Source organism: Edaphobacter dinghuensis (genome assembly GCF_014640335.1).
Taxonomy (GTDB): domain Bacteria; phylum Acidobacteriota; class Terriglobia; order Terriglobales; family Acidobacteriaceae; genus Edaphobacter; species Edaphobacter dinghuensis.
On the sequence record NZ_BMGT01000002.1, the window covers coordinates 1 to 230,686 of the forward strand.

The 230,686-nt window shown below is 55.2% G+C and carries 189 protein-coding genes, 2 tRNA genes and 1 other RNA gene (1 of these 192 cut by a window edge); 97 read left to right on the top strand and 95 right to left on the bottom strand.

The window, feature by feature from the left end; translation table 11 throughout:
• Positions 1 to 284: 284 nt before the first annotated feature.
• Both IEW09_RS05680 and IEW09_RS05685 read right to left on the bottom strand, forming a co-directional pair.
• Positions 285 to 530, bottom strand: a complete 246-nt coding sequence (locus tag IEW09_RS05680) for a hypothetical protein (protein ID WP_188553250.1) — start codon at positions 528 to 530, stop codon at positions 285 to 287.
• Positions 531 to 540: 10 nt separating this feature from the next.
• On the bottom strand, positions 541 to 2,229 hold the full coding sequence (locus IEW09_RS05685; protein ID WP_229739127.1) for a sodium:solute symporter family protein: 1,689 nt from the start codon (positions 2,227 to 2,229) through the stop codon (positions 541 to 543).
• Positions 2,230 to 2,631: 402 nt separating this feature from the next.
• On the opposite strand from IEW09_RS05685, the gene IEW09_RS05690 reads away from it, so the two are divergent.
• On the top strand, positions 2,632 to 2,946 hold the full coding sequence (locus IEW09_RS05690; protein WP_188553252.1) for a hypothetical protein: 315 nt from the start codon (positions 2,632 to 2,634) through the stop codon (positions 2,944 to 2,946).
• A gap of 24 nt (positions 2,947 to 2,970) precedes the next feature.
• Here IEW09_RS05690 and IEW09_RS05695 read toward each other — a convergent pair whose 3' ends face one another.
• From IEW09_RS05695 to IEW09_RS05720, 6 genes are all read right to left on the bottom strand, one after another.
• On the bottom strand, positions 2,971 to 3,918 hold the full coding sequence (locus IEW09_RS05695; protein WP_188553253.1) for a COX15/CtaA family protein: 948 nt from the start codon (positions 3,916 to 3,918) through the stop codon (positions 2,971 to 2,973).
• 68 nt (positions 3,919 to 3,986) lie between these two features.
• Entirely contained in the window at positions 3,987 to 4,841 is an 855-nt protein-coding gene (gene proC, locus IEW09_RS05700; RefSeq protein WP_188553254.1) for a pyrroline-5-carboxylate reductase, read from the bottom strand.
• Positions 4,842 to 4,868: 27 nt separating this feature from the next.
• Positions 4,869 to 6,686, bottom strand: coding sequence for a DUF885 domain-containing protein (locus IEW09_RS05705; protein WP_229739128.1), 1,818 nt, complete (start codon positions 6,684 to 6,686; stop codon positions 4,869 to 4,871).
• 47 nt (positions 6,687 to 6,733) lie between these two features.
• Positions 6,734 to 7,723, bottom strand: a complete 990-nt coding sequence (locus IEW09_RS05710; RefSeq protein WP_188553255.1) for a polyprenyl synthetase family protein — start codon at positions 7,721 to 7,723, stop codon at positions 6,734 to 6,736.
• A 42-nt stretch (positions 7,724 to 7,765) separates the two neighbouring features.
• Positions 7,766 to 8,266 carry a YajQ family cyclic di-GMP-binding protein gene (locus tag IEW09_RS05715; protein ID WP_188553256.1) on the bottom strand — a complete coding sequence of 167 codons (501 nt, stop codon included), beginning with the start codon at positions 8,264 to 8,266 and terminating at the stop codon, positions 7,766 to 7,768.
• Between the two features lie 52 nt (positions 8,267 to 8,318).
• The gene (locus IEW09_RS05720; protein WP_188553257.1) at positions 8,319 to 9,155 is read right to left on the bottom strand and encodes a TatD family hydrolase; all 837 of its coding nucleotides are present in this window, start codon (positions 9,153 to 9,155) and stop codon (positions 8,319 to 8,321) included.
• A gap of 459 nt (positions 9,156 to 9,614) precedes the next feature.
• On the opposite strand from IEW09_RS05720, the gene IEW09_RS05725 reads away from it, so the two are divergent.
• The 3 genes from IEW09_RS05725 to IEW09_RS05735 all read left to right on the top strand — a co-directional run bounded on the left by IEW09_RS05725 (position 9,615) and on the right by IEW09_RS05735 (position 11,379).
• Complete coding sequence (locus IEW09_RS05725; RefSeq protein WP_229739129.1) at positions 9,615 to 10,097, top strand: cupin domain-containing protein; 483 nt, start codon at positions 9,615 to 9,617, stop codon at positions 10,095 to 10,097.
• A 133-nt stretch (positions 10,098 to 10,230) separates the two neighbouring features.
• Entirely contained in the window at positions 10,231 to 10,899 is a 669-nt protein-coding gene (locus IEW09_RS05730) for a PEP-CTERM sorting domain-containing protein (protein ID WP_188553258.1), read from the top strand.
• 9 nt (positions 10,900 to 10,908) lie between these two features.
• Positions 10,909 to 11,379 (top strand): cupin domain-containing protein, encoded by a 471-nt coding sequence (locus IEW09_RS05735; RefSeq protein ID WP_188553259.1) that lies wholly within the window; start codon positions 10,909 to 10,911, stop codon positions 11,377 to 11,379.
• Between the two features lie 38 nt (positions 11,380 to 11,417).
• Here the strand turns inward: IEW09_RS05735 and IEW09_RS05740 are convergent, their stop codons facing one another.
• The 4 genes from IEW09_RS05740 to IEW09_RS05755 all read right to left on the bottom strand — a co-directional run bounded on the left by IEW09_RS05740 (position 11,418) and on the right by IEW09_RS05755 (position 17,323).
• Positions 11,418 to 12,011 carry a PEP-CTERM sorting domain-containing protein gene (locus IEW09_RS05740; RefSeq protein ID WP_188553260.1) on the bottom strand — a complete coding sequence of 198 codons (594 nt, stop codon included), beginning with the start codon at positions 12,009 to 12,011 and terminating at the stop codon, positions 11,418 to 11,420.
• Positions 12,012 to 12,168: 157 nt separating this feature from the next.
• Positions 12,169 to 14,817 carry a methionine--tRNA ligase subunit beta gene (metG, locus tag IEW09_RS05745; protein ID WP_229739130.1) on the bottom strand — a complete coding sequence of 883 codons (2,649 nt, stop codon included), beginning with the start codon at positions 14,815 to 14,817 and terminating at the stop codon, positions 12,169 to 12,171.
• A 173-nt stretch (positions 14,818 to 14,990) separates the two neighbouring features.
• Entirely contained in the window at positions 14,991 to 15,746 is a 756-nt protein-coding gene (locus tag IEW09_RS05750; RefSeq protein WP_188553261.1) for a FadR/GntR family transcriptional regulator, read from the bottom strand.
• A 248-nt stretch (positions 15,747 to 15,994) separates the two neighbouring features.
• Complete coding sequence (locus IEW09_RS05755) at positions 15,995 to 17,323, bottom strand: MFS transporter (RefSeq protein ID WP_188553262.1); 1,329 nt, start codon at positions 17,321 to 17,323, stop codon at positions 15,995 to 15,997.
• 196 nt (positions 17,324 to 17,519) lie between these two features.
• Between IEW09_RS05755 and IEW09_RS05760 the strand changes: the two genes are divergently transcribed.
• Positions 17,520 to 18,530 carry a pectinesterase family protein gene (locus tag IEW09_RS05760; protein WP_188553263.1) on the top strand — a complete coding sequence of 337 codons (1,011 nt, stop codon included), beginning with the start codon at positions 17,520 to 17,522 and terminating at the stop codon, positions 18,528 to 18,530.
• A gap of 43 nt (positions 18,531 to 18,573) precedes the next feature.
• Complete coding sequence (locus tag IEW09_RS05765; RefSeq protein WP_188553264.1) at positions 18,574 to 19,311, top strand: SGNH/GDSL hydrolase family protein; 738 nt, start codon at positions 18,574 to 18,576, stop codon at positions 19,309 to 19,311.
• A gap of 59 nt (positions 19,312 to 19,370) precedes the next feature.
• Here the strand turns inward: IEW09_RS05765 and IEW09_RS05770 are convergent, their stop codons facing one another.
• A complete protein-coding gene (locus tag IEW09_RS05770) occupies positions 19,371 to 20,807 on the bottom strand; it encodes an alpha-L-fucosidase (RefSeq protein WP_188553265.1) in 1,437 nt (478 codons plus the stop codon).
• Positions 20,808 to 21,016: 209 nt separating this feature from the next.
• On the opposite strand from IEW09_RS05770, the gene meaB reads away from it, so the two are divergent.
• The 7 genes from meaB to IEW09_RS05805 all read left to right on the top strand — a co-directional run bounded on the left by meaB (position 21,017) and on the right by IEW09_RS05805 (position 26,348).
• Positions 21,017 to 22,213: a methylmalonyl Co-A mutase-associated GTPase MeaB gene (meaB, locus tag IEW09_RS05775; RefSeq protein WP_229739131.1), complete on the top strand. Its 1,197-nt coding sequence runs from the start codon at positions 21,017 to 21,019 to the stop codon at positions 22,211 to 22,213.
• Positions 22,213 to 22,881 (top strand): tRNA (adenosine(37)-N6)-threonylcarbamoyltransferase complex dimerization subunit type 1 TsaB, encoded by a 669-nt coding sequence (tsaB, locus tag IEW09_RS05780; protein WP_188553266.1) that lies wholly within the window; start codon positions 22,213 to 22,215, stop codon positions 22,879 to 22,881. Before meaB ends, tsaB begins: the two co-directional genes overlap by 1 nt.
• Positions 22,878 to 23,348, top strand: a complete 471-nt coding sequence (locus IEW09_RS05785) for a GNAT family N-acetyltransferase (RefSeq protein ID WP_188553267.1) — start codon at positions 22,878 to 22,880, stop codon at positions 23,346 to 23,348. Before tsaB ends, IEW09_RS05785 begins: the two co-directional genes overlap by 4 nt.
• Before the next feature lie 82 nt (positions 23,349 to 23,430).
• Positions 23,431 to 23,661 (top strand): hypothetical protein, encoded by a 231-nt coding sequence (locus IEW09_RS05790; protein ID WP_188553268.1) that lies wholly within the window; start codon positions 23,431 to 23,433, stop codon positions 23,659 to 23,661.
• Between the two features lie 76 nt (positions 23,662 to 23,737).
• A complete protein-coding gene (locus tag IEW09_RS05795; protein ID WP_188553269.1) occupies positions 23,738 to 24,379 on the top strand; it encodes a phosphatidylserine decarboxylase in 642 nt (213 codons plus the stop codon).
• On the top strand, positions 24,379 to 25,242 hold the full coding sequence (gene pssA, locus IEW09_RS05800; RefSeq protein ID WP_229739132.1) for a CDP-diacylglycerol--serine O-phosphatidyltransferase: 864 nt from the start codon (positions 24,379 to 24,381) through the stop codon (positions 25,240 to 25,242). Before IEW09_RS05795 ends, pssA begins: the two co-directional genes overlap by 1 nt.
• 53 nt (positions 25,243 to 25,295) lie before the next feature.
• Positions 25,296 to 26,348 (top strand): Asd/ArgC dimerization domain-containing protein, encoded by a 1,053-nt coding sequence (locus IEW09_RS05805; protein ID WP_188553270.1) that lies wholly within the window; start codon positions 25,296 to 25,298, stop codon positions 26,346 to 26,348.
• A gap of 16 nt (positions 26,349 to 26,364) precedes the next feature.
• Here IEW09_RS05805 and IEW09_RS05810 read toward each other — a convergent pair whose 3' ends face one another.
• Positions 26,365 to 28,017, bottom strand: coding sequence for a trehalase family glycosidase (locus IEW09_RS05810; RefSeq protein ID WP_188553271.1), 1,653 nt, complete (start codon positions 28,015 to 28,017; stop codon positions 26,365 to 26,367).
• A gap of 191 nt (positions 28,018 to 28,208) precedes the next feature.
• Here IEW09_RS05810 and mak point away from each other — a divergent pair, with 191 nt between their 5' ends.
• The 8 genes from mak (at position 28,209) to IEW09_RS05850 (ending at position 37,312) form a co-directional block, all read left to right on the top strand.
• A complete protein-coding gene (gene mak, locus IEW09_RS05815; RefSeq protein WP_229739133.1) occupies positions 28,209 to 29,141 on the top strand; it encodes a fructokinase in 933 nt (310 codons plus the stop codon).
• 96 nt (positions 29,142 to 29,237) lie between these two features.
• Positions 29,238 to 30,206 (top strand): amidohydrolase family protein, encoded by a 969-nt coding sequence (locus IEW09_RS05820; protein WP_188553272.1) that lies wholly within the window; start codon positions 29,238 to 29,240, stop codon positions 30,204 to 30,206.
• A gap of 237 nt (positions 30,207 to 30,443) precedes the next feature.
• Positions 30,444 to 32,663, top strand: a complete 2,220-nt coding sequence (locus IEW09_RS05825) for an outer membrane protein assembly factor BamB family protein (protein WP_188553273.1) — start codon at positions 30,444 to 30,446, stop codon at positions 32,661 to 32,663.
• Between the two features lie 107 nt (positions 32,664 to 32,770).
• Positions 32,771 to 34,021, top strand: coding sequence for a nucleoside permease (locus IEW09_RS05830; RefSeq protein WP_188553274.1), 1,251 nt, complete (start codon positions 32,771 to 32,773; stop codon positions 34,019 to 34,021).
• Between the two features lie 68 nt (positions 34,022 to 34,089).
• The gene (locus tag IEW09_RS05835) at positions 34,090 to 34,992 is read left to right on the top strand and encodes a sugar phosphate isomerase/epimerase family protein (RefSeq protein ID WP_188553275.1); all 903 of its coding nucleotides are present in this window, start codon (positions 34,090 to 34,092) and stop codon (positions 34,990 to 34,992) included.
• Positions 34,993 to 35,135: 143 nt separating this feature from the next.
• Positions 35,136 to 36,083, top strand: a complete 948-nt coding sequence (locus IEW09_RS05840; protein WP_188553276.1) for a GlxA family transcriptional regulator — start codon at positions 35,136 to 35,138, stop codon at positions 36,081 to 36,083.
• Between the two features lie 110 nt (positions 36,084 to 36,193).
• Positions 36,194 to 36,961 carry an HD domain-containing protein gene (locus IEW09_RS05845; RefSeq protein WP_229739134.1) on the top strand — a complete coding sequence of 256 codons (768 nt, stop codon included), beginning with the start codon at positions 36,194 to 36,196 and terminating at the stop codon, positions 36,959 to 36,961.
• 274 nt (positions 36,962 to 37,235) lie between these two features.
• Positions 37,236 to 37,312 (top strand) — tRNA-Asp (locus IEW09_RS05850).
• A 226-nt stretch (positions 37,313 to 37,538) separates the two neighbouring features.
• Here the strand turns inward: IEW09_RS05850 and IEW09_RS05855 are convergent.
• Entirely contained in the window at positions 37,539 to 38,213 is a 675-nt protein-coding gene (locus IEW09_RS05855) for a PEP-CTERM sorting domain-containing protein (RefSeq protein WP_229739135.1), read from the bottom strand.
• A 540-nt stretch (positions 38,214 to 38,753) separates the two neighbouring features.
• Here IEW09_RS05855 and IEW09_RS05860 point away from each other — a divergent pair.
• On the top strand, positions 38,754 to 40,919 hold the full coding sequence (locus IEW09_RS05860; protein ID WP_188553277.1) for a hypothetical protein: 2,166 nt from the start codon (positions 38,754 to 38,756) through the stop codon (positions 40,917 to 40,919).
• A gap of 16 nt (positions 40,920 to 40,935) precedes the next feature.
• Here IEW09_RS05860 and IEW09_RS05865 read toward each other — a convergent pair whose 3' ends face one another.
• The 4 genes from IEW09_RS05865 to IEW09_RS05880 form a co-directional block, all read right to left on the bottom strand.
• Positions 40,936 to 43,329, bottom strand: coding sequence for a GH92 family glycosyl hydrolase (locus IEW09_RS05865; RefSeq protein WP_188553278.1), 2,394 nt, complete (start codon positions 43,327 to 43,329; stop codon positions 40,936 to 40,938).
• A 169-nt stretch (positions 43,330 to 43,498) separates the two neighbouring features.
• Positions 43,499 to 44,719, bottom strand: a complete 1,221-nt coding sequence (locus IEW09_RS05870; protein ID WP_188553279.1) for a hypothetical protein — start codon at positions 44,717 to 44,719, stop codon at positions 43,499 to 43,501.
• A gap of 43 nt (positions 44,720 to 44,762) precedes the next feature.
• The gene (locus IEW09_RS05875; protein WP_188553280.1) at positions 44,763 to 47,171 is read right to left on the bottom strand and encodes a hypothetical protein; all 2,409 of its coding nucleotides are present in this window, start codon (positions 47,169 to 47,171) and stop codon (positions 44,763 to 44,765) included.
• Positions 47,172 to 47,189: 18 nt separating this feature from the next.
• Positions 47,190 to 48,389 (bottom strand): alpha-xenorhabdolysin family binary toxin subunit A, encoded by a 1,200-nt coding sequence (locus IEW09_RS05880; protein ID WP_188553281.1) that lies wholly within the window; start codon positions 48,387 to 48,389, stop codon positions 47,190 to 47,192.
• Positions 48,390 to 48,719: 330 nt separating this feature from the next.
• Between IEW09_RS05880 and IEW09_RS05885 the strand changes: the two genes are divergently transcribed.
• From IEW09_RS05885 to dinB, 3 genes are all read left to right on the top strand, one after another.
• Entirely contained in the window at positions 48,720 to 49,025 is a 306-nt protein-coding gene (locus IEW09_RS05885) for a PadR family transcriptional regulator (RefSeq protein WP_188553282.1), read from the top strand.
• Entirely contained in the window at positions 49,022 to 49,978 is a 957-nt protein-coding gene (locus IEW09_RS05890) for a hypothetical protein (RefSeq protein WP_188553283.1), read from the top strand. The genes IEW09_RS05885 and IEW09_RS05890 overlap by 4 nt, the downstream gene beginning before the upstream one ends.
• Before the next feature lie 271 nt (positions 49,979 to 50,249).
• Positions 50,250 to 51,323 (top strand): DNA polymerase IV, encoded by a 1,074-nt coding sequence (gene dinB / locus IEW09_RS05895; protein WP_188553284.1) that lies wholly within the window; start codon positions 50,250 to 50,252, stop codon positions 51,321 to 51,323.
• Between the two features lie 27 nt (positions 51,324 to 51,350).
• Here dinB and IEW09_RS05900 read toward each other — a convergent pair whose 3' ends face one another.
• The 5 genes from IEW09_RS05900 to IEW09_RS05920 form a co-directional block, all read right to left on the bottom strand.
• Positions 51,351 to 52,337, bottom strand: coding sequence for a zinc-dependent alcohol dehydrogenase family protein (locus IEW09_RS05900; protein WP_188553285.1), 987 nt, complete (start codon positions 52,335 to 52,337; stop codon positions 51,351 to 51,353).
• Complete coding sequence (locus IEW09_RS05905) at positions 52,334 to 53,728, bottom strand: FAD-dependent oxidoreductase (RefSeq protein ID WP_188553286.1); 1,395 nt, start codon at positions 53,726 to 53,728, stop codon at positions 52,334 to 52,336. The genes IEW09_RS05900 and IEW09_RS05905 overlap by 4 nt, the downstream gene beginning before the upstream one ends.
• A 175-nt stretch (positions 53,729 to 53,903) precedes the next feature.
• Complete coding sequence (msrB, locus tag IEW09_RS05910; RefSeq protein ID WP_188553287.1) at positions 53,904 to 54,491, bottom strand: peptide-methionine (R)-S-oxide reductase MsrB; 588 nt, start codon at positions 54,489 to 54,491, stop codon at positions 53,904 to 53,906.
• A gap of 23 nt (positions 54,492 to 54,514) precedes the next feature.
• Positions 54,515 to 55,600, bottom strand: coding sequence for a thioredoxin family protein (locus tag IEW09_RS05915; protein WP_188553288.1), 1,086 nt, complete (start codon positions 55,598 to 55,600; stop codon positions 54,515 to 54,517).
• Between the two features lie 142 nt (positions 55,601 to 55,742).
• Positions 55,743 to 57,140, bottom strand: coding sequence for a sensor histidine kinase (locus tag IEW09_RS05920; RefSeq protein ID WP_188553289.1), 1,398 nt, complete (start codon positions 57,138 to 57,140; stop codon positions 55,743 to 55,745).
• 369 nt (positions 57,141 to 57,509) lie between these two features.
• On the opposite strand from IEW09_RS05920, the gene IEW09_RS05925 reads away from it, so the two are divergent.
• On the top strand, positions 57,510 to 59,498 hold the full coding sequence (locus tag IEW09_RS05925) for a peptidylprolyl isomerase (protein ID WP_188553290.1): 1,989 nt from the start codon (positions 57,510 to 57,512) through the stop codon (positions 59,496 to 59,498).
• Positions 59,499 to 59,599: 101 nt separating this feature from the next.
• On the opposite strand, the gene IEW09_RS05930 is transcribed toward IEW09_RS05925, so the two are convergent.
• From IEW09_RS05930 to IEW09_RS05950, 5 genes are all read right to left on the bottom strand, one after another.
• Positions 59,600 to 59,920, bottom strand: coding sequence for an Hpt domain-containing protein (locus IEW09_RS05930; protein WP_188553291.1), 321 nt, complete (start codon positions 59,918 to 59,920; stop codon positions 59,600 to 59,602).
• Between the two features lie 29 nt (positions 59,921 to 59,949).
• Positions 59,950 to 60,336, bottom strand: coding sequence for a response regulator (locus IEW09_RS05935; RefSeq protein ID WP_188553292.1), 387 nt, complete (start codon positions 60,334 to 60,336; stop codon positions 59,950 to 59,952).
• 70 nt (positions 60,337 to 60,406) lie between these two features.
• Positions 60,407 to 62,074 (bottom strand): ATP-binding response regulator, encoded by a 1,668-nt coding sequence (locus tag IEW09_RS05940; RefSeq protein WP_229739136.1) that lies wholly within the window; start codon positions 62,072 to 62,074, stop codon positions 60,407 to 60,409.
• A 186-nt stretch (positions 62,075 to 62,260) separates the two neighbouring features.
• On the bottom strand, positions 62,261 to 63,328 hold the full coding sequence (locus tag IEW09_RS05945; protein WP_188553294.1) for a 1,9-bis(guanidino)-5-aza-nonane synthase: 1,068 nt from the start codon (positions 63,326 to 63,328) through the stop codon (positions 62,261 to 62,263).
• On the bottom strand, positions 63,216 to 64,130 hold the full coding sequence (locus tag IEW09_RS05950; RefSeq protein ID WP_188553295.1) for a hypothetical protein: 915 nt from the start codon (positions 64,128 to 64,130) through the stop codon (positions 63,216 to 63,218). The genes IEW09_RS05945 and IEW09_RS05950 overlap by 113 nt, the downstream gene beginning before the upstream one ends.
• 327 nt (positions 64,131 to 64,457) lie before the next feature.
• On the opposite strand from IEW09_RS05950, the gene IEW09_RS05955 reads away from it, so the two are divergent.
• The 4 genes from IEW09_RS05955 to IEW09_RS05970 all read left to right on the top strand — a co-directional run bounded on the left by IEW09_RS05955 (position 64,458) and on the right by IEW09_RS05970 (position 68,604).
• On the top strand, positions 64,458 to 65,576 hold the full coding sequence (locus tag IEW09_RS05955) for an NHL repeat-containing protein (protein WP_229739137.1): 1,119 nt from the start codon (positions 64,458 to 64,460) through the stop codon (positions 65,574 to 65,576).
• A 100-nt stretch (positions 65,577 to 65,676) separates the two neighbouring features.
• Positions 65,677 to 66,981: a nicotinate phosphoribosyltransferase gene (pncB, locus tag IEW09_RS05960; protein ID WP_188553296.1), complete on the top strand. Its 1,305-nt coding sequence runs from the start codon at positions 65,677 to 65,679 to the stop codon at positions 66,979 to 66,981.
• Positions 66,982 to 67,133: 152 nt separating this feature from the next.
• Entirely contained in the window at positions 67,134 to 68,066 is a 933-nt protein-coding gene (locus IEW09_RS05965) for a phospholipase C/P1 nuclease family protein (RefSeq protein ID WP_188553297.1), read from the top strand.
• A 55-nt stretch (positions 68,067 to 68,121) separates the two neighbouring features.
• The gene (locus IEW09_RS05970) at positions 68,122 to 68,604 is read left to right on the top strand and encodes an ester cyclase (RefSeq protein ID WP_188553298.1); all 483 of its coding nucleotides are present in this window, start codon (positions 68,122 to 68,124) and stop codon (positions 68,602 to 68,604) included.
• Between the two features lie 130 nt (positions 68,605 to 68,734).
• Here IEW09_RS05970 and IEW09_RS05975 read toward each other — a convergent pair whose 3' ends face one another.
• The 3 genes from IEW09_RS05975 to IEW09_RS05985 form a co-directional block, all read right to left on the bottom strand.
• Positions 68,735 to 69,559: an alpha/beta fold hydrolase gene (locus tag IEW09_RS05975; protein WP_188553299.1), complete on the bottom strand. Its 825-nt coding sequence runs from the start codon at positions 69,557 to 69,559 to the stop codon at positions 68,735 to 68,737.
• A gap of 488 nt (positions 69,560 to 70,047) precedes the next feature.
• Positions 70,048 to 70,398 (bottom strand): hypothetical protein, encoded by a 351-nt coding sequence (locus IEW09_RS05980; RefSeq protein WP_188553300.1) that lies wholly within the window; start codon positions 70,396 to 70,398, stop codon positions 70,048 to 70,050.
• A 366-nt stretch (positions 70,399 to 70,764) separates the two neighbouring features.
• Positions 70,765 to 71,340: a DUF2062 domain-containing protein gene (locus IEW09_RS05985; RefSeq protein WP_229739138.1), complete on the bottom strand. Its 576-nt coding sequence runs from the start codon at positions 71,338 to 71,340 to the stop codon at positions 70,765 to 70,767.
• A 62-nt stretch (positions 71,341 to 71,402) separates the two neighbouring features.
• On the opposite strand from IEW09_RS05985, the gene IEW09_RS05990 reads away from it, so the two are divergent.
• From IEW09_RS05990 to IEW09_RS06000, 3 genes are all read left to right on the top strand, one after another.
• Positions 71,403 to 72,212, top strand: coding sequence for a lysophospholipid acyltransferase family protein (locus IEW09_RS05990; protein WP_188553301.1), 810 nt, complete (start codon positions 71,403 to 71,405; stop codon positions 72,210 to 72,212).
• A 95-nt stretch (positions 72,213 to 72,307) separates the two neighbouring features.
• Complete coding sequence (locus tag IEW09_RS05995) at positions 72,308 to 73,120, top strand: GNAT family N-acetyltransferase (RefSeq protein ID WP_188553302.1); 813 nt, start codon at positions 72,308 to 72,310, stop codon at positions 73,118 to 73,120.
• A 31-nt stretch (positions 73,121 to 73,151) separates the two neighbouring features.
• Positions 73,152 to 73,892, top strand: coding sequence for a lysophospholipid acyltransferase family protein (locus IEW09_RS06000; protein ID WP_188553303.1), 741 nt, complete (start codon positions 73,152 to 73,154; stop codon positions 73,890 to 73,892).
• A gap of 146 nt (positions 73,893 to 74,038) precedes the next feature.
• Here IEW09_RS06000 and IEW09_RS06005 read toward each other — a convergent pair whose 3' ends face one another.
• The 5 genes from IEW09_RS06005 to IEW09_RS06025 form a co-directional block, all read right to left on the bottom strand.
• The gene (locus IEW09_RS06005; RefSeq protein WP_188553304.1) at positions 74,039 to 74,863 is read right to left on the bottom strand and encodes a purine-nucleoside phosphorylase; all 825 of its coding nucleotides are present in this window, start codon (positions 74,861 to 74,863) and stop codon (positions 74,039 to 74,041) included.
• Positions 74,864 to 74,880: 17 nt separating this feature from the next.
• Complete coding sequence (locus IEW09_RS06010; RefSeq protein WP_188553305.1) at positions 74,881 to 76,116, bottom strand: NupC/NupG family nucleoside CNT transporter; 1,236 nt, start codon at positions 76,114 to 76,116, stop codon at positions 74,881 to 74,883.
• 107 nt (positions 76,117 to 76,223) lie between these two features.
• Positions 76,224 to 77,495, bottom strand: a complete 1,272-nt coding sequence (locus IEW09_RS06015) for a GGDEF domain-containing protein (RefSeq protein WP_188553306.1) — start codon at positions 77,493 to 77,495, stop codon at positions 76,224 to 76,226.
• 154 nt (positions 77,496 to 77,649) lie between these two features.
• A complete protein-coding gene (locus IEW09_RS06020) occupies positions 77,650 to 78,213 on the bottom strand; it encodes a sugar O-acetyltransferase (protein ID WP_188553307.1) in 564 nt (187 codons plus the stop codon).
• Positions 78,214 to 78,288: 75 nt separating this feature from the next.
• Positions 78,289 to 80,889 (bottom strand): AMP-binding protein, encoded by a 2,601-nt coding sequence (locus IEW09_RS06025; RefSeq protein WP_188553308.1) that lies wholly within the window; start codon positions 80,887 to 80,889, stop codon positions 78,289 to 78,291.
• Positions 80,890 to 81,117: 228 nt separating this feature from the next.
• On the opposite strand from IEW09_RS06025, the gene IEW09_RS06030 reads away from it, so the two are divergent.
• Positions 81,118 to 82,371, top strand: a complete 1,254-nt coding sequence (locus tag IEW09_RS06030; RefSeq protein WP_188553309.1) for a cation:proton antiporter domain-containing protein — start codon at positions 81,118 to 81,120, stop codon at positions 82,369 to 82,371.
• Between the two features lie 115 nt (positions 82,372 to 82,486).
• Here the strand turns inward: IEW09_RS06030 and IEW09_RS06035 are convergent, their stop codons facing one another.
• Both IEW09_RS06035 and cdd read right to left on the bottom strand, forming a co-directional pair.
• Positions 82,487 to 83,857 (bottom strand): thymidine phosphorylase, encoded by a 1,371-nt coding sequence (locus tag IEW09_RS06035; protein WP_188553310.1) that lies wholly within the window; start codon positions 83,855 to 83,857, stop codon positions 82,487 to 82,489.
• 295 nt (positions 83,858 to 84,152) lie between these two features.
• The gene (gene cdd / locus IEW09_RS06040; protein WP_188553311.1) at positions 84,153 to 84,581 is read right to left on the bottom strand and encodes a cytidine deaminase; all 429 of its coding nucleotides are present in this window, start codon (positions 84,579 to 84,581) and stop codon (positions 84,153 to 84,155) included.
• A gap of 82 nt (positions 84,582 to 84,663) precedes the next feature.
• Here cdd and IEW09_RS06045 point away from each other — a divergent pair, with 82 nt between their 5' ends.
• From IEW09_RS06045 to IEW09_RS06075, 7 genes are all read left to right on the top strand, one after another.
• Entirely contained in the window at positions 84,664 to 86,805 is a 2,142-nt protein-coding gene (locus IEW09_RS06045) for a chemotaxis protein CheA (RefSeq protein WP_188553312.1), read from the top strand.
• Entirely contained in the window at positions 86,802 to 87,347 is a 546-nt protein-coding gene (locus IEW09_RS06050) for a chemotaxis protein CheW (protein ID WP_229739139.1), read from the top strand. The genes IEW09_RS06045 and IEW09_RS06050 overlap by 4 nt, the downstream gene beginning before the upstream one ends.
• Positions 87,325 to 87,696: a response regulator gene (locus IEW09_RS06055; RefSeq protein WP_188553313.1), complete on the top strand. Its 372-nt coding sequence runs from the start codon at positions 87,325 to 87,327 to the stop codon at positions 87,694 to 87,696. The genes IEW09_RS06050 and IEW09_RS06055 overlap by 23 nt, the downstream gene beginning before the upstream one ends.
• Positions 87,697 to 87,724: 28 nt before the next feature.
• The gene (locus tag IEW09_RS06060; protein ID WP_188553314.1) at positions 87,725 to 88,936 is read left to right on the top strand and encodes a protein-glutamate methylesterase/protein-glutamine glutaminase; all 1,212 of its coding nucleotides are present in this window, start codon (positions 87,725 to 87,727) and stop codon (positions 88,934 to 88,936) included.
• Positions 88,923 to 89,753 (top strand): CheR family methyltransferase, encoded by an 831-nt coding sequence (locus tag IEW09_RS06065; protein ID WP_188553315.1) that lies wholly within the window; start codon positions 88,923 to 88,925, stop codon positions 89,751 to 89,753. Before IEW09_RS06060 ends, IEW09_RS06065 begins: the two co-directional genes overlap by 14 nt.
• A 184-nt stretch (positions 89,754 to 89,937) precedes the next feature.
• Entirely contained in the window at positions 89,938 to 94,674 is a 4,737-nt protein-coding gene (locus IEW09_RS06070; protein ID WP_373282811.1) for a DNA glycosylase AlkZ-like family protein, read from the top strand.
• Positions 94,667 to 95,530, top strand: coding sequence for an Fpg/Nei family DNA glycosylase (locus tag IEW09_RS06075; RefSeq protein ID WP_188553317.1), 864 nt, complete (start codon positions 94,667 to 94,669; stop codon positions 95,528 to 95,530). The genes IEW09_RS06070 and IEW09_RS06075 overlap by 8 nt, the downstream gene beginning before the upstream one ends.
• An 84-nt stretch (positions 95,531 to 95,614) precedes the next feature.
• On the opposite strand, the gene IEW09_RS06080 is transcribed toward IEW09_RS06075, so the two are convergent.
• The 9 genes from IEW09_RS06080 to IEW09_RS06120 form a co-directional block, all read right to left on the bottom strand.
• A complete protein-coding gene (locus IEW09_RS06080; RefSeq protein ID WP_268235728.1) occupies positions 95,615 to 96,052 on the bottom strand; it encodes a CYCXC family (seleno)protein in 438 nt (145 codons plus the stop codon).
• A 580-nt stretch (positions 96,053 to 96,632) separates the two neighbouring features.
• The gene (locus IEW09_RS06085) at positions 96,633 to 98,075 is read right to left on the bottom strand and encodes an alpha-L-fucosidase (protein WP_188553318.1); all 1,443 of its coding nucleotides are present in this window, start codon (positions 98,073 to 98,075) and stop codon (positions 96,633 to 96,635) included.
• Between the two features lie 151 nt (positions 98,076 to 98,226).
• Positions 98,227 to 98,529, bottom strand: coding sequence for a 4a-hydroxytetrahydrobiopterin dehydratase (locus IEW09_RS06090; RefSeq protein ID WP_188553319.1), 303 nt, complete (start codon positions 98,527 to 98,529; stop codon positions 98,227 to 98,229).
• 25 nt (positions 98,530 to 98,554) lie between these two features.
• The gene (locus IEW09_RS06095) at positions 98,555 to 99,673 is read right to left on the bottom strand and encodes an HD domain-containing phosphohydrolase (RefSeq protein ID WP_188553320.1); all 1,119 of its coding nucleotides are present in this window, start codon (positions 99,671 to 99,673) and stop codon (positions 98,555 to 98,557) included.
• Between the two features lie 161 nt (positions 99,674 to 99,834).
• The gene (glmU, locus tag IEW09_RS06100; protein WP_188553321.1) at positions 99,835 to 101,250 is read right to left on the bottom strand and encodes a bifunctional UDP-N-acetylglucosamine diphosphorylase/glucosamine-1-phosphate N-acetyltransferase GlmU; all 1,416 of its coding nucleotides are present in this window, start codon (positions 101,248 to 101,250) and stop codon (positions 99,835 to 99,837) included.
• Positions 101,251 to 101,470: 220 nt separating this feature from the next.
• Positions 101,471 to 102,943, bottom strand: a complete 1,473-nt coding sequence (locus tag IEW09_RS06105; protein ID WP_188553322.1) for a M16 family metallopeptidase — start codon at positions 102,941 to 102,943, stop codon at positions 101,471 to 101,473.
• Between the two features lie 26 nt (positions 102,944 to 102,969).
• Positions 102,970 to 104,529, bottom strand: a complete 1,560-nt coding sequence (locus IEW09_RS06110; protein WP_229739140.1) for a M16 family metallopeptidase — start codon at positions 104,527 to 104,529, stop codon at positions 102,970 to 102,972.
• A 166-nt stretch (positions 104,530 to 104,695) separates the two neighbouring features.
• Complete coding sequence (locus IEW09_RS06115) at positions 104,696 to 108,193, bottom strand: TonB-dependent receptor (protein WP_229739141.1); 3,498 nt, start codon at positions 108,191 to 108,193, stop codon at positions 104,696 to 104,698.
• 200 nt (positions 108,194 to 108,393) lie between these two features.
• Positions 108,394 to 110,892: a glycoside hydrolase family 2 TIM barrel-domain containing protein gene (locus tag IEW09_RS06120; protein ID WP_188553323.1), complete on the bottom strand. Its 2,499-nt coding sequence runs from the start codon at positions 110,890 to 110,892 to the stop codon at positions 108,394 to 108,396.
• Between the two features lie 246 nt (positions 110,893 to 111,138).
• Between IEW09_RS06120 and IEW09_RS06125 the strand changes: the two genes are divergently transcribed.
• Positions 111,139 to 112,320 (top strand): ROK family transcriptional regulator, encoded by a 1,182-nt coding sequence (locus IEW09_RS06125; protein ID WP_188553324.1) that lies wholly within the window; start codon positions 111,139 to 111,141, stop codon positions 112,318 to 112,320.
• An 11-nt stretch (positions 112,321 to 112,331) separates the two neighbouring features.
• A complete protein-coding gene (locus IEW09_RS06130; protein ID WP_229739142.1) occupies positions 112,332 to 113,555 on the top strand; it encodes a glycoside hydrolase family 88/105 protein in 1,224 nt (407 codons plus the stop codon).
• Here the strand turns inward: IEW09_RS06130 and IEW09_RS06135 are convergent.
• Positions 113,552 to 114,772, bottom strand: coding sequence for an alginate lyase family protein (locus IEW09_RS06135; protein WP_188553325.1), 1,221 nt, complete (start codon positions 114,770 to 114,772; stop codon positions 113,552 to 113,554). The two genes, IEW09_RS06130 and IEW09_RS06135, sit on opposite strands and share 4 nt — an antisense overlap.
• A gap of 179 nt (positions 114,773 to 114,951) precedes the next feature.
• Between IEW09_RS06135 and IEW09_RS06140 the strand changes: the two genes are divergently transcribed.
• Genes IEW09_RS06140 through IEW09_RS06150 form a run of 3 tightly spaced genes read left to right on the top strand, consistent with a single transcriptional unit; the run spans position 114,952 to position 120,456 of the window.
• The gene (locus tag IEW09_RS06140; RefSeq protein WP_188553326.1) at positions 114,952 to 117,405 is read left to right on the top strand and encodes a 3-hydroxyacyl-CoA dehydrogenase NAD-binding domain-containing protein; all 2,454 of its coding nucleotides are present in this window, start codon (positions 114,952 to 114,954) and stop codon (positions 117,403 to 117,405) included.
• 22 nt (positions 117,406 to 117,427) lie between these two features.
• Positions 117,428 to 118,606 carry a thiolase family protein gene (locus tag IEW09_RS06145; RefSeq protein ID WP_188553327.1) on the top strand — a complete coding sequence of 393 codons (1,179 nt, stop codon included), beginning with the start codon at positions 117,428 to 117,430 and terminating at the stop codon, positions 118,604 to 118,606.
• A 26-nt stretch (positions 118,607 to 118,632) separates the two neighbouring features.
• Entirely contained in the window at positions 118,633 to 120,456 is a 1,824-nt protein-coding gene (locus IEW09_RS06150) for an acyl-CoA dehydrogenase FadE (protein ID WP_188553328.1), read from the top strand.
• Between the two features lie 26 nt (positions 120,457 to 120,482).
• Here IEW09_RS06150 and ppk1 read toward each other — a convergent pair whose 3' ends face one another.
• A complete protein-coding gene (ppk1, locus tag IEW09_RS06155; RefSeq protein ID WP_188553329.1) occupies positions 120,483 to 122,666 on the bottom strand; it encodes a polyphosphate kinase 1 in 2,184 nt (727 codons plus the stop codon).
• Between the two features lie 166 nt (positions 122,667 to 122,832).
• On the opposite strand from ppk1, the gene IEW09_RS06160 reads away from it, so the two are divergent.
• From IEW09_RS06160 to IEW09_RS06175, 4 genes are all read left to right on the top strand, one after another.
• A complete protein-coding gene (locus IEW09_RS06160; RefSeq protein WP_188553330.1) occupies positions 122,833 to 123,396 on the top strand; it encodes an RNA polymerase sigma factor in 564 nt (187 codons plus the stop codon).
• A gap of 11 nt (positions 123,397 to 123,407) precedes the next feature.
• Positions 123,408 to 123,767, top strand: coding sequence for a hypothetical protein (locus IEW09_RS06165; protein ID WP_188553331.1), 360 nt, complete (start codon positions 123,408 to 123,410; stop codon positions 123,765 to 123,767).
• Positions 123,764 to 123,973 carry a hypothetical protein gene (locus tag IEW09_RS06170; protein ID WP_188553332.1) on the top strand — a complete coding sequence of 70 codons (210 nt, stop codon included), beginning with the start codon at positions 123,764 to 123,766 and terminating at the stop codon, positions 123,971 to 123,973. Before IEW09_RS06165 ends, IEW09_RS06170 begins: the two co-directional genes overlap by 4 nt.
• A gap of 140 nt (positions 123,974 to 124,113) precedes the next feature.
• Positions 124,114 to 126,201 (top strand): polysaccharide lyase family protein, encoded by a 2,088-nt coding sequence (locus tag IEW09_RS06175; protein ID WP_229739143.1) that lies wholly within the window; start codon positions 124,114 to 124,116, stop codon positions 126,199 to 126,201.
• 17 nt (positions 126,202 to 126,218) lie between these two features.
• On the opposite strand, the gene IEW09_RS06180 is transcribed toward IEW09_RS06175, so the two are convergent.
• Together IEW09_RS06180 and IEW09_RS06185 are read right to left on the bottom strand one after the other, a co-directional pair.
• Positions 126,219 to 127,646, bottom strand: coding sequence for a sigma-54-dependent transcriptional regulator (locus IEW09_RS06180; protein ID WP_373282812.1), 1,428 nt, complete (start codon positions 127,644 to 127,646; stop codon positions 126,219 to 126,221).
• Between the two features lie 10 nt (positions 127,647 to 127,656).
• Entirely contained in the window at positions 127,657 to 130,638 is a 2,982-nt protein-coding gene (locus tag IEW09_RS06185; RefSeq protein ID WP_188553334.1) for an ATP-binding protein, read from the bottom strand.
• 296 nt (positions 130,639 to 130,934) lie between these two features.
• Here IEW09_RS06185 and IEW09_RS06190 point away from each other — a divergent pair, with 296 nt between their 5' ends.
• Positions 130,935 to 131,783 carry an alpha/beta fold hydrolase gene (locus tag IEW09_RS06190; protein WP_229739144.1) on the top strand — a complete coding sequence of 283 codons (849 nt, stop codon included), beginning with the start codon at positions 130,935 to 130,937 and terminating at the stop codon, positions 131,781 to 131,783.
• A 10-nt stretch (positions 131,784 to 131,793) separates the two neighbouring features.
• On the opposite strand, the gene IEW09_RS06195 is transcribed toward IEW09_RS06190, so the two are convergent.
• Positions 131,794 to 132,483, bottom strand: a complete 690-nt coding sequence (locus IEW09_RS06195; protein ID WP_188553336.1) for an alpha/beta hydrolase — start codon at positions 132,481 to 132,483, stop codon at positions 131,794 to 131,796.
• 162 nt (positions 132,484 to 132,645) lie between these two features.
• Between IEW09_RS06195 and IEW09_RS06200 the strand changes: the two genes are divergently transcribed.
• Positions 132,646 to 133,680 (top strand): M20/M25/M40 family metallo-hydrolase, encoded by a 1,035-nt coding sequence (locus IEW09_RS06200; RefSeq protein WP_188553337.1) that lies wholly within the window; start codon positions 132,646 to 132,648, stop codon positions 133,678 to 133,680.
• Between the two features lie 9 nt (positions 133,681 to 133,689).
• Here the strand turns inward: IEW09_RS06200 and IEW09_RS06205 are convergent, their stop codons facing one another.
• A complete protein-coding gene (locus tag IEW09_RS06205; RefSeq protein WP_188553338.1) occupies positions 133,690 to 134,064 on the bottom strand; it encodes a DUF3592 domain-containing protein in 375 nt (124 codons plus the stop codon).
• Between the two features lie 76 nt (positions 134,065 to 134,140).
• Here IEW09_RS06205 and dnaE point away from each other — a divergent pair, with 76 nt between their 5' ends.
• The 6 genes from dnaE to IEW09_RS06235 all read left to right on the top strand — a co-directional run bounded on the left by dnaE (position 134,141) and on the right by IEW09_RS06235 (position 142,334).
• A complete protein-coding gene (gene dnaE, locus IEW09_RS06210) occupies positions 134,141 to 137,665 on the top strand; it encodes a DNA polymerase III subunit alpha (protein WP_188553339.1) in 3,525 nt (1,174 codons plus the stop codon).
• A 50-nt stretch (positions 137,666 to 137,715) separates the two neighbouring features.
• Positions 137,716 to 138,573: an acetyl-CoA carboxylase carboxyltransferase subunit alpha gene (locus IEW09_RS06215; RefSeq protein WP_188553340.1), complete on the top strand. Its 858-nt coding sequence runs from the start codon at positions 137,716 to 137,718 to the stop codon at positions 138,571 to 138,573.
• Positions 138,574 to 138,603: 30 nt separating this feature from the next.
• Positions 138,604 to 139,626, top strand: a complete 1,023-nt coding sequence (locus tag IEW09_RS06220) for a CPBP family intramembrane glutamic endopeptidase (RefSeq protein WP_188553341.1) — start codon at positions 138,604 to 138,606, stop codon at positions 139,624 to 139,626.
• A gap of 103 nt (positions 139,627 to 139,729) precedes the next feature.
• On the top strand, positions 139,730 to 140,830 hold the full coding sequence (locus IEW09_RS06225) for a hypothetical protein (protein ID WP_188553342.1): 1,101 nt from the start codon (positions 139,730 to 139,732) through the stop codon (positions 140,828 to 140,830).
• Positions 140,831 to 141,020: 190 nt separating this feature from the next.
• Complete coding sequence (locus tag IEW09_RS06230; protein ID WP_020713649.1) at positions 141,021 to 141,200, top strand: Rcat domain-containing protein; 180 nt, start codon at positions 141,021 to 141,023, stop codon at positions 141,198 to 141,200.
• Positions 141,201 to 141,509: 309 nt separating this feature from the next.
• Positions 141,510 to 142,334, top strand: a complete 825-nt coding sequence (locus tag IEW09_RS06235; protein WP_229739145.1) for a dimethylarginine dimethylaminohydrolase family protein — start codon at positions 141,510 to 141,512, stop codon at positions 142,332 to 142,334.
• 64 nt (positions 142,335 to 142,398) lie between these two features.
• Here IEW09_RS06235 and pyrF read toward each other — a convergent pair whose 3' ends face one another.
• The 5 genes from pyrF to IEW09_RS06260 all read right to left on the bottom strand — a co-directional run bounded on the left by pyrF (position 142,399) and on the right by IEW09_RS06260 (position 145,909).
• On the bottom strand, positions 142,399 to 143,106 hold the full coding sequence (gene pyrF, locus IEW09_RS06240) for an orotidine-5'-phosphate decarboxylase (protein ID WP_229739146.1): 708 nt from the start codon (positions 143,104 to 143,106) through the stop codon (positions 142,399 to 142,401).
• Between the two features lie 81 nt (positions 143,107 to 143,187).
• Positions 143,188 to 143,931, bottom strand: a complete 744-nt coding sequence (locus IEW09_RS06245; RefSeq protein WP_188553344.1) for a secretin N-terminal domain-containing protein — start codon at positions 143,929 to 143,931, stop codon at positions 143,188 to 143,190.
• A 70-nt stretch (positions 143,932 to 144,001) separates the two neighbouring features.
• Positions 144,002 to 144,652, bottom strand: a complete 651-nt coding sequence (locus IEW09_RS06250; protein ID WP_188553345.1) for a hypothetical protein — start codon at positions 144,650 to 144,652, stop codon at positions 144,002 to 144,004.
• Entirely contained in the window at positions 144,649 to 145,206 is a 558-nt protein-coding gene (locus tag IEW09_RS06255; protein ID WP_188553346.1) for an RNA polymerase sigma factor, read from the bottom strand. The genes IEW09_RS06250 and IEW09_RS06255 overlap by 4 nt, the downstream gene beginning before the upstream one ends.
• A gap of 169 nt (positions 145,207 to 145,375) precedes the next feature.
• Positions 145,376 to 145,909, bottom strand: coding sequence for a septal ring lytic transglycosylase RlpA family protein (locus IEW09_RS06260; protein WP_188553347.1), 534 nt, complete (start codon positions 145,907 to 145,909; stop codon positions 145,376 to 145,378).
• A gap of 249 nt (positions 145,910 to 146,158) precedes the next feature.
• On the opposite strand from IEW09_RS06260, the gene thiD reads away from it, so the two are divergent.
• From thiD to thiS, 4 genes are all read left to right on the top strand, one after another.
• Positions 146,159 to 146,956, top strand: a complete 798-nt coding sequence (gene thiD / locus IEW09_RS06265) for a bifunctional hydroxymethylpyrimidine kinase/phosphomethylpyrimidine kinase (RefSeq protein ID WP_188553348.1) — start codon at positions 146,159 to 146,161, stop codon at positions 146,954 to 146,956.
• An 88-nt stretch (positions 146,957 to 147,044) separates the two neighbouring features.
• On the top strand, positions 147,045 to 147,749 hold the full coding sequence (locus IEW09_RS06270; RefSeq protein ID WP_188553349.1) for a hypothetical protein: 705 nt from the start codon (positions 147,045 to 147,047) through the stop codon (positions 147,747 to 147,749).
• A gap of 131 nt (positions 147,750 to 147,880) precedes the next feature.
• Positions 147,881 to 148,237: a hypothetical protein gene (locus tag IEW09_RS06275; protein ID WP_188553350.1), complete on the top strand. Its 357-nt coding sequence runs from the start codon at positions 147,881 to 147,883 to the stop codon at positions 148,235 to 148,237.
• 34 nt (positions 148,238 to 148,271) lie between these two features.
• Positions 148,272 to 148,496 carry a sulfur carrier protein ThiS gene (gene thiS, locus IEW09_RS06280; RefSeq protein WP_188553351.1) on the top strand — a complete coding sequence of 75 codons (225 nt, stop codon included), beginning with the start codon at positions 148,272 to 148,274 and terminating at the stop codon, positions 148,494 to 148,496.
• Here thiS and IEW09_RS06285 read toward each other — a convergent pair whose 3' ends face one another.
• The gene (locus IEW09_RS06285; RefSeq protein ID WP_188553352.1) at positions 148,497 to 149,660 is read right to left on the bottom strand and encodes a glycosyltransferase family 4 protein; all 1,164 of its coding nucleotides are present in this window, start codon (positions 149,658 to 149,660) and stop codon (positions 148,497 to 148,499) included.
• A gap of 148 nt (positions 149,661 to 149,808) precedes the next feature.
• Between IEW09_RS06285 and IEW09_RS06290 the strand changes: the two genes are divergently transcribed.
• Positions 149,809 to 152,499: a glycoside hydrolase family 3 C-terminal domain-containing protein gene (locus IEW09_RS06290; protein WP_229739147.1), complete on the top strand. Its 2,691-nt coding sequence runs from the start codon at positions 149,809 to 149,811 to the stop codon at positions 152,497 to 152,499.
• 95 nt (positions 152,500 to 152,594) lie between these two features.
• Positions 152,595 to 153,806 carry a tetratricopeptide repeat protein gene (locus IEW09_RS06295; protein WP_188553354.1) on the top strand — a complete coding sequence of 404 codons (1,212 nt, stop codon included), beginning with the start codon at positions 152,595 to 152,597 and terminating at the stop codon, positions 153,804 to 153,806.
• 198 nt (positions 153,807 to 154,004) lie between these two features.
• Here IEW09_RS06295 and IEW09_RS06300 read toward each other — a convergent pair whose 3' ends face one another.
• A complete protein-coding gene (locus IEW09_RS06300) occupies positions 154,005 to 157,436 on the bottom strand; it encodes a TonB-dependent receptor (protein ID WP_188553355.1) in 3,432 nt (1,143 codons plus the stop codon).
• 469 nt (positions 157,437 to 157,905) lie between these two features.
• Here IEW09_RS06300 and msrB (IEW09_RS06305) point away from each other — a divergent pair, with 469 nt between their 5' ends.
• The 5 genes from msrB (IEW09_RS06305) to IEW09_RS06325 all read left to right on the top strand — a co-directional run bounded on the left by msrB (IEW09_RS06305) (position 157,906) and on the right by IEW09_RS06325 (position 162,643).
• The gene (msrB, locus tag IEW09_RS06305) at positions 157,906 to 158,361 is read left to right on the top strand and encodes a peptide-methionine (R)-S-oxide reductase MsrB (protein WP_188553356.1); all 456 of its coding nucleotides are present in this window, start codon (positions 157,906 to 157,908) and stop codon (positions 158,359 to 158,361) included.
• A 5-nt stretch (positions 158,362 to 158,366) separates the two neighbouring features.
• Positions 158,367 to 158,876: a peptide-methionine (S)-S-oxide reductase MsrA gene (msrA, locus tag IEW09_RS06310; RefSeq protein ID WP_188553357.1), complete on the top strand. Its 510-nt coding sequence runs from the start codon at positions 158,367 to 158,369 to the stop codon at positions 158,874 to 158,876.
• Between the two features lie 390 nt (positions 158,877 to 159,266).
• Positions 159,267 to 160,787, top strand: coding sequence for a carboxypeptidase-like regulatory domain-containing protein (locus IEW09_RS06315; RefSeq protein ID WP_188553358.1), 1,521 nt, complete (start codon positions 159,267 to 159,269; stop codon positions 160,785 to 160,787).
• Positions 160,784 to 162,490, top strand: a complete 1,707-nt coding sequence (locus tag IEW09_RS06320) for a carboxypeptidase regulatory-like domain-containing protein (RefSeq protein WP_188553359.1) — start codon at positions 160,784 to 160,786, stop codon at positions 162,488 to 162,490. The genes IEW09_RS06315 and IEW09_RS06320 overlap by 4 nt, the downstream gene beginning before the upstream one ends.
• Positions 162,491 to 162,555: 65 nt before the next feature.
• Positions 162,556 to 162,643: transfer RNA gene (locus IEW09_RS06325), tRNA-Ser, on the top strand.
• Positions 162,644 to 162,727: 84 nt separating this feature from the next.
• On the opposite strand, the gene IEW09_RS06330 is transcribed toward IEW09_RS06325, so the two are convergent.
• Positions 162,728 to 163,222 carry a hypothetical protein gene (locus tag IEW09_RS06330; RefSeq protein ID WP_188553360.1) on the bottom strand — a complete coding sequence of 165 codons (495 nt, stop codon included), beginning with the start codon at positions 163,220 to 163,222 and terminating at the stop codon, positions 162,728 to 162,730.
• Between the two features lie 617 nt (positions 163,223 to 163,839).
• Between IEW09_RS06330 and IEW09_RS06335 the strand changes: the two genes are divergently transcribed.
• The 7 genes from IEW09_RS06335 to IEW09_RS06365 all read left to right on the top strand — a co-directional run bounded on the left by IEW09_RS06335 (position 163,840) and on the right by IEW09_RS06365 (position 170,821).
• Entirely contained in the window at positions 163,840 to 164,364 is a 525-nt protein-coding gene (locus IEW09_RS06335; RefSeq protein ID WP_188553361.1) for a hypothetical protein, read from the top strand.
• Between the two features lie 317 nt (positions 164,365 to 164,681).
• On the top strand, positions 164,682 to 164,963 hold the full coding sequence (locus tag IEW09_RS06340; RefSeq protein ID WP_188553362.1) for a hypothetical protein: 282 nt from the start codon (positions 164,682 to 164,684) through the stop codon (positions 164,961 to 164,963).
• A gap of 44 nt (positions 164,964 to 165,007) precedes the next feature.
• Positions 165,008 to 165,850 carry a S49 family peptidase gene (locus tag IEW09_RS06345; protein WP_188553363.1) on the top strand — a complete coding sequence of 281 codons (843 nt, stop codon included), beginning with the start codon at positions 165,008 to 165,010 and terminating at the stop codon, positions 165,848 to 165,850.
• Between the two features lie 159 nt (positions 165,851 to 166,009).
• A complete protein-coding gene (locus IEW09_RS06350; RefSeq protein WP_188553364.1) occupies positions 166,010 to 167,239 on the top strand; it encodes a phage major capsid protein in 1,230 nt (409 codons plus the stop codon).
• Positions 167,240 to 167,613: 374 nt separating this feature from the next.
• Entirely contained in the window at positions 167,614 to 169,905 is a 2,292-nt protein-coding gene (locus IEW09_RS06355; protein ID WP_188553365.1) for a hypothetical protein, read from the top strand.
• Positions 169,902 to 170,399, top strand: a complete 498-nt coding sequence (locus IEW09_RS06360; protein WP_188553366.1) for a hypothetical protein — start codon at positions 169,902 to 169,904, stop codon at positions 170,397 to 170,399. Before IEW09_RS06355 ends, IEW09_RS06360 begins: the two co-directional genes overlap by 4 nt.
• A gap of 2 nt (positions 170,400 to 170,401) precedes the next feature.
• The gene (locus IEW09_RS06365) at positions 170,402 to 170,821 is read left to right on the top strand and encodes a hypothetical protein (RefSeq protein WP_188553367.1); all 420 of its coding nucleotides are present in this window, start codon (positions 170,402 to 170,404) and stop codon (positions 170,819 to 170,821) included.
• Between the two features lie 187 nt (positions 170,822 to 171,008).
• Here the strand turns inward: IEW09_RS06365 and IEW09_RS06370 are convergent, their stop codons facing one another.
• Both IEW09_RS06370 and IEW09_RS06375 read right to left on the bottom strand, forming a co-directional pair.
• Positions 171,009 to 171,194 carry a DUF3606 domain-containing protein gene (locus tag IEW09_RS06370; RefSeq protein ID WP_188553368.1) on the bottom strand — a complete coding sequence of 62 codons (186 nt, stop codon included), beginning with the start codon at positions 171,192 to 171,194 and terminating at the stop codon, positions 171,009 to 171,011.
• Between the two features lie 329 nt (positions 171,195 to 171,523).
• On the bottom strand, positions 171,524 to 172,378 hold the full coding sequence (locus IEW09_RS06375) for a tyrosine-type recombinase/integrase (RefSeq protein WP_188553369.1): 855 nt from the start codon (positions 172,376 to 172,378) through the stop codon (positions 171,524 to 171,526).
• 329 nt (positions 172,379 to 172,707) lie between these two features.
• On the opposite strand from IEW09_RS06375, the gene IEW09_RS06380 reads away from it, so the two are divergent.
• Both IEW09_RS06380 and IEW09_RS06385 read left to right on the top strand, forming a co-directional pair.
• Entirely contained in the window at positions 172,708 to 173,925 is a 1,218-nt protein-coding gene (locus tag IEW09_RS06380) for a tyrosine-type recombinase/integrase (protein ID WP_188553370.1), read from the top strand.
• Positions 173,926 to 174,051: 126 nt separating this feature from the next.
• The gene (locus IEW09_RS06385) at positions 174,052 to 175,035 is read left to right on the top strand and encodes an LAPAL motif-containing putative phage structural protein (protein WP_188553371.1); all 984 of its coding nucleotides are present in this window, start codon (positions 174,052 to 174,054) and stop codon (positions 175,033 to 175,035) included.
• 9 nt (positions 175,036 to 175,044) lie between these two features.
• On the opposite strand, the gene IEW09_RS06390 is transcribed toward IEW09_RS06385, so the two are convergent.
• The 8 genes from IEW09_RS06390 to IEW09_RS06425 form a co-directional block, all read right to left on the bottom strand.
• Complete coding sequence (locus tag IEW09_RS06390) at positions 175,045 to 175,725, bottom strand: recombinase family protein (protein ID WP_188554328.1); 681 nt, start codon at positions 175,723 to 175,725, stop codon at positions 175,045 to 175,047.
• A 183-nt stretch (positions 175,726 to 175,908) separates the two neighbouring features.
• The gene (locus IEW09_RS06395) at positions 175,909 to 176,487 is read right to left on the bottom strand and encodes a hypothetical protein (protein ID WP_188553372.1); all 579 of its coding nucleotides are present in this window, start codon (positions 176,485 to 176,487) and stop codon (positions 175,909 to 175,911) included.
• Positions 176,488 to 176,517: 30 nt separating this feature from the next.
• Positions 176,518 to 176,745, bottom strand: coding sequence for a hypothetical protein (locus IEW09_RS06400; RefSeq protein WP_188553373.1), 228 nt, complete (start codon positions 176,743 to 176,745; stop codon positions 176,518 to 176,520).
• 131 nt (positions 176,746 to 176,876) lie between these two features.
• Positions 176,877 to 177,395: a TetR/AcrR family transcriptional regulator gene (locus IEW09_RS06405; protein ID WP_188553374.1), complete on the bottom strand. Its 519-nt coding sequence runs from the start codon at positions 177,393 to 177,395 to the stop codon at positions 176,877 to 176,879.
• A gap of 121 nt (positions 177,396 to 177,516) precedes the next feature.
• The gene (locus IEW09_RS06410; protein WP_188553375.1) at positions 177,517 to 177,990 is read right to left on the bottom strand and encodes a hypothetical protein; all 474 of its coding nucleotides are present in this window, start codon (positions 177,988 to 177,990) and stop codon (positions 177,517 to 177,519) included.
• Positions 177,987 to 178,211 carry a hypothetical protein gene (locus IEW09_RS06415; protein WP_188553376.1) on the bottom strand — a complete coding sequence of 75 codons (225 nt, stop codon included), beginning with the start codon at positions 178,209 to 178,211 and terminating at the stop codon, positions 177,987 to 177,989. The genes IEW09_RS06410 and IEW09_RS06415 overlap by 4 nt, the downstream gene beginning before the upstream one ends.
• A gap of 222 nt (positions 178,212 to 178,433) precedes the next feature.
• Positions 178,434 to 179,873: a hypothetical protein gene (locus IEW09_RS06420; RefSeq protein WP_188553377.1), complete on the bottom strand. Its 1,440-nt coding sequence runs from the start codon at positions 179,871 to 179,873 to the stop codon at positions 178,434 to 178,436.
• Between the two features lie 99 nt (positions 179,874 to 179,972).
• Complete coding sequence (locus IEW09_RS06425) at positions 179,973 to 180,167, bottom strand: helix-turn-helix transcriptional regulator (protein ID WP_188553378.1); 195 nt, start codon at positions 180,165 to 180,167, stop codon at positions 179,973 to 179,975.
• Between the two features lie 118 nt (positions 180,168 to 180,285).
• On the opposite strand from IEW09_RS06425, the gene IEW09_RS06430 reads away from it, so the two are divergent.
• Positions 180,286 to 180,924, top strand: coding sequence for a hypothetical protein (locus tag IEW09_RS06430; protein WP_188553379.1), 639 nt, complete (start codon positions 180,286 to 180,288; stop codon positions 180,922 to 180,924).
• A 472-nt stretch (positions 180,925 to 181,396) separates the two neighbouring features.
• Entirely contained in the window at positions 181,397 to 182,176 is a 780-nt protein-coding gene (locus IEW09_RS06435; protein ID WP_188553380.1) for a DUF4383 domain-containing protein, read from the top strand.
• Between the two features lie 73 nt (positions 182,177 to 182,249).
• On the opposite strand, the gene IEW09_RS06440 is transcribed toward IEW09_RS06435, so the two are convergent.
• The 6 genes from IEW09_RS06440 to IEW09_RS06465 form a co-directional block, all read right to left on the bottom strand.
• Positions 182,250 to 184,046, bottom strand: a complete 1,797-nt coding sequence (locus IEW09_RS06440) for an outer membrane beta-barrel protein (protein ID WP_188553381.1) — start codon at positions 184,044 to 184,046, stop codon at positions 182,250 to 182,252.
• Positions 184,047 to 184,277: 231 nt separating this feature from the next.
• Positions 184,278 to 184,682 carry a hypothetical protein gene (locus tag IEW09_RS06445; protein ID WP_188553382.1) on the bottom strand — a complete coding sequence of 135 codons (405 nt, stop codon included), beginning with the start codon at positions 184,680 to 184,682 and terminating at the stop codon, positions 184,278 to 184,280.
• A 420-nt stretch (positions 184,683 to 185,102) separates the two neighbouring features.
• Positions 185,103 to 185,837, bottom strand: a complete 735-nt coding sequence (locus tag IEW09_RS06450; RefSeq protein WP_188553383.1) for a response regulator transcription factor — start codon at positions 185,835 to 185,837, stop codon at positions 185,103 to 185,105.
• 1 nt (position 185,838) lies between these two features.
• On the bottom strand, positions 185,839 to 187,323 hold the full coding sequence (locus tag IEW09_RS06455) for a DUF4118 domain-containing protein (RefSeq protein WP_229739255.1): 1,485 nt from the start codon (positions 187,321 to 187,323) through the stop codon (positions 185,839 to 185,841).
• 87 nt (positions 187,324 to 187,410) lie between these two features.
• The gene (locus IEW09_RS06460) at positions 187,411 to 188,079 is read right to left on the bottom strand and encodes a response regulator (RefSeq protein ID WP_188553385.1); all 669 of its coding nucleotides are present in this window, start codon (positions 188,077 to 188,079) and stop codon (positions 187,411 to 187,413) included.
• A complete protein-coding gene (locus IEW09_RS06465; protein WP_188553386.1) occupies positions 188,076 to 189,470 on the bottom strand; it encodes an ATP-binding protein in 1,395 nt (464 codons plus the stop codon). The genes IEW09_RS06460 and IEW09_RS06465 overlap by 4 nt, the downstream gene beginning before the upstream one ends.
• A gap of 444 nt (positions 189,471 to 189,914) precedes the next feature.
• Here IEW09_RS06465 and asnB point away from each other — a divergent pair, with 444 nt between their 5' ends.
• From asnB to IEW09_RS06485, 4 genes are all read left to right on the top strand, one after another.
• Positions 189,915 to 191,738 (top strand): asparagine synthase (glutamine-hydrolyzing), encoded by a 1,824-nt coding sequence (gene asnB, locus IEW09_RS06470; protein ID WP_188553387.1) that lies wholly within the window; start codon positions 189,915 to 189,917, stop codon positions 191,736 to 191,738.
• 222 nt (positions 191,739 to 191,960) lie between these two features.
• Positions 191,961 to 193,238 carry a TolC family protein gene (locus IEW09_RS06475; RefSeq protein ID WP_188553388.1) on the top strand — a complete coding sequence of 426 codons (1,278 nt, stop codon included), beginning with the start codon at positions 191,961 to 191,963 and terminating at the stop codon, positions 193,236 to 193,238.
• A complete protein-coding gene (locus IEW09_RS06480) occupies positions 193,238 to 194,368 on the top strand; it encodes an efflux RND transporter periplasmic adaptor subunit (RefSeq protein WP_229739148.1) in 1,131 nt (376 codons plus the stop codon). Before IEW09_RS06475 ends, IEW09_RS06480 begins: the two co-directional genes overlap by 1 nt.
• Positions 194,369 to 197,506 (top strand): efflux RND transporter permease subunit, encoded by a 3,138-nt coding sequence (locus IEW09_RS06485; protein ID WP_188553389.1) that lies wholly within the window; start codon positions 194,369 to 194,371, stop codon positions 197,504 to 197,506.
• Between the two features lie 214 nt (positions 197,507 to 197,720).
• Here the strand turns inward: IEW09_RS06485 and IEW09_RS06490 are convergent, their stop codons facing one another.
• The 9 genes from IEW09_RS06490 to IEW09_RS06530 form a co-directional block, all read right to left on the bottom strand.
• Positions 197,721 to 198,731, bottom strand: coding sequence for an AraC family transcriptional regulator (locus tag IEW09_RS06490; protein WP_188553390.1), 1,011 nt, complete (start codon positions 198,729 to 198,731; stop codon positions 197,721 to 197,723).
• Between the two features lie 2 nt (positions 198,732 to 198,733).
• Complete coding sequence (locus IEW09_RS06495) at positions 198,734 to 199,792, bottom strand: NAD(P)-dependent alcohol dehydrogenase (RefSeq protein ID WP_188553391.1); 1,059 nt, start codon at positions 199,790 to 199,792, stop codon at positions 198,734 to 198,736.
• 189 nt (positions 199,793 to 199,981) lie between these two features.
• A complete protein-coding gene (locus IEW09_RS06500; protein WP_188553392.1) occupies positions 199,982 to 200,410 on the bottom strand; it encodes a DUF1801 domain-containing protein in 429 nt (142 codons plus the stop codon).
• 80 nt (positions 200,411 to 200,490) lie between these two features.
• On the bottom strand, positions 200,491 to 200,877 hold the full coding sequence (locus tag IEW09_RS06505) for a DoxX family protein (RefSeq protein ID WP_188553393.1): 387 nt from the start codon (positions 200,875 to 200,877) through the stop codon (positions 200,491 to 200,493).
• The gene (locus IEW09_RS06510; RefSeq protein WP_188553394.1) at positions 200,874 to 201,320 is read right to left on the bottom strand and encodes an SRPBCC family protein; all 447 of its coding nucleotides are present in this window, start codon (positions 201,318 to 201,320) and stop codon (positions 200,874 to 200,876) included. Before IEW09_RS06510 ends, IEW09_RS06505 begins: the two co-directional genes overlap by 4 nt.
• On the bottom strand, positions 201,317 to 201,655 hold the full coding sequence (locus IEW09_RS06515) for an ArsR/SmtB family transcription factor (protein ID WP_188553395.1): 339 nt from the start codon (positions 201,653 to 201,655) through the stop codon (positions 201,317 to 201,319). The genes IEW09_RS06510 and IEW09_RS06515 overlap by 4 nt, the downstream gene beginning before the upstream one ends.
• A 21-nt stretch (positions 201,656 to 201,676) precedes the next feature.
• Positions 201,677 to 202,468: an ethanolamine ammonia-lyase subunit EutC gene (gene eutC / locus IEW09_RS06520; RefSeq protein WP_188553396.1), complete on the bottom strand. Its 792-nt coding sequence runs from the start codon at positions 202,466 to 202,468 to the stop codon at positions 201,677 to 201,679.
• Positions 202,465 to 203,859: an ethanolamine ammonia-lyase subunit EutB gene (locus IEW09_RS06525; RefSeq protein ID WP_188553397.1), complete on the bottom strand. Its 1,395-nt coding sequence runs from the start codon at positions 203,857 to 203,859 to the stop codon at positions 202,465 to 202,467. The genes eutC and IEW09_RS06525 overlap by 4 nt, the downstream gene beginning before the upstream one ends.
• Positions 203,860 to 204,093: 234 nt before the next feature.
• Positions 204,094 to 205,008 carry a rhamnogalacturonan acetylesterase gene (locus IEW09_RS06530; RefSeq protein WP_188553398.1) on the bottom strand — a complete coding sequence of 305 codons (915 nt, stop codon included), beginning with the start codon at positions 205,006 to 205,008 and terminating at the stop codon, positions 204,094 to 204,096.
• A gap of 156 nt (positions 205,009 to 205,164) precedes the next feature.
• Between IEW09_RS06530 and ssrA the strand changes: the two genes are divergently transcribed.
• The 4 genes from ssrA (at position 205,165) to IEW09_RS06550 (ending at position 210,995) form a co-directional block, all read left to right on the top strand.
• Positions 205,165 to 205,518: a transfer-messenger RNA gene (gene ssrA, locus IEW09_RS06535) on the top strand.
• 390 nt (positions 205,519 to 205,908) lie between these two features.
• Positions 205,909 to 207,621: a multicopper oxidase family protein gene (locus tag IEW09_RS06540; RefSeq protein ID WP_229739149.1), complete on the top strand. Its 1,713-nt coding sequence runs from the start codon at positions 205,909 to 205,911 to the stop codon at positions 207,619 to 207,621.
• A 231-nt stretch (positions 207,622 to 207,852) separates the two neighbouring features.
• A complete protein-coding gene (locus IEW09_RS06545; RefSeq protein ID WP_229739150.1) occupies positions 207,853 to 209,808 on the top strand; it encodes an alkaline phosphatase family protein in 1,956 nt (651 codons plus the stop codon).
• A gap of 128 nt (positions 209,809 to 209,936) precedes the next feature.
• Positions 209,937 to 210,995: a YncE family protein gene (locus tag IEW09_RS06550; RefSeq protein ID WP_188553399.1), complete on the top strand. Its 1,059-nt coding sequence runs from the start codon at positions 209,937 to 209,939 to the stop codon at positions 210,993 to 210,995.
• Positions 210,996 to 211,060: 65 nt separating this feature from the next.
• Here IEW09_RS06550 and IEW09_RS06555 read toward each other — a convergent pair whose 3' ends face one another.
• Both IEW09_RS06555 and IEW09_RS06560 read right to left on the bottom strand, forming a co-directional pair.
• Positions 211,061 to 212,368 carry a YdcF family protein gene (locus IEW09_RS06555; RefSeq protein ID WP_188553400.1) on the bottom strand — a complete coding sequence of 436 codons (1,308 nt, stop codon included), beginning with the start codon at positions 212,366 to 212,368 and terminating at the stop codon, positions 211,061 to 211,063.
• 28 nt (positions 212,369 to 212,396) lie between these two features.
• A complete protein-coding gene (locus IEW09_RS06560; protein ID WP_188553401.1) occupies positions 212,397 to 215,225 on the bottom strand; it encodes a TonB-dependent receptor in 2,829 nt (942 codons plus the stop codon).
• 313 nt (positions 215,226 to 215,538) lie between these two features.
• Between IEW09_RS06560 and IEW09_RS06565 the strand changes: the two genes are divergently transcribed.
• The gene (locus IEW09_RS06565) at positions 215,539 to 216,858 is read left to right on the top strand and encodes a hypothetical protein (protein WP_188553402.1); all 1,320 of its coding nucleotides are present in this window, start codon (positions 215,539 to 215,541) and stop codon (positions 216,856 to 216,858) included.
• Between the two features lie 57 nt (positions 216,859 to 216,915).
• On the opposite strand, the gene IEW09_RS06570 is transcribed toward IEW09_RS06565, so the two are convergent.
• Complete coding sequence (locus IEW09_RS06570) at positions 216,916 to 217,776, bottom strand: AraC family transcriptional regulator (protein WP_188553403.1); 861 nt, start codon at positions 217,774 to 217,776, stop codon at positions 216,916 to 216,918.
• 169 nt (positions 217,777 to 217,945) lie between these two features.
• On the opposite strand from IEW09_RS06570, the gene IEW09_RS06575 reads away from it, so the two are divergent.
• From IEW09_RS06575 to IEW09_RS06590, 4 genes are read left to right on the top strand one after another with little or no spacing between them, the layout of a single operon-like run.
• Positions 217,946 to 219,385 carry a TolC family protein gene (locus IEW09_RS06575; protein ID WP_188553404.1) on the top strand — a complete coding sequence of 480 codons (1,440 nt, stop codon included), beginning with the start codon at positions 217,946 to 217,948 and terminating at the stop codon, positions 219,383 to 219,385.
• A gap of 32 nt (positions 219,386 to 219,417) precedes the next feature.
• Positions 219,418 to 219,687, top strand: a complete 270-nt coding sequence (locus IEW09_RS06580) for a YtcA family lipoprotein (RefSeq protein WP_188553405.1) — start codon at positions 219,418 to 219,420, stop codon at positions 219,685 to 219,687.
• Between the two features lie 12 nt (positions 219,688 to 219,699).
• Positions 219,700 to 220,917: an HlyD family secretion protein gene (locus IEW09_RS06585; RefSeq protein ID WP_188553406.1), complete on the top strand. Its 1,218-nt coding sequence runs from the start codon at positions 219,700 to 219,702 to the stop codon at positions 220,915 to 220,917.
• A complete protein-coding gene (locus tag IEW09_RS06590; RefSeq protein ID WP_188553407.1) occupies positions 220,914 to 223,055 on the top strand; it encodes an FUSC family protein in 2,142 nt (713 codons plus the stop codon). The genes IEW09_RS06585 and IEW09_RS06590 overlap by 4 nt, the downstream gene beginning before the upstream one ends.
• Positions 223,056 to 223,104: 49 nt before the next feature.
• Here IEW09_RS06590 and IEW09_RS06595 read toward each other — a convergent pair whose 3' ends face one another.
• The 4 genes from IEW09_RS06595 to IEW09_RS06610 form a co-directional block, all read right to left on the bottom strand.
• Positions 223,105 to 223,650 carry a Dps family protein gene (locus tag IEW09_RS06595; protein ID WP_188553408.1) on the bottom strand — a complete coding sequence of 182 codons (546 nt, stop codon included), beginning with the start codon at positions 223,648 to 223,650 and terminating at the stop codon, positions 223,105 to 223,107.
• 70 nt (positions 223,651 to 223,720) lie between these two features.
• Entirely contained in the window at positions 223,721 to 224,701 is a 981-nt protein-coding gene (gene rfaD, locus IEW09_RS06600) for an ADP-glyceromanno-heptose 6-epimerase (protein WP_188553409.1), read from the bottom strand.
• Between the two features lie 3 nt (positions 224,702 to 224,704).
• On the bottom strand, positions 224,705 to 226,192 hold the full coding sequence (gene hldE / locus IEW09_RS06605) for a bifunctional D-glycero-beta-D-manno-heptose-7-phosphate kinase/D-glycero-beta-D-manno-heptose 1-phosphate adenylyltransferase HldE (RefSeq protein WP_188553410.1): 1,488 nt from the start codon (positions 226,190 to 226,192) through the stop codon (positions 224,705 to 224,707).
• A 72-nt stretch (positions 226,193 to 226,264) separates the two neighbouring features.
• Positions 226,265 to 227,332, bottom strand: a complete 1,068-nt coding sequence (locus tag IEW09_RS06610; RefSeq protein ID WP_188553411.1) for a glycosyltransferase family 9 protein — start codon at positions 227,330 to 227,332, stop codon at positions 226,265 to 226,267.
• 91 nt (positions 227,333 to 227,423) lie between these two features.
• Here IEW09_RS06610 and IEW09_RS06615 point away from each other — a divergent pair, with 91 nt between their 5' ends.
• The 4 genes from IEW09_RS06615 to IEW09_RS06630 all read left to right on the top strand — a co-directional run bounded on the left by IEW09_RS06615 (position 227,424) and on the right by IEW09_RS06630 (position 230,468).
• A complete protein-coding gene (locus IEW09_RS06615; RefSeq protein WP_188553412.1) occupies positions 227,424 to 228,032 on the top strand; it encodes a DUF4254 domain-containing protein in 609 nt (202 codons plus the stop codon).
• Positions 228,033 to 228,155: 123 nt separating this feature from the next.
• Positions 228,156 to 228,722 (top strand): tetratricopeptide repeat protein, encoded by a 567-nt coding sequence (locus IEW09_RS06620; RefSeq protein WP_188553413.1) that lies wholly within the window; start codon positions 228,156 to 228,158, stop codon positions 228,720 to 228,722.
• A 60-nt stretch (positions 228,723 to 228,782) separates the two neighbouring features.
• On the top strand, positions 228,783 to 229,853 hold the full coding sequence (locus IEW09_RS06625; protein WP_188553414.1) for a gluconeogenesis factor YvcK family protein: 1,071 nt from the start codon (positions 228,783 to 228,785) through the stop codon (positions 229,851 to 229,853).
• Between the two features lie 15 nt (positions 229,854 to 229,868).
• Positions 229,869 to 230,468: a GNAT family N-acetyltransferase gene (locus IEW09_RS06630; RefSeq protein WP_188553415.1), complete on the top strand. Its 600-nt coding sequence runs from the start codon at positions 229,869 to 229,871 to the stop codon at positions 230,466 to 230,468.
• Here the strand turns inward: IEW09_RS06630 and rlmN are convergent.
• Positions 230,392 to 230,686, bottom strand: the final stretch of a protein-coding gene (rlmN, locus tag IEW09_RS06635; RefSeq protein WP_188553416.1) for a dual-specificity RNA methyltransferase RlmN. It continues 938 nt past the right edge of the window; only the last 295 of its 1,233 coding nucleotides appear in the window; its start codon lies off the right edge, out of view; it ends in the stop codon at positions 230,392 to 230,394. The two genes, IEW09_RS06630 and rlmN, sit on opposite strands and share 77 nt — an antisense overlap.

Below are 230,686 nucleotides of genomic sequence, written 5' to 3' on the forward strand. Positions count from 1 at the left end.
TCTCCAACCGACCGCTCGTCGCCAAATGGCTCGGAAAAAATCCACGATTGCCTACCACCACGCCCATCGTCATTCGCTTCGACATCACCTTCTCCATCTCTCTCGTTAAACCCTCAAACGGGCGTTGATTTCACACTATTTAGCATTGTGAATTTCTGAATGCGTTACCTGTCGGTAAGCATCAAGGAACTCATCAACTCATGCAAATCCAAGTGTGCCTTCTGTTCAGAATGACACAACGGAGTTGCGCATTTGTGACAAGGGAACCAGTCGCGCACGGCGCACTAGAACAACTTTCCCTTTGGCCAATATTTGGCGGTGTAGATGCCGCCGAATATGGTCATGACCACACCCCACCAAAGCGTCGGATGAACCGATTGCAGCCATGGCAGCAGGATTTCATTCGGAGGAGGGTTGTGATATTCAAGTATGCCCGTAACAACCAACACCACGCCGTAGGCGAGCATCAGGATGCCGCAGAAGAACCAGATTGACAGCTCGGCTGTCTCCACATCGTGTTTATCATTCATAATCCAGCTCCTACCACAACATCAGGTTCAGAATAAAGAAGACGGTGATGACCACAATGGCCCAGAACATCGGCTTCTGCCAAAGCGTCTTCGAGCCGTCGTGCGGAATCGGCGTGATGCCGTAGACCAGGCCGCCAAGCTGCTCGGCGGGGACCGGTTTGGTCATCAAGCTGACGATCACGGTGACGCCGACGCAGATCAGCCAGCACCATAGACCGCGATAGAGATTCTCGGCCATCGGCTTTGCATCGGCGCTGAGAGCGATATAGCGCAGCGCACCGGGATCGCTATGCGTCCAGATGAACATTCCGATGGAAGAGACAGTGCCTGCAAGCAATCCCCAGAAGCCGCCTGCGTGCGTTGCGCGCTTCCACAACATGCCGAGGATGACCGTGCCGAACAGCGGCGCAATGAAGAAGGTGAACAGCGCCTGAACGTAGTCCATGATGCTGTTCGCGTTCATGACCAGATAGGCGGTGGCGACGCTGACCAACATGCCGATGACGGTCGACCAGCGGCCCATCGCGACGTAGTGCTTGTCGCTGGCCTTCTTATTGATGAAGGCGCCGTAGATGTCGTAGGTCCATACCGTGGAGAAGGCGCTGACGTTGCCCGCCATGCCGCTCATAAATCCGGCGACCAGCGCTGTGATACCCAGCCCCATCAGACCCGGACCGCAGTAGCGGATCAGCATCAGCGGAAGCACGTCGTCGTAACTGTGTTGTCCTGTCACCTTGGCGACGCTCGCGGGAACGAGGTGCATCACGCTGCCATCGGGGTTTTTGAGTACAGCCAGCGCCAGCAGGCCGGGCACGATGACGATGAAGGGAACCGCCATCTTGAAGGCCGCTCCGATGATGGGAGCCATCTTGGCAGCGCGCAGATTATTGGCGCTCAGCACGCGCTGAACGACGAGGAAGTCCGTCGTCCAATAGCCGAAGCTGATGACGAAGCCCAGACCAAAGACGATGCCGGTCCAGTGCACGCCCATGGGATTGTCTTTGAAGTGGCCGAGCGTCGCCCACAGATGGGTGTAGTCGCTGCGGCCGATGTTGACGGCGATCTGTGCCTTGAGGTTGGTCCATCCACCTGCCTCGATCAGGCCAAGGATGGGAATCATCGCCGCGCCTGCCCAGATGAGGACGAACTGCAAGACCTCGTTGATGATGGCCGAGCGCAGGCCGCCGAGCATGACGTACAGAGCGACGGTGGCCGCGCCGACCCAGATGCTGAAGCTGATGTTCCAGCCGAGAACCGTCTGCATGACGACGGCCATGGCGTACATATTCACGCCGCTCATCAGGATGGTCATCACACCGAAGGAGATGGCGGAGAGGCCGCGAGCGGGTTCGCCGAAGCGCAGTTGCAGATAGCCCGGCACCGAATGCGTCTTCGAGATGTAGTAGAACGGCATCATCACGATGCCGAGAAAGAGCATCGCGGGAATCGCGCCGATCCAGTACCAGTGCGTCGCCAGAATGCCGTACTGGTAGGCTGCGCCCGCCCATCCCATCAACTCAAGCGATCCCAGGTTTGCGGAGACGAAGCTCAGACCCGCGATCCATGCCGTCATCTCGCGCCCGGCCAGGAAGAAGTCTTCGCTGGTGTTCGCTTTGCCTTTGGCATAGAAGCCGATGAATACGACCAGCGCGAAGTACAACGCCAGAATCAGAATATCTACCGGGGCAAGTTTGGTCATTTGCCCCTTCATCATCAGCAGAGCAGCAAAAGCCTGCATCAGTCAAAGCCCCAGGCGAACGGCCCATGCCCACAGGCAGGGAGGCGTCCGCACCCTCTCGATCAAAGCTGTTTGTATCTGGCGGAGCCATGCGGAAGGACTTCACGGCAGTGGAAAAAACCGCCAGAAAGCGTATTCCGATAATTTCCGTTCGTTGCCACTATACAGGATTCACTTCTCAATCAGCCAGTAAATAATTCGGGCAGGACTGCGCGGTTTCTATTAGTAAATCGTTTTAGGTTCCGCTGCCTGCGCCGCCGTCAGCGGTGTCTGCCATCTTGCCTCTATAGCTTCCTGCAACTCAAAGGCGCGGGAGGGAATCTATTGAAAGATGAGCGCGCTCACTGCTCATGGAGACAAAATATGCAGATTCGCAAAACAGGCACTCTTCTTCTTGCAGGCATCCTGACACTTGGTATGTCATCGACCTTTGCTTTTTCACAGGACGGGGCCAAGCAGGACATGAAACACGCCGGTACAGAGACCAAAGACGCCGCTAAAGATACCGGACACGGTATCTCGACCGGAACGCAGAAGGCCTATCACAAGACGTCGGAGGGCACGGAGAAGGCCTACGATAAGACTAAACATGGAACGAAGAAGGCTTATCACAAGACGACCAAGGGAACGAAGCACGTCGTTCACAAGGTAGAAGGCCACCCCGACAGTCCGCAGTAGTCCTTTGATTGGGAAGAGCGGAGATTATTCTGCAAGAGCTGCCGTGTGTGTCTGTCCCCACAGCGCTTCGGCAGCCAGGCAGACCAGCGCCACCCAGTAAAGGTCCGCGCCCAGCAGATGAACGATCTGTATCCACGTAGGGGCCAACAGCAGGACGTCGGCGATGCCGAGGACGAACTGCAGCCCCAGTAGCGCCGCTACAGTCCAGGCGAGCTGCGAGCGCAGCTTCCATACCAGCCACATCACACAGCAGAAGCCGGCGACTGCCGCTGCTGGATGCACCCAGCGCATCCGAACCAACAGCGGGGAGTTGGCTGCGAAGTCCGACGCGAAGCCTGCAAGCAGGCTCGGAGATGGGAAGAGTGTGTCGGCGAGTGCTGCCACCGCTCCGGTGGCTCCAGTGGCGATGGTCGCGATGATTGCTATCCAGGCAGGTGCGGCCAGACTTTTATTCGAGTGAGCAGAGGTAGTGGAGGAGAGGGACCGAGCGCCCAGCCACCAGGCCGTCAAGGCAAGCGATCCTAAGAACATCAGGGTATTGGTGAAGTGGATCGACTGCATGATGACGCGTGCGGTCGAGATGTTGTTCTGAACGTATCCGCCGAGTACCAACACCGCTCCCAGCAGGGCCTCGGTCACCAGAAAGATTGCGGATGCTACGGCTGCTCGGCGCGCCCGGTGCCCGCGCTTGGTGGCATAGAACGTCCATGCCACAAGTCCGATCACGAGGATGGTGCTGATGCCGGACATCGAGCGATGGGCAAACTCAATGATCGTAGCTAGTCGCGGATGATGCGGAACGAAGTCGCCGTTGCAGAGCGGCCAGTTGTCGCCGCATCCCGCTCCCGATCCGGAGGTCCGCACGATTGCGCCCCAGAGGATGACGAGGATGTTATAGGCGACCACTGCCCAGGCATAACGCACCAGCGCCTTGGGAGTTCGCTTCATCGTCTCAGCCGAAACCGTTGCCATGTTTTTATTCTACGCAGCGCAAAAATATCGGTCGATATTCGTCAAGTGAGCCATCGACCGATATTCGTTTAGCCCTTGGCTAGTTCTTTAGCGCGCTGTGTCGCCCGCTTCACGGCTTTGATCAACGTGACGCGCAAGCCGCCCTCTTCGAGCTCGAGAATGCCGTCGACCGTGCAGCCCGCGGGAGTGGTTACGGCGTCTTTGAGCAGCGCCGGATGGTATCCGGTCTCCAACACCATCCTTGCGGAGCCGAGCGTCGTCTGCGCGGCGAGCAGCGTAGCGACATCGCGCGGCAGCCCGACGTTCACGCCTGCCTCTGCGAGCGCTTCGATGATGATGTACAGAAATGCCGGGCCTGAGCCGGAGAGTCCCGTCACAGCGTCCATGTGCTTTTCGTCGACGACGACGGTGCGCCCAACGGTCTGAAAGATGCGCTGCGCGATGGCCATCTGCTCTTCTGAGACGAAGCGGCCGCCGCACAACGCGGTGACTCCGGCAGCCAGCATCGCCGGTGTGTTCGGCATGGCGCGAATGACGCCGAGATCGTGGCCGGCAGCGGCTTCGATGCTGCGTGTCGTCACCGAAGCCGCGAAGGAGAGCACGAGCTTGTCCGGCGAGAGTGCGGATTTAATCTGCTCAATCACGCCCGGCACCTGAATCGGCTTGACGCCGAGCAGGATGACATCGGCTTGTTGCGCCGCGGCCAGATTGTCCGTCGTGACTTCGACGCCGAACTGTGCCGACAGTGCCTGTGCGCGATCCGGATGGTGCACCGTAGCGAAGATCTGGTCCGGCGAGACCAGATTGTTCTTGAGAAAGGCCTGCAACAGAATGCCGCCCATCTTGCCCGTGCCAAGAATCGCTACGCGCAGCCCAGGCATTACCGGGACCGGCGCCACCACTTCATACGTTTCGTCGCTCATATAGAAAGGCTAACAGAGTGTTTAAAATCAATTAGCTACTTTTTTCTGCGCGGCGATCCAGTCGTTGACGCGCTGATCGAGCACGTCCATCGGCAGCGCGCCCGAGTCGAGCACCTCATCGTGGAAGGCCTTGATGTCGAACTTCGACCCCAGCGCGGTCTTGGCGCGGTCGCGCAGCTCCAGAATCTTCAACTGCCCCATCTTGTAGCCGAGCGCCTGTCCCGGCCATGCGATGTAGCGATCGACCTCGGCCTGAATGTTGGTGTCGTCCATCGCCGTGTGCTCGTGGAAGTAGTCGATCATCTGCTGCCGCGTCCAGTGCTGCGAGTGGACGCCGGTATCGACGACCAGGCGTATCGCACGCCAGATGTCGGCTTCCAGCCGACCGTAGTCGCTGTAGGGGTCCTGATAGAAGCCGATCTCTTTGCCCAGCCGCTCGCTGTAAAGCGCCCAGCCTTCGGTGTAAGCCGTGTAGTAATTCTGTTTGCGGAACTCGGGCAGGCCGGTCAACTCCTGCGCGATGGAGATTTGCAGGTGATGGCCGGGGATGCCTTCGTGATAGGCAACGGCCTCGACTCCGGCCAGCGACCGCTCCGCGAAGTTATAGGTGTTCACATCAACCTTGCCCGGACGCTTTCCATCCGCGCTACCCTGATCGTAGAAGGCCTCTGCCTGATCCTTGGCGATGTACGAAGGCATCTCCACGACCTCGAGCTTCGCCTTCGGCAGTGTGCCGAAGAGCTCGGGCAGCTTGGGCTGCATCTGTGCGATATATCCCTTGTAAGCGTCGATGAGCTGTTCCTTCGAGGTCGGATGCTCTTTGGGATTCGTCTTCAGCGCTGCGTTGAAGCTCTTCAGATCGGCGAAGCCCAACTTGTGCACGATGGCCAGCATCTCAGTCTCGTCGCGCTTCACCTCGTCGAGGCCGATCTGATGAATCTCGGCTGCGGACTTGTTCAGCGTTGTGCTCTGGCGGATGCGAAAGGCATAGTACGCATCGCCATCGGGCAGCGCCCACACGCCAGGATCCTTGCGTCCCTTCGGAACGTAGTCCACCTTCATGAACTTCGCGAACCGTTGGTACGAAGGCAGAACGTCAGTGGCGATGGCGTTTAGCAACTCGCCGGAGATGCGCTTCTGTTCGGTTGCGTCAACGGTCTTGGGAAACTTCTTGAGCGGCAGGGCAAAGGGGCTGTCTTCCGGCTTCTGATCTGCCAGCGTCTGCACTTGCACCAATACTTTTTCAAGCAGATACTCAGGCGGCATGCGACCCTCGTCGATGCCCATCTGCATGTTCGTCGTAATCTGCGAGAACGCCGTTGGCACCTTGTGCAGGCGCGAGATGTAGTCGTCGTAGTCCTTCACCGTGTCGAACGGCAGGTCGTTCGGCATCTGTGCAAGATCGGTGTGGAAGCCGCTGAACTGGTTGACCGGCATCTCCCACTCTTTAAATTTTGCGGCTTCCTGGTCGTCGATCAGCGAGCGCATCATCAGCTCTGCCGATAGCTTTTCCTGATCGGGCAGGCCAGTTGTGTCGATCATCCCCAGTCGCTCGATGTATCCGCGTCCACGCGCCAGCGAAGCATTGATGGCCTGCACAGAGTAGTCCGTAAGCTGGTCGTTGTAGCGCTTGTCGCCGAGGTAAGAGGCGTACTCGGGCGAGTGCTTCAGCTTGTCCTGCCAGATCTCATCGAACAGGGCGTTCAGGGCTTTGCTGCGGTCTGCGACGGATGCGTTGGCAGCCATGGGCGTCGGCAGTGGAGCAATCTGCGCGCGCGTCGGAACTGCGTTGATGCAGCACATCAGGGCCAAACCGCCGGCCAGTGAAAGCGAAGTCTTCATCATGAACATCCCCAGAGTATTTTTTGGTGCGAATGGGAACAGAGCAGCCACTAGCGGTCGCGGGTGGTGACGAAGCCGGGCACCCAGAGCAGGGCGCGCTTGGCTTCGGAGTCGGGCAGGTCGGCGACGCTGAGCCGAGCGGCTTCGGCGTAGGCGCAGGCGGTGTCCATTGCGTACTCGATGGAGCCGTGGCGGTGAAGGATCTCGAGGATCTGCGGGTGCGAGACGTGCTCGAAGCTGCGGTCGGACAGTACGGTGCGAATGGCTTCGCGGTCGGCTCCGGTTCCGCGCTCGAGCGCGTGGATGACGGCGAGTGTGGCTTTTCCTTCGCGCAGGTCGGAGGCTACGGGCTTGCCGAGAACGTCTTCCGCAGCGGTGAGGTCGAGGACGTCGTCGACGATCTGGAAGGCGAGGCCGAGGTTGCGTCCGTATTCGCCCATCTGAGATTCGACATCGGTATTCGCGTGAGTGATTGCGGCACCGAGTTGCATGGAGACCTTGAAGAGGAAGGCCGTCTTGCGGAAGATGAGGTCGAAGTACTCTTCTTCGTTGATCAGGTGGCCGAGCTTTTCGATCTGCAACAGTTCGCCTTCGACCATCTGCTGCGTGAGCGAGATGAGGAGGTCGAGGACGTGGAAGTTGCGCTCTTCAAGTGCCGTCGCGAAAGACTGCATGTAGAGCCAGTCGCCTGCGAGAACGCATTTTGAATTGCCCCACGTCGTGTTCGACGACGGACGGCCGCGGCGGGTATCGGCCTCGTCGATGATGTCGTCGTGGACGAGGGTTGCGGTGTGCAGCATCTCGACGACCGCGCCCAGCCGAATGCGGCTGTGGCTGTCGCAGCCGAGCGCTTTGGCTGAGAGGAGCAGCAGCAGGGGACGGATGCGTTTGCCGCCGCCCGCGATGAGGTATTGAGCGATATCCGTGATGACATCGACCCTCGACGCGGACTGCTTGGCGAACTCGCGCTCGATGGCGGCGAGGTCGTCTCGGAGGAGGTCGAAGACCTCGGCTGCAGTCGCGATGGAGAGCGTGCTCACTCGTATCTCAGAATATCAGGTTGGGCGTATGACGATGCTGTGTTAGTTGGATCGGAAGTTGGTGAACTGGAGGTCTACGCCGAGATCTTTGCCGCGGAGCAGTGCCATGACTTCCTGAAGGACATCGCGATCTTTGCTGACGACGCGAACGGTATCGCCCTGAATGCTGGCTTGTGCCTTCTTCTTCGACTCCTTGATGAGGGCGACGACCTGCTTTGCCTTCTCGGAAGGGATGCCTTGAATGAGCTTGATCTTCTGGCGGACGCTGGAGTTTGCGGCAGGCTCGATCTTCTCGTACTCGAGGTTCTTGAGCGAGACGCCGCGCTTGACGAGCTTCTGCGAGAGGATCTCGATGACGGCCTTGAGCGTGTACTCGCTCTGCGAGGCGAGCTGAATGGTGTCGGTACCTTGAAGCTCGATGCTGGACTTGGAGTCCTTGAGGTCGAAGCGGGCGTGGACTTCTTTGCTGGCCTGGTCGATTGCGTTCTTGACTTCCTGAAGTTCTACTTTGCTGACTACGTCGAAGCTATTGTCGGATGCCATATTTTCCTCTGCGTTTTGAACTTTTATTTTTGCTATTGTGCTTTTTATTATGTCAGGCCGTCGTGGGGAAGAGGCGGTGGAAGTTTTCGGTCGTGATCGCTGCAAGTTCTTGTGATGAGATGCCGCGAAGGCTCGCGAGGGTTTCGGCGGTGTGGACGACCAGCGCGGGCTCGTTGCGCTGGCCACGCTGCGGAATGGGCGCAAGAAAAGGCGCGTCGGTTTCGACGAGGATGCGGTCGGAAGGCGCGGCGGCTGCGGCGTCGCGAATGGTCTGCGCTTTGGGATAAGTAAGGTTTCCCGCGAAAGAAAGATAAAAGCCTGCGTCGAGCGAGCGCTGTGCCTGCTCGACGGCGCCGGAGAAGCAGTGCATGATGCCGCCGAGTTTGTGCGGCGTCCAGTGTTCGGCGATGAGGGCTAGCAGGTCTTCCCAGGCGTCGGCTGCGCCGTACTTCTGTTTGGCTTCTGCGGTGGCCAGCTCGCTGGTGCGGCAGTGGATGAGGATGGGCTTCTTTGCGGCGGCTGCGATCTCCATTTGGGCGATGAAGGCCTGTTTTTGAATCGGCGGCTCGGGGTTTTCGACGTGGTAGTAGTCGAGACCGATCTCGCCGATGGCGATGCATTTTGGGTCGGCGGCGAGTTTTGCCAGTTTGGCGAGGGCTTCGCTGTCGGCCCTGGCGGCTTCTTGCGGATGGATACCTACGCTGGCGTAGATCTGCGGCTGACCGGTGCCGGCGTGAGCGATCTCGAGGGCCTGATGCATCGTGTCGGGGCCTTCGCCGATGCCGATGGCGAGGATGGTGTCGATGCCTGCGGCGAAGGCGCGGCGAAGAACCTCCTGCCTGTCTTCGGTATAGAAGTCGAGATGGGCGTGCGAGTCGATTAGAGGCATGGACAGCTCTCAGGGTAATGCGACGAGTTCATAGAAGGTATCCCCCCCCCGGTGTACTTTGGTCCTAAAGTCTTGTATTCAAAGGACTTATTTCCTAAAGTCTTGTTTCTAAACGGTTTAGGTCTAACTTGTTGTTGGATCGGGGGAGATGTTCTTTGTCCCTGCTTTTATTTTAGCGAATGGGACGAAACTGTTTTGCAGTGGATGGGAGTTTATTTCGATGGGGTAAAGCTTTTGTTTTGTTGTTGTTGGGGTGATGGATCCTGTTTTTTGGGGGTTGACAGCCCTTGGAATTTTGCTGGGGGGAACGTGCAAATACAGGGGTCTCTCCACTGCGCAGCGGACGATAAAACTGTCCACTGCTTCGGTCGAGATGACGTGAGTTAGTGGTGGTTTGGTTTGGTGGGGATGATGTGATTTTGGGACGAGGGTGTGTTGGAGGTGTCGTAGGATGGCGGCATGAAAAATACCGGCTGGTTGAGGGTGGGTAGCATTGTTTTGGGTGGTCTTGTTTTGAGCGGAGGCATGGGGCTGGCGCAGGGGACGGCTGCGGCGTCTTCGAAGGGGAGTGAGTCTCTCGCGCAGGCGAGGGTGTTTTCCTTTGAGCAGATGCCGGTGAAAAAGATGGCGAACGGTGGGGAGAGCCGGAGCATCGTGCAGGGAACGCTGGCGACGGGTGAGAGCGTCTCGCTGCACGAGTCGATGCAGCCTGTGGGCATCCAGCCGAATCCGGCGCACCGGATCGAGCACTCGGAATTCATTGTGGTGAGGGAGGGGACGCTCGAGTTCTACCATGACGGCAAGGCTGAAAAAGTCGGGCCGGGAGGGGTGATCTACGTGGCGTTTGGGACTCTGCACCAGGTGAGAAATATAGGAAATGTCCCGGCGCAGTATGTCGTGATCGCGATTGGCGGAGATGTTGGGAGTGCTGACAGGAAGTGAGGCAGCAGGAAGGGTTGGAAGGTGCCGTCGAAGGGGCGACATGCACCAAAGTTGTAGAAAATAGTGTCAACAATTGGGACACTCTGCTGTTAACTTCTACACAGTCCTTCTGCTCTCAGGGAGCAAAAACACTATGCGTCGCCTCCTCCTCAGCCTCCTCTCGATCGCGCTTCTCAGCTTTGGTGTTGCCGCTCATGCCGGCACCATTACCCCGGGTGTCTATTATCTGGACAACGCCTTTGTCGCCGGCTATGCGGTGACCGGCACCGTTGACTTGAACAGCATCGGCAACGTCACGGCGGCGAACCTGACGTTCAACGATCCGAGCTTCAGCAATCCGGGGCTGCCGACCTTCAACCAGTCGTGGCTGTCGTTTGCCTATAACGGACTGGGCCAGAGCTACATCACCTCTACGAATAACAGCGGCCAGATCGCGCTCTTCTTCAACACGACGGCTGATGCCAGCGGTAACTACGATCTCTGCCTTGGGTATGCGCAGTGCGGAACCTCCATTGGAACGATGGGCAACTCCACGCTTCAGATCTACGGCTTCTATAACAGCGCGGTCGGAAGCAATCCCGGGCTGGCGGCTACGAGCTTTAGCAGCGGGTATCTGTCGCAGAGCGCGATCAGCTCGAATGCGAGCTCGACGGCGTTGACGCCCGAGCCTGCATCGCTGTTTTTGCTGGGTACGGGCATCATCGGGTTGGCGGGACTGTCTCGTCTGATGAAGCCGTCGGCGCGCTTTGGCGGTGCGGATGCTCCGGCGGATCCATTGGCGAAGGACCCGACTGACGCGTAAGATGGCGGCATGAAAAATTTGAACCGCCGTGATCTTTGTGTGGCCTTGTCGGCCTTGGCAGCGATGGGGAGTGTGTCAGCCGAGGCACAGGTGATGCCGCCGCCGGGAACGAAGGTGCTGTCGGAGTCTGAGGCTTTTCCGTTTGACAAGCTGCCGGTGAGTCACTCGAAGAACGGTGGCGAGAGCAGGCATGTGACGCAGGGCGTTCTGCCGACGGGCGAGTATGTCGAGATGCACGAGACGACGCTGCCGCCGGGACAGATGCCGCATCCGCCGCATAAGCACAGGCACTCGGAGTTCATGATGATTCGGGTGGGCACGGTGGAGTTCGACAACGACGGCAAAAAAGAGACGGTTGGGCCGGGTGGGGTGATCTTTGCCGCCTCGGAAAAGATGCATGGACTGAAGAACATCGGCACGGTTAATGCAGAGTACTTCGTGATTGCGATTGGGCAGGAGTCGGCTGTGGAGCGGGTCTGAGGACGGTGCGGTCTTCAGACTTTTAGACGAAACAAACTTTAGCTGATCGAGTTGATATGGCGGCGCCGTGTCGCTGCTAGTCCGGCGAAGGCGAGAAGACCTGTGGCCAGTAAGAGGAGGCTGGAGGGTTCGGGCGTCGTGGCGGTTGCGGTCTCTTGAGTGATGGTAAGGGTGTAGGGAATGGGTGACGATAGAGGATTGATGGGGGATCCGTCGTCCTCAAGGGTGTATGTGCCGGGAGTAAAGGTCGGAACTACGTCATACGGCAGATATGGCAGAGGGTTCGATGCGGGTACATAATCGACGCTGAAGAATTTAGGGCCATACAGATTGAGCCCTGGATTCCCGACTGCGTCCGGGGTGTCGAGCACAAGAGTGGGGAAAAAAGCTCCGATGACGTAATAAGAGCCCGTGATTGTGCCGACTGAGACTCCGTCGACCTTTGTTGGAGCAGACTCGCTGAAGAAGTTGAAGAGCGAGAAGTCGGGGAAGGATGAGGTCGCCGGAAGGGAGTAGGTGATGGTCTGGCCGCCGCCGGTGAGGACGAAGTCGTCGATGGTGTCGGCGTGGGCGGCGAGAGGAAGGGCCAGGACTGAGGCGAAGAGAAGGGTGCTAGAGAGAACTTTGAACATGGCTTCGTCTCCTGCGTGCTGATGCAAGGAGAGTGCGCCTTTAGGTGAGGCGCGTCAAGTAAACGTCTGTGAAAATTTGGGGATGTAAGACGCTGGAGAGAGTGATGCTCCCTGAGCCGGTGCGTTGCTGCGGTCGGCCCAGGGCTTGTGGGATGAGCTATTTGAGGCGGGAGCCGAGGGCGATCTCTTCGCCGAAGGTGGCGAGGACGGGCTTGCCGTCTTCGCCGTGCGAGGCGGCGAGCAGCATGCCGTGGGACTCGAGGCCGCGCATCTTGCGGGGGGCGAGGTTGGCGATGACGACGATGTTGCGGCCGATCAGCTCCTCGGGTGTGTACCACTGGGCGATGCCGGAGAGGATCTGGCGCTTTTCGTAGCCGAGGTCGACCTCGAGGCGGAGCAGCTTGTCGGCCTTGGGGATGCGCTCGGCGACGATGATGCGGGCGACGCGGAGGTCGATTTTGACGAAGTCGTCGATGGCGATCTGCGGGGTGTCGGGGATGCTGGAGGCGGCGGCTGCGTTGGCGAAGAGGCCGGAGGCGGCGGCTTCGGTGTGGGAGGGCGTGTTGCGCTCGGTGGTGACGGCGTGGCTGCCGCCGACGGTGGCTCCGGGGTTGTGCTCTTCGAGGGCCGAGGTGCGCGGAGCGGCGGCGGGGTGGGTCGATTCGGCGATGGGGTTCAGGGATGGGGTTGCGGACTCGGAGGAGATGGGGGCCTCGCGGAACTCGGTGTGGTTGTGCGCGGGGTTGTCGATCTCGAGATTGACGTGAGGGAGGCCTGCGGGTTCGGCTGGCTTGGCGGCGTTGTTCTGTTCCATGTCGGTCATTGTCTGGATGAGTTCCTTGGGTGCTCTGGGGAAGATGGGGGAGAGTGGGCCTAGTTTGGTGCCGGGTTTTAGGCCTCCCCACTTCAGGTCTTTTAGTTGGCCGGTTCGGGCGGCTTCTTCGATGTCGCCGAGGCCTAGTTGCGCCCAGACTTTGGATGTGGCGTAGGGGAGGATGGGATAAAGAAGCGCTGTAATTACACGAATTGCTTCAGCGGCGGGATACAAAACATCTGCCCGATACAATTTTTGAAATTCGTCAGAGACCCCGGGGCCTTGTTTCCAAGGCGCACTTGCAGTGAGATCGATATCAACAATCGAGATGCAATATTGAACCCCTTCGATTGCTTTATTTAGTTCATTTCCGAGCATCAGGTGATTGAACTGTGACAGTCCACTCTTAATCTCATCGGTAACCGACGGGCGTAGGTGCACCACTTCCGGAATCTTCCCATCGCAATATTTCTCGATCATGGAAAAAGTGCGACTTACGAGGTTGCCGTAGCCGTTGGCTAGGTCGCTGTTGTAGCGCTGGACTAGAGCGTCGAAGCTGAAGCTGCCGTCTTGGCCGAAGGGGATTTCGCGGAGGAGGAAGTAGCGGACTACGTCGGAGGCGAAGAGGTCTTGTTCGGCTTTGGTTGGCTGCGTTGGCTCTTCGGAGGACGACGGTACCTCAGCGGCGCTTTGCGGCACGGCTGAAGCCGTGCCCTTAACACGACGGCTTGCCTCGGTGGGGGTGGTCAATAGGGAGCCGAAGGCGTCGAGGATGGTTTCGGTGCGGACGATGTTGCCGCGGGATTTGGACATCTTCGACTCTTCGAAGAGGAGCCAGCCGTGGGCGGTGATCGCTTTTGGTAGCCACTCTTTGGCCCACTCGCGATGTACTTCGAAAGGGACTTCTTCGGGTTTCTTGCCTGCTGTCGCGGGATTCAATGCGAGCAGGAAGGCGGGCCAGTAGACGCAGTGGAAGCGGATGATCTCTTTGCCTACGAGGTGGAGATCGGCGGGCCAGTATTTTTTGAACTTCTCCTGATCGGCGGGGTCGTCGGAGCCGTAGCCGATGGCGGTCATGTAGTTGGCGAGGGCGTCGAGCCAGACGTAGATGACGTGGTCTTTCTCTGTATTGGGGTCGCTGGGGACGGGGATGCCCCACTTGAAGCTGCTGCGGGAGATGCTTAGGTCTTTGAGGGCTCCGGGGACGTAGGGGGTGCCTTTGGCGGAGTGAGCGATGGCGGTCTGCGGAGAGTTTTGGGGTGATCCATCCCAGGTCTGAGAGTCCAGACCTGGGGCACCCGGCTTTGTGCTCTCCGTTGAGCTTAGTGGCGCTTCGGAGGAGATGCGGGGGTTCTTCGCTTCGCTCAGAATGACAGGCTGATTGGCTACGTTGCCGCGGAGGAAGCTTAGGACTTCGTTTTTGCGGACTTCGGGCTGGATGTCGAGTTCGCCGCTTTCGATGAGGTCGATGAGGGGGCGCTGGTATTCGGAGAGCTTGAAGAAGTAGTTCTCTTCGGTGACGGTTTCGGTGGGTTTGCCGTCGGGGCCGATGGTGCCGGGAGGGCCGTCGATGAACATCTCTTCGCCGACGCTGTACTGGCCGGTGTAGGTGCTGAGGTAGATCTTTTCGCGGTCGCAGAGCAGCTTCCAGAGCTTCTGGACGCCTTTTTTGTGACGGGGTTCGGTGGTGCGGATGTAGTCGTCGTTGGTGATGCCCATGCGCTTCCAGAGCGATTCGAACTGGGCGGAGACCTGGTCGGCGAACTGCTGCGGGGGGATGCCTGCGGCGGCGGCGGAGCGCTCGATCTTCTGGCCGTGCTCGTCGGTGCCGGTGAGGAAGAAGGTGTCGTCGCCGAGAAGGCGGTGACGGCGGGCGATGACGTCGGCGGCGATGGTGGTGTAGGCGTGGCCGATGTGCGGGCGCGCGTTGACGTAGTAAATCGGCGTGGTGAGATAGAACTTTTTCTGGGCTTCAGACATGATGGGGGCCATGCTCAGTCTAGCAGGGTGAGGGAGTGAATTTTTGTGGCGATTCATCCCAGGTCTGAGAGTCCAGACCTGGGGCACCCGGTTTTAACTGAGGGAAAATTTGTCATCCCACCCTTCGCACAGAACACGAAGGATGGGGCACCCATGCGATGGAGTTGAAAAGGGTTTGTGAGGTTCTACTTCGATGATGTTTCGGGTTCTTCGTCGGTGTCGGGTGGCGTGGGCGGAATGATCTCTGCGGCCTGTGCCTGGCTGGCCAGCTTGAGGTGCTGCTCCATGGTCTGACGGGCCTTGGCTGGGTTGTGGGAGCGGATGGCGCGGTAGATCTCGCGGTGCATCTCGGCGGACTCCTTCAAGTCCTGCGCGTGTTGCACGGTCTTGCTGCGGCCTTCGTAAAGATTGGCGGTGATGGTCTCCATGAGCGCGCCGAGGATGGGATTACCGGCGGCGCGGGCGATGGTGCGATGGAAGCGCACGTCGTGGATGAGGTATTCCTGCGGGTCGGTGAGGGAGGCGTACATCTCGGCGACCTCTTCGGCCAACTCGGCGATGTGCTCGTCGGTGGCGCGCTCGGCGGCGAGGGCGGCTACGTTCGATTCGAGGACGATACGGGCCTCGAACATCTGCCAGGGCAGGAAGCCGTGGAGCGCACCGAGGACGGAGAGGGAGCTGGAGTCGAGCGCGGGAGGGCCGGAGGAGACGAAGGTTCCGGCGCCGTGGCGGCTTTTGAGCACGCCCATGGCGGAGAGGAAGCCGATGCCGGCGCGGAGGCTGGAGCGGCTGATCTTGAGCTGGCGAGCGAGGTCGCGTTCGGGGGGAAGACGGTCTCCGGGATGCACCTCGCCTTTGGCGATGAGGGAGCGAACGTGCTCGACGACCTGCATGGTCAGTTGGCTGTGTCCGGTGACTTCTTCGTTGACCTCTTTTTTCACGCCAGCAAAAGCTCCTCGTTGCTAAATGGGAGAAGAGTAACACGGAGGTAATAGTAGAGGCGATATGAAGGCTGTATAAAACCCTGCATCGACAAACGTTGGGTTGAAGGGGGCTGGCGTTGGTGGTAATAAGAGCGGCGGCGAAATACAGGGGTCTCTCCACTTCGCCCTTCGGGCTCCGGTCGAGATGACGTGGATTTTAGAGTGGTAGAGAAACGATCCACCCGGCGGTGAGGCCGGGTGGGAGATTACGCGGTGCGCGTTGCTCCGAGCCGTGGAACGAGTACCTGAAAGATGGCCAGCGCGACGACGTAAGCAAAACCTGCCAGGGCAAAGATGATGAGCGGGTGCGGGGCGAAGAGATGCGAGACGATCCAGGTAAAGACGGCTCCGCCCGCGGCTCCGGCGGCTCCGCCAAGACCGACTACGGTGCTGACGCTGGTCGAAGGGAACATATCGGTCGGAGTGGAGAAGATGTTGGCCGACCAGCCCTGGTGCGCGGCGGTAGCGAGGCAGAAGAGCGCGATGGCAGGCCATGCGTTGTTCGGAAACAAGGTGTGCATGTGCGGCACCAGCATGATGGGAGTGACGCAGAGGGCGCAGACGAGCATCGCGGTTTTGCGGCCGAAGTTGACGGTGTGTCCGCGATTCATGAGGAAGCCGGAGAGCCAGCCTCCGCCGACGGAGCCGACGGTTGCGGCGGTGTAGATGATGATCAGCGGATACTTCGCCTGTTCCAGGTTGAGCCCGTAGTTGTCGTGGAGAAACATGGGGAGATAGAAGAGATAGAACCACCAGATGGGGTCGGTGAGCCCTTTGCCGATGAAGAATGCCCAGAAGCCGCGGTGGCTGAGCAGAACGGAGTAGATGGGGCGGCCCTCGGTAACCGGAGCAAGGTCGGCCTGTGTCTGAGTAGAACCGCGGCGTAGCTTGTTATAGGGGAAGATGAGCCAGATCACGCACCAGATGAGTCCCATGGAGCCGGTGGTGATAAAGGCGGCGTGCCATCCCCATTTCGAGGTGACGGCGGCGATAAGGATGGGCGCAACGAAGAACGCCGCATTGGAGCCGGAGTTGAAGAGGCCGGTGGCGAACGCGCGCTCTTCGGAGGGGAACCACTCTGTGGTTGCCTTGATGGCGGCGGGGAAGTTGCCGGATTCGCCGAGGCCGAGGAAGATGCGGGCGACACAGAAGCCGATGACCGTACCTACGATGGAGTGGCTGATGGAGGCGCATCCCCAGATGAGGATGGCGATGGCGTAGCCGGTCTTGGTGCCGAGCTTGTCGATGACGCGTCCGGCGATGAGGAAGCCGACGCCGTAGGCGACCATGAAGCACTCAACGATGTGGGCGTAGTTGAGGTGGTAGACGGTTTGAAACTCAGGCGCGAGGCCGGGGACCCAGCCCATGAACGGAAGATGGAGCAGCGGCTCGACGAGAGCGAGGGCCGAGCGGTCCATATAGTTGATCGTCGTCGCGAGGAAGAGCAGGAAGCAGACGAACCAGCGGACGTTGGACTGGGGCGGGGCGGACGTAGTGAAGCCCGAGTCGGACAGGCTGGCAGATTTCATGGACATTCAGCGAAGCTCCGGCGACAATGTTGGTCTGACCACTTTCGTCGCAGCCGGTCGGCTCGCAGAAATCTGGCTCAGAGGTGTCGAGGTTGAGGATAGCTGTTGTTGGGCTACGTCTGTCAAGGCACAGAAGGTTTCAATTTCGGTAATCGTTTTACGGGGACAGCGATGTCTGGCGTGGATTTCTGCGGAGGTTGGGATGAGGCGGTTGCGGCTCGGTAGCGTTTTTGTTGTAATTGCGGCTTTAATTTGCGGAACGGCGTGGGCGCGGGGCCTGAAGACGATTACGGTCGGACCATCGGGCGCGGACTTCACCTCGATTCAGGCGGCGGTGAATGCGGCTCCGGAGACGGGCGCGGTGATTCGGATCGAGCCGGGAACGTATCGCGAGGTGGTGCATGTCGATAAGCCGAAGATCCAGTTTCGCGGAGTGACGAAAGATCCGTCGAAGGTGGTGCTGGTCTATGGGAACAGCGCGGCTTCGACTTGCGGAACTTCGTGCTCGGCGACTTTGTTTGTGACGGGCGATGACTTCTTCGCGGGCATGATGACGATTGCGAACGACTACAGCAAGACGAGCGATGTGCCTTCGCAGGCGGTGGCGCTGATGGTGCGCGGCGACCGCGATGTGTTTCGCAAGGTCAGGCTGCTGGGAGCGCAGGATACGTTGTATGCGGCGAGTGAGAAGTGCATGGATGGACGGTCGCCCTGCTCGGTGAAGCGGCAGTATTTCTCTGATTGCTACATCGAGGGGCATGTGGATTTTATCTTTGGCGATGCCAAGGCGGTGTTCGACCGCTGCGAGATTCATAGCATTCCTCATGTGGCGGGCGGGTATCTGACAGCGCAGAGCAGGAGCAAGCCGGAGCAGGATTCGGGCTATGTCTTCGACCATTGCACGCTGACGGCTGATCCGGGAGTGAAGAATATTTATCTGGGGAGGCCGTGGCGGGACTACTCGACTGTGATTTACATGAATACGAAGATGGGAGCGCATATCGCTCCGGAGGGATGGTCGGACTGGAAGAGCGCTCCGGCGCCGCGGCTGCCGATGACGACCTATGCGGAGTTCAACTCGAGCGGGCCGGGGGCAAATGCAGCGGCGCGGGAGAAGTGGTCGAAGCAGCTTACGAAGGCTGAGGCCAGGAAGTATGAGGCGAAGACTTTTCTGGCTGGGGCGGATGCCTGGGACCCCACGAAGGTGAAGTAGGTGCTTCGGAAGACAGGCTGTCTTTGGAGAGGACTGGTTGATCGTGACTCGAATTTTTAAGCTGGCGGCAGTTCTGCTTTGTTTTTCTTCGTTTGCTGTGGCCCAGCAGCCGCTTGGTTTTCTGCACAAGGGAGATACGCTGGTCTTTCAGGGCGACTCGATTACGGATGGCGGGCGGCAGCGTACTGGGAGCGACTATAACCACATCATGGGGCAGGACTACGCTTACATTCTGGCCGCAGAGATTGGGGCGGAGTATCCGGAGCGTGGGCTTGTCTTCGTCAATCGCGGCATCAGCGGGGATCGGGTGGTTGATCTGGCGGCGCGGTGGCAGGCGGATACGCTGGCGCTGAAGCCGAACCTGCTGAGTATTCTGGTGGGCATCAACGATACGCTGGCTACCGGAGCGAAGGCTGAGACGGTGGAGCAGTACGAGGCGGTCTATGACAAGCTGCTGGCGGATACGATTGCGGCGTTGCCGGGAACGAAGATTGTTTTGGGTGAGCCGTTTCTGCTTCCCGTCGCCAAATACAAAGACAACTATGCGGCGGAGATGATTGAGGTGAAGAAGCGGCAGGCTGTGGCGATTCGCTTAGCCGCGAAGTATCATCTGCCTATTGTTCGCTATCAGGATGCGCTGGATGCGGCATGTGCCAAGGCTCCGGCGGATCATTGGAGCTGGGATGGAGTCCATCCGACCTACGCGGGGCATGGACTGATGGCGCAGGAGTGGCTGAAGACGGTGGATGCTTTTTGGGGCGGAGATGCTGCCGGGAAGTGATGGGTAGGGTTGATTAGAAGAGGAGCCATGGGGGAGATGCCTCCCCCATGGCTTTGGTTTTAGGTGTTGAGGACGAGGACGGTGGCGATGGGGTCCAGTGCCTTTTCTGGCAGATGGATGTCGAGGCTGTCGCCGGTGTGGGTGAGTTTGAGGTGCTTCTTGTCGGCAAGCAGGTAGGCGCTCTTTACCTTGCGGGGCAGCTTGTCGAGGTGGAAGGTGTTGTTCGCCGGCCAGTTGAAGATGGAGATGTAGATCTTGTTTGGGGTGGTGGTGGAGCGCCAGTCCCACGCGGAGATGAACTTGGGCTTGCCATGCTCGTCCTTTTCGGTGGGGCTGAAGGCCCCTGCCTCGGCTCCGAAGAGGGTTGGCTGGGTGCCGTAGATGGCTTCGCCGTTGACGGCGATCCATTTGCCGACCTCTTGCAGGCGCTCGACCTCGGGTTGCGGAACGACGCCGTGAGAGTCGGGGCCGATGTTGAGCAGGTAGTTGCCGCCCTTGCTGGCGATGTCGATGAGGTTGCGGAGCAGGGTCTCGGTCGACTTGAAGTTGTCGTCATAGGACTTGTAGCCCCAGGTGTCGTTCATGGTCATGCAGGATTCCCAGTCTTCGCCGGGATAGCCTTGGGCAGGGATGTACTGCTCGGGGGTCTCGGTATCGCCCTTGTAGCCGCCGCCGAGACGGTTGTTCCAGATGAGGTTGGGGTGCTGGTTGAGCAGCTCGACGATCTCTCCGGCGAGGGCGGGCGTCATGTCCTTGGTGGGAGTGTCGAACCAGATGACGACGGGGAAGTCACCGTAGTTGGTGAGCAGCTCCTTCATCTGCGGGATGCACTTGGTGTGGAGGTAGGTGGCGAAGTCGCCGTTCTGGGCCGGGTCCCAGTGGAAGGTGGGAGGCTGATGATCGCCGGTCTTGTAGGCTGCGCCGCCGGGAGCGGTCCAGTCCTGGTCCTGCGAGTAGTAGAAGCCTAGCTTGACGCCCTGCTTTTTGCACTCTTCGGCCAGCTCGCGGAGCGGATCGCGCTTGAAGGGAGTCGCGTCGACGATGTTGAAGTCGTTGGCCTTGGAGGCGAACATGGCGAAGCCGTCGTGGTGTTTGGCGGTGATGACGATGTACTTCTGACCAGCGGATTTGGCGAGGGCGACGATATCGTGCGCGTTGAAGCCGGTGGGATTGAACTGCGGCGCGAGGGCCTTGTAGTCAGCGACGGGGATGGAGGCGGTGTTCATGATCCACTCGCCGATGCCGTGGATTTGCTTGCCGTCCCATGTGCCGGCGGGGATGGAGTAGAGGCCCCAGTGAATGAACATGCCGAAGCGGGCGGCGCGCCACCAGGCCATGCGTTCGTTGCGCTGGGCGCGGGTTTCAGTGTCCTGAATGGCTTTGACCGGGTGCTCGGGGTTGGTGGCGATGTGTTCGCCTTCGATCTGGGCGAGTGCAGAGGGAGCAATCAGAAGGGTGGAGAGCCCGGCAGTAAAAGTGCGGCGGTTCAGGTTCATGGTGTGGTCCTCGCGATGGAATGATGACGGGAGAATTGTATGTGAAAAAGTGGTGGTGTAGGTGAAAAAGTAAAATTCTGGAGGAAGCCTGTTCCGTCGAGCTGATCTCCGGATTTGCAAAACAGGCAAAGCTTAACACCGATCTGTGCCGACGGCAGCGATTTAAAAGGGCGTCGGGCGGAGGCAGGCCGGGCGGTATCATCGCTGATGTGAGCGAATTGGGCGATATCGAAGGAATGGTTCAACGCTTGCGCGGGGGCGAGATACGGGCGCTGGCGCGTGCGGTGTCGCTGGTGGAGGATAGTTCGGCCGTCGGGACGGAGTTGGTGAGGGCTTGCCGCAAATATGCGGGTGGTGCTTTGCGGATTGGGGTTACCGGGCCTCCGGGGGCGGGGAAGAGCACGCTGGTTGACCAGATGGCGAAGTGGCTGAGGCAGGAGGGACAGACCGTGGGTGTGGTTGCGGTCGATCCGTCGAGCCCGTATACGGGGGGAGCCTTGCTGGGCGATCGGATACGGATGCAGGACCTGAGTGGGGACGCCGGAGTCTATGTCCGCAGCATGGCTTCGCGGGGAGCGAAGGGAGGATTGGCAGCGGCGGTCGAGGATGTGTGCGTGGTAATGGCTGCGGCGGGGCGGCAGGTGATTCTGATTGAGACGATGGGTGTGGGGCAGGACGAGGTTGAGGTAGCACGGCTGGCGGACGTGACGGTGCTGGTGCTGGTTCCGGGGATGGGTGACGAGGTGCAAAGTCTGAAGGCGGGGGTGATGGAGGTTGCGGACGTCTTTGTGGTGAACAAGAGCGATCGCGATGGGGCGGAGCAGGTAGAGACAGAGATTTTGGCGATGCAGGGGCTGGGGGCGGATGAGCCGGTTTCTCCTGTGGTGCGAACCGTGGCGACGACCGGCGTCGGTGTGAGTGACCTGATGGCTGCGGTACAGTGGTGCGCTGCGGAGACGCGGGGAAAGAAGCAGCGGATCGTGACGGGCACGGAAGGGCTTTTGATAGATCATCTTGGTGTGGCCGTAAGAGATATGGATGCTGCGAGAGATTTTTATGAGGCGCTTGGGCTGACGGCAAGCCATGAAGAGACGGTGGAGCATGAGAAGGTGAGAGTGGCCATGCTGCCGCTGGGAGAGAGCCGGATTGAGCTGCTGGAGGCGACGGAGCCTGACTCGGTGATTGAGCGGTTTATCGCAAAGCGAGGCGAAGGGCTGCACCATGTTGCGATAAGGGTGGGTGATGTGGATGCAATGTTCGAGCGATTGCGGTTGCAGGGGGTGAGGTTGGCCAGCGATGCGGTACGTGTAGGCGCGGGTGGGCATCGGTATTTTTTTGTGCATCCGGAGAGTACCGGAGGGGTTTTGCTGGAGATCGTTGACGATATGGCAGGAAAGGGCAAGTAATGCGGTTTTTATTGATCGATACCTGTGGGAGTGAGGGCAGCGTCGCACTGGCGGATACGACGCTGGCTGAAGCGGTGGTTGCGGTGGAGATATTGCCGGGGCGAACGGCTTCGGAGCGACTGGTGCCTGCGGTGAGGCGCGTGATGGAGGCCTGTGGCTGGCGATTGGGCGAGCTGACGGCGGTGGTGGTCGTGCATGGGCCGGGATCGTTTACCGGGGTAAGAGTGGGGTTGAGCGCGGCGAAGGGTTTGAGCGAGGCTGGCGGTGTGCCGTTGATCGCCGTCTCGCGGTTGGCGTTGCTGGCTGCTGCGGTTGAGAGTGAGGTGGTTCACGCGGTATTGGATGCGGGCCGTGGAGAGTTTTATTACGGGCAGTATTTGGGGCGTGATTGCCTGCGCGAGGTTCTGCTGACAGGCGAGGAGACGCTGGCGGCAGCGTCGGGTGGAGTTGTGGCAGTTTGTGAGGCCAGGGTTGCAGAGGCCCTGGCGGAACTGCATCCTCACGTGGTACCGGGGCCGTGCGCCGAGGATGCGTTGGCCTTTGCCGTAGAACGGGCAGCGGCGGGGAGATTTGATGATGCTGCGTTGCTGGATGCGAATTATCTGCGACGGACGGATGCGGAGATCTTTGCCAAGCCGAAGAGCAAACCTGAGAGCATGACGCGATGAGCGTGTTTTGCGTTCGGCCTGCAACGGTGGGCGATCTTGCGGGGGTCATCAGGCTGGAGAGGGCCACGGCAGAGGCTCCCCATTGGAGCGAGGCGGAGTATGCTGCGGCGATTGAAGGCGGTGGGGACTACGTTCGGCGTTGCTTGTTTGTCGCTGTGGCGGATGACGGCGTAGCTGGATTTGCGGTGGGTAAGGTCGCAGGAGATCTGGCGGAGCTGGAGAGTGTTGCGGTCGATCTAAGCCTACGGCGTGGCGGTGTTGGGAGGGCACTCTGCGGAGCTGTGATTGCGTGGTGTCAACAGGAGCGCGCTGTGGCGGTGGAGCTGGAGGTCCGCTTGGGGAGCCATGGCGCGATTGGGTTGTATCGGGGATTAGGGTTTGTCCCGGTAGGGGTGCGTCCCAGGTATTACAGCGAGCCTGTGGACGATGCGGTGCTGATGCGACTGGACTTATCAAAAAGTGCATAAGTTGCTTTGCACGTGTCCGAGAAGCTGTGGTAGCGTTTAGGCCAATCGGTGAGCTGTCGTCTGATGCTGGAGGTATTTATTCATGCAGACTGCCAAGTTTACGGAGCTACCTGAGTCCGCGTCGATTCCATCCATTTACAGGTTAGAGCAGGAGCACAGTCTGTATGCGCGCAGACTGGAGACGCTGCGTGCGAAGCTGTTTCTGACCGAAGCCGAGAAGATGGAAGAGGTGAGGCTGAAAAAATTGAAGTTAAGCCTGAAGGATGAGATGGAGCGGCTGAGGCGTCCGGGTGCCCGCGTCTCAGAGCACTAAGCGATTTGCCGGCAGAGGGTAGGAGCAGCAACAAGCACAGAGTGAAGGTGTGCGTGGCCTTATAATCGAGTCACTTATGGTTCGAGATGGATTTTTCTATGCGTTAGGCCTCGGCGTTGTGGCAGCAGTGCTCTGGTACCTGAAGATGCCGCTTGTGCTTGTGCTGGTGCCGATACTGCTGGCTATCTTTTTTCTGTGGTTTTTTCGTGACCCCAACAGAACAATTCCGCAGGGACCTGGGCAGATCGTCTCGCCTGGCGATGGGCTGGTGACGGCCGCGGAGTGGATTGAGACGACGGCGGGCAGCCGGTTGCGGCTTAGTATCTTTCTTAATGTCTTTGATGTGCATGTGAACCGTGCGCCGGTTAGCGGGACGGTTACCGTGGTGGAGTATCGCGAAGGTGAGTTTTTGAACGCGATGAAGCCTGAATCCGTTCTGCACAACGAGCAGACGCTGATTGTTATCGATGCCGGTGGGTATGCGGTTAGCTTTAAGCAGATTGCCGGTCTGTTGGCGCGGCGCATCGTATGTAATGTGAAGGTTGGCGATCATGTGGAGCGCGGCCAGCGGGTTGGGCTGATTAAGTTTGGATCGCGGGTGGATGTCTTGCTGCCTGCTGAGGCGGAATTAAAGGTGAAGGTCGGTGTGCGGGTTCGTGGCGGATCGTCGGTGCTTGCAGTCATTCCTCAAACTAACCTGACGGCAACGGTGGCATGATGGCATCCCTGGCGTCCGAGGGGACGCAGATGGACGAGAGCGGCAGGCCAAGACGACACCCCAGCCGCGGTATGTATGTGCTGCCGTCGCTGTTTACGGCGGGCAATATCGCCGCAGGCTTCTACGCGATTACGCAGAGCGTGCAGGGGAGCGTTGGCGAGCCTGTGCACTTTGACCATGCGGCGCTGGCGATCGGGTTTGCCATCCTGTTCGACGGACTGGACGGGCGCATTGCGCGAATGACGAACACAACCAGCGACTTTGGCAAGGAACTCGATTCGCTGGCGGATGTGGTTACGTTCGGAGTGGCTCCCAGCCTGCTGGCGTACATCTGGGGATTTCGGATGTTGCCGTTGATGGAGCATCCGGGGCTGCGCGACCAGATCCTTCATCTTGGCGTCTTCGTCTGCTTCGTGTTTCTTATTTGCGGTGCGTGCAGGCTGGCCAGGTTCAATATCAGCGTCAATCCGCAGCCTCGCAATCCGGGTCGGCCCGGCCGCAAATACTTTGTGGGGATGCCGATTCCGGCTGGTGCGGGGGTCATTTGCTCGGTCGTCCATTGTTTTAATGGATCTCCGATCAATCGTCCGGCGATGGCCTTCCTGTGGCTCGGCTTGATTGCGTTTACCGGTTTTCTGATGGTAAGCAGTTGGCGTTTCTGGAGCGGCAAGGAGATCAGCCTGGGAAACCGGCATCCATTCCAGATGGTTGCAGTGGTCGGAGTGCTGATCGCGCTGCTGTGGCTTTACTCCGAGTACATGCTGATTATTCTCGCGCTGGGCTACCTGGTGTCGGGGGTGATGGCGCGGCTGGCGTATTCGTGGAGCAGGGAACGACGGCAGCACTCGACGGAAGCATCGTAGAGAAGGTGCGGGTTTTCGAGAAATAGTTGGCGAAAGAAGATTGCAGAGTAGATATGGCGACTGGAATTTATCGGATTGGCATTGTCGGGGCGTCTTCCCTGGTGGGAAAAGAATTAAGCGATGAACTGGGTGAGTCTGTGCTGGGGGCATCGGATTTTGTACTGCTCGATGAGAAGGAGGCAGCCGGGCAGATTGCATCGAGCGGCGACGAGGTTTCGTTCATTCAGCGGCTGGAGTCCTCTTCGTTCGATCACATGGATTTCGTCTTCTTTGCGGGTAGCGCTGAGGTGACAAAGAAATATTGGCAGGACGCACGACGGGCCGGTGCCAGCATTGTTGACCTGACGTATGCGCTGGATGGCGAGAAAGATGTTCGAGCGCGGGCACCGTGGGTAGCGGAGGCGCTGGCGGCGAAGGCTTCGCTGGGAGGGAGCGAGTTAGATCTCAATACGCCTGCGGTCGTCGCGGGGCATCCTGCGGCGGTGATGCTGGCGCTGGCTGCGGCTCGGTTGCAGGCAAAGATGCCGCTGAAGAGCGTTGCAGCGACAGTGATGGAGCCGGCATCGGAGCATGGAAGGCTGGCGATGGATGAGCTGCACCAGCAGACCGTCAACCTGCTGTCCTTTCAGACGCTTCCGCGAGAGCAATATGATGCGCAGGTAGCGTTCAACCTGCTGCCCTCGCTGGGAGAGGCCGCGAAGGTGAAGTTGGCGGTGGTGGAGAAGCGCATTCGGACAGAGTATGCGGAGTTTTCAGCAGGCGTGTTGCCGCCGCTGGCTTTGCAGCTTGTGCAAGCGCCAGTGTTTCACGGCTATGCGGCGTCCGTGCTGGTAGAGGTTGCACAGTCTGTCACTGCGGAGCAGGTAGAAGCTGCGCTGGCAGGCGAGCATGTAGATATTGTGAGCGGGGAGTCTGATCCGCCGAGCAACCTGAGCGCGGCCGGGCAGGAAGACATCATGGTTCGCGTGAGCGAAGACGTGAGTAGCGATGGAGTATCGCGGTTCTGGCTTTGGATGGCCGCGGATAATTTGAAGCTGGCGGCGTTGAATGCGATTGCGTGTGCGGGAGAACTGCGCCGGTTGCGTCCGCTGGGCAAGGTGCAGTAAGCAGCCGAGCCTGGAATTACTTCGCACGGTTTTGGTTGCGAATCAGGTCGCTCATTTGCAGATAGACGCCGTTGGTCCAGCCGAAGCCGACGGCGTTGCTCTTGTAGCCAGCGGCAACTTTTACGTTGGCTGAACCGCTGACCACGTCATATTTTTCGCGGATGGTGCCGTCGCGCAGGAAGTTCACTAAGACAGTCTGTGAAAAGTCGCTGGCTGCATGTGAGGCGTCGCCGGTGAAGCCGTATTGAGCAAGCCCTTTGACGGCGAGCCAGTTTGTGGGCGCCCATCCGAAGGGGAGATCCCATTGGGTGCCGGAGTCGTTGTCGCTCATGGCGAGGCCGCCGGGGTGCTCGAAGAGGGAGAGGTGTTGGTCGATTGCTGTGGCCTGCTGCGGGCTGGCGAGCCCGGCCCACAGCGGATAGAAGGCTGCGATGTAGTTGTAGGTAGAGCGTTGATGGGTGGTGAAGTTGTAGTCGTAGAACATGCCTGCGGTTGGGTTCCAGAGATATTTGTTAACGGCATCGCGTCGAGCGGTGGCGCGGTGTTCCCATTCGGTGGCCTCTGCGGTGCGGCCCAGCAGGGAGGCGAAGTGGGCCATGTCGCGCTCGTATTTATAGAGCAGGCTGTTGAGGCAAACGGGCGCGTAGTCGTCGGTTGAACCGCTGAAGGGGCCGAAGCGGAAGCTGGTGTCGAAGCCCGATTCTCGCATGGCGCGGTCGCCACTGTAGAAGGCGCGAGTGAGGCGGTAGCCTTTGTAATAGGCGCGGGCGCAGACTCTGGATGTAGTTACATCGCAGCTTGTCTTTGCGAGTGTGGCGGCTTCGGTTGCAGATGGATGTTCGGTGGCTTTGATGAGATAGGCGGTGTGGGTGTCGGGGTGTACGAGCAGCCAGCGGATGACGTTAGGGTAGTAGTCGCTGTCGTCAGCCATCTCGGGCACGGGACCTTCACCGATGTCCTTGTAGCGGGCGAGGCCGGTGTCGCCTGCGCGATGGACCGGAGACGTCCACAACTCGTAGTCGCGCTGAGCGTAGCTATAGGCTTTGGCGAGCCACTCCTTCGAGAGCGGCTTGCCGTCGGAATGCTCGTAGACTTCTCGGATCATCGATGAAAGAAACGGCGGCTGCGAACGGGTGAAGTAGTAGGTACGGTTGGCATTGAGGATCGCGCCGTAGTTTTCGATCTCGTAGAAGAAGTTTTCGACCATGCCGCGGGCGAGGTCGGAGCGGTGGTCGTGGACGAGGCCGAGGATGATGAAGTAGCTGTCCCAACCGTACATCTCGTTGAAGCGGCCGCCGGGGACGACGTAGCGATTGGGAAGGTAGAGGAGGCCTTCTTTGGGGATTTCGCTGACCTTGACATCGCCTATGTGGATGATCTTTCGCGGCAGACGGTGCACCTCGATGTTGCAGAGCTTTTGCGCGGCGATGACGGGTGCCGGCATCGGCAGGCCAGCGGGGAGGTAGAGTACCGGGGCTGTCATTACTTTGGGATCGACCAGCGATTTGCAGTCGGACATGGAGCGGGAGAGACTGTCCCAACTGTTGTGAATGTAGCTAAGAATTTTCGCATTGGAGGATGCATCGGTGCTGGTCGCTTGAGCGCTGGCGTTACCTGTGAGGAGCGTCGTTGTAAAAAGCAGGATGCCGATGCGAAGTAGATATTTCATGGATGGTCCTTACTTTTCTTCGATGGTCAAAAGAGGGGATAGAGAGGCTTCCTGTATTCGAAAACGGTAACACTTTAGCATCCGCGTTGGGCGGCTGGAGCAAGCGCATGGACTTCTCTGTGGTGGCGTAGCTCCTGTTCAGAGGGTAGTGTTAATCTGCGGATTTTAATGTGAAACGCGAAGGAGTATTCGTGGCGAATAAGAGCGGTGGAGCAGGTTCGGAGATGCGGATTGGCATCGACCTTGGAGGAACGAAGATTGAAGCGCTTGCCATCGACAGAGATGGAAAGGAATTGGTTCGGCATCGTGTCGATACTCCGCAAGGCGACTATGATGCGACGGTAGCGTCGATGGCGGCGCTGGTTCGACGCATCGAAGAGGAGATAGGTCGAACCGCGACGGTGGGCGCGGGCATTCCCGGCTGCGTCTCGCATGTAACCGGAGTTGTGAAGAATGCCAATTCGACATGGCTGAATGGAAAGCCGCTGGATAAGGATCTGTGCAAGGCGATGGATCGCGAGGTGCGCGTTGCGAATGATGCAAATTGTCTTGCCATCTCCGAGGCTACCGATGGAGCGGCGGCGGGCAAGCGGCTGGTCTTTGGAGTGATTCTGGGGACGGGATGCGGCGGCGGCATCGCGATTAACGGTCACGTTCACGATGGGCCGAACAGCATTGCTGGTGAGTGGGGGCATAATCCGTTGCCGTGGATGCTGCCTGAGGAACTGCCGGGGCCTGCGTGCTATTGCGGGAAGAGCGGGTGTCTGGAGACGTGGATCTCGGGGACAGGTGTGGCGCAGGACCACAAGAGGGTGACGGGCAGGGAACTGACGACACGGGAGATTGTGGCGGCGTCGGAGGCCGGTGATCCTGATGCTGTGGCTACGGTGAATCGATTTGAGGACCGGTTGGCACGGGGATTGGCCCATGTGATCGATTTGCTGGATCCGGATGTGCTTGTCTTTGGCGGAGGATTGTCGAAGGTGCAACAGCTCTATCGGAATCTGCCGAAGATATTGCCGCGGTATGTCTTCGGCAAAGAAGTAGCTACGCCAATCGTGCAGGCTAAGTTTGGAGACTCCAGCGGAGTTCGCGGCGCGGCATGGCTGTGGCCGAATCAATGATGCGCTATTTGCAGCGCCACTAGAGTGCGGTATGGTGGCGTAGATCGTTCGAGAAAATCTAATTTTGTTCTCATTGAGCGGCACAGGAGTATACATTTGCGGCGCAGAAACTTTCTAAAACTCGCAGCGTCCGCAGGTGCATCGTGGGCGACGCATCCGATTCGGGCAGCCGTCCCGGCAACACCAATTCCTATTATCGATGCTCATATCCATCTCTTCGATCCAAGTCGACCCGGAGGGATTCCCTGGCCTGAGCCAAGCGATTCTGTTATCTATAAACCAGCGCTTCCAGATCGTTATGAGCGCATCACGGCGCCGCTTGGGGTAGTAGGGGCCATTGCCGTAGAAGCCAGCCCCTTGCTGAGCGACAACGACTGGGTGCTGCAGGTCGCAGCGAAGAACCCCGTAATCGTGGGAGTGGTTGGCGATCTTATACCCGGAGCACCGGATTACGCCAAAGAGTTAGAGCGTCTCCACACAAACCCTCTCTTTGTAGGCATTCGCTACGGCAATCTCTGGAAGCGGGATTTGGGATTGGACTCGAAAAACCCTGGATTTATCTCAGGCTTGAAATTGGTTTCAGAGTATGGTCTTGAACTAGACAGTGCTAATCCCGACAATAATCTGATTCGCGCGATCGTCGAGGTGTCGGATCAAGTTCCAGAGTTGCGCATAGTCATCGATCACTTGCCTGCCGCTCCTATTCCGCCTCCAGGTGCTGCACGTAACGAATACTGGTCGCATCTTCGTCACTGTGCGAGCAATCCAAACATCTTCATCAAGCTGTCGGAGATCCCCGTTAGAGTTGGCAAGGATGTCCAAAAAGACCCCGCCTACTATCGTGAGCGGCTCGATGATATCTGGAACCTTTTCGGAGAGGATCGCATTCTCTACGGTAGTGACTGGCCAAACAGCGATCATCTGGCAACATATGCCGATACACTCGCGCTTGTACGCGGCTATGTTATGCAAAAAGGTAACGCAGCGTGCCAAAAATTCTTCTGGAAAAACTCAATTGCGGCTTACAAATGGCGACCAAGAAACACAAGCCAGAAAAACCTGTAAGAGCATTGGGATAAGTCTCGAAGGCATTTGCGTATTATGAAACAAATCCCAAGGCGCTCAGGAAATTGTCAAATATCCATAATTTGTTTTTTCAAATTCTGAGCCGTGCACGTCATTTCAATGACTTACAGTAGCAAAAAAGCCATAACAATTGTTATTTCACATCCCATTTTTGCAAGGATGCACGAGTGCGATATGGTGGCGTAGACCGCCAGGGATCGATAAAGGATTGTCTGAATGCGAATTAGGAGTTGGGCTGCTGTTACTGTGTTTACTCTGTTCGGCATGGCGCTTTGGCAGGTGCAGGCAAGACAAGCCAACGTGGTTGCCGCAGCAAGTCGAGGATCTGAAGCTACAGCGCGAGATTGGCCTGTCTACAACGGCGGGGTCAATGGCGATCACTATTCGCCGTTGACGCAGATCAATCGCTCGAACGTAAGCCGGTTGAAGGTTGCATGGACGTTCGATATGCACGAAAAGGGTGGGTTGCAGACGAACCCGCTGGTGATCGGCCGGATACTCTACGCGTATACCCCATCGCAAAAGGTGATCGCTCTCGATGGCGCAACGGGTAAGGTGATCTGGACCTTCTCTCCAGAGATGCCCGGCGGCCAGCCTACGCGCGGGCTTAGCTACTGGACCGATGGCAAGGAGAGCATCCTGTTCGCTGGCGCTCTCACCAATCTTTATGCGCTTGATCCGGCGACAGGGAAGCTTATCCCGACCTTTGGAGATCAGGGCAAGATCGATCTTCGCAAGGGACTGGCCGAGGGCGACTATACCGGGGTATATCTCGCTCCTACCACTCCGGGTTTGGTCTTCAAGGATATGATCATCGTCGGATTTCGTGCGCCGGAGGAGGAGCCGGCACTGCATGGCGACATTCGCGCGTTCGATGTCCATACCGGCGCTCTTCGCTGGACCTTTCATACCATTCCTCATCCGGGCGAATATGGCTACGAAACGTGGCCGAAGGATGCGTGGAAGATTACTGGCGCAGCCAACAACTGGGCGGGCATGTCGCTTGATGAGAAGCGCGGCATTTTGTATGCGCCTACCGGTTCTGCTGTAACTGACTTTTACGGCTACGACCGTGCGGGCGACGATCTGTTTGCGGATACTCTGCTGGCGCTCGATGCCAACACTGGAAAACGGATATGGCACTTTCAGGGTGTTCATCACGATATATGGGACCGGGATTTTCCTTCTCCGCCAGCACTCGTGACAATTCATCGAGATGGCAAAGCGATTGATGCCGTAGCGCAGACTACGAAGCAGGGCTTTGTCTTTCTCTTCGATCGCGCAAACGGCAAGCCGCTGTTTCCTATTGAAGAGAAGCCATTTCCTGCATCGAATGTTCCCGGTGAGACGACCTCGCCGACACAGCCGATTCCGCAACTTCCACTGCCTTATGCTCGTCAGCTACTCACCGCGGATATGCTGACCACGCGAACGCCGGAGGCCCATGCCTGGGCGGTGGAGCAGTTCAAGACCTTTCGCAGTGAAGGTCAATTTATTCCTTTCAGCGTAGACAAGCAGACCGTGGTCTTTCCGGGTTTCGATGGCGGAGCCGAGTGGGGCGGGCCAGCCATCGATCCTCGTACTGGCGTCATCTATGTCAACGCCAACGATATTGCCTGGACGGGAGGATTGACGGCGACTAAAACGAGTGGCAATGCGGGGACGGATTTGTATCAACATCAATGCTCAATGTGTCACGGCGCAGATCGAAAGGGATCGCCACCGGCATTTCCGTCTTTGGTTCACGTCGATCAGCGACTGAGTGATGCTGCGATCACATCGTTGATTCACGATGGAAAGGCAAGAATGCCTGCTTTTCCAGGGATAACGGGAGAGAAGCTGGATGCGATCCTTGCGTTTCTCAAGACCGATTCCGACGCGATGAATACCGGAAAGGGTAATAGCGCGCAGAAGATCTCTGCCGAGAGTAGTGCGCGGACAGCCAATACGACGTTGTCGTCGAAGAGTGAGTTGGGAGGCGCTGAAGCTGCGACTGCGCGGTATCACTTTACCGGCTACCGTAAGTTTCTTGATCCTGATGGCTATCCAGCGATCGTTCCACCGTGGGGAACGCTCAATGCTATCGATCTAAACACAGGCAAATATCTTTGGAAGGTGCCGCTGGGGGAGTATCCCGAGCTGATGGCGAAAGGAATGAAGGCGACCGGCTCAGAGAACTATGGAGGGCCGATCATTACTGCGGGCGGTGTTGTGATTGTCAGTGCGACGATCTACGACAGGAAGATTCGAGCCTTCGACAGTCGAACCGGCAAGCTGCTTTGGGAGTACGAGCTTCCTTATGCAGGGAACGCAACGCCTGCAACGTACATGATCGATGGGAAGCAGTATGTGGTAATTGCTGCGAGCGGTGCGCGAAATCCTGCCGGACCGCAAGGCGCAGCCTATGTGGCGTTTGCCTTGCCGCAGCGAACCTGAATAGGCGCCGTCTGGCTCTGAGTTGGGGATGGTTGTCCCGACTGGTTCGCTCGTGAAATAGTGGGATGCCTGAGTAAGTGCGGCCGTAACGGAAGAATGAGGATCGAATGAAACTGCAGCTTAGAACGCGCCTGAGCACCATGATGTTTCTTGAATACTTTATATGGGGCGCATGGTATGTCACCCTGGGAACCTGGCTCGCAGGTTCGTTGCACTTTACCGGGCAGCAGATAGGGTTAGCCGCGGGAACTACGGCGGTCGGTGCCATTATTGCTCCGTTCTTTGTAGGCATTGTGGCAGATCGTTTTTTTGCTACCCAGAAGGTGCTCGGTTTTCTGCACATTATCGGAGCGATCCTGCTCTTCGTTGCTTCGATCCAGGCTTCGTTTACTGCTTTCTACGTTCTGATACTGCTGTACTGCCTGGCGTTTATGCCGACGCTTTCGCTGGCAAATTCTCTGGCGTTCCGGCAGATGGATGATCCAAAGGAAGAGTTTGGCGCAATCCGTGTTTTGGGCAGCGGCGGATGGATCGTTGCGGGGCTGCTGATCGGCACAATGCGTTTGGAGGCCACTTCGACGCCGATGCGGCTCGCCGCGCTGGCCTCGTTGCTGATGGGGCTTTATAGCTTTACGCTGCCTGCTACACCACCGCTTGCGCGAACAGAAAAGTTCTCGCTGGACAGCATCTTTCCTCGCGAGGCGATCAAACTGCTGGGCGAGCGGTCGATGCTCATCTTCGTGATTGCTTCTTTTCTGATCTGTATTCCGCTGCAGTTTTACTATGCATTTACGAATCTCTTTCTTAATCAGACTGGAGTCAGTAACGCTGCCGGCAAGATGACCGGCGGCCAGATGTCAGAGCTGATCTGTATGCTCCTGATCCCGTGGTTCTTTCGTCGGTTAGGTGTGAAATATATGCTGATCGCCGGTATGTTGGCCTGGGTTGCCCGATATCTTTTGTTTGCGTACGGCAACGTCAATGCACACATGTGGATGTTGTGGGGTGGCATCCTGCTTCATGGCATCTGCTACGACTTCTTCTTTGTCACGGGTCAAATTTACATCGACCGCAAAGCTCCGTTGAATCTTCGTGCGGCTGCACAAGGCATCATTATCTTCATTACTTATGGCCTGGGCATGTTTGTAGGGTCGTGGCTCTCGGGAGCCGTGGTCAGTCACTATGCGCTTGCTGCTCCTGTTGGCATGGCCACCTACGATTGGAAGTCGATCTGGATGTTCTCGGCTGGTGCCTCTGCGGTTGTTCTCATCCTGTTCCTCTTTACGTTTTCCGATAAGGGAGAAGATCCGAAGCCTCTTCCGGCTGAGAACGCCGATTCGTTACAGGTTCCAATTTAAAGTCTGCGCAATCGTTGTATCTGAAGTACGCCGTCAACTATTGCATTACCCCATAAGGAGAAAAAGACATGAAGGGAAGTACACGAAGAGAATTTCTGCGAAACACAGGCAGCCTTGGGGCGATGGCACTGGTAGGCGCGGCCATGGGACCGGCGACGGCGTGGGCCGATCCCATGGGGTTGCCGGTTGGGATTCAGCTCTATACCGTTCGCGGCGTGATCGAGAAGGATACTCCTGGGACTTTAAAACAGTTGCACGATATTGGTTATCGCGAAGTCGAGACTGCGGGCTTTGGCAAATACTCTGCTAAGGAGTTCGGTCAGCTTATCAAAGATGCAGGACTATCGTGTCCCAGTGCCCATCTGCAACTGAACGGTCCTGAATACGGCCAGGTCTTTGACGATGCTCATGCGCTAGGTGTGACCTACGCGACAAGCTCCACCTTATCGGCGTGGGCTCCAAAGCCGCACACGGCGATGACTCATGGATGGCCGAAGCTGGGGCTCGATGACTTTAAGAGGCTGGCAGCGAAGATGAATGATGTTGGGACGAAGGCCAAGGCTGCAGGTCTGCAGTATGCCTATCACAATCACGATCTTGAATTTCAGAAGATGCCGGATGGAAGTTATGGCTACGATGTGCTGCTCAACGAGACAGACCATGCGTTAGTGAAGTTTGAGATCGACTGCGGCTGGATGGTTGTAGGAGGAGCTAGTCCGGTAGAGTACATGAAGAAGCATCCCGGTCGGTTCCGCATGATCCACGTGAAGGACTTCAAGGCGATGCCTCAGGCTGGAAAACGCCCCGAGGGAAGCGAGCTTGGAGCAGGATTCATCAACTACAAGCCGATCTTCGCAGAGGGAAGGCTGGCAGGTATCCAACATGCTTTTGCGGAGCAGGAAGGTCCATATACAAAGCCGGAGATGGAGTCTGCAAAGATCGACTATGCCTATCTTCATTCCATGAGCTAACGATCTGCAACGTTGCGATGAATGACGGGGAAGAGGTGGACCAGACCTCTTCCCCGTCATTTTTCCAGGCGAGTTTTCGAGGTCAGATTGGCCGTCGTGACCAGGAACGCGTTTTATCTACATTGCTCTTCTAGGATGGTGGTATGCGCAAGATCGTTATCAGTGGACCGCCACCTGTTCAGATTCTTGATGTGACGGGCCCGCTTGAAGTTTTTTCCAGCGTTCCGGACTACGATGTCCAGGTCGTCGCGCCGGATGACTCTGGCCAGTTAGTCACAAATCGCAGGATCAATATCAGTGGAGCTGTCTCGCGAGAGAGCATCACCGGAAACATTGACACTCTTGTAGTGGCCGGTGGACCCGGTGCTGAGAGCGGCGTATACGATGAGGGGTACATCCGCTGGATTACTGAGGTTGCCGCGCGGTCGCGTCGTGTTGCTTCCATCTGCACAGGAGCGTTTATTCTCGCCGCCGCCGGGCTCTTGAATGGTAAGCGCGCGGTAACTCACTGGAACTTCTGCGATCGTCTTGCGAAGGAGTTTCCTCAGGTAAAGGTGATGCCAGATCCAATCTTCCTTCGGGACGGTGAGGTTTACACTTCGGCGGGTATTACTGCAGGCATCGATCTCGCGCTTGCCATGGTCGAGGAGGACCACGGGCATCAGGCAGCGCTCGCCGTCGCGCGCCAACTTGTGATGTTCCTTGTTCGTCCTGGCGGTCAGGCGCAATACAGTCATACGCTCTCAAGACAAGCGGCGACATCACAACCACTTCGCGAGCTTCAGGTGTACATGCTTGAAAATCTCAAGGCTGATCTTTCTGTTGAGGCTCTTGCGGCGCGAATCGGCATGAGTCCGCGTCATTTCTCGCGCACTTGTTTACGGGAGATGCAGATGAATCCAGGTCAGTTCGTAGACCGGCTTCGTGTAGAGGCCGCGCAGCAGATGATCGGAGGCTCTTCCATGGGCCTAAAGGAGATTGCGGATGCGTGTGGCTTTGGGTCCGCCGATTCGATGCGCCGTGTCTTCCAGAGGGTGATAGGTATCTCAGCCGGCGAGTATGCTGAACGGTTTCGACGGACGAAGCTTTAAGTTGATGCTTGCCGGATGTCCGAAAATGTCGGAATGATGTCATTGCTGCATCTTCCTGTTCAACCTAAGCTCGTTTTGAAACGAGAAGAGTTGCCAAGGAGATGCAAATCATGAACAGAGATTCTTTTTCAATCGCAACATCCAGTAAGGCCGAGGTTGTGGAAATGCAGACAGCCGAATCCAGACCGCTTTTTCGCGAGCCGAAGGTTGTCATTCCCGTACCTACTCCCCAGACAAAGTACCAGCACGTACAGCCCGGTGTGCCGGACACATTACTGGCACGTGAGGCGACCGGGCTACTCCATGAGTTCAGCACGCCTCTTCTTTTTAACCATTCCCATCGCGTATTTTTCTGGGCGAACGAGATGGGACGCCGAAGCGGTCAACCATACGATCAGGAGCTGCTTTTTATATGTGCAGCCTTCCACGATCTTGGCCTTTTGGAGAAGTTTTCAAGCGCCGAAGATCGCTTCGAGGTAGATGGCGCGAATGCTGTACGCCAGTTTCTCGAGCATCACGGCGTGCCGTCTGCACGTATACAGGTCGCCTGGGATGCGATCTCGCTTCATACAACCCCAGGCATCGTTCAGTACAAGCCGATAGAAGTTGAGCTGTTATACAACGGGGTTGGCCTCGATGTTTTGGGTATTGGTTACGATGAGTTTCCGGATGATCTGCGAAAGAAGATCGTTGCCCAGTATCCGCGCGTGAACTTCAAGCAGGACATCGCAAAGGCTTTTCTTGGCGGATTCGAACATAAGACCAGATCGGCCGAAGGAACCTGCAATGAAGACATCTGTTCCCACTTCATTCGCAATTACAAACGGAGCAACTTTTACGAACAGATTCAGAGTTCTGCATTCCCGAACTCTGAATAGATCGAGGCATATGGCGAATTACACGTATAGATGGCCCTCTCTACACTCGGCACGGCTGATGCCGAATCGAATGTGGAGAGAGCAAGATATCGTTCTTCGTCGATCATGCAAAGCTTTCGAACTGGCTTCGGTGAATTAGCAGGAAGCAGCTTTTGGAATCCACAGAACGACTCTTTTTTTGTTCAAGGAGGAGGTAAGTGGATACCAAAATGCGGCAATCTTCTGATAGACTTGATCTTGTTGTTGCAACAGCCACGTTGTTGAAAAGCAACCTGGGGACGTAGCTCAGTTGGTTAGAGCGCTGCCCTGTCACGGCAGAGGTCGCGGGTTCGAGCCCCGTCGTCCCCGCCATAAACCTCAAGAAACTAAATGGTTTATGGCAAGTGGCACAATCAAGATTTGCCTTTGAGGGTGCTGGAGCAATCCGCACCCTTTTTCAGCGTCAAATTCGCGAAGAAAGATAGATTACAAAAAATCGGGCTGTACTAAGGTGAAGGTCCCTTTAGTACAGCCCGATCGATTCTTATCCCTCACTTCGTCCCATCTGGAAGCAAGCGAAGGACACTTTCAAGTTTAGTTATGCCTTGGCCATCTTCCGACGAACAATGCCGGCCATCCCTAACATCCCAGAACCGAATAGCATCAGGCTGGAGGGTTCCGGAACAGGTGAAGCAGTCGGAGGAGTTACTCCGATCATATCCTGGGCAGTACCTGGATACCCCGAGGCCTGACTGCCGGGAATCGCAGCATAGATGGTGTACTGGCCATCCTCGTAGGCTGACGCATTCGTACCTTGTGCGACTGCACTCACAGCCAGGGCGTCCAGAGCCTGTACGCTCGCAGAGTCCATGCCATCGGCCTGCACGCCTGACAGATCATTAAGCCCCCATATTGCATATTGGTAGTCGGAGTTGCTGTAACTGCCTGGGTTGGTGGAAAGTTGATTGAACAAAAACGCCTGTTCCAGGTCCAAAGTGGAAGAGGAAGACGTAACCGTATTCGGTGTAGCTGACCATGACTCATTCATCTCTATGGAATTTGCGAGGTCAAGGCACATCACCGTTTCATCATTCAAGCCAGCAGGAGTACCGTTTACATAATTCTCGATCGTGACCTGATAAGGACCAACAATCTCAGGGCCGCTCGTCGTACCGCCGCCCGTGAACGTCATCGTAACAGTATCGGCCTGCGCGACTCGTGGAAGGAGCGCAAGACTAAATACTGCAAAAATAAGTGCAATGCTTTTCTTCAAGTAAAAATCTCCTGTCCCCCGCAAGCAGGCGACCGTTAGGGACATTCCCCTTTTCAGACATGGGAGAGTGCCATTAATGGATGTCGCTGTTTCTCACTCTCTAGACCTAAACAAAGTTAGATGGTTGATTATGGTTGTTAGGAATACACAGACGAGAGACAAATCGATTTGAATCTCTTTCATTACGACGGACGAACACTTTTTATTTCACGAGCCTCATAAGTTCGTTCTTGAATACTCTTTCCGATCGAGCCCCTTCCTAAAAGGGGTGTTTTCGCAACCCCCGCCAGCCACCAAAAACACGCACCCGCAACCTCTCGACGAGAGTCAGTCGAACTTTTGCTCGCGTTATGAACGATAGGACTGCCGACGTTCACTCGGCGTGCACTTCTGTCACGTTTCGCGATGCTTGCAGCCGTTGCAAACAATCGCTTATGTGGTTACGTGTCCTTCTCTTCAGAGCAAGAGTGATATAAGTCCATAATGGAGCACAAATTGGAGAGCAGGAACAAGGCAGGATCGGACAGAACGGAATCCAAAATGGTTTTTACGCGTCGCCAGTTTTGCGAGGCAGGTGCTTCAGCGATCGCTGCTGCGATGACGCCGGTGAAGTCACTTGCTTCAATCGGCGAATCGAAGGCTGCGAGCCTGTCAGGCGTTCCGACACTCGATGAGTTGGGAACCGAATGGCTCGATTGCAGCCAATTGGCACATATGCCCTCTCTTCATAATTTCCATGAGATGGCAGCCTGTGCTCCGGACCTGGTTGGCGTGAACTTTCTACCCGGGGGACAGCTTTATAAGGATTCGGGGCCTCATTGGTATATCTACAACACTCTGCCGCTATGTCGCATGACTATCGACGCTACGGCGCATGACAGTATGACCTGCAGGTGGTTTGCCTATCAGGCAGTAAGGCGTGCTGAAACATCTGATCTCGAAATCGTGACCACGAATCGCCTTGTTATGGAGGACACGACGATCTTGTGGCGCGTCGAGTTCAAGAATACAAGTGCTATGGCCAAAACGATTCGGGTAAAGATTGATACCGATGGCGTTCGCAGCAGCGATGCAGGCCATGTTCAGCTTGTTGCCAAATCCCAGAAATTCGCGATGAGCGCAATCTACCAATTTGTAGACTCTCCCGTCGAAGAGAATGCAAAGGGAGCGGAGGTGGAATGGGAGTTGCATCTCCCTCCGAAGCAACATCAAGAGGTCCGCTTTCTCATGAAAGTGAACGACGAAGATGCACCTTCTTCTAAGGGCGTATCTGCAGCGTGGTTCGAAGCAGAATGGGACCGTGCGAAGAAAATCTGGGATGAGCGCTGGATGAGCGCCTTTACGCCCGGCAACAAATTCTTCTCTGGAAACGCTCCGACGCTTTTCACGAAAGATGCTGCGATCAGCGAGATCTACTACCGAAGCGTATTGACCCTGATGGTTTTGCTGCGAACCAACCTCTGGAGCAATCGAACCTTCATTACGAGTGGAGAACGCGCAAAGGGAATTGTCTTTTATTGGGATACTTCACTGTTCTCAACACTTTTTGCAATGCTCGAACCTAAGCAGATGAAGGAGCAGATCAAGCTCTTCCTTGAGCAGGACCCGCATGAGAATGCGGTGATTGTGTTTAAAACCAAGCGCCCTGCCTCTCCCAGGACGATCGACACTCCCAAAGGATGGGACCTCAGAGGTTATGCGGCGAATGATCTATCTATCTTCCGCTTAACCTGGTCCTATTTGTCCGTGACGCAGGATGAAGAATTTCTGAACGAGAAGATTGCAGATCAGACAGTAAATGAAAGACTCCAGGTTTTGGCGACTGACTGGAAAAAGTTGTTGCGCCATCCCTCGGATCATCTGGCCGACTATGGGGAAGCTCCCAACCTTCTGGAGTGCGTCCCTACCTATATTCATAAGGTGCCGTCGTTCAATGCTGCCAACGTGTGGATGATGCGTGAGTACGCAGACATTGTGGAGCTCACGGGGAATCACACCGAGGCGGTCGAACTTCGCCGAGAAGCCACTGATATGGTTCAGTCGGTGATGACGCTGTATGAGCCGGGCAAAGGTGTCTGGTCCAGCCTGCATCACGATGGCTCCCGAGTCGAGATGCGGCATTGCTATGACTTTGCTACTGTCGGCAGGTTTATGGCCGCAGATCTCCCCGTCAAAGTTCGCGGGGAGATGGTTGATTTCGTCCAGCGGGAGCTGTTGATGGAAAAGTGGATGCGTGCTCAATCTATGTTGGATGTCGCGGCCGCAAACTCTGACAGACCAGATCACGGCCCGATGGGAGCTTACGACGCGTGGCCCGCGGTGACTGTCGATGCGATGTGCATTCTCGGGTACTGGAAGGACGCTATTTCTTTCCTGAGGAGAACCAGAGCTGCAATTTACGAGGGAGTTTATGCGCAGGCACATGAGTTCTATGGCCCACGGCGACGTGAGTACGATGCTCCAGTTCGAATTGCCCAACGCGGAGGCTGCATGCGTGAATGCACGGGCGGCGGGGCATTTGCGGAGACCATTATCAATACGCTATTCGGCTACGTTCCAAAACTCGGCAAGCAATTGACGCTATTCGAATCCCACACTCCGAGAGGGATCACAGGGGAGCTGCGACACGTGCGCTTCGGCCAGGAGCAGTTCACAATCCGATCTGGGAACACCGGGCTGCACTTGAGGAAAGAAGCGAAGGTCTGAATCCGTATGAGACAAATTACTTCGTGGCGTCGTTGTGTGGCTGTAAGTCTGCGCAGGTAGAGAAGCCTGCATCGCTCATGGATGGCGGCGGGGTAGCTTTGCCCCAGTTTGATGGAGCCGGTCCCATCGTCAACACCAGCGTGGCTCCGTCTTTGATCTGGGAGTGTCGGAACCAGGCGTACGGCAGATCCACTCCGTTTATCGTCGCGGACTGCACGTAACGATTAAGGCCGTTCGGGTCGAGGTTCTTTGCAACGATCCGAAGCTTCTTGCCGTTTCCTAAAGAGAGGGAAGCCTCGGGGATGCTCGGTGTGCTGATGAGGTAGACATCCTGCCCGGCTACGGGGGAGATGCCCAGCGTGGAAAAGATCAACCAACTCGACATGGCGCCGGAGTCGTCGTTACCTGGGATGCCGCCGCGGCTATCGGTGAAGTCTTTTTCGAGAATCATATGAACAATGTCGGCGGTTCTGTCCGGCCGTCCCGCGTAGTTGTAGAGCACGGGAAGCAGAAAACCCGGCTCATTGGTGACGTCGAAATGGTCATGAAGGAAGGTCCAGTCGAGGCGGCGTACAAATGCCTCATTGCCGCCGGTCATCGCAATCAGACGGCGCATGTCCTGCGGTGCATAGATGGAGTACGTCCAGATATCGCCCTCGTAAAAGAAGTCGGGCCATGTACCCCGTACGACAAGGTAAGGCGCAGCCCAGCTACCATCCGGGTTGCGAGGCCGCATAAAGCCGTTGAATCCCTCGACCGTCATGTTCTTGTCCCAGAGATGCTCGAAGTTATGCGCGCGGCTTGCATAGAGAGCGGCCTCCTTCGGTTTACCTAGACCGCAGGCCACCTCGGAGATGGCGAAGTCGTCGTAGCTATATTCGGCAGTGCGCGAACCGGAGCGCTCGTCGGCAAGCGTAATGTAGCCCTTCTCGTTGTAGTCCCGTAGACCTCCGCGGCCCTCCTTTTGTGGATTGGCTGGGGGCACCTCGGCGTCGTGAATCATGGCATCGAAGGCGGTCGGATAGTCGATGCCTTTGAGCCCTTTAACGTACGCGTCGGCGATCACAACGTTGGCGTTCGATCCGCCCTGAGTGCGGCCATTGTCGTTGCCGCTGCGGGCATCGGGCATGTAGCCGGTATGACGATAGATATCGATGAGGGAGCGAATGATATCGCGTTGCCGATCTGGGGAGATTAAAGTCAGCAGTGGGCTGGAGGTGCGAAACGTATCCCAGATGCAGTAATAGTCATCATAGTAAGGCTCTGAGGACTTCCAATCAGGATTCTCCCCGGTGCGATCGGTAGGCATCAGCATGATGTGATACATCGCCGTGTAAAGCTGTCTTCGCTGTGAATCGGTCTCTCCCGAAAGATTCAACTTCGCCAGTTCGGTATTCCAAAGAGCTTTGGATGCAGCATGAACTGCCGCGAAATTCCACGCGGGAATCTCATGCTCCACATTCTGCTTGGCCTGTTCGGCACTGATAAAGGAGATGCCGACCTTTGCCTGGATGACTTGGTTCGCTTTCGTGCTGAAGTTGAAGGTCGCGCCTATCGGCGTAGTGATTGGCGTGTCTGCTGGAGTCTTGTCACCCACGACCGCGTCTCCGGCATCGCTCAAAATCGTTCCCGTCCACGTCCGCACTGCTCTCGCAGGCGTGTCGAGCACGACGTAGTAATACACCCTGTACTCGCCGCCCCGATTCCAGCCTCCGGAGAAACGGGCTACACCTTGAATTTCGTGGTCCGAGATAACGTGAACCTCGGCGCCGAGGAATTTTTGCGCCTGCCAGGTTGTGCCTAATCCAAGTGCATGAGCGACATTGATCGTAAGATGCGATTGCTGCGATGCAGGAAACGTATAGCGATGGAAGCCAACCCGGCGACTGCTGGTTAGTTCAACTTTAACGTGGTAGCGAGTGAGGTCCGCAGCATAGTAGCCGACCTGATTGACCTCGTTAATACGCGGAGTCTTGATGTCGTCGAGGTTGAGCGGTCCGGTAGCGGGAGCGACAAGGATGTTGCCGTACTTGCCCTGCGCGCCGCTGAGATGAAGTTGCGAAAAGCCAAGAATCACGCCGCTGCTTGAATATCCAAAGCCGGAGCGGCGACCGTCAAAGGACTCCATATCCGGCCCCACTTTGACCAGACCATAGGGGATTGCCGCGCCAACAAACGTATTGCCGCCCCAGTCGACCCCGATGAATGGATCGACATTGCTGGTGTAATCCCGAACTGTTTTTGCGGAGGCCTTTTGCGCCCAGGCAAATTGTCCCATCGTGACGAGAGTGATACACGCAAGTGTGACGAGGCCTGAGGCGTATCGGATCAGGACGCCGCGGCGGTCGACGAAGGGAGGCTGGCAGTGATCGCAGACAGGCCTTCTGCCAAAAATAAAATTGTCAGTCATCAATTGCTCTCTTTGTTGACGGTGACGTCCAGAATTGTGTTGGTGAAGATCACTCGCCCAAGAGGCGGCGGATGCCCCTCAGTATAAACCGCTTCAACAGAGAAGAGGGAACAGGTCTCCATCGCGAAGATTCACACAGTGAAGCGGTCTTTTGTGCTCGCCTGATCTCTCAGGGACCTACCTTAGTAAACCGCCAATACTGGCCGCTCACATTCGCAGTCGGCGACATAAACGCCTGCTGCTGAGACGAGTCCAGCGAGCGGAACTCTCCCTGGAACGAATTGATTAACCGGATCCAACTTGCGTTTTGTATCGGCATGCAACGCCAATACTGGCCCGTGTAGTTGCCGGTTGCAGCCATCTTACCTGTATCCAGCGCGAATAGAGCTCCCTTGGCTTTGTTCTCGATTCTGAACCAGCCGGAACCTATCTTGCGGAACCGCCATTCCTCTCTTGCGTCTCTGCCTCCGGAAGGTCGAGGCAGTATCTTCAGATCCGCAGTGTTATCGGAAGCCAACACCAGGCCTCGATTCGCAACAAAAAGGTCGGTCATCTCGTAATAAGCATTTTCGTCAATCGGGCAGTTGTCGTAGTAGTTATTGCCCGTGAGATATTTCTGCTGTGTCGGCATGTCTGTGATGAAACCGTTCGCCGATTTCTGGATGTCCTCCCATGTGCGAAGGCTAATCCTGATATCGAGACCAACCAGATTATCTTTCGTCATTCTTTGCCGGAGATCATCGAGGTCGGATATCAGCGCTCCCCATTGACCATTCATCAACGCTAGAGCGGTCTGCACATCGTTTAGTTGCGGTCCGATCTTGACCCACTGATTGTCAGGGAAGTGTTGCCGCTCGTATTCTGCAATCGCCGCCCTGCCGGCATTGTTAAACTCCGCCTCCTCTGCGGTTGTCGTGGCGGTCAAATCCTGCAACCTCGTGAAGCGCTGCCGCAAGATTTTGTAAGTCGAATCGAACTCTGCCTGCGCCGCCACAGGGTCGGAGTTTCTCTTCTTCATGCTGCTATCGAGCGCCATCAAAAGCGTCCTGATATCGTTCGTTGCCAGTTGGCCGGCAATGTCGTTTATGCGCGGAAAGGTGCTTGTCCTCCATGTACGAGCGGCAGCGCGGAGACGAGGGTAACTGGCAAGTTTTCCGAACCGGCTAGGATACGCGGTGTTCGTGGCTCCGGGGGTATAGGAGTCGAATGCTACAAGGAACACAAAGCTATTGATGTCGGTCCAGACTTTTTTCGGAACATTGAAGGTCGCCTCCGCCTTGGTCGCGCTGAGGTCCAGCGAACGTTGTTGAGCCTTCATCTGAACCAGGCAGAACGACAGGACGACGGCCAAATACATGAGCCGGTACCGGCTGCGGCGATGCAGAACCATTCCAACTCTCCATTGTGCGTGCGACGTTTTCAAGGCTTTGACCTTACCGCGGTTTTCTCACCGAGGTTCCAATCATCTCGACCTTGATAGAATCCACAGTCTTGAGATCCAGGCCGGGGGACTTTACCTTCAGCGTCCATCCACTGAACGGCGGCGGAAGAACACCTTCGATCGCCGGATCGTACTTGATAACCTCGCCCTTATATTCGAAGGAGAAGAAAAATGGATCACCCGTGAAGTGCACCGCGCCGCCGTTCGGAAGGCGGTCCCGCAGAACAGCGCCGCTCAGAAGTTCCGTCACGATGCTGATGGTGTTGCCGGGTCCGACTAACCACGCGCGCATTTGACGAACGCGAACCAGGCCGTCTTCAGAAAACGAGTCCGCTGCCTTGATATCAAAATGGACTTCGCCATCGGCATCAAGGTTCGCGAACAACTGCGTGTCGGCGCTTCGTTTAAAGAGCAACTCTTCTGCTCGATAGTTGCCGCTGAGAGGCTTGAATGAGGTGAGGGCGCGATCGACATCGAGAAGCATCTCCTTCATCTCGGTCGCGTCACTGGGCACAACCGCCGAAGGCATCTTTGCCGGCCACGCCAGGTGTCGATAAAAGTAGGCGGCACGATACTTACAGTACGCGCTGAAGAACGCTTGCCGCAGTTCCCGCAAGCGCGCCGAGCGCTGAAGACTTAACGTCACCAGGACTTCGTCTTGATTACTAAGATTGCCGGAAAGTTGCTGCAACGTGGCAAGCTTCGCCTCGACTGCAAATTTTTGTAGCACCAGCGTTCCCAGCTCACGCGTACGTTGCGCAAGAAGCGATTGTTGCTCAGAAAATGCCCGGTTGAGAATCGCGAACTTTTGAAGGTTGGTTTTGTAGGTGCGCGCCGCAGATTTAATTTTGTCGCTGGCGTCTTGATCTAACAGGATGGAGTCAAGCTGATTGACAGCTTCGACCTCAAAGCTATCCCAGATGGCCTTGGATTCTACCGGGTCGGGCACGCCGGTGGTTTCGCTCACCATGTCGCCAAGAGCCGCGGCCGTTGGGTAATGCTTATCAATATTTTTAATCAGATCAGATGAGATTTTAAAAAGCTTGGCTATGCCAGGTCCCGCCGACGACAAGCCCTTGCCCAGAGCCTTCTTGTCTTTGCCGTCAATACTGACTACTTCCTTGATGATATTGATTGGCAAAAGATAGAGGAGCATAATTGTCCGCTTCGTGGTCGCGGCTCCCTTGATTCCGCCCTTCACGCTGCTGAGCGCACCGCCGACTGAACCAAAGGCGGGCTTCATCGTCGCGATCCCTGCACCGATTTGAAATACGGCGACTACCATCTCAAACGTTGCCTTGACGATGGTCCGAATCCGATCTTTTTTCAACTCTGTTTCAAAGTTGATACTTTCGATCTTCGCCTCGAAATGCTGATCTTCGACGCGCTTCCTAGCCGCTTCCGTCGCATTTCTGGAGCCGCGGACGAGGTCCTGTGCTGTCTTCACCTCCGACTCCGTCACCCTTAAATCTTCGCGGTCACGAGCCATCCAGGCGCTGACCACCTTCCCGGCAATCTCCGTGAACTTGTCCCTCGTCTTTTCGAAGTTCTGGTCCAACTCATACTTATCGGCCAACTCCTGGTGCGATTTGGCCAGAGCTAAATAGACCTCCGGAGTGCGCGCCGGTATGGGATACACCGCCTGTCCGGCATCGTCCCATAGAGGCAGCAGCCGTTGGAGCGCTTCCGCTTCTTCGAAGAGCCGCGTGAGATAAGGCGTCGGATATGCTGACCAGCGGACCAGCCATGTGAGCAGCGACCGTGCAAGGGTACAGTGTTCCGGTGAGGTGAAGCTAGGCGCAAATGCCCCTGCCGCCAAGTCGAACTGGCCGGAGAGGATTTGATAAAGAGGTGTCGAGAGATCCAGCAGCTTCAGGGGAAGCTTTCCGACTTCCGCGACTAGACCGGTATTGTCACAGCTGAGGGCCTGGAAGCGAAGTGGTTGTCCAGGTAATGAGGCTTCGAGTCTCCTTGTGGTGGCTTCGGTGTCCTTCGTGCCTTTTGTGCCCGTCACTGTTACCCATAGTTCGTTTTCGATCTCGTCGGCAATAAATTGAACAAGGGGCTGCAGATCTAACTTTGAATTGTGCACCAGGGCTACATCGGCGCGGTCGCCGTCCCGAGTGCCAACTAATATCTTGCGGGCGAAGATGCGCAAAGTCTGGAATCGATCGCGCAGGATGATCTCTGTGTCGCTTGGAATAAAGACTGTATCCGCAAAGACTTCAAGCGAGGTAGCATCGCTCTTCAGCGCTTTGGCATATGCCGCAGCCAGATCCAGTTGGTACCCGATTTCTACGAAGTGCCCCAGCGACTTTGAGTATTTCGGTGCGACCAAATCGCCGAGACGGCCATCCTGCCTGAGTGTATTGGTAAGAGCCACATATTCGTCGTAATGCATGGTGTTCTCCGCCAGACGCTAGGCAACCTTCACATTTTTGAACAACTGGTCGACGGTGGCAGCCTTCTTGGCATCACCGAAGCGGCGATATTGGTCCGCCTGATCAGACAGAGCCTTCCACGTTTTCTGAGCCGTTTTAAGGTCAAGCGCCGCAAAACGCCAGTCTTCATCAAGCGATCGGCCCTTCGCTCCATCCAGTTTTTGTACCAGTTCCTCCAGGTCATGGGTCAGCGCGTTCCACGCTGCCTCCAGCTTGCCAACGGATTTAATCGCTGCCTTCACGTCCTCGAGCGTCTTGGTCGTCAAGTTAAGCACGACGCTGTAGTTGTTGAAAAAATTCTGTTCGGTAGAGAGCTTCTTCTGGGTCTCTTCGAGTTTGCTGATCTTGCCCTGAAGTTCTTCTTTCTTAAGGCCATAGTCGACACCGACGCCAATCAGAACACCCGCCATGACAAAGAAGCCCAACCCCGGGATCAGAAGATATAAGGGCGAGGTCTCGAGCACGATTTCTTTATCCTTCTGTGTTTTTCTTAGCGCATTCAACTCCCTTTGCAAATCCTCGACCGCTTCCTTGGTCTTTTGGAGCTTGCCTTCGTAGTCGGCGTACTTGTTGCCGTAATCCTCAACATGCTCGCTGAAGTTTCCTTTCGACGTTTCCAGGTTACTTAAAAAAGTTGTCAGTTTCGTCTTCAATCTAGCGGCCTCTTTGGCGCGCTTCTCGGCGTCCGTATACAGGTACGCAATGTACTCCTTGAACTGCTCCTTGACTTCCTTGCTTTCGGGCGTCGGATTTCCTGTCCCTTCCCAATCCTTGGCCAGTTCCTTCAATTTCTCAGGCGTCACCGTGCCGGTCTTACGATAAGACTCGAGCAGAGCAATCAGTTCCGGATAGACAGTCTCGACGGTTCGGTTGTATTGAACGATGTCGCCGGCGAGCTTCAGCGTGCCCGGTTTAATGTCGCCCGTAAACGTCTCGCAATATCCTTTCAATTCGCTGTAGAGCTTGACGGTGGCTTTGAAGTCCTCGCCAAGAGGCACCTTGTCGTCAGTTATCTTCAGCTTGGTGCGCATGGCCTTGTCGGTCGTGGGATTCTCGGTGATGGCCATGTCGCAGAAGGCCTGCAATTTAAGCCACTCGTCGGACGTCAAAATAGAAAGGCCCTCTTGCATGTCGGCATTTGCAGAGAGTGATTCGGTAATCGTGATAACTTTAGTCACTTAAGTTTCCCCTTTTCTTGCAAGAGTAACTATCCCCTGGCATAGCCTGGAGCTTTTTGACGTGAACTGCTCAAAGCATTCTAAACATGGCCTAAAACGCGGTCCCGGTTAGATCGCCGTGTAAGTGCAGATCATTCAGAGGCCTATCATGCCAAGCTTGGTTCATCATGTCAACCTTCTAATTTCTCTTCTTATTGATTACGAAAGTAACTCAATTATTCGCCGCATTGTCTAGTCATTGAGACGCTGCTCGACGAAACAGACGCTATTGACAATATGGCGTTCTTGTCTCACTATTACGTCATACGTAGTACGTGAGGCGTAGCAAGCATGACGAAGACAGAACATTTTTCCGATCCACCTTTGCTCGTCCTCGCCAGTCTGGCAGATGGGCCGAAGCATGGATACGCCATGATCGACGAGATCGAGCAATTGAGCGGCGCGCGCCTTGGCCCCGGTACGCTCTATGGCGCAATTACCCGACTGGAGCAGCAGGGGCTCATCGAGCCGCTCGTCGTTGAAGAGCGTCGCCAGCCTTATCGGTTAACGGCAGCCGGTCGGCGCGCGCTTCGCGCCAGGTTGTTGGCGATGCGTCAGGTAGCGCTCGCGGGCCTGCGCAAACTGGAGGCCAAATGACCTCGAGCACTGCAGCACGCCTGGTTCGCTTCTATCCGCGGCGGTGGCGAACGCGTTATGGGCAAGAGTTTGCCGCTTTACTTGAACAGCATCCAATTTCTTTCAAGATCGTTACGAATGTTCTTTGGTCAGCAGGGGAGGCGCACATGCAAGCTGCAATGTCGCAAGAACGCAATCAAGGCAATGTGGTTGGATCAGTCTGGTCTGCATGGATGATAGCGGTTATCGCCGGTCTCATCCTCTACGGAATGGTTGACGACTCTCCACTTCTGGCTGCCATGGGCCAGAGTTCGATACTCGCAGCCAGTTGGAAGATGATTCAGGCCGGCTGCGTACTCGCAGTTTCCGCTCTAGTGGTTGCTGGTTTACCGCTCGCGTGGTCCATAGGCTTGAATGCAATCCGCAAACGGCGACGCAGTATCTATCTGCAGTTGGCGGTTCCTCTGATCTCGATCACGGTGTTCATCGCCTGGATAGCCGCAGTGCTCGCCTTTACGAATGGGCATTGGGCGGCATCGCCATGGGCTGTAGCTTTCTCCCGTCCAGACTGGCCCTCATACTCTGTTCGTTGGATCACCGGGGCGATAAGCGCAGCCCTGCTGATACTCTGTTGTTCCGCAAGTGCAGCCAGTATTTCGCAGCTCATTCGCGGTGACCAATTTCCCGAGCTGCATCTCGCACTTCCCGGCATCGATGTGAAGCTGCATCCGCTATCGTTTGCCGCAGCGCTATCGCCATTGGCGGCAGCGGGAATCTTCGTGATGTTGATGGGCGTTGTTGTCTGGGGCTATAGCGCAATCCATCTGTCGGCCCTGGCCTTTCACAACTCCAGAGGCCCACTCGGCCTGTCTGGAGTGGCTTCCTGGATTCTCAGCACAATCATTCTTGGTCTTGCTGCGGCCATCTCCGCACCGGCAGCATGGCGCAGTTGGGCACATACAACGGACCATTAGCGCGCCATTTTATTCGTGACCAAGCCTCGCAATGGATTGATGGCAACTGCCGAATAGCCCATCGAGTCAAGCGCAATAGCCTTGGCGAAGGTAAGGCGAATATGACACAATGACTGCGAGGCAAGGCGCAGAATGCGGAGACGCGAAAGGGAAGCGGCACTCGAGCGTTGGTTCGGTGTTGACGAGAGATTATCTCGTGCCACAGAGATACCTCTGCCGCAAGCGCTTGCGGAGGCATTTTTAAAACACTCCCGATCATGCGGGTCATGCAATGCCTGATCGCGATCCTGCGTATGAGCCGGATATCGCTGCATTGGGCAAGCGCAAGATCGTCCACGTCGACATGGATGCGTTCTATGCCTCGGTGGAACAGCGGGACGATCCATCTCTTCGTGGCCGACCTGTAGTCGTCGCCTGGAAAGGGAAGCGTTCGGTAGTTTGTGCAGCCTCGTATGAGGCCCGCCGCTTCGGCGTGCGCTCGGCCATGCCTGCTGTAAGCGCCGAACGCCTATGTCCGCAGGCGATCTTCGTGCCTCCCGATTTCGTGCGCTATAAGGCGGTGTCGCAGGCGGTGCGCGCGATCTTCGAGCGGCACACCGATCTCATTGAGCCGTTATCGCTCGACGAGGCATACCTCGATGTCACGGAGAATAAGACAGGTCTGCCAACCGCAACGCTCGTTGCCAAAACCATTCGGCAACAGATCTATGAAGAGCTGAACCTTACTGCTTCAGCGGGAGTGGCCCCCAATAAATTTCTAGCCAAGATTGCCTCCGACTGGCGAAAGCCGAATGGCCTCTTTGTCATTCAGCCCCACGAAGTTCAGCAGTTTCTTCTAACCCTTCCCGTCGGCCGCATTCCCGGCGTGGGCAAGGTGACAGAGGCTCGCATGGCAGAGACAGGCATCAAGCTTGTGGGCGATATCTATGCGATGGGGCTCGCCGCTCTGGCATATCACTTTGGGAGCTACGGCCAGCGGCTCTACGAACTGGCACGCGGCATCGACCATAATCCCGTGGTATCCAATCGCGTGAGCAAGCAGATCTCAGCCGAAGATACCTTTCCCGACGACATCCCGCTAACGGAGTGCGAGATACACATCCGCCGTCTGGCGGAAAAAATCTGGCTTGCCTCAAAAAGCAATGCCCGGCAGGGTCGAACGGTTGTGCTCAAGCTGAAGACGAAGGAGTTCAGCTCGTTGACGCGAAGCATGACGCCGAACGAACCGATCGCTACCTGCGAGGCTTTGACCGGCATCGCCCTTAGCCTTTGCGAGCGAATCGATCTTCCCCCGCAACAACTCTATCGCCTTGTCGGCGTAGGGCTCAGCAACTTCAAAGGCTGAGATGGCCCCCAGAAAGGGAAGAGGCAACTACAGAGGCTCAACAGTGACCTTTCCCAAAGATCCAGCCTCTATAAGACGAAAAGCGCCATCGAGATCTTCCATCGCAAAGGTTCTTTCACTCAACAACGGCTTGAGCTTTCCTTCGTCGGCAAGCTTGGCGGCCATGCTCAGTATCTCTCCGTGATGTGCCCTGAAATCGCCCGTAAGCAAAGGCAATAGAGTGAACACACCAGAGTAGGTCGCACCTCGAAATGAGAGCGGCGCCAGCGAGTGAGATCCCCATCCCAGGCAACTGAGTGCATGTCCCGTATATCGCTTGACCGCGGCGAGTGAGGCATCCAGTGTTGCTCCTCCAACCGTGTCGTACACGATGTCGAATCCCTTTCCCTTCGTTGACGTAGCAACATACTCTTCGACCGAAGAAGAGCGATAGTCGATGGGGACAGCGCCGAAGTCTTCCGCGATCTTTCTCTTATCGTTCGAGACCGTAGTAAAGACCTTGGCTCCATAGGCCACAGCAATCTGAACTGCGACATGGCCGACGCCTCCAGCACCGGCGTGAATGAGTATCGTCTGATTCTCGTGCACCTTTGCATGGTCTACGAGCCCCTCCCATGCGGTAATGGTGCTCAAAGGAAGTGCTGCTGCCTGACGCATCGAGAGGGCCTTCGGCTTATGAGCGAGCAGATCGGCGTCGACGATAATCTTCTGAGCAAGAGTGCCCTGCAGACCTCCAACGCCACCGACCAGGCCATACACCTCATCTCCCGGCTTAAAGGTCGTCACTGCGGATCCCGTGTCTTCAACTATCCCCGCCATATCCAATCCGAGCACGGCGGGCAGCGGTTGCCGAGCATGTTCAGCCTTGCCTGCACGGATCTTTGTATCGAGCGGGTTCAGCCCTGCGGCAGCGATTCTCACTAGAACCTGAGTTGCCTCGAGAGGCTGGTGATCTAACTGAATGGTGTGAAACTCACCGCCGGCTTCTTCAACTGACCATGCCTTATAGCTCATCCCTTGCTCCTCTTGACGGCCGAAAAGAGAACGTTCAGCCCCTCGGACATAGTGGGATGCGAGATAACAGCATCCCGCAGAACGGTGTAGTTCGCATTGGCCTGAATGGCCATTTGCACCACGGTCATCACCTCGCCTGCTTCTGCTCCAATCATGGCGAAGCCCAGGATGCGACCATCGGCAGGGGATAGTAAGGCCTTCATAAAGCCGCTGGTCTCGCCGATCGTTCTGGTGCGAAGGACCGAGGCCATTGGCACTCGCGCCACCTCAACGGGAATCCCCTTATTCTTTGCTTCATTCTCCGAGAGGCCAACGCGTGCGACCTGCGGATCGGTAAACAGACACGAGGGCATCAGGCGGTCCCGCGTGGATCGATTGCCACCGGCAAGATTGTCGCGAATGATGCGAAAGTCGTCGAGAGAAGCGTGCGTGAACTGCGGGCTACCGGCACACTCACCGATCGCCCATACATTCGCCGCTGTTGTTTCAAGACGATCGTTGACCTGTATCCAACCCTTTGGAGTGAGCTTGACTCCGGCGAGTTCAAGGCCGATCCCCGAGGTGTTCGGAACGCGACCGGCGGCAGCCAGAATGTGACTTCCATTGATCTCTTTCTCACCCTGTGGCGTCTTCACTGCAAGGCTCACCTGTTTGCCCGAGTGTCCTTTGACCTGAGTAATCTCGACCGATGTAAGAATGTCGATGCCCTCAGAGATGAGGATTCTCTGCAACTCTTCTGCAATATCTGCGTCCTGGTCGGGAATGAGCTGGGCAGCGCGTTGCAGGATGGTGACCTTGCTGCCGAAGCGGCGATAAGCCTGCGCAAATTCCAGACCGACGTAGCCGCCGCCAATGACAATAAGGTGTTCCGGCAGACGATCGAGTTCAAGGATCTCGATGTGCGTCATCGGCGAGGACTCCTGCAGGCCCGGAACAGGAGGAATCGCTGCGTGCGTGCCGAGGTTAAGGAAGATGCGTTCCGCAGCGATCGTCCTTTGACCTCCATCGTTGAGTCGTACCGCAATCGTCTTCGGCTCTACAAAGGTGGCCTCACCCATAACCAGTTCAGCGCCGGTAGACTTGTACTTGTTCACATGGATCGCAACCAGTGCCTCCACCATCTCCCGCTTTCGCCGTCGCACGCCCTCCATATCAATCGAGACCGGGCCGGTTATCGTGCCGAAATTCCGCGCATGGTGTGCGAGATCGGCGACCTTGGCGCTCCATATCTCGTTCTTCGCAGGAAGACAATTGATGTTGGGGCAAGAACCGCCGATCCATCTTCGCTCGAGAACCATCGTCGGCTCGCCGGACTGGGCCAGATGCCACGCAAGATACTTTCCACCCTCACCGCTTCCAATAATCACGTTCCGGCAAAACTCAGAGCTCATACATCCCTTTCCAGGATCGATTACGCCAATATATTGAATTGATTACAGAAGATGATTTCGATTCATCTTATAGGGAAGTAGTTACACACATCTTAGAAATATACGGCTCGTACCGACACCGTGCCGTATGCATCGTTAATTCCGTAGATATGCGAAAGAAAACCGACCCAAAATCTTAGGCTTTGATAAATCGAAGCGACAAAGAGTTCATGCAGTAGCGAAGTCCTGTCGGCTTTGGGCCATCGTCGAATACATGCCCTAAATGCGAATCGCACAACCGGCACGAGACCGCCGTGCGAGCCATGCCGAGCGAAAGGTCCGTGCTCTCGCGAACATTTTCCTTTGCAATCGGCTGCCAGAAGCTCGGCCATCCTGTCCCCGACTCAAACTTGGTATCGGAGCTGAAGAGCGCGGTGTTGCAGCAGATGCAGCGGTAGAGTCCCTTGTCGTGATTGTTCCAATACTGTCCGCTGAACGCTCGCTCCGTGCCGGCGCGGCGTGTCACCTCAAACGAATCAGGAGATAACAGTTGCTTCCATTCCGCATCGGTCTTGACGACCATCGGCTCGGTGACAACATCCTCTCGCTGCCCCGAATCGGAGAACTGCACAATCTTGACCTCTTTCGGCGTTGCGCTTTTGGCCTCGACCCTTGCAGTGTTATCTCGAAAGCTGAATGCGGCGACCGCGGCAGCAGCGCTACCGGCAAGAACAAAAGCACGACGCGTCAAAATGCCCGGCTCATCCATTCGCTTGTTTGTCATGGGTGCCTCCTGTTCGCTCTGCATCATCCAAAGGTGAAAGAAAATGCCTGCACCCCTGGATCTTCAAACTCAATGGTGAAGACATGATCGGCGACGGCTCCTCTTTGCCTCACCAGCTGATACAAGCGATGCTCTTTGACAACGCCGTTGCCCTGTGCGTCCGTATCGACACCATGATTCTCTCCGGGCGCATGACCGTCAATGGTCACCCGGAAGCGAACCGGCTTGCCGTCGGCCGTCGGGCCGAGCACAAGATGCAGATCGCGCGCATGAAAATGAAAGACGATCTTTCCGCCAGCCGATTTAAGCACGGCAATCTGCTTTTGATCCACCCACTGACCGGCAAGCCCCCACTCATTCAATCCAGGGTTGGCGGGCGCTGTGTAGGACTTTTCGGCATCCTGCTTGATGCCGCCCGGTGACGCGAAGTGGTCGGCACGAGCGTAGCCGATGTATGTCTCCGGCGATCGCACGTCATTCATGTCCGCAGCAGCTTCCACTCCTTGCGCATGGACGCTGACATCTCCGCCAGCCATCGGTTTTCCGGATCGCTCCTGCAAGAGCTGTTGAATCCAATGTTCTGACTGATCATAGTTTCCTTCGCCGAAGTGCTCGAAGCGTACCTTTCCTTTAGCGTCGATGAAGTAGTGAGCAGGCCAGTACTCGTTGTGGAACGCGTTCCAGATCTTGTAGTTGCTATCGAGCGCCACGGGATACGTGATGCCAAGCTTCTGAACAGCCTTCTGCACATTCGGCAACTGTTTCTCAAAGTCGAACTCCGGCGTATGCACGCCGATCACAACAAGGCCGCTATCTTTGTACTTGTTCGCCCACGCCTGTATGTATGGCAGAGAGCGCAGGCAGTTGATGCAGGAATAGGTCCAGAAGTCGACGAGGACAACCTTTCCTTTAAGCTCCTTCGCGGTCAGCGGCTTGGAGTTGATCCAGGCGGTCGCACCAGTCAAACCATAGAGCGGCGAGCTTCCGACGATGCTTGGCGGCTCCTGGGCTTCTGCTCTTGTCTGACCGGCAATCATGGTCCAGCAGGCGATAGCAATAAGTGCCAGCACATGCAACATCGGTCTACGCCATTTGAAAGCTGTATTCATCGTGGCTTCGATCCCCCTGGGGTCGAGTAACAACTAATCCTTAGACGCTCACAGGCTCGGCGAGTTACAGAGTTTTCGCAGCGCCCGTTTCTACGGATCAATCTGCTCTTAGATCAAATCCAAATCATCGGCGCCGGCGTATTTAAGCTTCACTTGCAATGGGCAGCTTGACCCGAAAATCAGTCAGTCCGGGCTGTGATTCGAATTCGATCGCACCGTCGTTATGAAGAACCAGGCGTCTCACGATATCAAGCCCAAGGCCGTTTCCTTGCCCCATCGGTTTGGTTGAAAAGAACGGATCGAAGATCCGATCACGAATACCCTCCGCAATGCCGGGGCCGTCATCGCGGATTTGCACCACGACACCCCGGCTCTCACGAAACGCGCTCACCTCGACCCGGCCGTCGTTCCCCACAGCGTCCAGAGCGTTGTCGATCAGATTTCCCCATACCTGGTTCAGCTCTCCGGCAAAGCCACGCGCCTTCGGCAGCTCCGCCTCGAGATTCAAAGTCACCGCCACGGACTTCTCGCGCGCCTTCGATTTCAGCACTGTTACTGTGTGATCGAGCGATGTGCCTAAATCTACCGGCTCGGCTACATTCGCCTGATCCATGTGCGTAAACCCTTTGATCGCTGTCACCAGGCTCGAGATGCACATGGAAGAGTCCTGAATCCGCGAGGTGAGGCTTTTTACCGCACAACCGGCGGCGGCCCATCGCAGCGCTGCATTCAACGACGGCCGCTCGATTGCCGCAGCAAGGCAATTCAACGCCTCGAAGGTCACCTCGGTATCGGCCAGCTTCTCGGTGTTGGCAGTATCCAGTCCATGGCTGCTAAGCCACTCCGAAATCGCCTCTTCGCGATCCAGCCGCTCCAGCGGAGACAGTGGTCCGCGCTTCGACTTCTCCATGCACGACGCACGCACAGCATCGACAGCAGCGATCTGGGCATCGCTCAGTGTTGCCGATGCCAGGTCTCGCGTTGCACTCTGAACCTCCTCAAGCCGGTCCTCGAGCATCGCCGCGCAACGTTCAATCGCCGAGGCAGGATTGTTCAGCTCATGCGCCAGACCCGCCGAAAGCTTACCGAGCGACATCATCTTTTCGTTTTGCAGCTCGCTTGAGGTAAACAGCCGGGCGCGGTCCAGCATGACATGCACCAGAATCGTACAGATCTCGCTGCACTCCCGAATCATCTCTCCAATAAACTCACGAGGAACTGCAAAGATCTCCACCGGCGCCAGTGCAATCACATTTCCCGGAGCAGCCGCAAGGCGCGAGTACGGCAGGATGCCGGTAATGCCTCCGTCGCGCCACTCCATAATCTTGATCGGCCCGGCACCGCGATCGACAAAGAGAGCCAGATGCCCTGAAAGGATGATGTAAAGGGACTCCACTTGGCGGCCCTTTGCGCTCAGGATCTCTTCCGTATTCAGCCTTCGGAGCGAACCGTGCGCCACCAGCCACTCCAGCTCGGTTCGAGGTACGCTGGCCAGGGCTCGGTGTTCCGCCAGCCGATCGATAAGGTCTCTTGCTATCACAGGGGTGGCATCTCCCAATCAGGGGCAGGATGATTGCCTACAACATATCAGAGAGAGATAGATTTTGCCCTCTGTTCTTTGATGAAGCACCTGCCAAAACTCGATTGAGAACAAAGAGATAGCACGCCTACCCTTCGCTAAGGGTGCTTTAGCCCGGTTCCGGCTCCGACAGAAGGTGAGCTTTAAAGTACCCGGCTCGGCAGTCCGGTGAATTCGGTCCCTAACTGATTTATACTTGTTGCTTGCCCTGCAAATAGCGTGGTGCGCGTCGACAGACTCGCAACTATGCTGCGCAAAATCCCGGGCACGCGGTCGCCATCCTTAATAAGGAGGGCGGAAAAACGCCGAAGTGAAGGTCTTTCATCCAGCATGATTCGCATTCTGCAGCAGGACAACCGACTCATCAAGATTATCTTTGCCGTCATTATTACCGTGGCATGCGTCACCATGGTGATTACGCTGGTCCCGGGCATCTTCGACAATACTGACAGCGCCGGGCCGAACGGCACCTATGCGACGGTTCACGGTCCTGGCATCCTGAGCAGATTCGTTGGCGAGAGCATTCCCGTCAAGGAAACCGATGTCGAAGAGCTTGCACAGCGTCAATTGCAGCAACAGCACCTGCCGGATTTCCTCATGCCTTATATGACGCAGCGCGCCGGACAGGTTCTGGTGCAGCGCGCCATTCTGAAGCGCGAGGCCGATAACATGAAGCTGCAGGTCAGCGATGAAGATCTTCGCCGCGAGTTGCAGACCGGACCTTTTGCACAGTACCTCTTCCCGAACGGACAGTACATCGGCGACGACGGCTACATGAACTTCGTACAGAGCAACTTCCAGACCAGCCGCAGCGACTTCGAATCAAAGGTCAAAAGCGACATGGAACTCACTCGCCTGCAGGCCCTGGTCACCGGTGGCGTAACCGTCTCCGATGCGGCGGTCCGCGAGGCTTATCGCGTCGAAGGAACCAAGGTCAAGTTCGACTATGCAGTGATCTCAGCCGACGACCTGACCAAGACCATCAACCCGAGCGACGCAGAGTTGCAGGCCTTCTTCAAGACGAACGCGGCCCGTTATGCCACTGCGATTCCAGAGACGCGCAAGATCGAATACATCGCCTTCGATGCATCGAACCTGCCCGGCGGCAAGCCGCAGATCAGCGATGCCGAGGTGCAGGCTTACTACAACGCGCATCAGGACGAGTACAAGGTTCAGGATCAGGTCAAGGTTCGCCACATCCTGATCGCCGTCCCTCAGGGTGCTGATGCCAAGACCGACGCGGCAGCCAAGACCAAGGCCGATGACCTGCTGAAGCAGATCAAGAGCGGCGGCAACTTCGCCGATCTCGCCAAGAAGAACTCCGACGACCCGGGCAGCAAGGACCAGGGCGGCGAGCTCGGTTGGCTCGATCGCGGCAAGACCGTTCCTGAGTTCGATAAGACGGCGTTCTCGTTGAATCCCGGACAGACCTCGGACGTGATCAAGACGCAGTTCGGTTATCACATCCTTCAGGTTGAGGATAAGAAGACCGCCCACGAGCGTCCGCTCGCAGAGGTCAAGCCTGAGATCGTTCCCGTGCTCGAGCAGCAGAAAGCTGGCGCTGCCGAACAGAACTTCGCCTCGCAACTGGCAAACGATGCCAAGGCGAATGGCATGGACAAGGCTGCGGCTGCAAAGGGTCTGCATGTCGTCACGACCGACTACATCTCGAAGGACGGTGTTGTTGCCGGTCTCACTGACGGCTCCGCTTTGCTGGCACAGGCGTTTTCGGCTGCTAAGGGAGCAGCTCCGGCGGCAGTTTCCACCGGTAACGGCTTCGCCGTCTTCCAAGTGCAGGACATCAAGGCTGCTCACGCTCCTGACTTTGCGGACTACAAGTCGCACATCCTCGACGACTACCGCGAGCAGCAGTTGCCTCAGCTCATGACCACGCAACTCGCCAAGCTCGACGATCGCGCAAAGGTCTTGAACGATCTGAAGAAGGCCGCTACCGAGATGAATATCCCGGTCAAGTCCAGCGACTTTGTCGGCAAGGACGGTCAGGTTCCCGATCTGGGCGCGATGAGCGGCCCGGGCGCAGTGGCCTTCTCGCTCGCCAAGGGAGCGGTTTCAGGCCCCATCAATGCCGGCCGCGTTGGCGTGGTGCTCACAGTGCTCGACAAGCAGGAGCCGACCGCAGACGATATTGCCAAGAACTTTGACAAGACTCGTGCGCAGTTGCTGGGAGAGCGTCAGGATGAGATCTTCCGCGTCTACATGGGCAACCTGATGGAGAAGTACGAGAAGGGCGGAGCAATCCGCTACTCGAAGCAGCCTTCCACACCGGGCGCACCCGGTTCCACTCCGGCAGGCAGCTAAATCCATCGTAGTTTTTGTTTATAGAGGGAGCCCGGTCGATGACCGGGCTCTTTTTTTTGACAATTTGTCAAACTTTTTCTCCGCCAATAGATAAAGATCAACTATTCAAGCTGGAGAGCCCGTCGTAATTGAACAACTAACCCCGCCACCTTACTTGATCGCTCCAAAGTAGGATTTTCAAGAACCTGTTCGAGCTGCTGAGCGACCTCTGTGCCTTCTGTATAGCCAAACATCCCTAAAGAGCCCGCAAACTTATGGGTAATCTCAAGTGCTTCGGCTTGCAAATCTTCAGTAAGCTTTCCCGACGCCGCTGCTGTTGCTGCGCGATCGAGGACTTCAAGGCGCTCCCGCACCTGGGGCAAACCGCGTTCCCACAGGCTCATCAACAGCGCATTGATCTCAGGGGCATCTTTTGGAGTCATGAGCAGAATCGGTGAATCGGGCTATGCGACTAGATGGGCAGATCTTCTTTCCACCCCAGTGCGTCGGAGATCTGGCGGGCCAGCGTGAGCGGATCAAAGGGCTTGAAGAGAACTGCGGCCACACCAAGACTGGCAAAGCGGCGTTGATCGACTCCCTGAACCTTGGCAGTTAGAAGAATCACAGGAATGTGTGCGACCTGCGGATTCTGCTGCATATTGCGGAAGGTGGTGGGTCCATCCACTCCCGGCATCATCACATCCATCAGGACGGCGTCGGGCTGTTCTTTGGTTGCGACGGCAATGCCCTCGATGCCGGAGCCAGCGGTGAAGACGGTCCAGCCTGCGGTGGCCTCAAGCGCAAGGGCGGCAACTTCGCGGATATCCTCTTCATCGTCAATGATTAAAACACTTCTCATGAGCGAGCTTATTCTCTCATGCTCCGTCGAAGTGTGGAGGTGACTGTAAAGTTACTTGGCCAACCGGAGCTTAGGTTCGGCCCGCCGCCGTGAGGTCAGAGGCCCGGGAGCGAAAGCGCTGCACCATCGACACCACAAGCTCTTCCACCTCCTGCGGCTGAATCCGGGCTTTGGTAAGAAACTCGGTCGGCCCCAACCGAAGCTTTGCCATCTCGCTGTCGGAGACCTCGCGGCCAGAGTAGACGACCAGCGGCAACGAGCGGAGCGCAGGCTGCTGCCGTAGCCAGTCGACCAAGCTGAAGCCGTCTCCATCCGGAAGGGTCAGGTCGAGAATCAGCAGGTCAGGGGGAAAGTCAATGCAGTGCCGGATCGCATGCTGCCGAGTGGCGGCGTGCTCGATGTGGATCGCCGCGTTCTGGAAGCTAGCAAGAACGACGTTGGCCAGATCAAAGTCATCTTCAATGAGAAGGACGTTGGCAGGGCCATCGCCGTGGTGAAGGACGCGGCCCAACTCGCTGAAGAGCAGCTTCTCGTTGAAGGGTTTCTGCACCCAGCCCTGCGCATCGCCGGTGAACTGAGGCCGCAATGTCGGCGAAAGCACGCTGAGAACAACTACCGGGATATTTGCAGTCGCCGGAGAGTTACGCAGGTGCTGCAACGTCTCCCATCCGCTGAGACCGGGCATATAAAGATCGAGGAGGATCGCCTCTACCTGGTTTTCGGCGGCAAGGGTCAGCGTCTGCTGGCCGGAGTTGGCCTCGATGACGGTGTAGCCCTGACGCTGGAGATGTTCCGAGACGATGGTGCGAATGCCGGGATCGTCGTCGCAGATAAGGATTGTGCCGTTGCCGCTGGGAACCTCAGCGATGGCGGCTGGTTGCAGGGCCACGTCGCTCGCTCGTGTAACGCGAGGAAGCATGACATAGAACGTGGTTCCGGGGCCGAGGTTGCGCTGCGCCCAGATAGAGCCGCTATGTTGCTGGACGATGCTGCGGCAGATAGAGAGTCCGAGACCGGTGCCGCCTTTTTGGCGGGCATCGGACGGCTCGACCTGCTGGAAGCGGTCGAAGATGCTGTCGAGCTTGTCGCTCGGAATGCCACGGCCTTCGTCGGAGACCTTGAGCAGGATCGAGTCCGAGGTCGCTTCGGTATGGATGCGAATCGTGGAGGCCGGAGGAGAGAACTTAATGGCGTTCGACAGAAGATTCGTGAGCACCTGAAGAATCCGGTCGGAGTCGCCATCGAAGAAGAGGCCTTCAACAGGGTTATTCGGTCCGCTGGGCGCGACGATCAGGTCGATATGGACCGTATTGGAGTCGGCCATGGGCTTCATGGTCTCGATGGCCTGCTTGCATAGCTCGCGCATCGAGCAGCGGCGCACCTGCAAGGGAGCGCGGCCGGACTCCATGCGCTCTATGTCGAGGATGTCATTAATAAGGCGGATCAGCCGGTCGGTATTGGTGACGGCGATACGGAGCAGGTTCTGGGCCTTGGCGTCCACGTCACCGATGACGCCGGAGGAGAGCAGGCCAAGCGCTCCTCGAATGCTGGTCAGCGGAGTACGCAGCTCGTGAGAGACGGTAGAGATAAATTCGTCTTTGAGCGTGTCTAACTGGGAGCGTTCCGTGAGTTGCTGGTTGTGCTGATGTTGCTGTTCCCGGGCCTGCGTCAGTTGACCGGAGATGTCTCTGACACTGCGTCGCGAACGGAGCAGAGCGAACAGGAGAAAGCCAATCATGCCTAAGAGCAAAAGGTATCCGAGGATGGGGAGCATGTGCATTTGGCCGGTTACTATAGGGTAACTTGTTCAGCAGCGTAATGGTAACGCACTGCAGATGACTACCGGATGTACGGGAACCTGAATTGTCATCAAAAAAAGACGCCCTTCGAGAAGGGCGTCTTTTTTCAATAGCTTGAAGGTGATTTATGCGTTGACCGGCACCTGATCGAGAACCTTTGTCCATGCCTTGCCTTTGCGGGCGGCCTGCGCGTTCTTGTGGAAGGCGTAGCCGGCGATCAGAGGCAGCGCCATGGTGGCTTCGGAGTAGACCATCTGCTCGTAGGTCAGATCGACCTTGCCCCAGGAGCTGGCTTCCTTGAGAGTCGAGCCGGAGAGAGCGCCGTCACGGGCGTCGGCGACGGTGATCTGGATGGCGTACTTGTGCATCGAGGCCTCGACGCCGAGCACGTCGGCTGCGACGACGATGTCCTGGGCGAAGTTCTTGGGAACGCCGCCGCCGATCATCAGCAGGCCGGTTGTCGGGTTGGCGATCTTGAGCTGAGTGAGCTCGTAGAAGTCCTTGGCGGTGTCGATGGAGACCATCGGCTTGCCCTGGCGCGCGTGCTGGTGGGCGACGAGGCCGAAACCGGCGGAGCAGTCGGAGAAGGCCGGGCAGAAGATGGGCACGTTCTTCTCGTAGGCGGCGAGGACGATGGAGTCGCGTCCGCCGTCCTTCGGGGTCTTGCCTTCTTTGACGAGATAGGCTCCCATCTCGCGGATGAACTCGCGGGAGCTGTAGGGGCGGTGCTCGAGCGAATTGGTGATCTGGTGGATGGTCTCGTCGCAGATACGCAGCTCGTCCTCGTCGATGAAGGTGTCGTAGATGCGGTCGATGGCCATCTCGCGGAGGTCGGCGTCGCCTGCGCCGTACTTGTACTCGTCACCGGCGATGTAGTGGTTGAAGCCGAGGGCCTCGAAGAAGTCCTGATCGACGATGTTGGCTCCGGTGGAGACGATGGCATCGACCATGTTGTTGCGGACGAGGTCGATGATGACCTTCTGCAGACCGGCGGAGATGAGCGAGCCGGCGAGGCAGAGGACGACGCCGCAGTCGGTGTCGCGGAGCATCATGTCGTAGATGGAGGCGGCGCGGGCGGTGTCACGCGAGCTGTAGGCCATCGAGTTCATGGCGTCGACGAGAGCGACGACGTTGTGCTGCTTGATGTCGATGTGCTGAATGGGGCGGGCGAGAAGTTCTTTTTTCGTAGGCATGGCAGTTATTAGGATACCAAGCGGCGGTGCCGGGGGTTGGCCTGGGGATGTTAATTTCTGGTTTGGTGGTATGGGGTTTTGTGGCTGTCGTTGGAGGATGGGCTGCGTCAACGGAGAAATACAGGGGTCTCTCCGCTGCGGCTTCGCCTTGCACCCCAACGAACAAGCTCGTTGGGGACCCCGCAGTTTCGGTCGAGATGACGTGCTTTTGCGGTGGGGCGATGTCTGCGCTGGCGTTTAGGTTAGGCAGGATGGTGGGTTCGGGGGTAGTGGGTTGAGAGGTTTGTGGCGCTTCGCCCACGTCCTCAAGTGCCGGACGTGGAGCACCCGGTTGGTCGGAGGTTTGGACGGTGTTTGCGTCTTCGGACATCTCGGTGATGGGCGCGAGATCGCCGTAGCGCGGGTTGATGAGGACCTGTTCGACGGGCGGCTGGTTGTCGGATTTGGCTTTGGCTTCGTCGGGTTCGGGCAGGTTGTTGCTGACGATCTGGAGGCCGTAGAGGAGAAGGCCAGCTTGTTTCACCGGGAGGTTGTCGCAGGCTATGCGCTGCAGGACTTCGGTGACGGCGGCGAGGATGGAGCTGCGGTCTTCGAGCGGGGGCAGCTCGAACTCGGCCCAGGTGCGGCGGTGGCGTCTTTCGTCGGCGGCGCCGAGGGTGGTGTGATGGTAGTAGCAGAGGTGTTCGCCGCGGAGCGAGGGGCTGCCGCAACGGTGGCCGTCGATGAAGATGTGGCGGCAGCGGTAGCGTTTGGATGGATCTTGCGTGGGCTCGATGGTGGCGTCGACGGTCTGGTGTGTCATGGGGTACCCCCTCCTATACTTAAGTCCTAAAGTCTTCAAAAGAAATGGCCTAAGTCTGGACTTAGGCCGTGCGGATGGTTAAATGCGAAAGCCCGGCTTGTGGCCGGGCTTCTTGTTTGACTGTCTGAGTTAATTGTAGCAGTGGGTGTCAAGGGTTTCGGTTTTGGGGAAGCAGTTTGAAGGTGGCTGATGGGGAAGGCGAAGTGACATTTTTTAGACAATTCCATGACAACAGCAACTCGCAAAAAGGCCTATATTCGCGGCCTCGGAGTGTTGACGCGCAGTTCTGTGCGCTGAATTGTGTGTACAGCCGCCAGGAGGATGAACATGGAACTAAAACAGCGTTTCTCGGTTCGGGGCCGTGTACTCGGTCTACTGGTATTGATTATGACCAGTGCGGATATCTTCGCGCGTGCTGCCGATCCTTCGTTTATCGGTCCTCTCAATACTGTTACGACGCTGAGCACCACCATACCGGCGAATGGCGATGTCAATCCTTATGGGGTCGCTCTCGTTCGGGAGAGCAAAGGGCGGCTGGTCGAGGGTGCGTTCCTGATCAGCAACTTCAATAATTCGGGGAACTTCCAGGGAACAGGCACGACGATCGTGCAGGTTACTCCCAAGGGGGCGTTTAGTCTCTTTGCGCAGATCGATGCGGATAAAGTCGCCTGTCCTGGAGGGATAGGGCTGACGACGGCGCTGGTGGCTCTGCGGAGCGGCTTTGTGGTGGTTGGCAGTCTGCCGACTGTGGCCGGAGACGTGACGACGGCGAAGGCCGGTTGCCTGATCGTACTGGACAGTATGGGCAATGTGGTCGAGACGTTTTCGGGCCATCACATCAATGGCCCGTGGGACATGACGGCGGTGGATGGCGGCCAGCTCGCGGTATTGTTTGTGACCAATGTGTTGAATGGCACGGTAGCCGCGAACGGCGATGTGGTGAATAAGGGAACTGTTGTGCGGCTGCTGCTGGGTGCCTTCGGAGGCGGACCACCGCAGTTGCTCGATAGCACTGTGATTGCCTCCGGTTTCGCAGAGCGTACAGATCCCGCCGCGCTTGTGATTGGGCCGACGGGCGTTGCGTTTGATGATGAGACGGGAGAGCTATATGTCGCGGACAGCCTGAACAATCGGATTACGGCTATTCCCGATGCGCTGTTTCGGATGTTTCCGGAGGGGACTGGTTTTACGGTGTCTGAGGGAGGTGCTCTCAACGATCCGCTGGGGATTGCGCTGACACCGAACCATCACATTGTGGCTGCCAATGGAGATGACGGCAACCTTGTGGAGATCAATCCGAGATCGCGCAAGCAGGTTGCGGTGAAGCTTGTCGACGACACGGGAGGGCCGCCTCCGGGATCGGGTGCGCTCTTTGGCCTGTTTGTGACCGATGCCGGAGTCTATTTTGTGGATGACGCTTCGAACACATTTAACCTGCTGGACTGAATCGGTGGTGTGAGCCTTCTTCGGTTGCCTGTCGAGATGATGGATTCGAGGGGTGGCCGAAGTTTGGCTCTGGATTCGTTCAGGGGCGACAATTGGTGGCATGAATGTAAATTTTGCCGAGCGGGCGCATAACCATAACTGGAAGCTGGACCCGATTGTGCGGTCGTTGCTGGATACGGACTTTTATAAGCTGCTGATGCTGCAGTTTATCTGGAAGAATTTTCCGCAGGTGCATGTGACCAGCGAGGTGGTGAACCGGACGGTTTCGGTGAAGCTGGCCGAGAGGGTGGGTGCGGCGGCGCTGGTGGAACAGATGGAGCATGTGCGCGGGCTGCGGTTTCGCAAGAGCGAGATGGTTTGGCTGGCGGGCAATACGTTCTATGGGACGCGGAGTATTTTTGAGCCGAAGTTTCTGGAGTGGCTGGAGCGGGATTTCAAGCTGAGCGACTATGAGGTCACCGAGCATGAGGGGCAGTTGGTGCTGCGGTACAGCGGGCTTTGGACCGAGGTGACGATGTGGGAGATCTATGCGCTGGCGATTGTGAGCGAGCTGAAGACGCGGTCGGCGCTGGCGGAGCTGAGCGAGCTGGAGCTGGATGTTTTGTATGCGCGGGCGAAGACTCGGCTGTGGGACAAGATTGAGTTGCTGCGTGGGGTGGACGATCTGGAGTTGTCGGACTTTGGGACGCGGCGGCGGCATAGTTTTTTGTGGCAGGAGTATGCGGTGCAGGCGCTGGGGGCCGGGCTGGGCGATCGGCTGAAGGGGACTTCGAATACGGCGCTGGCTTATAAGCATGACCTTGAGGCGATAGGGACGAATGCGCATGAGCTGCCGATGGCGCTGGCGGCGATGGCGACGAGCGATGCGGAGTTGCGGGCTTCGCAATACAAGGTGCTGGAGCTTTGGCAGAAGAGTTATGGTGGCGCTCTGCTGGTGATGTTGCCGGATACGTTTGGGACGACTCAGTTTTTGGAGGGCGCTCCGGAGTGGGTGGCGGACTGGACGGGGCAGCGGGTGGACAGCAAGGACCCGATGGTGGCGGGGGATGAGTATATTGCGTGGCTGATGCGGCGGGGCAGGGATGCGAGGGGGAAGAGGCTGATTGCTTCGGATGCTTTGGATGCGGGCGATATTGTTCGGCTGGATGAGTATTTTCGCGGGCGGATTCGGTTCAGTGCAGGCTGGGGGACTCTGCTGACGAATGATTTTCGCGGGTGCCATCCGCGGGGGGAAGATACGCTGGAGCCGATCAGCCTGGTTTGCAAGCTGATGACGGTGGAAGGGAAGCCAGCGGTGAAATTGAGCGATAACTCGCATAAGTCGACCGGGCCTGCCGAGGAGATTGCGCGGTATCGGCGGGTGTTTGGGACGGCGGCTGTGGAGGGTGGGGTGGTGGTGGTTTGAGGATTTATGGGTGATGGTAAAAGGTGAAAATACAGGGGTCTCTCCACTCCGCTTCGCTCCGGTCGAGATGACGTGAGTTTTTGTTTGCTGCTCGATCTTGTTAGAAAGCCGCTTATGACTTGTCTGTGATTTTGCTTCGATATACTGCGGGCATGAATAAGTTTGGTGGTTGGGTTGGGGTTTTTGTGGCTGCTGCGATGGTTCCCTTGGTGACGGTGCAGCCTTCGTTTGGGTGGGGTGCGGCTGGGCACTCGATGATTAATAAGCTGGCTGCGGCGAATCTGCCGCACGATGTTCCGGCGTTTCTGCGGGATGGCGGCGCGCTGGATGCGATGTACTATCTGGGGCCTGAGCCGGACCGGTGGCGGAACCGCGCGGAGAGTGAGTTGGATGCGGAGCAGGCTCCTGACCACTTTATCGATCTGGAGCGGGCGGACATGGTGGGGACGCTGCCGAGGCGGCGGTATGACTTTATTCGTGATCTGGCGAAGGTGCAGCGGGAGCATCCGAATCTGGCGTTGACGCCGGAGAAGGTGGGGATGCAGCCGTGGCAGGTGGAAGAGGTCTACGAGAGGCTAAAAGTTGGGTTTAGGGAGTATCGCAAGCTGGTTGCAGCGAATGAGGATACGAAACCGGCTGAGCTGGCGATTGTGTTTTATGCGGCTTGGCTGGGGCATTATGTCGGCGATGGGTCGATGCCGCTGCATACGACGATTCAGTACAACGGGTGGACGGGGCCGAATCCGAATGGATATACGACGGAGCACCATATTCACTCGAAGTTCGAGAGCACGTTTGTGGGGGCGAATGTGAAGCCAGAGGATGTGGCTCCGCTGGTGGCGGCGGTGGAGACGAAGGCGCTGGGGGATGAGTGGGACGACTACATGGTTTATCTGCGGCATACGAACTCGCTGGTGGAGAGGACGTATCAGATCGATAAGGCGGGTGGGTTCGATGGCGCGGGGACTCCGGAGGGTAAGTCGTTTACGGAGGAGCGGCTGGCCGCGGGAGCGATTGAGCTGCGGGACATGATCTATACGGCTTGGTTGAGGAGTGCTGATCCGGTGGAGGAGTTTCATGGGTAGCTGACGAGAAGCCGACTTATCGATACCAATGGTGCGTGCCGGTGCAGCCAATCTCATGGGTATCTTCATCAAGAACAGGGCGGTTATACTTTTCGCTCCAGAAACCGAGAGGAAGAAAATGTCCCAGGATAATGCGAAGGTCGTTCGTGAATTCGCAGACGAAGTTATCACGAATGGAAAGATTGAAACGGCGTCTCACTATGCATGGGAAGATGTGGTTGAGCAGGTGTCACTGCCTGGTCAAGGTCCCGGGTTGGATGGTCTGAAAGACATCATCCGCGCAATGCGCACCGGCTTTCCCGATCTTGTGTTTTCCATTCAAGAGCAAATTACCGAAAACGATAAAGTCGCAAGCCGCTTTGAATGGACCGGAGTGCACAAAGGAGAATTTCTTGGCATTCCTGCAACGGGACAATCCGTGCGGGTTTGGGGGATCGTTATCGATCGCCTGGAAGATGGCCGTATCAAAGACACCCGCATCCTCATGGATACGCTCGGCCTGATGACCCAGCTCGGAGTCTTGCCTGCTAAGTCCTGAGAAACGCGCTTGTGGGAATTTAGCTAGAAGTCGACGCATTCGAGGGAAAGGTGCGTTAGGGAGATATTCGTTGCGGTGAGGTACTCGGCGAGCCGATAAAAATATCTTTGGCTCGCCGAGGGATTTGCGTTTACGACTTTATGAATGCGAGGAGGTCGGCGTTGATCTGGTCGGCGTGGGTGGTTGGCATGCCATGGGGGAAGCCCTGGTAGACCTTCAGCGTGCCGTTCTTCAGGAGCTTGGCGGCGAGCGGGCCTGCATCGGCGAATGGAACGATCTGGTCGTCTTCGCTATGCATCACCAGGACGGGAACGTTGATATGCTTGAGGTCTTCGGTGAGATCGGTCTCCGACAAGGTCTTGATGCACTCATATTGCGCCTTGATGCTGCCCATCATTCCCTGGCGCCACCAGTTGTCGATTACACCTTGCTGAACTTTCGCACCGGGACGGTTGAAGCCGTAGAAGGGGCCTTCGGGAATATCGCGATAGAACTGGGCGCGGTTGGCCATGCCGGCGCGGAAGCCGTCGAAGACCTCCATCGGCGTGCCGCCCGGATTTGTCGCCGACTTGATCATGACCGGCGTGATGGCGCTGATCAATGCTGCTTTGGCGACGCTGCCGTCGCCTCCGAACCGGGCAACGTAACGGGCGACTTCGCCGCCGCCGGTTGAGTGGCCTACATGGATCGCGTTTTTAAGCTTCAGATGCTTTACCAGGGCGGCGCTGTCGGCGGCGTAGGTGTCCATGTCGTTGGCGAGGTCGTTCTGGCTCGACCGACCATGGCCGCGACGGTCATGCGCGATGACGCGGTATCCGCGCAGGAGGAAGAAGAGCATCTGGCTGTCCCAGTCGTCTGCGCTGAGCGGCCAGCCGTGATGGAATACGATTGGCTGACCTGTTCCCCAATCCTTGTAGTAGATCTCTGTACCGTCCTTCACTGTAATGGTGCTCATGACTCACGCTCCTGTTCGGGTTGTGTGTTCTTGTTCGTTGATGGCCGGGCGCATGATTCTTTGCCTGCGCGATGACGGGTCAGTTGACGATAGCAGGGGCCGATGGAACCTGGGTTACGATCTTCGGTTCAGTCCTGAAGATGCGCTTTTTGGAAGCACGAGATGCCGACTCGCCGTTAAGAAAGGCCAGTCGTTCGATAGCGTATCAGTTTTGCGATGAATTGGTGCCGGCAGCTCGGTTAGGAGTCTGCGCGTTCGAAGGAGAGGTGCGGTGTGTGGATGATGGGGTAACTGTGATCGAGCGGTGGCGCCGGATTGATGGCAGGAAGGCGGCTCCTAAGAACCGCCCTCCTGATGGGTTCGTTTGAGCTAATGACTTTTTGGCGAGAACGATAATGTCCTCGATTCTCGGCATAGTGACTCGCATATGCCAATCTGATTCATTGCAGATGTGAGTTACTGGAAGCGGCGGATTCGTCGGAGGCTACTTATCCATTACCAGCGTTGCCACTGCCGCTGGCATTGCCACCGTTACCGCCATTGCCGGAAATTTCATCTCCGTTCTGCGGTCCTCCCAGCCAGTCAGAACCGCTGGAGGTATCGCTAAAGCGGTGCTTGGTATAGTCGGATCCGGTGGGGGTTTCATTTCCATTCTGCGGTCCCCCCAGCCAGCTCTGGCCATTTTGCTGGTAGGTCGATTCAACGGGGGCTTTGTTTCCGTTTTGCGGTCCTCCCAGCCAGTCAGAACTCTTTTTTGAATGCTTTGGATTTTCGGCGTTGTATTCCGGTGGGTCTTCGATGGTGTTTTGGGTGGCAGGATTCTTAGCTTTTTCAGACATGACGGATCTCCATTGTGCGTCGTTGTTGAATTAAGCAACGCAGAAGGGAAGAAGGCGAACCGACTACAAGGGTGTCCGGATGTAGGGTTCTCCGGCATTCAGTCTAATTACACTGCTCACGTTGTACTGCATCCTCTTCAGGAAGTCCAATGCTAAGCCCCATTGCTGGTCACGTTCTGACACGCGCGCGTGTCGAACTTCCGTGCAGATTAACGAAGAGCTGCGTCATTGGGGTGAAGAATCGGTTCGCAAAGCCCTCTTCGTACTGTTACCAAATTTTCCCTTAGCGTCTTTAGGAAGAGCATGGATTGAACTGAATTTGAGCCTGGGCGGAGATTACTTCCGAGAACGCGTTTGTGAACTTCGCTACGAGTCTGCGCGTTCGAAGGAGAGGTGCGGGGTGTGGATGATGGGGTACTCGTGGTGCTCGATGCGGACGAGGAGGCTGCGCAGGAGTGGCGTGATTGCGAGGGCGATGATGGGCACCATGACGACGGCGAGGCAGAGCCAGAGCATGAGGGCGTGCCACTCCCATGTCCATAGCTGACGGGTGAGAGCGATGGGGCTGGTGCGGGCGGCGTGGATCAGCGTCTTGGCTGAGAAGGGCATGGGAGCGGTGTGGAAGACGATGTCGCCGAGATGGATGAAGGGGATGAGGAGCAGGAGCTCGAGCGGGTAGACGAGGTGGTTGGCCAGTTGCGAGGCGGCTACGTTGAGGCGGAGGAGGAAGGCTGCGGCGAGGCAGACTACTGTGGTGCTGCCGAGGACGGGGTTGATGCCGATGAGGAGGCCGACGGCGATGCTCCAGGCGAGCTTGCGGGGGGAGGCTCCCATGCGCAGGAGTGCGAAGATGGGAAGGGCGACATGGCGGTAAGCCCAGTTGTGATGGAGCGGCGGTCGGCTCGGTTGGGTATCGGCTTGGTTCACGGCGCTCGAAGTCACTCTTAACAGGATAGACTGCGCAACGAGGGTTGTGTTCGTTATCGAGAGGCGGGAGTGGTCTGGTGAGTTTTCTGCGATCTTTGGGACGAAGTATCCGGTTGGCGGGAATGTTTGCGGTGGCGGGGACGGAGCTGCTGGTGAAGCGTCCGACGACGCGCGAGGCCAGGGCGGATTGGCTGCATCGATTTGCGGGGCGGGCGATTCGGGGGATGGAGATTGAAGTCGATGTGGTGGGGAAGTTTCCTGAGCACGGGGCGGTGATCTCGAACCATTTGAGCTATATGGATATTGTGGTGTTTGCTGCGCTACATTCGTGCGTCTTTGTGTCGAAGGCGGAGCTGCAGGAGGTTCCTGTGCTGGGGTGGATGACTACGATGGCGGGGACGGTGTATGTGGCGCGGGGGCATGGCGGGTCGGCGGTGAAGGCGCGGAGCGGGATGCAGGCAGCAGCGGATGCGGGCTTGCCGGTGGTGTTCTTTCCTGAGGGGACGACGACGAATGGGAGTGTGCTGCTGCGGTTTCATAGTGGTCTGCTGGCGCAGGCGATGGAAAGCAGGATGACGGTTACGGCGGCCTATGTGCAATACAGCCTGGGAGCAGGTAATGGAAATGCGACGGTGGCGGACGATGTCTGCTACTGGGGCGACGCGAAGATGCTGCCGCATATCTTCAAGCTGCTGGGTTTGCGCGGACTGAAGGCCAAAGTGCGGTTTGCGGAGAGGCCAATCAGGTTTTCGAGCGATGTGCTGCACCGGAAGATGGCGGCGATGGAGGCCCAGGTGGCTGTGGCGGTCCTGGAGGAGCAGATGTGGCGTTCCGAGGGAAGTGGGGAGAGCACGGGGGAGGTATCTGAGGGAATGCACCATTTCTGATTCAACAAATCTTCACGGGGCATGAACATTCTGTAACAGAAGACAACCGAGACTGACATCGACAGCACCCATCCTTCACCTTGCGCGAGGAGTCGATGCTTACAGCTACCGGAACCCCTGCAGTTGAGCTTCTGCCTGACCAAACGGTTACAACGCAATTCCTGATCAAGAAAGATATTCGACTGGAGGCCGGCCGGTATATTGCCCGGCTGGCTCTAAGAGATGGCGAGCGGGAGGCAGCGTACCGGCTGCGCTTCCGCGTCTTTAACCTGGAGATGAATGAAGGGTTGGAGTCGGCCTATGAGGATGGTTTTGACAAAGACCACTTCGATGAAGTTTGCGACCACCTGATTGTCGTGGACAAGGTAAGCGGCGAGATCGTTGGGACGTATCGTTTGCAGATGGGCGACGTTGCGAAGCGGTACTTTGGCTATTACAGCGAGCAGGAGTTCTGCTTTGCTCCCTATGAAGCGATGCGGAATGAAATTGTCGAGCTGGGGCGGGCTTGCATTCAGCGGGAGCATCGGTCGCCGGAGGTGCTGCATCTGCTGTGGCGCGGGATTGCGCGGTATGCGCTGGCGAATGGTGGGCGCTACATGATGGGTTGCTGCTCGCTGACGTCGCAGGACGCGGACATGGGCTGGGCAGTGTATGAGTCGCTGCAGGACTGGATGGTGGAACCGGAGTTGCGCACGGTGGCGACGACGGCGTTTACGCTGCCTGCGATGACGACGAAGCTTGAGGAGGTTCGAGCGCCGAAGCTGCTGCGGGCTTATCTGACGATTGGCGCGAAGATTTGCAGCGAGCCTGCGATTGACCGCGAGTTCAAGACGATTGATTTTCTGACGCTGATGGATTTGCAGACGCTGCATCCGCGGATGGCGGCGAGATTTCTTGAGGGACACTGAGCTGAATAGGCTGCGGCAGATCGTGCGGTGTGTGAAGCTGTTGGCGATATTGCTGGCGCTGGTGTTGGATTGTGTGTTGCGGCGACCGCGAGCGGGGGTGGAGTCAGCGGTTTGGGCGCATGAGTGGAGCCGCAAAATTGTAGGGGCGCTTGGGGTGGAGTGGAGTGTTGCGGGCAGGCTGCCTGAGAGCGGCGCGGTGGTGTCGAATCATTTGAGCTATCTGGATATTCTGGTCTATCTTTCGGTGCGTCCGTTTGTGATGGTGGCGAAGAGCGAGGTGGAGCACTGGCCGCTGCTGGGAAAGATCACGCAGCGCGCAGGGACGGTGTATGTGCAGCGCGGCGGTGGGCCGAGCACGTATGGCGCGGTGAACGCCGCGATGGCTGCGGCTTATCGTTCCGGGTTGCCGGTGCTGTTTTTTCCTGAAGGCACGACGACGGATGGACAGAGTGGTGTGCTGCCGTTTCGTCGAGGGCTGTTTCATTCTGTGCTGAATGAAGGAGTTGAACTGCGGACGGCGGCGGTTCGGTATGAGCTGGTTGATTCAGCGAACGAAGGAGCTAGTGTTGCGCGAGATGTTTGCTGGGTGGGCGACGATTATCTTGGGCCGCATCTGTTTCGGCTGCTGGGATTGCGTGGGGTGAAGGCGGAGATTCAGTTTGGGGATGAGGTGCGGGCGCGGGGGGATCGGTTTGTTTTGTCGGAGGGTGCTCGGGGTGTTGTGGTTGAGATGTGTGAGGGTGCGTTGGTGAGTGAGCTTGTGGGTGTTTGAATGGCGAGGAGAAACCCATATCTCAGAATCGAGATATGGGGCACCCGCACCCGGCTGGTAATTGGGTTTAAAAACAGGCAACCGCAACAGCAAATGCAACTGCGGGGGTTCTTCGCTTCGCTCAGAATGACGGTACTTTGCGGAGTCTATGCGATTTGGGGGATGAGGGCTTTGAGGAGGCTGGTGAACTGGTGTTCGACGCGGCGGCCGGTCTCCATGACTTCTTCGTGGTTGATGGCTTCGTTGAGGACTCCGGCGGCCATGTTGGTGACGAGGGAGAGGCCGAGGACTTCGAGGCCCATGTGGCGGGCGACGATGACTTCGTGCACGGTGGACATGCCGACGAGATCGGCTCCGAGGATGCGGAAGGCGCGGATCTCGGCGGGGGTTTCGTAGCTGGGGCCTAGGACGGCGAGATAGACGCCTTCGGCTAAGGGGATGTTTTGCTTTGCGGCTTCGGCGTGAGCGAGGGTGCGAAGTGCGAGGGAGTAGGCGTTGGTCATGTCGAAGAAGCGTGGGCCGAACTTCGCTTCGTTGGGGCCGAGGGCGGCGTTGGAGCCGGTGAGGTTGATGTGGTCTGAGATGGCTACGAGCGAGCCTTGCTTGTAGCTGGTGTTGATGGCTCCGGCGGCGTTGGTGACGATCAGCGATTTGCATCCGAGCAGGCCGAGGACGCGGGTGGGGAAGGTGACCTCGGCGAGGGAGTAGCCCTCGTACGCGTGGACACGGCCCTGCATGACGGCTACGGGGACTCCGGCGATGTGGCCAAGGATGAGCTTGCCGGAGTGGCCTTCGACGGTGGATTGAGGGAAGTGCGGGATGTCGGCGTAGGGGATGGTGGTGGGGTCTTCGACCTGTGCGGCGAAGTTGCCGAGGCCGGAGCCGAGGATGATGCCGAGGCGCGGCGTGAGCGGCGTGAGAGTACGGATGTAGTCGGCGGCGGCGGTGGCTCGAGTGTATTGGTCAGTCATTGGCGAATGTAGAAAGTTTATTTGATGAGCATGGAGACGATGGCGGCGGACATGAGGTTGGCGAGGGTTCCGGCGACCATGGCGCGCAGGCCGAGGCGGGCGAGGTCGTTGCGGCGTTCGGGGATGAGGGCGCCGATGCCTCCGATCTGGATGCCGATGGAGCTGAGGTTGGCGAAGCCGCAGAGGGCGAAGGTGGTGATGGTGAAGCTGCGGGGGGAGATCAAGGCACGTTGCGCGCCGAGGTCGGTGTAGGCGATGAGCTCGTTGAGGACGGTGCGGGTGCCGAGGAGGTTGCCGACGAGTTTGGCTTCGTGCCAGGGGATTCCGATGAGCCAGGCTACGGGTGCGAAGAAGAAGCCGAGGACGGCGTTGAGGCTTACAGGGAAGGGAATGTGGTGCGGGGCCAGAAGATTGTGGATGCCGCCGAAGATGCCGTTGGTGAGCGAGACCAGCGCGAGGAAGCTGATGAGCATGATGGCGACGTTGAAGGCGAGCGCGCCGCCGTCGATGGTGCCGCGAGCGATGGCTCCGATGAAGTTTTCGTTGGCGTGCTCTTCGGTGGGCGGCATCTTGACGATGCCTGCGGTAGCGGGAACTTCGGTCTCGGGGACGAGCATCTTGGCGATGAGGATGGTTCCGGGCGCGGTCATGATGACTGCCGCAAGTAAATCTGCCGCGTGGATACCGTAGGCGATGTACGCGGCCATGATGCCGCCGGAGACGTGGGCCATGCCGGAGGTCATGATGGTCATCAGCTCGGAGTAGGTGGCTCCGTTGAGGAAGGGACGGATGGTGAGCGGGGCTTCGGTCTGGCCCATGAAGATGCTGGCGGCGACGTTGGTGGACTCGGCACCGGAGATGCCCATGGTCTTTTGCATGATCCAGGCGAAGGCGCGGATGACGAGTTGCATGACGCCGATGTAGTAGAGGATGGCGAAGAAGGCGGAGATGAAGATGATGGTGGGCAGGACGCGGAAGGCGAAGATGGCGACCGCGGCGTTGCTGCCGCCGAGCGGGCCGAAGACCATCTCGGAACCGGCGACGGAGTGCTCGAGGAGTTTGTTGACGGCGCTGCCGGCGGCGGCGAGGAAGCGTTGGCCAAGGGATGAATCGAGCACGATGAAGGCGAAGAGGAATTGCAGGCCAAGGCCCCAGGCTACGGTGCGCCAGCGGATAGCGCGACGATTGGTGGAGAAGACATAGGCGACGCCGATGAAGACGATGAGTCCGAGAAGTCCGGTGAAACGAGCCAAAGGGTGCTCCTGCAAGGGTAAGGCGAGTACGAAATCTTTGGGATGAGTGTACCGGACAGCGGCGAGCTATCCAAAGATTTGCCTGGCGGGAGGAGAGAGAGTCGGGGCTATGAGAATCGCACAGAGATGGTGTCGATCTCGATGGGGGCAGGCGGAGCTGGCCGCTGCTTGAAGGCGTACATGCGCTGATCGGCGATGCTGAGCAGCTTGGTTGCATCGTCGGCGTCGTCGGGATAGATGGCGATGCCGAGGCTGGCTGTCACGATGTACTGCTGACCGTTGACGAAGATTGGCCTTCGAATGGAGGTCTGAATCTTGAACAGCAACTCGGTGAGGGCGAGATCGTCTTTAATGTCGGGGGCGATGAGGGTAAACTCGTCTCCTCCAAGGCGCGCCAGGATATTACCCGGAGGCAGATCCTCGCGCAGATTTCTGGCGACTTTGCACAGAATCTCGTCACCGGCCTGGTGTCCCAGCGCATCGTTGATCTTTTTGAAGCCGTCGAGATCGAAGATCAGAAGTGCCAGATGATCGTTCACTCGACGGCAGCGGACGAGGGCCTGATTGAGATGAGTCTCGAAGGAGCGGCGATTGGGAAGGCCGGTAAGGTAGTCGTGTAACGCGAGCCACTGATTGCTCGAGACCTGCTCTTCGAGCATGACGAGGATCATGCCGATGGTGATGAGGGTCTTCTGCATGTTCCAGACGTGAGAGGCTATGTCGGCGTAGGCGCGATAGTGCACGATGAAGGGATGCACGAAGAAGCAGAGCGCCCAGATGAAGAACCCTGTGAGGATGGCAAGGCGTCCGGTGCTGTGCCGGGGAAGGCGATGGAGATATTTGACGCCTGCGATAGCGTAGACGCCGCAGAGGCTCCAATAGACTGCCTGACGGTATTCGCCATAGTAGACCAGCGCACCGATAGCGATCCATCCTGATAAGTGAATGATAGTGACAAGCCATGTGCGGTGGAGATAGAGCGAACTGCCCACGGCGATGACAATTCCTACGGCGACAGCGGGGAAGTAAGGGAGCGGTTTATAGATGTGCAGACCGTAGAGCGTGTTGACGGCCAGTAATGGCAGCGCATTCATCGCGAGATAGATGAGCCGGATTCGCGAAGGGACGGGATGCCTTCTGGCGTCCCAGGTGAAGACAACACCGGCGATGAGATAGCAATCGAGGACGATGATGTGGAGAATCCTGTCGGGCATGCCGTTATTCGAATAGAAGATGTGGGCGCAGGATTCGACGAGGGTGATGAGAAGTCCAAGCAGCCAGATGTCCGCCTGCTCGTGCGGGTGGCGTTTGCGCATGAGCAGGAGGATGACGATGAGAATCGCCAGCGCTGAGAGATCGGGAAGGAAGGCGTAGTTCATCAAGCTCCGTGCGACGCGTGCTTCAGTCGTTAGTCAAACGGGCCCGAGGTATAGTCCTCTCAATAGAAGAAGCTATTTGTTACAGATTATCCGTTAATTAGGTACTACCAATCCAATTATTTTTTACCTACTTGAAAGAGTAGTGACAATTTGATCAATAAACAGGGGCTGGACGCCGCGCGGGATTGCCAACGACAGTGGTGCCAGAGGGAACATCGCGGGTGACTATGCTGCCAGCGCCGATGATGGCGTCGTCGCCGATGGTGACACCGGGAAGGATGATGGCGCCTCCGCCGATCCAAACGTTGGCGCCGATGCGGACTGGGCGGCCGTTCTCGAGATTGGCGCGGCGGGCTTCGGGAGAACGGGGATGGTCGGCGGCGTAGATCTGGACTGCTGGGCCAATCTGGGTCTGGTCTCCGATCTCGATGGAGGTTACGTCGAGCAGAACACAGTTGAAGTTGAGAAAGACTCCGCTGCCCAGGCGGATGTTGTATCCGTAGTCGCAGAAGAACGGTGGACGGATGACAGAGCCGGGACCACATGCGGCGAGGAGTTGGGCAAGCAGAGGGGTGTGAGTGACGGCGTGGTGAGGTGTGGAGTTGTATTGGTGGAGCAGGGTAGTAGCGTGGCTGCGGTCAGCGATGAGGATGGGGTCGCCAGCGTCATAGAGTTCGCCAGAGAGCATCTTTTCTTTTTCGGTCTTCTCCGGTTGCATGGTGTGCTCTCCTTCGGAAATTGTGAAATTGTTACATGAGATGCTTTTGCTCCGGCTCTCAGCATTTTTAGAATTTCAGAGGCAGCCGAGATGGCGGATGCTGTCTTCAAATTTTTGTGTCAGCTCTGCCGGAGTGGAATGCTCATCGACAGGGATGACTTCGCCGAGATGTATCTCCAGTTGGCCGGAGCGAAGCCATCCGCTCTTTTTCATGCGATCGAGGCCGATGAGAGCGACGGGGAGAATGGGCACGCGCGAGTCCTGTGCCAGCAGGCCGATGCCGGGGCGGAAGGGGTGCAGCTTTGCATCGGGACTGCGGGTGCCTTCGGGGAAGATGAGGACGGAGTAGCCCTTGTCCATCGCCTCGCCTGCGTGCTCGAAGCTGCGTTGAAAGCCGCGTAGTCGGGGAAGAGGGAAGACGTTGAAGAGTGCGGTGATGAGCCAGTAGCCTGCGGGGGCGAGGAGGTTGAGGATGGCGCTTGGTTGGTTTTGACCGTGGCGCAGATCGAAGAGCATCTCGCCGGACATGGCGGTGGCGGTTTGATGGCGCAGACGTGGGGGGAGGGCGTAGAGGAGGAGTGCTCCATCGTAGGCTGTGGCGTGGTTGGTGATGATGAGGAGTGGGCCTTGCGGGAGTGGGGTTGGAGGGTGTGTGACTCGCGGGGCTGCGAGTAGCCGAACCAGGGGGCGCATGATGATTTCGATGAATGCGATGCGAGCGGCTTTGATGGGCCAGGACCAGGGCCAGCGGGGATAGATGTGGCTGGGTGCGGTGAGTTCTGGATTAGTTACAGAGATGTGTGCGGCAATGGTGGGGGCTTCGTTCGGGAGAGCTGCACTGGGTGGCTTTGCGATGGAGCATGAGGTTTCGCGTTGGATTAACTGACGCAGATCGTGGAGCGTGATCGCGTTTGCTACTGCGTCGTCGTTTAGTTCGAGTTGTAATTGCTGCTCCAGTTCGGATTGAAGCTGGACGCGTCCGAGGCTGTCGAGATGCAGGTCTTCGGAGAGGCGGAGATTGTTGTTTGAGTGAGGGATGGGTTCGCCGGTTACGGTTGCGATTAATTTGAGGAGGATGTCTTCGTCTCCGCCAGCGGAGGTCGATCTCTGAGATTGTTGATTAAGGATGGTGTGGCATGCCCACTGCGTTACCTCTCTCCGTAAGAGCTTGCCGGTCGAGGTGTAGGGGAATTGAAGTTGCGGCCACTTGAGCACGCGGCGGATTTGCTGATGGCTGGCGAGTGTGCGGTTTGCGTTGGTGACGGCGGTTTGTAGTTCTTCGTCGCTGGCGGAGGAGAGTACGACGGCGACTGGCTCTGCGCTGCCTGCGAACTCACAGGGTATGACGACGGAGCCGCGTATGTTGGGCTGTGTGGCCAGCGCGGCTTCGAGGTCGGCGGGGTGGATGTTCATGCCAGCGGCGGTGACGATGACATCGTTTCTTCTGCCGAGGAAGCGCAGCTCGCCGGAGTTGCTTTCGGCTGCGAGATCGCCGGTGGCGAGCCACTCGCCTTCGCGGGGATACATTGCGCCGTTTTGCCATGTGGAGGTGGCCAGCATTTCGCCACGCACGAGAATTTCGCCTTCGCTGCTGAGGCGGATTTCGCGGCCGGGGAGTGCCTTGCCGATGGTTCCGTGGGCTACGCGGAAGGGATGGTTGAGCGTGATGAGCGCGGCGGTCTCGGTCATGCCATAGCCCTGGATCAGCGCGAGGCCGAGTTGGTTCCAGAAGCGCTCGAGGTCGGCGGGGAGAGTTGCGCCGCCGGAGATGATGGCCCAGAACTTCCAACCGAGTGTGCGGTGCACGGAACGGAATTGCCACCAGCGCTTCAACGGAGAGAGGGAGCTGGCTTGCTCCAGTTTTTCGGGAGTGAGATTGAATTGGGAGAGCAGGTGCGCGCGTAGCAGGTGGAGTACGCGAGGCACGGCGATGAGTACGGAGATGCGTTCGTGATGGATGAGATGGATGGTGCGGCGGGCTTCGAGCTGGTCTACGAAATGGACTTCGGCGGCGAGGAGTGGCGGTATCCAGAGGCCCATGAACTGGCCGAAGACGTGGCTGAGGGGGAGGGTGTGGAGGAAGCGTAGAGGATGGACGATGCGCTCGTAGTGGCGGTATTTTGTTATTTCGTCTTCGATGGGTTGGAGGCTGGCGAGTACGTTGCGATGGGTGTGGACGATGCCTTTGGGGTCGGAGGTTGTGCCTGAGGTGAAGATGATCTGGAAGGGTGTTTGGTTGTTGACGGCGGGGCTGATGGTGAAGTTTGGTTGGGTGGGAAGGTGATTGGTTAGGGTTGCGAGATGGAGTTGGGGGATGTTTGTTTTCAGTGAGGCGAGGAGGGGTTCGTCGGCGACGATGAGCTTTGGGGCTACGTCGTTTAATATTCGCTGGGCGAAGGCGGGGATGCCTGCGGCGTCGAGTGGGACGGCGATGACTCCGCGGAGGAGGCAGCCGAAGAATGCGGCGATCCAGTTGGCGGAGTTTGTGCCCCAGAGAATGATTCGGTCGCCGGGGAGGATGTTGCGGCGGTCGAGTTCGGCGGCGAAACGACCGGCGAGCTGGGCGACTTCGCCGTAGGTAGAGCGATAGCTGCGGTTGCCGCGATGGGCCACTACCGCCGTTTGGGCAGCGTGCTGGCGGAACTCGTGCACGAGGCTGGCCAGATGGGCGCGCACGGTTTCATCATAGATCGACGGCAGACGCGCTATGTTTTCCAGGCAGCGCTTTCGTAGTTAATTTTTTATCGAGACAGCGCGACGTTCTGGCTAAAGAAAGCATCTCAGGATAAACACCAACGCTTCCTGACCCATTTGCGAGATGACCTGCCTGATCAATCTATGAAAAAGGGCGGCATGTTGAGGCGGCCTTTCATGTAGCCGAAGTTTAGATAGATCGGAGACGCGATGACCCTGTTGCTGGTGCAGATGACGATCGTATTGCTGACCGCGCTTCTTTGCGGATGGCTCGCGCGCAAGCTTGGCCAGGCGCGTGTGATCGGCGAGATTCTGGGTGGCATCCTGATTGGGCCTTCGGTGTTTGGCCGCATCGCGCCGCACAGCTGGGCGGCATTATTTCCTCAAAGCTCGTTTGGTTCGTTCGAGATATTGAGCACGATTGGGCTGATTCTTTTTCTCTTTCTGATTGGAAGTGAGCTTGACTATGAGCATCTGCGCCAGCAGAAGGGAACGGCCACGCTTGCGAGCGGGATGAGTATTTTGTTTCCGTTCATCATGGCGACGATTGTGGCTCATTCGCTGCGCATTCGGTTTGCGCCGGATGGGATCGGCCGCATTCCGTTTGTTCTTTTTCTCGGCATCTCGATGAGTATTACGGCATTTCCGGTGCTGGCGCGGATACTGGAGGAGAGAGGGTTGCAATCGACGCCGTTGGGGACGACGGCATTGATGTGCGCGGCGGTGGATGATGTATGCGCGTGGATGCTGCTTGCGATTGCACTGACGCTGCTTCCTCATAGCGAGCACTCGATGGGGTTGCACTACAGGTTTCTGCTTTTGTGCGGATATCTTGTCGTGATGCTGGGCGTCATTCGTCCGCTGGGAAACTGGTTCGTCAGGCGCAAGGACAGCATTGGATTCTCTTATGAGCTTCTGGGGATTATCGTCGCCGTCGTTCTTTGCTCGGCTGCGGCGACGGAGGCGATTGGGGTGCATCCGCTGTTTGGCGCGTTTCTGGCCGGTGTTTGCTTTCCTCGGATTAAGAGCTGGCAGGTTGCAATTAGAACGCGGGTGGACACAATTGTATCGGTGTTGCTGCTGCCGCTATTTTTTGCGCTGACGGGGATGCGGACTCGGTTGGATTTGCTTACGGGAAATAACATCTGGTTCTGGATGGGGGTTGTTCTGGTTGTTGCTGTTGCGGGAAAGATGGGTGGCGCAGTGCTTGCGGCGCGGTGGACCGGGCAGTCGTGGCAGAACGCTGTGGCTTTAGGAGCCTTGCTTAATACGCGTGGGCTGGTGGAGTTGATTGTGTTGAATATTGCTTATAACGCGCATGTGTTTTCGCCGACTCTGTTTACGATGCTGGTTGTTATGGCGTTGATTACGACGATGCTTACGACGCCGGTGCTCAATCTGCTTGGTATTGAAGACCGCGGACAGAAGGGCCAGGACCTTGCCGTTTTGGCTACTGCCGATTAGGGGGTTGGGCTCTTTAGGAGATTTGGACAGTGCGAGACAACCGCAGGTCCTTCGACTGCGCCTCACGCGATGAAGCTGCGTGAGGCTTCGCTCAGGATGACAACTTTTATTTTGGTTATTGTGTGATGATTTCGCGGATGAGTGGTTGGGGCTTTGGTGGGGTTGTGGAGATTTGTAACGTTTGCTGGAGCATATGTTCGGGCTCGTTGAGGAGTGATTCGTCTTCGGCGAAGAGGGTGACGAGGGGTTGGCCTTTTTCTAACTTGTCGCCTAGCTTGGCGTGCATCTCGATGCCTGCGTGGGCGCTGACGGGGTCGCCGGGTTTGGCGCGGCCTGCGCCTAATCGTTGAACGGCCCAGCCTACTTGTTTGCAGTCCATGCTGCTGAGGTAGCCGTCTTTGGACGCGGTGAGAGTGCGCGTGGCGGTGGGTTTGTGGAAGGCTGCGGGGTCTTTGAAGATGGCGGTGTCGCCGTGCTGGGCTGCGATGATCTTTAGCCATGCCTTGTAGGCTTCGCCGCTGGTGAGGATTTCGTCGGAGAGCTTTGCGCCCGCTTCGGGAGTGGCGGCGCGGCCTGCGAGGTGGAGCATCCAGCCGGAGAGGATGTTGGAGAGTTCGATGAGGTCAGCGGACATGGGGTGACGTTTGCCCTGCATGATGTCGACGCACTCCCATACTTCGACCCAGTTGCCGGAGAAGCGGCCGAGTGGCTCGTCCATTGAGGTGAGGAGGGCGGCGGTGCGGGTGCCGGAGGCTTCGCCGGTGCGGACCATGAGCTCGGCGAGGAACTTCGATTTTTCGTAGGTGGGCATGAAGGCTCCGCTGCCTACTTTGACGTCGAGGACGAGGGCGTTGAGGCTCTCGGCGAGCTTCTTGCTCATGATGCTGGCGCAGATGAGGAAGGGAGATTCGACGGTGCCGGTGTGGTCTCTGAGCGCATACAAGATGCGGTCGGCGGGGACTATGCGCGGGGTTTGGCCGATGAGGGCGGCTCCGCACTCTTTTAATACAGCCGCTAATTGCTGGAGGTTGAGCTGGGTGTCGAAGCCGGGGATGGTTTCGAGCTTATCTAGCGTGCCGCCGGTGTGGCCTAGGGAGCGGCCGCTGATCATGGGGACGCAGATGCCGGGGGCTCCGGCGGGCGTGGGTTTCGAGAGACCGGCGGCGGCGAGGATGGGGGCGATGAGGAGGGAGGTCTTGTCGCCGACGCCGCCGGTGGAGTGCTTGTCGATGGTGAAGGTGTGGAGGGGCGTGGCGTCGAAGACTTCGCCGGAGAAGCGCATAGCGGTGGTGAGCGTGGCGAGCTCGCGGGTGTCGAGGCCGCGCTGGAAGATGGCCATGAGGAGGCTGGCGATTTGCGCGTCGGTGACGAGTTGTTTTTCTGGCGTGCGGTCTACGAGGTCGCGGATGAAGGATTGGATCTCGGCGTCGGTGAGGGCGAGGCCGTCGCGCTTGTGGAGGATGACGTCGATGGGATGGATGGGCATAGCTTGGTCTATTAAAGCAGGGTTGGGGGAGTCGACGGCAATGGTTTTGTCGTTACGGCTTCGCCTTCACTCCGGCCTTCGGCAGAGCGGAGGCCGCTTCGCGGCGGTTGGATGAGACGCGAGGCTGAAGCCTCGCTGTACCTGGAAGCAAAGGCAGGAACAGATGCAAAGGCAAATGCAACTACAACGGCAAGTGCGAAATACAGGGGTCTCTCCGCTGCGGCGGCAAAAGCGCCGCCTTCGGTCGAGATGACGTGCTTTTTGGAGGTGATGATGATTTCTTAATTTTTCCGGGCTATTGATTGAGTGCGAAGGCGGCGGGGAGGAGGTCGGTGATGGTGAGCTGGTCGAAGGTTCCATCTTGTTTGGGGAAGATGATGATGGTGCCTGGTGTGCTGAATTCGAGGATGGTTTGGCGGCAGGCTCCGCAGGGTTGGCTGGCGGCGTTGTTGAGGTTGGTGACGGCGATGGCGTGGATGCGGATAGCCGGGCCGTGGAGGCTGACGGCGGAGGTGATGGCGTTCTGCTCGGCGCAGGTGGTGAGGCGGTAGGAGGCGTTTTCTACGTTGCAGCCGGTGATGATGGAGCCGTCTTCGAGGAGAACGGCTGCGCCTACGCGGAAGTGGCTGTAGGGGGCGTAGGCGTTTTGGGCGGCTGCGGCGGCCTTTTGCTGGAGCTGCTCGATCAGGGGCGTGGTGAGGTCGGTGGCAGGGTTCGACGGCATGATTGTGAGGCTAATGGGTGGTATCAAGATAGGCAAGTGAGAGGGGGCTAATGATTAAGTTTTATCTTCCGATAAATAGTTTGTGGATGACCTGACCAAAGAATTTATCGCAGAGAGCCAGGAAGGTCTGGACCGGATGGAACGGTGCCTGACTGAGCTTGAGGTGCGGCCTGACGACGGGGAGCTGGTGGGAGATATCTTCCGCTCGGTGCATACGATCAAAGGGACGACGGGGTTTCTGGGCTTTGACCGGCTGGAGAAGCTGGCGCATACCGGCGAGCATCTGCTGGGCTCGCTGCGGGACGGCAAGCTGGCGGTGACTTCGGAGCTGATTAGCGGTCTGCTGAGTCTGTTGGATGGCTTGCGCGCTATTCTCGCTTTGATTGAAGAGACGGGCGGTGAGGGAACTCGCGCGGACGATGAAGACAGCGAGTTGATCGCAGAGCTTACGGCGCTGAATGGGGCTGCTCCGCCGCCAGTAGAGGCAGAACTGCGTGAAGAGGTTGAGGTTCATGCAGCGGCAGTGCCTGCTGCGGGTGCGGCTACGGCGGCGGCGATGGGGGGTGGCGATAAGACGCTGCGCATCGATGTCGATGTGTTGAACCGCATGATGAATCTGGTGGGCGAACTGGTGTTGACGCGCAACCAGATGTTGCAGAGCAATACGGAGGCTGCGAATTTTCCTGAGCTGGCGCGGCGTTTGGACAGCGTGACGGCGGACCTGCGCGAGACGGTGATGCAGGCGCGGATGCAGCCGGTGGGAAATCTGTTTGGCAAGTTTCCGCGATTGGTACGTGATCTGGCGCGGACCTGCGGACGCGAGGTGAGGATCGAGTTCAGTGGGCAGGAGACGGGGCTCGATAAGAGTTTGCTGGAGGCGATTAAAGATCCGCTGACCCATGCGGTGAGGAACTCTGTCGATCACGGAATTGAAGCGCCGCATGTTCGCGTGCTGGCGGGCAAACCTGCCGAGGGATGCGTGAAGCTGCGCGCGTTTCATCAGGGCGGCTCGGTGGTGATCGAGGTTGCGGATGATGGCGCGGGCATTGGCATTGAGCGTGTGCTGGCCAAGGCGGTCGAGCGCAACCTGGTGACGGCGGAGCAGGCTGCGGGGATGTCGGAGCGAGAGGCGCTGCAGCTTATTTTTCTGCCGGGCTTTTCGACGGCGGCGGCGGTGACGAATGTTTCGGGGCGCGGCGTGGGCATGGATGTGGTCCGCGCGAATGTCGAGAAGGTGGGCGGCAGCGTCGAAGTGGAATCGAAGATGGGGCAGGGAACGACGCTGCGGCTGCGGGTTCCGTTGACGCTGGCGATTGTTCCTGCACTGGTGGTGCGAAGCGGTGGTCAGAGCTTTGCGCTGCCGCAGACGGCGTTGGTGGAGTTGGTGTATGTGCCGAAGCGCGAGGCGCAGAAGGCGGTCGAAAAGATTGGCGCGGCAGAGCTTTACAGGCTTCGCGAACGATTGCTGCCGATGGTTTGGCTGGATAGGCTGCTGGCGCTGGAGACACAGTGCACGGATGAGGCGCATGGATTTTATCTGGCGGTTTTGGAGGCTGAGGGCTGCCGCTATGGATTAGTCGTGGACGATCTGCTGGCTCCGGAAGAGATTGTGGTAAAGCCGCTGTCGTCGGTGCTGCGCGAGATCGGTTTGTTTTCGGGAGCGACGGTGCTGGGCAATGGGGCGCTGGCACTGATTCTTGATATCGCGGCTACGGCTGCACGTGCCGGGGTGAAGCCGATGGAGGAAGAGGTGGAAGAGGTTGGCGCCGCGGAGGCGACGACTGCCGATGCTTCCGATGTCTCCTTCATGGTCTTTGAAGATCGCGTGAAGGAGAGGACTGCGCTGCCGCTGGATGTCGTGGAGAGAATTGAGAGCGTGCCGCTGACTCAAATTGAGTATGCAGGTGGGCGGCCTCTGTTGCAGTATCGTGGCGACCTGTTGCCTTTGCGCGATGACGGCAACGTGCTGGCGGAGATGGAAGCTGGCGAACAGACGGGCGATGAGGCTTTGGTGACGGTGTTGATCTGTGCCAATGCGGGCGCGGGCGGAAGACACCGGATTGGCATGGTGGTGCGACGGGTGCTGGATGTTTCGACGGGCAAGATGCTGGAGAAAGATGCGGCGACGGATGGCATGGAGCTGGCGTTGGTGAAGGAGAAGCTGACGATGGTGCATCACCAGTTCGGCGCGGGTGCGGTGACGGCCTGGAAGGAGGTTGCGTGAAGATTGCCAGTGGAAGCGCGATGGACGCTATGGACGGGATGCAGGATGAGAATGATGCGGTGTCGCTGTGCTCGCTGTTCTCGGGGAGCGAGAGTTTTGGAATCGATACCAGAAAGATTCGCGAGGTATTAGGCAAGCGTGATTTGCAGCGGGTGCCGATGGCTCCGGCGTATATCGGAGGTGTGGTTCCGTACCGCGGCGAGGTGTTGACTACGGTGAACCTTCGCGCTCTGTTGGGAATGGGAGAGAACGGCGCAGCGAGTTGCGTGTTGGTGTTGGAAGACGATGAGGTTGCAGAACGATTTGGTTTGATGGTGGATGAGGTGGGCGGCGTGGTGACGGTGAACCGTCGCATGCTGGAGACGAATCCGTGCACGTTGGAGGCAAGAGGAAAGTGGCTGTTCGACGGAGCATACAAGATGCAGACGGGATTGATGGTGCAGCTTGATCCGGCAAAGTTGCGGCCATCGCGGTTGGCGGAGACGGGACTGTTCAAACAAGGTGGTACGGGGGCCATGGATGCGAGCACTGATAGTCGATGATTCGAGCTTTATCCGCGATTATCTGCGGCTGCTTTTGCACCGGATGGGAATTACGTGCGAAGAGGCTGTGAATGGAAGCAACGCGCTGGAGGTGCTGGCGGGGGCACAGGCGTTCGACCTGATGCTGCTGGACGTGAACATGCCGGTGATGAACGGGCTGGAGTGCGTGAAGGCGCTGCGCGAGGCGCACCTGGGGCCGGAGATGAAGGTCATGATGGTGACGACCGAAGCGGACAACTCTTTCATTACGACCGCGCTGGATAACGGCGCGGATGAGTTTTTAATGAAGCCCTTTACGCCGGAGAGTCTGCGCGAAAAGATGGCTCTGCTTGGGTTTGCAGCGGCTTAACGAAGAGCGATTGAAAAGGGTGGAAGGCATGGGGATCTCAAGCGAACAGCCGCTTCGTGTTCTTGCGGCGGACGACTCCGCCGTGATGCGCGGAATTATGCGGAAGCTATTCGAGATGCACGCAGAGGACAGGCTGAGCAGGCTGCCGTCGATGGAGTTGTGCGGGACGGCGCAGGATGGCGTGGAGTGTATGGAGGCCGTGGGGCGGCTGAAGCCGGACGTTCTGGTGCTGGATCTGGAGATGCCGCGGTTGAACGGGCTGGATGTTCTCGAACGGCTGCGAGATGCGAATCCAGGGCTGCCGGTGATTATGTGCAGCTCGTACACGGAGCGAGGAGCGCGATCGACGCTGGAGGCGCTGGCGCGTGGAGCTGCGGATTATGTGATGAAGCCGAGCGAGCAGCGCGATCTGACGGCGGCGTTGCAGTCGTTGGCGCAGCAGTTGCTGCCGAAGATTGCGGCGCTGACCAAGGGGCGCAGGCGAAAGGCCGATGAGAATGTTGCACAGGCTGCGCAGAGCGCGAGGGTTGGTGAGGGACGCAGGGAATCTCCGATTGAAGTGGTGGTGATTGGGCTGTCGACGGGTGGGCCGTCGGCGCTGGAGCAGATGCTGCCGCGGTTGCCGTCGAGCTTTCCTGTGCCAGTGCTGATTGTGCAACATATGCCGAAGTTGTTTACGGGTGCGCTGGCGGAGCGGCTGGATAAGTGCTGCGCGTTGCGAGTGAGGCAGGCTCACGACGGCGATGCGGTGGTGCCGGGAACGGTGTGGCTGGCTCCGGGGGACTCGCACCTGGAGGTGGCTGCGAGGAAGATGGGATTTGGCCTGGGCGATGCTGAATCGACGGGCCGCGGAGCGAGAGTGAAGCTGCATCAGCAGGAGCCGCTGAATCATTGCAGGCCGTCGGTGGACTATTTGTTTCATTCGGCTGCGCGGCTTTATGGTGCGAGTACGCTGGCGTTGATGATGACGGGGATGGGCGCGGATGGATTGGGTGGCGCGCGAGCGGTGCATGAGGCGGGCGGCGTGGTGCTGGCGCAGGATGAGGCGACGTCAGCAGTGTGGGGAATGCCGGGACGAGTTGCGGATGCGGGGATTGCGGATGCTGTGCTGCCGCTGGCCGCGATTGCCGGAGAGTTGAGGCAGCGCGTGAACGTGGGACGGCCGATGCGGCTGGCGGCGGCTGAACATGCGCTGACTACGGCGACTTCGCGGCGGGAGGGGATGCATGACTTGCTCTGATTCTGATTACGCGTATCTGCGGGAACTGGTGCTGCAACAGTCGGCCAATCGTATCGATCCGTCGCGCAATGCGCTGTTCGATGCGCGGCTGAAGCCGATTGCGCAGAAGGCAGGCGCGTCGAGTCTTAAGGATTTTGTGAGTATTTTGAAGGTGGATCGAGCACCGCATCTTCATCGTGCTGTGGCTGAGGCGATGACGATTAATGAGACCAGCTTTTTTCGGGACTTGAAGCCGTTTGAGATGCTGCGTGAGACGATTTTTCCGCGGCTGATTGAGCAGCGGAGGGGGCAGCGGCGGTTGCGCATCTGGAGTGCGGCCAGTTCTACCGGGCAGGAAGCGTACAGTCTGGCGATGTTGATTGCGGAGCATTTCCCCATCGTCGCGGGATGGGATGTGAAGATTATTGGGACGGATATTTCGCAGTATGTGATCGACTATGCGCGACGGGGACGGTATCGGAGGCTTGAGGTGAATCGCGGCTTGCCTGCGCGGATGCTGTTGAAGTATCTGGTGCGCGATGGCGAGGAGTGGATGATCTCGGATCGGATTCGCTCGATGTGCGAGTTTCAGTATGCGAATCTGTGCGAGACGCTGCCGAAGCTGCCGGTGTTTGATCTGGTGATGCTGCGGAATGTGCTGCTTTACTTTCCTCCGCAGGACCGGAGTTATCTTTTTAAGGACGTGTATCGGTTGATGGCTCCGGATGGTTGCCTGGTGCTGGGAAATGCGGAACAGGCGGAGGACTCGTCGGATTTGTTTGAGGTGGAGTTTGCTTCGAATTCTTACTGCTATCGGCCTGTGGTTGGAGTTGAGTAGGGCTGTTCTGAAGTGCATGGAGTTAAAAACAAGCAACGGCAAGTGCGGGGTTCTTCGCTTCGCTCAGAATGACAGTTTTAAATAGCGGACATGCCGTGGCTGAACCTGTATCTCCCTGTAAAACTGCTCTGGGCGCGTGGGAGGGGTTGGGCGCATCTTATATAGTGTGCGAAGCGTGCCGCAGATCTCGTCTAAATCGAAGAAGGTAGATGCAGCGAAGCCGTCGGGTGCGGAGGCTGCGCTTTCGTTGTTTCATCCGGTGACGGCGAAGTGGTTCAGGGCTGTCTTTGAGGAGCCTACGGCTCCGCAGATCGAGGGGTGGCCGGCGATTGCTCGTGGGGAGTCGACGCTGATTCTGGCGCCGACTGGGACGGGCAAGACGCTGACGGCGTTTCTTTGGTGCCTCGATAAGTTAATGCTGCGAACGGCTGCGGATGAACCGCGTGGTTGCAGGGTGGTGTATCTGTCTCCGCTGAAGGCGTTGGCTGCGGATGTGGAGAGGAATCTGCGCTCGCCGTTGGCGGGGATTGCGAACATGGCGAAGCGCGAGGGGGTGGAGGTGCGGATTCCTGAGATCAGCGTTCGCACCGGAGACACTTCGCAGAAGGAGCGGGCACGGTTTCGGCGACATCCGGGGGAGATTTTGATTACGACTCCGGAGAGCTTGTATCTGTTGTTGACTTCGGAGGCTGGCGAGTCGCTGCGGACGGTGGAGACGGTGATCGTGGATGAGATCCACGCGCTGGTTCCTAGTAAACGTGGCGCGCACATGGCGGCTTCGCTGGAGCGGCTGGAGGCTTTGACGGGGCGGCGGCTGCAGAGGATTGGGTTGTCGGCTACACAGAGGCCGTTGGAGGAGGTGGCTCGGTTTCTGGGTGGAGCGGAGGGCGCAGGAATTGTAGCGGATAAGGTTACAGAAGCGTTGAAGCCTGAGATTGCTGATGTGTTGATGGATGCTGCCAGCGATGATGGGGTGAAGGCGGATGTGGGAGTAGATGCTCCGCGGTATCGTCCGGTGACGGTGGTGAATGCGGGAGCGCGGAAGGTGCTGGAACTGAAGGTGGAGGTTCCGGTGGAGGACATGGCGCGGCTGGGGGAGATTGAAGAGCAGCCGAGCGGGCCTGCTTCGCAGGGGCCGAAGCGGACTTCGATATGGCAGTCGATCTATCCGCGATTGCTGGAGATTATTCAGGGACGGACTTCGACGCTGATCTTTGTGAATGCGCGACGGGTGGCGGAGCGGCTGGCCGGTGCGTTGAATGATCTGGCAGGCGATGCGATTGCGCGAGCGCACCATGGATCGCTGGCGGCGGCGCAGCGAAGTGAGATTGAGGAGATGTTGAAGGCGGGGAAGATCAAGGCGCTGATTGCTACTTCTTCGCTCGAGCTTGGCATCGATATGGGCGCGATCGATCTGGTGATTCAGATTGAGGCTCCGCCTTCGGTGGCGAGCGGGATGCAAAGGATTGGGCGAGCGGGGCACCAGGTGGGGGCGCCTTCGTGTGGGATTATCTTTCCGAAGTATCGTGCGGATTTGATTGCGTGTGCCGCGGTGACGCGGGCGATGCATGAAGGGCATGTCGAGTCGACGCGGTTTTTGCGGAATCCGCTGGATGTGTTGGCGCAGCAGATGGTGGCGGTGATTGCGCATCCTCCGTTGAGCGTTGCCGATGCGGAGCGGCGGACGGCGCGCAGGTCGGAGGAGGAAGAGAGTCCAGGGATTGGCTATGAGGCTCTGTTTGCGCTGATGCGCGGCGCGGCTCCGTTTGCGGGTTTGAGCAGGAGTGTCTTTGATGGCGTGCTGGATATGCTGGCGGGGCGGTATTCGTCGGATGAGTTTGCGGAGCTTCGTCCGAGGGTGACGTGGGACCGAACAAGAAATTGGATTACGCCGCGTGCGGGGGTGAAGCGGATTGCGATTCTGAACGGCGGGACGATTCCTGATCGCGGGACGTATGGCGTTTTTCTTTCGGGGGAGCGGAGCAAGCCGGTTCGCGTGGGCGAGCTGGATGAGGAGATGGTGTTTGAGAGTAAGCCGGGCGAGGTGTTTACGCTGGGCGCTTCGGCGTGGAGGATCGACGAGATTACGCATGACCGCGTGCTGGTTTCGCCTGCTCCGGGTGAGGCGGGGAAGATGCCGTTCTGGCATGGAGATCGTGCGGGCAGGCCGCTGGAATTTGGGCGCAGGATCGGCGCGCTGGTGCGGGAGCTGCGGGAGACTCCGCGAAGTGTAGCGATGACGCGGCTGACGCAGGAGCACGATCTGGAGGCTGGTGCGGCGGAGAATGTGCTGCGGTATCTGGCTGATCAGGAGTTGGCCACCACCATCGTTCCCGATGATCGGAACATTGTGATTGAGCGCGTGCGCGATGAGTTGGGCGACTGGCGCGTTTGTGTGCTGACTCCGTTTGGCAGTCGGATTCATGCGCCGTGGGCGATGGCGGCTACGGCGAAGATTCGTGCGCATAGTGGGCCGGATGTAGAGACGATGTGGAGCGAGGATGGGTTTGTGCTGCGGTTTCCGGAGACGGAGGAGGCTCCGGCGATTGAGCCGATCTTGCTGGAGCCGGAGGAGGCTGCGGAGTTGGTGCTGCAACAGCTGGGATCGACGGCGCTGTTTGCGGCGAAGTTTCGTGAGGGTGCCGCGCGGGCGTTGCTGTTGCCGAGACGACGGATGGATGGGCGAAGTCCGCTGTGGCAGCAGAGGAAGCGGTCGTATGACTTGTTGAGCGTGGCGAGTCGGTATCCTTCGTTTCCGATTTTGCTGGAGGCTTATCGCGAGTGTCTGCGGGATGTGTTCGATATGCCTGCGCTGATGGAGACGCTGCGGCTGATGGCGAATCGTTCGGTGAGGGTGCATACGGTGGACTCGCGGACGCCTAGTCCGTTTGCTTCGGCGCTGCTGTTCAGCTATGTGGCGAACTATATCTATGACGGCGATGCTCCGCTGGCAGAGAGAAGGGCGCAGGCGCTCTCGATCGATCAGGACCAGTTGCGGGAGTTGATGGGTGATGCCGATCTTCGCGAACTGCTGGATGTCAATGCGATTGAGGAGACGGAGGAACAACTGCAATGCGTCGTTGAAAGCTACAAGGCGCGAACGATGGATGGGGTGCATGATCTGTTGCTGCGGCTTGGGGATTTGACGCGGGAGGAGTTGCGGGCGCGATGCGTGAGCGATGCGGTTGCTGAGAGTGTAGCGAAGCTGATGAGGGCGCGGCGGGTGCTGGAGATTCAGTTTGCGGGTGAGAAGCGGTTGATTGCGGTGGAGGATGCGGCGCGGTATCGGGATGCGCTGGGAGTGCCTTTGCCGCCGGGGCTGCCTACTGCTTTTCTGGAGGCTGCGCCGGAGGCGATGGTCGATCTGCTGCGGCGATATGCGCGGACGCATGGGCCGTTTACTTCGCAGGACGCTGCGGGGCGGTTCGATCTGCCGATGGAGAGTGTCGATGCGGTGTTGCAGCGGCTGGTGCAGACGGGACGGATCGTTGAAGGTGGGTTTCGGCCGGGCGGGATTCATCGCGAGTGGTGCGATAACGAGGTGCTGCGGACGATTCGGCGGAAGTCTCTGGCGCAGTTGCGCAAGGAGGTCGAGCCGGTTGAGCAGCGGACGCTGGCGCGGCTGCTGACGCGGTGGCAGGGCGTGGTGCAGCCTCGACGAGGGCTGGATGCGCTGCTGGATGTGATTGAGAATTTGCAGGGTGCTCCGTTGCCGGCATCGATTCTGGAGACGGAGATTCTGCCGTCGCGTTTGACGGGGTATAAGCCTGCCGATCTGGATACTTTGATTGCCGCGGGTGAGGTGGTTTGGGTGGGGCTTGATCCTATTGGCGAGAGGGATGGGCGGATTGGACTTTATCTCGCGGAGAAGCTGCCGGAGCTTTGGAATGCGGGGAATAAGGAGCAGGGCGCGGCGATGAGTGAGCGGGGGGAGAAGGTGATTGCTTATCTGCGGGAGCGCGGGGCTTCGTTCTTTCAGGATCTGCATGATGGGGTTGGTGGAGGGTATCCGGGAGAGACGCTGGATGCTTTGTGGGAGTTGGTCTGGAAGGGGCTGGTGACAAACGATGGGATGGCGGCGCTGCGGGCTTATTGCGAGCGGCCTGTGACGAGTGCGCGGAAGCAGCGAAGGGTGCATCAGCAGACGGGATTTCGCTCGCGAAGGACGACTCCGCCTACGGCGCAGGGGCGATGGGCTTTGCAGGGTGCGGCGTTTGCGGCGGACTGGTCGGCTACAGCGTGGAGTCATGCGATGGCGCAGCAGTTGTTGACGCGGTATGGCGTGGTGTTTCGGGAGACGGCGCATGCGGAGAATCTGCCCGGAGGGTTTTCTGCGATCTATGACGTGATGAAGGCGCTGGAGGAGAGTGGCAAGGTTCGGCGTGGATACTTTGCGGCGGATCTGGGGGCGACTCAGTTTGCTTTGCCTGCTGCGGTGGATCTGCTGCGTTCGCTTCGCGGGCAGCATGAGCCGGAGCGTTCGGAGATGTTGCAGTTGGCGGCTACCGATCCGGCGAATCCTTATGGAGCGCTGCTGCGGTGGCCAGCGCCTCCGGATGCGGGTTCTTCGCTGACGCGTAGCGTGGGGGCGCAGGTGATTTTGTGCGATGGGGAGTTGGTGGTTTATCTGCGGCGCGGGAATCCGAATGTACAGGTGTTTCTGCCGGAGGAGGAGCCGCAGCGGTCGCATGTGATGCGGAGTCTGGCGGAGTTTCTGGTGAAGCGGGTGCAGGCGTTGGAGGATGAGGATCGGCGTGCGGGGTTGCTGATTGCGATGGTGAATGGCGTTGCGGTGGCGGAGCATCCGATGGCGCGGGCGTTGCTGGATGCGGGGTTTGCTGCGGGGGCGATGGGCTTCAATGTTCGTCGAGGGCTGCCGCCCTTGCCGGGCGCGCACGTGCAGGTGAGAGCGAATGCCTGAGGGCGACACCATCTATCGTGCGGCGCGGGCTTTGCAGAAGGCGATTGGCGGCAAGGTGGTGACGGGGTTTGAGACGGGGCTGGCGAAGCTGGCGCGGGTGAATGATGATGCTCCGCTGGTGGGGCGGATGGTGGAGAAGGTTGAGTCGCGGGGGAAGTGGCTGCTGATTTTCTTTAGCGGCGATCTGATTCTGGTGACGCATATGTTGATGAGCGGGAGCTGGCATCTTTATCGCACGGGCGAACGGTGGAGGATGGGGCGCAGCAGGATGCGGGTGGTGATTCGTACGGAAGATTGGGAGGCGGTGGCCTTCAACGTGCCGATTGCGGAGTTTCATACGGCGCGGTCGCTGGAGCGAAGCAGCCAGGTGCCGAAGCTGGGGCCGGATATTCTGGCTGGCGAGTTTACGGTGGCAGGTGGCGTGGAGCGGCTGGCGGCTTATGGGAGGGAGCATCCCGAGGCAGAGATTGCAGTGGTGCTGCTGAATCAGCGGGTGCTGGCGGGTTTGGGGAATGTCTATAAGAGTGAGGTGGCATTTGCCGCGGGGGTGAATCCGTTTCGTGCGATGCGGTCGATTACGCAAAAAGAGATGGAGACGATGGTGGAGTTTGCGCAGCGCTATATGAAGGCGAATGTGATGGACGGCAAGGGTGAGGGGATTGTGACTTATTCAGGCAATCGACGGACGACCCATGCGATGAATCGTGAGGAGAGGCTTTGGGTGTATCGGCGGCAGGGGCAGGAGTGTCGCCGATGCGGAGCTACGGTGATGATGCGACGGCAAGGAGAGCAGGCACGGTCTACGTATTGGTGTCCTGAGTGTCAGCCTTGGGTGGACAAATTAGAGATTCGATAAAACGAGCAACAGCAAAAGCGAAATACGGGGGTTCTTCGCTGCGCTCAGAATGACGGGCATTTTAAGATTGTCTGCGAAACGGTTTTAGAGGGAGGCTTTGGTGAGGTCGACGGTCTGCCAGTCGCCGCGCTCGATGCCTGCTCGAATCTGGACCGGGGTCTGACCTTTCATGGTCTGCTGATAGGCGTAGGCGGCCTCTCGCATGCAGGTGGAGCAGGCGGCTCCGTGGGTGCCTTCGAAGCAGCTATGCAGGCTGTTGTGTCCCATGACGCGGTCGCAGTGGCAGTAGCAGGGTTCCTGATGAAGGACGTTGGGAATCTTCGCCGCCATCTTATATACAGTCACCTGATAGGGGTGGGTGAAGTATTCGCCGGTGAGCTGGTCGCCGCTGAGGATGTGGGGCAGCGGCTTTTTGGAGGCGGTGGCGTTATAGGCTGGAACGTCGTCGGAGGGGTTGGTCCACTGTGCGGACGCGGCCATGGTTACAAGTCCCAGGATCAGGCAGCCAATAATTCGCTTCATGTGGCACATCATAAATGGCGTTGCAGGGGAAGTCCAAACGCCGTTACGAATGGGCATGTAAAGAAAGAGCAACTGCAAAGGCGAAATACAGGGGTTCTTCGCTTCGCTCAGAATGACTGAGAGTGTTGTTCCTTGAAGAGATAAGGAAGCTTACGACTGAGAGTAGGAATGGCGTCGGTAGAGACAAATGGCGTAAAGGGCAAAAAAAAGGCGGCATGAACGTTTTCTGTTCATGCCGGGAGGCCAGTGACGCAACTTGTGTCAGCCGATGTTGCTTGATGCGGGCTGAGAATCTTCTCGGGCGGTTACTCACGCTTGCCGATGAATTGAATATACCACAATGCGTATCCAGAAAACTAAAAATATGCCCAACCATAGAAAAAACGTGTCTGTGGAGTGCTTAAAAGTCGAAGATTCGGCCTCGGTTTATGCTTCTTAATGCTTATGTATCAGATATTTATATGTATCGGCGGAGGCTGAGGAAAACTAGATAAAAATTTATTCATAAAATGAAAAATTTAGTAGACAGGGAGCTACAGAAGTTGGAATCCGGCTTTTTGAGGGCTATAGAGGTGTTGATTTATAGCCCGACGGGTTCGTTATAGATGCCGAATTCAGTAATTCCGGGCGGTTTTGTGGTGCCTTTTATGGTGAGGCGAACGCGCTCTGCGGTGACGGGCTGGAATCTTTCCAGTTGAAAGGCGAGTGGGGTCTTGCCGCTGGCGATGGGAGTCCATTGATTGTTCTGCCAGGCTTCGACGCTGTAGGAGGCGATGCGGCTGTCGGTACCGTATTCCTTATCAAAGCGAGGCTCGACGATGGAGACGGTATTGAAGCGGGTTGGCTGGCCAAAGGCGATCTCGATCCAGCCGGAGGTCTCGTTGTCGTCGGCGATCCAGTAGGTGCGGTAGCTGTTGTCGTTGGCCAGGTCGGGGCCGATGCCTTCGGTGTTTCGGCTGGCGAAGGATGGGCGGGCAAATGCGAGGTTGGGAGTTGTGATGCTGACTGAGGGAGCGAGCTTTGGGGCTGGTGCGCGGTCTTTCCAGAGGTGGCCGACCTCGGCGAGGCGGTCGACGGTGTTCTGATCGAAGCGGCCGTCGCGATTGGGGGCGACGTTGATCAGAAGATTGCAGTGCTGGCGGTTGAAGGGAATGAGCCAGTCGTTCACGATGGTCTCGGCTGACTTGAGCGGCTCGGTGGGATAGCTCTCCTTCCAGAACCACTCGCTCTGCAGGGTGGTTCCGGATTCTGAGGGGATGATGCTGTCGGAGGCGATCTTTTGTCCGGCGTGCTGCTCGTACTGTTTGATATCGGTGTAGCAGAGGGCCGAGCCGGGATACTGGCCGGCGTTGTGGTCGGCGACGAGGCAGTTGGGCTGATGGGATTTGATGTGGTCGTAGATCTCGCGGAAGGGAACCTGATCGTAGGTGATGCGGCTCCAACCGGCGTTCCAGCCGTCGATGATGATGGCGGTGATCTCGCCATAGTTGGTGAGCAGCTCGGAGAGCTGGGTTTTGATCAGGGCTATCTTTTTGGGAGTGACCTGATAGGACCAGATCTGAGCGCGGAGGTCGAGGATGGAGAAGTAGAGGCAGACCTTGAGGCCATGCTTTCGGAAGGAGTTTGCGTAGGACGCGACGACATCCTGGGTGAAGGTCGCGTCTTTTACGCTGGGGCTGGTGGTTTTGGTGGGCCAGAGGCAGAATCCGTCGTGATGCTTGGTGGTGAGGCAGCCGTAGGCCATTCCGGCAGAACGAACGGCCTGTGCCCATTGGTCGGTGTCGAGATGGGCGGGGTTGAAGAGTTTGGGGGAGGCTTTGGGGTCGCCCCATTCGCGCTGCTCGAAGGTGGCCATGTTGAGGTGGAGAAAGGCGCCGAAGCGGAGGTCCATGAACTCCTGCTGTAGCTGGAGAAGAGGCTTTGTGTTTGCCTGCATGGCGGGAGCGGCGATGGCAGACTGTTGTGCGGCCAGGAGGGCTGCGGTTCCGGCAAGGCCCTGGGTAAATTCACGGCGATTGAGCATAGTTGGGCGGTACTCCAGCGAAGGTGCGCCTTATAAAGATTGGCGGCGGGACAAGGGGAGTCTTCCACGATTGGATATCTACGGTCAAGCGCTTAAAGTATGAGCTATTGGAGTATTGAAGAGATTTATGAAGAAATGAGCACTCAAAACATTAATTTGAAGTGGCGTGACTGGCTAGCTCGGCGGTGATGCGGGCTGCCATGGTTGCATCGCGTTCAGTGATTCCTCCTGCGTCGTGTGAGATCAGAGAGAGCAGGACACGGTTGTAACGGATATCGATGTCTGGGTGGTGGTTGGCTTCTTCCGCAATGGCTGCGATGCGATTGACGAACGCTACGGCTTCGGGAAAATCACGGAAGGTCCACTCGCGAACCAGCTTTCCGTCTTTCAGATTCCACTCTGGATGCGCACGCAGTACGTCTTCAATTTCCGTTGAAGTCAATGCCTTTTTCATGGCGATATACCTCGCACCTGTGATGCTAGGCGTCGCGTGTGCCGGGTGCAAGGACCGGGCGGCAGAGGGTGGATGACAGGGCTGAAGCGGGTATCTTACCGACCTCTGCGCGGAGGTCGGTCCACGATTCGATTGGCATGGCGAGAAAGGCTGCGACGATATGAGGGTCGAACTGTTTGCCTGAACATTCAGCGATCTCGGCGCAGGCGGCTTCAAAGGTCGTTCCCTTGCGGTAGGGGCGGTCGGAGGTCATCGCGTCGAGAGCGTCGGCGATGGCGAAGATGCGGGCGCCCAGGGGGATCGCTTCGCCGCTCAGGCCGCGGGGATAGCCAGTGCCGTCGAAGCGTTCCTGATGGGTGTAGACGATCTCAGCGGCTTCGCGAAGGAAGGGGATCTTGCGCACCATCTCGTAGCCGCGCTCGCAGTGCTCGCGCATGGTGCTCATCTCGTCGGTGTTGAGACGGCCGGGTTTGAGCAGGATGCTGTCGGGCGTGGCGATCTTTCCGATGTCGTGCAGAAAAGCGCCACGAGCGATGGTGCGGAGCTCTTCGGTCTCGATGCCCATGGAGCGGGCGAGAGCGATGGTATAGGCGGTGACGCGGCGGGAGTGACCTTCGGTCTCTTCGTCGCGCAGATCGAGGGCGTCGCCCATAGCTTCGAGGGTGATGTCGTAGCTGCGCTCGAGGTCCTGCATGGTGGAGCGGAGGCGGCCGGTGCGGGTGGTGGCGATGGACTCGAGGTTGTGGCGGTAGATGGAGTTCTGTTTGCGAAGGCGGCCGAGCTCCATGGCGCGCAGGATGACGCTCTCGAGTTCGGCATGCGAGAAGGGTTTGAGGAGATAGTCGATTGCGCCGCGACGGAAGGCGCTAGTGGCGACCTGCGTATCGTTGATGGCGGTGCAGATGACGACAGGAATGGCGGGATAGTCGAGAGAGATATCGTCGAGCAGGCTGAGGCCGTCGGTTCCGGGCATGATGATGTCGGCGAGGACGAGATCGTAGTCGGGGTCTTGCTGCAGACGGGCGAGCGCTTCGTCGGCGCTCTCGGTGGCCGTTATGACGTGGCCATTGTGCTCGAGCAATGCGGTTAGAGTTTCGCGCACGTCGGCTTCGTCATCGACGATCAGGATTCGTTTCCGTAGCATGGGCAGCACTTTTGCGCAGTAGCGCAGCCACTCGTTCGAGGGACGGATACGAGCGGCTTACCCTGTTCTTATCGGCGGGGGGTGTTCTTTCTTTATTGCCGGGCGAGCTGTGTTGGTTGTTCATCCCAGGTCTCAGAATCGAGACCTGGGCACCCAAGTGATTAGGATTTTTTGGAGGCGGCTCGCTTTGCTGCTGCCCAGCCGGGCTTGGTGGTCTGACGGCTTCGGCCGAGCGCGAGCGAATCGGCGGGGACATCTTCGGTGATGCAGCTTCCGGCGGCGACGTAGGCTCCTGCTCCTATGGTGACTGGAGCGACGAGCGTGGAGTCGGAGCCGACGAAGGCACCGTCGCCGATGATGGTCTGGTGCTTGTGGACGCCGTCGTAGTTGCAGGTGATGGCTCCTGCGCCTACGTTGACTCCTGCGCCGATGGTGGCGTCGCCGAGATAGTTGAGGTGGTTCGCCTTGGAGCCTTTGCCGAGCGTTACTTTTTTGGTCTCGACGAAGTTGCCGACGTGGGCGTTTTCGCCGATGCGGCTTTCGGGGCGGAGATGAGCGTAGGGACCGAGGATGGCACCGTCGGAGACTTCGGCGCTGTCGAGGATGCAACCGTTGCGTACGGTTACATTGTTGCCGAGAGTCGATTGCTGGATGACGGAGTAGGAGCGGATGCGGCAATCGGTGCCGATGGTGGTTGCGCCGAGGAGTTGCACGTAGGGTTCGATGGTGGTGTCTGGGCCGACGGTGACGGCGGCGTCGATGACGCAGGTTTCGGGGCGGAAGATGGTGACGCCCTGCGCCATGAGGCGCTTGGCTGTGTTGAGGCGCATGGCGGCGTCGAGGTGCATCATCTCGGCGATGGTGTTGGCACCGAGGACTTCGTTGACGCTGTCGGCTTTGACGGCTACGACGCGTTCGCCGTCGGCGACGAGCATGGCGGCTACGTCAGTGAGGTAGAACTCGCCGTGGGCGTTGTCGGTGGAGAGGGAATCGAGTTTGGTGAAGAGCTTGGCGGTTTCGAAGCAGTAGATGCCGGAGTTGATCTCAGGAGTGTTGAGCTGATCGGGACGCAGGGACTTCTGCTCGACGATTGCAGTTACCTCTGGCTTATCTGGAGATGCGCGGAGGATGCGGCCGTAGCCGGTGGGATCGTCGGGCACAGCGGTGAGGATGGTCATGGCTGCGTGTTCGCGGAGATGAAGATCGCAGATGGAGGCTATGGTTTCGGGGCGAATGAGTGGAACGTCGCCGGAGAGGACGAGGAGATGTTTGGGGATGGATGCGCCGGTCTCGGCGAAGTACGCCTTGACTTGCTGGAGGGCGTGGCCGGTGCCGCGCTGCTCGGCCTGGAGGACGAACTGTACGCCGGTGGGAGCTACTGCTGCACGGACGCGGTCGGCCTCGTGGCCGATGATGCAATAGATGTGGTCGGCGGCGACTACGGTCTTTGCCGCGGCGATGACGTGCAGCAGAAGGGCTTGTCCGCCGATCTCATGGAGGACTTTAGGGCGCTTGCTTTTGAGCCGCGTGCCTTTGCCCGCGGCCATGATGGCGATTGCAAATCCGGTAGTGTCCATAGATAGATATCGTCTCACGATGGCGATAGGTTGTATCAACCTATCGCGAGAGGAATGGAAAGTGATGTGGTCCGAAAGTTGCAGGAAAGGCTAAGGCACAACGGGCAAACCGCAGGTCCTTCGACTCACCTCTCGCGATCAAGCTGCGAGAGGCTTCGCTCAGGATGACAATTCTTCAGAAGAAGATAGCTAATTCGTTTCCTCTGTCGGTTGGTGCAACCTAGTTGGAAGGTTCTCCGGGTGGCGGCGGAATGGAGATATCCAGGTTCGTTACCGGGCCAAGAGTGTCGAGTTTAGGCGTGATCTCGGCTTCGTTGCCGACTACGACGATGGCGAGCTTCGAGGGATCGACGTATTTGTTTGCTACTCGTGTTACGTCGGCTGAGGTGACCTTTTCGATGCCGCTCTTATACTTCTCGAGGAAGTCGGGTGGGTAGCCGTAGAAGGCGAGAAGGACTTGTTCGTTGAGCGTCTTCTCAGGCGAGTCGTAGTGGAAGATGAAGGAGTTGAGTACCTGATCTTTTGCCTTGCTGAGTTCGGCTGGAGTGGGTGGCTCGGTTTTGAGCTTGCCTATCTCGGCTAACATAGCCTGGGTTGCGGCGACGGTGCTGACGCTCTTTGTGCCGGCGATGACGTAGAAGATTCCGGGGTGGTCGTAGGACGCTCCGAAGCTGCCGCCTACATCGTAGGCGAGGCCGAGTTTAGTGCGGACGTCCTGCACGACACGGGAGCCGAAGCCACCGGAGAAGATCTCGTTCATGACGCTGAGGGCGTAGTAGTCTGGATTGCTGCGCTCGGTGCCGAGACCGACGATGACTACGTTTGATTGATCGACGTCGCCTTTTTCTGCGAAGTAGATCTTGTGCTCGGGATCGGCGAAGTGAATGGGCGGTGTCTTGATCAGGTCGCCGCGCTGCATGGAGCCGAAGGCCTGGCGGAGTTTGGCTTCCATTGCGGCGCTGTCGAAGTCGCCGGAGATGGCGACGATCATGCCGTTGGGGATGACCGTCTTGTCGTGCCATGCCTTGAGGTCGGCCAATGTGACGGCTTCGACGGTGGCGTACTCTTCCTGACGGGCATAGGGATTGGTTGAGCCGTAGACCTGCTTGATGGCCTCGCGGTTGGCGATGTTGCTGGCGTCATCGTTGCGGCGTGAGATGCCGGTCTCTAACTGGCGCTTGGCGAGTAGGAGTTTGTCGGCTTTGAAGTTGGGATGTTCAAGGAGATCGACTGTCGCGGCGAAGACGGTGTCGAAGTCGCCCTTGAGGCTTGACCAGTTGACCGAGGTTGTGGCGGTGCCTCCGCTGGTTTCGAGGCTGGCGGCTTTATTTTCCAATTCGTCGTCGAGCTTGTCGCCGTCTACGGTTGTTGTGCCGCTGGTTCTCCACGTCTGACCGTAGAGCGAGACGAGGCCGACTTTGTCTGCGGGTTCGTCGCGGCTGCCGCCTCGAATGAGAATGGTGCCGTTGATGAAGGGAAGCTCGTGGTCTTCCTGAAGGAAGATGACGAGGCCATTGTCCAGCTCGATTCGCTTTGGCTGAACTGGCTTGAAGGAGTGGAGCGGGGGAATCGGAATGCTCTTCCACGGCTGGGCTGTTGTCTTTTTGGTGCTGGCTGGTTTGGAGGGTGCAGTCTGGGCTGCCGCGCTCATCGTTGTCAGCAGAACCGTCAATGCTATGCCTGCAAAACGCATCGTTGAGATTTCCTTGGAGAGTCCCTTCATTTTGCACCTCCGGTTTGCGCTGAGGCAGGTGTTGGATGAGCGGGGGCGTGGCTTTGTTGCGGTGGCACAAAGTCGATCTGCGCGCTGGTGCGGTTGCTGGCGAGGAAGATCTTATTGGCGACGCGGCGAATGTCGGCCTTGTTGACGGCATCGATCTTGTCTAACTGCCGGAACAACTCTCGCCAGTCTCCGAAGCGAGTTTGATATTCAGCTAACTGGTGGGCGAGTCCTTCGTTGTCGGCGAGGCCGCGCAATAGATCGGCACGGGCGCGGGTCTTGAAGCGAGCCAGCTCTTCGTCGGATACATCCTGAGTCTTCAAGAGATCGAGTTGTTTGTGTATGGCGGTGCGCATCTCTTCGGGCGTGTGTCCGGGGAGGGGAACGGCGTAGACCGCGAAGAGGCCGGGATATTTGTCGCCGGGAAACCCGCTGAAGCCTTCGGCTTCTGCCGCGATGCGCTGATCGCGGACAAGGCTGCGATAGAGACGCGCGGTGCGTCCGTTGGAGAAGATGTCGCTGATGGCGTCGTAGACCGCATCGTCGGGGTCGCGATAGTCGGGGCGGTGGTAGCCCTCAATATAGAAGGGCTGCGTTGCCTCTTTAATGACCACGGATTTTTCGGCAAACTGCGGGGGTTCGATGGTGGTCATCGGCTCAGGCTTGGGGCCTGCGGGGATGGGAGCGAAGTAACGCTCAAGGATAGGCATCGCGGTGGATGCTTTTACGTCGCCGACTACCGCGATAACGATGTTTGAGGGGACATAATATTTTTTGTGAAATGCCTCGGCTTCGGTTGCGGTGACCTGGCTGATCTCGCTCTCCCAGCCGACTCCGCTGCGGCCGTAGGGATGCGCCACGTAGGCTGTGGCCAGGAGTTGCTCGACCATGCGGCCGATGGGGGAAGAGTCAATGCGCATGCGGCGCTCTTCCTGGACTACATCGCGCTCTTTATAGAACTCGCGCTCGACGGGATGGCCGATGCGCTGGCTTTCGAGATAGGCCCAGAGTTGCAGCCGGTTGGACGGCATACTCCAGAAGTATTGCGTAGAGTCTTCTTCGGTGGATGCGTTGATGCCTACTGCGCCGTTCTGCTCGGCGATCTCGGAGAACTGATTGGGAATGACGTATTTTTCGGCTGCTGCCTGCGCGTCCTGAAATACTTTTTTGAGCTGAGCGAGCTTGGCTGGGTCTTGTCCGACGCGCTTGCGAAACTCTGCGTCGTAGGCGGCATAGGCTACTTCAACCTTTGCCAAAGCTACTTTTTCAGCGGGGTAGTCGGTGGTGCCAATCTCTGTGGAGCCCTTGAAGGCCATGTGCTCGAACATGTGAGCAAGGCCACTGGCGCCCTGCGGGTCGTCTGCCGAACCAGCGTCAACCAGTGTGTAGAAGCTGAAGACGGGGGCTTCGGGACGCTCACAGACGATGAGCGTCAGGCCGTTAGGCAGAACCTTTACTGTCGTTCGCTTCTCGAAACTGGCCAGATCCTGCGCCTTCGCTGCACAGCACAGAGCGATTCCCAGCAGTACGGTCGACGCGATCATCCCTCGAACTCGCACAGAACTACCTCCATCAAAAAAATGACTACAGCCCGAAGTCTAACTATACCGAAGTAGAGAGTATGACCTCTGGTTCGACGAAACGAACCGCAGAACAGGCATGACTTTAAAGAAAAAAATCCCGGCACACCTGGACGTCAGATGTGCCGGGAGAGTGGAGGTACAGTTAGAAAAGAATGCGGCCGCCAACCTGGATGATGCGGTTGCTGCCACCACTGCCGGTGACTTCGCCAAAGGTGGAGCTGTTCATCGCAGTGCTTGGCGTGCCGAGGTTGGTCAGGTTGAATACGTTGGTGACTTCTCCGCGGAGCTGGAACTTCAGGCTTTCAAAGATTCCAAAGGTGCGGAAGAGGGAAGCGTCTACGTCCCGATACCCGGGGTCGTCGAGCTGTGCCGGACGAGTGTTTCCGAGGAGGCCCAAAGGACCGACGCCGGGGCATCCAGCAGTGCCTGGTATGCAGTAGACCGATGTATCAAACCACTGGCCTTCTTCTACAAGACGTGAGCGCTTTCCGCCGAGAGTGTGAGGAGTCCGGCCGGGCAGAACGCTCGGACGGTCGTTGGTCTGTCCATCTCCGTTGACGTCGGTTCCGGTCGTAACGGTGAACGGCTGGCCGCTGTTCATCGTGATGATGCCGGTCACGGTCCAACCGTTGAGTGCAGTGCGAACATACCGGTTATAGGAGGTGAAATAGTCTGGTGTCCATACGAAAGACGCCGTTACCATGTTGCGACGATCCTGGTCGGAACGCTGATGCGCTTCGAGTTGCGGGTAGTTGGGATCGACGAAGGTGGCGGCGAGGTTGCTGCCATCGAGAGCGTTGCTGGCCAGCGTCTTGCTCCAGATGTAATGGCCTCGCGCACTGAAGTTGTGGGAGAGACGCTTCTCCAGGCTTACCTGCAAGCCGTTGTAGTTCGAGTTTTGGCTGGACTGCAGGTTGTAGACGTTGGAGTAGGTGGGGGTTGCGGCCGAGAGCCCGAACTCCGAGTTCAGCGGACGGCGGTTGTTGACTGTGCTGCTGGTATTTGCATAAGCGCAGGCCTTGGTTTTATCGGTGCAGCTTGGGCCTGAGGTACCGCTCGCCGTGATATTGAACTGCGGTGGGTTGAGATCGTGATAGATCGGCAGCTTTCTGTTGAGCGAGGCTACGTAGTTGATGGAAAGCGCGAGACCGTTGCCCAGTTCCTGCTGGATACCGGCGTTGATCTGGTAGGTCACCGGCCATTCAAAGTGCGAATCGAACGAGGAGACCTGATTAAGGGCAAGGAAGCTTGCGGTTGAGGTGTGAGGTGTAAACGTCAGAGTTGGGAAAGGATTGACGCCGCCGGGAAATTCAGTGGGATCGTTCGAATAAGGATGGGCCATCGAGACGACCTTGCTGAAGGTAGGACGAACGGCGTAAGGAGCGAAGTTGGAGGGAAGCTCCCACAGGTTGCCGGAGATGCCGCCGTAGAAGAGACCGCCCGCGGCGTGGAAGACAGTTTTTCCATTGCCATAGGGGTCATACGAGAGGCCGATACGCGGCGAGATGTGGCTGGAAGGCGTAAAGGCTCCGGTGGTGGGAACGCCCGGATCACCAGGGAAGAGCATACCGATCGGCGCCAGTTGCGGGCCGGTCTTGCCTGCGATGTTGACGGTTTTGAAGGCGTGAGACTGCACACCGGGGATGAAGTTGGTCTGGCGGTTCTGCGTATCGGTGGGAGCTTGCTGCCAGTCGTAACGCAGGCCCAGGTTGACGGTCAGATTCGGAAGAATGCGCCAGTCATCCTGAGCGAAGAGAGCGAAGTTCCAGTAATTGGCTTCCGCGTACTCGCCGGTGTCCTGTTCAAAGGTGTTGGGAAGGCCGAGCAGGTAATCGGACAAAGAGTTTGTGGTGCGAACGGATTTGGTTGTGGCATAGGAAAAGACGCCATAGTTATCGAGCGATGTGAGCTGGAAGTCTTTTTCGAGGCTGGTTTCAGCTCCGAGGGAGAGCGTGTGCTTGCCGCGCGATGTGCTGATCAGGTCGCGGAAGGCGTAAAGATTGGTTCCCGCCTTGGGGCCGGTGATGGCCTGCGAAAGCGTGAACCATGTAGGGATGCTGACCTGTCCGCGAGAGGGCGAGCCGGAGATTCCGAAGTCGGAACCGAAGTCTGCAAAGGTGCTGTTGCTTGGGACGGGGATACGGCCACCGGCTTGTCTGGTATAGCTCAGCCAAGCTTGGTTGACAGTGCGCTCATTGACCGTCCAGGTATCGCTGATGTTCGCGTTCTGCTGCTTGGTAGCGTAGTTGGAAAAGCTCCAGTGGCTTGGTGTCAGACCGCCTGGGTTCGAGCGAATGCTGTAGTCATACAGAAAATAGCTCAAGGTGAGGCGGTGATTCGGAGTCACCTGATGGTCCGTCTTGATGAGGTACTGGTTGTACATCTCCGGTGTGGGATCGTACTCCCTGTAGGTATATTGATTGTCGCCGAATTGACCCGCTCCCACGCCAGGCTTGATGCCTTGAGAGTTCAGATATTGCACAATTTTGACTGCTGTGGGATCGAGCGGGGTGGTAATGATGTTGCCAGGGTAGGGGGTGTTTGTCGCGGGGTTGCAGACGAGGAAGTGAAACGCTTTGCTGGCAGAGCTTGATGGGCTTGTCGCGCAGTTCGCTTGTTCGGTAGCTGACGGCAGATTTTCGCTGAAGTTGCCGCTGAGTTGGGCCGCGTCTGGAACATTGCCACTGAATGCCGAAGAGGTAGTGGCGCGCAGGCCGCCGAAGCTGCCGAAGAAAAAGTCCTTATTTTTGCGAATAGGGCCGCCGAAAGTAGCGCCGTACTCGTTGCGGGCATAGGGTTGCTTGGTTATCTGGTTGTGTGAGACAGCAGTGAAGTTTTTGGTGCGATAAAACTCGAAAGCCGATCCGTGGAACTGGTTGGTTCCGTCCTTAGTAACAAGGCTGACGACGGCTGCCGCGTAGCGCCCAAGCGTGGCGCTGAAGTTGTTTGTCTCAACGTGGAACTGGCTGATCGCATCGGGAGTTGGTACCGCGTTACCACTGTTGCGGAGGCCGGTCATGTTAAGGCCGCCATCGAGATAGTAGGAAACCTGGCCAGTGAAATCGTCTGTGGAACCGTTGATGTAAACGTGCTGCTCTTTGAAGCCAAGACTGTTTTGCGTGCTGTTGGACTGAACACCGGGAGTCAGGCTGAGCAACTGATAGGTGTCGCGACCGACAAGAGGAAGATTTTCGATTTCAACGTTGGAGATGGTGCGGCCGATGGTTGCATTGCTCAGATTGATGAGAGGCGCGCCGCTGCTGACGTTGACCGTCTCGGTCGTCTCGCCGTTCTGCAACTGGAAGGTGAGGTCAGCTTCCTGCATAACAGAAAGAACAACGCCGGTGCGCTGGAGCGTCTTGAATCCTGGGGCTGAAACGGAGATTTTGTAGGGGCCGACCGGAAGAAACTCATCGCGAAAAGATCCATCGTCTTTTGCGGTAACAGTACGGGTGAAGTTTGTGTCGGTCTGGGTCACTGTGATGGTCGCGTGGGGAATGACCGCGCCGGTAGAGTCGGTGACACTTCCAACCATTGTGGCAGTTGTTAGTTGGGCCATGGCGATATTGCTAAAGCTGAGCAGAAACACACTCAGCGCAAGCATAACCATGCAGGATGCAGAGCGTAATTTGATTGTCATTTTGAGGCCTCTCATGAGTCAAACGTTTGTCTAAACTGGATGCTGATACCAGAATCGAATTTATTTTTTTACTGTCTCTAGATCAGCAATGCTTTTTTCAGGTGACGCTAAAAGATAGTTCGCTCAACGAACAATTGTCAATCAATTCGACGACCTCTTGAGAAATATTTTTGAGATCGAATATGCGAGCAGCGGTAATGTTACTTTTTGGTCATATTCGGATTGTAAAAAACGGTTTCAACACCCTGAGAGCTGATGCCGATGGTTACGTTTCCAGTGCTGTTCAGCGATATCTGAGCTCGCCCGTTATACATCTGAACGACGCGAGATCCTGTCGATGTGCCGCAGTTGTCAATTAGCGTGCCATCGCCGGCGAGTGAGAAATGCACTAAGTTTCTTGCATTTAGACACAAGACGCCGTTGGCATCATAGACGCGGCCTTCCACTGTAATGAGCTCTTTCCCGTCTATCGTTTTCCGTCCGATCTCGGACAAGGCCAACTTGGCTGGCGGACCCCACTTTTCGGTCTGATAATCAAATTCGATCTCATCTTTGACAGTAACTTTTCCCTTGGTGGCTATCACCTTGAGATTGTTCTTACCGTGCACAAATGGGGTCATCCACCGGAGCCCGGCAGCCGGGAAGTCCTGACTATTACGGTGTTTGACGCCCACAGACTTTCCATTGACGAAGAGTTCGGCGCTGTCGCAGTTGGAATAGACCTTGACCATCTTCAACTCGCCTTCATCGCCCCATCGTATCGGCCAGCTATGTCCATAGAGGTGGACCATCGGTGCATCGCTCCAATAGGACTGGAAGACGAAGTAACTCTCCTTCTTCGTCATGTCGCGCTCGATGACGCCTTTTTGGTTGATTCGCGGAACAGGATTTTCTATGCGGAGCGGTGTGGTGAAGTCTTTGAAAATCCACTGCGCGGAGCCCGTCAGCCAAGGCAGGGTCTCCTGGGTCTTCAAATACCAATCGAATAAGTTGCAAGCATAGGTCTCCGACCAGTCACCATCTTTTGAGACGCGGCTTTGTCCTCCAGTCATCAGATAATCCATCCCGCGTTCATCTGTCCCTGTGCCGGTAGTAATTTTGGCCAACACTTTGTCGGGGTCCTCCGAGTGTCGGCGCGCATGACTATCGGCACCCCACTCTGCATGGAAGAAATGGTTGACACGTTCGCGCTCTGTCTCCAGGGTTTTTTGATATTCGGTATATTCGCCGCGATACCAGCCTGCCCATATGGAGGGTGAATAAACGTCGGTGATGTCTCGAGCAAAATCGCAGCGGCGAATTGTAGTGAATCGCGATGGATCCAGTTCGTGCGCCAACGAGTTCAGCTCCTGAAACAGCGCTCGAATCTCTTGCTGGTTCACCTCGGGGTACTCGGTCGGCCAATCGTCTTCGTTGCCCAGCCCCCATAAGAGAATGCTCGGATGGTTGTAGTGCTGCGCGATCATGGTGCGTAGCTTATCGCGCGTCATATCTTTGAATACGTCGTTTCCGACTCCGCCGCGGCACCATGGAACCTCTTCCCATACCAGTATTCCCAGGCGATCGCAGTTCGACAGCACACGCCGCGACTGCTGATAATGTGCGAGCCGAATGAAGTTCACACCCATATCCTTCATCAGCTGCATCTCCTGATCGATCAGATCATCGGGCATTGCCGCTGCGTAGCCTGCATGATCTTCATGGCGATGGGTGCCGCGCAACAATAGACGTTCGCCATTCAATTTGAATGGCCCATGTTCTACGAACTCCGTATGTCGAATGCCAAAGGTTTCTTTTGCAACGTAGCTTCCGCCTTGACCGCCTACAGTGATGTTGCATTGATAGAGGTGCGGGGAAGAGGGGCTCCATAGCTCGGGTGTTTTCACCGTAAAGTTTGTAAGCTCTTTTGCGTCTTTCCATGGCGCGATTTTTTCTTGCGAATGGTAAAGAGAAGTGCCCTTTGCATCGACGACTTCGATAGTAACTTCGAGCGGATCATTGCTATCGGTCGGATTGTAGAGCCATCCCAAGACCGAGATCTTTGCCGGAGAGCCGGGAGCAGCAAGCTCAGAACGTACATGCACCGTCTCCAGTGATACAGCAGGGACGTAAACCAGATTTACGTGACGGTACAGACCACCGTAGAGGCTGAAGTCGCTCAGGTCGGAAGGAATTCGATTGAGGTCCCGCGAGTTGTCGCAGAGTACTGCAAGCGGAATGTCTGACGATGTCGCTGCCAGATCGGTGATATCTACGACGAATTCGTCATAGCCGCCCACATGCTTTCCGACCAGCTTCTCACCTATATAGACCGCAGCTGTTTGGCCCGCACCTTCAAAGTGCAGCAATGTTCTTCCCGTTTTGTACGGATTGGCGATAGACACGTGTGTGCGATACCACCCGTTGCCCTGGTAGTAAGGCCTGTCCGGATCGCATGCATCGTAGGCATTGAAGCAATGCGGCATGGTGATGGACTGCCACACAGCAGTTTCTTTGCTGTGCCAGACCTCCCATGGGCCGCCCATCGTTCCTTCCAGATATTCCCATCCGTTTGACAGCCGCTGACTCTGTGCGCCGTCGAGAGAGCCTGTTGATCCGCTCGCTAAGGTAGCGATACTGGCATGAAGCAAATTGCAGGGGAGGATAGAGATTGCAGCCGCTGTGGTGCCTGTCTTAAGAAACTGTCGGCGGGAATACATGATGGGCTATTGCTCCTGGCCTGTCCGTGCCGGAGCGGGCCGTGTGTGCACCTTGGATGCTGTGTCGTGTGACAATAATTCAAAGCATCTACAAAATGCTGTCCTTCAGTGATATAAAGATTCGGCTGCTCGGATGTCAAGCAAGAACAGCACGAAGACGAATACCGCACACGTGCGGGTTCTATTTGAATCAGACTGCTTCACTTTGGTTATGCACAAATTACGCCAGATCGGAATAACCGGAAAATGCCGATTCGTTCCTCTTCATCGTTTGCATTTACGCAAAAGCAAAGCGCATCCAACAAGACGCCACGTCAGATTAATCGCAACTTGGTCTTCAACCTCATTCGTGCTCGCCAACCGCTATCGCGCGCCGATCTGGCAAGGGTTTCCGGTTTGCAGCGCAGCACCGTGTCTCTGATCGTTGAAGAGTTAATCCGTGAAAAGTGGATTCTCGAGGGAACGACCGGCAGGCTTCCGCGTGGCCGCAGACCAACGTTTCTCGAGCTCAATCATCAGCGCGGCGTGATTGCTCTCGATATTCATCCATCACAAACTACGGTGGCCGTGACCGACTTAGGTGGCAGAATCGTCGCGCAAAACGTAGTCGATCTGCCCCACGATCCCGGTAAGGTCATTCAACCCATCGTCCACGCCATCCGAAAGCTGATTGCGGCGCATAGTGATAAATCTTTCGATGGCATTGGTATCAGTCTTCCAGGGCGACCCGACCCGGCGTTGCAGAAGCTTATCTTTGCCCCAAACCTCAACTGGCCTGTGCTTAGTATCAAGTCGCGCATCGAGAGAGCCACCGGTCTGCGTGTAGAGATGGACAACGTAGCCAATGCGTGCGCTCTCTCCGAGGTCTGGTTTGGCGATAGCGATGGCATGCACGATCTTGTCGTCGTCAATGTGTCTGAAGGAATTGGAACCGGAATCTTTGCGAACGGAAGACTGCTTCGCGGAGCGAATGGCATGGCTGGAGAGTTTGGCCATGTTCAGTTGGAGATGGAAGGGCCTCTCTGCGGCTGCGGTGGTCGCGGATGCTGGGAGACGGTAGCCTCTAACCGTGCGGGCCTGCGTTACTACCACGAACTCAATGGGAACTCCGGAGAGCAAACGCCGCAGAACTTTACCGCACTTGTAAAGCTGGCACAAAATGGGGACGAAAAAGCGATCAAGGCGCTGGAGAAGATGTCTACCTTCCTTGGACGAGGCCTGCGCATGATCGCCTCCGCACTTGCCCCCAGCGAGATCATCATTGTTGGCGATTTCACTGCTGCATGGTACCTGTTTGGTCCTCTTGTCGAGGCTGAACTTAAGAAAAACTCACTCTCGAGATCGCCAAAACTTCGGCCATCTTTCGAGGGCAACACAGCACGATTGCGCAGCGCCGTGGCACTCGTTATGAATGAAGGTCTGATTTAATGGAGCCCATTATGTTTTCTTTCGAAAAGACCCCGATCCCGTTTTCGCTGAAGATTCAAAGCTCGAAGTTCATGGGTGCATTGATTCTTGGCGTTTTACTTGCCAGCTGCTTCGCGGCTCACGCGCAGACACCTGCGCACGAAAAGTCGGCAGTTGTACCTGTCGATCGTAATGCCGCCGGTGACGCGCCGGACGATCCTGGCCCGCTTGCCACAGATCTTTCGAGCGCTCTTAAGCCAAAAGCAATCTCGGCTGCGATGAAGAAGGTCGCCGACTGGGAGCTGACGGTTGCCGAGCCCAGCTTTAATCAGCAGTGGACCTTTGCCGCGTTGTATGACGGACTGATTGCTGCCTCTGCGACGACCCATGACACGAAGTATCGCGATGCTGTTCTTCACATGGCCGAGCACTACGACTGGCAACTATTGGATAAGCGTTTTCCTCATGCCGATGATCAAGCTCTGGGACAAGCCTATCTCGATCTTTATCTTATCGATCACAAGCCTGAGCGTATGGCGAATACCAAGGAGATTATGGATCGTCTCGTCGTCCGTCAGGATGATCCCAACAAGCTGCTCTGGTGGTGGTGCGATGCCTTGTTCATGTCGCCACCGGTGCTTTTGCGAACTTATGCAATCACGCATGACCGCAAGTATCTCAACTACATGGATCATGAGTGGTGGCTGACCTCTGCCAGCCTCTACGACCAGCAGGATCATCTCTACTTCCGCGATAGCCGTTACCTCACGCAAAAGCAGGCTAACGGTCAGAAGCTCTTCTGGTCGCGCGGCAATGGCTGGGTCATGGGCGGTCTCGCCAATGTGCTGGAATTCATGCCTGCGGATTATCCGAGCCGGTCAAAATATGTCGAGCAGTTCCGACAGATGGCTGCAAAGCTGGCAGAGATTCAAAGCCCGGATGGCTTGTGGCGCTCAGGCTTGCTCGATCCTGATTCCTATGAGCTTCCCGAGGTCTCTGGTTCAGCGTTTATTACCTATGGCATTGCCTACGGAATCAATCATCACATTCTCGACCGCGCAAAGTATCAGCCCGTCGTCGAGAAGGCATGGAAGGGAATGCTCACGCACGTCTATGCCGATGGAAGGCTTGGTTCCATTCAACCGATCGATGGGCAGCCTGGCAAGTTTAAGCCGTCAGCCAGTTACGTCTATGGCGTCGGCGGCTTTTTGCTTGCCGGCTCGGAGATGCACCGTCTTGCTGAATCGAAGCACTAACTGTTAGTCGTATGCCCTGACCCTGCCATCCACAGCAATGGTTGCCGGATGGGAAAGTTTCGGATGACCTCCGGAACCACAGGGTCAGGGTTGAGTGTCTTCCATAACGCGATGTAATCCTGCTTGCCATAGGCCAGGCCGGAGAAGAGCAGCGCAGGATTTCTGACCGGGAAGTCGTCGAAGTGTTCGACATCGTGCGCGAACGGCCACGCAGCCTTGTCCTTGATATAGGGATACATGAACTGCATCAGCTTGCGCAGCCCGCGGCCATCCGGCGTGGCAAAACTCCATAGATCATCACTCTTGGCCGAGATACTTTGAGCGATGCCGCAAAGCACATCCATATCGAAGAGGGAGTAGCTGTAAGGCTTTGTACGTGCCAGCTCCAGCGGCAGACTTCCATTGGCAGCGATCTGGCCAGGTACAAGCACGGTCTTGAAGCGTTCGCGGCACCATGACATGACCTCTTCATTTTGGGTAAACCGTGCAAACTCTCCAGCCTGCAAAACCCAGCAGGTCCCATGGTTGTTCTTTGCATCGCGCTCTTCCTGGCCATTCTTTGAGGTGCGCATCCACTCGAGATAGTCCGCAAACCACTGCTGAATCTCTTTTCCACCTTCGAGCACCTGTGCAGCCATTAGCAGAGTTGCTGCCCGCGCCGGTTCCACCAGATGGAGTGTGTCGATAATTCCGGTCCCACGCCCTTTGCTCACTCCGAAGATTGCCTGTGCAAACTGTAGATTCGGATTCATTCGTGTAGCTGGATCGACGAACCACGCTCGCAGATGCTGCCCGGCGTGCTCTGCGTATCTTCGTTCCCGCGTTAGCTCCCATGCGGCAGTCAGTGCAGGGACAATCAGGCTTAGCCTGATCAGAGCGTTGCGGTGCGCATTGAAGTTTTCTGGGTTCGACATGCCATCGCGCCGTATATAAGGACCGCCCGGGTTCTTCGGGTCCGGCCACCAGTAGTCTCCTTCGGAGAAGTAATCATGCGGTCCCCCTGAACTGCGCGTAGATCGTGCTGCAGTTACGGTGATCGGTTTCTCCGTGAGATAACGGTTGGCTGTGGCAAGAATTCGCGCGTGATCGAGCTTTGCAACCATTGTGTAAGGGGTCATTTCAGTATGGGTGGTGCTCGCATATAAGGCCCGGCTGGGGAGATAGGCAGCCATACTCCCGGCAATCGCTAAAAACTCTCGTCGTGTCGTTATCTTCATTCTGTAGCCTTCTTGGTATTCCGTTCGCAGATCAAACAAAATAGGAGTGCCTCGCCATCATACTTGCCTCCACTCCTGACGCGCCAACTCACTTCATGATGGTGATAGCGAGTAGCTTGACTACTGAATGGTCGTTCAGTAAGCTGCACTCGTCTGAGGTTTTATCCCCGGGAGCCCGAATGCCCCAGAGCAATACCGCACTGAGACAGATTCGCAAAGTCGCCGTTCTTGGAGCCGGGACCATGGGCTCACGGATTGCTGCTCACATCGCTAATGCCGGACTCCCCGTAATTCTGCTGGATATTGTGCCTCCGGGAACAGGTGGAGACGCTCCCAGCCACGAGCGAAGCAAGTTCGCGCTTGCCTCTCTTGAGGCTCTCAAGGGATCGAAGCCTGCAGCATTTTATGCAGTTGATAGTGCTCGCCTCATTACGCCTGGCAACTTTGAGGACGATCTCGCGCTGATTGCAGACTGCGACTGGGTTATCGAAGCAGTTGCAGAAGATCTCGACATCAAGGCAGCGCTGCTCAATAAAGTACAACCGCACCTGCGACCCAATGCGATTCTTACGACGAATACCAGCGGATTGCCTATTGACGCGATTGCAGCCCGCCTCCCCGACGATCTGCGGCAGCGTTTTTTCGGTACTCACTTTTTTAATCCGCCGCGCTATATGCGCCTGCTCGAAATTATCCCCACGGACGATACCAACCTCGACGATATCGCTTGCATCTCGCACTTCTGTGATCAGCGTCTTGGTAAAACCATCGTTCGCTCGCACGATACCCCTAATTTCATCGCGAACCGTATCGGCACATTCAGCCTGGGTAACGCGATTCGCTTAATGCAGGTGCAGGGATTGTCCATCGAAGAGGTCGACGTTCTCACGGGAACTGCCCTTGGTTGGCCCAGAACGGGAACCTTTCGACTCGGCGATATGGTCGGCATCGATGTGCTGGCACATGTAGCGAAGAACTTCGAGGCACAGGCCGAGCGTATTCAGGATGAGCGTGCCGAGGTCACTCTTGCGCCGTTCATCGAGACAATGATTGAGAAGAAGTGGCTCGGTGATAAGAGCGGGCAGGGTTTCTACAAGAAAGAGGGCCGGGACACCGAAGGACGCGACGTTCGCCTGGTTCTGGATTGGCGAACGTTCGATTACAAGCCCAGTACTCGGCCAAAGTTTCCTGCACTCGATATGGCGAAGAGCATAGACTCCACCGCTGCACGTATCGCGCAGCTGCTCCATGCTGATCCATCGAAAGACAAAGCCGCAGCATTTTACTGGCCCTTGCTTACCGAGCTTTTTACCTACACCGCAAACCGCATTCCCGAGATAGCCGATAGCATCGTTGAAGTAGACCAGGCTATGAAGGCCGGATTCAACTGGGAACTTGGTCCCTTCGAGATGTTCGACGCTGCCGGAGTGCGAGCGACGACGGAGAAGATGCGTGCCGCTGGGATGCCTGTAGCAAAGAACGTCGAGAAGCTTCTTCACGCAGGCGAGAGCTGGTACAAGGAGGATCCCACCATTCCCAGTGGGCGTCTCTTCTTCGATCCAGTCAGCAGCACCTATAAGCCTGTTCCGGTTGCAGACGGCGTAACATCGCTTGCCGTCATCAAAAAAGCGCGCGGTGTAGTCAGAAAGAATCCGGGAGCTTCTGTCGTAGACCTTGGTGACGGCGTTGCGGCCATTGAGCTGCATTCGAAGATGAATGCTCTGGGCGACGATATTGTCTCTCTCATCACACAGACGCTCAAGCCGTCCAGTCAGCAGGTGACAGACTTTGAAGCGTTCGTCATCACCGGAGACTCAGTTAATTTTTCCGTCGGCGCCAATCTCATGCAACTCCTTCTCACCATTCAGGACGAAGAGTGGGACGAAGTTGATCTCGCTGTGCGCGCCTTTCAGAATATGACGCAGACAATCAAGTTTTGCCCGCGCCCTGTTGTCGTTGCGCCGTATGGTATGTGTCTTGGCGGAGGCACGGAGATATCTCTGCATGCTGCTGCACGTCAGCCTCATGCCGAACTTTACATGGGGCTTGTCGAAGCTGGTGTCGGCCTCATTCCTGGAGGAGGAGGATGTAAAGAGATGACGATCCGCAGCATTGAGGCTGGCTCCAGCATCCGCCCCGATGCGCGTGGCGAAGGAGTTGAGATATTCGAGGCTCTAAAGAAGAACTTCGAGACGATTGCCAAGGCCGTAGTTTCAACCTCAGCAGCGGAAGCCCGCAGCCTCGGCTTTCTGCGCCCCTCAGACAACATTACGAGCAACCGTGATCGTCTTCTTACAGAAGCTAAACTGCGTGCTCTCGCAATTGCTCGTGCAGGCTATGCTGCGCCAATCGCACGCACAGACATTCCTGCCCCCGGTGAAAGTATTCTCGCAACCTTGAAGCTGGCCGTCTGGACAATGCACGAGGGTGGATACATCTCTGACCACGATGCGAAGGTGGCTAACTGGGCCGCCTATGCACTGTGCGGTGGCAAAATCTCTCCTGCTACTCCTGTCAGTGAGCAATATTTGTTAGACCTCGAGCGGGAAGCATTTCTCTCTCTCTGTGGCGAAAAGAAGACTCAGGAAAGAATTGCTTTTACGCTCAAGACAGGCAGGCCACTAAGGAATTAGAGCCCCAGGAGTTTTACGTCCCATGAACGAAGCTGTGATCGTCTCCGCTGTTCGCACTCCTGTAGGCAAGGCTCCTCGTGGCACACTGCGCACGACGCGACCTGATGACCTGGCTGCGTTCGCAATCATGGGAGCATTGGAGCGCATCCCGCAATTAGATAAAAAAGAGATTGAAGATGTGATTCTGGGCTGCGCCATGCCGGAGGCGGAACAGGGAATGAACGTTGCCCGTGTTGCCAGCTTCCGAGCCGGACTGCCTGTCGAATCTTCTGCCATGACCATCAACCGTTACTGTGCCTCTGGTCTGCAAAGTATTGCCATTGCTGCAGATCGCATTCGAACTGGAAGCGCTGAGGTGATTGTCGCCGGAGGTACTGAAAGCATGTCCTATGTCCCCTTCGGCGGCAATAAGATATCTGTCAATCCATGGCTGGTTGAAAACTACCCAGGCTCGTACATGTCGATGGGTTTGACCGCCGAGCGCGTGGCTACTCGCTATGGCATCACGCGTGAGGCAATGGATGAGTTTTCATACAACTCTCATCAAAAGGCACTTTCTGCCATTAGCGCGGGGAGATTCGATGATGAGATCGTTCCGGTAACGGTTACGAATACAAAAATCTGCAGCAAAGGAAAGGCCAAGTCAGTTGGAGTCATTTTCAAGCAAGACGAGGGCCCTCGCGCAGATACTTCACTGGAAGCGCTTGCAAAGTTGAAGCCTGTCTTCCACGCCAAAGGCACGGTGACAGCAGGAAATTCTTCGCAAACGTCTGACGGAGCGGCCGCCGCTGTGGTCATGTCGGCCAGCCATGCCGCAGCACTTGGCATCAAGCCATTGGCGAAGTTTATTGCCTTTGCCTATGCAGGGTGTGACCCCGAAGAGATGGGCATCGGTCCTATTTATGCTGTACCCAAAGCGCTCAGGATGGCTGGATTATCGTTGGACGACATTGGAGTTATCGAACTCAATGAAGCCTTCGCCGCACAATCTCTTGCTGTCATTAAGGTCCTTGGAATTGATTCAGCCAAGGTCAATGTCAACGGCGGAGCAATTGCTCTTGGCCATCCACTAGGCTGCACCGGGGCCAAACTTACCGCTACGCTTCTTCGCGAGATGCCTCGCCGCGCGGCAAGGTATGGAATGGTAACAATGTGTGTAGGCGGCGGCATGGGAGCCGCTGGAATATTCGAGGTTCAATAACTGTTTTTGGATTGCAAGGAGCTGCCATGGCTACAACAACTCTTCCCGTAACTCCCTCCGACAAGAAAATTATTCCTGGAGGCAGCTTCCTGATCTGCAATCCCACTCCGCAGGACTGTTTCTTCCCCGAAGACTTCAGTGATGAACAGCGTCAGATCGCGCAGACTACCGCTGAGTTTGCCGCTAACGAGATCGTTCCTGCCTCTGACCAAATTGAGGCTAAGGACTTTGCCGTCATTCGCCGGCTCATCAGGGAAGCCTCCGAGTTGGGACTAACTTCGGTAGACATTCCCGAAGAATATGGCGGCCTGGAGATGGACAAGAGCACTGCCGCCATCATCGCCGAAAATATCGCGCTACAAGGAAGCTTCTCCGTCATCTTCTCGGCGCACGTTGGCATTGGCACGCTGCCTATCGTCTGGTATGGCACGACAGAGCAAAAAAAGAAGTATCTTCCAAAACTCGCGAGCGGCGAATTCATCGGCGCCTACGCGCTTTCAGAGTCTACTAGCGGCTCTGATGCTGTAAGCGCTCGTACTCGTGCCGTCTTGTCTGAAGATAAGCAGACCTACACCTTGAACGGTGAAAAGATGTGGATTACCAATGCTGGGTTCGCAGATCTTTTCACCATCTTTGCTCAATGCGCGATTTCCGACGGACCGAAAGCCGGTGAAGAAAAACTCACGGCCTTTCTGGTCGAGCGCGGCACTCCTGGTCTCACCATTGGCAAAGAAGAGCACAAGCTCGGTATTCGAGGTAGCTCTACCTGCCCGCTTAGCCTTGCAGACTGTAAGATCCCAGCTGCAAATCTCCTTGGCGAGGTAGGGAAGGGAACTCACATCGCCTTCAACATTCTTAATGTCGGACGCTACAAGCTCGGCAACGCTGCTGTCGGAGCTGCGCGCATGGCACTCGGCAATGGCATTCGTTATGCCAAAGAGCGCAAGGCCTTCGGCAAAGCTATCTCCGAATTTGGGCTCATTCAGGAAAAGCTTGCAGACTGCGCCATCGGTATCTTTGTCGGTAAAGCACTCTCCTACCGCACCGTTGGCATGATCGATACAGCTTTAGCCGACGTCGATAAGCACGATACTGCTGCGATTCAAAAGGCTATTGAAAATTACGCAGTCGAATGCAGCATCGTTAAAGTCTGGGACTCAGAGATGCTCGACCGCGTTGTCGACGAGGTCCTACAGATTTATGCAGGCTATGGCTACGTCGAGGAGTATCCTGCTGAACGCGCCTATCGTGACTCACGCATCAACCGCATCTTCGAAGGCACCAACGAGATCAACCGTCTCATCATCACCGGCTGGCTCATTAAGTCCGCAATGTCTGGCAAGCTGGCGCTGATGCCAGCGATTAAACAGCTTATGGATGAAGTCATGGCTGGGCCAACGGTAAAAGAAGAAGACGAGGGGCCACTGGCTGCCGAAATCAGTCTGCTTGCGAGCGCTAAAAAGCTCACGCTCTTCGCCGCTGGATCTGCCACACAAAAATACATGGCCAGCATCTCCGACCAACAGGAGATCATGGGCGCTATCGCGGATATGGTCATCGAAGTCTATGCGATGGAATCAGCCATCCTTCGCGCACAAAAGATTGTTGCTGCTAAAGGAAACGCCGGAGCTGAAGTTTACGTGACGATGGCCCGTATCTACGCCGCGGTGTCTATCGAAAAGATTGAACTCTGCGCTCGCAAAGTTATCGCGGCCACAGCCGAAGGCGATATAACTCGAACACAGGTTGCTATTCTTCGCCGCCTTGCCAAGCATGAACCGACCGACACGATTGCTCTCCGTCGACAAGTTGCTCAGCATATCGTCAAAGCAGGGAAGTATGCCCTCTAGTTCAGCCACTTTGTAAGAGCACTCATCTACGAGACCGTACCTTCAGGGGCGGCCTTTGCTTTTGCGGGAACTGCTTCCACTGCACCTTCTGCGATGCGCATCAGATAATCCTGCGCCGCAAATGGAGCTACCGTCTTTGCTGCTCTTACATACTCTCCATCCGGTTGCAGCAGCCGAGCCTTCGTATTATCCGCCAGATACGCTGCCAGGATCTCTTCTCGTAAGCGTTTCGCCAGGTCGGCCTGTGTCACTGGGAACAAGACCTCGCATCGCTCGAACAGGTTTCGCGGCATCCAGTCCGCGCTGCCGCAGTAGATCTCCTCTTTTCCGCCATTGGCGAAGCAGAAGATACGGCTGTGTTCGAGATATCGCCCCACAATGCTACGTACTCGTATATGTTCGCTTAATCCCTTCACTCCAGGGCGCAGCGAGCACATTCCTCGTACAATCAGATCGATCTCCACCCCAGCCTTCGAAGCCTCGTACAAGGCCTCGACAGTGGGCCTGTCGAGCAGTGCATTCATCTTGGCTACAATCGCCGCTGGCTTTCCAGCTTTTGCATGGGCTGTCTCGCGTGCGATCAACGCGATTACCTTCTCTGCCAATGTCAGCGGAGCAACCAGCAGGGGTGCATAAGATGCGGCCTCCGTCTCGGCCGTTAGATAGTTGAATACCTTCTGCACTGCCTCAGTCATCTCTGGCCTCGACGTGAGCAAACTGATGTCGGTATAAAACCGCGCCGTCACCGGATTGTAGTTTCCTGTGCCCAGGTGAGCATATCTTCGCACGATGCCATCAGGATCGCGTCTGACTAGCAGTGCCAGTTTGCAGTGTGTCTTGAAGCCAAATATCCCGTGAAAGACTCCAACTCCTGCATCCTCCAGCTCTCGTGCCCAGCGAATGTTCGAGTCTTCGTCGAACCTTGCCATCAACTCGACCACAACAGTGACATCTTTACTCTGCGCTGCCTCAATCAGCGCACGAAAGATCGGTGAGTCCTTACTTGTGCGGTAGAGCGTCTGCTTCATCGAGATGACGCCGGAATCCCTCGCCCCCGCCTCGATGAAATCCTCCACCGTCTTGTATGAGTCGAAGGGATGGTGCAGCATCACATCATGGGTACGCAGTTCTTCAAACAGATCAACCAGCTTCGGCCCCAGCTTGAACTCTTTCCCGGCAAACGCAGGATATTTAAGCTCGGGCCGTTTCGTCTCCGAGTAGAGATTCATCAATCGTGAAAGATTGACGGGCCCATCCGTCCGATAGACCTGCCAGGGATCAAGCTCAAAGTTCATTCGCAGCCGGTCGACGATTTCGTCTCCTGCCGAACCATCGATCTCCAACCGCACGGCATCGCCTTTGCGGCGGTTATGCAACTCCGCACGCACGCTCTCCAGCACCGACCGCGACTCTTCTTCCTGCATATAGAGATTGCTGTTTCGAGTCACGCGAAATGCCGAGCAGGATAGAATTTCGTATCCACGAAACATCCTCTCCACCTGCGATTCAATCAGTTCGTGCAGCAGAATGAAGTCGCTGTATCCCTCAGGACCCGGCAGCGGCACCAGACGAGGCAGGGAACGCGGCACAGTTACAACACCCAGAATCGCAGGCCGCGTCCCGCCGTTTCCCTTACGCTTATTCTTCAGCAGGAGAGCAAGGCAAAGCGCCTTGTTCTGCACTCGCGGAAACGGGTGCGAAGGGTCGATCGTTACCGGGGTTAGCAACGGATCGACCTCATTCTCATAGAACTCCAGCGCATGGGCACGTGCCTTGTCGCCGACCTGTTCCCACCGCAGCACACGGATTCGCTCATCTCTCATGGCAGGCAGCAGTTGTTCATTCCAGCACCGATACTGGGCTGCCACGAAATTCTTCAGGCGTTCGCGCAACTGGTCGAGCCGTTGCTGCGGTCGCAACCCACCCTCATCCAGAGGTTGAGCAAGGTTATAGCCGTCTTCAATTCGCTGCAGGATACCGGCCACCCGAATCTCGATAAACTCATCCAGGTTGCTCGCCGTAATCGCAAGAAATTTCACTCGCTCCAGCAATGGATTTGTAGCATCCTGCGCCTCTTCGAGTACGCGCTGGTTAAATCGCAGCCACGATTCGTCCCGACTGAAGAAAAGGGTTTCAACAACTTTCGTGGCAGCCTTCTTTACGGGCTTGGCATCGTCTGTTTCTGCGGCTACTCGTTTTTTAGCAGTCATAGAGGTATATGAGATTACCGTATTCATATGAAGGCCGCGCAAATTCAAAGGTTTGCCTGACGGAAAAACTTAAGCAATAACGATCATCTCCCAAGTCAGCCGGCGCCGAAAATAAATTGAGGCAAAGCTAAAATATCCCCACCCCCTCATCCGTCTACACCAGCAGATGAACGAATTGACGATCATCGAGCAGGACCAGCTCATCTCCGAGGCGATGCGCCGGGATGAGCCGCGCCTGCGCAGCTTCATCCGCAAACGAGTCGCCGACAGCGGAGAAGCCGAAGACATTCTGCAGGACGTCTTCTATGAACTCATCGAGGCCTACCGCCTCATGAAACCCATCGAACAGGTTACAGCGTGGCTCTTCCGCGTGGCGCGAAACCGGATGATCGATCTTTTCCGCAAGAGCAAGCCCGGTTCGCTCAATGAGCCTATTTCAAATGCAGAGGGCTGCAATACGCTCGAAGATCTTCTGCCCTCGCCTGATCTTGGGCCGGAGGCGGCCTATGCGCGCAGCCTCCTGCTTGATGCGCTTGACGAAGCTTTGGAAGAGTTACCACCGGAGCAGCGCGAAGTTTTTATTGCCCATGAGCTGATGGGCCAAAGCTTTAAAGAAATCGCGGCCGAAACCGGCATCAGCGTCAATACGCTGCTCTCGCGCAAACGCTACGCCGTTCTGCACCTGCGCAGCACGCTGCAATCAATCTACGACACCATCGCAAAGCCATAAGGAGAAGTCCAATGCGTCATCATCCAATCATCAAAGGAATCAAAATCATCCTCTTCATTCTCGTCGGAGGCACAGTCCTCGGATTTGTCACCATGGAGCTCTGGAATGCTCTTCTGCCGCAAATCTTAGGCTTGCATCGCATCACCTTCTGGCAGGGAGTCGGCCTCGTCATTCTCAGCAGAATCTTCTTCGGCGGCTTCCATCGCCACTCCGGCCATCGTGATCAGTGGAACCGGAACATGAAGCACCGAATGCGCGAACGTTGGGAGAATATGAGCCCCGAGGATCGCGAAAAATTTCGCAAAGGAATGCACTGCGGCCGTAATCCCTTTGCCCAGTCCCAGGAACATACCGCGGAGCCACGTATATGACTGAACCGGAAAAGATTGATACCACAGTGCCAGAGCGTCAGTTTCATCACGCCGCGCATGTGCCTCGCACCACTCCAGACTCAGCCGACTTCCGTGTCATGGAGCTGGAGCTTGAAAACTTTCGCCTGCAAAGACTGGTGGCCGAACTGCTTCTGAAGAATCAGCAGTTAAGAAAGCACAAGGAAGAGGGTGAGCCTGACAAATAGAGAACCGCGCTGCCTTTAGTTTCAGGCATTTCATCCCAGTCGCAGCCATTTTGGCCAGTATCTATTTTTCTGCTTGCGTCTTTTCCAAACCATAAAGCGTATTCGTAATGAAACCCAAAGCAACTGGGTCAAGGACGACTATGCGATTGCTGCGCTCCCTCATCTCTGCCGGACAGATCTTTCTCCTTCTCTTCATCACCTCTGCTGCCGCTCAAGCGCAGGCCGAACAAAAGCCTCCCGTCACCATCACCGACACAGGTACCAACTACATCCTCGCCAACGGCTACGTCACCGCTTCCATCAGCAAGACCACAGGCGACATGGTCTCGTTGAAATATCATGGCCTCGAGACCATGGGATATGTATCCGGCCATCACGCCGGATACTGGGAACAAAATCCCTCCGGAGCCGCACGTAAGACCGATACCATCACCATCGATCCGGCAAAGAACGACGGCGAGCGTGGCGAGGTCTCCATCAAAGGCTGGTCCGACGGTCAATCCCTAACGGTCCATCCCGTTCCCGATCCCGGCACCGCTAGTGAAGACTCTGCTTCACAGCTCAATGGCCGACACATCGGGCCGCCTCCCGGCTCGGGTCGCATGGCCAACGCCGGGACCTTCGTTGGCCGCCGTCCCGGCCGCGGAGGTAGAGGCCCTGGGCTCCTCCTCGACATGGAAATTCGCTATACCCTTGGCCGCGGTGACCACGGCATCTATACCTACGCCATCTTCACGCACGAGCCCTCCTACGATGCCACGAGTCTGGGAGAAAGCCGTTACGGTTTTAAGCTCAACAGTCAGGTCTTTGACTGGCTCTCCATCGACAGCCAGCGCAACGCACTTATGCCCACCAGCTCCGACTGGGATAACGGCTCCGATCTCAACATGAAAGAGGCCCGCCGCCTCACCACCGGCGTCTACAAAGGCCGCGCCGAACACAAGTATGACTACTGCGCCGACCAGTTCGACACTCCTGCCTTCGGTTGGTCCAGTACCAAACACCACATCGGTCTCTACTTCATCAATCCATCGATGGAATACCTGAGTAGTGGTCCCGATCACTTCGAGCTTACCGGCCACATCGACGACGGCGACGGTGGCGACCCCACCCTGCTCGACTACTGGCGCGGCACCCACTATGGAGGTAGCGAGCTGCGCATCAACGCCGGCGAGAGTTGGAACAAGGTCGTCGGCCCCATCTTCATCTATCTCGACTCTGCTGCCACTCCCGACGCCATGTTCCGCGAAGCCAAGGCGCAAGCCATTCGCGAGTCGGCCAAGTGGCCTTATACCTGGGTCAAAAATGTCGATTACCCTCAGGCAGCCCAGCGCAGCACCGTCAGCGGTCAATTAATTCTGAAAGATCCTCAGGCTCCCGGGGCAAAGCTGCCCAATCTTCTTGTCGGCCTTGCCTATCCCGATCAGACCGGCGACCTGCCTGCATCATCGCGTATCTTTGGTCCTCAGCGACTAACCTGGCAGAACGATGCTAAGCACTATGAGTTCTGGGTACGCGGCTCTGCTGACGGCCACTTCATTATTCCCAAGGTTCGCCCCGGAACCTATGAGCTTCACGCCATCGCAGACGGTGTCCTGGATGAATACGTCAAGGCTGACATCACGGTAGTTGCAGGACAGCCAGTCGATCTCGGCAAGCTCGACTGGACACCCGTTCGCTACGGCAAACAACTCTGGCAGATCGGCATCCCCAACCGCTCCGCCTCAGAGTTTCTCAAAGGCAACGATCACTGGCACTGGGGCCTCTACATCGAATACTCAAAACTCTTTCCCAACGGCGTTAACTACACCATCGGCAAAAGCGACTTCCGCAAAGACTGGTACATCTACCAGGTTCCGCATGTTATCAGCGACGACGGCACTGGTCGCAGCAAAGGCCGCGCTACGACATGGACCATCCATTTCAACATGCCGGAGTCTCAACCAAAGGGACGCGCTACGCTACGCCTCGCGCTTGCGGGTGTCAGCACGCGCAGCATTGATGTAGGCATCAACGATAAGCCCGCAGGAACCGTTACCGGCCTCATCTATAACGCAACCATTAACCGCGATGGCATAGAAGGCTCATGGGTAGAGAAAGACCTCTCTTTCGACGCCACTCTACTGCGTCCCGGTCAGAACACCCTCACACTCACCATCCCCGCAGGTGGGCTGACCAGCGGCGTCTCCTACGATGTAGTTCGCCTGGAGCTGGCAGATACGCACTGATCGAAATGAAAAGAGAATTAGTCGCGGATGCGCTTTTTGATCTCGACACTCAGACGCTTGATCTTCTGGTTCAGCGTCGATAGCGGAATCTTGAAGTACTCTGCCGCCTCCGTCTGGTTCCAATGGCAGCGCTCGAGCCGGTCCGAGATGATGCGACGCTCGATCTCTTCCATCAGATCGAAGAGCGAAGCATCAGGCTTATGGTCGAGCAGGCTAGCGGAGTAGGTGCTGCCCGTCAACTGTGCGGGCAGCAGATCAGGCGTAATCGCATTAGATGTCGCCAGCACTACGCCACGCTCCATCGCGTTCTCCAGCTCTCGCACGTTTCCTGGCCACTCATGGTCCATCATGATGCGCAGCGTCTCAGGCGTAAGCGACGGCGTCTCGGTTCCATTCTCATCCGCATAAAACTTCAGGAAGTGCGCAGCGAGCAGGGGAATGTCCTCACGTCGCAAGCGCAACGGAGGAAGCTCCAGCGTAATCACATTGAGCCTGTAGAAAAGGTCTTCGCGGAAGCGCCCCTCGCGGACAGCCTCCTGTAGATTGACGTTTGTCGCGGCAATGATGCGGACATCGACCTGAATCTCCTGCACACCACCCAGGTGCATAAAACGGCGGTCCTGCAGAACGCGCAGGATCTTCGCCTGCATGTCCATGTTCATCGTGCCGATCTCATCGAGAAAGAGAGTGCCGCCGTTCGCGATCTCGAAGAGGCCTTTCTTCGCGCTGATGGCCGAGGTAAACGCTCCTTTGACGTGGCCAAACAGAGTCGATTCCAGCAGATCCGATGGAACGGCACCCGTGTTGACAGGAACAAAGGGATGATCGCGTCGCGGAGAGTTCGCATGGAGCGCCTTCGCGATCAACTCCTTGCCGGTTCCGCTCTCTCCCTGCAACAACACGGTCGAGCGGCTCGGCGCTACCTGCGAGATCAGGTCGAAGAGCCGCAGCATGGGTTCGCTCTTGCCGACGATGTTCTCGAAGTTGTACCGCTGCTTCAGTGTTCGCTTAAGCTGAATGACCTCTTCTTCGGCTTTATGCTTTGCAATCGCAGTGCGAATGTCGGCAAGCAGCTTCTCGTTGTCCCACGGCTTCTGGACAAAGTTCTCTGCGCCTGCGCGAATCGCATCAACAACGTTGCCAACTGTTCCGAAGGCAGTAATCATAATGACCGGAAGGTTTGGCTGCATCTCGACGATGCGCGGAAGCAGATCGATGCCGCTCTCTCCCGGCAGCGCAAGGTCGAGCAGCAGAAGGTCGTACTCGTTACGTGAAAGCAGGTCGAGTCCGGAGGCACCGTCGCCAGCCAGGGTGACAGTAAATCCTTCGAGCGTTAGAAGGGTCTCAAGCGACTCGCGAATAGCATTCTCATCGTCAATGATAAGGATGCGGGGTGTTCCGGCGATGCGGGCCGTACGTTGCAGATGGAGCGACTCTGCTGCCATCTCTGTTGCCTCAGACATGAATCGTCTTCCTCTCGATATCGCGACGGCCGTTTGTAGTTGTTTCAGCAGAAACTTGTGGTCTGCTGCCCGAAGCAGGGAACTCGAGCTGGAAGGCCGTCCCGACACCCCGTTCGCTCTCTACATGGATCTTGCCGGCGTGCTCCTGGATGATTCCGTAACTCACGGCAAGGCCGAGGCCGGTACCTTTATGCTCGCCTTCCTGCGGCTTCGTCTTAGTCGTAAAAAATGGATCGTAGATGCGGTGCAGATGTTCGCGTTCGATTCCACCGCCGGAGTCCTGGATGCGCACGAAGACGTGTCCCGAACTATTGAATGTGGCAACCTTCAGCGTCGCATTCGACATACCGAACATTGCATCTTTTGCGTTCAACATGAGATTGAGAATTACCTGTTGCAACTTGCCCTGATTACCGTGAATACGGAAGAGCTGCGGATCGAAGTTAGTTTCAATGTGGATCTGCGCCGTCTTCAACTGGTGTTCCAGCAAAGTCAGCGTGTCGCGAAGAAGATCGTTAAGGTCGATATTGGTGAACTCCGCTCCGCTCGTTCGCGAGAAGTTCAACAGACCATTGACGATCTCGGAGGCGCGGAACGTCTGTTGTGTAATCTTTTCAAGGACCGGTGCCAGGCGTTCGTCATCGCGCATATGCTTAGTCAGCATCTGCGTGTAGCTTGAGATAACAGCCAGCGGCGTATTGACCTCGTGCGCAACTCCCGCCGCCAGCAGGCCGATCGAGGAGAGTTTCTCCGACTGGGTCAACTGGGCCTCAAGCTGGATCCGGTCGGTGATATCGTCAACCAGAATGATGCGGCCCACCGCGATGAAATCACGTGTCACCAGCGGAGCGATGGCGATATTGGCGGTACGGATAGTGCCGTCGGGCAGTGCAAGGCGAAACTTATACAGCGTGTGTGTCCCCTGCTCTTCGCGGACGCTGTTAAACCTGGCAACGAAATCCGGCGGAAAGACCTCAGAGACCGGCTGGTGCAGCACCTCGGCGCGAGACTTCGAGTACATGCTCTCCATCTGCGTGTTCCAACTCTCGATACGATCTTCGAGATCGACGGCAAAGACTCCCACATTGATCGACTCGACGATGTTCTCGTGGAACTCCTTGAGTCGCTCAAACTCGCCGATCTTCTGTTCAAGCCGCTGGTAAAGCTGCGCATTTTGAATGGCGATTCCGATGTAGCCGGCGAGCGATTCCAGCAACTCCATGTCTTCGCTCGAAAGAAAATCCCCATCGTCAGTCCTACCCAACCCGATGATGGCGACAGTGCGCGTTCCCGATCCCTCCCGGTTGGCAACACGACAAGGAAGGTAATAGTTCAAGTCCAGATTGCGCGCGCTGCTGCGCTGTGCATCGGGCAACCGAAGAACTTGTTGCGGCGTTTCAAGAAACAGATGATTGTTAGCGCCGGGACGGTCAAAATCGAGGAACCGAACATCGAGCGACTGCAGATCGGCGTCCTGAAGATTGGTGAGTCCATGCGAAGCCGCCAGTTCGAAGTGCGGAGCCACCGGAGATCGCTTGCCCTCGGTCGCCAAAAAAACTGCCACGCGCGTGACAAGCAAGGTCTGTGGGAGACGCTCGACGATCGAATTCAGCAACGCACGCAGATCTGTCTGCGAGTTCAGGCCTCGACCGAATTCAACCAGCGTCTCCCGATAATCCAGACGTTTCTGATCAAAGATCCGGTCGACACGGCCTTGAATCGCCTTCTTCAACGGCTCAAAAAGAATTCCCGTAAAGACGATGGCGGCCAGCAATCCCCAGACATGCAGGCTCGGCAGACGTGCCCGCACCATCTCGGCAGTTACCGCGACAATAACGAAATAGAGCCCAACCAGCGAAGCCGTTGCAAGCGTGTATGTCACACCGCGCTTGAAGATCAGGTCCACATCCATCAGCCGATAGCGCACGATAGCCCAACTGAAGGTAAGCGGTAGAAAGATCAACGACAGCCCGGCGATCTTTGTCAGCAGCGAAGGAACAGACGTGCCCGAGAAATAAAGATATGGGATGACGTACAGCAGCGTGAACGGCGTGATCGTGAGCAGTGTGCCACGAGTGAGCCACTTCAGCTGTTGCCGCTCCAATCCAGACTCCGCCCGCTGATAGCGGAAGCGGAAGACGATGGCAGCGATGACATAGTAAATCGCCAGATATGCGACGGCAATCTGATCGAGCCGATGCCGCAGCAGCTCAGTAGCAGACCAATATTGAAGCGCAGAGTATTGCAGCGCAATCAAAAAGATTGCGGGTGCATAAATCGCAGCCGTCAGGAAGCTGCGCTTCAGTTTGCTAGGGCGATTGGCCGCAAAGGCGTCAGAGAAGCTGACCGCAAAATGGACAAATAGTGCAGGCTGAAGCGCCTCCGCGATGATATTGCCCCAATAAATAATCTGGTCGAAGGTATCAAACTGCGTCGTGTACTTGAACGAGTACAGAACAAAAGACACCAGACAAAAGACGTAAAAATGCGTCGACTTCGGTGCCGTCCATCGTCGAAACAGGACATAGATTCCAATGGCAAGATAAACAAGCGCGATAAACCGCAGCCACTGATTGCTGGAACGATCCTGGGGAACAAGGATCACCTGAATGTCGAGCTTCGCCGAGCCCTGGAGATCGATTGAGTTCGGAACCGGGCGAAGGATCGAGTAGGTCGCATGAGACCAGATCCCGCTGCGAAACATTTCGCGAACCAAAGGAGCCAGTCGGTCCGTAGGGCGATCGTTGATGGCTACAAGGATGTCTCCGGTCCGGATACCCGCGCGAAAGCCGGGAGAATCAACCGGTACCCGCTGCGCCCGCAACCCACCTGGAGCCTCAATCCACGAGACACCGTCGGTCGGCACATCGAAGTGGTTTTCGTGCTGAAGATTAAAACCGGCAAGCACGCACGCGGCCAGCGTCGCTAAAGCGAGGGCGATCGCCAGAATACGCGTTTGGAAGCCATTCTTCATAAGTTACGACAACTTCATTAAGCACATTGTGTACCAAATGAGTATATGACCATTTAGCTGAAATAATTGAATGTGGAACTACCACATCTACAGAAAATCATAACCCATTCCGTAATGCTGTTTATCCTTCTACGGTCCAAGGAACAGGTAACCCGACGGTTGATCTCTCATCTCCATTTACCCCTTAAGCACGCAGCAAATTCAATTGTTAATTTTTCAGGTGAAACCTGCCTCAAAAAATTAATCTTCTTGTAACATTTGCTAAGGGGAGCGGAACAATGCAGCACGATGAGGAAATGAGCGAGGCATTTGTCACGGTAGCGGGTAGCAAAATCCACTACCAGCATGCCGGCTCAGGACATCCGCTGCTGTTGTTGCATGGCTTGGTGGGCTCGTCGCGAAACTGGCAAAATAACATCCGTTTTCTCGCGCAGGATGCCAGCGTCTACGCCGTCGATCTCTTCAATATGGGGGAATCGGAACGAGTCCCCGGACTCGATGCCGGACTGGAGGCAACTGCGGACCGTATTGTCGCCTTCATGGACGCGCTGGGTGTGGAGAAAGCCGATATCGGCGCTCACTCTCATGGCGGGGCGGTCGCTATGATGCTGGCAGCGCGTCATCCCCAGCGAGTGCGCAGTCTTGTCTTATTTGCTCCAGCCAATCCATATTGCGATCTCGGGAAACAACTGATCCGTTTCTATCAGACGCGATTCGGGGTCTGGTTCGCACGGCAGATTCCTCATCTGCCAAGAATGCTCAAGGCTACGGCACTCAGCCGGATGTATGGCGATCCTTCCCGCGTTGCCGAGGGCGCGCTCGAAGGCTATATCACTGGATTACATATCCCCGGCACAATCGACCATGTGTTGCAGATCGTCCGACGATGGTCTGCCGATATGAGCCTTCTTCGCTCGATGTTATCGAGGCTGAGCGGCAAGCCGACGCTGCTGATATGGGGCGATCGCGATCGCGCCGTAGGGCTGGTGTCCGGTCAGCAGTTGAAACAGGTGTTGCCGCAGTCGAGCCTCGTCGTCATTCATGGCGCAGGGCACATCGCCTTTGAAGAGATGCCGGAAATCTGTAACCAAACCATGCGAGACTGGCTCCTGAAGATGCCACATGCCGCTAAAAGCGCTGCTTAGTATTTTATATTCATCTATTTAGAGCGTATTGTTCATGTAGCCAGCGAGCGATCTCCTGCTGCATCTGACCCAGCTTAGGAGTGGGCGACTCCGGCGTTCCCTGAAAGAAGTGTTCCGCTCCCTCAATCCAGACAAGCCGTTTCGGCTCGGGAGTCGAGGCAAAGACCGCCTCCATATGCGCACGCGGACCGAAGACATCATGGTCGCCGCTGATAAAAAGTTTGGGTTGCGTACAGGCCGCCAGAAAACCATAGGTATAGTCGCGGCCTTCGGCGTGAGCTGGCAAGCCTAACGCAATCAGGCCCTTGACGGAAGTATCTCCGCAACCGACACGCAGCCCGACATAGGAGCCGAAAGAAAAACCGGCAACTAATATAGGCAGTTTGAGTCTGGCATCGAGCCATTCGAGCGCAACGCGAACATCTTCCTGCTCACCCTGTCCGTCATCGAAGCTACCTTCGCTCAGGCCGACGCCGCGAAAGTTGAAGCGCAGGGTTGGCAATCCAAAAGAGCTGAACGCCTTCATCGCGTGATAGACCACCTTGTTATGCATCGTGCCACCACCCTTGGGGTGAGGATGGCAAAGCAGAACTGCGAATGGGGCATCTTCATGACCTGTATTCAGCAGCGCCTCAAGGCGTCCGGCTGAGCTGCGAAGGTCATCTACAGAGATAATTTGCGATGGTCTCTTTTCAGTCATCTCAACTGATTCTATGCCTGTCTGGTTCGAACTCTGCTCCATCGCAGGAAAGACCGCCGCAGAGAAAGCACAGCACGAAACGATTGATTTTTTGATGATTTAACGGGTTTTCCAGTGGTTGGCCTGAACAGAAATATCCCATGTGTATCGTATGCTGGAAGAATGGCAATTGACCCCATCCAGCTCACAAAACAACTGGTCGATATCGACTCGACCACCTACCACGAAGGCGCTGCCGGAACCTTTTTGTACGATTTTCTAGCCTCCGAGGGTTACGCCGTTGAGAAGATGCCAGTCGAGCAGCCCGAGCTGAAGCTGACCCCTGGCGCGGGAAGTGGGGAGCGGTTCAACGTCTACGCCGCGATGCCTGGCGTTACCCCGGACATCGTTCTTTCGACACACATGGACACCGTTCCTCCGTTTTTTGGCTGCCGCGAGGACGAGGAGTTTCTCTACGGACGGGGCACCTGCGATGCGAAGGGAATCATCGCCGCCCAGGTAGCGGCTGCTGCCCGCTTGCGGGCCGCTGGAGTAAAGGTGGGCCTGCTCTTCGTCGTCGGAGAAGAGAGAGACTCGGCCGGGGCAAAGGTTGCCAACAAGTTTCCCAAGGGATCGAAGTTTCTGATTAATGGCGAACCGACGGACAACCGTCTGGCGCTCGCCACCAAAGGAGCGCTGCGTGTGGAGCTTCGCAGCAATGGACGCATGGCGCATTCGGCCTATCCCGAACTGGGAGAGTCGGCCATCGACAAGCTGGTAGACGCGCTGCATGACGTAAAGGCGCTGGCGTTACCCGAGGAGCCGGAGATTGGCCCTTCGACCCTGAATATTGGCTTGATCGATGGCGGACGGGCACCGAACGTCATTGCCGACAAGGCCGAAGCGCACATCCTGATCCGTACCGTTGGCCCCTCGCAGGAGGTCAAAGACCTGATCCTAAAGGCAGTGGGAGACCGGGCCGATGTTACCTTCTCGCTCGATCTGAGCTATGTCCGGATGCGCCGGGTGGGCAACCTACCGACGATGGTGGCCAAGTTTGCGACCGATATTCCAACCCTCACCAACTGGGGCGAGCCGTTTCTCCTGGGACCGGGGAGTATCCACGTGGCACATACACCGGACGAGAAGATATCGAAGAAGGAGCTGCTGGAGTGTGTGGAACTTTATGTGGAGTTGGCGACGAGCCTCGTAAAGTAAAGCTCGCTGCTAACTGGAGAAGACCTTGAAGGGAAGACTGCTTGTGTTGTCTTCTGCCAGAACCGCTACAGCGTCCGGGTTTGCGGGATTATAGCGAACATTGACGATGGGAGTGCCCTTTGCCAACCGTTCTGCTTCGCCTCCGGCCAGCGCCACGCTACGGAAGTAGCCGCCGTAGTATTCGCCATTGAGCCTGAAGTGGAAGCCTGCCTCGATCTGAAAGGGAACTCCAAAGGCATTCGCCTCTTCATCAGCCTGTACGACAGCCCAATGATTAACCTCAGCGGCGATCACTGGCCAGCTCTGCGCCAGTTGCAGCTTCTTCTGGCGGTTTCTGCGGTGCAGCCATAGGCGAATTGAGTCGACAAGGAATATCCCGGCCATTTGCCCACGATTCTAATACTAAAGCTGCTAATTAAGCCGCGTTTTCCTCTGCGCGTGACGGTTCTAAACTAGGGGTATGGCCGCAGAGTTTACTCACCTCCATCTCCACACTGACTACTCGCTCCTCGATGGAGCCTGCGATGTTGATAAGCTGGCCGCGCACGTCAGCAAAATCGGCCAGACAGCCGCCGCAATGACTGATCACGGCAATATCTATGGAGCCGTGCACTTCTTCGATGCCATGCAGAAGAAGGGCGTAAAGCCGATTCTTGGCTGCGAGCTCTATCTCTCAAAGACCGCTGATCATCGTGAGCTTGCCGACGGGTACAACCACTTTCTGGTGCTTGCAGAGAACGAAACCGGCTATCGCAACCTGGTTCGCCTCACGAGCGAGGCCGCACTGCATGGCTTCTATCGCAAACCACGCGTCTCGAAAGAATTTTTGTCGAAGCATACCGAAGGATTGATCGGGTTCTCCGGCTGCCTTGCAGGCGAACTGAACCAGCACCTGATGGCAGGCAAGTACGACGAAGCGAAGCAGACCGCGGGATATTTTCAGGAGATCTTCGGCAAGAACAACTTCTTTCTTGAGATTCAGGATCATGGGCTCGAACCGGATAAGGGCGTTTGCGATGCGCTCTTCAAGATGGAGCGCGAGCTGGGTATTCCGCTGATCGCCACGAACGACAGCCACTATGTCGCCAATGACGACAGCCGCGCACACGAGATTCTGCTATGCGTGCAGACGGCGGGCAGCATGAACGATCCCAACCGTTTCAAGTTCGACACGCAGGAGTTCTACATTAAATCTGCCGAGGAGATGCACCGCACCTTCGCGCAGAACCCAGAGGTCTGCACGCGCACAATGCAATTTGTGGATCGCTGCAACCTTAAGTTGTCGAAGGTCAAGAATCCATTCCCGGTCTTCGATGTTCCCGAAGGCCATACACTCGACAGCTACTTTGAAAATGTCTGCCGCGAGGGACTGAAGAAGCGTCTCGATACCGCAGTGGCGCATTTGCGCGAGCGCGGGCTGCTGCGCAAGTCGATTGCGGACTATGAGGCCAGGCTGAACCGCGAGCTTGATTGCATCAAGCAGATGCAGTTTCCCGGCTACTTCATGATCGTATGGGACTTCATCCGCTATGCCAAAGAAAATGACATCCCCGTAGGGCCGGGACGTGGTTCGGCGGCAGGTTCGCTGGTGGCCTACGTGATGGAGATTACGGACGTCGATCCACTCCAGAACGAGTTGCTCTTCGAGCGCTTCCTCAATCCGGAACGTATCTCCATGCCTGATATCGATATCGACTTCTGCATGAATCGTCGCGGCGAGGTGATCGAGTACGTCAAGCGCAAGTACGGCAGCGATCAGGTGGCGCAGATCATCACGTTCAACACCATGGCGGCAAAGGCTGCGATCAAGGACGTTGGACGCGCACTCGACATGCCCTATGGCGAGGTAGACCGCATTGCAAAGATGATTCCGACGACGATTGGGATCACGATTGAGCAGGCGATGAAGGACTCGCCGATGTTGGCTACGGCATATGAGGGCGACGCTCGTATCAAGGAAGTCATTGACGCTGCGATTCGTCTGGAAGGCTTGATTCGCGGGGCAGGCGTTCACGCGGCGGGCGTTGTGATTGCTCCGCAGCCGCTGACCGAACTGGTGCCGGTCACGCTGACAAAGGACGAGTCGCTGGTAACGGCCTACGACATGAAGGCGGTCGAGAAGATGGGTCTGCTCAAGATGGACTTTCTTGGGCTCACAACTCTCACTGTCATCGACGACTGCCTGAAGCTGATCAAGCTGAACCGCAATGAGACCGTCGAGATGGCTAAGGTGCCGCTCGATGATGAGAAGACATACGAGCAGGTCTTTCATCGCGCGCTGACTTCGGGAGTCTTCCAGTTTGAATCGGGCGGCATGCGCGATGTGCTTCGTCGCTACAAGCCTACGACCGTCGAAGACCTTACCGCTTTGAATGCTCTCTATCGTCCGGGGCCGATTCAGGGCGGTATGATCGACGACTTCATCGAACGTAAGTGGGGACGACGAGCGGTTGAGTACCTGCTGCCAGAGCTCGAGATGCTGCTGAAGGAGACGCTGGGCGTCATCGTCTATCAAGAACAGGTCATGCAAATATCCAACGTTGTCGCCGGATATTCGCTCGGCGATGCCGACCTGCTGCGCCGTGCGATGGGTAAGAAAGATGCCGCCGAGATGGACAAGCAGCGCGAGCGCTTTATGGCTGGGGCGGCTGCGAATAAGCATCCAAAAGATACTGCAGGTAAGCTCTTCGACCTGATGGCGCAGTTTGCCGGATACGGATTCAACAAGTCGCACTCTGCTGCATACGCATTGCTTGCGTACCATACGGCGTGGCTCAAGACGCACTACCCGGTGGAGTTTATGGCCGCTCTGCTGACGAGCGAAACATCGAAGCCGGAGAATGTTGTGAAGTACATCGGCGAGTGCCGCGAGATTAACATTGCGGTAGTTCCGCCCAACGTCCAGAACTCCTACGCTAACTTCACTCCCGTTGGAGACGCCATCGGCTTCGGTTTGGCCGCAATCAAGAACGTCGGTCACAACGCAATTGAGTCCATCATCAAGGCGCGCGAAGATCTGAAGGCAGCAGGGAAACCGGGCTTCAGCAGCCTGTGGGAGTTCTGCGAGAAGGTCGATCTTCGCCTGCTGAACAAACGCGTATTAGAGTCGCTGATCAAGGCGGGCGCGATGGATGCGTTTGGCGGGCGCTCTCAGGTGATGGCGGCACTCGACAAGGCGATGGAGCAAGCACAGAAGGCACAGCGTGACGAGGCAGCCGGGCAGCATGGACTGTTCGGAATATTCGATTCGGACATACCCGCTGCCGGCGGAGGCGAGGATGCTCTGCCCAATGTTCCGGAGTGGGACGAGCATACGCGGTTGCAATTTGAAAAAGAGGTGATGGGTTTCTTCGTCTCCGGCCATCCGATGGACAAATACCGCGAGAAGCTGCGCAACATGAAGGTGGTGGACACGGCGACCGCAGTCGAGATGAAGCCGGAGCCACAGGTATTTCGTAGAGGGCGCAACGAAGAGCCGCAGAATGAGATTGCCATCGCCGGAGTCATCACAGGATTGAAGGTGGCAAAGTCGAAGCGGTCGGGCGAGCTTTACGCGCAGGCAGCGCTCGAAGATACGGTGGGGAAGATCGAGTTGATCGCGTTTCCTCAGTCGTACGAGAAGCTGGCGGAGAAATTGAAGATCGATGTTCCGGTGCTCGTCCGCGGAGTGTTACGAGGCGAAGAGGACTCGGCGCCCAAGCTTGCGATTTCGAGCATTCAGGCTTTGGAAGATGTGAAGCTCAAGCTGCCGGAGTCGCTGCGCATCAAGGTGCCGCTGCATAATCCGGATACAGCATTGCTCGAAAAGCTTCATGCTGTGTTCCTTGGCGCGCCGGGCAAAGGCAAGCTGTTGCTGGATCTCGAAGAGCCGGGGGAGTTCTGCGCTGTGCTGGAACCACATAATGTGATGGTGGCGGCGGATCGCTTATTTATCGATCAGGTGGAAGAACTCGTGGGACGGGGTGCGGTCCGGGTTATTGATTAAGCGGGAGATGCCATACAATCAAAAGGCAGCACCGAAGCATCAAGATACCTATGGCTGAACACGAAGCAAGCAGAGCAACGCACGCTCACCCTGTAGCCGCACCGGTTCCGGAAGCGTGGATTAAGACGGAGCTGGCCCGGCACGCCCAGCGCCCTTATCCGATGGACTTCATCGAAGCACTCTTTACCGACTTCAGCGAGATCCACGGCGACCGCGCCTTCGGCGATGACGCGGCAATGAACTGTGGCATGGCGTACTTTCATGGCGAGCCGGTCCTGGTTGTCGGCAACCTGAAGGGCAGAACCCTCAAAGAACGTGTCGCACGAAAGTTTGGCAGCCCCGATCCCGAAGGATATCGCAAGGCATTGCGAGCGATGAAGATCGCCGAGAAGTTCGGTCGCCCCATCTTCACGTTCATTGATCTAGCTGGAGCGAACCCGGGCATTGGAGCAGAAGAACGCGGGCAGGGCGAAGCGATTGCACGCAATCTACTGGAGATGTCGCGGTTGCAGGTGCCTACTATTGCCACCATCACCGGTGAGGGCGGATCAGGCGGCGCACTGGCGCTAGCAGTAGCCGACCGTGTGCTGATGCTCGAGAACGCGATCTATTCGGTGATCTCGCCTGAAGGCTGCGCGTCGATCATGTGGAAGGATGCCAGCAAGAAACAGCAGGCTGCCGATGCTCTCAAATACACGGCAACTGACGTCCAACGTCTAGGCTGTGTCGATGACGTGCTGCCGGAGCCTGAGGGCGGCACACAGAACGACCCCGCCGCAGCGATGGCTCTGGTTGACGAAAGACTTCAATACCATCTCGCGAACCTTCGCAGCTTGCCGATTGAGCAGCTCCTCGAGCAGCGCTATCAGAAGTTTCGCAATATCGCGCAGTTCTATACCACCGCCTAGCGGTCAAAGCTGTACATGGAGTAGCTACCGTTGAAGGCGTTTGATGCAACACCGTCAACCCGCTCGGACCGTCCGCTGCAAATTGCGCTCTTTATCACCTCTGCCGCGTGGTTTTTTGCGTCGCAGGCTCTGGCGGGTCGGGCTGCCATGGGATTGTCGGTCCGCTTCAATCTGAGCGATGAACGTCCTCTACTTGGTGTACTGTTCCTTCTCTTCCTGTTGGGTATCGGCTTCGTCTTTTTGCAGATGATCGCTCACCAGAGCTCTTCGTTGCGAGAGGCGCTGGGTCTGCCTCAGCGAGCGACCGCGGTACAAGAGTGGGGCATCGGCGCAGCGATTGGATGGGGACTGGTTGTACTCGCCGTACTACCAATGGCGTTGGGCGGCACTCTGCATGTCATCTTCTGGACGGCTCCGCGGGCCTTCTGGCTGGTCGTCCTGAATCTGGCCATGCTTGTCGTGAGTGCGCTGGTTGAAGAGGTCGCCTTTCGCGGCTATCCCTTTCGACGTCTCATCGAAGTGGTTGGCCCTACCTGGGCCACTATCCTGATGTCGACGTTCTTCGGTGTGCTTCACGCCTTCAATCCAGATGCTACGTGGATCAGCGTACTGATCACCATCTTCGCGGGAGTCCTGCTCTCCATTGCCTGGCTGCGTACCCACGGACTATGGCTGGGATGGGGCCTGCACTTTGCCTGGAATGCGAGCATGGGCGTGCTCTTCGGTCTGCCGGTGAGTGGCATCGCGGATTTTTCGAGCGTGGTGCAAACTCGCGCCATCGGCCGCATATGGCTCACTGGCGGAGACTACGGTCCTGAAGCAGCCTTTTTCACGATCCTCGTCCTTGCATTCGGCATCGTCGTAGTTGTCCTTGCAACACGCGATTACGCATGGAACTACACGCGCAAACCTATCGTCGCCGCAGGTTATCCCATGGATGTTCCTCCACCGGCAGAGCATACGGCCATGGAGCAGGGGCCGAAGCAGGCACCGCTGGTTCAGATTCTGCCGACCACACCGCAAGAGCGCTCGGTGAATGAACCTCCCCGCTAAACTGTTCTCAGAAAAGCTCTTTCGATAGGACGCAAAAACAGGCCGCATCCCCTTGCAAATGGTGAAGAGAAAGCGCAAACTGCTAAGCATCTGAGGTGCTGCCATGGCACTGCGCAAGCACAGATGGGCACTCGTTATAGGTTGTCTGCTTTTGTTGGCCGCCACAGTGCGAAGCCAGGTCTTCGTCGTCGGCGAGAAAACCGCAACAGACGGAATCTCAACCCACTTTACCCGTACGAATCTTCCTCTTCCTGATCAACCGATGAAAGAGCGCGGCCGCCGCGAGCTGGTGAGAATGCTGGTCGCCGAACAAGGCTTCGCACACTGCGCGCTTCCTATGGGGGCTGGCCTTACACTTCGCGCCAATGGCCCGATTGAAACCAACGACGCAGCTTATAAGGAGATGATCTACAAGAAAGGAGAGTCTGCGGCCCCCGGCGACCGTGTCGTCGTAACCTCGCTGACCGTTAAAGGTGATCGCATTATTCTCGATCTCAATGGCGGCCCGTACGAAAAACACCGCTTTTTGCGTCATGTTCAGTTTAACGACAACCCTGTCGTTGCCGACACCGCTCAGGAGGCAGTAGGTTCTCGTGTGACCTTGCTCTTTGAGGGGTTTGTGCCCGACGTATCTGCGCCTGAGGTGAAGGCGCTGCTGGCGCCAGTCATCGATTTCGGAGTCAAGACCACAGAGCAGGCCTACGCGAACACGCTTCCGCCATTAGTGAAACAGGCAGTTGATGTGCATGAAGTTCTTGTAGGGATGAACCATCGCATGGTTCTTGCCGCCATGGGAGAGCCGGAGAGCAAAATTCGTGAGAAGCAGAGTGGTGACCCAAGCGGTGCGACTTACGAGGAATGGATCTACGGCCATGAGCCGCAGACCATTCATTTTGTGAAATTTATGGGTGACAGGGTGACAGAAGTCGAAATCGCCGAACTGGGCAAGCCGCTTGAGATTCATACCAAGGACGAAATGGGCGGCTACAACCCGCCGGAACCCACACGAGAGATAGCGATGGGCGATCAGGAGCCCAATAACTCTGCAAACGGACAGGCCCCACCACCAACACTGCGTAAGCCGGGGGAGCCGATCCCTGCAGGCGGTTCCGGCAAGGTACAGTTTCCGACCGCCAGCCAGCCGGTTCCGCCTCCTGCCGGGGTTCCCGCAGCAGGTTCCCCCTCCGACCCGCATCTCCTTTAAGGCTGCAGTCGTGTAAACTCTTGAGAGAGCCTCAATCGCAGTTCTTCTCCTCCGATTCCCGCCGCGGCCTGTCCCGGACAATCTTTACGAGAAGTTCCGGATGGTTTCGATGTAGCCTGTCGCACAGACGGCCAAACATCGGTCCTCCAGCGCGCGAGCCGAAACATTCGCACCAGGGAGAGCAAGCATTATGGCGAAGATTGCCAAGACCGGCGACCGTAAAAAGGTCATGGATACGAACAAGAGCACGGATTGTCCGAAGTGCTCCAAACCGACCCGCATCGTCAAGCGCGTGAAGGACCGTGAACGCGGAACTCCGGGTGGAGTTTATATCTCCTGCTCGGCCTGCGATTTCTTCGAAAAGCTGTAGTAGAAAATTCAGATAAAATAGTAAAAAAGGCCTGAAATGGGGCCTTTTTTTCTTGTTCCATGCACAACTTTTTTATAGCGAATTATTAATTGTTTTTGACCCGCAAATCATACCTCCTTTCCATGTTGGGCTGCGTCGAACCAAAGTCGTACAACAATTTATCGTTGCAGCTATTGACGACCGTCTACCCCGAGGGGCAGACTCTCAACTGGAAAGCAGGAAACCAGCGTTATGACGACCTCATCTGTAGTATCTTCACCAGCCTCAAGTTTTGCCTCCCTCCCTCATTTTGACCGCCCTACATTTTTGATGTGCGCCCCCGAGTGGTATGACGTGAACTACGTCATCAACCCCTGGATGGCGGGCAATCTCCATCAATCTTCGCGAGATACAGCCTTTGCCCAGTGGAAGACCCTGCATCAGCACCTCCAGCAGATCGCCGATGTGCGCCTGCTTCATCCACGGCAGGGATCGCCGGATATGGTCTTTGTAGGCCACACCGCCCTGGTGCAGCACGGCGTTGCAGCCGTCTCGAGCTTTGCTCATCCGCAGCGCCAGACAGAAGAGCCCCACCTGCGCCGGTGGTTTCAGGATGCCGGGTTCCTGGTTTGGGAGACTCCTCGCGAGACCGCCTTTGAAGGTGAAGGCGATGTTGTCTTCGACGCAGCTGGAGGTCGACTATGGGCCGCTCATGGATCGCGAACCTGCAAGCAGAGCCACAAGCATGTTGCCGATGCCTGGCATACGCCTGTGACATCGTTGCACCTCGTCGACCCTCGCTTTTATCACCTGGATCTCTGTTTTGCCCCTCTGAGCGGCGGGGAACTACTCTATTTCCCTGAAGCGTTCGATGCCGCGTCGCTGGCCAAGATCGAAGCAGCCTTCAGCGCCGACAAGCGCATTGTTATCAGCGAGATCGAGGCCACCCAATTCGCCTGCAACGTTATCAATGTGGGCAAGCATATCCTGATGGGCAAAGTCGAAACTGACTTGGCACAACGCCTTCGTAATCTAGGATATGAGGTCGCAGAGTTAAACCTCAGCGAATTCATCCGTGGCGGAGGTTCTGCAAAATCATTGGTTTTGCGGCTGAGCGATATGGATGTTACTCATGGTTCTTCTGTAAATGCCTAATTCAAAAGGATTAAGTCAAAGGGCTGTCGCCGGCAAGCGACAGCCCTTTGATTTGCCAGCAAGTCTAACTGGCAGCTTCGATCTCTTTAAGGATCAATTCGGCGGCTTCGGCAGGATTAGCAGCCTGAGTGATAGGACGACCGACCACCAACATGGAAGCTCCACGCTCAATCGCGGCATGGGGAGTGGCAATGCGCTTCTGATCGCCGATCTCGCTGCCTGCTGGCCGAATTCCGGGAATCACTAGCAGAGCGTCGTCGCCAAGCTCAGCTCGTAGCGTACCAACCTCTTCGGCGGAGCATACAAGGCCGTGGACGCCTGAGCTCTGCGCCAGCTTTGCCAGACGCAGAACCTGCTCGGCAGGAGTGGAGCTGACACCTGTAGCGTTGAGTTGGGCGGCGTCCATGCTGGTAAGAACGGTCACTGCGAGTAGCCGGGGCGAACCGTAGCCGGTTGCAGCCTCCGCTGCGGCAGCCATCATCGCTGGACCGCCGGAGGCATGGATGGTCAACAGAGAAGCTCCAGCCTGGGTGGCCGAACGAACTCCTCCGGCAACGGTATTGGGGATATCGTGGAGCTTGAGATCGAGAAAGACATTAAAGCCTCGGTTGCGGAGAGTTTCAACGAGGCTGTTTCCAGTTGCGTAGTAAAGCTCCATGCCGACCTTGAACCATTGGCAGGTGCCGGAGAGCTGGTCTACCAGATCAAGAGCGGCTTTGGCAGTGGGGAAGTCGAGGGCGACAGCGAGGCGATCTTTCGGAGAGGGGCGCACGTTAATGAGTCTAACCGGGTTTGTTGTTCAGGATAAACGGTGCTGAGATGCACCGTTTATCCCATTACTGCAAGGCACTCTTTATTTGATAGGGTTCATCTCTACCGCGACATCCAGACGCCTTGTGCTGCCGGGGATATCGAGCGATCCCAGCACCAGCGGCTTGCCTACGGTCAGAAACGATGTCCCTTGCAGGACGGTCTGCCGGATGATCGGGTCCTGCGGTCCGACGCCTGAAACCTGATCCGCAATGCTCGATTGCTCCACCTTGGAGCGCAGCCTTATGGCATCGGCGGACTCATCCAGCAGTACGTCGAAGTTCAGACCTGTGTCGATGTAGGTTACTTGTGTCTGGGTACCCGATTTTCCTCCATCGTAAGACCCAGTCACAATCGGTGTTCTGCTGCCCTGTTTCAGCGTTGTCCTCTCTCCCGAAATCACAATCATTGAGAAATGTTGAGTTCCGATACTCTTGCTCCCGTCCATTTCGGTAAAGGTATAGGTGAGTCGATAAGTCTTCCTTGGCTGATCAAGGTCTTTGATGATCTTTTCTACCAACGCAAGCTGGTCGGGGCTGGAGCGCACAATGATGGCATTTTCGCTGGAAACAAAGTCCACCTTGGCCGTGGGTGAGATCATGTTGCGGATAGCGACTAGGATCTCGTTGCCATCGGGCTCACGGACGACGTTGGTCAGGTGAAAGGTTTGGACCGTATCATCATTCGGCTTTGCAGGAGCGGAAGCAGGAGTAGATTGCGCCAATGCGCCAAGCGTACCGAGTGTTAAGGCCAAGGCCATCCCCAGAATCCCGTTTGTAAGTTTCATTGTCCATCTCCCTCTTCCGTGGCAGTTCGATTTCATTCCTTCTCCTTTTTGGGAACTTCGATTTTTATGGTCAAGATTTGTTCATCGCTTCTTGTGCCAACTTCTTCTTGTCCGCTTGTTCTTTGGTCAAAAGCCTAAAAAATCTGTCGAACTCTGCTCTCCGCTGCTCGTCTTGCGCAGCCCACTTCGCGGGGTCGATCGCTGCCAGTTCTTCCGGGGTGTGCGCACGGACGAAACGTACCAGCAGCTTCTCCTGCTCGGTCAATGGAAGGGGAGGCGCGGGGCGGCTGGGGGCGTTTACCTCACGCATGGCCAGCGACTCCTCGGGATCAATAGCCTCCAGCCTTCTCGGGTTCATTCTCCGCGGCGACCGGGTGACGATTGTGACTCTCTGGGGCTCTGCGTTTGCGGCCACTGCCGTTGAGTGGATGGGAGGCAACGGTGCCGAGGGAATTGCCTTGGCGGACTGGGTGGGAGCGTGGTGTCTCTGATGGAAAGCAGGAATCGTCAGAACGAGAGCCGCGATACCTGCTACCGCGCCCACATAGGCCACTGGCTTGACAGCAATCCAGGGCGGGAGCGTCGTGAGCCAGTTCCATCGGGTACTAGCCATCGCACGGCTCTGCACAGCATCCAAAATGCGGCGTTCCATCTCTGCAGGAGCTTCGGCATCCCGTAGACCTGCCAGCACCTTCTCTATGAGCTGATCGGGATCTCTCATCGTCTGTGCTCTCCTTTCTCCAGCCGTTCGCGCAGCCGTGTCCGCGCGCGAAAGAGTAATGCGCGAACCGCCGACTCGCTTCGGCCCAATACCTCTGCCATCTCTGCTGTTTCCAACTCTTCGATTGCGGAGAGCAGAAGGACGTGCCGCTCCCCTTTGGGAAGTCTCTCCATCTCGCGAAGGACGGCGTGCATCCGTTGCGCTTCGTCGAGTGCCTTGTCGGCAGGGACGCTGTTTGCGGCAAGCGTACCGATAAAGACCTCGTCCAACTGCTCTGGTCGTATGCGGCGACGGCGGTCGAGGGCGAGGTTCCACGCAATGCGGACCAGCCATACCCTCATGTCGCGGATTTCGGGAAGGGAGCGACGATGCTCAAGAACACGGACAAAGGCGTCCTGCACCACGTCTTCGGCCTCTGTCCGGCTACGCAGGACAGAATGAGCTACCCTAAACAGGAGTGCAGAGTATGTCTCCACCAGAGCAGCGAGATCGACCTCCGACCTCGCAATCTCCATGGAAGCCAAAGCCAAACTGTATCCCTCGAACGACGCCATAAGTCTCTTCTATGCTGACAGACGCGGGAGAGCGGCCAGCGCTCGATAATATTTGGCCTGAATGTATCGAAAGAGGCGTGAGGAGTTCTCTCTACCTCATAGAGCACAGGAAAAAGGGCGCGTCAGAAGACGAGCCCTTCAGGTTGTGCGATGGAAAGAGAGTTAGAGGCTATTGGCCATAGCGGCCGTTCGGCATGACCGGGATCTGGAGCTGGGCCAGAAGCTCTTGGGCGAGCTTGGGGTCGCCTCCGCGTACCGGCTCGAGCTTGACCTTGGCTAACCCGTGAATACCTACAGCGCGAGCAGCGGCGTAGGAGAGATCGACGATACGGTCGTCAGGCATCGGGCCGCGATCGTTCACGCGGACGAAGATGGATTTGTGGTTTCTGAGATTGGTAACCCTGATCCAGCTGCCGAGGGGCAGGCTGCGGTGGGCACAGGTGAGGGCATACATATTGAAGGGTTCGCCGTTGGCGGTAGTATGGCCCTGGAAGCGGGTGCCATACCAGGAAGCCTCTCCAATCTGATACCAGTGGTGCGTCTTTGCCTTCTGCCCGGTCTGGGTTGCAGATCCTTTTGTAGCCGGAGCAGGATCGCTTGCTGCTGAAGCGACACCGAAGGCCATCATCAATGTGACGACGACAACTCCGCCTTTCATCAAAGTGACCTTGCGGTCGCGTATTGTGGAAGGAATCAGTTTCATGCACGCTCCAGTAGTTATTGTCTTAAGTTGAATCAGCTAAGTCAAACGCCAGGAGCCATTTAAGTGGCAAAGCTGCTTGCAGGATCCAAACGTTTGTGCTAAAGAAATATGAAATGGGTCAGGCCGCTAATCGCCCGAATTAGGGGCTTTTAATGCTCGATTTACCCACTTTTAGGCATTTTGGCCATATTCTGTATTTTTTTTGACAAAGTTGCTAAAAAAGGCTCTTTTTTGGTTTTCCCCTCCAAAATGCGTACCGTACTGACGATTGCCGGGTTCGATCCTTCCTCGGGCGCCGGAGTGTCGGCAGACCTGATGGTGTTTGCGGCGCACGGCCTTTTTGGCACTTCGTGCATCACCAGCTTGACGGTACAGTCGACGGTTGAAGTACTGGCAGCGCATCCAATCCGCCCTGAGACGGTGCGTGCTACGCTCCACTGCCTGCATGGCGACCTGCCTGCTGCCGGTATCAAAATTGGGATGCTGGCGACGGAGGAGACCGTTGCCGCAGTGGCCGACTTTTTGAGTGAGATAAAGGACAGAGGGGACCGGGTTCCCGTGGTGCTGGATCCTGTGCTCAAGTCCAGCTCGGGAAGGGAACTACTTGAAGAAGATGGAGTTAGAACTATGCGGGAGAGGTTATTACCGCTGGTCGACTGGGTGACTCCTAATATAGATGAGCTGGAGATATTGACGGGAAGACGGGTAAAGGAGCGTGGGGACCTGCCCGGAGCAGCGCGGGGATTACAGCAAGAGTTCGGCAACTTGAGCGTCTTTGCGACCGGGGGGCACATGAAGCCGCCGGATGATTTTCTGCTCACTGCGGAGGGCGGGACATGGTGGCTGCCGGGAGTGCGCGTCGATTCGACCTCGACCCATGGGACGGGCTGTGCGCTTTCGAGTGCGCTGCTGAGCGGACTGGTTCTGGGCAAGAGCGCTTATGAGGCAGCGGTGGGAGCAAAGATCTATGTCGCCGAGGCGATTCGAACCGCTCCCGGACTGGGGCATGGGCATGGGCCATTGAATCATCTTTGGCCACTGGTGTGATTGTTGACGGGATCGTTATCTCGTTGAGAGGGAAACCTCCTATAATTTCGAGTTGCCGATGACTTCTACTTTGAAAGGAATCTCCTCTATGCGTCTCGCCCATGCTTCTTTATTTGTTGCAGCTTTCGCTCTTCTCGTTCCGGCTTTTGTGGGTGCACAGGCACAGGGAGATTCTTCGCGTTCGGTTGCCGATGGCGGTATTTCGGCGGCCGGATGGACAGGACAGATTGACGCCAACGCGGCCAAAGCGGGAAAGACGATTAAGGATGCGAAGCTCTCAGAGGATGGCGGTGTATTGCATGTGACCACCGGGCCAGCGGTGACGTATTGGAATCCCGCAGACACGGCATCGGGTGACTATACGGTAAGCGCCACGTTTAACGAGCCGAAGTACATGAACCTGAACACGCACCCGCATCCATATGGTGTTTTTATCGCCGGCAACGATATGGGCACCGATCAGCAGAGCGACCTTTACTGCGCTGCTTATGGCAACGGAACTTTCATCGTGCGAGGGTTCGGGCCCGCGTCGTTTCAGATGAATGGACGAGGTGCGCCGTCAGATGCGGTGCACAAGGCTGCAGGGGTGGGGCAGCCGGTAACGCAGACGATCGCGCTTTCGGTGAAGGGTAGCAAGGTGGAGTGCGCCATCAACGGCACAGTGGTTGCCAGCTATGACAAGTCCGAGCTGGTGACGGCAGGGAAGCTGAAGTCGACCGACGGCGTCTACGGGATCCGCTTTGCCCATAACACCGAAGGCACGGTCACTGGTCTGAAGGTGACCAAACCTTAGGGTGAAGGTTGGCAGGTGCCATTTTGGGAACATGCAAACTGTTGCAGTATGTTATTTTAGTTGACCCTCGTGCCATCAAAGGATGACAATCCACCTGCTGTTGGAATCTTAGGCTAAAGTCGCGAACAGCGATGCCGATAAAGATTCTGACGGAGGACTTGATTGGCATGGCACTGACTGCACCATTTCCTGATGCTGCCCGAATGACACGCACCGACGTCTTGCATGACGCCGAAGCAACCAAGCGGATCATTCGCAGGAGACCCACTCAGACACAGGGACAGGCGCTTGAAAAGCTGGGGCGCGCCATCGAGTACCTGATGGATTCGCGGATGGCGTTGATCGATGAGCCTTCTACCAAGGCCGATGCGGAAGCCCTGGAGATTCTGATGCGGTTGAATCGATGCGTCTTCTCCGAGTGTGAAGAGATCGTTCCGGTGGGTCGACGTCTAAAGGCATGGGTGCTGGCAAAGGTGCATGCCCATTAGAGCAGGTTGAATCTTTTGCTACCTTTAAAGAACGATGCCTCTTACGCTTGTTCTCAACGGTCAGCCCCGCACCTTCGATACTCTCTCCCAACCTGTAAGCCTTGATCTTGTCGTCGTAGAACTCGGGCTAAAGGGAGATCGCGTCGCGGTCGAGCACAATGGCGTGATTGTTCCACGGAGCGCGTGGGCACAGACGAGTGTTACGGCCGACGATCGACTGGAAGTCGTCCATTTTGTCGGCGGCGGTAGCCAGAGTTAATCAAACAGAGCGGTCAGCGATAAGGTTGCTGAGAACAGTCTCCCACTGATCGCCGTAGTCTTTCCAACCACCAAGACTCCGAACGCGCCGAAGAGCAGCTTCACTCATTCTTGTCTGCAATGCCGGATCATCGGCCAACTGCTGCATCCTCTCGGTGAGAGCAGTGACGTCGCGTATGGGAACGATGAAGCCTTCGACGCCATCGGTGAAGAGGTCTTCGCCACCGGTGTTGGTGGAGCAGAGAACAGGACAGCCGCAAGCGAGGGCCTGGCCCTGAACCAGAGCGAGACCTTCTTCGAGACTAGGAAGAACCATGACATGGCTGGTGCTCATGTACTGGGCCAGCGTCTCCTGTTTGACAGAACCCAGAAACTCCACGTTCTCCTGTGGCAGACGATTAAGTACGGTCTTGAGGTCAGGATGGAGCGCTCCCACGATGCGAAGACGCTTTGCCGGGTGACGCAACTTCGCAAAGGCTTCGAGTAGATAGGGAACTCCTTTGCGCAGGCCGACGGAGCCGGCGAAGAGAACCTGAAAGTGGTCGGCTGGCGGTTCGCCGGTGCGAGTGAAGCGTTCAAGCCGCACACCGTAGGGGATGACTCGAAGCTTATCGACAGGGACACCGCTTTCAACAAAAGAACGAGCAGCAAAGCGTGAGGGAACGGTGATGAGGTCCGCCATCTCGTAGATCTTCTCTTCGCGAATGGTGTCGCGGATGTCAGAGATGGGGCGATCGACACCCCAGCGGCGATATTCGTCAGCGACGAGCTGCTCCTGATAGCGCTGGTGCGATGAGCCGCGATCGCAGATAAACTTGCCGCCGCGCTGCTGAACGAGCCGTCCCGTCTTGAGTCCAGCACCGGAGAGGGCGATGAAGGCGTCACAGGGAGGGATGCGTTTGTATGTCCACTCGTCGAAGGCAAGCGCATTGGTATAGCCCAGTTGATCGCGCAGCCAGGTCGAATCGATGCGGGCGCGCAGCATGAGCATCTCCGTGGTGTGGAACCAGGGAAAAGTCTTTACTTTGGCATGATCGAGGCCCTCGCGTTTGAGCCGAGCCCAGGGCCAGGTGGAATAGATGACTTCGAGATGGCCACGCCGCTCGAGTTCGCGCGCGAGTTCGAAGTGATGAAAGACGCCAAAGACAGCCTGAACAATTCGCATGAGGGCTCGGGAGGAGGACTAAATCGATAGTACCAAAGCGAGGGAGACGAAAGATTGCAGGGATTTTAGGGTAACGTTTTCCGGAGTCGATTTTTAAGGCGTTTCGGGACCTTCTTGATGTATGCTTCCCCAGACACCTGGAGCCATAATGAAACGATTTAGTATTGCTGTTCTTGCACTTGTATCCGCGTCTACTTTTGCTCAATCGAAGCCTCCCGCTTACCTCGATCCGTCGTTGCCGGCGGCTGTGCGCGCCCACGATGTGGTCTCGAAGATGACGCTTGATGAAAAGGCTTCGCAGCTGGAAGATTGGGCGACGGCGATCCCGCGGCTGGGAATACCGGACTATCAGACGTGGAGTGAGGCCTTACATGGAGTGGCGAACTCGGGATTTGCCACCGTATTTCCGCAGGCAATTGGCATGGCGGCGACATGGGACCCTTCGATGGTACATGCGATGGGGAGCGTCATCTCGATTGAAGGACGCGCCAAATACAACGAGGCGCAGCGCGAGGGCAACCATCGCATCTTCTATGGGCTGACCTTCTGGTCGCCGAATATCAATATTTTTCGCGACCCGCGTTGGGGACGCGGACAAGAGACGTACGGCGAAGATCCGTTTTTGACCAGTCGCATGGGCGACGCATTTGTCGAGGGGGTGCAGGGGGACGATCCTGCGCATCCGGTTGCAATTGCCACAGCCAAACATTTTGCGGTGCACAGCGGGCCGGAGTCGCTGCGGCATGTCTTCAATGTCGATGTCAGCCCGCGCGATCTGGAAGAGACTTATCTGGCTGCGTTCCGCTCGCTGGTTGTGGACGGCCATGTGAAGTCGGTGATGTGCGCTTACAACGCTATTGATGGCACCGCTGCATGCGCCAACAAGATGCTGCTGCAAGACCATCTGCGCGGAGCGTGGGGTTTCAAGGGCTTTGTTGTATCGGACTGTGCTGCCATCGTCGACGTCACGCATGGGCATCACAATGCACCGGACATTATGCACTCCGCAGCCATCTCTATCGAAGCGGGTACTGACTTGTCGTGCAGCATATGGTCGCCGGGATTTAATACGCTTGCCGACGCTGTTCGCAAAGGCGTAGTTTCTGAAGATCTTTTGACACGTTCAGCAGAGCGCCTGTACACGGGGCGTTTTGAGCTTGGCATGTTTGGCATGCCGGGATCGAATCCCTACGACAAGATACCGTTTTCCGATGACGCCTCCGAGCAACATCGCCAGGCTGCCTTGAAGGCTGCAGAAGAGTCGATGGTGTTGTTAAAGAACAACGGCATCCTGCCCTTGCGGCCGACGGTGAAGAATATCGCTGTGGTTGGGCCGACCGCTGACCTGTTGGCTTCCTTGGAGGGAAATTACAACGGCGTGGCGCTGCACCCAGTCTCTCCGCTTGATGGTGTTGCCAAACAATTTCCTGAAGCGAAGATCCACTATGCGCAGGGCTCCATGTTGGCAGACGGAGTTGGAGTGCCGGTGCCGCGAACGGTCTTTGGCCCTGGACTGCGCACCGAATACTTCGCCACCACTGACTGGACAGGAAAGCCGGTTGCAGTGAGCACAGAGCCTGAGGTTCAGTCCGACTGGCGCGATGCCATGCCGAATCCAGAGATTCATACTCACAACTACTCTGTTCGCTGGAGCGGCAAGATGAGCGCACCGGCAGCAGGGAAGTACACGTTCATCTTTGAGGGTGGGTCGAACTTTCCCTACTCGCCAAAAGAGTCGTACCGATTCATGCTCGATGGCAAGGTGCTCTCGGAAGGAAGTCTTGATGGCGGCAAGCTGAACATGGGAGCGTTCACTGTGGCCAAGGGAGCGTCACCGACGGCACCTCCGGTGATGACCGGCTCTCGCCCGGCGCGAATCGAAGTCACCTTCGACGACACGAGGCCGCATGACTTCCAGCTTGAATATAGCCATTCTGGCGATCAGGCCGGAGGAAGCGCTGTGCTCAAGTGGGAGACTCCTGCTCAGGTTCAGGTAGATGAAGCGGTTGCCGCGGCAAAGGCATCTGACGTTGTGCTTGCCTTTGTCGGGCTTTCGCCACAACTGGAAGGCGAAGAGATGCCCATCAAGATTAAGGGCTTCGATGGTGGAGACCGTACCAGTATTGATCTTCCTGAATCGCAGAAGCAGATGCTCGAAGCTGTGGCTGCGACAGGAAAACCGGTGATCGTCGTCTCACTGAGCGGAAGTGCGCTGGCTCTATCCTGGGCAAAAGAACATGCTGCGGCGATTCTGCAGGCATGGTATCCAGGAGTCGATGGAGGCACGGCAATTGCGCGCACACTGGCAGGCGAGAATAATCCAGCTGGTCGCCTGCCAGTCACCTTCTATGCAAGTACAGATGACCTGCCAGCCTTTACCGACTACTCCATGAAGAATCGGACCTATCGCTACTTTACCGGCAAGCCGCTTTGGGGATTTGGCTATGGCTTGAGCTACTCTAACTTCCGCTATGGAGCGGTGAAGTTATCGTCTTCTTCCGTAGCCGCAGGACAGCCGCTGACTGCTACCGTCAGCGTGACGAATACCAGCGCAAGGGCGGGCGATGAGGTCATCGAAGCATATCTCAAAACACCACAGGTCGGTGGCCCCGAACGATCGTTGGTTGGATTCCAGAGAGTTCGTCTGAAAGCCGGCGAAAGCCGCCAGGTCTCTTTGGAGCTAAGCCCGCGTTCGCTTTCGAGTGTCGACGATAAAGGACAGCGCTCTATTCTTGCCGGTGAATACAAGCTGAGCGTGGGATCTGCACAGCCGATGGAGACAATGCATAAGTCAGAGGCAACCTTCAGCATTCATGGGACGGTCGAGCTTCCAAAATAAGAGCCGAGACGAATCATCCGTCCACTTTCGATCGTTGATGGATGATTCATTCGGGGCTATTCTCATCTATAACCAAAGATAGGATTCGCCCATTCATGGAAGAGTTATTTCTAAGATGTCTTCGAGACCGACGAAAAAAGAGGGCTCATCTTAGTCTGGATAGATTTGCCGCGCTCTTGCTTGGAGCAACGCTTCTGGCTGTTTCCTTACCTCTAACGGCACATGCACAGCAGGACGAGTTCAAACGTGCGGTCGAACTAACCCAGGCTGGACATCTGCACGATGCCGAGTTAGCGTGGCGCGAGTTGGCTCGAACACATCCGACGAGCGCAGAGGTGCACTCGGGGCTGGGAGTTGTTCTTGCACAGCAGGGCAACCTACAAGAAGCGACTACCGAATACAAGCGAGCGTTGGCACTTAATCCAAAGTTAAAGGGAATCTCGTTCAACCTTGGACTTTCTGAGTTCAAGCAAGGACACTTCACCGCAGCGATTAAGCCATTGATGGCTGCCGAGGCAGAAGACCCACAGGATAACCGTAGTGGGTTGTTACTTGGGATGAGTTACTTTGGCTTACATGACTATGCGAAGGCCGTACCGTATCTACAGACCTCGAGTTCCTCTGATCCGTCCAATATCGAGTTACATACGGTGTTAGCGCAGAGTTGCCTGTGGAGCGCGCAATATACCTGCGCGATGGCGGAGTACAAAGCTATTTTGAGTGCGAATCCTGACTCTGTGCAAGCCCATATGCTGCTTGGACAGGCACTGGACAGCTTGAATAAACATTCTGAGGCAATCACGGAATTAGAGACCGCAGCTCACATTGCTCCTGCAGAGCCGAACGTTCACTTTGAGCTTGGTTATCTCTACTACGCGGCTCATGACTATGAGCACGCTGAGCCGCAATTTGAGCTTGAGTTGAAGAATAATGCGGAGAATGCTCAGGCTTTAACCTATCTGGCTGATATCAAAATACGTAGCAATGATGATACGGCGGCTGAAGCTTTGTTGGTCAAAGCTATCCAATTACAAAACAATATCCGACTCGCTTATTTAGACCTTGGAATTGTGTATGCCAATCAGAAGAAGAATCGGGATGCGATCAAAGCCCTTATTCGTGCTGAAGAGCTCGATCCTAAGGAGCCGGATGCTCATTACAGGCTAGGACGCGTTTACATGGCTCAGGGCGAAAAGCAAAAGGCCAATCAGGAGTTTCTGAAGACGAAAGAGCTGCATAACCAGACGACAGAGTCGTTGATTCAGAAAGTAACTGGAAGCGAAGGCCGGCCTTCATCAGCGCAGTAATAACGTGTCTTTGCTATTTGCATCATTGAAAAGTTATTGCTGGCATTTGGTATATTCCAGCAGTTCTACTGCGAGACGAGTAAGTCCGGCCAAGTCTCGATATTCGCTGGATCAGTGGAATATGTCGAAAAGACTGGACTTTGCATTAAATAAAAATTGCGCTCTGAGGTGCTCTTCCGCACCTCAGAGCGCAGCGGGTTAGAAGAGTAATTTTCCACCAAACTGGAAGCTTCGCGCATCCCAGGCTGAGGTGGCCTGACCGAAGTTGCTATCGGTAAAGCCGCTATCCAAATTCTGAAACTGGGTATGGTTGAAGGCATTGAAGACGTCAGCGCGAATCTGGAGCCTAAGCGCCTCTCCAATGAGAGGAAATGATTTGAAGAGCGTAAAGTTGGTGTTGAAGCGACCTGGGCCAACGACCGCATCCTTTCCGGAGGTTCCAAAGCCTGCATTGACTCCGCCAGGAGAGCCAGTAGCCCATGCCGCAATGGGTGCCATGAACGCTGCAGTATTGAAGTACTTCTTTTGCGTCTTAGGACCGCTCGTAGATACACCTACAACTCGGTTGGCACGGTTGGTGGTACCGCCTCCGAGACCAATCGTATCGGTTCCATAGCCTACGGAGACCGGCGTTCCGGTATTCGCGATGGTGATGCCGGAGATCTGCCAGCCGCTCAGAGCCTGTCGTTCAAGGAGATTGCCGTTCTTGAAGAAAGGAACGGTGTAGATGTAGTTCGTGCTGAAGATATGACGCTCGTCCAGCGATCCTGAGGCGCGATCGTAGGTTGGGTTGAAGGGATTCGAGAGTGTAGTGAGGTCGGAGTTTGCGAGATCGATCTCATGCGACCATGTATAGGAGACCTGCACGGTGAAGCCACGCCGATTTTCTACACGAAGCCCAGCCTGAAGCGAGTTGTAGTTGGCATTGGTTGTTTGCTCTTCCTGCGTGATGCCAGCGTAACCCAGGTATTGCCTGTACTGGTTAGGGGAGACCGTGCCACCTGCAACTGCCTGTCGTATGGACAGACTGGTATTCAAAGGAAGAGTGTTGATGGCCCGGTCGTCGTTCTGATGCCAGCCAGATGTGCCCACATATTGCAGTACGCCTACGATAGAAGGAGCGACCTCTCGCTGCACGCCGAGACTGTACATGGCAACTCCGGGAGCAGGATAGTTGTAGGCTAGGTTTGTAAGGCTTGCCGGGAAGATGGCTGCAGCCGCAGCCTGACCGGTTTGATTACTCTTCGTAGGACTGGAGAAGTACACGTTATTTGCGGCAGGCTGATAAGAGAAGGGTGGATTGCCGCCAGCGTTGTAGACATCGTTGCCCTGAATTCGCTCGAAGAAGATACCAATACCTCCGCGAATTACTGTTTTGCCATTGCCGGTTATATCGTAGGCGAAGCCTAGACGCGGCTGAACCGTGTTGTAGGGATTTTTGACTGCGCCACGCGGGAAGCCGTTAACTCCAGCGATCTGGACACCATTGAGGTAGAACGGCGCAGGAGCTCCAGCCGGTTGGCTGAAGCCGGGATTCGAGGGGTTGAGAGTACTCCCATCGGCATTGAAGGGATTTCCGTAAGAGGTGTTGTAGTCCGACGGCACAAAGTTAGCGAAGCGGTTGTTTCGCTCAAATGCATGTGGCAACGCGTCATAGCGAATGCCAAGGTTGAGAGCCAACCTTCTGAGTGGCTTCCAGTTATCCAAGACATAGAAGGAGTAGGTATTGTTTACCCAGTGCGGTGTGTTGAGAGCCTGAAGCTGTGTGTATGAGTTGGCAAAGCCCAACAGAAAGTTCACATAAGAATCGCCAGAGTAAGAGCCGGCAGTGAAGCCATATGTTCCCTGTGTATTGAACTGAAGCTGCTGATTTTTGATGAAGTGCATGTATGAGAAGCCGAACTTGAAGTTGTGCGCTCCGTGCGACCAGGACAGGTCATCGCGAGTCTGGTAGTCCATCGCGGCGTTCTTCCATGGGAAGTACTGCGAGCTCCAGGTTGTGCCGTATGGGGCACCAAGATCAATCTCGGGGAGTCGATTCAGTGCATTATTTCCTGTGAAGAAGCTGCCCGCGTTCCATCCTGTTGGTTGAGCAAATGTTCCAACAGGGGTAAAGGTAAGCTTGTTGCCATCGAAGTTGAAAGCGGTCTCGTTCAACAGATTGGGAGAGATGGTCTGTGTTAACTTGACCACGGCAGCCCAAGCCGGATTGTTCATCACGCTGCCTACTGTGGGATAGGAGTCGTTGCTCCAAAGAGGAGGATATTTGGTTTGGGTGTTGGCGTCGTGAATATAGTGACCCATCAACTGAAGCTTTGAGTTGATGGCATGATCGATGCGGACCAGATCTTCTCGCACATACGTTGGAGCGCTGATCGACGCAACGAATGTATTCGTTCCATCCGGTGAGTTGGGTTTGGGAAATGCACCCGTGCCCATGAATAGGACGGCATTGGGATCGAGCAGGTTGGCGGGAATTGTGTTGTTAGGGAACGGGCTTCCCGGAGTTAGATGATCAGCGCTATAGAGCGCTAGCTTGGCGGGATCATTCGTCACCGGAACAACAGGAACCGTACCGCTGGAGGGCGGTGTATAGACGAGTGCCTGGCCGGCAGTGGGGAAGTCCGAAGCAGGAATTGTCGTTGTTCGAGTTGGCGCACTGCCACGAATCTCGCGGCGGCCCTCTTCGTTGAAGAAAAAGAAGGTTCTGTCGCGGTGTTGGTTATAGAGGTGGGGAATAAAGAGAGGACCGCCGATGTTGCCGCCGAAGATGTTTACTCGCAGCTCCGGCTTGGGGCTTCCATTCAGCTTGGTGATGTAGTTGTTCGCATCGAAGGCATCGTTGCGATTGAACTCCCAGATACCACCATGAAACCTTTGGGCTCCAGACTTCAGTACCATCAGAATCTGGCCGCCCGATCCAATACCGTAGTCAGGGCTGTAGTTGCTGTTCAGCGTCTGAAATTGAGAGATGGCATCCTGAGAGACGAGAATGCTGAAGCAGCCGCCGCAGCCGCGGTCGTAGATCTCCCCACCGTCGACAAGATAAATGTTATGGCTGGGGCGCGTTCCGTTGAAGCTGATGCCGTTGCCGGCGGTCAGAGCATTGACGCCGTTATAGTCGGGAAGATTATTGGAGACACCGGTGCCGAGCACGGCCAGTGCAGTGATGTTGCGGCCATTGGTCGCCAACTCGGAGACCTGGCTACCCGAGATGAGGTTGCTCACCTCGCTGGTCTCAGTTTGAACTCGCAGGGCATTCGCCTCGACGGAGACGGTCTGCTGTGAGCTGCCGACAGAGAGCACGACATTCTCCTGCAGAGTCTGCGCTACGTTCAGCACGATGCCGCTGGTCGAAGAGACTTGAAATCCGGAAGCAGTTACGGTGAGGGTGTAGTGGCCGATGCCGAGACCGGTAAAGTTGAATATTCCCGATCCATTCGTGACGGTGGTGTGAGATTCGTTGGTTTCAGCGTTGACCAGCTTTACAGAGGCGTTGGGGACGACAGCACCAGAAGGATCTGTCGCTGTGCCGTTGAGAGTTGCGTTCTCCTGAGCATTCGCAAAGGGCATGCAGAGCAAGATCATCATTAGACCTGCAAAAAGAGAAAGAAAACGTACGTGCTTCATGAAATCACCTTCCGTATGAGTCGAATTTCGGTTTCGTCTATCGGTTCAGGTAAATGTTTACCCTAAAGGGAGTCACGCATCTGTTGATCGAATCTGGTCTCACTATTTAGATCTAATTTTGTGTCTCGAGCACTCTAGAGATGAGGCGTGGGCTTCGTCAAGCATTAAATGAAGAAGCAGGATAAGTTAAAGCGGTTAAATAATTGGTCCAACAAGTAGCATATTTGGACGATGAGATGTTTATCCGGATGAATTAGGATGGAAAACATCGATAACAATGGAAGAAAAATCTATGAGTAATCGTTATCAGAAGAGGCCTTTTTTTCTGACAAGGGACATCGAGCCACGATGATTCTGCTTACAGCAGAGATCTTTCGCGATTGAAGCGCGTCGTTATCTACCATCTCTAAATAATCGGCAGACGGCTTCGCTGTAGACTTGGTTGAAGGCTCACTGTGAGGGAGCGTCAATGCCAAATTATGCGAAGACCGCCGAGGCCGTCTCCCGGCTTTCTCCTGAAGAGTTCAGAGTCACCCAGAAGAACGGAACAGAACGCCCCTTTGAGAATGCCTACTGGGATCATGATGAGCCCGGGCTCTATGTCGATATTGTGTCGGGCGAACCGTTGTTCTCGTCGCTCGATAAATTTCATAGCAACTGCGGTTGGCCGAGCTTCACCAAGCCGGTTGATCCTGCAAATGTAGACGAACGCCCTGATGGAAGCCACGGCATGAACCGGACAGAGGTACGTTCGAGTCATGGCGATAGCCACCTGGGACACGTCTTCGATGATGGCCCGAGAGACGCCGGCGGCTTACGATACTGCATCAACTCTGCCTCGCTGCGCTTCATTCCTCTTGATGAGCTTGAGAGCGAAGGCTATGGCAACTATCTCAACCTGTTTGAGCCACAGAAAGGGAAGTAACGATCATGGCATCCTCCAATGAACGTGCAATCCTCGCCGGTGGCTGTTTCTGGGGGATGCAGGACCTGCTCCGGCGATACCCGGGCGTTATCTCTACCCGCGTTGGATATACCGGTGGCGACGTTCTCAATGCGACCTATCGTAATCATGATCGTCATGCCGAAGCCATTGAAATAGTCTTCGATCCCGAGAAGCTCACTTACCGACGGCTTCTGGAGTTCTTCTTTCAGATTCACGACCCGACGACCTTGAACCGTCAAGGAAACGACATAGGGACGAGCTATCGCTCGGCGATCTTTTATACGACCGCCGAACAGAAGAAGATCGCTGAAGAGACCATCGCCGACGTCAATGCGTCCGGGCTATGGCCAGGTAAGATGGTCACCGAGGTAGTTCCAGCCGGAGCCTTCTGGGAGGCAGAACCGGAGCACCAGGATTATCTGGAGCGCATTCCCAATGGATACACCTGCCACTTTGTTCGGAAGAACTGGGTGCTTCCGCGGCGAGCAATCTAATCAATCCGAGTTCTAGATGCGATGGAGCCGCAGCTCATCGAGCGACTGTCTAGCAGGGCAGGTTTAGTTTATGACTTCAATATACATAATATGTGTTATCGGACATTATTGTCGTATCTAAAATTAGAGCTATTTCTTGTAAAGTATGGCAATTATTCTGGTTGTCCGTCTGGCTATGATGGTAGTCTCTGTGAGCTTCCCTGCATATATGCTGGGTTTTAATATTGGCTCAGGGTACATCTATGTCTCACAAATTCCAGATCGAATAGTCTCATTGCTGAGCCCATGAGAGACTCCGTGCTACCAGTCTGGATTCAATGTCATCTTCGGCACTGCGCTCTCGTGCTTTGCCTCCTTGGAGCATCGCCCCTTGCGCTGTCTCAGACACAGATGAGCGCTCAGGCCGGATCGGATTCGACTGGTCCCATCACAATCTCAGGACGAGTCGTCAATGCGAGCTCCGGCCAGCCGATCGCCCGTGCCCTTGTGCGTTTCGGCAACTGGGCAATGCTTACCACCTATGACGGAAAATTTGAGTTCGACCAAGTCACTGATACGAATGGCTTCCTGATGGCAAACAAGCCCGGGTTCTATAGCGGTATCGCACCTGGCGCTTCGTCTGGTGTCTATCTACAGGCGAGCAATGCTGCCACCCCTCAGGTACTGCGACTCTATCCTGAGGCTCTCTTTACCGGAACGGTGACAGAGCCCGACGGCAATCCTCTGAGCCATATACTGGTCAGCGCCAGAAGAAGCACGTTCAATGGCTCCAGCCATACCTGGATACCGGTTGCCCAGACCCAAACCGATTTGCATGGCCGATTTCGATTACCGGTACCCTCTGGAGACTACAAGCTGGTCACAATGTACCTTCCGCGAGTCAATGATACGAATGAAGCTGTTTTGCCAGTGATACTTCCATCTGAAAATTCATCTAATGCTTTAGATTTTATTCATATTCGAAGTGGCGAAGAACAGCACTACGATCTTCACCCGGCTACCAGTCGTTCCTACACCGTTACTGCGACCTTTGACTTGGCCGAGGGCCGCGGCTTCCCAAGGATCATTGCGCGTTCGAGTAACGGTGGCACTATCTCTCTGCCTATCCACTCTTCGCATGGCGAAGACGGAGGAGTCGTCAAGATGGAGCTTCCCAGTGGAACCTATACCCTGATCGCCAGTTCGAGATCGCCCGATGGGATCGTCGAGGGGCAGACAACCGTGACAGTGGCCGACCATGATGTCTCAGGCGTCGTCTTTCACCTTGAACCCGTGCCTATGCTTCCGGTTGAGTTCCAGGTAGATGGGACCGCAACGTCTGATAATCCGCAACCTAGCCTGATGCAGTTTGGGCTGACCCTTGAAGATAGCCAGTCTGATCCCGACAACTTCTCTTTCTCTATCCCGCTAACTGCGCAGCGTGGAGGCAACATGAGTTTTACGGCATCGTCTGGAAGCTATCGACTGCGTGCGCGTAACGATCAGGGTGCCTGGTATATCAAGTCGATAAATTACGGCACTTCTGATCTTCTGCAGCAAGAGCTTGTAGTCGGCCCCGGTTCGGGCGGTACGCCAATTCGAGTCACCGTAAGCGATCAGACATCGAGTCTTCAAGGAACCTGTAAGCTGTCAGGTATTCAAGCACCCTGTTGGGTCTATCTGATTCCGACAACACCCAGCGCGGTAACGGTCTTTTCCGCACACAGCAATAATCAGGGTATCTATAGTTATACCCATTTGCCGCCAGGAAGCTACCAGGCCATCGCGTTTGAGCAGGTCCATCCTGTCGACTATACAGATGCGGCGACGCTTACGCCTTTTATCACACACGTTCGCTCTATCACTCTAAATGCCGGGGAGAAACCTACGCTTGATCTGGATGCAGTCTCCGAGGAGGAGATGACTCCATGAGGCTAACTTCCCTGCTTAAGATTCTGACCTTTGCATTTGCTGCGAGCGGGCTGCTTGCTGGAGCACAGGTCAAGACACCGCCTTCGTATCGCATTACAGGTATCGTCGTCAGTAGTATTGATGGAGCTCCTGTTCCGCATAGCCATCTGACTGCCACGCTCGTTCCTCAAGGAGCACATACAGCAGGACGTCAATTCCCTTCTTCGCTTGGGACATTTGATACAGATGAACATGGCCGATTTTCCATCGCGTTACCTTCAGCCGGAATGTGGCGGATCGTCGGCAGCGCCCGCGGATATGTCACACAGGCCTATGACGAGCATCAACTTTATTCGAGCGGTGTTGTCCTGACAGCAGCTTCTCCTGTGATCGACCTTCGCTTTCAACTCTCGCCTGAAGCTGTCATTACAGGGACTGTTCTCGATGAGGCCGGCGAAGCTGTTCGCAACGCCCAGGTTTCGCTATTAGAACTAAACCCACCGGAACCGGACTCGGCTCCAGCGGCGGAACGTACCCACGCCAGCGCATCAACTGACGACCGCGGCTCGTACGAGTTCGATGGCCTGCAGCCAGGCGACTACCGTATCAGGGTACAGGCACAAGCGTGGTACGCCATCGCCGCACAGCAAGGCCCCATCAATACCGAATCAGGTCAACATCAGGTGGACCCCGCGCTGGATGTGACGTATCCACTCACATGGTATCCCGGCACCAGTGATCCCACTCAAGCCGAGACGCTGGAGCTTCATGCTGGAGATCTCCGGCAGGCGGACTTTCAGCTTATCCCTGTTCCGTCCGTGCATCTGCATATCGTGCCCGAGACGAGCGTAGATGCAAATGGACGGAGGATGCCAACTTATCCGATGGTCGAGCGAATCTCCGCTGGCGAAGATAACTTCGTCCCGGTTTCCATGCATATCGACCCACAGGGCACCATCGATATTGGCGGGCTTGCTCCCGGCGAATACGAGGTGAGACTGCAAGGACCGGGACAGACCGTCAAGCCCGCAATCGTCAACCTGTCTGAGGGTGCCGCTCAGACGTTAGATATGAGCGCCGCGCCGAGCATGGCCAGCGTCACGGTTCATCTCGACGGTCTTGCAGGAGCTGACGTTGATTCCGTAAGGGTCAACTTCATTAATCCGGAAGATGGGCACAACGTTGCGCGCGATAATGCCGGCGCTTATTTTCTCTCCGGCTCGTTTTTACAACGCAGGCAACGTGCGCCTAATCGTACGATTGAGATTCCACCAGGACGCTACGAGGTCGTACTCGAAGGCAAAGCCAACCTTTACCTCACAGGGATTACAGCTCAGTCAGCCCAGGCCAACGGGCGGTTTGTCACGGTGCCCAGCGGCGCTTCAATACTTACCCTACACATCGCTGATGGAAGGTCTACGCTTACCGGCACCGCAATGATGCAGGGCAAGCCCTCGATCGGAGCCATGGTGCTTCTGATTCCAGCGACCCTGGGAGAACCGGACAACTTCAAGATCGTACGACTTGACCAGACGAACACGGACGGCAGCTTCGAGCTGGATGATGTGCTACCCGGCCAATACATCCTGCTCGCGATCGATCATGGCTGGCAGATTAACTGGAAAGATCCTTCGACGCTTCGTGGCTACTTGATGCACGGTATTCCTGTAGATCTGGCCTCGACGCAATCGCTAAGGGAGACTGTTGAGACGCAGGCGCCCTAACACGACCTTCCAAGGCATCCATCATGGGCACAATTGTGTTACCTTCAGAAAGGTAGCTCAATCGCGGAGAGATGGCCGAGTGGCTGAAGGCGCACGCTTGGAAAGCGTGTATACCGCAAGGTATCCAGGGTTCGAATCCCTGTCTCTCCGCCACTTTAGAATCAATGACTTACGTGGGTTGGTTCTCCCGGTAAAATTCTATAACATCCTAAGCGTGCGTACTCAGATTCGTAAAAATTACTGCCCGCTTGCGTTGTGTCTTTGATCCTTGTTTGAATCGAGAAATGCCGTCGCAACGATTGCCCGTTGTTCTTCCGTGAAGGCGATTGACATAACGATGCCTGACAAAGCTCGTTCATGCGCCGCAACAGTATCGAGCAGGTCAGATATGTATTCCTCTTGCTTCTTGGATACTTGAATATGCTCTCGGACGACGTAAAGTAGCGCCCTGAGCAGATGTGCGCTCGCAATGAACATAAGAGCACCAACTCCCAAACTTGCCTTGAACGCAATACTAGCGACTTGCTGCCCGGTGGAAGGCATGGGTTCGCGGAATATAGAGATAAGTACCCATACCGACGCAATAACTGATGTGGAGTCGATAATCCATCTTGCAGCCGTTTTCAGATGGCGTTTTTGCGTCTCGGGTTCTGGATAAAACCTTGTGTAAAAGCGTTCGGATAGTGGAACAACAAAGGCAGCGATTCCAATGAAAATTGTCCAGGTCGGCATCCATTCCCTACTTTCTCTAGTGAATGATAGCGGCAATAAAGCGTTTGCCTGACACTTATCTAACGCTCAATTTTCTTAGGACGACCCGCTCGTATACAAAATGTGGAATGCGTATAGTCCTGTAGCGTTGCTTATTCATCGTGGTTGGTCGTTCAAGGATGATAACGCCGGGTTCGTTCTCGAATAGCTTCGTCACGGTGTTCCGGTGAAAGCCAGTCATCTTAGCGACTTCATCGACGGTGTAAACTCTTGGGTCCGTCCACGCAGTAGTTTTTGGAACGGGGTCGCATCGTCTGACACTGATCTGCTTTAGCTCTGTGACGCAAACCGGGCAAACCTTCCACAAAACCTCGTCTGAATAGGTCACTTGGCACTTTGGGCATTCGGCTTGATATTCCATCTCATATTTCTTTTTCATCGTTGCAGCTTGGACTAAAAGCTCGTTATAGTCAACCTAAGTCACTTTGAATGTGCAGTTTATATGCACTTTACTAAGGCCATTTTAGACGCCGGGTTATGGCGTCCATTCTCTGCCCATAAAATAAATCGGTTTTATTGAATAAATAGATTGACATTGAATCGGTTTTCCCGGATACTCGATTTTGTCAGGAGGCAGCATGACACCGTATACGACGCAAGCCGGTAAGAAAAATCTACAAGCCGGTATCAAAAAGATGGAGAAGTCCATGAGTCCAGCGGCTCAAGTTCGGCGCAACTTTCGCTTGGGCCGCCCACCCAAAGCGGGCGAATCGCTTCCGTTACATCGAACGGTGGTTTGGCAGCGGGCCGCCGACGCCGTCAATAAATTCCGAAGTGAAATGATTGCCGCAAAGCTCAATCCGCACCATGTGGACGCCGCAATCGTATACATTGAGGCCGCGAATCCAGAACTTCCGCACTTCATTTTGCTAGATGACGAGAGTAGATCACTCGACGAAATTCGCGCGGCGGCCTTCGATATTTTGGGACGCGATGACGTTCTCGCCCTCGGGATGCTCTTTAAACAGCACGACGAGCAAACGAAACAAGATGTCACCTTCCCGTATCTATTCACCGGACTTAGTGTGAATGGAATTGCAGTCTTGCGGAAAGCGGCAACCAATCAGTATGAAGGTGCAAGATTGCTAGGAATGAAGCATTAGATACTAGCAAAACAGATGGCGTAGAAGGTCTGCCAGGACCAACTACGCCGGATAGCCAAATCGACCCGCGACTAAACGAACCAACCGGCTTGTTTCATTTTACAAGCAAGGTTGCGTCCCTAACCCAAAAAGGAGACCTCCATGTCTTGCAAAATCATCGACCTTTCACCCGCCTCTGTACGTTCTTCGCTCCGCGCTCTCGCCCAAAACCGAAAGCCTCACATCCCTGAGACTCTTTTGGCTAAAGCTATCTTGGACGGCGGCTTCCCTGCCCCTCGTGTCGAGTCTAAGTCCCGCGCCGGTAAGGAGGCATAACGGTGTACGACCAGCTAGAAGTCCTGGCCGCATACACGGAGTATCCCGTGGCCGTCATGACAGACGACCAACACGCGCAAATCGAAATGATCGCCCTCGACGACATCAACCCCGAGGTTATCGCAGGTTTTCAAGCCCGAGGTCTGCACTTTGCAGCAGCGTGCGGATTGCTACTGGGCATCCCCGAAATAGCGATGCAGTACCCGCTCCCGGAGCATGTCGCGTTCGCTGTTGGAGCGGCTCACCGGGAATACATCGCGGGTATCCGCACTCACGCCCACTAAACCGGACTAAACGACGTAAAACTCCGCTTTGCAAAGGAATGCTGATGGAAACGACACACACGATGCACCCGACGCACTCATATCTCGAAGTTTTAATGCGGTCGCCACTTTGGGCGATACGTGCGGATTATCCCATGCAGGCTCTACTCCAAGCCGCTAAAGAAAATGGGCGGGAGGCTTCCAACCCAACCGTAACCGGGTCAAAGGGCAACAAAATCGCCGTCATCCCGGTGCAGGGTGTTCTTACCAAAGACGGCCCCAGCTGGTACGGCTCAAGCTACGACAACATCACAAGAGCTGCAGAGCGGGCAGCGAAAGACCCTGAAATTAAGCACATCATCCTCGCCGTCGATTCACCCGGTGGCCAAGTAACAGGACTGCCCGAAACCGCAGCCGTGTTGTCCCAAATTGCACAGATTAAACCTATTCACGCGATGGTCGAGGGCGTCGCTGCGTCGGCGGCTTATTGGTTGACATCGCAAGCGTCGAACATCGTTCTCACACCGTCCGGCGAAGTCGGCTCTGTCGGTGTTCGGCTTATGCACGCGGACATCTCGAAGATGCTGGACGACCAAGGCGTGAAAGTCACGGAGCTGTATTCCGGCGACTACAAAACGGAATGGTCTCCGTTCAAGCCGCTATCGGATGCGGCGAAGGCAGATATGCAACAGCGTATCGAAACAACACACAACGACTTCATCGCCGCAGTCACAGCCGGTCGAGGTGTCCGCGCTTCGAGCGAAGCCAAGGCGCAGAGATTCGGTGAAGGCCGATTGTTTTCGTCGAACGACGCATTGCGTCTCGGCCTCGTGGACAGCTTGCAGCGTCCCGGCGACTATTACCGCAACGTAACCCCCACCGCCGAGCCATCGACACGGTTCGCGTAAGCAGGGAAAAGTTTACAAAAGCGCTGCCCGAATAGAAAGGTTCGGGTCTGCCTAGCTAGCCGCGTGCATGTCGCACGTATGAGAGGCGAGGAACGCAGCAATGCACGACGCAGCAACGCATTACATATCGTCCCCCGGACGTTAAACAGGATGCAATACATGAACATCATTGAAATTAAGAAACAACGCGCCGAGGCATCTGACGCGGCTGACAACATCATTCAGAGCGCGGCTCTTGCGGGACGTGCTTTGTCACCTCAAGAGACGGCGCAAGTTCGGGAGAACCTCACCAAAGCGGGCAAGCTCGAAGCTGAGATCGCCGAGCGCGAATCACGGAGCACGATTCGCACGACGTTCCCGTCCGGCCTCGACTTACTGACTCCGGGACGCTCCAGCGCTCAGAGGCAGTCGTCCGCGCCCATCGGCAATAACCCAATGGAAATACCCATCCAGGCGTTTGCAGAGGATTACAACAATGCTTACAGTACTTGGATTCGATCAGGTGGAAAGAAGATGGAAGCGGCCCTCTATGAAGGTTCCAACGTTGCGGGCGGCTTCGCTGTCCCTACAATCACAGACGGGCAAGTGGTTCCCCTTGCGCCTCAGGAGATGGCCGTGCGTCGTATCGCTCGGGTTATCCCAACAACGAACGACCTCAAGGTTCCAGTCAAAGCCACCTTCGGAACGGCTGCGATCAAATCGGAGTCGGGCGCATCGACTAACACCTTCACCGACAGTGACCCCACGATAAGCCAGTTTGAACTCACCTCGTTTATGGTGGGCCGTCAGACCTCAGCGAGTTGGGAACTGCTACAGGATGTCGCACAGTTCCAGGCGTTCGTCGTCGATGACTTGGTCCTCTCTCTTCAGATGTTCGAGGAAAGCCAGTTTATCAACGGCACAGGAACGGGCGAGCCACAGGGACTCATCGGCAACACCGGCACAGGCGTAACAGGAGTTGCAAACACCGGCTCTGACCTTCTCGACGCGACTTACGACGTGCAAGCATCGCTTAACGCTGCGTATCACTCGGGAGCATCTTTCCTCATGGCACGCAGCACGGGCGTTGCGCTTCGTAAGGCACAGAAGCAGGCAAATCTTTTCGAGCCAGTATTCACGCGGTCAGGCGGGCAGGATTATTTGCACGGCTACCCGGTGAACTACTCCGCAAGTATGCCCACAATGGCAGCCTCCGCGACTCCGGTATTGTTCGGCGACTTCAACGCCGGATACATCATCGGCGACCGTGGCGGCGCGGGCATCTCGATTAAATTCCTTGACCAGATCAAGGCAGTAAGCGGGCAGCTCGTGCTCTTGGCCTACCGTCGCACCGATGGCCGCGTCCGTCGTTCCGAGGCAATCCAGGCCATCACCATCGCAGCCAGCTAACAAAGTCCCGGTGCGGGGAGCACCGGGCAAACATTCAGATTGCGGGGGAAGATTGCACCCGCGCCAGTCGGGACGCTCATGGCCCCCGCGAGGCGATTCGCTGTCGCCTATTTCGAACCATGAGCGGATAACTGGCTTTCCTTTCCTGGCTCCGGGGCATATCCGGGGAGGTGCCCCGGAGCCGGGTTCTTTTACAAACCGTTTACAAATGCGTTTTACAAAGCGAGGTAAGCATGGCTTCTCCGGTGTGGGTTTTAAGTGTAGATTTACAAGCAAAAACCGCGACGTTTACAAGCGGATTAGCCGAGGCCGCAAAGAACGCTCGCGGCTCATTCAACGACATAAGCGACTCCGCAAGCGATATGGCGTCAAACATGGCCGGGAGTGTTACGAATGTCCGCGCCGGTCTTGGTCTCATCGACAACACCATCCGGGGCAACCATGCCGCAGCGATGGCGGACTTGATTCGGGAGTTCAAAGACTCCGCCGTCGTCATGGCCGCGTTGCCGTTCGCCGTCACCATCGGCGGTATCGCTGCCGTGGCCGGTATCGCCGTCGAGGTCGCCTCGAAGATAAAAGAATGGAAAGAATCGCAACAGCAGCTCACGCAAGAGCAGATGAAGTTCGGGACAACGATCAACGAAACATACAACGGCCTGGACGAAAAAATCCTTTCCGCCGAGCAGAAGACCGACGAATTGCGGAACGATCACCTCGGCGCGCTGAGCAAGGAATTGCAGCTCATCGACAAGCAGAGCTTTTCCGAGTTGCTGCATTCCTTCGAGACCGTCGCCAAAGCTGCCGATACCGTCTTCGGAGACCTCAAAGGAAATTGGTATACGTTCGGCATCGGCTCGGCAGGCGCACAGCACGCACTGACGCAGTTCCAATCGCAGTACGAATCGCTCCTCGCACAAGGCAAGCAAGGCGAAGCCGCCGACTTACTCAAGGGAACCCGCGACAGCGCCCAAAAAGTCCTCGAAGCGCAGCACGCCTACAACAACAGTCGCACGGGCGGCGGGATGATTGGCCCGTCGGTCGATTACACAAAGCAGTATGCGGCGTTGGCGACATTACGAGCAGCGGGCGTCAGCAGCACGGAAAAGGAAATCGCCGCGCAACAAACGCTCGTGGACGCCTTAAACGCGCAGCTCAACATTGAACAGAAAGTAAGCACGCTCAAGGGCATCGAGGCCGACAACGCCAAACGGACGACCGGCAACGACGCCGCACGCCAAGCCGCCGAGGGCGCGAAAGAGGCCGCAGCCTCGCAGCTCCGCATGGGTGAGATGGTTGTCGCGTCTGACCGGGCGGTCGCGGCGGCGAGGCTCGAAATCAGTCATGCTTCGATACAACAGCGCCTCGAATCGGAGATTGATTTCTCTAACCGAGAGCTTGCCGTCCAGCTCGCCGGGAACGCGGCGCAGATTGCAGCCCTCGATAAATCCTCAAAGGATTACACCAACCAACTCAAGGCGCTCAACGACAAAGCGCTCGAACTGCAACAGCAACACGACTCGCAGATTGCGACACTAACGGCGCAGTCGCAGGCGCAGCAAGCGGCGCAAGCCATACGAGCAATGGAAGGCTCCGAGCGAGAGAAGATCAACGCCACACAGCAAGGCTCTGTGGCTCGGCTCGCAGCCATCGACGCCGCCATCGCCGAGGAAGCCGCGCATAACCTCAAAGCCGAGGACAGCTATCGGGCGTTGGCTAATCAGCGTGTCGAGACCATCCGCGAGATGGCACAGTCTGAGGCCGACGACAAAGCCAAGGCCGCACAGCTTGCCGCTGCGAGCGATATGAAAATGGCGCAGCTCGGGCTAGCTGCATTGAAAGAGCAGCAAGCGGTAATCGATTCCGCACGGCACATGACGGATGCGAAAGAGGTAGCAGAGGCGACACAACAGGCTAATGCCCTTTATAAAATCCAGCTCGATGCAGGCAACAAGGAAATCGCGGCACTCAACAAAAACGGCAAGGATTACGAAACAAAGCTAATCGAGTTGCAGAACAAGCAAAAACAACTCACGCAGCAGCACGAAAACGAGATCACGGCAATTCAGGACAAAGCGACGATTGCCCGCAATCAAACCGTTCTTTCTGCTTACAGCCAGTTCGAGAGCAGCATCGCTAAGGGCTTGACTAGCGTGCTCATGGGACATCAGACCTTCGCGTCCATGATGAATAGTATTGGCAGCCAAGTGGCCGAGGGAATGATTCAAAACTCCCTCAAGGACCTCATGGCGCTCGATATGACGAGAGAACGCGAAGCCGCCGCAGCCGCTCGGAAAATGTATCTCGCCGGGTCGTCGCTGCCCTTCCCTGCAAACATCGTCATGGGTCCCGTTCTCGCTGCCGGTGCGTTTTCGGCGGTTATGGCGTACAACTCCGGTACGGATATGGTCCCTGGTGTTGGCAGAGGTGACGTTGTTCCGGCCATGCTCGAACCGGGCGAAGGTGTCGTCCCCGGTGGCGTTATGGACGGCCTTCGCAACATGGTCCGCAACGGCTCGATGGGCGGTCAATCTGTAACGCACATTCATGTACGCCCCACTTACAACGTCCAGGCAATAGACGGTAAAGGTATGGGCGATGCCCTTGAGAAGCACAGCGCCGTACTGCAAAAGCACTTTGAGAAATCGGTAAGGAGGATGAATAAATGATTGACGCTATTGACGAGCTTGTAGCGCGGTCCCGTGACCATCACGAGCTGCGGCGGTTTCACCAATTCCACCGACAGCACCCGGAGGTTTTAGACTTCCTGGTTTCCGAAATTCGGCTCCGCATTGAGCAGGGCTTCGAGGCGTTCTCGTATCACAGCCTTTGGCAGTACGCCCGATGGAAGCTCGAACTAAAGAGCGGCCCCGCCGACACCTATTTGATGAATGATCACACCGCGCCGTTTTACGGACGGGCAATAGCTATATTGCATCCCGAGTTTAACGGGCGGGCAGAGGTTCGCGGGTCGGTCGCCGATAAGGTCTTCGGCACGGAGCTTGAACCCGCGCCAAAGAAGCGCACCAAAGGCTATGCGCGCCGGTTGCGATGGGCGGATGGTAAGTCGTTAGAGCAGGGATGGAGACCGACGCAGCCGCATGTCGTCGGCGTCGCCGGGGTCAATAAGAGAGCCGATATTCACCCGAGAAACGAGGACTAGCCGTGGATACACGGAAACCGACGGGAGCGCTGGAGTTTGACAGCCCTAGCGGGAAACGACAGTCCCGCGAAGTCAATTACGTCCTCGACATCCGCGACTATAGAGGGCGGGCCGGTTATCCTTGGCTCGTCATCGCGGCTAACCCGCAGCTTTCCGTCTATGCGTTGTGGTTGTGGTTGTTGTCTGAAGGAGGCAAAAACGAGAGAGGCGAAAGCTGGATAAAACGGCGTCGTTGGCTGTTTCAAGACCCTAATGTTGCCAAGGGAACCGGAGGACAAGCCAACGCCGACGGTAAGGATGGACGTGCTGTAAAGATCATGCGCGAAAACCCAACGATGTCGGCTCGCAATCTAGTGAGACTGCTTAAGGAGAACGGTATTCGACGCGGCAAGGATTGGGTGCTGAAACATAAGTGTGATTAGCCGGGAATGTCTGTCTGTTCATTGGGTCATATAAGAGATAGGAGATAGCAGACACCACCCAGCCCCCATCCTCCCGTCCTTCCGTCCGACTCCCTTGGAGGTCGTCGTACAGAATGACAGGGGATAGGTTTTGGACTTTTTATCAACGATAAAAATTACTAAGTAATTGCGGGCATAGGTCGCCGAGCTAACTCCAACGTTCCTTCAAATACGCTTCGACCTTCTTCACAGAGACACCTACGGCTTTTACCGCACCCCTAAGTCGTGCGGGCGTCACCTTAAACTTCTTGCACCATTGCTCTACTTCCCACGGTTCATTGACGTTGATGCGAACCTTATCTTGAATACCCCTTTTGGTGAGGTCATCTGACATGCACGTACTCCCTAGCGGATTTGTAACTGATAATGAACAACGTTACACCGGGGGTGGGTCAAATCTTGAGCAATGACCCTAAAAAGCCCTCTGCAACCCCCAAATTCCGATACGCAGTTAATTTACAAAAAATGGAAATAATATATGGTATTTGAAATTTATTTTCGTCTAGAAGAGTTTCTGAGCTGCAGAGGGCTTTTAGTGCTTCATGGTCAAGATTTCGACCACCCAACCATAGCCGATTAAACCGGCCCGCAATCGCGCATAAATGCCCGTGGGCGAGCCGGTGAAAAACGATGGTGGAACCCTAGCGGCAGTTCCGTATGGCGCTATTTCGACAGCAGACTCACTCTTTCATACACGGCCTGCAAATCCGCTGTAACGAGGTTGGCATAACGCCGGGTCATCTCAAGCGAACTATGTCCTAGCGTCTTCTGTAAGTGAAAGAGACTGCCACCGCGACGAAGATAGTTAATTGCGAAGAGGTGCCGGAAGCTATGGAGGGTTCTACGTGGGGCCGCGAAACCTAATTGCTCGCATAACGCCTTCACCTCTCGCATGGCAACCACGCGACTCATCTGGACGCCATCTGTCGTAGCGAAAACGAAAGCATCCGCCTTGAGATTGAAGTCAGCAATGAATCGATGGAGAGCTTTCCGCAGCACAAAAGAAAATGGGACAATCCGCTGCTTTCTTCCCTTCCCGTTCAATGTTGCTAGAAGATCGTCGAGGTTGATGTCAGATACGCGAAGTGTCAATGCCTCGCTAATACGGCAGCCTAGATCGAACAATACCAACACGAGGAGATGAAGACGGCGCTCATAGAAATGCTTCGCCCCAGGCTTCCACGCGATAAGCCGTTTGACTTGCTCATCTGTAAAGGTGGGCAAAATAACTTGAGGCTCTTTGAGTGGGCGTATGCGAGGGTGAATACATCCGGCTCCACATTTTCTCTCGGCTCCGGTGCTCCAATGTAAGTAGGCGTTGATTGCTCGAATAGCTGCGTTACAGCCGGTTTCCTTGAGTCCCTTTTCGCGCATCCTCATCACAACGTCTTTCAATTGGTCTTGTGTGGGCGATTCCGAGGGTAGCCACTTAAGAGCGCATGTATACCAAGACACTGTGTGTTCCGAGACGTTAAGCAAATAGCGGCGTTCCCGAATAAACAACTCAAAGCGATTCATAGGTTCCTCCCAATGCGTAGATATTTTCAGGAGAAACAACCTATAAGTTATTGATTATACAAGGCTAACGTCTTTAACGCTTGGAAAGCGTGTATACCGCAAGGTATCCAGGGTTCGAATCCCTGTCTCTCCGCCACAAACCCTTCCAAAGACATCCAAGAAAATCCAGTAAAGTCGCTCAAACCTCAGTAAACACTGAGGTTTTTCAGTTTTTACGTCCCTAGACGTCTGAGCGCGTCCTGCTGAAGCCACGCTTGCGAGGGGGTATTTCAGGGGGTATCCTTCTCTCAAAGCAGGGGGTATTTTCAGAAAGCGGGGGTTCAGGGCACATGGCACTGTCAGACACAGCAATCAAGAAGGCAAAGGCGGCGGAGAAAGCCTACAGTATGAGCGACGGTGAAGGGCTGTACTTGTGGGTAACACCGGCGGGTGGGAAGCTGTGGCGTTGGGGCTACCGTTTTGAGGGCAAAGAAAAGCTGATCTCCTACGGTAAGTACCCGGATGTGGGACTTGCGAAGGCCAGAGAACTCCATCAGGACGCCCGCAAGTTGCTGGCCGCTGGTATCGACCCGATGGCGCGGCGCAAGGCTGACAAGACGGAGGAACGCATCGCCAGCGAAAGCTCTTTTGCTAAGGTTGCCGCTCAATGGTTGAAACACTGGCAATGTGGGAAAAGCTCACGTCACGTTCTACAGGTGACACGCCGGATGGATGCTGACATTCTGCCGCACTTGGGCGCGTTCCCTATTGAGGAAATCAAAGCACCCGACGTTGTAAAGATGGTCAAGGTCATCGAACAACGCGAAGCCTACGACATTGCAAAACGCGCTCTTGAGACAACCGGCCAAGTGTTCCGTTACGCTATCGCTCACGGCATGGCAACACGCAACCCTGCAACAGACATCAAGCCACGCGATATTCTGAAATCCGTTCCGAAACAGAACTACGCCCGCATCGACCAAAGAGAGCTTTCAACGCTGCTCAAGCGGATTGAGATTTATCAAGGCACTCCAGTAACACGTCTTGCAATGAAGCTGCTTGCAATGACGTTTGTGCGGACAACCGAACTGATTGAGGCGAAGTGGTCAGAGTTTGATCTTGAAGCTGGCCGTTGGGACATTCCAGCAGAACGCATGAAGATGCGGACTCCCCACATTGTTCCGCTGGCTAAACAAGCATTGGAAGTGCTGGCGATGTTGCGCGAACTGAACGGGAAAAGTGAATTGCTCTTCCCCGGCGACCGCAACCCTAAAAAACCAATGAGTAACAACACCATCCTGAAAGCACTTGAAAGAATGGGCTACAAAGGCCGGATGACGGGGCATGGGTTTCGTGGGCTAGCGTCAACCATCTTGCATGAGCAAGGCTACGACCATGCACACATTGAATTGCAGCTTGCTCACGCGCCACGCAACGCCGTTAGTGCTGCCTACAATCACGCCCTCTATTTAGAGCCAAGAGCGAAGATGATGCAGGAGTGGGCAGACTACTTGGAAAGAACGATGCGTGAAGTCAAAGTGATTCCGCTGCATGAAAGGGTTGCGTAGCGGTTGTTGCTGGTACAGCCGCAGGCAGAGCCAACATGCTGTATGATTCCGTGAAACTGATCCATTGCTGTATCCCTGTTTTATGTATTCATCAAGCCTTCGATTCTTGGTTAGGAAAGGGTACGTTTGGCAAGCGAAATCTTCAGTCTTATATACGACGGCGAAGAAATACGTGACGGTGAAATGAGTGTAGCGGCACTCGGCCCCGCCCTCGTAGCAATGGGTGAATTGTTTGAAGCCGCCAATGCCACACTAAACGGTTCACAAACGACGGTAGAAACCAATGTAAAAGCTGACTTCAAAGAAGGCTCATTTGAAGTGCTTATACATATTCATCAATTCCTGACAGACCCAAGTGCTGCCTTGATACCAGCAATGTATGTTCTCGGCGCTGACCAATTGGTTGGTCAGGTAATGGGAAAGGCAATTGAAAAGGCCAAGGACAAAGTTGCAGATGTTGCTGTTGAAGGTTTGTTCAAGCTCTTAGGCCGATTGGGCGGCAAAAAGCCTGAGCGAACTGAATACGATGAAAGCAAAAAGCTTTTCATTTACAACACCGGCAACAACGTAAACATTACGGTAGATCAAGCTACCAGCCAGCTTTATCAAAGCCCTAAAGTATTGTCGGCAGCAGCGAAGGTTGCAATTCCACTGAAACGGCCCGACAGCAAAATTCGTATAAAACGTGATTCAGAAGAGATTGCTGACCTCCAGCAACAGGATTTTCCTGACGTTCCCGATGTTGAAATGCCGATGTTATCGGATAACAAAAGTTCAGCGGGTGGCCCACAAGAACTTATCGTTCAGATTTTGAAGCCAGCTTTCGTTGAGGGAAAGTGGTCTGTGTCTGACGGGAATAAAAAATATCAGGTCGATATGGAAGACCCTGTGTTCAAAGGCCGTGTTCATTCACGAGAAATAGGCTTCTACGAAGGTGACCTATACCGAGTCGAACTGGTAACGACTCAATATATGAAGAACGGAAAACTATCAACAGCGCGAAAGATTACTCGTGTCATTGAGCCTGTGAGTGCCGCTGTTCAAGAATCCTTACAACTCCGCGCTCCTGCAAAACGTAATGGTCGCAAGTTTAGAGATGCAGACGAGTGAAACGTACCACTACATGCTTGGTGTTTGAGCCAGAACACGCCTAACACTGTTGCCGTGCCACACTCCACTGCTGGGGCTGGGAACACCCTTTTCATTCAGTTCGGCTGCAACGGCTCTGAGCGATCTTGCACCATCGGCTTGTATTGAGCGAATGACCGGCAACACATCTGATGCCCACACTCTTGCCCGGCCCTGCCTCATCTGAGCACTCGCCTTTGCCCCTGCAAGGCTCACAGACGCGCTCAGACGGCCTCTGTTGCCCCCAAGCCTCACCCCTCGCGCCTTAGCAGCCTGTAGAGCGACCTTGGTACGTTCGGAGATGGCTTTCGCTTCAGCTTCAGCAACCGCCGCAAGAATGGTAATGGTGAGTTTGTTGAAGTGTGGGCAGTCAACAACGACGAAGTCAACGCCGCTTTCCATCAAGCCTGTAACGAAGTGAGCATTGCGGGCGAGACGGTCAAGTTTCGCAACAATGAGCGTTGCACGGTGCACACGGCAGAGTGCTAGTGCTCTCGCAAGTTCCGGGCGGTCATTGCGCTTGCCGCTTTCGACTTCAACAACCTCATCAACCATTTTCCAACGAGGGACGCTATTCAAGTACCCGCGCACGGTCTCTTTTTGTGCCTCTAGGCCAAGACCTGAAACACCCTGTTTGACGGTACTGACGCGGTAATAACCGATGAATTTCATTTTCAACCTCACTGTTACGTATACCACTACGGTCATTGTGGTACAGGTAACAATTGAAGTCCACCATTCAAGACAAAGAAAAGCCCCTATTGCTAGGGGCTTGGCATCAGCATGGAAGGAAAACCAGAGGGTTCAGGGGCACTCTAACCCAGACGATCAAAGAATGGGGGATTTCTTTTCGGCCTACGAAAGATAAAATCCACCCTGACCCTGAACGCGCTGCTTGCCTGAAAGCACATCCAATTCTGCCTGAAGGCTCTTTGCAGTGGCTTGCGCTTTAGCAACAGCAGTGTATGCTTCTTCTTCCATGCGGCAAGCGTTGTTGTAGTTTTGTTGCGCAGCCCCATGAGCATAAGCGACATTGTGGGCAATCTGCTCTGCTGTCCGAAGCTGCTTTTCTTGCTCTGCCGTCTCTGCTCTAGTTTTCAAACTCTTGTTTGAATTGCTGGCATAGCGAAGCTGCTGCAAAACAGTAGCGGTGTTCCGTACTTCATTCTCAGCCTCAACCATCTGCTGACGTGCCCGAAACGTTGATTGCTTGATTGCCTCAAAGTTGGCCTGAATTTCTCTTGCATGAATTACGGCTGCGTCATATCTCTCTTCAAGGTCTGCGATATAGCCTTGTTTGTACTTCTGTTTGACTACTGCCCACCGCTGCGCAACGTTATGAATCTCTGCTGCAAGCTGATGTTCGCCTGCCTTGTGTAGAACGGCAAAATCAAAGTCGTATTCCTCTTGTATGACTTCTGCAAATGTGCTCATGGTTTTCCCTCCGTTGATTTGAATTGATGGTTAGCGGAACAGCTTGCCGAAAACACCTACTGGCGGCAGTGGCTTCACTGGTTTGTATTTCTCTTGAGGCAGCACACGCCCGTTGTAATCCTGCGTTGTGAAATAGCGCATCGGGTCAATGTCTTCAGCACGGCCCTGAAGGTTTACTGCTGTGCCCACACTTGGATGGTTAGCTGCTTGTCTCGCGGAACCCATGACAAGCTGACGAAGGCGCTCTTGGTCGTTCATTGTTGTTTTCTCCTCACTGCATTACTGCTTTTAGTAGTGCTGCTAATTTCGTTCCTGAATTATCGGCAATCGAAGCCAGCATGATTGCCGTCTCAGGTGTTGTCGTTCCAACTACAGAATCTGCGAACGTTTCAAACATTGTCTGTTGCCGCATCATGCGCACCGTTCCATCCGGCATTGTCAACTTCACGTCCACGCCAGTTGCTTTCTCCAACTTCGCTATCCGGCGTAGCAAGGCCGTCTTGTTCACTTCGCACCCCCTCAATCACTTTGGCGTTGCTTGCTTCCAACTCCAAAAGGCGTTGTTCAATTTCTTCAATAGCTCCACAACGAACGGCCATCTCTAACAGAGTCTTTGCGGCTGCAACACGCGCAGACTGTGGAGAAGCAGGGTCATGCGCAATTGCTTCCAACACATCAACCGCACCCGAACTTGCAAGACGAAGCTTGTTGATTGTGCCGTCTAACATCCGGCGTTTTGCTTCGTTGTACATAGCTCTGAACGAACCATCGTTGAGATAGCGATACAGCGTTGTTTCACTAATGCCAGCAGCCTTGGCAGCATCGCGGCTTGTTGTGGTCAGCAGCAACGCTTCAACAGCGCGGTTCCACTGCTTGCGTTTACCGGTATGTCTGCCGATTTGATTCATGGTCAATCTATCCTTGCTGTGAAGTGCCCCGCATTTGCGTCTGGATGGCCCGTCCTGCCTGTCTAGGCTGCGCCGTGAGGGTTAGCCTTGCCCACATCTTCGGGGTCTCTGATTTTTCCGCTTACTGCATGAAGTTGCTGTTCAACGTTGTCCATTCCAACGCTTGTGGGCCAGCCCCTTTAGCAATGCGTTCCATCATCATGAATGCGGCTAACGATGAGCACGATTCAGGCGATTCATGCGGGTTTGCTTTGATGATCGTCCGTGCCGTCTCACGCCACACCACATATTCAGAACTGTTGTGATACTCAACCAGCGGGCCTAAGAGTTGCGGCCTGCGTTGTTCGCGTGAAAAGTTTTGCTTTTCTGTAAGCTCGATGCCGCCATTGTCGTAGATGCCTACATGGGTGCGCTTGCCCGCTCTGTTGGTTACGAACATCGGAATTGCGTATGGGTATTTGCCCTTCACATAGTCACAGGCAAACCGGCCTAGATATTCAATGAGTATGAAATTGGTTCTCACATCGCCTGTGAACTTGCTTTGCATTGAGCGTTGCAGTTCAAGTGCAGCGTTCTCGTAATCTTGCTTATTCATTTTTTTGTTTGTCCTTTCAACACTACTTCGCGGATTTTCTGTTCAGGTAAATCAAGCAACATGCAAAGAGTTGAGAACATACCGCCTTTTGCTGTGAACCACAACATGCTTGCTTTGTCGCCGTGAATTGCATCCGTGAAAGAATCGGTCAACACTGTTGCCCACAGATTGCGGTACACACAACGTTGCCGTTTCACTGTTGTTGCTGCGTAGTTGTTCATAAAAATCCTGCTAGTAAGTAAGTCGATTTTGAGTTGGTGTCAATTGATAAATAATTGGTAAGTTATCTTCATGTTTATGTGTCAGTTGGTAAGTTGGTAGAGTTGGTAGAGAAGAGGGTTTGCACTTCTCTGAGGAGTCTTTACAGTCATATTTCCTACCAACCGCACCAACCTACCAACGCATTGATATGACTCGACTTGCATAGCAGACCCTCTACCAACTCAACCAACGTTGTTGACAAGCCACATCTTGCCTACAGAATTGCCGCGATACTTTTCCATTCCGCGGTCTCTCACTTCAATCAAATATGCGCTGCTTACAAACTCCTGAATCATGTTGTCCAAGGCTTGTTTTGGATTGTGGGCATTACGGAACGCTGGTTGCCGGTGCAACATGGTTTTTATGTAGCGATAAGTAATGACGCGCTGATTCTTGTGATCTTGCGTGATGCCGTAGTTGCGCACATACGATGATTGCCATTCCTTTTTGAGATACTGCCTCAAGCAGTTCAATAGCTGTTCATGCTGAATTATGTGCGGACTAATATCGCCAACTTTGCCGGATTCAAAGCGGCTGATTGTTGTTTTGAGACTTGCATCAACAATGCTCTTGGCCCACTCCAAATGCTCAACAGTTATCATCGGCTGGATGTAATTCACGCCGACCGCAACAAGGGCTGCTAGTCTCAACAACTGCATGTGGGCGCGGTTATAGAGTTGTTTTGTTATTTCATTGCTGGCGTTGTTGATCTGTCTGTCACAATCGTTTTCATAATCCCGCTGGAATTGATTAGCAAAATCATCGGCAAAGCCAACTCTGATAACTTCGTTGCGACCTTCAATAAACTTCGAGTGAGCAGTAGCTTCAGAGAGTTTGTTTACAAGGTCTGGATGCGGGCGTGTCGTAGCGTTGTGGTTCGATGGTGGTCGCGGGCCTGAATATTCAAGATTCAAAATGCGCGACATGGTGCCTTCAGAGATGCTTGCTTCAGTGAAGGCTTTGAAATACTCCTCTTGAGTCGATTCCCCAAACATGCTGTATGCAGGCCGTTGAATAGCTGGAAAGTCTTTCGTGCCGTCAGCGAATACGGAACCGGAAAGAATCTCCCCGTAACCAGACTTGTTATAAGCAGCTAGCTGAAACTGTTTCATTCCCTTGTCGTTAGCACTCGCATTCTTTGCGTTGAGCCTCTGAAAGTAATGTCCAATTTCAGGCACGATGCTAAGAACGCATTGCGAATTCTTTGCCATATAACGATTGGCTGCTTGTGGTGATGCAAAATTTGGACCTATGCAATCCAACGACGGAACTTGTTCACGCACTGCTTCATTGATGCGGTGTATTCCGCTTGTTGCACCTTCCTTGCCAGTTCCTGTTGGAGCAAGCAGTGCTATATACAAATTCAAGCCAGTGTTGAATACGTTGTAACTGCGCCCGAAAATAGCAGCCATGTAAGCCATTGCAGCAGCCAACGCGACTATCGGAATGGGCTTGTAGGCAGAGTTGTAGATGAACTGTGCAATCCATCCAAGCAATCCGGGTGGAAGTTTTGGGTGTTCAACCACATCACTCGCTGGCTCTAACTCCTGCGTCGGTTCCGTTGTTATGGAGTCGTTGCTTGAGTCGAACGAATTGGGTTTGTCGATGCCAAAGGGGAACATGCGATGCACTCTTGTTTGAACTTGTGTGTTGTTTGGGTGGTTAGTAAGCCGCAATGCAAGCCCAAGCCAGCACTAGCAGAAGGGAGAACGTCAGCGTTCTCATGCCGCGCTGCTCTCGCTACGGTTTGTTCTGATAGTCTCGGCAATCCATGCTTCGACCTCTGATTGAAGCCACGCAACGGCGCGGCCACCGATCTTCACCGGCTTTGGAAAACCTTCTGACGCATAGACAGCAGACCGGGATAGTCCTGTACGACCCATCACATCCGGCAACCTCAACAGTGTTTCGCCCATATTTCCTCCTGATGTCCAACTGAAATCCCTTGGACATGAAGGCGAGTATGGGTCGAATTTTGTAATCCGCCAAATAATCAGTAATCTAAAATATATAAAACTGGATTACACTATTTTTATGAAGACGGCGAAGGGCTATCAAGATGAAGTGAGCTTGCTAACGCTGCAAGGAATTGCAGACGTTCTAAACGACGGCTCACAGGCAAGCACACAGGTGGACGAGACTGCCCACAATAGGCTTGTCGATCTTGTGACCCGGTGGCTGGAATCAGGCCCGGACATTAGGAAGATGCACCGTCGCGCAACAGACCCGAACTTCTGGCAGATTGCATCAACTTGGGAAGGCCGATTGACGTTCGTTGCTGAAGGTGGGGCGCAAATGCTTCCGGTTCCCGGCAAAGATGCCGATATTGTGTCGGTCTATTTCATTCAGTTGTTGCTCAACCCTGAGCGGCTACGTTTGAATGCGCCATGCAAGCAATGCTGTCGTTGGTTTATCAAGCAGCAAAAAGGCCGTCAGACGGTGTATTGCTCCAAGACCTGCAAGAGCAATGCGCTTGTGGGAAACAAACGTCGCAATGACCGCAAGAAGAAACTGGAAGAAATTGGGGACGCTATAGCGAACTATCTCGACAGTTCAAGCCAGTTGCGCTCAAAGATGAAATGGCAGGAGTACGTCGAACAAGCTGTGGACGATGTGACACCCAATTTCCTCACCCGCGCCGTCAAAGCTGGGGAAATCCAGCCGCCAATCTAAAAGACGAACCTGTTTTGCCTACGGGGGGGGTATTTTCGGGGGTATTCCTCAAACATCAAAGCAGTAAGTAGATGAAACTAAATTGCTTAGTGGCGTTATATGAATCCCTGTCTCCGCCACTTTAGAATCAATAACTTACGTTGAGCAATCGCTCCGTGAAGATTCTAAGCCTGAGTGCTCGGCAACGTAAAAATTCAACACCTATAAATAATTTAAGAAAACGACTTTTACGAAAATCGCCGTGCTGCCTGCGAGAACCACGTTCCTCGGCAGGAGCAACTATTTCGTGACCCTTTTTCTTCTCGGTTCATTTGATGTTCCCTACTTCCCTACTACTCAGCTGAACGGATTGTGATCTCTTTACAAATCTTGAGATTGCTTCACCAATCTTTACTGCACGCCTGTTGCCGCAATGCTGAAATGAAACGCGAGCAAGAAAGAGGGTGTCAATGAGGCAGGTATGGAGCATGCGATGAAAGCAAAGTTTACCGTTTTGACGACGTTGACGATTGCAGGGCTCATCAGTTCTGCGGTTGCAATATGGATACAGTGGTTCTCAGGCGATCCTGCCTATCCCAAATTTCCTCCAGGGCCTGTGGTATTTATTGCCGTGGCGGCGATTGTTACGATAGGAACCCGCTGGTGGTGGACGCCTCTGATCGGAGCGCTGATCGCGTTATTAGTGACTTCCGGCTGGTTTGCGCGTATGCCTGCGGGAGTTCTGCGGCTGACCCATCCCGGTTCAGTCGGTAAATTTGCCGCTGGCATCTTTGTCGGCACGTTACTACAAATTACCGCACTTCTGTTTACGGACATCGCAGGGCTTGCAGCAACTATCCAGAACTACAGACGGATGAAAAGAGCGAGCGACAGCGCAAAGATTGCATGTCGCTTGTTTGGCGGATTGTCTGTCTTCATGGCGGTCCTAGCAATCGTTAGCGGCACTCAGATGAACAAGTATCACAATCTAATGCTGCTCATTTGGGGAACGTTAGCGCTAGCTGTTAGCTTTATGAGGACGAAAGTAGCCGGCCGCTTCTGCATAGGATCTGGAATTTTCTATCTTGCACTGGCTATTCTTGGCATGCTGTTTGGTGACCCAACTATAAATAGAGCCTGGCCTATCGGGCCAATGCTTCTACATACGGGAGATCATATCTATCATCTTGTATTAGGCTCTATTTTTCTTAGCATGGGATTGCTATCGGAACGAAATAACAATACCGCCGAAGGCAAGTACATTACTTCGTGATCTAAAAGCGATTTAAAGGTGTATCGGCTTGGATCGCTCCAAACCGATACACCTCATCTGGAGCAGTTCTACCCTAGAAGTGCCAAATCAGATCGGCAGCCAGCGTAAGCGCCTGATTCTTCCCTAGGCCTAGAGGATTTGGAGGGTTTCCTTGAGAGACACTCTGAAGATTAGCGATCGAAGCTCCAGGAGAGATATTCAGAGCCGTAACGCCGTACTTCGTATAGGCATGAGTGTAGCTGACCTCAGGGCGGAAAGTAATGGTAGAACCGGCCCAGAAGTCAAACCCAACCATATGCTCTTCGTATTTGGCTGGCGTGCCGGTACGTTGCCCCTTGATGTCATCCACATATTCGTTGCGGATGTTTAGCGACGCCTGGTTATGCCAGAAGTTATGCTCAAGGTAGTTGGTAATCGCTACATCCGGAGCATAGCAGCGTGCCGATTGTTTCGCCGCAGGAAGACGCGGATCCTGACAAACAGCGCCGAAGTTTAGGTTGACCGCGCCCTGTCCAGGGCGCTGAAAAGTAGTTTCAGGCCAAGGCGTTCTTGCTGTTGGAGCATATTGGATTCCTGTAGCCGGATCTATTCCATTGTACCAATACATATTAGGCGTAGCTTTCATGTACTGATACCAGAACTCGGTATCGGTATGCCATCTGGCGTTGATGCGGTGATACCAGGTCTCATAGTATGCGGCTAAATTGTTATAGGCATACTTACCATCATTGATACTATTGGCACAGGTATTCAGAGCGTTTCCACCATTGGACCAGGTAAAGGTTGCGCAGAAGTTTCCGGTCACCTTGGCATCGGTAGTCCAGGGCATCACGTCGCAGCCGGGGGAGAGGCCGCCCTGTACCGTCCAGTGGCTAGAAGCCTTGACGGTTACATTTACGCCCGTCTGCGTATAGCAGTCGAAGGTATACAAGATAGAGTGCGAGTAGGTGTAGTTGTTTGGAGCTAACTGTGCCTCAATGTCAGGCAACGAGATGTAGCGGCCAACGCGAACATCCATCCCCTCTCCAACATGAGGAAAATAGAAATCGTAGTATGCCATTACCGGATCGAATCCATACTGATTATTTTTGAGTAATAACTGCTGACTCAACATGCCCTTGGCCGTAGTGAAGCGATAGTCAACGCCGTACAGCAAAGTTAGCCTGTAACCCCAATCAAAATGTTCTTTCTGTGCCGTGTTAGGGATTTTTTCAAAGTAGAGTGCCGCTTGGTCTAACTGAACAGTATTAGCATACTCGTCGTAAGCCGAGGGAAAGTTTGATGGAATTCCCTTTGAAGCATTGGTCTTATTATTCGTCGAGCCATTCGCTCCAATCTCAATCCATCCATAGATTTTTGATTTTGACTTGTTCTCATTGATGGCTTGCATCAGAGGATAGGTTTGACCGTCGGGCACACCTATGAGCGGAGTTCCGCCAATTGGCCAGTCCGTACCGGGGTACGGAGGTGAAAAAATCGGAGCTGGGGTTCCGCGACGCGGCTCCTTCGTGATGGTAACTGGACCATTTCCGGCCCAATCCGATACATAAGCTCGTCCCAGGCGGTGAAAAAATCCATTATCAGGGGGAGTAGTTGGAGTTGCGGGAGCTGGCGCAGCCGTCGTTGAGCTGGAAGCATCCTGAAGCAAAATATAAGTGTTTGACGCCGAATCCGTCGAGGCTACAGTCGACGAGACCTTCGCACTGAACAAGGATAGGTTTTCAGGTGCGATGATAACCCCGTGGGCCCTGTCAACACTAGAATTGTCAGGAGATGCCGACTCCTGCGAACTGATCTTCGCTAGTGCGGATGAAGTAGTGAAAATAAAAATCAATACGAAAAAGGTAAAAATCTTTGTAATATAATTCATGCAAAAATGCATTTATGTGGCCTTTCATCTACTGAAAATCAAGTTGAAAAAATACGGCACTCTTATCTTTTGCAAGAATTGTTGCTTCTCAACCGATGTTCGTAATCCATACAGATATGGAAATTCTCCCTGCATTAGGAAGACATAAGGAACCTATAGAAGTTTTATAAAGATTGAGTTTATAAAAGGCTTCAGTAAATAACAGCATTGAGCTCTCTGCCAGCCAAGCTTTTAGAGCTTACCTGGTTGGCTAACTTGCACCTGTTTTGACTTCAGCTCGTACTGAGTCGCACGATGTAGCATTTGGTTAGCTTCATATGCGTAATAGTCGTAGAGGTTATGAGCGGAGTCTGCGGGAGCAGGATATTTCACTCCCACGCTAACTGAGACTTGTCTCCGACGCTCCCACTCTGATTTCTCGTCAGCTGCTTTCGCGCTAAAGGATCGCTGTTGTTGGTGAAAATAGAGTGCGAGAGCGCTATTCTGTTCTGGCGTATGTGCCGCGACAATATATTTTTTCAACTCATGTCGGCTTAACGTATGCCCTGTCAGCGGCACAATTGATTGTGCACGCAATAACACAGAGAACCCCAAAACCACTCCCAGCACAAGTACGGGCCGTACTGTATTACTCATTTCGAATTCCTCCCTAATCACACTTGAATTGAAGTTAAATAAGGGAGGCATAGGGAGAAACCCCGCTAATTGGCAGGCGATAACATGGCCAGTGCACACACCACTGTTCTCGGCAATGAATTACAGTGGCTATAAATAGAAATCTTTATGCAATCTTAATGCGCTCGCAGAGATGCTTGTATCGATATAAATAGCAACTTGGTGAGAGGAAGAGATGAATCACGATATAGCTATAAGCTGCTATCGCGAGCACCAGCGAATTACATTTGAAAGAATCCTGGCTGCAAACATCGATGAAGAAGCGGAGTTGCACTCGAAGAATAATGCAGATGCCAAGACAGTAAATGAGGCACTCAAGTTACGCGTGGCAATCAATGCAATGCAGAATGGCTTGAAGGGCTTGGGTGGAGGAAAACGCGATCACTGTTCCTGCGAACTCTGCTCCTCTGTTTCAAATGAATCCGAAAATCTATAACCAAGGTGAGGCTCGGTTAGAAGATAGAATGGATTCGAAGGGTCATCTTCCAGCTTCTTCCGTATCTGGCATACAAATGTACGTAGATACTCCAATTCGTTGCCATATTCAGTACCCCACACCGAAGTAAGTAACTTCGCATGGCGAACAGGTAAGCCTGCGTTCTGCATGAGATAGTGCAGCAGATCGAACTCTTTTGGTGTTAGCTGAAGCACTTGGCCTGCCTTTGTAACAATGCGACGTTCCGGATGCAGCACAATTTCTCCAATATGAATCACTGCGTTTTTATTATTCTCTGTAATCAATGACCGGCGCACTGCGGCTCGCAACCGAGCGCTTAGTTCACCCACATGAAATGGCTTCGTCACAAAATCATCTGCTCCCGCATCCAATGCTTCAATTTTATCTTCTTCGCGGTCACGGACAGTTAACATAAGAATTGAAAGCCTTGGAGCAGCGCGGCGCATTAGTCGACAGGTATCGATTCCGCTCATTCCTGGCATGTTAATGTCCAGGAGCGCGGCAGCAAATTGGGTCATTCGTATCAGTGCCAATGCTTCTTCCTCACGGCCGGCAGTAATCACCGTAAAGCCCAGACTAGATAAGGTAGCTTGCAATGCCTGACGGATCGAGGATTCGTCATCGACAATCAGGATTTTATTATCTTCAAAATTCAACATCTTATCCCCCGGCTTGTGGTAATGATAAAAAAAATGTAGTCTCTATATCTTCGCCACTGATCACCCAGACATGCCCATGTTGTGCATTGGCTGCCTTCTTTGCGATAGATAAACCAATTCCCGTTCCCGGTACAACTTCCTTTGAGCCAGAACAGCGGTAAAAACGCTCAAATATTTTTTCACGATCTGTCATCGAGATAGCCGGTCCCTCATTGTGAACTGAAATAAGAATCTCTGAGTGCCGTCTTGCAGCTGCAATGTCTATCTTTGATCCGGAGATAGAGTATTTAGCTGCATTATCCAAAAATTGGGAAATAATAGTTGCCATCAGGCTAAAGTCACCTTGGACTTTCAGTAAGGAATCTTTCATATCCACTTCAACCGGATGGCTTAATATTCTATCGGCCTGCTCGCGCAACGCAGAATCAATTACAGACGCAACATCTACTTCTTCCTTTCGCGCCTGAAATTTTCCCTCATCCAATCGTGCCGTACGCAACAAGCGTGTAACCAGCGTATTTAATTGAATAGATTGTTGATCGATGAGTTGAGCAAGCTCATATTCTGTTCCATTCAGGCTGCCGATCTCTAACAGTCCTGAGCTAGCTGTTCGTATCGTCGTCAGCGGAGTTTTGAACGCATGCGCAAGCGCATCCAAAACGGCAGCGCGCAACTCTTCGCTCTGATGTGCCGCCTTGGCATGCGACTCTCTTTCAAATGATCTGTACCGCTCTAGTGCGATGGCTGTAAGTGATGTAAGTGCATTAGCGATAGCAGGAGTTATATTTCCTCTTAGAGCCAATCCCCCAGTTGGCCGTCCTCTCAGTCGGAGCGAACGTTGTGAAGTCTGGGTCAATCGATCATCGTAACTCAAATCCTGCAAATATGCTCCTCGTGCAAGGTGCTCTTCTGTTTCACTACAATCGCCGGCCTTGTCCACACGTCCAAGTAAAGGATCATAAAGTGCAACAGCCTCCAGATTGAAGATATGTTGTATGAGTTGCACAATCTGCGGTCCTGGAGTTTGATGCAAATTTAGGAGTAGAGTACCTCGGCTTAACTCGTATAGCCTTTCTATGCTTTGCTGCTGCAGAAAGTTCTCCCGCATATGCAGTGTATTGCGTGCAGATTGACTGCTTACAATCAAGGCGGATACCTCAAACACCCCAAATGCAATCCAATCTTGTGTATTTGCGATATAAAACGAAAATATTGGTTGCGTAAAGAAATAATTCAAGCAAAGAACGGCTACGAACGAAATCACTGTAGCCTGCCAAAAGCCCCACGCCAAAGCAATCAACACGATAATCAGTAGGTATAAATATCCCGCACTCGAGAGCTCAAAATGCAAGGAAAATGATGCAACTGTCAGTAAAGCAATCGCCAGAGTGCCACCTGCAATCTGGCCGATGATAACAAGAACTCGCTGTCGTAAATCCCATTTGCCAGCTATTGATCGAAAGCTCATAACAGTCACGGCTGACACAATCAACTACATAAAAAGTGTAATCTTCGGAGCATAAAGAACTCATAAAGATATGCGTACAAATGGAGGAGTCGAGTATCTCAAAAGTTATTTGTTATCATTACCTAGCCAGTCGGTGGCGTGCTTCTCAATGGCAATCCTGACCAATTGACTGCGCGTCCTTACCCCGGCCTTGTGGAACAACTCCTGAATAACAGCCTTGACAGAACTCTCTGAAGCTTTTAGGTTCCATGCAATTTCCTTATTTGTCAGGCCATTGAGTATGCTCGAGAGAACATCTTGCTGACGCGAAGTGAGAGGACGTGTATTTCTAGTCTCTACTTCCTGATTCTTTACTTTTGCAACAAGAAGCGAGCTAACGATGCTGCTGTCGAACCACATCTCACCACGCGATATCTTTCGAATAGCCTCGACCAATTGAGTAGGGCTACTATGCTTGTAAATAATCCCAGCAATACCAGCATTGATTACGTCCAGAGTAATACGGTCACTCATCCCTGCCGTTACCATCAAGACTCTTGCTGAGCCTTTGCAAGCATGAAGCTGTTGCAATAGATCAACTCCCCGCTCTTCGCCAAGATCATAGTCCAGTAGAACAAGATCGATTGGGTTATGCTGCAAAACATCCATTGTCGCGGATATGGTGGCACAATGGGACACAACACGAAAGTCTGGTTCAGATTCGAGCAACCTGACAAGGCTTTCACGAAATAAGCCATGATCGTCGACAAGCAAAATGCAAGTTGGAATACTCATACGAAGCTCTTTGGTTGCTCTGCAATTGGCATTTCGACGATAAAACATGTGCCTCCGGAGAGTGGTTTATATCGTAGTTCTCCTCTGGAGGCACGCATAAAAGCTCGCGATAAAAATAAACCAAGACCTGTCACTTGCGCTCTTCGTTGAAATGGATGAAATAACTGATCGGGATGATCTACACCGCCCGCATTATCGCTAAACTCAATCAACACACACTGATTACTAACTTTAGCAGTGACAGACAGAATCTTTTCGCTTTTTCCGGCGAGAGCTCTAATACTGTTTGTGGTTAGATTTAGAAAAACCTGCATTAAATTCTGCTGGTCTGCCCACACAACGGGTAGTTCAGAAGGAATCTGCCATCGCCCTTCAATTCCTGCTTCCTTGAGCGCAGGTGTTACCACAATCCTCATGTCATCTAAGACGGAAGTCAGATCAGTCTCTGCTGTTTGGTCTGTATATTGCCGCAAATCTACACTTGCTATACGCTCCAATGTATTCAACAAACTTCCCAATGCTTCAAAGTCTTTATTTTGAGAGAGCAATCCGCTACGCTCGAGGTTTTGATGTACAACTGCGATGGCACCAGACACATTGCGAACTTCATGAGAGACTGCTGCTGCTGCGATCCGAGATCCTGCTAACATCTGGTGCAAACTTGTTTCTTCACGAGTACGGAGTTCCTCTGACGTGTCGAGAATCATGGCCGCAAGACGCGTCCCACTATTTGTTCGATAAGTAGAAAAGCAAATCTCTGCTAAAAATACCTCTCCGTCATCTCGTTGACCTCTCGATTGCATCACTGTGCGGAAGAGACGCGGCGTTGGTTCCTGTCTAGATACGTTAACCAAAGAAGGAAAGTAATGATGAATCAACTTTCCATGAAGAGTGTCGGGTTGCAATGCGAGCATTCTATAGGCTGCCTCATTCGCCATAAGGATGCAGCCAACTGAATCTGCGGTAATAATGGCAGCGGGGCTGCTTTCTATCAATGCCTTAAGTTGCTCTTCCGCATCACGACGCGCATCCCTCTCAATCTCGATTTCATGCAGATTTTCGATAGCTCTACGACGGCTTCGGTTGATTTCGCAAACGAAAAGACCTGTACAAAGAAATGCAAAAAAGTAAAGGATATCTCGAGTAATACCGTTCTTTAAATTCCAGATAAATGCATCAAATGCTTCGGTGAGAAATGTGCAAAGGGCCGCGACGATAGCAATCTGCCAAGGATCCAGCGCCCTCCCGACCACAAGCATAGGTAGCAAATAAAGAAAACCTAGTGGAAGTTCATTACTTGTACGCCAGTCAATGAGCGCAACAACGAGGATCAATATTGCAGCGCGAAAGATGACGATTTTTTTGTTGCCTTGAAATGAAGAGGAAGACATATTGCGCCCTTTGGAGCAGTGTAACCCTTTTCAAATCCTCATCCGGATCGATAGGCATATTAAGGTTATCGTCCATTAAATTACTAAAGTAATATAACTTGCCGTATCCTAAGTTTCATTTCCAACTTCAGATTGGCCAAAAGATAGCCTCCATCATCAGATGGGGCAGAGTATTATTTTGTGCTATAAGCCAATTAAAATTGCCGTTCAGCGTTCCGAATTTACTTATCACGTTCGGATCGTACGCCACACTCATGCACGATGGATCTACGTTATGTATGTCGTAATTGGAAATTTTCATTGCACAACTCTCGAGACCTTATTCCTCTTCTGCTTCTTATATTAGAGTCACCGTTCGTGCAGATATTAAAACTTGTTGCGAGAAATGACTAAGAGAAGTTCTGGATACAACTCTTACTTTCTCAGTCAAGGAGATTGTGAAATATGTGTGGCATTGCTGGAAAATTTTTATATACCCAGGGAAATTCGATCTCTCCAGAACTTTTACAAAAGATGTGCCAGGCATTAGCACACCGTGGACCAGATGGTGCAGGAACCTGGCTAACACGAAATGGCTGCGTCGGATTTGCTCATACACGGCTAGCAATTCTCGATTTGAGTGATAATGCAGCGCAACCAATGCATGACCAGACCGATCGCTACACCATCGTCTTTAACGGGGAGATTTATAACTTTGAGGCACTACGAAACGATCTGATTGACCGCGGGCGAAGAATAATATCGACAGGCGACACAGAAGTTCTACTGGGAATGTATGCCGAGTATGGCCTGTCGATGTTCGAGCGTCTGCGCGGTATGTATGCCTTTGCAATCTGGGATGCCCTAGAGGAAGAGCTCATATTGGCTCGTGATCCTTTGGGTATCAAGCCACTCTACTATGCTGACAATGGCAAGAGCATTTCTTTCTCATCACAAGTGAAAGGAATACTCGTTGATCCGCATGTCGACCGATCGATCGAAGCAGCTGGTCATGTAGGTTTTTTTGTATGGGGATCAGTTCCGGAGCCCTATACCCTCTATAAAGGTATTCGTGCCTTACCTGCCGGCAATTGGTTGCGTGTGCGATACGGTGGGCGTCCCGAAATTAAATCTTTTGCTCAACCCATCGCTACCATGGCAGAGTTTGATAGGAGCACCATTCCTTCAAATAGAGAAGAAATGCAAGAGAGATTGCATTCTTTGCTGAGGGAAAGCATTGTCGATCATTTGAAATCAGATGTCCCTGTTGCGATCTTCCAATCAGCAGGTCTGGATTCAAGTGTAATTACATCGTTAGCCTCTGAAATCCATTCCAATGAAGTTCACACGCTCACGCTGGGGTTTGATCAATTGCGCGGCACGACGATGGATGAGATACCTCTTGCGGCCCTGGTCGCAAAGGAATATGGCATCGGACATACATACCGCTACATAAATCGCGAGGCGTTTTTGGGCCGCCGCGAACACTTGTTTGCAAATATGGATCAACCCACAATCGATGGGATCAATATATACCTCATCAGCTTGTTGGCAAAAGAGTGTGGCTACAAAGTAGCGCTAAGCGGCCTTGGCGGAGATGAGCTTTTTGGTGGCTATCCAAGCTTTCAGCAGATACCCCGTACGGTACATGCATTAAAATTTCTTCCTCCAGTTAGTATGCTGGGACGTGCACTACGCAAGTTCAGTGCTAAAGCCTTGAGACGTTTCAGCTCGCCTAAATATGCAAGCTTACTGGAGTATGGTGGCAGCATTCCAGGAGCATATCTTCTCAGACGCAGTTTATTTATGCCATGGGAGTTGCCAGAGTTCATGGATGCAGATCTGGTTCGAGAAGGATGGCGTAAGCTCGCTTCTCTTGATCAGATGGAACGACTGCTTGAACCCATGGAGAAGATTCAGCCTCGTGCGCTTCAAGAGTTTCTGAAGATCTCTGCGCTGGAGACAAGCCTTTATATGCGCAGCCAACTATTGCGCGACGCTGATTGGGCAAGCATGGCGAATTCCGTAGAGGTCAGGGTACCCTTTGTAGACATTTCCTTAATCAAACAACTGGGGGCATTGCGTTTTAGTGAATATCCTCCGAATAAACTGGATATGGCAACATGCTTGCCCCGCGCTTTACCCCAATCGCTAATTCATCGCCCAAAGACAGGATTTCATGTGCCTGTTCGTGAGTGGATTAGCGAACAGGAGAACCAGCTCGGCGAGCGCGGTTTACGTGGATGGGCGAAATATGTGTATCGGCAATTTACTGAAAAGTCGATATAGACATAAAAGAAATTGTATCGCCGTCGATTTGGCCAAAAGATAGCCTAATGAGCCCCGATAGATAGGGTCATTGCGAACGTCTATGCAGCTAAGCTCTGACATAGAAGGTTTTCTGTTACTTGGTCACTCGATGTTATTCAATGGCTCTACAGACTTAAAGAGCCATGATTTTCATCTCATCCTTATGTCTTCTTTATAGCCTAAGCCTAAGCATATTACTGCATGAGTATCAGAAAATCATTTTTTACTATTGCTTCATCCTGTACCGTTGCTCTGATTGGGGTCATGCTTATCAGCGTACCGCTCCATGCCCAGACCGACCTAACCTGGGCGCAAGCCAAAGCTAGGTTTGAGACGGAAAATCCTACACTAAAAGCGGATACTATCAACGTTGAGGAAATGAAGGCCAACGAAGTCACCGCCAACCTCCGCCCAAATCCCAGCGTATCCCTCACAGCCGATCAACTTTATCCCTTTACCAAGGATCCATACTATAGGCCCTTTGCATCGGCCCTTGTGAGCGGTTCAATTAGTTATCTTCATGAACGTGACCATAAACGGGAACTCCGACTGGAAAGTGCACAAGAAGGCACTAAGATCTCAGACTCACAACATTCTGATTTAGAGCGCAACTTACTCTTTAATTTAAGATCCGCATTCATTCAGACGCTTCAGGCAAAAGCGGTACTGCAACTCGCTCATCAGGAACTGGATTACTACGATCACATTATTGATATCAGCCGTGACCGATTCAAGGCGGGAGACCTTGCCCAAGTGGATCTGGATCGAATTGAGCTGCAGCGCGTGCAATATCAGTCCGATCTCGAGGCGGCAGAGGTAAATCTACGAACATCAAAAATCCAACTGCTTCAGTTGCTCAACGATAAAACACCAGTGGAACAGTTCGATATTCAGGGATCGTTTGATTTTTCTGATTTACTGCAACCACTCAATGACTTTCATCAGACTGCACTTGATAATCGGCCCGACCTGAAGGCTGCACTCGAAGCAGTGCAGCAAGCAAACACAAACCACAAACTGGCAGTGGCGAATGGTTCGACTGATCCCACATTTTCAATTGATTCAGGAAGTAATCCGCCTCTTGATCCTTACATAGGTTTCAATGTGAGTATCCCATTGCGCATCTTTGACCGCAACCAGGGAGAAAAACAGCGAACACAACTGGAAATCGGACGAAGCCAAGAGAGTGTAACTGCAGCACAAGCACAGGTGTTTGCCGATGTTGACTCAGCTTATGCACAGTTGGGTGGCACTCTTAACCTATTGCGTCCCTATAAAACTCAATACCTGGAACAAGCCGTACGAGTCCGCGACACGATCACTTTTTCATATCAGCATGGTGGAGCTTCTTTGCTTGATTTTCTAAATGCGCAAAGCGACTACCGCAATGTCCAGTTGGCTTATCTGCAACTGGTTGGTTCCTATTTATCAGCCGCGAGTCAGTTGAATCTTGCTGTCGGCAAAGAGGTGATCCAATAATGCACAAGCTAATACTTACAGCTGTCGGCTGCATGATTTGTCTTATGCTGACCGCATGCGAGAAGAAGTCTGTTTCTGCAACTGGTGCACCTCCACCAACACAGGTAATTCACGTTTCAGACTCAAACGTAGTTGCTGTCGATCATCCGGAGCAATTTCCACTGGTGGCATCCGTTCCATACGAGGCTGCCTCTGATCTGAATGTGACAGGCACTGTTAATCCTGATGTCGACAAAATGCTTCCTGTCATATCGCTCGCCTCAGGCAGGGTCGTTGATATTCGCGTACGACTCGGAGATACGGTAAAGAAAGGACAGTTGCTCATGCGGGTGCAGAGCAACGACGTTGCTGGAGCATTCGATACATACCTCAAATCAGTCAATGATGAACGCCTGGCGGCTACACAGCTGAAGCGTGCAGAACTTCTTTATCAGCATGGCGCAATTCCGCAAAGTCAGCTTGAACAGGCACAAAATACAGAGCAGGATGCCGCGACCGACTTAAAAGCAGCAGAGCAGCAATTGCAGACGCTGGGCATTGATAAAAATCATCCGAGCAATATTGTTAATGTCTATGCACCGATATCCGGTGTTGTCGTTACGCAGAACGTGACAGACGCAGCAGCCGCAGGGGTCACCTATTCAGGCTCATCTACGGCTTTTACCATTGCCAATCTCTCCGATGTATGGGTGATCTGCAATGTTTATGAGAATGACATTCCTTCTATTCACCTGGGACAGAAGGCAGATATCCATTTCAATGCTTATCCCGATAAGGTTCTTACCGGAACGATCAGCAATATCAGCCCAATCCTTGATCCTAATCTTCGGACTGCTCAGGTACGTCTTCAGGTGCATAATCCTGGATTCATGAATATCGGAATGTTTGTTACAGCTAACTTCCATGGCAAGCACCTAGAGCAACGAGCTGCAATCCCGGCAGATGCGATCCTGCATCTCCACGATCGGGATTGGGTCTTTATTCCTGCGGGAGCCAATCATTTCCAACGCGTAGAAGTTACCGTAGGCAAGATGTTGCCAAAGGATCAACAGGAAATCGTCTCAGGCGTCAGCGTGGGTCAACAAGTCGTCAGCAATGCCCTTTCGCTGAATAGCACTGTGGAGCAGTAAATGATTCGTGCACTGGTTGATTTTGCGCTCAGGAACCGATGGATTGTGCTCGGCGGCGCCATTCTGCTGTTCTGCTGGGGTATTCTTTCGTTTCGCAACCTGCCTATTGAGGCGTATCCAGACGTTGCAAACAATTATGTGCAAGTTATTACCCAATGGCCTGGACGAGCTTCGGAAGAGGTAGAGCAGCAGGTCACGATTCCGATCGAAATAGCGATGGCGGGTATTCCGCACATGCAACATCTTCGCTCGGCGTCGCTAGCTGGCCTTTCCAGCATCACGATGGTCTTCGATGATGATTCAACGAATGACTGGAACCGCGAGCACGTGCTTGAGCGATTGTCGCAGGTTACTCTACCTGCTGGTCTGCAGCCGCAGATGGGAACTGACTATAGTCCTGTTGGCCAGATTTACTGGTATACGTTGGAAAGCAAAAATCCATCATATGACCTAATGGAATTGAAATCCCTTGAAGACTGGACTTTGGAGAAAGCATACAAGAATGTTCCAGGTGTCGTTGATGTTTCAAGCTTCGGCGGAACAACAAAGGAATATCAGGTACGACTCGACCCTGACAAGCTTATCTCCTATGGACTAAGCATTAGTCAGGTAGAGCAGCAACTAGCAAATAATAATGTGAATGCTGGAGGTAGCTTCATCGAAGAAGGAAGCCAGCAGATCAATGTACGCGCCGTTGGCCTCTTCACAAATATTCAAGACATTGCGAACACGGTCATAAAAACGCAGAACGGGACACCACTGCGAATTAAAGACATTGCGACCGTTACCCAAGGATCTAAGATTCGCCTGGGACAGATTGGAAAGGCCATTCGACGTGTAGATGGCAAAGTCGTCGATAACGATGACGTTGTAGAAGGTGTCGTTCTTCTACAGAAAGGAGACGATGCTGATCCGGTTCTCCAATCCATTCACAAGATGACAGACGAGTTGAACGATCATATTCTTCCCAAGGGAGTGAAGATTGTTCCATTTCTAGATCGATCTGATCTAGTGCATTACACAACACATACTGTATTGCACAACATGGCGCACGGCATCATTCTTGTAGCGATCATCCTGTTTTTATTTCTTGGCAATGCTCGCGGCGCTTTTATCGTTGCACTTACGATCCCTTTTTCTCTGCTGTTCGCTTCGATTTGTCTCGATTTGCGGCATATTCCGGCAAATCTCCTCTCTCTTGGCGCACTCGATTTTGGAATGGTAGTTGATGGCGCTGTGGTCATGATAGAAAACATCATCCGTCACCTCAGCCATAATGGAACGGATTACCGCAGTCCAAGAGACAAAATCCGAGATGCTGCACATGAAGTGCAACGCCCCGTCTTCTATGCGATTGCCATTATTATCACTGCCTATCTTCCAATTTTTACACTACAGGCCGTAGAAGGACGTCTCTTCAAACCCATGGCCTGGACAGTTGCCTTTGCTCTGCTTGGGGCGCTTACTTTTTCTATGCTCATAGCCCCAGTGCTGGCGGATTTTTTCTTTCAGCGCGGCGCTAAAGAGTGGGCCAACCCGGTAATGACGTGGCTTACCGTTAGGTATCGTCCGGCGGTAAAGTGGGCCATCAAACGCCGCATCTTCACAGTAGGAGTTGCAGTAGTCGCTCTCCTCATTGCTGCTTTCCTCGCCTTTGGTGGCGCAATCGGCTCCGAGTTTCTACCTCATCTTGATGAAGGAGCACTGTGGATTCGTGGAACGCTCGCTCCAAGTACTGGCCCAACCGAGGGTGTAGACCTGACCAATAGGGCTCGTATCATCATGGCTTCCTTTCCAGAAGTTACACAAGTGGTAAGCCAGGTTGGCCGTCCAGACGACGGCACCGACACAACCGGCTTCTTCAATACCGAATATTTTGTGGATCTAAAACAGAAAGAAGAATGGCGCCCGGTCTTTCACCAAAATAAAGATGCGTTGATTGCCGCGATGAATGAACAATTGGAGAAGATACCTGGAGTGATCTGGAACTTCTCGCAACCGATTTCTGACAACATGGAAGAGGCTGTCAGTGGAGTAAAGGGCGAGCTTGCAGTAAAAATTTACGGCGACGATTTGAAAACGCTAGAGGCAAAAGGCAATCAAGTAGTTGACGTCATGAGCCAGGTAAAGGGAGTGCAGGATCTTGGGCTCTTCCGCATTATTGGCCAACCCAACCTAAATTTCACCGTAAACCGCGATGCTGCGGCACGTTGGGGCATCAACGTTGCAGATGTCCAGGATGCAATCCAGACAGCGGTTGGAGGCGGCGCGCTCACTCAGGTATTGAAGGGCGATGCACGTTACGATGTCACATTGCGTTACCAGAAAGAATATCGAGACACGAGAGAAGCCATTGAAAATATCCGGTTACTTTCTCCATCAGGTGAACGTGTATCTCTTGCGCAACTTACAAATGCAGCTACCGATGACGGAGCAGAAGAAATTTACCGTGAGGGCGGTCAGCGCTATGTGGCAATCAAGTACAGTGTGCGCGGACGCGACCTGGGCAGCACAGTAGAAGAAGCTATTGCGCATGTAAACAGAGACGTAAAGCTGCCACCTGGATATCACTTCGATTGGGCGGGGGAGTATGAGAGCCAGAAGCGGGCCAACCGTCGATTTGCAGTAGTACTTCCCGTTACTGTGCTGATCATCTTCCTAATCCTCTATACGATGTTCAAGTCTTTCAAGTGGGCAATACTCATTATGGCCAATGTTGCTTTGGCCAGCATCGGCGGACTAGCAGCGCTTCTGGTCACACATACAAACTTCAGCGTTTCTTCCGATGTCGGATTGCTGGCTTTGTTTGGTGTATCAGTGCAAACAGGTGTAATTATGCTGGAATACATCAACCAGCTACGTGCGCGTGGTAATGCAACTGAGGAATCAGCCATAGAAGGGGCTGTTCTGCGCCTGCGTCCGATCATGATCACAATGCTTGTAGCAACGCTTGGTCTCTTGCCAGCTGCACTGTCACACGGGATTGGCTCAGACTCACAACGCCCATTTGCCATTGTGATTGTCGGAGGATTGGTAGCCAGTCTGGTGATGAGCGTATTCCTCTTGCCTACACTCTATGTCTGGATCGCTAACGAGAATGATGTCCTTCCTGCTGTAGAGACTGAATTCCAGAATTAGCTCTACTCCGCATTAGAGACACGTATTTGAATTTGAGCGATTGATGTCGAAGACTTGTTACCCTCGAAAAAAGCGATTCGGAAGTCGGCCTATACGGACGCTCTTCTGGTTTGGCTTTGCGCTAATCACGGCAGTTTTAGTATGGACTTTTGCGATGGTCTTTTTGCAGGCACTTAATCAGTTGAAAAAGTAGTATGTGTCATTTATATAATTGCTAATTAATGGTTAGTGCTCGCTGAGCTTCGCGCCAGAGGCCAGGCGGTACGCCTTCCCAACCTCGGAATGCACGAGTGAAGGAGTTTGCATCCTCATATCCGAGTAAATAAGCTGCCTCATTCAGTTCAAGGGCGGAGTTTCTAAGATAGTATCGCGCCATCTGATGACGTGCTTCGTCAAGGATTTGTTGGAAGCTTGAACCTAACTCCTGTAATCGGCGTTGCAGTGTACGTGAACTTATGTGCAGATCACTCGAAACGCCCTCAATCGTCGGACGATGGCCAGTAAGCTTCTGCTGAATTGTATTTCGCACAAGCTCGAGGAAACTATCTTCGTCGCTAGTGTATTGTTCGAGATCCTGCTCGAACTGTGGAGCAAGCATATCTAGCAATTCTATGTTCCGCGTTACGAATGGGAGTGCCGCATCACTCTCTCGGAACACCATAGCATTTCGAGGCTGCCCATCAATCACCGAACAACCAAAGTGCCGTTCTAAGAGCTTCAGATGAGAGCGTGGCTGTACAAATTCCACTCTCAGCGGTGAAATGCGTGTTCCACTACCATGACGCGCAATGGTAAGCACCCAGGCAAAACAGTGTTCAATGAGTGTCTGTGGCTCGGCCTCTACGGCTAACGTCCAGCTAAACTGAATGGTCCATTCCCCGCCCTCGGTCCTGTACAGAATCTCCTCCGGGGCAGATAGCTTCTTATAACGAGCCATATGCTGAACAGCTGCGCCGAAGTTTTCCGTCGATAAGGCGGCGATACCCATTGGATGAAACCGCTCGGTCTTTGTCTCGGTTCCTAACTTAAGACCGATGGCCGGATCGTTGCTTACTTGTCTGATAGCCTGCCAAAGCGCAAACATCTCCTCTGTTGAGACAAGAATGCGAGTTTGGTCAAAAAGATTCTGCGGCAGTCCAGCTCTACGCAGGACCGCCGAGACTTGAACTCCCTCTTCTTCCAATCTGGCGTGAAGACCAACCGCAACTCGAAAGTGCTTAACCATACTTACTCAGACTTAAGAGATACCATGTCGATGGAGAAGCGATATTTCACATCAGACTTCAGCAGTCTCTCGTAAGCTTCGTTGATTTGTTGAATAGCAATGACTTCCACGTCCGATGTAATGTTATGCTCGCCGCAAAAATTCAGCATCTCCTGAGTTTCAGGAAGACCGCCAATTGGTGACCCTGATACGCTACGACGTCCGAAGATGAGACCAAAAGAGCTTAGGCTCAACGGCTTCTCTGGCGCGCCAACCAAGGTCATATTGCCGTCGCGAGCTAGTAAGTTAATGTAGGCATTGATGTCATGATCGGCTGAGACAGCATCGAGAATAAAGTCGAAGCTACCCGCATGTTTCTGCATCTCATTGGCATCCCGGGAGAGAACAACCTCATCTGCGCCTAGACGCAGCGCATCATCAATCTTGCTAACTGATGTTGTAAAAACTACTGTGTGGGCACCCAGTGCACGAGCAAACTTGACACCCATGTGACCTAACCCGCCAAGGCCGACGATACCAACCTTCTTCCCTGCTGTGACGCCCCAGTGACGCATCGGAGAATAGGTCGTGATTCCTGCACAGAGAAGTGGCGCCGCAGCGGCAAGATTGAGATTGGATGGGATGCTAACAACGAAACGCTGGTTCACAACTATGCTGTCGGAATAACCGCCGTAGGTCACTCCGCCGATGTGCTTGTCCGGAAAACCGTAGGTGAGTGTCTGATTCGGACAAAACTGCTCCAAGCCAGCCTGGCATGAGGGGCAGGTACCATCAGAATCTACCAGGCAACCTACCCCGGCAAGATCGTCGACCTTAAACTTCGTAACGGCTGAGCCAACCTTCGTGATACGTCCAACGATCTCGTGACCGGGAACACAGGGATAGACAGTGGGAAGTACATCGCTCCACTCATTGCGGACATAGTGCAAATCTGAGTGACAGATTCCACAGAATAGAATTTCGATCTGAACGTCATTTTCGTTGGGATCGCGCCGGGCGATCACGGTAGGTGCAAGCGGGGATGTCGCACTGGAAGCGGAGTAGGCTTTAGCGTTGAACATTCCCATACATTAGTCGCTTGATAAATAGATTTCCATGCAAAAGACGCCATTGCATCTGCAAAACACGCCATTCTTTTATTAATAAATAAAACGCATAAAAGTAAAAAAGGATCGTCCGAATACTTTGCAGATACGATTGGCGATTCAAAACGCAATTCGCAACTCATGTAAACACAACCTGAGAGGAAGCTAGTCAATCCGTTTAGTACTTGCCTGCCGAAACTTAGGTTTACTCTTGCCTTCGAGATTAAGTGCTACGGCATCTCGAATGAGCTGTTTCAAGGCCACCTCATCGATCTTGTCGCTTTCGCGAATGTCGATGGCGCGTCTGACATTGCCTTCGAGGCTGGAGTTGAATAGACCTGAAGGATCCTCCAACGAAGCTCCTTTAGCAAACGTCATCTTGACGACACTTTTATATGTCTCTCCTGTGCAGATAATACCGCCATGAGAAAAGATGGGAGTTCCCATCCACTTCCACTCCTCGACGATCTCAGGATCGGCGGCATGTATGATTGCTCGTACCTTTGCGAGTGTCTTTCCGCGCCAATCGTTAAGTTCTTTGATCTTCGCATCGATGAGTACAGAAGCAGATTCTGCCGGAATAGTCTTCTTCATAGATAAACTCCAGTTCTCGCACCTAATTTAGCTGCGCTTTTTCGAAACCTGCAAACTTCGCAATGTCAGGCACTCCGTTTCTACAGCAGTGCCGGCGAGGCTTGCAGGCGTCGCCAGAAGAAATACGACATGCCCCAGAGAACCCCAGTCCCTGCAGCCCAACCCCATGCATTCACCCCATCGCCGACAGAGAGATGAGCGACCAGAGCCGAGACGAGCGTGATGGCGAAGCCCGCATAGGCCCATTCCTTGAGTCGCGCAGGAACCATGGGGACGAGCAGTACGGCTACGCCTGCCAATTTTACCCAGGAGAGTTCTATTCGGAAATAGGCAGGAAACCCGAGGTGGGCAAAGGCCGTAGCCACCTCAGGAAGACGCAACTGCGCATAGGCTGTAAAGCTCATTTGGAGCGCAAACAATACTGTAGAGATCCAGAAGCCGACGATCATTCCTCTGGGTTCCTTCATACTGCACCACCGTCGAGCACCCGCTCCAATCCGTCGAAGAATTTTTGCCAGCCGTACTTCGCACCCTGGTAATTTGCCTGTTGCTCGGGACCGAAGCCTGACTGCTCCATGCGTACGTGCGTGCCACCCTCCGCTGGAGTCAACGTCCAGAGGACCACCCATTGCAGGCCGCCGACACCTTCGCTTCCACCAACACCCCAGCTATACGACAGACGTTGCAACGGATCAATAACGAGTACCTCTCCGTCGACGATGCCATTCCAATTCGGCATAGGATCAGCCCGAAACTGGAACTTTCGCCCAACCACGGGCTCAAAGTCGTTGCTCATCATCCACTGCGCAAGAAGCGGACTCTCTGTAAGCGCACGCCACAGTTTCGTTGGTGGGTGTGGAAATACTCTCTCCATTACAAGCGTACGAGGACTCTCTGTTGAGTTGCTCATGGATCCATCCTTTCTAAAAGAGCTTCGAGACGGTCAAACCGATCGCGCCAGAAGGCACCGTAGAGATTAAGCCAATCCACCATGGGTGCCAGCGCATTGAGCTGCGCGCAATAGTGTGTTTCACGTCCCTCGCGGCGGTGTCGCACCAGCTTTGCCCGCTTCAACACGGTCAGGTGCTTGGAAACAGCAGGTTGCGATATGCCCGCATAGTGCGTTAGCGCGTGGACTGTTTGCTCGCCTTGCCGAGTCAGCTCCTCGAAGATGGCTCTACGCGTTGGATCGGCAAGAGCTCGAAACACATGATTGGTATTGGCCGGTTTCACTTTCAAAACCATAACCGCATGGTTATGGTTTTGTCAAATACAAGCCGCGTTATTTGCTTTCAATTGATCTACAACTTTCGATTGTGCAAATGTACTGTCATCTTTTAAACGGACTCCTGTGTTGCCCAGCGCTCGTGCTTCGCGAAGCAGATAGACAAGCCTAAAGGCAGCCTCTTCATAAGAGAGCCCAGATAGACGAATATTCGAAATGCAATTCCGTTCTGCATCCGAGCGTCCAACATACGGCTTATAGGTGAGATAGGCGCCAAGGCTATCTACTGCGGTTAATCCTGGTCTTTCTCCAATCAGGATGACTACCGCCTCAGCTCCGCGAATCGCACCTATCTCATCACCCAAAGCCACACGCGCCTGCGTGGCCAGCATAATCTCATCTAACTCCCATTCGACAAGTTGAGGTTGCAATATCTTTAGCAGTACAAGTGAATGCTCCTTGGCGGCAAGTGATGAGAGTCCGTCGGCAATGACAATGGTAAGTCTTCTTGCTGAATGCGATAGCGGATGTAAGTTCTCAATACATTCGGCTGCAAGTCTGCGTCCAAGATCGGGACGATGAAGATATTCCGTACGATTCCTTGCCTGACTCCACACTTTGCGCGATAGAAATCCAGCATCGGTGAGTTCCAATGTCAACACATCCGCTTGAAATGGAGCATAGATAACGTCTTTCGCGCGCGCGTGAGCCATGCTGAAGCTCAGCAATACCTCTGTCGGCAGACTCGATCCAACTCTTCCCAGGCCAACATGTGCTTCTGTAAATCGCGATAATGTTTGCCAGGGGTCGGGCGGGGCAAATGATTTGCTCATAGGTCACCAATGGCGAGAAGCCCGCCGGGGAGTAGTGCACTCAATGCTTGCTGCGGCGGCATCAGCATTCCCACCTCATCTGTGATTTCCATCTGATGCAACCACAACTCAAACTCAGGAGCGCGTTTTAATCCCAACACCTTGCGCAGGTATAAAGCATCGTGAAAGGACGTGCTCTGATAATTGAGCATGATGTCATCCGCACCGGGAACCCCCATGATGAAGTTCACTCCAGCTACCCCAAGCAGCGTCAGCAATGTGTCCGTATCGTCTTGGTCAGCCTCAGCATGATTGGTATAACAGACGTCACATCCCATGGGCAGGCCCAGTAGTTTGCCGCAAAAGTGATCCTCGAGTCCGGCCCGAATAATCTGTTTGCTGTCGAAAAGATACTCCGGGCCAATGAATCCAACCACCGTATTGACGAGCAACGGCGAGTATTGCCGTGCTACAGCATAGGCGCGAGCTTCGCATGTTTGCTGATCAACACCGAAATGAGCATCCGCAGAGAGCGCACTTCCCTGCCCGGTCTCGAAGTACATACAATTCTGTCCGACAGTGCCTCGCTTGAGCGAGCGCGCGGCTTCGTGCGCCTCTCGCAATAAGTCAAGCGTGACGCCAAAGCTCTCATTTGCCTTTTGCGTTCCAGCGATGGATTGAAAAACCAGATCAACTGGAGCCTCAGCCTCGATTGCACGCATCGTATTGGTGATATGCGTTAGCACACAGATCTGTAACGGCGCATTGAAGCGTTGCCTAAAGTGATCTAGCGCACGCAAAAGATCGATCGTTGTTGCAATGCTGTCGCTTGCAGGATTGATGCCAATCACTGCATCGCCGCAGCCGTACAGTAATCCATCGATAGTTGAGGCCAGAATACCCTGAATATTGTCAGTTGGGTGATTCGGTTGCAGACGAACCGACATGCGTCCCGGCAATCCAATCGTGTTGCGAAAGCGCGTGACTACCCTGCACTTACCCGCCGCCAGAATCAGATCCTGGTTCCGCATAAGCTTGGAGACGGCAGCTACCATCTCCGGGGTTAGACCCCGCGCTACATTTGCTAATGTTTCACTATCGCATTCATCGCTGAGTATCCATTCGCGCAACTGGCCGACCGTGAGATGTCGAACTGGCGAAAATGCCGAATCATCGTGAGTATCGATAATGAGCCGCGTTACATCATCGTTTTCGTAAGGGATCACAGCCTCATTCAGAAAATGAGTCAGAGGCACGTCTGCTAAAGCGTATCTTGCCGCAACTCTCTCAATCTCAGACTCCGCAGCAATTCCCGCTAAGACATCACCCGAGCGTAAAGGGCTGGCCTTCGCAAGCAACGTCCTAAGATCGTCGAATCGATACGTTCGGTCATGGGTCCCATACGAGAACATCACAGGTTGAAACGCTCCTTAGTCTCGCTGAAGGATTTAGCTCTCAATCATCTTTAGTCTTCATTATCAGGGGATTTTCAGAGATCGAGGTAACAATAATCCGCAAATGTCGTTGCACCGATAGCTATAGTCTCGACCTTGCATGCCAGTCATAAAGCCGCTACAAAACCTCAAAGCCCGGCATTCGTGCCAGGCCTTGGGCTATTCAAGCAAAAGACTAACCAGCAGGATCGTTTAGCTACCCGCATCTGGAACAACAGCTTTTCCCTTGGCCGAAAAATAGGCTGCTAGTGGGTCATGAGGCAGAGCCTTCAATCCAGCCACAACGCACTGGGCATTCAGTACCGCACCTGCCCAACTGGTATGCGTATGCGGATCAGCGAACAAGGGCTCTACTTTCTGTTCGCCAAGCTCGTCGTAGTGGCGCGCAATAATCGCATTCAGATCAATGAATGCCACATGTTGCTGTTCAGCGACCTGCTTCGCCCATCCACCGTAGTTATCGGAGTTACGAATGACCTTGCCATCCTTCCATAGCTTACGTGGAATCGGAGAGCAGACAATCGGAATGGCTCCTTTTGCAAGAGTATCAGTCACATACTGGCGCATATACCAACCATAGGTGTGTACAGTCTCATGCCGCTTGAGAATCGGATTTTCGATCTCTCTACTCTCATTGCCAACACCTGGAATAGTTCCGCGAGCGCGAGCGGTATCGTCCAGCGGTCCCGAATCGTTGTGTCCAAACTGAAAGAGAACGATGTCGCCGGGCTTCATCAATGCAAGCGTATCGGCCCAATGTCCCTCGGTAATATAAGTACGGCTACTGCGACCGCCGATCGCACGATTAACGACATTAATCTTCAACGTGTCGAAGAAGCAAACGATCGGCTCTCCCCACCCCCACTGCCCATGAGCACCATCGCCGTGGCCGTTACGAACCGTAGAATCGCCGACGATAAAGAGCGTCGGCAGATGAGGATTGGCAGGCATCGGCAACCCAAGCTTGGCATGAACTGCGGGATCCGTGGGCGAGCCCGGCTCTACTGGTATCTGCGTAACCTGCGCCAGCGCTATCGAACCAGCAAGAAGGAAGACCGCGACAAAGGCAAACAGGAATACGGCTTGGAGGCAGGATTGTTTCTTCATTGAAACTATTTACTATAATCGAAATTAAAGCGTCAAGTCTTTGATTCTGGCTGTAAATAGGGGCCATTAGGTTGCGGGGAGACACGGACTATAAGGCGTATACTGGATATAGTTCTTTGCAGCGCTCCAATGCAATGTTGGTGCCAGCTCCAAGATGGGGGCGTCACGGCTTCGACGGGATTGCTTGTGGCAGAGAGGCATGCCGGGGTGTGGACACCCGTAATCGCTCACAAAACTATAAGTGCCGAACCTCAATTCGCGCTTGCTGCTTAATTAACTAAGTAGCCGATCGCTCAAGCTTCGCCTACGGGCCTGTACCGATCGTCGCACAGTAGGCTGGTCTTCCCTGCTCCGCCTGAGCGGGTCGGACGAGATCAATCAGGCTGGTCGTCGTCGCATCTTCGTCCGTTCTAAGCGCCGATGACGAGACAAAGATGAACCGGAAAAAGCATGAAAGCTCTCTGTTGGAAGTTTTTTCGGACGCGGGTTCGACTCCCGCCGCCTCCACCATTTTTAAATATTTATCATGAATCCCCTTATAGATAGCAGCAGTGAGTGCCTCTGCGTCTCCGCAAGGGGCAATTACTTCGTCCGTAAAGATGGATTGGACTAATCACGCTCGTCATAAGTATTGCTCGATGTTTCCATAGCAGAGGCTGCTTGCAAGAGCCATTGACAAAACACAATGCTGTGAACTCCGGCGTTAAAGTTATCGCGATTAAGCTGGCTTCCTCGCCCAAATAGTCCTGTAGAAAGATATGTAGCTCTCAACGAAGGCGGTCGTCCAGTCATCGTCCCGTAACAAACCTTAGCTAGTGTTAGTGAAGCAGCACTTAGCTAAATATCTGCAAACCAACGGATGCAATTCCCTTCACTATTCATCGTCTCTGGCTATGACCTATGCCAATAAGCAGACGTCGACTGCTTAGCCACGGGCTCTACACCTCAGCAGGGCTTGCGCTCAGCAAACACGCGTCGGCAATCGGCCAGACCATGGCTTCTCCTCCGCAAGTAAGAAGCGGAGTAAAACTTGCGCGTTACGTAGATCCTCTGCCTATACCTTCACTCATCAGCGCAATCGGCAGTTCGAACAAGATCATCGACATCGAAATGCGCCAGTTTCGTCAGCGAGTACATCGCGACCTGCCGCCAACTACACTCTGGGGGTATAACGGTTCCTGGCCGGGGCCTACCATTGAAGTGCAAAGCGGTCAGGCTCTCAGTATTAACTGGACGAGCAAGCTACCCACCAGGCATCTCTTCCGTGTCGACCATTCCATCCACGGAGCTGAGTCTTCTATTCCGGAGGTTCGCAATGTCGCGCATATCCATGGAGCCTGCGTTCTACCTGATGACGACGGCTTCCCTGAAGCCTGGTTTACGGCTAACGGAGAGCACGGCCCCAAATTCAATCCGCGTCCCTCTTTTTACCCAAATGGCCAATCCTCCACGGCACTGTGGTATCACGACCATTGTATGGGTATCACCCGGCTCAACATTTACGCAGGCCTGGCCGGCTTTTATCTCATCCGCGACGAGGCCGAGCGAACATTAAATCTTCCCAGCGGCGAATACGAAGTGCCACTCATGTTGCAGGACCGACTCTTCCATCGTGACGGCTCTCTCTACTATCCAACGGTGGTTAACGGTCCTAGAGAACATCCTCTATGGATACAGGAGTTCTATGGCGACATGAACTGCGTCAATGGCATGGTCATGCCGTTTCTCGAGGTCGAACCGCGCAAGTATCGGTTCCGTATCCTCAACGCCGCCAACTCCCGTTTCTATCATCTACGACTATTCAATACAGACGGCGCCGGTAAGTCCCTCGATGACTCCTTTGACGACGTACCCTCCTTCCAGCAAATCGGCACCGATGGCGGCCTACTTCCAACTCCGCTCGAGCTACGCTATCTGCTCATCGGACCGGCCGAGCGTTTCGACATTGTCATTGATTTCTCAAACTTCAAAGGAAAGTATTTCTCTCTCGTCAACGACGCCCCGGCTCCCTACACGATGGGAGGCCAGTATGTAGCAGAAGACGTAATGTTATTTAAAGTAACGAAGCCGCTCTCAGGTAAAGACACAAGCACTGTGCCAGACACTCTCGTTCCCTTTGAAGCCCTCGAACCCACTTACGCTACGCGCGAGCGCATGCTGCTTGTCTCCGAAAAAGAGCGTCCGTCCGACGGCTACGTTATCATCGGCCTGCTCGGCGATGCGCGTTGGCACGACCCTATCACCGAAGATCCCAAAGCCGGAAGCACTGAAATCTGGTCCTTCGTCAACATTACCGGCGACGTGCATCCTTTACATATTCATCTCGTGCAGTTTCAGGTCTTAAATCGGCAGCCCTTCGATGTTCAGACCTACCAGCAGACTGGCAAAATTGTCTTCACCGGCAAGCCCATGGCCCCCGAAAGTAATGAGCGGCCAGCACATAAGGACACCATCAAGTCCTACCCGGGCTTCGTCACGCGAGTGATCCAACGCTTTGATCTACCGCAGGGAGCACCCACTACGCCGGGGGAAGAACTTGTTTACGTATGGCACTGCCACATTCTCGAACACGAAGACAACGAGATGATGCGACCATATAAAGTCGTTATCTAAAGAATTTCCGTGCTTTGGCTCAAAAGACCGCTCTGCACTCAAGCAGGTTCCGAATGCGAGCGGAGCAAGCGAGCCTTCGCAGACGGATCGCCGTCTGGAACGTAAGCACAATTATTCATCATTTCATTTTTCATTGACGCATTTCTGGAGCCGCTGGCTCTACGGTTACACCACCGAGGATGCATCCCCAACGGATGCTGCCGTCGCCTCAGTATTTTCGGAGGTTACACCGTGAAATCAAAACGTAAAATCAACGCCCCTAACGGGACATTGAAGTGTGGCGCGATGATGTTGATTGCGCTGCAAGTGTTTGCGGCAATGCCACAATCCGCTTACGCCCAGAATTCTGAGCCACACACGACGACGCCTATTAAGCACGTCATTGTTATCATCGGTGAAAACCGCACCTTCGATCATGTCTTCGCCACTTATACGCCCCGTGAAGGTGAAACCGTATCTAACCTGCTCTCAAAGGGCATCATCAGAGCAAACGGTAAGCCCGGCCCGAATTATGCTCTCTCTGCGCAGTTCTCGGCGCTGGACAGCACCACCGCAGGCAGTGGAACCTACACCAATAGCCCCCAATCCAAGAGCATCTATGGCGTCCTCCCAGCCGTACTCGCAGGCGGGCCGGAAGCTCCTACCGTCGCAGGCCCAGCTCCTTTCACCACGCTGAAGGTCGCAAAACTTGCCGACCATGGTCTCGCCAAAGCTTATGACCGGTTCCTACTCACAGGAGCGACTGGCATTCCCGCGGGACAAATCGATACACGCATCTCCAACGCCACTTATCTGCGCGAAGGCGTCTACCAACTCAGCGGGCCGAAGATGCCGTACGACGCCTACACCAACAGCCCCGTGCATCGCTTCTTCCAGATGTGGCAGCAGACCGACTGCAATGCCGACTACGCCACCTTCGACAATCCCAGCGGTTGCCAGAACGATCTGTTCCCTTGGGTTGAGGTCTCGGTCGGTACGGGCAGCAATGGTAATCCGCAGCCTAGCAACTTCGACGACACCACCACCGGCGAAGGTGCCACATCAATGGGCTTCTACAACATGGCGCAGGGCGATGCTCCTTATTTCAAGGAACTCGCAGATAAGTACACCATCAGCGACAACTTTCATCAGTCCGTCATGGGAGGCACAGGCGCCAACCACATCATGTTTGGTTTTGGTGATGCCATCTTCTATACCAATCCTCATGGAGTGGCCGTACGTCCCCCGACCAACCAGATTGAAAACCCCAACCCGCAGACATCCACCAATGACTACTACGATCAGGATGGCTATTCAGGCGGCAGCTACGTAAACTGCGGCGACATCAGCCAGCCGGGAGTGCCCGCCGTTACCAACTATCTCCAATCCCTTCAGCGTCCCATCAAAACAAACTGTGTGAAGGGCGACTACTACCTGGTAAACAATTACAACCCCGGCTACAACGGAGACGGAACTCTCGCCTCGCAGCTCTCTCCTTATACGATCCCGCCCACCAGCCAGAAGAGCATCGGCGATGACCTCGTGGCTCACCATGTTCCCTTCAAATACTTCGGCGAAGATTGGGACCTCTACGTTACCGATCCCACCGAATCCAACACCTTCGACGAGTACTGCAACATCTGTAATCCCTTCCAATATCAGACACAGTTTATGGGTACTCAGGCTGCCCGCCAACAATATATCGCGGACACAACTGAACTCTATGAGGACATTGACACCGGCAATCTGCCGCCTGTCTCCATCGTCAAGCCCAGCGGCTTCAATGACGGGCATCCGGCATCATCCAAACTCGATCTGTTCGAAGGCTTTACAAAAAAGATCATCGATCAGGTCAAGGCCAATCCTAAACTGTGGGACAACACCGCTATATTCATCACTGAAGATGAAGGCGGCGGATACTACGACTCGGGATACATTCAGCCCGTTGACTTCTTCGGTGATGGCACTCGTATTCCTCTCATTGTCGTCTCGAAGTACTCCGAAGGAGGTCATGTATCCCACGAATATGGTGATCATGTATCTCTCATGAAGTTCATCGAGAAGAACTGGGATCTTCCAACTATCAGCAGCCGTAGCCGTGACAATCTGCCGAATCCGATCCAGAGAGAGAGCAATCCGTATGTGCCGACCAATAGCCCAGCTATCGGCGACCTCATGGACGACTTCAGTTTCTCTCACAACCGCTAAGCATGATTAAATTTTGTGAATCGCTTCGACGGCCAATAATCATTGGCCGTCGAAGCGCATTTTAGGATCACTCCAACCGCAGTAACAATACTTTTTACTTAGGTCGAAGAATACAAAGGAACGCCTGTATGCGCATCGTTCGCTCCGCCTCAACACTCGTCGGAATCCTCTTCATTGTGGCTACAGTAGTAGCTCCTTCAAGTGCAACTACCCCCACCACTCCTCACAGCTTTCACATTCAAGATCAATGGAACATCGGTGGCAAGGGCGGATGGGGCTTTCTCGCTATAGATCCTGCAGCCCATCGGCTCTATATTCCTCGCACAAATCGCATCTCTGTCGTCGATACCGATACCGGCAAAGCCTTGGGAGAGATTCAAGGTATGTCGAATCTGCGTGACCTCGCTCTTGATGACTCCGGTAGGTATGGCTACGCTACCGATGTCACCGACGGCACGGCAGGCTTTGTTCGCATCTTTGATCGCGTTTCTTTCAAATTGATCGCGTCTATTCCTACCGATCCTATTCCTGACGCCATCATCTTTGACTCTGCAACTAAGCTAATCTTTGCCTTCAGCTATCGCGCTCGCAACGTCGCAGTAATCGACACATCGACCAACCAGATCGTCTCGACAATTCCTCTTGCAGGTCACCCTGGTTCTGCCATAGGCGATGGCAAAGGTGGAATCTTCGTGGCACTTCCTGCTCGCGGTGAAATCCAGCGCATCGACGCAGTTTCGCGTAAAGTCACAGCATCATGGACTCTCACACCATGCACTGGGCCCTCCGGTCTTGCTATTGATGCTCAACACCACGAACTGTTCACCACCTGTGAAGATCACAAACTTGTCGCTGTCGATGCCACAAACGGGCAGGTCAAGGCCATCGGTGATGCTCCTAAGGACGCAGGCGATCTCGATTTCGATCCCCGGCTAAACCTGCTCTTCCTCGCTGATCCGGCGGGTTCACTCACTATATTTCGTCGCGAATCGCCGCTTCGCTATACCGTGCTGCGAAGCGTTAACACAGAGGCCGGGGCACGAACGATGGTCGTCAATCACAAGGATGGAAAAGCGTATCTGGTTACCGCCAAATATGGCCTCAACTCCGGAAACGTCTCCGAAGAACTGCGCTATCGTCCCACCCCTATTCCAGGAAGCTTCTCTGTCTTCGTTGTATCCCGTTAAGCAAAGACAAGATTGATTGCCTAAGAGCATACAACCTCAAAGCAACTTCAATAAAGGTCGCAGTCCTATGGATCTAATGGATCCATAGGGTTTTGTTGTAGAGACTCGATGCTTGGCAAGAAGATAAGGCTGGTATTTGAAGGCCGCGCGACAATCTTATACGGCACATAGCCCAACTCCTTCCGACAACGCTCTGCTAAGGATTGACTCTGAATATACGTGATCTGTGAAGGGTCGCTGACAACAAGCGCTGGTTTGTTCATCGGCATACCGTATCGATAGATCTCTCGTACAGCGTTGCGCATATTGGTCGTCGTGTGCCGAGCATGCGGATCTACGAGAATTGCCTCTTCCGGAACGTGATAATCGCGTAGAAGTGCTTTTTTCATCTCTATTGCCTCTGCAAAATGTGTCTGCGATGGATGCACATACCCACCTGACACCAGGATGAAAGGAGCTTTACCAGCGTGATATGCCTCAGCGGCCAAAGCAGTCCGTTTGCGTCCAACTTCGGCGAGAGCGACATTTGGATCTTCCGGCCCTTCCCCTGGAACCACAATGACTGAGAACGCGTAGCGGTCCCAATGGGTCGATGAGATAGACCGAAGAGCAGCTTTATTAATCTTCTCCTGCATCGGTTCAAAACGGCCAGCCTCATCGCGATGATTCAAAGCCAGCAACTGCAGTGCAGCCGTGAGAGAAGGTTCAAAGAATAGTTTGTCCGTTACTGCAGATATCTGCTCTGTAAGTGAAGTAACGCGCTCCAGAAAATCAGCCGAATGTGTATCAAAAGATATGGAATCTATCTTCGGATAGCGTGGCCGACTTCCCTCGCCGTAAACTGCGAGCACATCGTTAAGCCCGTGAGCGCAGAGCACCCACGCACTTACAAGAAGGTCTTGTCCTCCTCGCTGTTGATAGAGCACATAAGCTCCACTCTCCTGCAGCTCGCGGTCAATAATCTTCCTGACATCCGGGTTGCTCTGATAAATCCTGGTCAGTGCGATGGAGACAGACTGAATATCTTCATCGGCCCACGTAAGAGGCCGTAACAGACAATCCGAATTCTGGTGGCAGGTCTGCAATGCCAGCTTTAGACGTTGCTGTCGCATCGAATTTAGCTGTTCAAGAGCTTTATCCGATGCTAATACGTTGCTGATTTCTGTATTAGTTTGGAAGAGCGATAGAAGGTAAAAGTTCTTGTCCTCGATAACAGAATGCAGCGGTAGCGGCTTTTTTGCTGGAAATACTTCCGCGAAATTATGAGGAGTAAGAACTGCAATGGCTAAGAAAAAAATCTGAAAATGGCGCAGGAACATAGGCGCTGGGGTCTCCATCAAACGATATCCGGTGATCTTGAATGTGGAGGCCACCGCAATATGCGAAGACCTCCACTCTTCTTTAAAACTTCAAGCTTGCTCCGATCTGTACGTTGCGTGAAGTACCCGCAGCGGTTTCTCGAAACAGGTCGCTTGAGTTTGCCGTACTGATGACGGCGCCGGTGCATCCTGTGGTGGTGTTGCAATTCAGATTGTTGGTATTGAGAAGGTTCTCCGCCCCGATGAACGCGGAGAGATGAACATGCTCACCTATATCAAAGTAGCGTTTGACCTGTGCGCTTACCTGAGAGAATCCCCGCCCGCGAAAACTGTTGCGGCTTTCAAAGAGAGGCCGATCATTGACGACACCATCATTGTTGAGATCTGTGCCGGCCGTCACATTGATAGGAAATCCAGAGTTCATGTAGGTAATTGTGGAGATTTCAAAACCATTGAGCCAACGCAAGGACGACTCGCTCAGCTTGGGTTGATAAAGTCCCTGAAGAACGAGATTATGACGAATATCACTGTCTGCATTGCCATAGTCGCGATGGAGGTTGGTAGGATCGCTGATGCTTCCCCCCTCTCCAATGTTGTCATCAAGCGCATGCGAGTACATATAGTTGGCGGTGAACTCGAGACCATTTGAAAGCCGCTTTTGCAACGTAAGAAAGCCGCCAGTGAAACTGGACGTCGTTCCCGAATGAACAAGATTAATAGCTCCAAAGCTAGCGTTGGGACGATGAGCAGTGCCAGCGAAGACCGGTCGCCCATCGGCGAGTGTCTGGCCCGTCGCAGTCAAATTTGTATCCGCATAGTAAAGTCCATGACGCAGTCCTGCGAACTGATAGCCGATAGTAAGTTGAAAGTTTGCTCCAAGCTCCTGTTGAACCTGCATATTGGCTTGCTGCTGGTAAGTATTGTGAAAGTTCTGATCGAAGGCAGTAATGCTGGGAGGAACCTGAAAGGCACCGCCAGTGAACTGCGGAACGGTAGGAAAGACGGGCGACCCTGGCGTACTGCCTGTCACCAGATAGTTCAGCAAGCGATGTCCATTCACTTGCGCCGCGTTATAAAAAGTTGCCAGGCCGGGTACATCGTAGTACATACCATAGGCTGCGTGGACAGTCGTCTTTTGGTTTCCAAATGGAGACCATGTCAGTCCGAGCCGCGGTGCAATATCTTTGTAGTCATTGGGTACGCTACGCGAAAGCGAATAAGGAGCAAGAGGATCGAAGGTCGGAAAGAGGATAACCTCATAGCGTGCACCGACATTGATATTCAGATTGGGAGTAACACGAATCTCGTCCTGCGCAAATGCATTCATGAAGTTGAAGGCAATGCGAACTTCGGGATTACCACTGTATGCGGTAAGGTTTGTATATGTGAAAGGCAGCCCAGTTGCAGGGTCTACCTTTCCGGCGACAGTATCCAGATATTGGTTAAGAGCGCTGACAGCAGGACGTCCGTTCTGCGCAGCAAGTCCACCGAAGGTAAAGGTAGGCGCAGTTCCCGAGAGATTCGCAAAAAGTTCGTGGTCATACTCCACTCCAAATTTCATGGTGTGACGTCCACGTGTCCAGGTCAGATTGTCGAGCACACTTGTACTACGTTCGGTTGTAGTCGTGGTGGTCAGGGGGCTGAAACCAATATTTGCAACGCTGCTGATATTGATCAAGACGCTTCCCGCAGGTGAGCTGCTGACAACCGGAAAATCTCCAGTATCGCGTTGAATGGTGCCAAATCGAAGTTCGTTGAGTAGCGTACTCGATAGCACGGTAGCCAATTGAACTCCGCCCCCGTTCTGATGGTCAACGTAGCGAGAGCCGCGATCTACAATACTAAGGCCGCTATCGTTATTAGGTTGATGGTTGGTGAAACGTGCATAGCGAACATAACCGCTATTCTTCGAGTTCAGCGTATAGTCCACTTTACCGACGAAGGTGCGGTAGGTCTCTCCGAAAGGTGCGGTGCCAATCTCATTACTGGGCAATCCAAGTGCGGCAGCATTGGCAGGAGTGATGGTGATGGCATTCGGAAGGGTGTAAGGGTTGTTTTCGAACTGCCCGAAGAAGAAGAGCCTGTCTTTGATGATCGGCCCCCCCAAAGTAAAGGCTTCGTCATACCAGCTACGATCGGGCTGGACAGTAGCGAGCGTGGGGATTGCTTGCAAGTCGGTGGGGCGCCACTGCCCAAGTGCCGAGCCGTGAAACTGGTTAGTCCCTGACTTCAAAACCACGTTGATCTGTCCGCCTGCTGCCCTTCCAAATTCGGCAGAATAGCCATTGGCTAGAGTCTGCGTTTGTGCAATCGCTTCAGGAGTCACGATGATGAGGCGGATCTGTCGGTTCCCTCCATGCTGGGTATCATCAAGACCATCGAGGTTCCATTGAGAGCGCTCTGTTCCGCCAAAGGTAAACTGAGTTGTCGAGAACGTACTCGTTGGCATTCCAATGACACCAGGCGAAAGGAGGAGGAAGTTGTATGCCTGGCGCGACAGGATCGGCAGATTTTCAATCTCCTTGCGGTCAAGCACTGCGCCCACGGTTGAAGTTCCAGTGTCTACAATATCCGAACCGGCCTCGACCTCAACCGTCTGCGCGGTACTTCCTACAGCCAAAGAGATATCCACTCTCGCTTCCTGACCAACACTGAGCACAATATTCTGGAGCGTATTTGTCTGGAATCCATCAGCCACCGTAGTAAGACGGTAAACTCCTACCGGCACGAGCGGAAAGCGGTAATACCCCTTCCCGTCGGTCGTCACTTCCTGAGAAACTCCAGTGCTGACATTGATGAGCGTGTTATGGGCGCCTGAGATCGCACTTTTCGAAGGATCTAAGACGTAGCCGTTTACTGCAGCATCTACAGCATTTGCCTGTGCAAACGAAGCAACAGGAAAAGCTGCCAATAATAAGAAAAGCTGTAAACAAAGATTGCGGATCACGTCACTGTCTCCTAAAGCATAGTTGGTGAAAACCGGAAATGGACCAGCTCGGCCCGGTTGCCATATCAGCTCGCATAGGATTAGCACCGTAATTCGCAGTCATCAAAACAAATCACTGCAACGTCACTGCAACACCCAGGATACAGAGCGCAACAGCTTGAAATTACAAAAGATGTAGTAGATACAGAAGTATCTGATACAGTGAATGCACTGTTTCAGCCATGTTTACATGGGGTTTACATGAGACTGCTTAACTAAGATTCTTCATGGTCAAAGAATGATCTTCGTCGAAAAAGAGGCAGCTAACCCCGGAGCTTCGGCGACTGATCCTCGTCGCGAACTCGTAAGTCGTGTTGTCGCCTCATCGCTCTTTGCAAAAGCAGAACGTCTTTCGACCTTGCTTCTCTATGTCTGCAATGTCGCCCTGGACGGTAGAGCAGATGAGCTCAGCGAACAGAATATTGGCGAAGCTGTCTTCGGTCGGTCACGTGATTACGATTCTGCTAATGATGGGATCGTTAGGGCGCAGGTTAGTCGTCTTCGGCAGAGGCTCGACCTCTACTTTGAGGGCGAAGGAATAGATGAGCCGGTCAGGATTGTGATTCCCCGAGGGGGCTATATCCCCTTCTTCGAGCCACGCCCCTCCAAAGAGCCTATACCTCCCACTTCGCCAATGCCGATTCCAGGTTCAGTGGATTTACCCGTTGAGTCACCCCACATCGCAAGAAGCCGTTCAACCGGAACCGCCGTGGCATGGAGTCTGGTGGCAGTTCTTGCAATCGTTGTTTTGCTGTTGTCGCTAAAAGATCTTGGCTTTTTTAAGAAGGCCCCGCCAACCCATGTAGCGACTCATCCCCTCTGGAGCCAGATGTTCATTCCAGGTCAGCAAACCACACTTGTCCTGGCCGATAGCAATTTAGTGGTTTGGCAAGGAATGATGAAGCGAGATGTTCCTCTGGAGGAATATCTGAGCGGCAACTATAGGACCACAATCCCGGCAACAGCTACGCCTCTTCAGAAAGAAGCAGTACAGATCGCCCAGGGGCGATATACGTCGATGATTGACGTCGAAATGATTCAGTATTTCTCGCAGATCTCACAATTAGAGAAAAGCAAGCTCGACGCACGCTATACGCGCGATCTAAGGCCCAACGATTTAAAGCAGGGCAATATCATTCTCAGTGGAGCATCGGAAGCTAATCCATGGGTTCTGTTATTTGAGCACGACATGAACTTTGTTTTCTCTTATGACCGGCTGCATGATAAGTCGGCGGTTATCAACCGCACTCCCATAGGAAATGAGCCTCGGGAATGGGATTCTATTCACACTGAAAATCAGCATCACGTCTATGGTGTTGTCGCTTATTTGCCCAACCTTAGCGGAAATGGAAACGTACTTATCCTTGAAGGCACAACAATTGCAGGCACCGAATCCGCTCTGGATTTCGTATCGGACGATTCGCAATTATTGCCATTCCTTAAACAGTTGAGACGTGCTGATGGAAGCCTCCCACACTTCGAAGTTGTTCTCGGAACCGACAACATGAGCGGGAGTGCTGTAAAAAACAGCATTCTTGCCTGGCGTATTAAAAAATAACGATCACTTCTGTCAGATAAAAGGCAATTCTAGTGTCTTCCGCCTGCAACTCTGAGATTACCTCGACGTTCCCGACGTCTTTGCCATGAACATGTACTGGCCCGGTGTTACTCCCAGAACACGTTTGAACTTCTTGGTGAAGTGGCTCTGGTCAGTGAATCCCGCCATATAGGCAACATCGACAAGTGGCATACCCAACTGCAGAAGCGATGTTGCCATCTCAATACGAAACTGCGTCAGATAGTCTCGTGGGGTCAAGCCGACGATCTCTTTAAACATCCTCAGAAAATGAGAAGCTCCATACGGCGAGAGAGCGGCAAGCTCTGCCAGGCTGAGATTCTGCCTATAATTCGCTTCCATATACTGCAGCGCCGTCCCAATCGACGTTTTGTCGAGCTCCGGTTCAGCATCACGATTTACAGACTCGGAGTATCGCTCAACCGCACGTGAAAAGATGGAGCAAAGCAGAGATTCAAAGTGCAGCCTGTCGCCGTCTCTCTCCAGTGCAACGTGAAGCCGAAAGAGGCTGGAGGCCAGTTCGCGATCCTCCACAAAAGGCTGCTTGAATCTCAGGGTCTGCATCGAGGCATCCGACGCCATCGACTTAAGAAACGTCTTGTCCAGGTAGAACACCCGAAAGCTCCACCCTAATGAATCTGCCGGCGAAGGAGCATGAGTCTCCCCCGGATTCAACAGCAGTACCGTTCCCCTTCCGAGCACATGATTTGCGCTTCGGCAGTAGAAGCTCATCGCCCCGCGGTCCACCACACCGATTGCAGGAACCCGATGAAAGTGTCGTGCAAACTCGTAGTTCTGGTACGAGCCCTGAAAAAGTTCCACCCCATCGAGACCCGCATGTCTCCAGATTCGCGCACGGTCGCCATCCATCAGCGGCCTGTCGCCGTGATCATGTTGCACCTCTGATTCAAAAGCACTTAGGATCTGCGAAGTATCGGACTTCAAGGATAAGGAACCGTCCGCTTGAAGCTCACTGGCCATACTTAAACGATACCAGTTATTTAACTTAGCGCCCCAAAAAGCGATTTCATACAAGATTAATAACCTGATCGGTTGCCACAATCTAACTGTGAGCCGATTATCTGGACTATTTTTACCTCTGGTGCTGATCCTTACAGCATTCCAGCCACTCCACGCACAACATGCTCCGCTGTCTCCCGACGCTCCGTGGCAACCGACTCACAATCTCTTCGGAAGCGGCCCCACCCCGCTCTATCGCCACGAAGCGACCTTGGACAACGACACGGTATACACCCTTGGGCAATTGATCGACATCGCCGAGGAAAACAACCCCTCCACCCATGCCGCATGGGCGCGCGCACGAGCTGCGGCCGCATCGGTTGGCATCGCCAAAAGCGAGCTTTACCCGACGATTATTGCGGCAGCAGCCGGAAGCACCTTCCTCAACCCGCCGCTGCTCTATAAAACTTTCGTAATTCAGGATATCGGCGCCTTCGAAACAGCATTGAAGATCAACTACACGCTGGTCGACTTTGGAGCGAGGCGTGACGAGATCGACGCCTCCAAGGCGCGACTGCTTGCGGCCAACCTCAGCTTCAACAACGAGCAGCTGGTTCTCATCCAGCAAGTGTCGTCTGCCTACTACAAGCTCCTCAATACAATCGGACTTCGCGAGGCGGCCGAAGTTAACCTGCACGACGCGCAGACCGTCGAAGACGCCGTCCGTGATCGCAAGGCAAATGGTCTGGCGACTCTGCCCGATCTGCTTGAGGCACGTGCTGCAACGGCCAAGGCAGATTACGAGCTGCAAAGCACGCTGGGTGCCGAAAAGACCGCGTTCGGCGATCTTTCCACCGTCATGACCGCGTCTCCCACCAGCCCCTTCAAGGTTCAGGAGCTCAAAGACCTTGTGATTCCCGACACCATGAATCAAACGGTCGAAGAGGCTATCCAGAGCGCTTACCAGACTCGCCCCGATCTGCTGTCCGACATCGAACATGTAAAGGCTGCCGACGCAGAGCTGAAATACGCACACTCCGCTTACTACCCCAAACTCGAGTTCGACGGCTCCAAAGGCTGGCTTCGCGCCTGGGGACAACAGGAAAGCTACGAAGGGACCTACGGCAAGACCTATACCTACGACGCCAAGCTCAGCCTTACCTGGACCGTATTTGATGGCCTAAAGCGAGAAAACCGGATCTCGCAGGCAAAGGCCGAGCGAGCCGCTGCCGAAGAAGAGGTTCGCGAGCGCGAAGATAAGATCGCCGACCATGTATGGGGAGACTACGCTGACGCCACCACTGCCTTGCAGCAACGAGTGGCAGCGACCTCTCTGCTCAACGCCTCGTCCGAGTCATACAACGCATCGGTCGAATCCTACAAAGACGGCGTCCGTAACATTCTCGACGTGCTCTCTGCCGAGCGTGATCTCGCACAGGCAAGAGCCGTCGATGTGACCGCTCGCACCCAGGTACTTCAGACATTTATGGACCTGGCCTTCAGAACTGGCTCCCTCCTCACCGACCACCCGAAAGGCAACCATCCGTGAGCCTCCAACAGAACGCAGAACGTAAATTCTCCATGTCAATCAAGCGATTCGTCGCTGCCCTCGGCGCTTCAGTAACCGTTGCGGGACTAAGCGGATGCGCCTTCTCTCCTTCCATTAACGTCCTCGGGTCGTATTTCCCCGCATGGATCGTCTGTTGCGCTATCGCCATCGGCATCACCACTCTGATGCACTATCTGTTCTCGCGCTGGAAGCTCGTCGATCAGCTTTGGCCGCTTCCCTTCCTTTATCCATGCCTGATCAGCTTTGTGAGCTGCTTTCTTTGGCTTGTCTTCTTTCGATAACGAGGTCTTTGTTTGAGCGACAACACACAATCATCGAGATACACCCTGCGCGGACATCTGATCAGCGGTTTCATTGTGGCTGGTGCCCTGATCACCGGCGCAGCGACGATCTATGCGGTCAACAACTATCCCCGAACCGACGACGCCGAAGTCGTAGCAAACGTAATCGGAATGGCTCCGCTGGTAGCTGGCCCGGTCGTGGAGCTGCCGGTCAAAGATAACGAGTTCGTCAAAAAAGGCAGCCTGCTTTATAAGATCGATGATCGCCCCTACCTATATGCCTTGCAGGACGCTCTGGCAGCGCAGAAGCGGCTTGAGGGAGAGATCGAAAACGAGACCCGCCGCATCAACGCGCAAGAGAGCACGGTCGATGTTTCAAATGCAAGCAGGCAGAATGCGGTTGCCAACGAAACGCGCGCCGACGATGAGATCGCAGTAAGCGAGGCGGCCATCGCTCAGGCTAGCGCCGCTCTTACCCAAGCGCAGGCCGATGCCGACTACGCCGTCAGTAACCTGCACCGCATCGAACCGTTGTTGGCAAAAGAATTTGTTACGCCTGATGATGTGCATAAGGCAAGATCGCTCGCCGAGGCCAAGACCGCCGCCGTTGAACAAGCACGTTCAGCCCTCACCTTGGCTAAGGCAAAGCTTCTCGCAACTACAGCCCAAAAACAACAGGCAATCGCGCAGCTCACCCAGGCCGAGGCCCAGGTCAAAGAATCCTCCGAAGCCGTTCTCGTCTTAGCTCCACTGATCGCGCAGCGAGAGAGCAGAGCAGCCGCTGTCCGCCTTGCGCAATATAACTATGAACAGTGCAGCGTCGTCGCTCCCTTCGATGCACGCGTTACCAACATGACCATCTCCGAAGGAGACTACGCCAAGATAGGACAACAACTGTTCACGCTGATCGACACCCGAACCTGGTGGGTGCTGGCCAACTTTCGCGAGACGCAGATTCAGCACCTGCAAGTTGGAACTCCGGCCGACATCTATCTCATGGCCAATCTCCACACGCAGCTCAAAGGTTATGTAGAGAGCGTAGGATACGGCGTCACACCAGACCCCGACGTAGTAGGCAAACTATCTCAGGGACTTCCCGACGTTCAGAGGACCCTCAACTGGGTGAGGCTCGCATCGCGATATCCTGTGCGCGTCAGAATCTCGAATCCACCTCCGGGTGGGCTGAGAGTTGGCGAGGTTGCCATCGTGGGGATGCGGCCGAAGTCATGAACGACACCGCCGCCACTGATCTTCCGGCAATCGCGGCACCTCGCAGATCCTCGTGGCTGGAGTCCTTCCGGGCGCTGCTTGAGACCGAGCTCGCCTCTTATCCCGGTCGCCCGTTACTCGTCTTGCGAATCGTGCTGGCTTGCACCTTCGTGACCTTCTGCATCATGGTCTTCCGAATCTCGGGCGGCGTGCTGGGTGCATACTATCCGTTGCTCATATCGCGAGATAACCTTCACTCCACACGGCGCTCCGCTCTCTGGATCGCATGCGCATGCACCCTGGGAACAGTTGAAGTCGCGATCGGCGCAATGCTCTTCGTCGGATCTCCTTTTCTCCATCTTCTCTGGGTCTGGGGTAGTCTCTTTGCGATCTTCTACTTCATCAGCACTGTAAGAGTCTATGAGGCAGCTCTCGCGCTGGGTGTCTTCCTTACAAGCGCGATCACTATCTGGGATCAACAGCTCTCTTCCGATCTAAGGCTCCGGCAGACACTGTTCACGCTGCTCGTCATTCTCGTCGGCTGTGCTGTGTCTGTAGTAATCGAGTACCTCTTCTCACGCACCCATCCACCGGACGCCGTAATCGAAGGAATTCAACAAAGGCTCACCCTCACTGAAAGAGTTCTGCAGCAATATATCAGCGACGAGTCAGACTGGAGCAGGCTGATCCACGAGTTGCGCCGTAACTCCGCACGCGGAACAGCTACGCTGCGAGCATTCATCGCTCAATCCGGATACAGTTTTGAAGAGCAACAGCGTCTCTCTACCGCCGTATCCCTTGCAGGCAGGCTCATCGATCTCTCCTCCAGCCTCACCGAAACTGAGCGCAGCCTTACCGCTACGGATCGAGAGCTCTGCACCGTCGTCTGCCAGAATCTCTCACTTCTCGGTGACAACCTTTCACACCGCAAGATTCCCGAGTGGATCGATATCGACAGCAAATATCAGACCAGCGCGCCGATCCTCATCGAGATCGAGCGCACCGTCGATCTCCTCGCAGAGAGCCTTTCGCAGTCGATGTGGGACAGCACTGGTAAAGAGCAGAGGCGTCCGCAACACAGGCCGCGCCGCCGAATCTTCATCTCGGACGCCTTCAGCAGCGACACCCATCTCAAGTTCGCAATCCGTGGCGGCCTCAGCGCCATCGTCTGCTACATGTTCTACATGAGCGTGGGATGGATAGGGCTCAGCGCCTCCGTCGCCACCTGCATCCTCACCGCACTCCCCGTTACCGGTGCTGCACGGCATAAGCAACTGATGCGCTTCGCAGGCGTAGTGCTTGGCGCGTGCGCCCTTGGCTTCGCCGCGCAGATCATCATCCTGCCGCAGATAGATTCCATCCTCAGTTACACATTGCTCTTCGCATCGGTAACTTTTATCGGAGCGTGGATCGCCACCTCCAGTCCGCGGATCGCTTACTGCGGTGTCCAGATCGTCCTTGCATACGAGCTGGTCAACCTGAACCGTTTCTCCTTAAACCCAACGCTGATCGCGGCCCGCGATGCCGTTCTCGGAATCGTGCTGGGTATCGGCGCAATGTGGCTTATCTTCGATCACCTCTGGGCCACCACTTCAACCGAATCCCTCAGACCGCTGCTCAGCGTCACCATCCGCGAGATTGCCGATCTGTCGATCGAACCGGTGACATTTGCCCCTGCATATCGAGAGGCATCTCTCGAAAAGAAGACCTCAGCGATCATGAACAACTTTGGAAAGCTGCGCTCTTTGATTGATGTGTCTATCTTCGAGGCCTTCCCCAAAGCCCCTACCGACGAGCTTCTTCTACAGTGTGCAAGAGATTACCTGCCTCAGCTTCGTGCCACGCTGCTCATCAAGGCCGGCCTCATACATCACCAGACCATCACGGAGTGCCCCTGCGAGAGCGAGATTGCTGTTCAGGTTCAGCAACGCTGTACCGAACTTCTGCGCACCATCGCATTTCATGTCGAAACAGATTCGCCTCCCTTGCTCATACCACTTACCCTTGATCAACAGTTGAAGGAGAGGCTGCACTCGGACACAGAGCGCGTACGCAAAGGCCAGCTCGAATGCGACCAGATAGAACTGCGGCTCTGTTCTTCCCTGTTCAATGTCGTCCACCACTTAGCAGCCGGCAGAGAACCGGCAACGCGACACTGAGAATTAGTGCTCGGCGTAGCTCAACCTGGTCGAGCTACGCCGCCACTCTTTAGTGGCCGGTCGAATCCCCACGGCGGCTTGCTTCAAACAGGAACCATGTACGCCGTTCGGTCTCGTCGATCCAGTTCTCGATCAGGCTGGCCGTGGCAACATCGTCGTGATCGTCGCAGGTTGCATGAGCCTCGCGCAGGCGCTTGGTCAAGGCAAGGTTGTCCTCTCGCAGTTCAGCGAGCATATCCTCCGGCTCAACGTAATCCGCATCATTATCGGAGATACGCTGTAGTCGGGCGATGTGACCGGTCGACCTTAGCGTCGTTCCTCCAATCTTGCGAACGCGCTCCGCAATAGGGTCCGTCATGGCAAAGAGCTGGTCACCATGCTCATCGAGCAGCAGGTGATAGTCGCGAAAGTGCGGCCCGCTCATATGCCAATGAAAGTTCTTGGTCTTCAGATAGAGCGCAAATACATCCGCCAGAATGCCGTTCATTGCGGCGGAAATGTCCTTTGTGGCCGCTGCCTTCAGATCGGTTGGAGTAGCGAGCGGCGCTTCCTGCCTGCTCTTCAGTGTCTGCGTGGATCCATTCGATTTCTTCATGAAATTGCTCCTTACTGAACACTGCCTATCTTACCGCGCTTCATAAACATCATCATGAAACACCGAAAAGCTAAAGCGCAGGCTCCTCTGCAAAAGTCTGCTTCACACCCTCTTCAAGCGAAGTAAAAGGCGCCGTGTACTGCGCCGAACGAAGACCGGCGACATCGGCCTGCGTGTAGTGCTGATACCGGTTCTTGAGATCTCCGGGAAAAGGAATGTACTCAATCTTCCCCGGACCATGCACCTGCATCAACGCCTCCGCTACTGCCTTAAAGGTTCTCGCCTCTCCAGTTCCGGCATTGACGATAGCGTGTACGGGCTTGCGCGGACTATCAGGCAGCAGACCGCCGAAGAACATATTGATGCGAGCAAGATCTTTAACAAACACAAAATCGCGCCGCTGTTCCCCGTTGCCGTAACCGCCCGATCCCTCGAACATGCGAATCGTCCCTGTGTCCTGAAGCTGGCGGGTGAAGTGATGAATGACGCTGGCCATACGGCCCTTATGCTGTTCGCGCGGACCATAGACGTTGAAGTAACGCAGACCGACAACCGTGCTCTTGATCTCAGGCATCAGGCGGCGCAGGTAGTTATCGAAGACCAGCTTCGAGTAGCCATAGACATTCAGCGGCCGCTCATTCTGCGGAACTTCCTCGAACTCCGTGCTCGCTCCATAGACAGCCGCCGTAGATGCATAGACCAACGGAATCTTCTTGTCCAGTGCGAAGTGCAACAACTCTTTGGAGTAAGTAAAGTTGTTGTCCATCATGTAGCGGCCATCGTCTTCGAGCGTATTCGAGCAGGCACCCTGATGCAGAATGGCGCGAACCTTCGCTCCCTCAAAGTCTCCAGCCTTCAACGCGGCACGAAACTCCTTCTTGTCCATGTAATCCGCGTACTCGGCACCGGCAAGATTCAGAAACTTGGGTCCACTAAGATTAGGTGCTGGAGCAAGGTTGTCGACGACCAGAATGTCGCGTTCGCCAATCTGATTGAGTTGGTGTACAAGGTTGCTGCCGATAAAGCCTGCTCCGCCGGTCACAATAATCACGGTTTAGTTCTCCTCATTTTGCGCGTTGTTCGCGGTAAGTTTTTTGACGATGTTTGTCGTAGAAAATCCTTCGACTGTGGGAACGATCTCGACGCGTCCCCCTGCGGCGATGACGTCCTCGTGGCCAACAACTGTCTCGATGGTGTAGTCGCCGCCTTTAACCAGAACACTGGGCCTTAAAGCGCGGATCAGCTCAAGCGGCGTGTCTTCTTCAAACAGAACTACAGCATCCACCGCAGCAAGAGCAGCCATAACGCGGGCACGTTCGCGTTCACCGACGATCGGCCGCGACGGTCCTTTCAAGCGGCAAATCGACGCATCCGCGTTAAGACCAAGCACAAGCTTCGATCCGAAACGGCGGCAATCTTCGAGTAAGGTAATGTGGCCGACGTGAAGCAGATCGAAGCAGCCATTCGTAAAAACGATGGTCTCCCCCGAGGCGCGCCACTCTGCAACGCGCACCTTCGCATGGTCGAGGCTGAGAATCTTTTCTCCAGCCGTAACCCCAGAGCTGGGCGTGAGCACGGCCACCAACTCGTGCCGGGCGATAGGCACCGTTCCCACCTTGCCGACCACGACGCCCGCAGCCAGATTGGCAAGCTCGATGGCAGTCTCAATCTGAAGCCCCCCCGCAAGGCAGGCGGCCAGAGTAGCAATAACGGTATCGCCTGCACCGGAGACATCAAAGACCTCACGGGCACGGGCCGGCGAATGAAATCTGCTGTCACGGCGAAGCAGCGTGATTCCCTTCTCGCTCATCGTGACCGTTAAATATTGAAAATCGTTCTCAGAGATAAGCGGTTGGGCTGCAGCCAGCAGGGCGTCGGTCTGGTGTGCTGAGACGCCTGTCGCAAGCGAGAGTTCACCGAGGTTCGGACATACCGTGGTCGCGCCCCGATATTTACTGAAGTCCGGAGTCTTCGGATCGGCCAGAACAGGAATCTTGGCAATGCGAGCAGCGTTGATAACAGCAGCGCAGAGCTGATTGGTCAGCGCACCCTTGGCGTAGTCCGAAAGCACCACAGCGTGAACCTTGCTGACCAGCTCGGTGGCGCGATCAATAAGCCTCCTCGACTCCACCTCAGGTGGCGTATCGCGGCTCTCGATGTCGAGGCGCAGCAGTTGCTGGTTGCGTCCGACAATACGGGTCTTCGAGATCGTGGGTTGCGAGCTGGAGACTACGCCCACCGTATCCACGCCCGCGCGGTCGAGGATGGCAGCAAGCTCGCCTTGTTCCATATCGCTGCCCCAGAAACCACTGAGGATAGCCTGGCAACCTAACCCCGCCAGGTTCATGGCTACATTGGCAGCACCGCCGGCACGCTCATAACGCTGGGCATGACGGATAACGGGAACCGGCGCCTCAGGAGAGATACGATCGACATCGCCGTGAATATAGCGGTCCAGCATGATGTCGCCGATGACCAGTACTTTAAGTTGGCTGAAACCACCTTCGAGAAGGTTCAGGACGGAGTGGAGTTCGGGCAACATATCTTTTGGGAGGGCTCCTTATCTTCCATCATCGCATCTTCTGGTGAATGGACGAAGACTACGGTCCCCGAATCAGCCCAGCGTGGCTCTCACTGCGGCCAGCACCTCCTCGACAGAGATCGACGTAATGCACTTCTTGCGCTCGACCGTGCAGGTCTCCAGACCGCAGCCCCAGCAGTCGGTTCGGTGATACACCACACGATGTTGCTTGCCATAAGGAAACCAGACACGAGGCTTATTCCGAGCCGCGAAGATAGCCACGCAGGGAGTCTGCACCGCAGCCGCAAGATGCATCGGGCCGCTGTCATGGCCGATAAAGAGACGCGCATGTGCAAACGCGGCAGCGCTCTCACGCGGAGTCAACTTGCCGCACAAGTTGATCACCGGCCCTCCACCTGCCTCTCGCCAGCCGTCTGCGGCAAACTCGCTGGCCTCACTCTCAGGCGGCGATCCGCTCAAGGTAAGAGCGTGTCCCGGATAGTGCGAGGCTACCTCAGCAAGAAGAGCGCGCCAGTTGTCACGGCCCCAGTCTTTGGACTGAACTTTGGTGCCAACGCTGACCGCGATCATGGGCAGCCCTCCCGCCAGACGAATCGCCTCAGCAGCAGTGGCCTGCTCCTGTGACGAGAGCCGAAGGTCCCAGCTCTCCGGATCGTCAATATGCCCATCGCCAAGCTCTGCCAGGTTGCGGACCAACCGCTCACCTTCAGGCTCGAGCGCCTGTTCGGAGTCCTGCCAGAGATTCGTCTGCATATCGTCTGTTACGGGAACTCCGATGAGCCTGGGAATCCCGCAGAGGCGGAAGAACCTCTCGTCGCGCCGCGCTGACTCAACGCCCCGCGCGCCGCCGATGTACACCAGCACCTCAGGGCGCCAGCGCACAATCTGCCACCACAGCGAGAGCAGCTCACGAGCGCTGCGCGTGCCAATCGAGTAGCGATAATAATCATGAACCAAACCGCTGTTCTCAAGAATGGCAGCAGCAGGAGGGGCTTTAACGTTGACCGGAAAGTTGGTCAACATACGGCGTTCCGCATTGGGGAACGCACGCGCGACGAGGTGGAGAGCGGGGAGGGCAACGAGTGTATCGCCCAAACTGCCTAAGCGATAGAGGAGGACCCGTTTTGTCGAAGATGGCATGGTCTGTCTTTTACTCTTGCTGGTTCAGGGAAATACTGCAACCCAGCGAATGGCCTGATAAAGTTTTTTGTGGATGGAAATAAAAAGCAATATGGCAATCTTAAATGCTTTGTCAGTGACGAAGATGCAGGACGAAAAGACGCGGGCCTGGCATGCCACTGAAGAAAACATTGAGTCAGAAGACTTAATGGGACTTGCTGAGGCGCAACACCGCGCCAACTTCGACCTGTGGCACGAAGAGGACAAGGCCCGCGACCCCGGCGCCTCCGATGCCGAAATCGTCGCGGTCAAGCACGCGATCGACCGCCTGAACCAGCAGCGAAACGATCTGGTAGAGAAGATGGACACAATATTGCTCGCACTGGCTGGCGAGCAGAACCCAAACGCACCCCTGCACTCGGAGACGCCAGGATTAATGATTGACCGCCTCTCCATCCTGGCACTGAAGATCTATCACACCGAAGAAGAGACGCGGAGAGAGTCGGCAACTGAAGCGCACCGGCAGAAGAATGCGGCGCGTCTGGCCGTGCTCAAGGAGCAGCGCGCCGACTTGGCCGGCTGCCTCGACGCGCTATGGGCCGAGTCCCTCACCGGCACGCGAAGGTTCAAGCTCTACCGCCAGATGAAGATGTATAACGATCCGGATCTCAACCCAAAGATGTACGGCGCCGGCAAAGACAGGAAAGCAAAGACAGGCTAACCTTAACGGGTAGTTGACCTTGTGCTTGCAGGTGGGTATAAAACCGAAACAAGATTATTTGCAGGAACTGGCTCTCCGTAACGTCGGGAGTCTTGGGAGCGCCATCCGGCGACAGGATTATCAATGACTCAAGCGAAGTCTGCACCCGCACCATCATCATCTTCTAAACGTCCGAAAACTCTGGCTGGCGTTGTCCCCGCACAGAACGATGCCGCGCGCGCTCAGACGCTGGCCCATTACGAAGCCGCATTGCGGCTGATGCAGGATGGCAAATACGACAAGGCCCACGCCGCCTTCGACAAAATGCTAGCCGCTGGCGCAGGCGAGCTGGCCGACCGCATTCGCATGTACATCAACGCCTGCCTGTTGCAGGTCAGCAAGGGCAAGACCAGCTTCAAGAGCAACGAGGAGCGCTACGACTACGCCGTCTCCCTGCTCAACGACGGTCACTACGAGGATGCTCGCGAAGAGTTCAAGACCATCCTCAAGCACGACGACAAGGCCGACTATGCTTTCTATGGTCTGGCCGTGCTGGCCAGCATGACCGGCGACTCCCACACCTGCCTCGAACATCTGACCGAAGCAATCCGGCAGAATCCGAAGAACCGCATTCAGGCGCGAGGCGACTCGGACTTTCAGGATATGGCCGACGATCCTCGGTTTACCGAGCTGCTCTATCCCGAGGTCTAACCACCTTTCACTACGACCCGCTAAAATCATCTCTCATACAGTTGAGCGGGAGAGTCATGCATGGAGTTAACAAACCGGGACAGCCCTAAAGAACTTCGAGTGGTCGCCATGGGTGGAGGCACTGGACTATCCACTCTGCTGCGGGGACTCAAGCGCTACGTTCCCATGCGCGAGCGCCGCAAGCGGCCACGAACGCCCGAGCAGGTTGATGGCCCGACATTTCCCTGCAACGATGCGCGCTGGATCATTCGCGAACTTTCAGCCGTAGTGACGGTGACCGACGACGGCGGTTCCTCAGGACGCCTCCGCGAAGACTTCAAGATGCTGCCTCCGGGCGATGTCCGCAACTGCATGGTCGCTCTCTCGGAAGACGAGCACCTGCTCTCGCAACTCTTCCGCTTCCGTTTCGATCAGGGAGAACTTGAGGGTCACAGCTTCGGCAACCTCTTCGTCGCTGCCCTGTCGCACATCACCGGCGACTTCGCGCAGGCGGTCCAGATGTCGTCGCAGATTCTCGCGATCCGAGGCAAGATCTTCCCCGCGACCAACACCAACGTCACGCTGGCTGCGCAGATGGACGACGGCTCCATCGTTCGCGGCGAAACAAGTATCACCGCCAGCAAGCGCCGCATCGTCGAGCTGATGCTTGAACCGGCAACAACCCATCCCCTCGCGGAGACGCTTGAGGCCATCGCCCACGCCGACATCATCACATTGGGGCCGGGGTCGTTATATACCTCGCTGATCCCCAACCTGCTGGTCAACGGCATCCCCGAGGCACTGGCGGCTTCACCGGCTACCAAGGTCTTCGTCTGCAACCTCATGACCCAGGCCAACGAGTCGTTGGGGCTGTCGGCCTCACAGCATATCGAAAAAATTCTGCAACATGCCGGAGCGACCAGGTCACCGATCTTCGACTACGCGCTCATTAATACCGCCCCCATCTCCGTTGCCCGGCTCGAACAGTATGCACGCGAGGGGCAAGAGCCGATCGAAGCCGATCTGGAGCGGGTAAAGGCACTGGGAGTTACGCCGCTGACAGGAAACTTCGTCCACGAGGGCGATGTGCTCCGGCACGACTACGACCGCGTCACCGAGAGCCTGCTCGAGCTGCGGGCCTGTGCAGACTAAAAGGGAGACCTGACAATGAGCGATATCCCGGTGTTGGAAGGAACACGCGTAAGGCTGGCGCCGATGACGCTCGACCATCTTCCCGGTCTGGAGAAGGTGGCCTTCGACGACCGCATCTGGCGTTACATGCCTGTCTCGATTAAATCACCTCAAGACCTCCGCGAATGGGTCGAAAAAGCCCTGCGGCTGCGCGATGCCGGAACCACTCTGCCCTGGGTCACGGTCCTTAGGTCAGAAAACCGGGTCATCGGCAGCACACGGTTCTTCGATCTCGACCGCGCACACCAAACCGCCGAGTTGGGTCACACCTGGCTCTCTCCGGAGTTTCACGGAGCAGGCCTGAACGCCGAAGCGAAGCTGCTCCAGCTCACCTACGGCTTCGAGCAGCTCGGCCTGCGCCGGGTAGCGCTCAAGACGCACCACGAAAATCTGCAATCGCAGAAGGCCATGCGCAAGATCGGCGCGGTCGAAGAGGGCCGCTTCCGCAACCACTACATCATGCCCGACGGCTCACAGCGCCACAGCGTCTGGTTCTCCATCATCCGCGAAGACTGGCCGCAGACGAAATCTCTACTAGAGGCGCGGGTACAGGGTCCGACTCCACCGTCCGCTTAAGCTGGCCGCACGCAGCGTAGATATCCCGGCCGCGAGGACGACGAATATAAGCCGGAATTCCCGCATCGATCACCTTATTCTGAAACGCATAGACCCCTGCCTGCGACGGCTCGTGATAAGGCATGTTCGGTCCCGAGTTCCAGACGATCAGGTTGATCTTGCACCGCATATTGCGGACCAGCGCAATCAGCTCCTCAGCATCGGCCAGCGAGTCGTTG

What these genes read in the sequence shown, in the direction of transcription:
- IEW09_RS05680 (WP_188553250.1), bottom strand. Translation starts at nt 530, where the DNA reads ATGAATGATAAACACGATGTGGAGACAGCCGAGCTGTCAATCTGGTTC.
- IEW09_RS05685 (WP_229739127.1), bottom strand. Translation starts at nt 2,229, where the DNA reads ATGACCAAACTTGCCCCGGTAGATATTCTGATTCTGGCGTTGTACTTC.
- IEW09_RS05690 (WP_188553252.1), top strand. Translation starts at nt 2,632, where the DNA reads ATGCAGATTCGCAAAACAGGCACTCTTCTTCTTGCAGGCATCCTGACA.
- IEW09_RS05695 (WP_188553253.1), bottom strand. Translation starts at nt 3,918, where the DNA reads ATGGCAACGGTTTCGGCTGAGACGATGAAGCGAACTCCCAAGGCGCTG.
- proC (WP_188553254.1), bottom strand. Translation starts at nt 4,841, where the DNA reads ATGAGCGACGAAACGTATGAAGTGGTGGCGCCGGTCCCGGTAATGCCT.
- IEW09_RS05705 (WP_229739128.1), bottom strand. Translation starts at nt 6,686, where the DNA reads ATGATGAAGACTTCGCTTTCACTGGCCGGCGGTTTGGCCCTGATGTGC.
- IEW09_RS05715 (WP_188553256.1), bottom strand. Translation starts at nt 8,266, where the DNA reads ATGGCATCCGACAATAGCTTCGACGTAGTCAGCAAAGTAGAACTTCAG.
- IEW09_RS05720 (WP_188553257.1), bottom strand. Translation starts at nt 9,155, where the DNA reads ATGCCTCTAATCGACTCGCACGCCCATCTCGACTTCTATACCGAAGAC.
- IEW09_RS05725 (WP_229739129.1), top strand. Translation starts at nt 9,615, where the DNA reads ATGAAAAATACCGGCTGGTTGAGGGTGGGTAGCATTGTTTTGGGTGGT.
- IEW09_RS05730 (WP_188553258.1), top strand. Translation starts at nt 10,231, where the DNA reads ATGCGTCGCCTCCTCCTCAGCCTCCTCTCGATCGCGCTTCTCAGCTTT.
- IEW09_RS05735 (WP_188553259.1), top strand. Translation starts at nt 10,909, where the DNA reads ATGAAAAATTTGAACCGCCGTGATCTTTGTGTGGCCTTGTCGGCCTTG.
- IEW09_RS05740 (WP_188553260.1), bottom strand. Translation starts at nt 12,011, where the DNA reads ATGTTCAAAGTTCTCTCTAGCACCCTTCTCTTCGCCTCAGTCCTGGCC.
- metG (WP_229739130.1), bottom strand. Translation starts at nt 14,817, where the DNA reads ATGGCCCCCATCATGTCTGAAGCCCAGAAAAAGTTCTATCTCACCACG.
- IEW09_RS05755 (WP_188553262.1), bottom strand. Translation starts at nt 17,323, where the DNA reads ATGTCCATGAAATCTGCCAGCCTGTCCGACTCGGGCTTCACTACGTCC.
- IEW09_RS05760 (WP_188553263.1), top strand. Translation starts at nt 17,520, where the DNA reads ATGAGGCGGTTGCGGCTCGGTAGCGTTTTTGTTGTAATTGCGGCTTTA.
- IEW09_RS05770 (WP_188553265.1), bottom strand. Translation starts at nt 20,807, where the DNA reads ATGAACCTGAACCGCCGCACTTTTACTGCCGGGCTCTCCACCCTTCTG.
- tsaB (WP_188553266.1), top strand. Translation starts at nt 22,213, where the DNA reads ATGCGGTTTTTATTGATCGATACCTGTGGGAGTGAGGGCAGCGTCGCA.
- IEW09_RS05785 (WP_188553267.1), top strand. Translation starts at nt 22,878, where the DNA reads ATGAGCGTGTTTTGCGTTCGGCCTGCAACGGTGGGCGATCTTGCGGGG.
- IEW09_RS05790 (WP_188553268.1), top strand. Translation starts at nt 23,431, where the DNA reads ATGCAGACTGCCAAGTTTACGGAGCTACCTGAGTCCGCGTCGATTCCA.
- IEW09_RS05795 (WP_188553269.1), top strand. Translation starts at nt 23,738, where the DNA reads ATGGTTCGAGATGGATTTTTCTATGCGTTAGGCCTCGGCGTTGTGGCA.
- pssA (WP_229739132.1), top strand. Translation starts at nt 24,379, where the DNA reads ATGGCATCCCTGGCGTCCGAGGGGACGCAGATGGACGAGAGCGGCAGG.
- IEW09_RS05805 (WP_188553270.1), top strand. Translation starts at nt 25,296, where the DNA reads ATGGCGACTGGAATTTATCGGATTGGCATTGTCGGGGCGTCTTCCCTG.
- IEW09_RS05810 (WP_188553271.1), bottom strand. Translation starts at nt 28,017, where the DNA reads ATGAAATATCTACTTCGCATCGGCATCCTGCTTTTTACAACGACGCTC.
- IEW09_RS05825 (WP_188553273.1), top strand. Translation starts at nt 30,444, where the DNA reads ATGCGAATTAGGAGTTGGGCTGCTGTTACTGTGTTTACTCTGTTCGGC.
- IEW09_RS05830 (WP_188553274.1), top strand. Translation starts at nt 32,771, where the DNA reads ATGAAACTGCAGCTTAGAACGCGCCTGAGCACCATGATGTTTCTTGAA.
- IEW09_RS05835 (WP_188553275.1), top strand. Translation starts at nt 34,090, where the DNA reads ATGAAGGGAAGTACACGAAGAGAATTTCTGCGAAACACAGGCAGCCTT.
- IEW09_RS05840 (WP_188553276.1), top strand. Translation starts at nt 35,136, where the DNA reads ATGCGCAAGATCGTTATCAGTGGACCGCCACCTGTTCAGATTCTTGAT.
- IEW09_RS05845 (WP_229739134.1), top strand. Translation starts at nt 36,194, where the DNA reads ATGAACAGAGATTCTTTTTCAATCGCAACATCCAGTAAGGCCGAGGTT.
- IEW09_RS05860 (WP_188553277.1), top strand. Translation starts at nt 38,754, where the DNA reads ATGGTTTTTACGCGTCGCCAGTTTTGCGAGGCAGGTGCTTCAGCGATC.
- IEW09_RS05865 (WP_188553278.1), bottom strand. Translation starts at nt 43,329, where the DNA reads ATGACTGACAATTTTATTTTTGGCAGAAGGCCTGTCTGCGATCACTGC.
- IEW09_RS05870 (WP_188553279.1), bottom strand. Translation starts at nt 44,719, where the DNA reads ATGGTTCTGCATCGCCGCAGCCGGTACCGGCTCATGTATTTGGCCGTC.
- IEW09_RS05875 (WP_188553280.1), bottom strand. Translation starts at nt 47,171, where the DNA reads ATGCATTACGACGAATATGTGGCTCTTACCAATACACTCAGGCAGGAT.
- IEW09_RS05885 (WP_188553282.1), top strand. Translation starts at nt 48,720, where the DNA reads ATGACGAAGACAGAACATTTTTCCGATCCACCTTTGCTCGTCCTCGCC.
- IEW09_RS05890 (WP_188553283.1), top strand. Translation starts at nt 49,022, where the DNA reads ATGACCTCGAGCACTGCAGCACGCCTGGTTCGCTTCTATCCGCGGCGG.
- dinB (WP_188553284.1), top strand. Translation starts at nt 50,250, where the DNA reads ATGCCTGATCGCGATCCTGCGTATGAGCCGGATATCGCTGCATTGGGC.
- IEW09_RS05900 (WP_188553285.1), bottom strand. Translation starts at nt 52,337, where the DNA reads ATGAGCTATAAGGCATGGTCAGTTGAAGAAGCCGGCGGTGAGTTTCAC.
- IEW09_RS05905 (WP_188553286.1), bottom strand. Translation starts at nt 53,728, where the DNA reads ATGAGCTCTGAGTTTTGCCGGAACGTGATTATTGGAAGCGGTGAGGGT.
- msrB (WP_188553287.1), bottom strand. Translation starts at nt 54,491, where the DNA reads ATGACAAACAAGCGAATGGATGAGCCGGGCATTTTGACGCGTCGTGCT.
- IEW09_RS05915 (WP_188553288.1), bottom strand. Translation starts at nt 55,600, where the DNA reads ATGAATACAGCTTTCAAATGGCGTAGACCGATGTTGCATGTGCTGGCA.
- IEW09_RS05925 (WP_188553290.1), top strand. Translation starts at nt 57,510, where the DNA reads ATGATTCGCATTCTGCAGCAGGACAACCGACTCATCAAGATTATCTTT.
- IEW09_RS05930 (WP_188553291.1), bottom strand. Translation starts at nt 59,920, where the DNA reads ATGACTCCAAAAGATGCCCCTGAGATCAATGCGCTGTTGATGAGCCTG.
- IEW09_RS05935 (WP_188553292.1), bottom strand. Translation starts at nt 60,336, where the DNA reads ATGAGAAGTGTTTTAATCATTGACGATGAAGAGGATATCCGCGAAGTT.
- IEW09_RS05940 (WP_229739136.1), bottom strand. Translation starts at nt 62,074, where the DNA reads ATGATTGGCTTTCTCCTGTTCGCTCTGCTCCGTTCGCGACGCAGTGTC.
- IEW09_RS05945 (WP_188553294.1), bottom strand. Translation starts at nt 63,328, where the DNA reads ATGCCTACGAAAAAAGAACTTCTCGCCCGCCCCATTCAGCACATCGAC.
- IEW09_RS05950 (WP_188553295.1), bottom strand. Translation starts at nt 64,130, where the DNA reads ATGACACACCAGACCGTCGACGCCACCATCGAGCCCACGCAAGATCCA.
- IEW09_RS05955 (WP_229739137.1), top strand. Translation starts at nt 64,458, where the DNA reads ATGGAACTAAAACAGCGTTTCTCGGTTCGGGGCCGTGTACTCGGTCTA.
- pncB (WP_188553296.1), top strand. Translation starts at nt 65,677, where the DNA reads ATGAATGTAAATTTTGCCGAGCGGGCGCATAACCATAACTGGAAGCTG.
- IEW09_RS05965 (WP_188553297.1), top strand. Translation starts at nt 67,134, where the DNA reads ATGAATAAGTTTGGTGGTTGGGTTGGGGTTTTTGTGGCTGCTGCGATG.
- IEW09_RS05970 (WP_188553298.1), top strand. Translation starts at nt 68,122, where the DNA reads ATGGGTATCTTCATCAAGAACAGGGCGGTTATACTTTTCGCTCCAGAA.
- IEW09_RS05975 (WP_188553299.1), bottom strand. Translation starts at nt 69,559, where the DNA reads ATGAGCACCATTACAGTGAAGGACGGTACAGAGATCTACTACAAGGAT.
- IEW09_RS05980 (WP_188553300.1), bottom strand. Translation starts at nt 70,398, where the DNA reads ATGTCTGAAAAAGCTAAGAATCCTGCCACCCAAAACACCATCGAAGAC.
- IEW09_RS05995 (WP_188553302.1), top strand. Translation starts at nt 72,308, where the DNA reads ATGCTTACAGCTACCGGAACCCCTGCAGTTGAGCTTCTGCCTGACCAA.
- IEW09_RS06005 (WP_188553304.1), bottom strand. Translation starts at nt 74,863, where the DNA reads ATGACTGACCAATACACTCGAGCCACCGCCGCCGCCGACTACATCCGT.
- IEW09_RS06015 (WP_188553306.1), bottom strand. Translation starts at nt 77,495, where the DNA reads ATGAACTACGCCTTCCTTCCCGATCTCTCAGCGCTGGCGATTCTCATC.
- IEW09_RS06020 (WP_188553307.1), bottom strand. Translation starts at nt 78,213, where the DNA reads ATGCAACCGGAGAAGACCGAAAAAGAAAAGATGCTCTCTGGCGAACTC.
- IEW09_RS06030 (WP_188553309.1), top strand. Translation starts at nt 81,118, where the DNA reads ATGACCCTGTTGCTGGTGCAGATGACGATCGTATTGCTGACCGCGCTT.
- IEW09_RS06035 (WP_188553310.1), bottom strand. Translation starts at nt 83,857, where the DNA reads ATGCCCATCCATCCCATCGACGTCATCCTCCACAAGCGCGACGGCCTC.
- cdd (WP_188553311.1), bottom strand. Translation starts at nt 84,581, where the DNA reads ATGCCGTCGAACCCTGCCACCGACCTCACCACGCCCCTGATCGAGCAG.
- IEW09_RS06055 (WP_188553313.1), top strand. Translation starts at nt 87,325, where the DNA reads ATGCGAGCACTGATAGTCGATGATTCGAGCTTTATCCGCGATTATCTG.
- IEW09_RS06060 (WP_188553314.1), top strand. Translation starts at nt 87,725, where the DNA reads ATGGGGATCTCAAGCGAACAGCCGCTTCGTGTTCTTGCGGCGGACGAC.
- IEW09_RS06065 (WP_188553315.1), top strand. Translation starts at nt 88,923, where the DNA reads ATGACTTGCTCTGATTCTGATTACGCGTATCTGCGGGAACTGGTGCTG.
- IEW09_RS06075 (WP_188553317.1), top strand. Translation starts at nt 94,667, where the DNA reads ATGCCTGAGGGCGACACCATCTATCGTGCGGCGCGGGCTTTGCAGAAG.
- IEW09_RS06080 (WP_268235728.1), bottom strand. Translation starts at nt 96,052, where the DNA reads ATGAAGCGAATTATTGGCTGCCTGATCCTGGGACTTGTAACCATGGCC.
- IEW09_RS06085 (WP_188553318.1), bottom strand. Translation starts at nt 98,075, where the DNA reads ATGCTCAATCGCCGTGAATTTACCCAGGGCCTTGCCGGAACCGCAGCC.
- IEW09_RS06090 (WP_188553319.1), bottom strand. Translation starts at nt 98,529, where the DNA reads ATGAAAAAGGCATTGACTTCAACGGAAATTGAAGACGTACTGCGTGCG.
- IEW09_RS06095 (WP_188553320.1), bottom strand. Translation starts at nt 99,673, where the DNA reads ATGCTACGGAAACGAATCCTGATCGTCGATGACGAAGCCGACGTGCGC.
- glmU (WP_188553321.1), bottom strand. Translation starts at nt 101,250, where the DNA reads ATGGACACTACCGGATTTGCAATCGCCATCATGGCCGCGGGCAAAGGC.
- IEW09_RS06105 (WP_188553322.1), bottom strand. Translation starts at nt 102,943, where the DNA reads ATGCGTTTTGCAGGCATAGCATTGACGGTTCTGCTGACAACGATGAGC.
- IEW09_RS06115 (WP_229739141.1), bottom strand. Translation starts at nt 108,193, where the DNA reads ATGACAATCAAATTACGCTCTGCATCCTGCATGGTTATGCTTGCGCTG.
- IEW09_RS06120 (WP_188553323.1), bottom strand. Translation starts at nt 110,892, where the DNA reads ATGTATTCCCGCCGACAGTTTCTTAAGACAGGCACCACAGCGGCTGCA.
- IEW09_RS06125 (WP_188553324.1), top strand. Translation starts at nt 111,139, where the DNA reads ATGCCGATTCGTTCCTCTTCATCGTTTGCATTTACGCAAAAGCAAAGC.
- IEW09_RS06130 (WP_229739142.1), top strand. Translation starts at nt 112,332, where the DNA reads ATGTTTTCTTTCGAAAAGACCCCGATCCCGTTTTCGCTGAAGATTCAA.
- IEW09_RS06135 (WP_188553325.1), bottom strand. Translation starts at nt 114,772, where the DNA reads ATGAAGATAACGACACGACGAGAGTTTTTAGCGATTGCCGGGAGTATG.
- IEW09_RS06140 (WP_188553326.1), top strand. Translation starts at nt 114,952, where the DNA reads ATGCCCCAGAGCAATACCGCACTGAGACAGATTCGCAAAGTCGCCGTT.
- IEW09_RS06145 (WP_188553327.1), top strand. Translation starts at nt 117,428, where the DNA reads ATGAACGAAGCTGTGATCGTCTCCGCTGTTCGCACTCCTGTAGGCAAG.
- IEW09_RS06150 (WP_188553328.1), top strand. Translation starts at nt 118,633, where the DNA reads ATGGCTACAACAACTCTTCCCGTAACTCCCTCCGACAAGAAAATTATT.
- ppk1 (WP_188553329.1), bottom strand. Translation starts at nt 122,666, where the DNA reads ATGACTGCTAAAAAACGAGTAGCCGCAGAAACAGACGATGCCAAGCCC.
- IEW09_RS06160 (WP_188553330.1), top strand. Translation starts at nt 122,833, where the DNA reads ATGAACGAATTGACGATCATCGAGCAGGACCAGCTCATCTCCGAGGCG.
- IEW09_RS06165 (WP_188553331.1), top strand. Translation starts at nt 123,408, where the DNA reads ATGCGTCATCATCCAATCATCAAAGGAATCAAAATCATCCTCTTCATT.
- IEW09_RS06170 (WP_188553332.1), top strand. Translation starts at nt 123,764, where the DNA reads ATGACTGAACCGGAAAAGATTGATACCACAGTGCCAGAGCGTCAGTTT.
- IEW09_RS06175 (WP_229739143.1), top strand. Translation starts at nt 124,114, where the DNA reads ATGCGATTGCTGCGCTCCCTCATCTCTGCCGGACAGATCTTTCTCCTT.
- IEW09_RS06180 (WP_373282812.1), bottom strand. Translation starts at nt 127,646, where the DNA reads ATGGCAGCAGAGTCGCTCCATCTGCAACGTACGGCCCGCATCGCCGGA.
- IEW09_RS06185 (WP_188553334.1), bottom strand. Translation starts at nt 130,638, where the DNA reads ATGAAGAATGGCTTCCAAACGCGTATTCTGGCGATCGCCCTCGCTTTA.
- IEW09_RS06190 (WP_229739144.1), top strand. Translation starts at nt 130,935, where the DNA reads ATGAGCGAGGCATTTGTCACGGTAGCGGGTAGCAAAATCCACTACCAG.
- IEW09_RS06195 (WP_188553336.1), bottom strand. Translation starts at nt 132,483, where the DNA reads ATGACTGAAAAGAGACCATCGCAAATTATCTCTGTAGATGACCTTCGC.
- IEW09_RS06200 (WP_188553337.1), top strand. Translation starts at nt 132,646, where the DNA reads ATGGCAATTGACCCCATCCAGCTCACAAAACAACTGGTCGATATCGAC.
- IEW09_RS06205 (WP_188553338.1), bottom strand. Translation starts at nt 134,064, where the DNA reads ATGGCCGGGATATTCCTTGTCGACTCAATTCGCCTATGGCTGCACCGC.
- dnaE (WP_188553339.1), top strand. Translation starts at nt 134,141, where the DNA reads ATGGCCGCAGAGTTTACTCACCTCCATCTCCACACTGACTACTCGCTC.
- IEW09_RS06215 (WP_188553340.1), top strand. Translation starts at nt 137,716, where the DNA reads ATGGCTGAACACGAAGCAAGCAGAGCAACGCACGCTCACCCTGTAGCC.
- IEW09_RS06225 (WP_188553342.1), top strand. Translation starts at nt 139,730, where the DNA reads ATGGCACTGCGCAAGCACAGATGGGCACTCGTTATAGGTTGTCTGCTT.
- IEW09_RS06230 (WP_020713649.1), top strand. Translation starts at nt 141,021, where the DNA reads ATGGCGAAGATTGCCAAGACCGGCGACCGTAAAAAGGTCATGGATACG.
- IEW09_RS06235 (WP_229739145.1), top strand. Translation starts at nt 141,510, where the DNA reads ATGTGCGCCCCCGAGTGGTATGACGTGAACTACGTCATCAACCCCTGG.
- IEW09_RS06245 (WP_188553344.1), bottom strand. Translation starts at nt 143,931, where the DNA reads ATGAAACTTACAAACGGGATTCTGGGGATGGCCTTGGCCTTAACACTC.
- IEW09_RS06250 (WP_188553345.1), bottom strand. Translation starts at nt 144,652, where the DNA reads ATGAGAGATCCCGATCAGCTCATAGAGAAGGTGCTGGCAGGTCTACGG.
- IEW09_RS06255 (WP_188553346.1), bottom strand. Translation starts at nt 145,206, where the DNA reads ATGGCGTCGTTCGAGGGATACAGTTTGGCTTTGGCTTCCATGGAGATT.
- IEW09_RS06260 (WP_188553347.1), bottom strand. Translation starts at nt 145,909, where the DNA reads ATGAAACTGATTCCTTCCACAATACGCGACCGCAAGGTCACTTTGATG.
- thiD (WP_188553348.1), top strand. Translation starts at nt 146,159, where the DNA reads ATGCGTACCGTACTGACGATTGCCGGGTTCGATCCTTCCTCGGGCGCC.
- IEW09_RS06270 (WP_188553349.1), top strand. Translation starts at nt 147,045, where the DNA reads ATGCGTCTCGCCCATGCTTCTTTATTTGTTGCAGCTTTCGCTCTTCTC.
- IEW09_RS06275 (WP_188553350.1), top strand. Translation starts at nt 147,881, where the DNA reads ATGCCGATAAAGATTCTGACGGAGGACTTGATTGGCATGGCACTGACT.
- thiS (WP_188553351.1), top strand. Translation starts at nt 148,272, where the DNA reads ATGCCTCTTACGCTTGTTCTCAACGGTCAGCCCCGCACCTTCGATACT.
- IEW09_RS06285 (WP_188553352.1), bottom strand. Translation starts at nt 149,660, where the DNA reads ATGCGAATTGTTCAGGCTGTCTTTGGCGTCTTTCATCACTTCGAACTC.
- IEW09_RS06290 (WP_229739147.1), top strand. Translation starts at nt 149,809, where the DNA reads ATGAAACGATTTAGTATTGCTGTTCTTGCACTTGTATCCGCGTCTACT.
- IEW09_RS06295 (WP_188553354.1), top strand. Translation starts at nt 152,595, where the DNA reads ATGGAAGAGTTATTTCTAAGATGTCTTCGAGACCGACGAAAAAAGAGG.
- IEW09_RS06300 (WP_188553355.1), bottom strand. Translation starts at nt 157,436, where the DNA reads ATGAAGCACGTACGTTTTCTTTCTCTTTTTGCAGGTCTAATGATGATC.
- msrB (WP_188553356.1), top strand. Translation starts at nt 157,906, where the DNA reads ATGCCAAATTATGCGAAGACCGCCGAGGCCGTCTCCCGGCTTTCTCCT.
- msrA (WP_188553357.1), top strand. Translation starts at nt 158,367, where the DNA reads ATGGCATCCTCCAATGAACGTGCAATCCTCGCCGGTGGCTGTTTCTGG.
- IEW09_RS06315 (WP_188553358.1), top strand. Translation starts at nt 159,267, where the DNA reads ATGAGCGCTCAGGCCGGATCGGATTCGACTGGTCCCATCACAATCTCA.
- IEW09_RS06320 (WP_188553359.1), top strand. Translation starts at nt 160,784, where the DNA reads ATGAGGCTAACTTCCCTGCTTAAGATTCTGACCTTTGCATTTGCTGCG.
- IEW09_RS06330 (WP_188553360.1), bottom strand. Translation starts at nt 163,222, where the DNA reads ATGCCGACCTGGACAATTTTCATTGGAATCGCTGCCTTTGTTGTTCCA.
- IEW09_RS06335 (WP_188553361.1), top strand. Translation starts at nt 163,840, where the DNA reads ATGACACCGTATACGACGCAAGCCGGTAAGAAAAATCTACAAGCCGGT.
- IEW09_RS06345 (WP_188553363.1), top strand. Translation starts at nt 165,008, where the DNA reads ATGGAAACGACACACACGATGCACCCGACGCACTCATATCTCGAAGTT.
- IEW09_RS06350 (WP_188553364.1), top strand. Translation starts at nt 166,010, where the DNA reads ATGAACATCATTGAAATTAAGAAACAACGCGCCGAGGCATCTGACGCG.
- IEW09_RS06355 (WP_188553365.1), top strand. Translation starts at nt 167,614, where the DNA reads ATGGCCGGGAGTGTTACGAATGTCCGCGCCGGTCTTGGTCTCATCGAC.
- IEW09_RS06360 (WP_188553366.1), top strand. Translation starts at nt 169,902, where the DNA reads ATGATTGACGCTATTGACGAGCTTGTAGCGCGGTCCCGTGACCATCAC.
- IEW09_RS06370 (WP_188553368.1), bottom strand. Translation starts at nt 171,194, where the DNA reads ATGTCAGATGACCTCACCAAAAGGGGTATTCAAGATAAGGTTCGCATC.
- IEW09_RS06375 (WP_188553369.1), bottom strand. Translation starts at nt 172,378, where the DNA reads ATGAATCGCTTTGAGTTGTTTATTCGGGAACGCCGCTATTTGCTTAAC.
- IEW09_RS06380 (WP_188553370.1), top strand. Translation starts at nt 172,708, where the DNA reads ATGGCACTGTCAGACACAGCAATCAAGAAGGCAAAGGCGGCGGAGAAA.
- IEW09_RS06390 (WP_188554328.1), bottom strand. Translation starts at nt 175,725, where the DNA reads ATGAAATTCATCGGTTATTACCGCGTCAGTACCGTCAAACAGGGTGTT.
- IEW09_RS06395 (WP_188553372.1), bottom strand. Translation starts at nt 176,487, where the DNA reads ATGAGCACATTTGCAGAAGTCATACAAGAGGAATACGACTTTGATTTT.
- IEW09_RS06400 (WP_188553373.1), bottom strand. Translation starts at nt 176,745, where the DNA reads ATGAACGACCAAGAGCGCCTTCGTCAGCTTGTCATGGGTTCCGCGAGA.
- IEW09_RS06405 (WP_188553374.1), bottom strand. Translation starts at nt 177,395, where the DNA reads ATGAATCAAATCGGCAGACATACCGGTAAACGCAAGCAGTGGAACCGC.
- IEW09_RS06410 (WP_188553375.1), bottom strand. Translation starts at nt 177,990, where the DNA reads ATGAATAAGCAAGATTACGAGAACGCTGCACTTGAACTGCAACGCTCA.
- IEW09_RS06415 (WP_188553376.1), bottom strand. Translation starts at nt 178,211, where the DNA reads ATGAACAACTACGCAGCAACAACAGTGAAACGGCAACGTTGTGTGTAC.
- IEW09_RS06420 (WP_188553377.1), bottom strand. Translation starts at nt 179,873, where the DNA reads ATGTTCCCCTTTGGCATCGACAAACCCAATTCGTTCGACTCAAGCAAC.
- IEW09_RS06425 (WP_188553378.1), bottom strand. Translation starts at nt 180,167, where the DNA reads ATGGGCGAAACACTGTTGAGGTTGCCGGATGTGATGGGTCGTACAGGA.
- IEW09_RS06430 (WP_188553379.1), top strand. Translation starts at nt 180,286, where the DNA reads ATGAAGACGGCGAAGGGCTATCAAGATGAAGTGAGCTTGCTAACGCTG.
- IEW09_RS06435 (WP_188553380.1), top strand. Translation starts at nt 181,397, where the DNA reads ATGAAAGCAAAGTTTACCGTTTTGACGACGTTGACGATTGCAGGGCTC.
- IEW09_RS06440 (WP_188553381.1), bottom strand. Translation starts at nt 184,046, where the DNA reads ATGAATTATATTACAAAGATTTTTACCTTTTTCGTATTGATTTTTATT.
- IEW09_RS06445 (WP_188553382.1), bottom strand. Translation starts at nt 184,682, where the DNA reads ATGAGTAATACAGTACGGCCCGTACTTGTGCTGGGAGTGGTTTTGGGG.
- IEW09_RS06450 (WP_188553383.1), bottom strand. Translation starts at nt 185,837, where the DNA reads ATGTTGAATTTTGAAGATAATAAAATCCTGATTGTCGATGACGAATCC.
- IEW09_RS06460 (WP_188553385.1), bottom strand. Translation starts at nt 188,079, where the DNA reads ATGAGTATTCCAACTTGCATTTTGCTTGTCGACGATCATGGCTTATTT.
- IEW09_RS06465 (WP_188553386.1), bottom strand. Translation starts at nt 189,470, where the DNA reads ATGTCTTCCTCTTCATTTCAAGGCAACAAAAAAATCGTCATCTTTCGC.
- asnB (WP_188553387.1), top strand. Translation starts at nt 189,915, where the DNA reads ATGTGTGGCATTGCTGGAAAATTTTTATATACCCAGGGAAATTCGATC.
- IEW09_RS06475 (WP_188553388.1), top strand. Translation starts at nt 191,961, where the DNA reads ATGAGTATCAGAAAATCATTTTTTACTATTGCTTCATCCTGTACCGTT.
- IEW09_RS06480 (WP_229739148.1), top strand. Translation starts at nt 193,238, where the DNA reads ATGCACAAGCTAATACTTACAGCTGTCGGCTGCATGATTTGTCTTATG.
- IEW09_RS06485 (WP_188553389.1), top strand. Translation starts at nt 194,369, where the DNA reads ATGATTCGTGCACTGGTTGATTTTGCGCTCAGGAACCGATGGATTGTG.
- IEW09_RS06490 (WP_188553390.1), bottom strand. Translation starts at nt 198,731, where the DNA reads ATGGTTAAGCACTTTCGAGTTGCGGTTGGTCTTCACGCCAGATTGGAA.
- IEW09_RS06495 (WP_188553391.1), bottom strand. Translation starts at nt 199,792, where the DNA reads ATGTTCAACGCTAAAGCCTACTCCGCTTCCAGTGCGACATCCCCGCTT.
- IEW09_RS06500 (WP_188553392.1), bottom strand. Translation starts at nt 200,410, where the DNA reads ATGAAGAAGACTATTCCGGCAGAATCTGCTTCTGTACTCATCGATGCG.
- IEW09_RS06505 (WP_188553393.1), bottom strand. Translation starts at nt 200,877, where the DNA reads ATGAAGGAACCCAGAGGAATGATCGTCGGCTTCTGGATCTCTACAGTA.
- IEW09_RS06510 (WP_188553394.1), bottom strand. Translation starts at nt 201,320, where the DNA reads ATGAGCAACTCAACAGAGAGTCCTCGTACGCTTGTAATGGAGAGAGTA.
- IEW09_RS06515 (WP_188553395.1), bottom strand. Translation starts at nt 201,655, where the DNA reads ATGGTTTTGAAAGTGAAACCGGCCAATACCAATCATGTGTTTCGAGCT.
- eutC (WP_188553396.1), bottom strand. Translation starts at nt 202,468, where the DNA reads ATGAGCAAATCATTTGCCCCGCCCGACCCCTGGCAAACATTATCGCGA.
- IEW09_RS06525 (WP_188553397.1), bottom strand. Translation starts at nt 203,859, where the DNA reads ATGTTCTCGTATGGGACCCATGACCGAACGTATCGATTCGACGATCTT.
- IEW09_RS06530 (WP_188553398.1), bottom strand. Translation starts at nt 205,008, where the DNA reads ATGAAGAAACAATCCTGCCTCCAAGCCGTATTCCTGTTTGCCTTTGTC.
- IEW09_RS06540 (WP_229739149.1), top strand. Translation starts at nt 205,909, where the DNA reads ATGCCAATAAGCAGACGTCGACTGCTTAGCCACGGGCTCTACACCTCA.
- IEW09_RS06550 (WP_188553399.1), top strand. Translation starts at nt 209,937, where the DNA reads ATGCGCATCGTTCGCTCCGCCTCAACACTCGTCGGAATCCTCTTCATT.
- IEW09_RS06565 (WP_188553402.1), top strand. Translation starts at nt 215,539, where the DNA reads ATGATCTTCGTCGAAAAAGAGGCAGCTAACCCCGGAGCTTCGGCGACT.
- IEW09_RS06580 (WP_188553405.1), top strand. Translation starts at nt 219,418, where the DNA reads ATGTCAATCAAGCGATTCGTCGCTGCCCTCGGCGCTTCAGTAACCGTT.
- IEW09_RS06590 (WP_188553407.1), top strand. Translation starts at nt 220,914, where the DNA reads ATGAACGACACCGCCGCCACTGATCTTCCGGCAATCGCGGCACCTCGC.
- IEW09_RS06595 (WP_188553408.1), bottom strand. Translation starts at nt 223,650, where the DNA reads ATGAAGAAATCGAATGGATCCACGCAGACACTGAAGAGCAGGCAGGAA.
- hldE (WP_188553410.1), bottom strand. Translation starts at nt 226,192, where the DNA reads ATGTTGCCCGAACTCCACTCCGTCCTGAACCTTCTCGAAGGTGGTTTC.
- IEW09_RS06610 (WP_188553411.1), bottom strand. Translation starts at nt 227,332, where the DNA reads ATGCCATCTTCGACAAAACGGGTCCTCCTCTATCGCTTAGGCAGTTTG.
- IEW09_RS06615 (WP_188553412.1), top strand. Translation starts at nt 227,424, where the DNA reads ATGGCAATCTTAAATGCTTTGTCAGTGACGAAGATGCAGGACGAAAAG.
- IEW09_RS06620 (WP_188553413.1), top strand. Translation starts at nt 228,156, where the DNA reads ATGACTCAAGCGAAGTCTGCACCCGCACCATCATCATCTTCTAAACGT.
- IEW09_RS06625 (WP_188553414.1), top strand. Translation starts at nt 228,783, where the DNA reads ATGGAGTTAACAAACCGGGACAGCCCTAAAGAACTTCGAGTGGTCGCC.
- IEW09_RS06630 (WP_188553415.1), top strand. Translation starts at nt 229,869, where the DNA reads ATGAGCGATATCCCGGTGTTGGAAGGAACACGCGTAAGGCTGGCGCCG.